Genomic DNA, 230,686 nt, shown 5'->3' on the forward strand with positions numbered 1-230,686 from the left:
ATGCAAAACCAACATATGAAAGAGAAAAGAAACCGAAGCGTCGTAAAATGATTTTTAGTATATTTGGACTATAATATTTTAGACCCTTATTCTGAGAATAAGGGTCTACTTTTTGTATGAAAACAGATGCCCGTAATATGTAACTCTTCTTCATACTATACATATTCATATATTCTCATTTTGTTAACATAATATTTTTACTGTATTCTGCAATAAGTGCCTGAGCATGAGCATTCCCTTGAATAATATCACGGAATTCTTTCAAAGAATACAGATGTGTAGCCCCTTTTCGAGCATGAATTCGCACTGGTACACCTTGTAAAGTATCATGAAACTGGAATGGACTATCTATCGGTTCGATTGGAAAACCGAGTGTAAGTAAATACATATACATTCTTTTTGTAACTGCTGCAATATACCATTCCGCTTTCGTCTCTAACGCATGCATAAATAAAATAGCTGCTAGCCTTTTGAAATGTCCTCTCCCCCGAGACGTTTTCGCAATACTTAACTTTCCTATTTCATACACATTTTTCAAATCTTTCACTAAATCATTTTTAGAAAACGGATAGAAAAACTCAGAATTTGATTGTTCAGGTACTGTAAACTTAATACATTCTACTGTACCAATATGATGTTCATCTTCTATTAATAAAAATCGTGATGGATTTAAATTACGTTCTACAAACATTAAGTTTCTTTCTTCACAAAAATCTCCCCACAGTTGCTCGAACCAAAAATGCTCTTCCTTTGTTTGAACACGCTGGAACATATTTAACCGCCTTTCCCATCGCCGCTCTGTTTTTGATAACGCTTTCACTTACTATCATATAAGAACAAATCTTCGTATGCAACTAAAAATATTTATGTCTTATTATATTCTGCAAAATGAATTAAATTCCTATTTATTACTCATTCATACACATGTAAAAACTCTTAATTCCCCATACTGTTACAAACATAACAAGATTCAATTACTCTAATAAAAAAATGATAATCACTATCAAGTTCGAACCGTATAATGTGTCTTTCCGTACTGCATATAATTCTTCTTAACCTAAAGAAATCCTTCATTAAAAAGGATTTCTTTTACATTTTATTACTTTTTAACCATTTCTCAAAAATTTGAATCATCCCATGCTTCCCAGCCAACTTCTCTTCTCCTTGTTTCGTTTTATATGGATATAGTTGTAAAAACACTCCACATCCAGATTCAATTTTTTTACTATGCATATGGCTACCTGGATATACACAAATCACTTCATAAATCGCTCTTCGCTTAAAAATTCGTTTACCATTCTGTTCTTCTACATACTTAATAGACCAGTATTTATACATTTGCTCCGTTGCTTTCGTATTACCGACAGGCTGAAAAATATTGTACATAGGGCTGTATTTCACTTCGATAATAATAGAAGATTTATATACATACTTCTCTTCTTCCTTTACATAACAATCTAAACGAATATCCGGCTTCTTTGTGTCCTCTCCGTTATAAAAATTACTTCCTTTGCTTAGTGCAATAAGAGGGTGTGTTTCAATTAAATCATTAAACGCGACGTGCACTTTTATATCATCTCGATGTAAAATCACTGTCGTTCCATCTTGTAATCCGTCTAAATAAAAATGTTCTTGTATTTGTTCACGAATAGGATTCTTATCTTCAAATCCGATTTGTTCTAATATAGAAATAACGATAAAAAAAGCGTAATACTCATACACTAAAAACGTTGGTTTATATACGAATAATAAAGATGGGGGTTGCTCCGTATGTTGCGGTAACAATTCTAAATGGTGGATTAATTGTTGATGCGGTATAGATAAAGTGTTCGAATTAATGGTAGCTGTTTCAGAAACTTCCCTCCAAAATGGAGAATACAATAAATTTCGAAAGTATTGCACACTTTCATATACGATATGAGCTAATATTTTATATTCTTGTATTTTCACAGAACTTTTCCGTAAATCTGCTTCTTTCAGTAAATGTAGATTTCTATATTTTTGTTTTTCCCTATCCGTCACGGATCCATTTCGTTCAATCGTTTTCATAATTGTTTTAACAGCTTGAAATTCATCTGACTTTTTCTTCTTTTCTCCTTCTAGTATTTCAATAGTTTTACGTACAAAAATTTCTGCTTCAAGTAAATAATAATAGAATTGCATCGTTTTAAATTTAAGAAATGCATTTTCAATACTATTTTTTTGCTCCTTAAATTTACGGTTGTAATATTTCGCATAAAGCTTTCTTTCTGTCATAATGGCAGTTTTTCTCGTTGTCTTCCGCGCTTTCGTTTCCCATTCATATTCGTGTACAAATTCCGCATTCGATTCTACTTTTTTAAAAATTTGTTTTATTCTTTTCATTTTTTGTGGCAACTTTCTTAACAATACCAAATAAGAAGAATCTTCAATATCGCTAAGTGCTGAGAAAGTTTTCTTGTAATAACCTCTATCTAAAATTAACTCGTTTAAAATTGACTTCACATAATCTTGAATCATTTCAAATTGGTCATCAAAAAAGTTTTTAGGAACAACTTGAAACGCACCATAATAAGTTTTATCTTCTATACGCACTTCAAAATGGTATAAGCCACAGCGCCACGGATAAAAAAATTCAGTTTTTCCATGTTCATACACTAATACTCTTTGTTTTTTTCATTTAATTCATATTGTGACTCTTTTATATTCTTTTGTCCCTCATATACTTTATTCCATATGAATGTAATATCCATTGGATTTTGATAATGGAAATGTAATTTCAGTGGTTTTAATTCCTGTACTTTATAAATACATTGAACTAATGCTGTAGTAGACGTACAAAGCCGGTTTAAAAGGATAAAATCGCCTTTCCCCTCAGTACCAATAATTAGCTTCAATACAAACGGGAGCGTTTCTTTCGTATCGACGATTGCTGTTTCATAACGCTCCTCATTTTGCATAGCCATACAGCTCCAGTTCTCTACGCTTTTGTCTTATATAAGCTAAAGAATGTTCAAATGTAGATACACGATTTGCAAGCGGAGACTGTAAAAGTGGTATCAATGTCGCTCCCCTTTTTGCTTCTTCAGAAAGTAGAGGGCCCACTGTCATTTCTGTCCCCCTTAATTTCGTTAATACACGCTGCTTTATTTGCAAATCAAAACCTTCTTCCCTGCTAATCATATAAGACTGATTATTTTGGAACGGTATATTTTGCAAATACGTAGCGATTGCGCTTGCACATCGGAAAGAAATTCCTTTTGATATATCGTGTGATGATAATACATCATGTAACTTATCCAATAACTCTAATTCCTCTTCAGTATACACTTCGATCATCTCTTTATTCCTAAACCAATTGAGTCGAAATTCTCCCGTTGTTACTTTCAGCGGAGGTTGCTGAACAACTTTCTCATGTTCTATACTCATCTCGCAAAACGGAATTTTTTGTAATGTAATCAAATTTGTTCGATCTAATAATCGATCGGAAAGCTCTTTCGTCGTTTCATCAAAATTTACAGTGCCTACGAAAATAATATTCTCACCAATTTCCACTGAAGGTGGAATTTGATTTTCTATTTCTTGTACTTTCTCATACAAACTCAAAATACGATTTTTCTTTTCAAGTTGAAGAACGGATAGAAACGGAGTAAACCAATGCTCAATATGTGACATGTTCATTTCATCGAACACAATTATATACAATTGATTTGGATTTTCTTTAGCCTTTAACAATGTCCGAACTAACTTCGTTTCACTTTCAATAAAATTACCATTCGGATGAAGGTAACCGAGAATATCATGTGGTTCTTGATACGATGGTGAAATCGGAATCCAAATTAATTCTTCCCCATAACGTAAACCAAGTGATTCTGCATAAGCTTGCACAAAGCGTGATTTCCCAACACCTGGTATACCACCAACAATTGTTAACATATTGGTTTTAATACTAATGTGAAAATTATATATATCTGTATCATCCAAATATAACCCTTTATTACGAACCATACTTTGTACATACTGCAAAAAAGAGGATTCACGCTCATCCCATTCCCAGTCATCCTTTTGCATTTTAATATCTTCTACTTCAACTAACTTACCTTCTTCAGCAATTCGTTTATTTAGTTGGTCATACACATTTTCACTTACAAAATATAAATGATCATCTACTGCTATTTCTACATGTTTCATCCAATCGTTTATTTCAATATATTTGCATTCTTTTCTTTGCTCAAAATATGAAATTGAACTTATTGATGATTTTAACGATAAATTTCCATATAGCCTTCCTTCATGCCACAATAATTCTGGAGGCTCAAAGTCTTTTGGTAATTTAGGCATAAGAAATGATAAATAACCGTTGCTTAACTTCCGTTCCAAAGACGCTCTCTTTTTATAATTTGAGACCTTTGGTGAAGGAATCACTTTATATGAAGATGCTATTTCCCAAGGCTCTTCTGTGCATATTAATTCCAGAAATAAATTTCCACGATCATAATAAAGACGAAACATAACCAGTTGCTTTTCTAATTTATGCTTCTTTAAATCAGTAAAGATTTTTTCATTCTTTTTATTACTGCATAATCCTTCAAACAAATATTTTCCAGTCGGAAATAACTCTTGTAAAGTTAAAGGTATTGAAGAAAGACATTGTACAAAGAAATTTTCTCCATTCTTCTCTCCCTCAGCTTTTGCAAACTTCCCAATAAACCTCATATAATACATTCGCTTTATAAAACTTGGATGAAGAGCTTTATGTAATTTCAACGTAGTCACCTTCTTTTTTCATACTATCCTTATTGTATGAACTACAATCTAAAACTAGAAATAAAAAACCTGACGTCATCCGTCAGGTTCAAAATTAAAACGTATATTAATGAGAAGGAAATGCTTTTTTTCTTGCAAAATGGCATTATGAGCGATTTTCATTTTAGCAAGTACGTACCGTAATCGATCTTCGGCATTTTCATCTTTATTTTGCTGCAAACTCGCCAAATTCTCTACAGAACTCGCTAAATTTTCAATCACGCCTCGAAGTTCAGGATGATGATTAAAAAAAGATTCTTGTACTAATACTTTCCTTAAATCACTAGCTAAATCCATAATTCTAGACAACTGTTCTTTTTCTTCCATTTTCATCCCTCCTGAATATCTTATGTATTAAATATTCTCTAGACAAGGAAAAAAGCCCTTTAAATTAAAAGGACTTTTACATTTTTATAGTTCCTGTCAGTAACATATAAAGTGATGTAATAGCTGCAATAACAATTGCCCACATCACATATCGCTCTTTGCCTGCAAAACAACGATTCCCTTTTTCTTTTCTTGCAAACATATACACGAGAATCCCAATACCATATACGATTGAAACAAGCAATAAATTCTTTAAACCAGCTGCATAAATTAACCATACAGAGTATAGGGAAGCAATTAATGCTAACAATCCATTTTTTACTCTCGCAACTTTCAGCTCTTTCGTGATGACTAATTTCAATTGAAATAGCGCTGATAATAAGTACGGCAGTAATATAGATGTTGACGCAATAAAATACATAATTTGATATGTCGATTGTGAAAACAGAACGATTATAAATATAGTTTGGGCAACGATATTTGAAATCCACAATGCCATATGCGGCGTTTGTTTCTTATTTGTTTTCGTAAAGACTTTCGGAAACACGCCGTCTTTTCCTGCTACGTGAGAAATTTCAGAAACAAGTAAAAACCAGCCAATTAATGTACCTACAAGTGACGCAACTAATCCAATATTAATTGCCATTGCACCCCATGGCCCAACAACATGTTCTAATACATGTCCCATTGAAGGAGTCTCTAATACTGAAAGTTCTTTTCTTGTCATGGCTCCCATTGACAGAACAGAAATTAAAATATAAATAGACATTACTAAAATAAGTCCAAGTACTGTCGCTTTTCCAACGTCTCTACTATTTTTAGCTCTTCCTGATAATACAACTGCTCCTTCAACCCCAATGAACACCCAAAGGGTTACAAGCATTGTATTTTTCACTTGACCTAGTACAGAGGAAACTGAGATAGTTCCTTCGCCCCAAAAGTCATGTGTAAATGTATCCCAGCGAAACGCTGTTACCATCACGACAATAAATAATAAGATCGGAACTAATTTCCCAATCGTTGCGATAACATTCATAATGGAAGCTTCACGAATTCCAAATAAAATTAGAAAATGCAATGTCCATAATAAAAGTGATGCACCTACGATTGACGCAACATTATTTCCGCCTTTAAAAATTGGGAAGAAGTAACCTAATGTACTAAACAGTAACATAATTGTTGCAACATTTCCTAAAATCCCTGCTAGCCAGTATCCCCAAGCACTGTTAAAACCAATATATTCACCGAATCCAGCTCGTGCATAACTATAGATTCCACCCTCAAGCTCCGGTTTTTGTCTTGCTAACGTTTGATATACGAGCGCAAGTGGAATCATTCCCATTGCTGTAATACACCAACCAATTATCGTTGCACCACTATTTGCTCCTACTGCTAAATCATGCGGTAAACTAAAAACACCGCCACCAACCATCGTTCCAACTACTAATGCGATTAACGGAAAAAATCCTAACTTCTTTTCTATTTGTACCACCCCATCTGTCATTCTAGGTGTTATGTTTGTTCAACTATTAAAGTCACCTTTTTCTCTAATAGACGTTTCTCTTATATTTTTTCAGGAAAACATTACTTATTCTAAAAGAAAATGAAGAAAAATGGAATACTTTTTTGAAAAAATGTATAAGTATGCACAAAAAAACCGTTCATTTTGTAATGAACGGTCATTTCATACATATAAAATTGTATATTTATTGTAAAATTAACGAAGTAACTTCTCTTTTTGTAAAAATTGTTTTGCGACTTCTTCGCTACTTTTCCCATTCACATTTACTTCATAATTCATTTTTCTCATTTCTTCATCTGTAATCTTTCCAGATAATTTATTTAATACTTTTTCGAGTTCAGGATATTTCTGTAACGTCTCTTTTCTTAATAATGGTGCTCCTTGATAAGGCGGGAATAGTCCTTTATCATCTTTTAGCACTTTAAGCCCATATTGCTCCAATTCACTATCTGTTGAATATGCATCGATTACGTTAACATCTCCCGATTGTATTGCACTATAGCGCAGTTTCGGTTCCATCGTTTTAACATTTGAAAACTTATAGTTATATAATTTTTGCATTCCTTTATAACCATCTTCACGATCAGCAAATTCTAATGTAAATCCTACTTTAGCTTCCTGTGCAATTTTTCCTAAATCAGAAATTGTATTTATGTTATTTTGATTTGCTATTTTTTTCGGCATGGCTAGTGCGTATGTATTGTTATACTCCATTGGCTTTAACATAACCATATTATATTTCTTTTCCATTCCAATACGAGCTTGTTCATATACTTCATCACGATTTGTACTTTTCGGTTCTTCCTTCACGAAAGTAGATAAAGCTGTACCTGAAAATTCTGGGTATATATCTACTTCACCTGATTTTAACGCTTCGAATACAAATGCTGTTTTTCCAAGGCCTGGCTTTAATTCCACTTGTAAATCTGTATCCTGTTCAATAAGTTGCTTGTACATTTGAATTAATATTTCTGGTTCAGATCCAAGTTTACCAGCAATAACTATGTCTTTCTTTTCGGTATTCCAAAGAAATGGAGCAGCTATCATTACTACAACTATACATATCGTCAATATAACGCGCTTAGAAGAGCGTTTCGGGCTCTCAAGTATGCGAAGTACTATATCAAAGAATAAAGCGAGTAACGCAGCTGGTACGGCCCCTAAAATGATAAGCGCATGGTCATTTCGATCTATGCCTAATAATATGAGCTTACCGAGCCCACCAGCGCCTATTAAAGCAGCTAATGTAGCCGTTCCAACAATTAATACCATCGCTGTACGAATACCAGCCATAATAATTGGCAATGCGAGCGGAAGCTCTACCTTCCATAATCTTTTCCAGCTATTCATCCCCATAGCTCTCGCCGCTTCTATAAGTGATTCATCTAATTCCCGTATTCCTGTATATGTATTTCGTAAAATAGGTAATAGTGCATACACAACTAATGCGATTATAGCTGGCAGTTTTCCAATTCCTACTAACGGAATTAATAGTCCAAGTAAAGCAAGTGAGGGCACTGTCTGCATAACAGCAGAAGTCCCTATAATAAATTCAGCCATTCGTTCTTTTCTCGTTAATATAATGCCGAGCGGCACTGCAATAATTACTGCAAAAAATAGTGAAATAAGCGATATTTGTAAATGCTCACTTAATGCACTTAGCAATTCTACTTTTCGTTCTTGGAACGTTTGAATAAAATCAGTCACTGTTTAGCCTCTTTCCTTCATTTGTTCAACAATGTAATTGACAATATGACGACTTGTTAACGCTCCAACATATTGACCACGCTCTTCAACCGGCACTGACTCTTCAGTTTGTAAGCGGACTAGTGCTTCTTGTAATGACGAATGTAAAGATAAAGCATTCCCTTCAACTCGTATACCCTCGTCTAGCGGCAATACCTCTTCTATACTCTTCCCCTCATACCAAGGTCGTCCACGATTTCCAATGAACTCCTCTACAAACTCATTTTTCGGGTTATGTATAATTCCTTCTGGTGTATCTAATTGAACAACTTTTCCTTCTTTCATTACACAAATACGATCACCAAGTGATAAAGCCTCTTGCATATCGTGCGTTACGAACACGATTGTTTTTTGAATCTTTTTTTGCAATTGTACGATATCCTTCTGAAGCTGCTCCCTACTTAACGGATCTAACGCACTAAATGGCTCGTCCATAAGTACAATTTTCGGGTTTGCTGCTAATGCCCGTACGACACCAACACGTTGTTTCTGCCCTCCCGACAATTCATCTGGCATGCGATCACGATATACATCTGGATCGAGCCCAACCATCTGTAGCAAGTCATCGACACGTGCTTTTATTTCCTTTTTGGTCCATTTTCTCATTTCAGGGACAACTGCAATATTTTCAGCAATTGTCATATGTGGAAACAGCGCAATCTGCTGCAACACGTACCCTATATTCCAACGTAGTTCGTTTATGTTATATTGTTGAATATCTTTTCCATCGATTAAAATTGATCCTTCCGTCGTTTCAATTAAACGGTTAATCATCTTCATTGTCGTTGTTTTCCCGCAACCACTCGGACCAATGAGAACAAAAAATTCTCCTTTTTTAATTTCTAAATGCAATGAATCCACTGCTTTTGTGCCATCTTCATACGCTTTTGACACATGATTAAATTGAATCACAGACACAACTCCTTTCATGTTGTTTCCTTTATTTTGATGGAATATAGCATTCATTTCAAATGATACGCTTTATTATACAAAAAAAGAGCTCTCATTTGAGCTCTAACGGTCGAACAATATTGTTTTCATAATTGCAGCATATTCACGCACATACGCTTTTTTCTTAGAGCGTCTCGGTGTTTCAGCAGCCAAAGCTTCCATCTTTATCCCTAAACGCTTTGCAATTATTTTCGTTCGATATAAATGATACGTATTACTTACAACTACCGCATGCTTTACATCATATAAATCCATACTAAACTTTAAATTTTCATACGTATTTGTAGAGCAGTCTTCAATTAAAATACGATTCTCATCTATACCATGTACCATTAAATAGTTTCTCATACTGTGAGCTTCCGGTATATCTTCATCTTCCCCTTGACCACCTGAAACAATTACTTTCACCTCAGGGTGAGCATGTAAATATTCCAACGCTATATCCAAACGATTTTGAAGAGATAAAGACGGTCTATCTCCAAATAACTTTGCACCTAATATAAGAACGTATGGAGAGTGATTACTCAATGTTTCACGAGCAACTTTATTCATTCGAAACGTCATATAAATGATGTATAGCGGAGGTAGTAATAAGATTATAAGCAATATCCATTTGTTCATAAATAAGTTAACACTCCCTTTCTTTTTATTATATAGAAAAAGAAAAGGAGGCAGAAGTATTTTTTAAACAATTGATTTATTAGACACATTCGCTTCCGTTTTACGTTTTGAAATTACATAATAAAAAGCAATCCCTAATGATAGGATCAATATACAGCTCAGTACATAAAACGGGATCATTACCCCTGCTTTAGATACGCCTGCCGTAAACAACATTAATAATACAATTCGAATTCCTGTGCCAATTAATCGAAATAAGCTGTCCACACGTCCCATTACTTCGTTTGGGATTTCTTCCATCATCAATACATTTCTCGCCACTCGTGTTCCAGCATTTCCAATCGCATGGAAAATCGCTAGTCCATATAATAACATAATGGAAGGCTCAATAATCATTGCGGTAATTGAAATTACATAAATAACCATCGTCATAACGATTGAAATTTCTATTTTGACATATTTCATCATGATTGGAATACTTATTCCTGCAAGAACCGCTCCGACACCGTACATCATACCTTCAATTGCGTATACAGAGGCACTAGCTTTGAGTATATCTGAAATATATACTGGGATTAAATAATTTGCCATCATGACACCGATAAACGGCATATAAGTCGCTAGTAAAAACCAAAATAACTTAGGGCGCTTTTTCATAAAGTGAATTCCTTCGAACAATTGCTTCTTAAATGTTGCTTTCCGTTTTACTTCTTTTTTCTTTACATACGGTATACATAAGAAAAGAAAAAATGCTCCTGCAAAAGTTAACATATCCACTAACAAGATCCATTTCAAAGAAATAATCTCAATTAAAAAGCTAGCAGCTGCGCCTGAAATAACTTGCGTTAATTGTCCTTGTATTTCCATTGTGCCACTTAAACTTTTATAATGCTCTGATTGAAATATTTCTTGGTTAAATGCAAATATTGTGGGATAGAATAATAGATAATAGAAAGAACCTGCTATATAAATAATAATGTAATGAATAGAATTGTATGATTGCCCAGCAAATCCCCAAATGGCCATCATTCCTATAATGGCTATCCCGATACCTTCGTTACATAACAATAAAGATTTTCTTGAAAAACGATCTATGCTTTGCCCAATGAATGGTGTTAGTAAAAACATGATGAGAGTTGCAACGATAGAAACATAACCAAATGTTGTCTCTCCTCCACTTTCCTTAATTAACAACCACGGAATCGTTATCATAACAATCCCGGAACCAATAGCGGATAAACTATTGGCTCCTAGAATGTAATACAAGCGAGAATCATGATAAAGAGAGGACATATCACTCAACTCCTAATTGTTTTTTCACCTCTTTATATACGCTCATATATGCTTTTAATTCTTTAACTAAATCATGAATTAATGGTTTTGCATCTTCTCCAAGTTCACTATCTTGCACATGTAATCCATCAAGCACGACTTGTTTTGGAATTGCGTTTGCGTAAACGCCTCTAGCGACAGTGCGCATACTATTTAATGCGTTTATTCCCCCTTTACCTCCTCCAGCAACTGCTAGTAATGCGACAGGCTTATGGATGAATTCACTGCTACTTAAGTAATCTAACGAATTTTTCAGCGCTCCGCTCATCGCATTATGATATTCTGGTGTACATAGTACTACTCCATCCGCAGCTTTCACTAAAGCTTTTAATTTTTTTACTGCCTCTAATTCACGTTGTGATTCTTCTCCATTATATAAAGGCAATTCCGCTACTGCTAAATCGTATAACTCCCCTTCAAATTGCTCTGCAATATATTTTGCCACAACGCGAGTTCTTCCAAATTTTCTTGGTGTACCATTAATTACGACTAGTTTCATAACCATTTCTCCCCTTTGTTTTAAAATTCTACCTTTATATTATCAGAAATTTCTATACAAAATACAGTAAAAAGAGGTAAAAGCTTTCATAAAATAGTATGAGAAATAAAAAAAGAACTCATACTTTCGTATGAGTTTCACAAAACTAATTTTTCACAACCTCATGTCCACCGAATTGATTACGAAGAGCTGAGACAACTTTCCCATGGAATGTATCATCTTCTTGTGAACGGTAGCGCATAAATAATGACATAGCGATAACTGGTGCCGCTGCTTGTAATTCAAGCGCAGTTTCAACAGTCCATTTCCCTTCTCCTGAAGAGTTCATAACACCTTTAATGCCATCAAGTTTCGGATCTTCTGCAAATGCTTTTTCAGTTAAGTCCATTAACCAACCACGGATAACCGATCCGTTTGCCCATACTTTTGCAACATCTTCATAATTGAAATCAAAATCACTTTTATCTAGTACTTCAAATCCTTCAGCGATTGCTTGCATCATTCCGTATTCAATACCGTTGTGAACCATTTTTAAGAAATGCCCACTACCGACGCGGCCTGCATATGAATAACCATTTTCTACCGCTAAATCTTTAAATAAAGGTTCTAGTTGATCATAAATTTCTTTTTCTCCACCAACCATCAAGCAAGCACCGTATCTAGCTCCTTCCACACCACCTGATGTACCGATATCTACATAATATAAACCAAAGCTTTTCGCTTCTTCAGCACGGCGTAACGTATCTTTATAGAATGAATTTCCGCCTTCAATAACGATATCGCCTTCCTCTAATAATGGATATACATCTTTTAGTACTGACTCGACAACTTCTCCTGCAGGTACCATTACCCAAATTGTACGAGGTGCTTCTAGTTCAGCAATCATTTCTTTTAACGTATGACGAGCAGTAATCCCTAATTCCCCTGCCTTTTCAACAAGCTCATTATTTACATCGTATACAACTACTTCATGCTTGTCTTCATGTAAGTGTTCAGCTAATGGGAATCCCATTTTTCCTAATCCGATTAAACCTAGTTTCATATTAATCAATCTCCCATTCTATACAAATATATTTAATAACGAAATTAGCCCAAGTGCTACAACAGATAATATTGTCTCCATTGCAGTCCATGTTAATAATGTTTCTTTCACAGTCATTCCGAAATACTCTTTAATCATCCAAAATCCAGAATCATTTACATGCGATAAAATTAATGACCCTGCTCCTGTTGCAAGTGCCAGTAACTCTACGTTCACTCCTGGTGTACTTGCTGCAATCGGTGCCACTATTCCTGCTGCTGTCATCATGGAAACAGTAGCAGAGCCAGTCGCGATTCGAATAAGTGCAGCAATTCCCCAACCTAATAATATCGGTGAAATATGTGATTCTTTCGCCATCTCCGCAATTGTAGTTCCAATTCCAGAATCTAATAACACTTTATTAAAGGCACCACCTGCACCGATAACTAACAGTATGTTTGCAATTGGGCCTAAACAATCATTTGTAACTTGTAAGACTTTGTCTTTAGAAAACCCTTTTGCATAGCCAAGACTAAAGAAAGAATATATCGTTGCAATTAATAATGCGACTATTGGATCTCCAATAAAATGCAATACTTGTGCAAGTTGGCTTGTTTTATTTAATGCTACTTCTGCTATCGATGCACCTAGCATAAGAAATACTGGAAGTAAAATAGTAAACAATGTATTTCCGAAGCTAGGAAGTTCCTTCTTCTTATCTCTTTCAATAAATTGCTCCGCTATATCTAACGGTACTTCTTTATGTATACGAGCACCAATCCATTTCCCGTAAAGCGGACCTGCAATTATTGCAGTTGGAAGTCCGACAATTAATGCATACAAAATTGTCTTCCCTACATCTGCTTTAAATATACCTACCGCTGCCATAGCTGCTGGATGCGGTGGAACAAGTCCGTGTACAACCGAAAGACCTGCTACTAGCGGAATACCGATTGTAATAAGTGATACCCCTGTTTCTAACGCAATTGTAAATACTAACGGAATTAATAGTACAAATCCAACTTGGAAAAATACCGGAATCCCTACTATAAATGCAACGAACATCATTGCCCAGTGAACACGCTTTTTCCCAAAACGTCCAATTAATGTGTTAGCAATTCGTTCAGCACCGCCAGACTCAGCCATCATTTTTCCTAGCATTGTTCCTAAAGCTAAAACAATCGCTAAAAACCCTAACGTATTACCGAGACCTAATTTAATAGAATCGATAATCCCCGGATGTTGTGGTGAAGTTCCAATTAAGGGCATCCCCATTGCTAGCCCAACTCCGATTGCTGTTAAAATTAACGCGACAAATGGATGCCATTTTACTACCGTAATTAGTAAAAGTAATATGACAACAGCCGCTAGTACGATTCCAACTACCATTTCTCCCAATCCCCCTATTGTTTACGTTGGAAAGCAGCTATACAATCAAATTCTTCTTTCAAACGATTGTAAAGTCGTTCATACATATAAAACATCTCTAAATATAAAGCCGTATTTTCTTTATTCGGTACATGGTGATGGACAATATCAATCCAATCCTTCACCTCTTCAAGAGAATCAATTTTCCCAATTGCATACAAAGCAAGTGCTGCTGCCCCAAGCGCAGATGCTTCATGACTTTCTGGAACAAGCAATTCTTTCCCCATCATGTCAGATAACATTTGTCTCCAAAATGCAGATTTCGCAAAGCCTCCTGAAACACGTATTTCAGTAAGTGGCCCTGTACAATCTCGAATGGCAAGTGCTACTGAATACACACTCATACAAACACCTTCCATAACTGCTCGTATGAAATGTTCACGTTTATGCTGAAGGTTTATACCGAAGAATGTACCTCGAGCATTTGCATTCCAGTAGGGTGCACGTTCTCCAGATAGAAACGGTAAAAATAGTAATCCATCTGCTCCAGCTGGTACACTTTCTGCATACTTAATTAATAAATCATAAGGATCAATTCCAAGCTTTCTTGCTACCTCTTGCTCTGGGCTACCAAATTCATCACGTAACCATCTAAGTAATATTCCACCGTTATTCGTTGGTCCGCCGATCACCCAGTGCTCATCTGTTAATGCGTAACAAAAAGTTCTTCCTTTTTCATCTGTATTAACACTCGATGAAATTGTTCGAACCGCACCACTTGTCCCGATCGTAATTGCAGCTGAGCCAGGTGATATTGCACCGACACCTACATTTGCAAGAACACCATCACTTGCACCAATAACAACCGGAGTATCCTCACTAATACCCATCTTTTGTGCTAATTCCGGCTTCATTCCCGATAAAATATATGTAGTTGGTACAGGTGTTGATAATTGTTCTGGTGACATATTTAACATAGTTAAAACAGCTTCATCCCAGTTTAATGTTTTTAAATTAAATACCCCTGTAGCAGATGCGATAGAATAATCAACTACATAGCGTGAAAATAATTGATAAATGACATACTCTTTAATGGAAATAAATTTATGAGCAGTTCTGAATAAATCCGTTTCTTCTTCTTTCATCCACAGTAATTTAGAAAGTGGTGACATCGGATGAATTGGTGTACCAGTTCTTCTATAAATGTCATGACCATTCATTTGTTGTAATAGTTTTTCTGATTGCTTTGTGCTTCTATTATCTGCCCAAATAATAGAGCGCGTTAACGGCGCACCGTTTTCATCTACAGCAATTAAGGCATGCATCGCTGTACTAATCCCGATAGAAGAAATATCTTCCGGTGACACGTTACCCTTTCCAATGGCAACGCTTACAGTTTTATATACAGCAGCACATATTACATCAGGATCTTGCTCAGCCCATCCGACGTTCGGTTGAATAATTGGATAATCAATTGCATGTGAAGCAACGACTTTTCCTTTTTCAGTGAATACAACCGTTTTCGTACTTGTGGTACCGATGTCAACCCCGATTACTCTCCCCCTTGTTTCCATGCGAACCTTCCCTTCGTTTCTAGCAAAATACGATCTAGTAAACCGTTTACATGAATTAGTATATAAAATATTTTTTCATAAATCAAGTTATGAAAAGAAAATTTTTTTCAAACCAAAATGTACCTCTCATCTTCTAAATCATTCTCTTTATCTTTTTTAAATAACCTTTTTAATTTATCAAACATTCTTTCCCCTCCACCTAAAGATAATAATATATAAGTTCTCGTTTTCTTAGCTTGATGGACATAGGGCGTGGCTGCCTACTATCACTTTTTTACCTTGTAAATATATGTTCCATACTATAAAATCTAATAGTATTTATATTTTTCTGAAAAATCAAAACAAAATATGAACTTTATTGTATAATGTTGTAAAAAGATGTCGGAGGGATTTAATGTTATATAAAATATCTCAATTCACAATAAAACTTTCATCAATTCTTTTATCACTCTTACTATTACTAAATTTACCTTATTTATTTATCACTCAACAGGGATTCACTTTTCAACCAATTCATTTTTTTAATCAGATCGTTACTATGTTAAAACAGGTTTTCTCCCCTGAATCATTAGTAGTTATGGGATCAGACCCGAAATTTGGTCATTTCAAAAAGACACCATTATTTCCAACTGTTTTAGAACCTTACCTATATTCATTTACTGTATTATTTATAGCCTTTTTGCTTGCACTCTTTCTATCATCTAGTATGGCATTTTTTTATTTTTTAGCAAAAGATTATATAAAAAAATGGATAAACCGAATTGTGTTCATATTAGAAGCTGTCCCTGATATGATGATGATGATTTGTTTGCAAATATTTTTCATATGGGTACTTCAGAAATTCGGGGAATCTCCTGTCACCATTATTTCTTTTAATGAAAATCGAGCTTATTTACTCCCTATTTTATCTTTAGCAGTCTTACCTACATTACAAATGTTTCGGATGATGGTGTTATACATAAAAGAAGAACATGAAAAACATTACGTAGAGGTTGCATATGGAAAAGGACTTTCATCAAGTTATATACTATGCATTCATTTATTCAAAAATATATCTATCCACTTCTTTCATCATTTAAAAACGATTTTTGTTTTCTTACTTTCTAACTTATTCATTTTAGAATTTGTTTTTAATATGGAAGGCATTATTCAATTTTTATTTAAGAAGGCGTTTATTTCACCTCCAGCTGCATTTATCATACTTGTTATGATTATTTTACCGTTTTATGCCATTTTTCAAATAATCTCATTCATGATGAATAGATGGAAAAAGCAATTGAAAGGAGCAGCATTATGAAATCTATTTGGAAATCAAAACGATTTTTAATCGGCTTTACTTATCTATTCATACTTGTTTCAGCTAGTTTTATTTATAGTTGGTTCTTTAAAGATAACATCCCAAAACCTCCTCAGTTACTTTACAATGACAATAACGAATTACTTGGAAAGGCCCCCTTTTCGCCATTGTTAATGCCGCCTTTTGGATCTGATCGTTTTGGAGAGTCTGTTTTCTTACAAATTGTAGAAGGAGCAAAATTCACCATTTTATTAGCCGTGGCAATTAGCTTCTTTCGAATTTTATGCGGAACATGTATAGGAATCCTCTTGAGTTTATACGCTCCAAGATTCAAGAGATTTTTCCAGGCATGCTCAGAAGTTTTTTACTATATTCCTACTTTATTTATCGCATTTATACTCATCACGCCCGTTAATATTGTAATCATATCAAATGCTGATAGATTAGATCCAAATATTTCATTTGCGTTTTATCAAGTTCTCGTACTTATTTTCGTCGCTCTACCTACACTTTCTTTATATATCTCCTCAGAGGTTGATGAATTTATGAAACGAGATTACATTTTAAGTTCACAATTACTGGGTGCTAGCCGTTTTCATATTATCAAAAAACACTTACGAGTCTTATTACTTGATCGCTTATTTGTGTTATTTATGGAACATATCGTCCAAACACTCATACTCGTTATCCATTTAGCGTTGCTTGATATTGTAATTGGTGGGATACAAATGCGTGAACTCTATGACGGAGTACTCAAACCTGTTTCTCTATCGAATGATTGGGCAGGCCTTATTGGATTAAATCGTTATGAAATGAATATTTCATGGTGGATTATTTTGTATACTCTCGTTTCATTCTTTATTACGATTCTATTTATTAAGCTTATGACAATCGGGATTCAAGATGCACTGAAAGCAAGAGATTCGCAAGTTGTAGCAATTCAAACCGTTCCAGATCATAAAAAATTTGTTAAAAATAAAGATTCTTTTTCGTTTGCAAATAAAGTGAACCTTTAATCATGTCTCATCAATCAAGTATTAATTGGCATTGATATTAGTAGAATATAAAAAAGATGATCCCTATTGAATACGAGGGATCATCTTTTTTATGCCGTCTAACTTTTTTACATACCCTTTGCTAGACTCATGCTTTTTATATTTAAAATGAATTATTTACAATCACAATTATGCTGTTTAAAATCGATTACCATACGTCCTTGAATTCTACCTTGTTCCATTTCTTCGAATACATTTTGTACTTTATCTAGAGAACACGTTTGAACAACTGGCACTACTTTTCCTTCTGCGCCGAACATAAATGCCTCCTCTAGATCCTTACGAGTACCAACTAGAGAACCAACTACTTCAATCCCGTCTAATACAAGTCGTGGAATGTTTAAATCCATAGTTTCTACTGGTAAACCTACCGCAACTACTTTACCGCAAGCACGTACTGCATCAACTGCTGAGTTGAATGCTACTTTAGAAACTGCTGTTACTACAGCAGCATAAGCACCACCAAACTCCTCTTGAACAATTTTATCAGCAGGACCTTGAGAAATTGGATTGATAGTCATATCAGCACCAACTTCTTTTGCTAAGGCTAATTTGTCGTCATTGATATCTACTGCAATTACCTTTGCACCAAATACGTTTTTAGCATATTGGATAGCTAGGTTACCTAATCCACCACAACCATAGATTACGATAGGTTGACCAGGTTTAATGTCTGATACTTTTATAGCTTTATATGTAGTTACGCCCGCACATGTGATTGATGATGCTTGAGCAGGATCTAATCCTTCTGGTACCTTCACCGCATAATCAGCTGTAACAATACATTGTTCAGCCATACCACCATCTACTGAATAACCAGCATTTTTCACTTCACGGCAGAATGTTTCTCTCCCCGTTACGCAATATTCACAACGTCCACAAGATTGGAACATCCATGCAATACTTACACGGTCACCTATCTTTAGTGAAGTAACATCATCAGCAATTTTAGTAACAATACCTACACCCTCATGACCAAGGATGCGGCCATCGGTATTTCCAAAATCATGATTCGCAACGTGTAAATCAGTGTGGCAAACTCCACAATACTCTACATCTACTAGCGCTTCACCCGAGTGTAACGGACGTAATTCTTTTTCAATAACTTCAATATTTGCTTTGCTGTTTTTATTAACTACTACTGCTTTCATATGTGATCTCCCCTTTAGTGTTTTAGAGTTTTAATGAGTTTATCTCACAACTACTGTCCTCACTATTTTGGCTAATTATTGTACCAAATTTAAGTGTTCAATCATCATTACAGGTTCATCATAACATGGAATTTCATAAGCTTATTGTAAAATATTGAACAATATTTGAATTATTACCCAATACGTATTTTGATGTATCAAGCTACTTGTTAAATTTCATATGCAAAATATCGAGGTTTAAAAAATGAATGGTCTAAAAGATGAGAGATTATTATTATAGGTAATTGGCATATTTCTATAGACACTTAGAACAAGTAGATCTAGAGGGTATATCAACAGACTACTCGCCAATATAAAAAGCTCTTCATTTGAAGAGCTTTTTATATTCGCTTCATCGAAATAGTTTCACGTATACTTTGTAAATTTTGTAGTGTTTCCTCTTGTCGCTGCAATGACAATCCCACATACAAAGTATCTAATAAACTAAGCTGCGCTAATCGTGACGAACTTGCTTCTGTACGAAATTCCGTCTCACGCGTCGAAGTATATAATGTTATATGAGCAAGTTGGCTTAATGCCGATTTTTGATAGCTCGTAATCGCAATAATTTTGGCCCCTCTTGCTTTCGCTACTTCTAACGCTTCAAGTAAACCTTTATTACTGCCCGAATGAGAAATTGCAATGACCACTGCTTCTTTTGTCAGCAAGCCAGCTCCCATAATTTGAAAATGTGAATCCGTATGAGCAATACAAGAAATACCCGTTCTCATAAACTTATGATAAGCATCCATCGCAATAATACCTGAACCACCATTTCCATAAAACTCAATTCGTTTCGCTTCATTCAGCGCACTTACTGCCTGTTCCAACGCGTTATCGTTTAACAAATGTAATGTATCTTGCAGTCCTGTAATATGTGAATGAAAAACTTTTTTAGCAACAGTGACAATATTATCTTCTACCGATACTTCCTCATGAATATTTTGCATCGGGGTATGTACAATCTCACGAGCTAATGTAATTTTCAAGTCTTGGAACCCTTGAAAACCTAAGTGTTTGCATAAGCGGAATATCGTTGCTTCGGAACTATTCGTAACTTCCGCTAATTCCGTAATCGATTTATGTACAACATCTTGTGGATGTTTCAAAATATGTTCGGCAATACTTCGTAATTTCGGTGATAAACCATTTAACGAAGCCTGAATCTTTCCAATCCCACTTTTTGTACCAGGCATAGCGTATCTTCCCCTTCCATAGTAGCTTTATCCCGTATTAACGGGCAGTAAGACTCCCACCTCAAAATTCGATGAATGCAAGGGAGTTAGGTGGGAGATCAACTACCCGTAAAAACCCGATTGGTTCAACTAATAATCAGTGGGGATGGCCCCCCACTGATTAAAGTTTCACTTTATTGTACCTAATTATTGAAAGAAGAAAAACCTTTATTCGGCATCTCTATACATTTTAATTTCTCATATGTATTCTTCCATAGCATATGACACAATTATTCATACTTATTTCTAGTTTTCCCCATGCTTTACTGCGTATAAGGCAGCTTGTGTACGATCATCTACTTCCAATTTAGCCAATACGTTAGAAACGTGTGTTTTCACAGTTTGTTCTGTAATATGAAGTTCTGCTGCAATCTCCTTATTGCTTCTTCCTTTCGCAATTTCACGAAGTACTTCTTGCTCCCTTTTTGTTAACATAGAAAAAGGATTCTCTTTTTCTTTCTTGACTGCTGATCGTCCTAATAGTGCTGGTGTTACTTTCGGGTGAAAATTTGCGTTTCCTTGATATACCGCAACGATTGACGCAACGAGTTGATCTGGCTGCACTTCTTTTAATTGATAACCATCTGCCCCAGCTTCTAATGCTGGTAAAACGTAATCTTGTTCTGAAAAACTACTGAGCATAAGAATTTTTATTGTCTCATCGTATTGTTTTATAAGTTTTGTCGCTTCAATACCATCCATTTTCGGCATTGATAAATCCATTAATACTACATCTGGCCTTTCTGTTTGGACGAATGTTAATGCTTCTTCACCATTTGCTGCTTCCCCAATAATTTCAAATTCTTCTCTCGTCTTCAAAAAGAATACGAGTCCCCTTCGAACGATATGATGATCTTCTACAAGTAATAATTTAATTTTCACTGACGTTCTCCCTCTCAAACCGGTAATTGAATTTCTATCTTTGTCCCCTTTTCCGGTTCTGCTTTTATTCGAAAAATTCCCCTCATTAATTCAATTCGTTCTTTCATACTTTTCAAACCAAGTGCTGACTCTCTTACTTGATCCTGTATAAATCCTATTCCGTTATCTTCTATGTAAAAATGCAACTTATTATTTTCTATCCTTAAATGAACACATACTTTTTCACATGAGGCATGTTTTTTACAATTATGTAATGCCTCTTGGCTTATACGCCATAAAACTTCTTCTATTTCATCTTCAATTAAAACCATTCCATCAATTCGAACTTCCACTTGAATCCCTAACAGTTTTCCGTAATTTTGAATCGCTTCTGCTAAACCTTTCTCTAATCCTTCAGGCCTTAATTGCCAAATCAAAAGTGTCATCTCTTGTAATGCTTCCTGTGATAATTCTCCAATATAACTTAACATCTCTTGCAAGTCTCTATCCTTCGTCATATTTAGAGTCCCTTTCGCTGTTAGCATAATTGAAAATAACAATTGTTTAACGGAATCATGTAGGTCACGTGCAAGTCGATTTCTTTCAGCTACTACTACATATTTTCGTTCTTTCTCAACTAATTGAATACGTTGTATTGTCGTTCCAATTTGAAATGCAATCGCTTCTAATAACGCTAACTCTTCCTCAGAAAAATGTGTTTTATGGGGCGAGGCTACATTTAATAAACCGAATTTCTCTGATCCAGATCTTAGCGGGATTGTCGCATGATGTGTAACATCTTCGGTCTCTCCCCAATTACATTCAATCGCATCCTCTATTCGTTTACATTCAATAATATTTGTCGCTTTTTCCAATCTTCCATTCACAAAACGTTCTACACACCAACAATCTCCTTCACACATCGGCTTCTTTTCCTGCCACGTAAGAGCTGGGGGTAAGTTTTGGTCTACAAGCATACGATGCTTTCCACTTTCATCAATAAAGAATATCCACCCTGTTTGTAAATTCATAACTTGTAATAATGTATGTAACACTTTTCCTAACATTTCCTGTAAGTTTGTTGCTTCATTTAGTAACTCAGCAATTTCTTTTAATGCTTCTAAACGATGCATCTCTTTTTCATCTATGTTCATTCTCATCACCAACTACCATTATAACATTAAGAAATTTCTAAATACTACAAACAAAAAGAACTGAATTCCTTCAGCTCTTTTTTAGGAGATATCCCATACAGTTCATTCAAATCTGCTGATTTGCAAATCTAAATTCTAAACCAAAACAGAAATTAGCTAATTTTCATTAACTGTCTGATAAAGATTGTCCCACATGGATATTCTGTAAACTTTCAGTGTTAACGAACATATTCGCTGCTGGCATTTGCACTTGATTTTTATGGAACATAGACATTAATTCAAATCTTACTTGTCTAGAAGTTTCAAAATAATCTTCTGGCTTAATCAAACCTGTAATACAAAATTCATATCCAACATATTTAAGGTTAGGATTTAAGTCTGTAACTCCAACATATTTAAATGGTTCAACCGCTTCATCAGCTACTCTATAAAGACTTTGATCCAATTTTTCATTACAAATAACACATACTTCTTCTAACAATTCCTTAACTCTTGTAGGATCTTCCTGATAACTTACCGTGATGCGTTCAATAACTCGCATCCATCCTTTATTAAAATTTTGTATCGTTCTAATCTCTCCGTGTGGTATGGTAAGGAGTTTCCCTGACCATTCACGAATTTGCATAAAACGAATACTAATTTCCTCAATAGTTCCTGAATTTGTTCCGTTAAAAGTAACAAAATCGCCAACACGAAACTCTTTGTCCGCTAATCTTGCAAAACCTAATATGACATCTTTTAGCATCTGTTGTGCAGCAAAACCGATGACAACTCCCGCTATCCCTGCGCCTGCAATAATACTTTTTATATCTACAAATTGACTAATTAAATATATGATCAGACTGATGATAATGATATACCTAAAAATAGATCGAATTACACTTTGAATCGTCTGCTCTACCTCTTCATCAAAAAAGCTTGATTTTCTAAAAAACCAATCAATAATGCGGTTTATGACAAAAGAAATAATCATAAGAACTAAAGCAAATAGTAAAAACCTTAAAAGTAAAAACTCCCTTACATAATTAAAAAACTCTTCAGTATACGTTAATAAACTCATCCATCCACTTCCTTACTAATAAAAATTTCATACAAAGCTACTATATTTTAAATACGCATTTATCATCTCAACACTTGTTTTCGAAACATCTTTCATCCTGATCTTAAATCGTACTTTCTTAACTATGTATTTGTATTCATTGTTCATCTTCAACAATATAACCCTTTAATCAATCTTTCAACTTCAGATGTTCTTTTCTATTTACTATAACCGATACGATAAACTTAACTAAATCTATACAATTCAATCAAATTTACACAAGTTAGTGCTTCAAAGTGTTCTCGCAACCCCGAAGGGACGAGGGGTATAACACTCCACACGAGGCAGTATCGTTACCTCCTATTATCAAGCAATTATTTTACCCATCTTGATAAATTTATCGAAGCATTCAAATCTCTATCGTGATGGCTATTGCATTGAACACAGTTCCATTCACGAACCTTTAAACTCCACTGCCCTTCTGGTTGAACTGAATGTTCGTATTTAACTCCACAACTTGAGCAAATCTTGCTTGAAGCGAACCATTTATCAGCTTTTACATATGCAATGCCGTACTTCTCACACTTGTATGATAAACATTGAAAGAAGAAGTTTAATTTTTGAAATGAAAATGCTTTCGATAGTTTTTTGTTTTTTAACAGGTTTGAGATATTTAAGTCTTCCACAACAATCCTCATTGGTTTGGTTTTCACCAATTTAGCTGTTGCTTGATGGATATGGTTATTTCGGATATTCGTAATTTTCCTAGACAACCGAAGGTGTTCGATTTTTGCTTTTTCATATCCTGCGGATTGAATTTTTACACCTTTTGTAAATCTCCTAGACATATCTCTTTGCGCTGACTTTTTCCTTTTCAAAAGTTTTTTAACCTTGGCATCTTTGTTTATATTTCGTTCTTTCGTACCATTAGAAGCCACAAACAGCTCTTTTAAACCAACATCCACACCAATCGACTCATCGGTTAATTCTTGTGCTTCAAAGGATTCTTCGAACCCTACACTAATCCACCAGTGACGACCATCAAAGGTAACTCTTGGATTTGATGGTTTTTTGTTTCTTGGTAGTTGTTGGCTTGTTTTCACTTCTCCAATGGACTGAATATCAACTACTTTCTTTCCTATAATCAGTCTTTCATAATTGGCATAAAATCCTTGGATTAAATCTTTTTTGGATTTATAAGAAGTGTGATAACCATTTTTGTACTTTTCGAACGAATTTTTCCTCGCCTTGTCAAAATCTTTTGAAGCCTGTTTGGGAACTTGTGCATTGATGTCTTTTAACCACTTATATCTCTTTCGCTTCTTGATCTTTGTAAATCGTTTCTGTAAAACTAACTGTGAAACAGATTTTCCAAATAGCTTATAGTATCTATCACTCATTCTTTTACAATAGTTATAAGCGAATCTTGCAGCACCAGCATGGTTTCTAAGCACTTTTTCTTGTTCAGGCGTTGGAATCAGTCTGACTTTCTTCGCCAATATCATCAGAAGTCAACTCCTTGATTATCTGTTTGGTCTTTTTAGAGCGCTTGCCTTGAAGTTTACAACTAAATACTGTAATGATTTGAACAAGGTTCCTGTTCTTCTGTTTTAGCAGTATTGTCAATTATTTCAATCGCTGTTCCGTGTAGTTGACAGATCTTTTCAACCAACTCATAACCGAACCTCACAAGCCTATCTTTGTGCATGACAACAACTTTTTCAACCTCATTGTTCTCAATGCGTTCAATTAACTTGTTAAAGCCTTTTTTCTTATAATTGATCCCAGAGCCAATATCTTCGATAATTTCAAATTGATAACCTCGTACGATGAGATATTGCTTCATTCTATCGACTTGTCTTTCCAGGTCATTTTTTTGACTCGAAAAACTAACTCTACAATAGCCAATTATGATGCGGTTATTCGGTCGCTCACCTTTTAGATAATGAATGATTTGTTCTTCTGAATAATAGCGTGTTTTGCCACCAGTAATCTTTTCAGGCACTAATTCACCACTTTGGTGCATTCTCCTGAGTCTACTCGGATGCAAACCTGTTAATTCTGATACTTGACTAACTCGTAAAAATTTCATTATTATTCTCACCTCATTGAATCTACCATAATACATACGTTCGATAGATTCAATGAAGTTCGATAGATTTAATTAGATTTATCTTGTTCAACTAAGGGCGCAATTCCTTAGCCAGTTCTCTTATGAACTTCTCATGTTTTCACATGAGCGCAGACTATATGTTTATCTACTTAGAGATAGAGGATTTTTCCACCACCATAGGCTTGTGATGTACTCTCGTCAGTTATACGAGATAGTCGTTGAACGTTCATCTTATCAATTTTGACTTAGATGATTCGAGGCGGAAGACCCATTGTTCTAGTGTTTAGGATTTAACCTTGCACGATTTGATTGATTTTTTCTGCTTTCGCGACATTCACGCTCGCTATTTCTAGCCACGCTGTAGTTCAATCAGCTTTAGGGATTGCCCGCAGTTAACCCTCACTACTAGCCAATCACTTGACTAGCAGGGCTTACTGATTGATATATTTAATTAACTTTAGTTATAATTGGTTAAATAAATCGTAACAGTTAGTTACCCTTTTTAATCCCCTAAAGGGATATTACAATAGAATTTTTTATAAACGACTTTCTTTTAAGTCCGCAATACTCACCTCGTTAAAAGCAGACGAAGCTGAATCATTACATGTACAATTTTTTGATTTAAATGGGCTACCAGAAAAGATTAGCCCGTTCATTAAAAAGTTAATTCAACAGCAAGTCGTCTCTATTTAAATGTGAAAAAGAGACCTTTTTGAAGGTCTCTTTTTTTCACTTCACTTCTGCATTTAAACAAGATTTAAAATGTCCAAGTGCATATTCATGCCCTTGCGCATTAAAAGATGCTACTGCTTTTTCATAAACCACAATTTGAAACCCTTTGTTATAAGCATCTACTGCTGTATGAAGGACGCAAATATCTGTACATACACCTACAAGATGCACTTCCTCTATTCCTCTTTCTCTTAGCTTCATTTCTAGATCCGTTCCTGCAAAAGCACTGTAACGTGTTTTGTCCATATAGTATACATTCTCTGCATTTTTATATTTCTCGCATACATCTTGTAATTCACCAAATAAGTCTCTTCCATTTGTACCTGCTATATTATGAGGTGGAAACAATTTCGCTTCTGGATGATATACATCATTGTCTTCATGTTTATCGATCGCAAATACTACGTAATCACCTTTTTCAATAAATTGTTTCGTTACACTTACAAGTTCCTTCTCAATTTCTTGACCTGGTTTCCCACATGTTAAAGCACCTTTTTCAGCTACAAAATCATATGTATAATCAATATTTATAAGAGCTCTTTTCATAACTACAATCTCTCCTTCTTCTGTTTCACAGTAAACAATAGAAAATTTGTTATTACGACATCGTATGTACTATTCGACATTTCAAATGAAATCCCTACATTTCCAACTCAATACTTACCTTAATCCGAGTTTATCATAAAGCGAAACTTTAATCATAGGGGGGTATTATCCTTCACCAATCGGGCTTTTACGGGCAAGTTGATCTCCCACCTAACTTCCTCGCATGTGCCGAATTTTCAAGTGGGGTTCTTATTGTCCGTTAAGGCTTGATAAAACCGATACACAATGACAAAACATACAGCTCCAATTAACAAGTCATGAATGTGATAATTGAGCGTAACTTCAACCGCCTCTTGTAAAGTAAACCAAATGACCGAAAACATTATAATAAATAAGAAAATACGAATAACTCGTTTCAAACTTTCAATTCCTTCCTCTTACATGATAGTAAAGAATAAGTTCTTTCTATTCATTCGTACTAGAAAGTGAAACAAATTATTCTCAATGACATAATTCAATCCAAACTAAAAAGTACACTACTTTTGAGTAATGTACTTTTTTCCATATTAAGACGCAGGCTTCGTTTCAAACGTCGCTTGATTCAAGCTAATGACTTTTCCTTTTGGGTCATTGTTTTCAAACTGAGCTGCGGTAATCGTATGACTACCTGTCTCAAGCGTCTTTTCTTTTAATTGTACTGTTGTCTGTGTTGTACTAGTTACTTGATGTTTATCTGCAAATATTTGATCTACAAATACAAATGTTTCTTTATCGTTTTGAAAATTGGAAAGTTCTAATTCGACTTGCTGAATTAAAGTATCCTTTTTTATGAATACAGTTGGTATATTGCCATTTTCAGAAGTACCATCTGGAGTAGTTACTTTTACTTTCCCTTCTCCGATTGGCACTGCTCCTTCAGGAAATACGACCATATTCTCATCACTTGCATTTACAACTTGTTCTTCCTGGTTTGACTGTGCATCCTCTTTTTCCTTTGGAGTACCACAGCCTACTAATAACAATACAGACAATCCAGCGATTATGAATTTCTTCAAAATTCATTCCCCCTGTTATTTCATTATAATTTATTATACAAAAATAACTTCTTGATTTTAAAACTAGTTTTTAACACTTTCATGAACAAATATTAGCTTGCTCACGATTACTGTACCATACTTTCATTTTAAGAACATTAATTTTTTAAAAGAAATAAATAGTAATTCCACTCTATTCATCATTTTAGCCCAATTCACTAAAAAAATATCCATTCAAAATAAAAAGACATTGTCATTTCAATGTCTTTTCTACATAACATTTAGAAAATAAATGTTGTAATCTCATCAACTTCTTTTCGAGAAAGTTTCTTCGGCTTATCTTTCGGAAACCCGAGTGAAATTACCATATTAATTTGTTTTTGAGGCTCAATTTGTAAATATTGTCGCAGTTCATCTTGAGCTAATAATACAGGTCCTGTCATTGGACAAGTACCCAGTCCTCTCGCATGTGCAGCCAACATTAAGTTTTGTGCTGCTAAACAGCTACTCTTAATTCCTTCCTCTTCCCATACTGAATCCGGAACGAAGGCAATTGGATCAAATATCTTTTCACGAAACTTTGATTCATATGGTGTTGCCAAACATACGATTAATACTGGCGCCTCAGAGAAAGCTGTCGCATATGGACCGAAAGAACGTGTAAGTAATTTCCCTGCTTTCTCTTCTCCATTTTCTGCTGCTTTTGCTGCAAGTTTATGTAATGCATCCCATGTCATTTGTTCAATTTCTTTAATTTTCTCTCGGTTCATAATGACCAAGAACTCCCACGTTTGTGAGTTCGTATCACTCGGTGCATAACGAGCACAATCAATAATTTCTTTTATATCACTAGTGGATACTTCTTGTTCTGTAAACTTTCTAACACTTCGTCTACCGTGAATTACTTCTTTAAAATCTTCATAATTCATATATTAAATCCCCTTTTTACAGCGTTTTCAAAACTTGTCCTATGGTTGAATTATATCATGAAAAAAAGCTGGGGGAATACCAGCTTTTTCCCTCATTATTAATTTGTCACTTTAAACAAACTAATACTTTCTTCATATGCAGCTTGTAGTTTTTTCGTAATTGGTCCTCTTTCGCCGCTTCCAAACTTCTCATCACCAATTTGAACAACAGGGAATATTTCAAGTGGTGTCGCTGTAAAGAAACATTCGTCAGCCTCGTATACTTCTTGCAATGAGAATTCACGCTCTTCTACTTCAATATGTAAAGCTTTCGCTAATGTAATAACGTAGTGACGAGTAATGCCGTGTAGAATGAAATTATCGGCCGGATGTGTAATTAATTTATTATTTTTCACCATAAAGAAATTCGAATGACACCCTTCTGTTACAACTCCATCTCGTACTAATATCGCTTCTTGATACCCTTGCTCGTTTATTTTATTTTTAATCATGATATTAGGTAGAAGGTTTAAAGATTTTATATGACAGAACTTCCAGCGTATATCCTCTTCTACAGTAACCTTTATTCCTTGTTCCATAGTAGCGGTAGGTCTTGGAAACAAAACAATATTCGCAAAATATGTTGGCTGTAAATCTTTTTCATACACATGATTTCGAGCTTGAGCTCCACGTGATATTTGAAGATACACATTCCCATCCTCTTGAAATTGATTTCTTTCAATCATTTGATGAAGTTCTTCAACTAACTCTTCCTTTGTAAACGGCGGAACAATATTTATTTCCCTCATAGATTTAAAAAAGCGTTCCAAATGTAAGTCTAATAAATGAGGCTTCCCATCGTATAGCCTAAATACTTCATATATGCCATCACCAAATTGGAGTCCTCGCTCTTCCAACGCAACCATCGGCTGTTCTTCCTTCGTATTCACAATTCTTCCGTTAAACAAAATCCAATCTTTATGAGTAGCTTTCATTCCTTTCCACTCCTTTATTCCATGATTGGTTTTATTGTACAACTTATCCACACTTAAAAGAAGGAATTTTCTGTATTTAACTAAACAAAAAAAGTACATCACCTATTTAAAGTGATGCACTCAACCATTCATTTATTTCAAAAAATATTTTTCAATATCATCTAGCATTAAGTTTGCAGCTTTAATACCGCCTGCTGTATTCCAAATTACTTCATCCACTTGGAATACTTTATTGTCTTTAGAAGCCTGCAGCTGCTTAAAGAGTGGGTCTTCTGTCCATTCTTTTGCTAACGTGGTTCCTTCGTTATTCTTATCTGCATCTTTATCAGATGTGAAGTAGAATATGTAGTCCCCATCCATATTCGGAATTTGCTCTTTTGTAATTCCTTTTATCGCAAACTCATCTTTATCTTGTAGTGGTGGTCGCTTAAATCCAATATCATTTAAAACAGCACCTGAGAATGAGTTTTTCTGATAAATACGAACGTCACCTGGTACGAAGCGAATAATAGAAACTTTAGAATTCAATTTATCTCCTAACTTCTCTTTCATTCCTTCAATACGCTTTTTATAATCTTCAAGAGCCTTTTGCCCTTCTTTTTCTTTATTTACAGCTTTTGTATAGAGTGTAAAGTTTTCTTTCCAATCCCCGCGCAATGTTTCAGCGTACACAGTTGGCGCTATTTCGTTCAATTGCTCATATATTTTTTCATGACGCATTTTATTCCCGATAATTAAATCTGGCTTAAGCTTCATAACTGCCTCTAAATTAATATCACGCTCAGTACCTACAACTTTCGTATCTTTTAAATCTTTCGCTAAATGAGGATACCATTCATCACCAGCACGTGGTTTTGTAGTTCCAACTGGTGTTACTCCGACAGCTAAAAGCGCCTCCGCACCCTCATTTGTTAAAACAACTACTTTTTTAGGTGTACCATTTACTGTTGTTTCACCCATTGCATGCTTTACAGTATACGAATCTTTTGCTTTAGCCGATGTATCATTTTCTTTTTTCTCTTCTTTGCTACACCCTGCGATTATTACCATAAGTATCATAATGCAGAACATAAATATTTTTTTACTATGTACCATATGTCCTCCCTAGATGAAATCGATTATCATTAACAATTAAAGATTAATGTATATTACATACATTGTCAATGTATATCAGAAAACTTTTTCAATATATACATTTTAGATTCTATCCGCTATTCAAATGTTTATTTTTAAAATAAAGTGTATAAGTATGAAAATAATAAACGTTCTTAAAATGCGTATCTACGTTATACATAAATACGCATTCATATTACATTATAAACTCATTTCCTAATATTGATTATATTTAATATATGATGGATCATTATACACCCATTGATTTCCACCAAGGTTCAACCAACCGTTTTGATTAATATATACTAAATAAGATTCTGGATTATTTAATTTACGAATAACTGAAGAAGATGTTGATGGACCACTTCTTAAATTCACATTCGTTCCTTGTATATATGCGACACCAATTGCACTTCCATCGCTATTGCTCGCCTTTACAAAATTAATGTACGAAGGGTCATTATACACCCATTGTCCATTTCCTAAGTCTAACCATCCGTTACTTTCCTGATATACGACATACGATTCTGGGGAGTTTAGTTGACGAATAACCGAAGAAGACGTTGATGGACCACTTCTTAAATTCACATTTTTCCCAAGGATATAAGCAATCCCCTTCGTTTGTGGTGTTGGCTGAGGATTTGGAGGTTGTGGATTTGGAGGATTCGGATTTGGAGCTACTCCAAAAATAGCTGCTATTCCGTTTGCATATGCTTGACTTAGATCTTCGATAAATTGTGGATTTTTCAATAAATTAGCATCAAATGTTGTATCAATAAAAGCAGTCTCAGTTAAAATTGCATCCATTGCAGTCTCCCTTAGTACCGCATAATTTGCTTTTTTTGCCCCTCGATCACGAAGACCATATTTTGTTAATACAGGATTGACTGCTGCATGCATTTTTTGTTGCTTTTCATATGCGGAACTACTATTAGATAGCGCATTGTAAATATAACTTTCAAATCCAGTGCCACCGCCACTATTAATGTGAAATGAGATAAAATAATCTGCACCAAATGAATTAGCAATATTAGCACGTTCTGATAAAGAGATAAATACATCACTATCACGTGTCATTTTAATATTGATTGGGTAATTTGCAGATAAAATATCTCGCACACGTCTAGCAATTTGAAGTGTTAACTCTTTTTCCACTAACCCATTACCAACAGCACCAGAATCATATCCACCATGCCCTGCGTCTATAACAAGTTTCATATATCTTTTTCATTCCTTTCTTTATTGTAATAAGCTTTCATTTCTACTCGTCCTATTTTATGTTAATTGTACAAGTTCCGTTACAAGTACAAATAAAAAAACCCCCTTATGTAAGGCGGTTTCTATCGCTTTGCTTTAGCCAATTTAAAATGAATATATACGATTGATAATGGATGTAACGTATGCAAAATAAAAGAAATAAAAGAAATATCCCACCGCCGCTATATAGCAACCCAAACTTCAAAAAGATGTTCAAAAGAGGTGGGAAATACGTTATGTTTTGCAATACAAATAGCATACAAAACAAAATTACAAACACGGGTATATATTGTAATTCATATGGTCTTCTCTTCTTATACATTCTTTTCCGAATAAAAGTCTGGCATAGTTCTGCTACTATAAAACAACCTCCAACTAATACAAGACCAGAAGTTATCGTCATACGTCCACCTACCTTATATTCATATCAACACCTAATCAATATTCACTATATTTTCTTTACATATATTCCATTTTCCTCAATAAAACCAGATCCCTCTATGAAAGATTTAGCTTGTTCCGTAAACATCTCTTGCAATACTTTTATTTCTTTCACATTTCTCTGTTTCATCATTTCTTCAAATGTAAAATACGTATTTGTCCCGTATCCATAACCTTGATAATCAAAATGAATAATTAACTGTGACAAAATAGCACTCTCTTCTTGAACGCTATAATCTATTACACCAATATATGTATCATCAACCTTTACACAATACTGAACCTTTTTCTCATCTAAGCTGTGTGAGTGAAACATTTCTTTTACAGCGCTTTCATTTTCTGTATTTACTTTCTCAAACGTAATCATATGTTGTCCATCCTTTTACTATTATTGTATCAATAATAAATGCAATTTATGAAAAAAACCTTAAGATCGAATGCGACCTTAAGGTTCTTTATTAAACTAAGCTATACGCACGCTTTGTTTCTTCGTGGAACTTATTCGTATCGTATTTATGCTCAACATAAATTTGATGCCATACCATAAACGCAAGTACAGTCCAAATTTTACGGCTATAATCGCCTTTATCTGCACAATGTGCTTCCAGTAAGTTTAATACATACTGTTTTTCGATTAAATGCTCAGTTTTGCTTTCTTTAATAATATTTACAGCCCAATCGTGCATTTCATCTTTTAACCAATGACGAATTGGTACTGGGAATCCAAGCTTTTTACGATCTAACACGTGATCCGGAACAATTCCACGAGCAGCTTCACGTAATATAGCTTTCGTTGTGCCGTTTGCAATTTTAAATTCTGTCGGAATTTTAGATGCAACGTCAAATACTTCTTTATCTAAGAACGGTACACGAAGTTCTAATGAATTTGCCATCGTCATTTTATCAGCTTTTAATAAAATATCGCCGCGTAACCATGTGAACATATCAATGTACTGCATTTTACTTACATCATCATAATCTTTAATTTCGTTATACAATGGTTTCGTGATATCCATATAGTTAACACTTTCATCGTAATACTTCATTAATTCAGCTTTCTCTTCTTCACGGAAGATTTTCGCATTTCCATAGTAACGCTCTTCGATTGGCGTACATCCACGCTCTAAGAAGCTTTTTCCTTTAAACCCTTCTTTAAGAGCACCACTTAATGCCTTTAGAACACTCTTTCCTGGGCTAGGAATGTAAGAGAACATTTTTAACGAGTTTGGCTCACGATAAATGTTATATCCACCAAATAGCTCGTCTGCACCTTCACCAGAAAGAACAACCGTTACATGTTTACGCGCTTCTTTCGCAACGAAATACAATGGTACAGCTGCTGGATCCGCTAAAGGATCATCCATATGCCAAATGATTTTTGGGAACTCATCCATAAATTCTTGCGCTGTAATGAATACGTTATGGTTTTTAACTCCTAATTTCTCAGCAGTTTCTTTCGCAACATCAACTTCACTGAAACCACGTTGTTCGAAACCAATAGAGAATGTTAATAGATTTGGATTCATTTCTCTTGCGATAGAAGCAATAATAGATGAATCGATACCACCAGATAAGAAAGAACCTACTGGTACATCACTACGCATATGTACTTTTACAGAATCGTATAATACATCACGAATTGCTTGGATATGCTCCTCTTTCGTTGCACTTGAAGCGTTGAAATAAGGATTCCAGTAGCGATGGATTTCCATCTCTTTACCGATTTCTTTTACGAAGTAATGACCAGGCTCAATTTTGTTAACATCAATTGTTAATGTTTCTGGTTCTGGACCATATTGGTACGTAAAGTAGTGTTGTAGTGACTTTGGGTTTACCCCTTTGTCTTCCATTACATGCATAATACTTTTCTTCTCAGATGCGAAGAATGTAGTATCACCTTGTTGTGCGATGTATAAAGGCTTAATACCGAAGTGGTCACGTGCACCGAAAAGTGTCTTTTCTTCACGATCCCAAATCATAAATGCGAACATACCACGAAGGTAGTCTACACATTTTTCTTTCATATGTGCATACAATGCAATGATAACTTCTGTATCAGATTGTGTAGCAAAAGTTGCACCTTTTTCAAGTAACATTTCACGTAGTTCTACATAATTGTAAATTTCACCATTAAAAATAATTACATATCGATCATTTTCATAAGTTAGCGGCTGATGTCCTGCCTCTAAGTCAATGATACTTAAACGGCGGAAGCCAAATTGTACATGTTCATCACGAAAATATCCTTCGTCATCTGGACCGCGGTGGAAAATCATCGTGTTCATATTTTCAAATTGATGTTTTTCTGTTTCTGAAAACTCTCTAGGGTTTTCACATAAACATCCTACAAAACCACACATACTTCTTACCCTCTTTCAGTTTTCATTCTGTCTCAATACTACTATATCAACCCTATTTATACTAGCATAATCAACTGAATATGGCGACCAAAAACTATAAAAAACTCACTCCATTTCACATTTTTAACATTTTTTTATGAAAACATGAAAACTAGGCACTCACCTTTCTCCGCTTTTGTCATATGATATTGCAAATTGATTTCTAGGAGGTAATACCATGAGTGAAGAAAAAAAAGATTCTTCTCGCCCACCGGTTCGTAATTATTTAAAACAAATTGATGATTTTTTCGAACAAACACCTCTTCGTGGCGTAATTGCTGATTTAAATCATTTTTTCCAAAAAGGAAACCGTTTATTAACATTCCCAGTAGATTTATACGAAGTTGGTGACGAACTCGTCGTTACAGCCGAACTACCAGGTATACAAAAAGAACAAATTCAAATTGAAATACAAAGCGAATACTTAAAAGTCTCTGTAAAAGAAGATATACTTGAAGAGACGGAAGAAGAACAGACATCTCATAACTATTATCGCCGAGAACGTTCCATTTCAGAAGCGTCAAGAATTATTAAGTTACCATATTTAATTAATAAAAAAGCAACGAAAGCTTCTTATCAAAACGGTGTATTAGAAATTCGCGCACCGAAATTACCACAACAGCATGACATATTATCCATAGACTGAATACTAATAAAAGAAGGGTGCTTAGCACCCTTCTTTTTAATCAGCTAATCGCTTCATATCACGTATAATATCTTCGTATGGCGTATTGCTAATGCCGCTATATTTTTTCATTACTTTTCCATTTTGATCGACTAAGAAAAATGATGTACCGTGTATTACTTGCCCATTCTCTGGTTTATCTACAAGCGATTGGAAGTTATCTTTTGAAAACTTTGTAATATCCTCCAGTGAATAACCTGTTAACAAGTTCCAGTTACTTGTATCTTCTGTAAACTTTTGAATGAATGCTTTCAAATTTTCTGGTTTATCAAGTTCAGGGTCTACACTAAACGAAACAAACTGAACGTCTAATTTCTCTTCCTTAGCCATTTTCTGTAATTTCGCCATATTAGCAGTCATTGGCGGACAAACCGTTTGACAGCTTGTAAACATGAAATCAGCTACCCAAACTTTCCCTTTTAAATCTTTTGTACCAAACGGCTTTCCTTCTTGATTTGTAAATTGGAAAGTTTCTAAATCCCAGTTTAACGGTTTACGTAATTTTGACCCTGAACTGCTACAACCTGCAAGTACAAAGAGACAAAATACAACCATAAGACCAATTAACTTTTGATAACGCTTCATTATTAAACCTCTCTTCTCTATCCTTAATTTATGTAAGTTATGTATATCATAACAAAAGTAAACACTATGAGAAAATTGTTTACATCATTTGTTCACGAAATCGTACGAATTTACGTATGTTACTTCTTTATTTCAAGCGAATTACTAGACAAAATATATTTTACTACTATTATTTCTCTAACCATTATTTGCGAAACGAAGTTCATTGTTAAATTTGTAAATAAATCCCCTATTTTTTTACAATTGCTTAAACATTAATCCATGTTAAACACTGTATTCCTTAACAACATTTCGGTACAATACAACTACAACGATTTTAAATGAGGTGATGTTCATGGCAAAGCGCTATGAAAATATGGATAATGCAAGTACAAAAAAATCAATTCGCTCCTTCTTACGTTGGCGTAAAGAGAGAAAGCAAAACAAAAAAGACTTTTCTTTTCTAGTAGAACAATCACCTGTTAAACAAAGTAAATTTCTACTAAATAACTTTGAAAAAACGACTGTCACATGGATTGGTCATTCAACTTTTCTCATTCAAACGAACGGCTTAAATATTTTAACAGATCCAGTATGGGCAAATAAATTAAAGTTAGTTCCACGACTTACTGAGCCAGGGCTCACTATAAAAGAACTACCTAAAATCGATATCGTTCTTATTTCACACGGTCATTACGATCATTTAGACTTTTCATCTCTTCGTCAACTAAATGATGATGCCTTATACCTTGTTCCTATTGGGCTAAAAAAATTATTTACTCGTAAAAAATTCACCAATGTTGAAGAATACAACTGGTGGGAAAGTACAACAATTGATGAAGTCTCTTTTCACTTCGTACCTGCCCAGCACTGGACGAGAAGAACATTATTTGATATGAACACCTCTCACTGGGGAGGATGGATCATTGATAATATGACTTCTTCAGAAACCATTTATTTTTGTGGTGATAGTGGTTATTTCCAAGGATTTAAAGAGATCGGCAAACATTTTTCAATCGATATTGCACTTATGCCAATTGGTGCCTATGAACCAGAATGGTTTATGAAAGTGTCTCACGTTTCACCAGAAGAAGCTGTGCAAGCCTATCTAGATATAAAAGCTACACATTTCATTCCCATGCACTACGGTACTTTTGCTTTAGCAGATGAAACACCAAGGGAAGCAGTAACACGACTACGAAATAACTGGAATTTACGAATGCTACCGTGGGAACAGCTACATGTTCTCTTTTTAGGTCAAACTTTCACTTATAGCCCTATTGTCCCAGTTAAAGAACCAGTAAAAATCACAGAAACTTCTCATGTATAATAGTACTAATTTTTGCGAGTAATTTATCATATACTTTAAAAAATTGAAAAGGGTGTTTTCCATGAAAGATTATTTACAGACTCGCTATATAATTAGCGGTAGCGCCTGTATTGCCCTTCTCATTTCTTATTTTCTGTCCTGAAATAATAAAAAAGCTACTTGAAAATTCATTTCAAGTAGCTTTTTTATTACTCTGCTAAATACATAAAACCAATTGCTCCTGGTCCTGTATGAGTACTGATAACTGGTGTTGTATAGAAAATCTCTGATTGAGTGAATCCATTCACTTTTTCAACAGCAGCTTTTACACTTTCTGCTAAAGGAATTGCTTTAGCATGTGGAATCGCAACAGCTTTCACCACTTTTCCAGCAGTATCTTCCTCGAATAGTTTAGCCAACGTTTTTACAATCTGCCCTTGGCTACGTACTTTCGTTACCGGATTATATACGCCGCCTTCTAAACTTGCAATTGGTTTAATATTAAGTAAAGAACCAATAAGTGCCTTACCTTTACCGATGCGTCCACCTTTTACTAAGTTTTCTAATGTATCTACGACAACATATAAACGAGTATTCTTTCTTACTTCATCAATACGTTTTAAAATATCTTCTAGTGAGCATTCTTCTTTTGCCATTTTTGCCGCTTCAATTACTTGATATGCTAAAGCATGTGTAATAAATTGAGAATCAACAACTGTTACTTTTGTATCTGTCATTGATGCAGCGCTATTCGCTGTTGCGACAGTACCGCTCATTCCACCTGTCATATGAATGGAAAGTACTTCACTTCCATCTTCGCCTAGCTTGTCATACATTTCTACAAATGTACCCATAGCCGGTTGTGATGTTTTTGGTAATTCTTCTGATTTAATCATTTCTTCAATAAATTCATCCGGTTGCAAATCTACACGATCTAAGTATGTTTGTCCATTTACAGAAATAGATAATGGTAAAACATGAATATCATACTTCTCAATTATATCTTTTGATAAATCTGCCGTTGAATCTGTTACAATTTTAATTTTTTGCATATTATATTCTTCCCTTTCCAATACGCTCTCCCTGTTATTATACTAGCATTCCCGATGCTTTCAACAATTTCGAATGAATTTCACCAAATTAATTATATTTTTATACCTAAAATAAAAAAGACAGAGCCTATCTAACTCTGTCCCTGCTGTGTATTATGCATTCTTTTCAAGAGTATTTGTCTTATATACATTTGAATAATCATTCCACTTCAAACAACTTTGTAAATATTCACGGAAAGAGTACGAGAATCTTGGGTTTTTATGTTTTTGAATTTTTGCAATAAATAATTGAAGACGAGACTGAATTAGAAACGCTAATGGATGCTGTGTTTGTAGGACAGGGATTTCAAATATTTTAATACAATTCCCTGTTGCATGAGTGAAATAAAAACTTTTCGTAATCACAATATCAATCCTCTTTTTCGTTGGATTTTTGAACTTCCTCCACTTTATTCTTTAACACGTTTTTTAGTGTAGGTTTCCTATGAATACTAAAATATCCTTAAGCTGCCCCATTTAGAAGTTAATACTTCATTTATATCCACCTAATTCGAACCCTGTCCTATATATCCTTTGAGACGGGAGTCTTATTACCCATATATAGCTTGATAACTTCAGTATAAACTTATAAAAATGAAAAGTTTGTCTAAATTTTGGAGATTCTATAATTTTTTCCTTCTATATATTGTATACAATTATAGCTAGAGTATAACAAATAAATTAAAAAGTGCCTTTATAACGAGGCACTTTTCGACTGTATTTCTTCTTCTCTTTTCTGTTTTCGTTTACTAACTATCTTTGATAAAGCGATACTGATTTCATAAATACAAATAAGCGGTACCGCTACTAAACTATGTGATAAAAAATCTGGCGGTGATATACATGATGCAATTATAATCAACACGACATAAGCATATCTTCTTATTTTCTGAAGAAATTCTGCCGTTAGAAGACCTATACTCGTTAAAAACATAACAACTACAGGTAATTCAAATATAACAGCAAACGGAACTGTTAAATTTAATACAAAATGAAAATATTTTTCCGTTGTAAACATCGTATTAAACATCTCATTACCAATTGTAGTTAGGAAATGAAATAAAAATGGCATGACGATAAAATAACCGAAAGATAGGCCTGCTATAAATAATATAGACAATACCGGTATATACATTAATGTCATTTTTTGTTCATTGGGATGTAAACCTGGTTTTACAAATAACCAAATTTGTATCGCAGCAAAAGGAATTGTACAAACGATAGCAAATACTGTAGCAATCGAGAAAAAAATCCACAACACATCACTTGGACCGAGAACAGTTAATTTCATTGGTAAATCTTTTACAAGCCAAAAATAAATATCCTTCGTAAAAGTAAATCCAATAATTAAAAATAATACAAAGGATAATACTGTATATATTACTCGTTTGCGAAGCTCAACAATATGTTCTACTACGCTCATTTCCCGATCTTCCATCTCGTTCACCACACTTTATTTATCCATTCCGAGAAAAACTTCAGCATATTCTTTTATTTATTTATTTTTTTCTTTCTCTTGAAATGCCTCATCAGTCAATTCTTTTGTTGATTTTTTAAATTCTTTTAGCGTTTCCCCTAAAGCTTTCCCAATTTCCGGTAACTTTTTTGGGCCAAATAAAATTAACACTGCTACTAAAATTAAAATTAACCCTGGAAAGCCAATATTTGAAAACATTTCCCCATCCCCTTCATAAGTAGATTCCTTGTCCTACTATTCCATAAGTTCATTTTGTCAAAAAATTTCGTAAACGTCAATGTATCCGTTGTCTTTTGTCAAAAAAATTCGAAAATATAATCAATTGAATATCATTTTCTATTCCTTTTGTATATGATATGGTTAAGGAAAATATAACTTATCTCAATACAGTGAAAGGAATTAACATTATGACGCAAAAAATTAAAAGAATGACCCAATTTGTAAAAGAAGAAATTGCGAATGCAATTACCCATGGTATCGGTGCCATTTTAAGCATCCCTGCCTTAATCATATTAATTATTCATGCTTCCAAACATGGCACAGCATCTGCTGTTGTTGGTTTTACCGTTTATGGCGTAAGCATGTTCCTTCTATACTTATTTTCTACACTGCTACATAGTATCCATCATCCAAAAGTAGAAAAGTTATTTACCATTTTAGATCACTCCGCCATATATTTATTAATTGCCGGCACGTATACACCATTTCTACTCATTACACTGCGTGGCCCGCTCGGTTGGACTTTACTCGCAATTATTTGGACCCTTGCGATTGGTGGAATTATTTTCAAAATCTTCTTTGTTCGTCGCTTTATTAAAACATCAACATTATGTTATATCATTATGGGTTGGCTCATCATCGTTGCCATTAAACCCCTTTATGAAAATTTAACCGGTCACGGCTTCTCACTACTATTAATAGGCGGCATTTTGTATTCTGTCGGAGCTATATTCTTCCTTTGGGAAAAGCTTCCGTTCAATCATGCCATTTGGCATCTCTTCGTACTAGGCGGTAGTACAATGATGTTTTTCTGCGTACTGTTTTATGTCTTACCCGCAGCATAAAAAAAGTTTCAGCTTGTTTAAGCTGAAACTTTTTTATTACTTATGTAATTGAGATGCAATAATATCTTTTGTATGCTGGGTTAACTCTTTAGCATCCATACTTGCATATTCTTCAGGTGTAATTGGCTTAGAAATTATTAATGTTGCATGAGCTGGTTTCATACGATTTCCATTAGCCTCAAACATCTTATATGTACCATCTAAAGTTACTGGTAATATAGATACGCCAGATTTTACAGCAAGGTGAAAACTCCCTGCTTTAAACTCACCGATTTCGCCACCCTTACTTCTCGTTCCCTCTGGAAAAATCACGATAGAATGCCCGCTCTTTAACAGTTCAATTCCATCTTTAATTGCCTTAAGAGATTGACGGCGATCGCTGCGGTCCATGAACACACAATTCATTAGTTCCATCCATGTTGGTACAACCGGAAACTTTTTAATTTCCGCTTTTGAAACGAATCCAATTGGCTTATTTAAGTAACCTAGTAAAACAGGAATATCCATATTACTTTGATGATTACTTACAACTAGCACCGGCTTGTCTTTTGGAACATTTTCAAGTCCCTTTACTTCTACAGTCGATCCAGTTACACCCACCATTTTCTTACCAAACCAGTTTGTTGTTTTATACACAACACTATCTTTTTCTTGCGGTGACATCGCATTTGCTTTTCTTTTTATACGCCACAACCTTGGTGTAATCGCAATTACGATTAAAATTAAATAAAAGATTTTAAAAAACGTTTGAATCATACAGAACCCCCACCTATTATCATTCCGACCTTCATTATACTAGACAAACGAAGGAAAAAGAAGAAAAAATGTCCAAACAACAAGTGTTTGGACATTTTGAAGTTTTCTATATTAGAAACGTTTTGCTAATTCGCGTGCATTTACAATTGCTGCTTCTTTAATGTCTTGTGCTTTTTCAGGATTTGCATTCATTCCCTCGACTGCAATATATTCAGTGTCTGATACACCCATGAATCCTAATACCGCATTTAAGTGATTGCGACCGAAGTCCATAGATGCGTATGCTCCTTCAGAGTAAACGCCGCCTGTAGCTTGAATATGAAGTGCTTTTTTGCCTTCTAGTAAGCCAACTGGACCATTTTCAGTATATTTGAATGTTTTACCTGCGATTGATAAGTTATCTAAGTATGCTTTCACTACTGCTGGGTAGCTGAAGTTCCACATTGGAGTCACGAATACATAACGATCTGCATGCATAAATGTTTCTAAGTTATTGTTCATTGCTGCAACTTTTTGTTGCTGATTTTCACTTAAAGTTTCGAATCCTTCGCCTGCTGCAAATTTCCCCCAAGCAGCAAATACGTCTGCATCGATTGCTGGTACAGTTGTATTGAATAAATCAATTGTTACAACTTCGTCTTGTGGATGTTCGTTTTTATATGCTTCGATGAAAGCTTCTCCTACTGCCATACCGAAAGAACCTTCTGCTGAATTTGGATTTGCTGTAATAAATAGTACTTTTGTCATTGTATTAGCTCCCTTTTACACATTTTATCTTTAATTTGAGATTTATAATTTTAAAGTAAATAACTTACCTTATGTAAGTATAATACAAAAAGTTATGTTTGATGTCAATAAAAAATAGCTACTTTTTTTCGTAAGTTAATGATTTATTTTGTTCCTTTAAAATTTAGTATATAGATATTTAGAATTCCTCATGCAAAAAGGCTATCTCTATACACTATAGAGATAGCCTTTTATTACATATTATTTTTGAAAAACATGTTTCACTTTTTCAGCTGGAATGTTACTTCCGCCTCTACCTTTTACATCTTCAATCATCATTGTAATGACCATATCTGGTGAATTTAAATCAAATGCAGCGAACCAACCTAGTTCTTTTCCTTCGGCCTCTTTGGATACTTTTAATTCCGCTGTACCTGTTTTGCCAGCAAGGGTCATACCATCAATTTTCGCAATTTTCCCCGTACCATCTGGATCGTTAATTACTTTCGTTAAAGCCGTTTTCAATATATCTTGATTTTCTTTAGAAATCACGTTCTCTTTCCAAGCTTTTGGTTGTTTATCTGTTTTAATAAGATATGGCGATGGAATCGTTCCATCATTTACAATCGGTGCATACGTTAAAGCTAAATGAAGAGGAGTCATTAAGACTTGTCCTTGTCCATATCCTGTATCTGCCATTTGAATATCATTTTTTATGCCATCATTTGCGATTTTAGAAGCTGGGAATCCGTATTCAATTGGTAATTTCTCATCAAATCCGAATTTTTTCGCCTCAGCCATAAATTTATCTTTTCCAATTTTCAAAGCTTCTTGTGCGAAATAAATATTATCCGAGTATTTCATTGCCTTATCAAAACCAATCGGATTTGCATCTTTTACACGTGTTACGTAATAATTGCCCCAAGAAGAATCTTTCGTCCATTTCAGTCCTTCAATTTTCAATTCTTCTTTTGGATCGATTGTTTTTGTTTCAAGACCAATTGCACCTGTAATTGGCTTAAATACAGAACCTGGTACCGATAATTGTGTAAATCGATTCGTCATCGGTTTTTTCGGGTCATTATTCCAAGCCTCGCGTTGTGCTTTTGATGTTCCTCGTGCAATTAAATTAGGATTATAAGCTGGACTACTTACAAGAGCAATTGTTTCTCCACTTTTCGGATTAATTGCCGCACTTGAACCAGCTTCTCCCTTCATTTCATTATACGTTTTTTCTTGAACAACACTATCGATAGTTAAAGTTACATTTTCTCCATCAACAGCATCTGTTTTCGCTAAATTTTTAATTTCTTTTCCTTGTGCATCCTCCATGAAGACACGGCCACCTTTTTTTCCGCGTAGCTGTTCTTCCAATACTTGCTCTAATCCAGCTTTACCAACTGGATCATCGGCTTGATAGCCTTTCTTTTGAAGCGTTTTTAAATCTTCAGCATTTACCTTTCCGATATAACCAGTTAAATGAGCTGCCGCTTCCCCTAACGGATATGTACGAACATTTACTGGTTTTGTTGAAACACCTGGTAAATCGATGTACGTATTTTGCGTTGCCCCATCAGGTAAAATTCCAATTGGTACGAGATACCCTGGTTTTACCCATTTAGCAGCTAGTTTTTGATCAATTTCTTCTACAGACATATTTAACAACTTCGCTACTGTTTCTTTCGTTTGCGGAGCAGTAGCGTCTAATTTTTCTGGAACGATTCCGATCTCAGAAGCTTTCCCATTCGTCGCAAGACCTTTTCCATTACGATCGTAAACTTCACCACGTTTTGGTTGTGTTGCCTGCATACGCACTTTACTATCTTTTGTCATGCCAGGGAAAATGAAATCAGGAGTCCAATCTATTTTCCAAGATTCTTTATCTCCATCTTTTTCTTTCACCATTTTTGCTTCATGGCCAAAAGAGATATTACCACCAACTGTATCCATACTTACTTTAAAAGGAACAGGGCCGTTCTCTTTCTTATCCTCTTTTACTTCGCCAGTCTCTACTTTTAAGTTTTTCACTTCTATACCTGCATAAATTTTTTCATATTTCTCTGTGAAATCTTTTTTAGAGATATTCTTTTTTGCATTTTCTGATAATTGATCATACATATCAGCAAATTTTTTCTTATTCCATGCTTTTGCATATGTATCAAACGCTTCTTGTGGTTTTTCTTCTTTACCGCATCCGACTAGCATTAATGCAAAGCAAAGAAAAAGAATCCCCCATATTTTTCTCAACCGATTCTCCTCCTTTTATTACATAGCGTACTTCTAAAGATTTATAGCATTCTATACATGCTAACTCTCATTATAGCACTATCGAATCCCATCTATAAAGATACATCTGATAATATAAATAAAAAGATTGATGTGAATGCTCACATCAATCTTTTTTTATTGTTGCTTTTCATAAATATGATAATAGTACGTGTACGGATTTTTTTCATCCGTTAAGCCCTTCTCCACAAAAACTTCTTTCCAATCAGTCATATCCATTTCCGGGAAGAATGTATCTCCATCAAATGCATGATGAATCTTTGTTATATACAACTTCTCCACATACGGTAAGAATAAATCATAAATTTGCGCTCCTCCAAAAATAAAGATTTCTTCTTCATCTTTGCATAGCTCAAATACTTCTTCCACAGAATGAACAACTTCACAACCTTCAACATGATAATCACCGTTACGCGTTACAATAATATTACGTCTTCCAGGCAATGGTCTACCAATTGCTTCATAGTTCTTTCTTCCCATTATAAGTGGGTGACCCATCGTCGTTTTCTTCACGTACTGTAGTTCACTCGGTATATGCCAAGGTAATTTATTATCTTTACCAATTACTCTATTTTCGTCCATTGCGACCATAAATGAAACAATCATTTTGTCATCTCCTCTACAATTACACTGCAACCGGTGCTTTAATTGCTGGGTGCGGATCATATCCTTCAATAGTTAAATCTTCCATTTCAAAATCAAACACAGATTTTACATCTGGATTTAATGTAAGTTTCGGGAATGAACGTGGTTCACGTGCCAATTGCTTTTCTACTTGTTCAAAATGATTTGTATAAATGTGTGCATCTCCAATTGTATGAACAAATTCTCCTACTTCAAGACCACATTCATGTGCAATTAAATGTGTTAAAAGTGAATAGCTTGCAATGTTAAATGGAATGCCAAGGAATATGTCACCGCTTCTCTGATATAACTGACAAGAAAGCTTTCCATCTGCTACATAAAACTGGAATAGCGTATGACAAGGCGGTAAAGCCATACTTGGTACATCTTCAGGATTCCAAGCAGACACAATTAGACGGCGTGAATCTGGTGTTTTCTTAATCATTTCAATTACATCTTTTAATTGATCAAGTGTCTCACCAGCTGTCGTTTTCCAAGCACGCCACTGCTTTCCGTATACGTCTCCTAAATATCCAAATTTCGTTGAGAATTCATCGTCTTCTAAAACGTTCTTTTTAAACAATTCCATTTGCTCATCGTATTGCTTCTTAAATTCCTCATCTTGTTGTGAACGAAGACCGAAATCTGTCATATCAGGGCCAGTATACTCATCGCTTTCTACCCAGCTCTTAAACGCCCATTCATTCCAAATATTATTATTATGTTGCAATAAATAGCGAATGTTTGTATCACCTTTCATAAACCAAAGCAGCTCACTTGCTACTAGGCGAAATGGCACTCTCTTTGTCGTTAATAAAGGAAATCCTTTACTTAGATCGAAACGCATTTGGTATCCAAATACAGATACAGTACCTGTCCCTGTACGATCTTCTTTCTTCGTACCGTGCTCCATTACATGACGGCATAAATTTAAGTATTCATATTCAGCATGTTTCATATGTAAGAAAACCTTCTTTCAATCTTATATGAGATTTATCATAACATGAAAAACAGCGAATTTAATAATCCAAATTAATAAAAATTCTTTCAATATTTCTTACAAAATTATTAACTTTCAATATTAAAAAAGGTTTTCACTTTTCTATTACAGAAAGTATAGTGCGGAACATAAAAATTATATTTGGAGGTTGGAAGCATGTCTAAAATCAAAACTCCTGTTTTAAGTACGTTACAACATAATGTTGAGAAGATGATGAAGGATTTACACGTTCCTGGCGCTGCTGTAGCTGTTATAAAAGATGGTGAGGTCATTATTTCAGAAGGTTTCGGCTATCGTAACATAGAGAAAAAAGAGGCCGTTACCCCGCAGACACGATTCGCAATCGGTTCTGCGACGAAAGCATTCGGTACACTTTCATTAAGCTTATTAGCACAGCAAAAAAAGTTTAATTGGGATACTCCTGTCCAAACTTACGTACCTAACTTCTCTTTATCCGATATGCTCGCTAACTCGCAAGTTACAGGACGAGATTTAGCTTCTCATCGTACTGGGGTAAGTCGTCACGATGCTCTTTGGTACAGCTCTTCTTTAACTCGAAAAGATATAGTAGAAAAAATAAAACATTTATCACTTGATGCTCCGTTCCGCACAGCATTTCTTTATAACAACTTAATGTATGCGACAATTAGTTATATTGTGGAAAATATTACGAATCAAACGTGGGAGCAATACGTTGCAGAACATATTTTAGAACCTTTAAATATGGATCAAACAAACTTCTCTGTTACAGACTCACAAAATACAGATGATTATGCTTTACCTTATATTGAAAATGACGGTGAAATAAAAGAAATTCCATTCCGAAATATCGATACAGTTGGAGCGGCTGGATGTATTAATTCTACCATTGAAGATATGGCAAAATGGGTTTTGCTTCATTTAAACGAAGGAAAAACAGAAAATCATGATTTGATTTCTACTGAACTACTCCAAGAAATGTATACACCACACACTCCAATCCCGGATCAGCCAATGTTATCAACGAGTGAATCACCATTAAATAGCTATGGACTCGGTTGGTTTATTAGTGCTTACCGCGGTTATAAAATGATTCATCACGGCGGTAATATTGATGGATTTTCTGCACTTGCGTCATTTATGCCAAACGAAAATATCGGTATTATCGTACTAACAAATTCTGGACAAACTTTACTTCCTACTTATATTACAAAGCATATTTACGATGAACTTCTCGGACTAGAATATATCGACTGGCATGAACGTGCTGTAGAAGATAGTGAAAAAATGAAAGAAATGATGAAAGAGGCAACTACATCACTTCCCGAACCAATAAAAGGGACTACCTCTTCTCATGCATTAGATGACTACACTGGAACTTTTGAGCATCCCGCTTATGGAACACTGAAAGTATACAAACAAGATGATTTCCTACATGTACAATTTATGGATATGGAATTTCAGCTAAAACATCATCATTACGACATCTTCTCAGCATCAATTAGTTTGTTCCAAATGAAAATGGGGCTTTTATTCGCTTATGATATGAATGTAAATGGTGAATTCCCGGCTCTTCAATTACACGTACCTGCAACTTTAAGTACTCAGCCTCTTACATTTACGAAAATTAAATAACAAATTAAATAGAGGGAAGACTGTGCTTCCCTCTATTATTTTGGAACTAGAAACCCTTCCATAAACCGATAATTCTGTTATTTAATTGAACAAATAAATTAAGGGTAGCCCAAATACTAACTTATTAATCAAAAACAACTTAATGAACAAGCTATCTATTAATTGTTATATAATCTCAAAGAAATAACTTTTTTATTATCGATTTCCTGAATGCAGAAGAACATCATTATTATTGGCGCGTTTATTTTTCTTATCTCTCCATATAATTTTTTTCAAACACATAAAAACAGTAACTGAAATAGCGACTCCAACTGTAACATCTGAAGCAAAATGGGCTCCTACCACAATACGACTCATTGGTACTAGTATCTTATTAGTTGGTTCATATAGACTATTGGATATTTGTAAGTCTGTAAATGCAAAGATACATAGTAAAATAGCGAAGCTGGAAATTAATATCACTTTTCTATTTCTCCTACTTTCCACTATGTTTTAATATAAAATTCCCCATCTCAATTGCTAAATCTTCACTTTGAGGATAGACACCTACGTTATCTCCATAAGCGTGCCCCAACCCTCGATAAAGAACTGTCTCAGTATCAACTCCTTTTTTAGTTAATTTAGCTGCATACGCTAAACATTCAATCATTAAAAAATCATGCTCTCCTACCGTAATAAATGTACTTGGATAGTCTGGGGATACATCAACATATGGACTTAAATACTTAGAATGAATTTCTTTCGTACCAAGTACTTCTGACATACCTCCAACCATTGAATGCATTATATTAAGCATTTTTTCTAATCCTTTTTTATACTTAGGAGCAATTTCATATTTATCTATACTCCAAGAATAAAATTCATCTTCATAGTCACACATATTAAGTGTAGGATACAGAAGCAACTGTCCCTTCACGTACTTCCTACCATCTTCCATATCTTTAGTTGTACAATACTGTGTTAAGTTCCCTCCTGCACTATCACCTGCCACAAAGATATTATTCTTATCCCCGCCTAATGTATCAGCATTTTCATAAATCCACTTTAAAGTAGTGTAGCAATCTGTATGCCCAGTTGGAAAAGGATTTTCCGGAGCTAATCGATAATCCACAGAAACGGCTAGTATATCTGTTTTTTCTACTATCAATTTCACAAGTTCTTCTACTACATCTGGTGATCCTGCCATAAATCCACCACCGTGAATAAAGTATAAAACTGGCGCATTCTCTTGTTTAGAAACACTGTTATAAATTCTTATCGGAATAGCATATCCATCTTCCGCTTTCACTGTTTTATGCGTAATATTAACGTCTTTAGTGACAATTGGAACACTCTTAATTCCATTAAATTGTTTTCGCATATTCCTTACCGACTTTTCAGAAGCGTCCATTTTCATCATATTTTTAGGCATAAACCTCATTACATTCATTTGAACCTTCGTATCCTTATAAAGGCGTGGATCCATCGCTCCTTTTTCATCGCAATCTGGTATGTTTTTTACTAAAACTTTCGCCCCCTGTACATTAATGATTTCTTGTTTTTCTTGAATTTTTTCTAATAGGTTTAAGTCATATTTTCTAGTCATCTAGTATTCATCCTCCCTTGTTTTAAACGCTTTCATTTCTTCAGATTATATAAATCTCTATTGAATCTCACTTCATTTACTATTACTAAATAAAAAACGTTCCATGTACAAAATGTAACATGAAACGTTTTTTTATTGTTGTTCATATTTGATTCGATTATTGTCATTTTTTGATGTGATATTTTTCCTATACTGTAATGGTGTATATCCATATTTTTCTTTAAACTGTGAAATAAATGATTTTACATTTGGAAATCCGTGTTTTACTGCTATATCTTGTATAGAATTTGTACTATTAATAATATCTTCATACGCTTTATAGAGCCTGTATCTCGTTAAAAAAGTGGTGAAATTTGATCCGAACGATTTTTTGAACATACGGGAAAAATGTTCTTCACTTACAAAAAAATGTTTAGCTACATCTTTCAGTTTAAGTTCTTCATCATAATGTTTATAAATATACGTAATCATTTCTTTCTGTTTATTTCCAAGTTGATAATTATTGTCTATACTCTCTCCATCTTTGCAATATCGCAATAGAATATAAACAATTTCATAAATTAAACTATTAATTTTTATGTAACTTAAATCATCCGAATTTGTGACTAACTCCTTTAATTCATAAAATATTTGCTGGAGGTTAGTTTTCTGAATAACTGATTCTTTTATATTAAATCTATATTTATCAAAATCTCCATTTACCTCTTTAAGAAATTCATAAGAAATAATTAACATCATTACTGCACAACTTGTATTTTTAACTTTTTCGAATTCATGAACATCGCCACTATTCACAAAAATAAATTCGCCAGCGGATACTTTCTTTTTTTGCCCATTCACATACAAGAAAACCTCTCCATATACGACTAGGCTAATTTCAATACTTCTATGCCAGTGAGGAGGAATATAATAGTGAAAACCAGTAGGTAACATCGTATCCTCTATATATTCAACCATTCCTGGAATTCTATCGCGTACTTTTATTTCTTCATATTTACCTTGCCTGATTTTCAATAGTCCACCCCCTTTTTATATAAAGTGAAACTTTAATCAGTGGGGGTTTTGTTCATCCCCACTGATTATTAGCCTTCACCAATCGAGCGTTTACGGGCAGCCCGACTCCCACCTAACTTCTTTGCTCAAGCCGAATTTTGAGGTGGGAGTTTTACTGCCCGGCAAATAGCAGGATAAAGTAGACGTCAAGGTTTTCATTCCTTCATAAAAAAACTACATACATAGTATGTAAAGAGACCGTCTCATGAGTTATTTACAAATAGCAGGTGTGAGATTTCCCACCTGCTATCCTTATTTTTTATTCATCATTTCACTATCAAACCAGATTGGCTTTGATAATTCAAAATTTTTATGATCCTCTAAAACTATAGTAAGACGTTCTAACGTATCATCTAACATATGCGGTGCTGCTCGTAAACTCCAGACAACTGAAGAAAAAACCGTCATGCCAACGTAAACCGCATATAATTTCCAAAACTCCTCTGCTATTCTCCCATTAAAGTATCCTTCTATTTGTCCGATTGAATACGGGATACTAATGTCCCTTGCAAATAGTGCTATTTTTACGAAATCATGAAGTGGGTCGCCCCAGTCGTAGCCATTAAAATCAACAACACCTACATATTTCGCATCACGTACAATTATATTTTCTAAATGAAAATCATCGTGTTGAAATCGATTTGGGCGGTTCTTTAAATATTTTTCATTTTCATCTATAAACTTTATGATTTTATCATCATTTTTAATTTGTATTCCGCATGTTTTATATGCCTCTACATATTTTCGATGTTTTTTCATTGCTCTTTCATACCATGGGAGTATATCCTTAGGAGCTTCATGTGTATGCATTTTTGCTAAGTCTTTTCCTGCTGCTATACCAATATCATATTGTTCTCTTGGCGTATATGTAGGCAATAGCTTCTTAGCATCTTCTCCTTCTAAATATGAAAAAATACTATAACATAAATCTTCTTCCTCCAATATACCGAGTTCAATTGGTCTTTGAGCCTGCACGTTACGTTTTACCATTTCATTTAAAATTTTAAACTCTATTTTTTTCCTATCATACTCTTTTATATCACCTGTCCGTAATAAATATTTTTCATCATCAGTAGTCGTAATAATATATTTTTTATCAGGAGAGAAACCTTTAGAGATTTCTTCAATATTTGCAGCATCTTTTACTATTTGTATATTATTTTTCCACATTGTAATTATCTTCATGTCTATTCTCCTTACATTTCTGTATTCGCTGTATACGCAACCTCTACAATAAAGCCCTTCGGGTCATAAAAGTCTATTGTATAGTAACATCCGAATAATGATTCATTTCAATTGGACCACGTATAACCTTCACCTTATTGCCAGTAAGAAACTTTACTACCCAAAATTCAATATGATAAATAACTGCTCGAAGTTTATTTATATTAAGAATGTGCCGCCTGTACTACTTGCACAATTTCCCCTGGCGTATTAACCATATAATCTGGCGCGTCTCCTTTTACTGTCTCAATTACGTCATACCCCCAAGAAACCCAAATGACATTCACACCAGCTTTTTTACAAGCTGCAATATCACATTGTTCATCACCGACATACAACATATCTTGTTCTGTTAGCTTTTTCGACTTTAAAAATCTTTTAATCATTTTATCTTTACCGAATAAATTTTTAGAACAATACACTTCTTGAATATTTTCTATGCCATTACTATGTAAAAATGCCCTAATATGCTCTTCTGAGTTCGAAGATATAACCGCAATCCCGTAGCCTTTTTTATGTAATTCATCTAATACATCCTTCATCCCATGGAATAAAACGAGATCTTTTATGGCAGGTTGATATAATTTATAAAACTCTAACGCCAATATAGGAAGTTTATAAAGTGGTACATCGAGTTTTTTACATCTTTCAGAAATAGTCAATTTTCGTAAAGGCTCAATTTCTTCCTCACTAACTGTCTTATATCCATGCTTTTCAGCAAGTTGATTATAAATCGGTACAAATATATTTTGTGAATCTACTAATGTGCCATCAAAGTCAAAAACGATATATTTTTGCATCCCCATACTCCCTTTTTTCTTTTTTCCTAAACATATGTTATTCAACAACATAAATGTCGTATCCTTTCATAAAGAAAAAAAGAACAAGATTTTCTCTCGTTCTTTTTAAGACAACCATTTCGGCGGTACATTCGTATTCCAATAAATATTTCCTAACTCATGGTGTCCTGAATATCCATCATCAAAACGATGATAGTGGAAATTAAAATAATATCCATCTTGCGGTGGATGATCTCTCCTCACATGAAATCGCAGTAAGTCATTTCCTGATTTCGTGTCATAAACATGAAAAATCTTTTCATTATTTCCACCAGCTGGTTTTTGAGAAATCGCTAATGATTGTAACGATTCTTCTGGCACATCATTTGCAAGTTCCGCAATAGCCTCTTCAATTTTAGGTAATACAACATCTTTAAATTCATCTTCAATTACAGGCCCAATTTTAGAGCCGAATTTTTGCATAGATTGCTTCTCTGCTTCTTGCATCGCATAGTTAACAAAAGTATCGGTGGTTAACCTATCATTTGTTTCTTCATATGTATAGGACGTACTCTCCAAATTTTGTTGCCCAGCTGTGCTCGTAGGCTTGTCCGCAGCTTTGGCATTATCAAGTAATATGGAAGGAGGCGTCACTAAACCAAACGTAAATACGGTAATTAATGCGACTAAGGTTTTTCTAAACCAATTTGGCATTTATGTTCCCTCCCCTTTCACTCATTATATTTTATATAACGGTTGTTTCTTCTATTATACAAAATGATTGTAATTTTTGCACTTTACAATTTTGTTAACGTTCACATATTTTTCACTTGAATATGAAATTGTAAGATTTCATACACTATAAATACAACAACAATGAGGGGGACAATCAGATGACTTTAGATGTCGTGTACTCAGCCGCAAGCATACTCCTTTTAGTATATTTTATTTACCAGTGTGTTACAGACTAGAAAAAGAGCCGCTTCCGGCTCTTTTTCTATGGTAAAAATACAATCCAACCAATGAATACTATAAAAATAACTCCAATAATTACTGCTGGTAATAAATAAAACTGAGAAAGGATGACCGTCCCGTATATGAATACGACTGGAAGTAGCAAATAACGATCCGCCTTCCACCTTAATAATAGTAATTCTCCTTCATCACAATATAAATGTAGAAACATTTTCTTCGTAAATTCATTCCAATAATCACGCGCATAGCGAGAAATAGCAACTATAGCAAATACAAGAATAATAGCTGTTATCCACTGCGGAGTCACGATAATACTTACAGTACTTATACATACAATTTGAACATAAAACATTAAAGCACTACTTGTACGCAAAAATTCTTTTAAAAAAGCTTCTACAATACGCGAATCAGATTTTTTTCCTAATATCTTTTTAGAACGAGGGAACATCCACGGTTTTTTATTCGAACTACTTGGTTTAGCTGCATGACCACCAACTTGCATAATCCCTACAGTCCAGCGCATACTTTCTTCTTTTTCTTTCTCAACTTCTTTAAAAAAGAAATTTTTATAATTCATCTTTTCTTTTACTAAGACTACAGTAAGTACAGCTACTAGGCCGGTAAATAATATGAAATACAATGGATTTTTAAAAATGAAAAATACACTGATTCCAAAATAGACTAAACTTAAAGAAAATATAACATCTTTTATAATCAATAAAACCCATCGTTTCCCCACACGTACATTTATGAATCTCGTCAACAACGATAGCATAAATCGAAAAACAGTAAAGAACATCCAGAACAGTACGATTTGTATAATTGTCGCTCCCATACTTTTCATCAATATAGGCAGCATAATGAATACTACAATTGCGTTCGTTATTGCAATCCGAATTAACGTATATATCATGCCAAGCTTCATTAATTTTCGCATATGATTTGGGTACGAAATTAAAAATAAGCTATCTGCTTGTTCAAAAAATGAGCGAACTCCTCTTGAAAATGTAACAAAGTAAAATGCAAGTAAACCTAATCCAAAATAAACGATCTCTTCCATTGATAGTTCTTTTACCCATAATGAACGATAATACATTACAATAAATATAAGTGCGGGAATAACAATATATAATGCTACTGTCCAATCTGTTACAGAACGAATCGCTTTCCATTTTCTTTGCAATTCATGACGTAACCTTTGATTAAACTGTTGTTTAATCATTTTGTTCCCGCCTTACAATTGCATCGAAACAATCTAACAGTGTACTTCCTGGCATTTCTGCTAACGATTGGATCGCCTCTAAATGCCCATCTGCTACTAATGTACCTTGCGAAATGAGTAAAAACCTTTCACAAATTCTTTCAGCCGTATCCAGCACGTGCGTACAAAGTAATATACCTGCTCCTCGCTCTTTTTCTTTATATAAATAATTCAAAAAGTCTTTCGTGGCTACTGGATCTAAACCGATAAAAGGCTCATCAATAATATAAAAATCTGGCTCTGTTAAAAATGCTAATATTAACATCGATTTTTGTTTCATACCTTTTGAAAATTTTGATATGTATTCGTGTATATGTTTTTCCATTCGAAACGTATGTAATAATTCCCTTGCTTTGTCCTCCCAATTTCCCTCTTCATTTCCACGGGCAGCCATTAACAATTCAATATGCTCCCATAAAGTTAAATAATCATAATAAGTGGGATGCTCCGGTACATATGCATATGGATTTTTCTTTTCACCAAACGAGATTTCACCATCCATATTGACAAGCAAACCGAGTATCGATTTAATTGTCGTACTCTTTCCTGCGCCATTTGCACCAATAAGAGCCACTAACTCTCCTTTTTCAATTGCAAATGCAATATCATGAACTGTCTTTTCACCAATTTCATATCCGGCTGAGCGGATATTCACCTCTAACATAATACTTACCTTCTTTCCATTTACATTACAATCAAGGAAAATGATAACATATCCCTCTTAATATAGTATTATATCACTTCTGATATATTTATTTCTGTAGCAGGAAAAAGCATATTTCAAGAGAATACTTAATGTTTGTAGATTTTAATTTAAATTGAAAGGACTATAACTATGACAAACATTGAAGCAATATTCATTGATCGTGACGGAACAATTGGCGGTGATACTACAATACATTATCCAGGTTCTTTCACATTATTTCCTTTTACAAAGGAATCTTTACAAAAGTTAAAAGCTCAAAATATTAAACTATTCTCTTTTACGAATCAACCAGGTATCGCGGATGGAAAAGCAACTGCGAATGATTTTACGAGAGAATTAAAGGAGTTTGGTTTTGATGATATTTACCTTTGTCCTCATAGACATGGTGATGGATGTGAATGCCGCAAACCGAGCGCAGGTATGCTCCTGCAAGCAGCGGAAAAACATGGGCTTGATTTAACAAAATGCGCTGTAATCGGTGATCGCTGGACGGATATTGTTGCTGGGGCAAAAGTAAATGCAACGACTATATTAGTTCAAACTGGCGCTGGATATGATGCTTTACATACATTCCGAGATAAATGGGCACATATTGAACCAAATTACATCGCAGAAAACTTTGAAGACGCTACAAATTGGATTTTAAATCATCAATAAAAAAATTAAATGAGACGTCTTCACTTTGAAAACGTCTCATTTAACTATATATATTTCAAAAAGTTAATTCATAATGGAAATAACGATTATCTCTTAAATATCCATTTTCAGCATATAATCGCTGTGCTGATAAATTATCAATCTCTGTTTGTAATTTTACACCTTTTGCACCATTTTCTAATGCAAATTCTTTTGCGGCCTCTAACAATTTTTTACCTGTTCCGGCTCCGCGCTTCGCCTTTTGTACAAACAGATCATTTAAAATCCATAACTCTTTCATCGAAATAGAAGAAAATGATGGATATAGTTGCGTGAATCCGATATATTCTCCCTCTTCAACTGCCACGAAAATAATGGATTCTTTTCTCTCGATTCGATTTCGTAAAAATACTTTTGCTCCTTCAATATCGGAATCTTGTCGATAAAATACGCGATAGTTATTAAAAACAGATGCTAGTCCATCTAAATCTGCAATTGTTGCCTCATATATTCTCATTTTGTTTTATTCCCCTTCCAATATTGTTTCATAATATCCGTTACCCATTTAGGCTGTAGAATTTCTTCTTTCGGCATAAACTCTTTCATTATCGGCTTTATATCCAATATAGGGGTGCCATCAATAGCATCTAACCCCTCAACAATAATTGATTTACCTTCTCTTTTGACCACCTTTACAATTGTAGCTCCTATGCGATTCGGACGATTTTTCCCGCGCTGTGCAAAAATGCCTACTTTAGGATAATCATTATTATTTCTAGGATGTCTAGCAAAATATTGAATTTGTTCATCAGTTACTTTATGAAAATAAAAGACAACTTCAATATGAGAAAAATCTTCAATCCCTTGTATACTTTCCTCTGTATACATATCAGTTAAAGTAATATAAGATCTTACTTCTCCCCACTCATCATCTTTTATTTCCTTTCTTTCATTATGTACAAATGCGATTGGCTGAACTGAAAACATCCGCATTCCCCCTTAAATGTAACCACTTACATTATAAAATATTTTCTGAATGTTTTCCAGACAAATGAGTTAAGTTTACATAATATAATTACAATCTATTATCTAAAGCGAAATTGACTGCTTCAATCGCATGTATATGCGTTGTATCAAATATCGGAACTGATATGTCTTCCTGCTTTATTAATAACCCTATTTCTGTACACCCTAATATTATTCCTTGCGCCCCTTTTTGCACTAACTCTTCTATAACTCTTTTATAATACTCTCTAGATTGAGATGTTATCTTTCCTAAACATAATTCTTTGTATATTACTTCATTTATTTTTTCTCTATCTTTTCCTAATGGTACTATTACTTTTATATCATTCTCTTCTATACGTGATTTATAGAAATCTTGCTCCATCGTATATTTTGTTCCAAGCAGACCAACCGATTGAATACCTTTTCTATTTATTTCTTTTGCAGTTGCATCCGCAATATGTAATACTGGAATGTTAATATTCTCCTTTATTTTCTCAACTACTTTATGCATTGTATTTGTGCAAATGATTATAAAGTCTGCTCCTCCTTTCTGCAATGAATACGCCGTATTCCCTAATACTTCTCCTACTCCCTCCCAATCTCCGCTAGACTGGAATCGTTCAATCTCTTCAAAATTCACACTATTAATCAGACATTTTGCTGAATGTAATCCACCTAATCTACTTTTTATTTCTTCATTTAAAATTCGATAGTATTCAGAAGTTGATTCCCAACTCATACCACCTATAAGACCTATCGTTTTCATAGTAAAACACCTACCTAAACTATTTTTACAAAACCAATAACAATATTTTATTATGTATATTATACACAATAAAACAAGACTTTAAATTTATAAATATAAAGTCTTGTTTTAACTATTTCCAAGGAAATTTTATTATAATATTCTGAAATTAAAGTCCTGATGTTTTTATAGAATCTTCATATTGATAATTAAAACACTCTCGATACAACTGTTTGATTTCATCATAAGAAGGAACTCGTGGATTATTTCCTGGGCTACCACTTGCAATTGCATCTTTCGCCATTTTAGAAATAGCATTTTCAAATTCAACTTCGTCAATTCCGTATTCTCTTAAATTAGGAATACGAAGATCAAAACAAAGTTTCTTAATTTCTGCAATCGTGTAGTTCGCTACTTCTTCATCAGAATGAGAATACAAATCTTTGTTTAAGCTACGTCCTACTTCTGCTAACCTTTTTATTGCACTCATTTTTGTAAACTCTAAAACTGTAGGTAATAGTATTGCATTCGATATTCCATGTGGTACATGGAATAATGCTCCCACTGGACGGGACATACCATGCACTAATGTAACAGATGCATTTGAAAAAGCAATCCCAGCTTGTAATGAAGCAATCATCATTGCTTCCCTTGCTTCCATATTATCTCCATCTTCATATGCGATACGTAAATATTTCATAATGCTTTCAATAGCTGAAAGAGCAAGAACATCTGTAAGAGGTTGTGAAACTTTAGAAATATAAGCTTCAATTGCATGGCATAATGCATCTACTCCCGTTGCTGCAGTAATATGAGGTGGTACCGAACTTGTAAAAATCGGGTCTATTATAGCAATATGAGGGATAAAGCTTGGATGTTTTATCATCATTTTCACATCTGTTTTTTTATTTGTAATTACTGCTACACTTGTTACTTCCGATCCAGTACCAGAAGTCGTCGGGATTGCGATTAGCGGTAGTGGATTGTATTCTATTTCTATATCCTTTTGGACGTAATCTTCAATTTCTCCACCATTTGTATATAACACTGCTACTGCTTTCGCAGCATCAATACAGCTTCCTCCTCCAATACCTATGATAAAATCGCATTTTCCTTCTTTACAAATAGATAACGCTTCCAATACGTGTAAATTTGTAGGCTCAGTGTTTACTTCATTGTACGTAATAACAGTAATCCCTTTCGCATTTAAGTGATCCACACATCTTTCAACATAACCGAAACTCTCCATAATTGTATCACTGACAATAAAAGCCCTTTTCCCTAACTTTCTTGATTGATCCCCTAGTTTTTCAAACGAATTTCTTCCATATAATACAGACTTCGGCATACGAAACTCAGCAACTTCTTGCAAGTACTCCACCCCTTCTATCTATAATAAATATTTGCAACTACTCAGCCATGCATTTCATTCAGAAGTTTGATAAAGTCTATTATTCCAGTTAAAATAAGCCCCTTTATTAACTATAGAAAGTTGTTTTCATTTTTCAGTATATAGATTGTTGCCATGAAGATAAAAATGGACCTACACCTTACTACCTTTCTTTGTTTTAAAACTTTGCGCGTGGCAGGAAAGACCCTGACCGCTCCTATAAATAGCCAAGTCCTCTCTCGACCAACTTAAAAAACTTTTCTGCCGATTTTTCATAGAGTGACTGAGTAGTTACAATAAATATTTTATTATGTAAAATATCAATCTAATAAATATTTTCTTTTCGTATATTAACTAGTATTAATAGATCCCTGTTAAAGTATAGAATGCGATGACTGCAAATACAGCAATCGTTTTCAAAATTGTAATAGCGAATATATCTTTATACGACTGTTTATGTGTTAATCCTGTTACCGTTAGAATAGTAATAATTGCACCATTATGTGGTAATGTATCCATTCCGCCTGATGCCATTGATACAATGCGGTGCATAACTTCTAATGGAATATCATATTGATTGGCCGCTGCAATAAATTTATCCCCCATCGCACTTAACACAATTCCCATTCCGCCTGATGCTGAACCCGTAATTCCAGCTAAAATATTCGTCGTTACTGCCCCATTTACTAATGGATTCGTGAAAGTTGCAGAGATGCTATCTCTCATAATTGCAAAGCCTGGAAGTGCTGCAATAACACCACCAAATCCAAACTCCGCGCCTGTATTCATTGTTGCAAGTAGCGCTCCACCAATACTTGTATTCAATCCAGCTTGAAATCCAGTTACTACTCGTTTCCAATATAATAAAAGCGTTGATAAAATCCCTATAATAAGTGCCAATTCTACAGACCAAATCCCAACTACCGCACTTAATTCAACTTTTCCAAATGCTTTCATACCAATAGCTGAGAAATCAAAACCATCTGGATACCACTTTGGTATCATGATTGTGAAAACTTTATTCATTACACCTACTAAAATAAGTGGTACAAACGCAATTACTTGCTGTACTCTTGTAATTTCAATACTGCTTAATATCGGCATATCTTTTTGTTCTAATTGCAAAGATGCTGCCATTTCAGAATTCCCATCGTTAAAACCAAAATACCCTTCTCCTGCTGCTTTTGCCTTCTTACGCTTACTCTCTAAATAAAGTAAACCTAACGTTAAAACAAAAATTGCTCCTAAAATACCAAGTATCGGTGCTGCATAAATATCAGTTTTAAAAAAAGTTGTAGGTATTACATTTTGAATTTGTGGTGATCCAGGAAGCGCATCCATTGTAAATGTCGCTGCTCCAAGAACGATTGTGCCAGGGATTAAACGTTTTGGAATATCCGCTTGTCGAAACAACTTAGCCGCAAACGGAAATATAGCGAACACCACTACATACACACTAACACCGCTATACGTTAAAATAGCTCCCATTAAAACAATCGCTAAAATTGTACGTTTTTCTCCAACTAACTCTACAATCGTCTTTGCGATGGAATCAGCGATTCCTGACATTTCTACTACTTTCCCAAATATTGCTCCAAGTAAAAACACAGGGAAATATAATTTAATAAATCCTACCATTTTCTCCATAAAAATATTTGAAAAGAAAGGTAATACAAAACTAGGCTCTGTCAAAAATACCGCAAATAATGCAAAAATCGGTGCGAATAATATTACAGAAAATCCTTTATATGCCACAAACATGAGTAAACTAAGTGCTAATAAAATAATAACTAGCTCCAATTATAACCCTCCTTTTAAACTGAAAATTCAATCTTTTAACAACGAACTTTTACTCGTATTTCGAACCCTTTTATTTCATGACATTCCTCCTCTTTTTATCCCGCTATTTGCGGGCAGTAAGACTCCCACCTTAAAATTCAGCAAATGTGCAGAAGCTAGGCGGGATATCAACTGCTCGTAACAGCCCGATTGGTCAGGGCTGTTAATCAGTGCCGGATGGACAAAACTTCCACTAATTAAAGTTTTACTTTATTACAAATTTTTCATGCTAAAATTGTCTAATTATAGTATTCGATTACATATGTAAAATCCCTTTAAACAAAACGATTTCATCGTCATATGTTATAAAGGGATTTCTAGGTTCTATTTCTATAGTTTTATCGTACTATTCTCTATACAAAAGCTTTGTAACTCTTCGACATCTTTCACTATATGAATCGCCCCAGCATCACCCAATTCAATCTCATTACCATATCCATACAATACACCTATTGAAGCAATTCCGTTACTGTTCGCACCGATTACGTCATGCTCTCTATCACCAATCATCACCATTTCTTCTTTTTTGAGTTCTTCATTTTTTTGTAAAATATGAGCAATTATTTCTTCCTTTTTTATTCTTGTCCCATCTAAATTACTCCCAACAATCTCTTCAAAAAAGATGTTAACTGAAAGTGCTCTATTACTTGTTTCGCAAATACAGTAGGCTTTGAAGTTGCTACAAACAAACGATTGCCAGCATCCTTTAATTCTTGCAATAGGGCTGTAATTCCATCGTATACTTTATTCTCTAATAAACCACTTTGCTTTAAATATTCCCGAAAGTAAAACACCGCTCGTTCTACTTCTATTTCATTCATATTATATCTATCTGCAAAAGATTGTTGAATTGGTGGACCGATAAATGAATCTAACTCACTTATATTCACTTCTTCAATCCCCATTTTTTCTAACACGTATAGAACAGCATTGATTATCCCTTCTTTCGGATCAGTTAATGTTCCATCTAAATCAAATAGAAATGTTGTATACATATTTAATTCCCCCACTGATTTTATATGTACCCCATTAAGGCCATTCTCCTACTTATCCCTTTACTATACTATCACCATCTAACTTTTCAGAAAATTACTTTTTCTAACCCTTATACTTTCAGTTACAAAATCACAAAAGATATGATAAAGTAAAAAAGTTACAATTATTTTAATAGAAACTGGTGAAACAAATGTCAATTACATTAATTTTTATAATGGCTTTCACAATTGTTATCCATGCAGTCGAAACTAGTTCTTATAGTATTCGATTAGCTGGTGTTCGTTTAAAAAAGATTGTCGTTGCCTTATCTGTCGTAGGAATGGTATTACTTATTTCAAGAACGTCAAATTTACTACAAGCCTTTTTAATTGGCGGGATTGTCGATGACGCAAAACGAGATGCTTCTATTAATTTAGAGCATACTATACGACTTGTACTATTATCTGCTTCCATCGGTACATTACTTGCGATTATTCTTTATCCAACTTTGACAAAACTATTTGGATATGTCATTCAAAACTTTGAAACAGATGGTTCTTTCATTCGAATGATGAAAACAAATAACATTCAAAAATTAAAGTACACAAAAAAATATGTGCGCTTTCCAAGATTTGAAATGATTCATAGATTGCGTATCGGTGGTATCCCAAAGCGTATTATGCTTATTAACATGTTTGCTACTGCAATTTATACAGCAGGTGTTCTTTCTGCCCTTTATGCTTCTTTTCTAAATCCAGATTACGCAACAAATGCAAGTACAGCTTCTGGCCTTGTTAATGGTTTTGCTACAATTTTATTAACAGTGTTACTCGATCCACGTATAGCACTTTTGACAGAACGTGCTTTACAATCAGAAAATGGCGCTGAATCTATGAGTAAAATGTATGGTTGGCTAATGATTTCTAGACTTCTCGGCACCTTATTAGCACAACTTTTATTTGTACCAGGTGCTCACTGGATTTTATGGATTATTGAGCTGATGCATTAATCTACTAGGAAGGTGTATTTATCAATGAATATAAAAACAGAGCAAGATTTAATTCACTTAATAGAAAACGACGAATGGATGATGAATGTATTACAATTGGCAAAATCACTAGAGCTACCTGATTGGTGGATTTGCGCTGGGTTTGTCCGTTCTAAAATTTGGGATACTTTACATAACTACGAAGTAAGAACGGCTACGCCAGATGTCGATGTCATTTATTATGATCCATTACATAAAGATGAGGCGTACGAACAATCATTAAAACAGAAGCTGGCGAATATGGATGCCTCTATCCCTTGGTCAGTAAAAAATCAAACTCGCATGCATGTAGTGAATGGAATGCCACCATACTCTTCTTCTGTTGATGCTATTTCTAAATTTCCTGAAACAGCAACCGCTTTAGGAGTTACGCTTGACGAGCAAAACAATGTCATATTAACAGCTCCATGTGGAATAGAAGATGTACTTTCATTACAAGTGAAACCTACACCTCATTTTCTGGAAACGAAAGAACGAATACATATGTACAACAAAAGAGTTAATCAAAAGAAATGGCAAAGCAAATGGCCTAACATTACAATCACTTATCCCGAAATTTAAAAAGGGTGCTTCTCATTATTAGAAGCACCTTTCTTTTTTATTTCAAAAAATGAATGATTGTTTCTGCGAATCTCTCTGCTTCTTCATAATGCGGTGAATGACCACTTTCTCCGAATACAATATACTTCCCATTTGAAGCATCATTATTAAATATTTCAATTTGTTTTTCACACGTTACTACATCGTATTTTCCTACAATTAATAACATTGGATTTTGTATATCTTTTATTTTAGATAATAATGACGTATGACATGCTCCCTCTAATTTTAATCTATCAAAATGAATTTTGGAGCGATTTGAAAATACTTCCCACTCCTCATCACTATATAAACTATCGTCTGTCTCATCTTTTTTATAATTGTAAATCTCCATTCTTTTTTCTTCTAATTCAGCGCTTACTCTTATATAAGCTTCTAACAACTCTTCTGAACTAGCATTATTAGATGAATAAGCAAAGCAGTCTTCTGCTGCCGCTTCTTTTCCATACTTTTTTAATAACGTTCCTGTCCTTTGTAATAGAGCCCTACTTGTTAATGCAAAATCGAAAGTCGGACCTTCAAATATTATTTTCTCTATTGAATTTGGATACGCCCTTGCATATAACAATGCTACATATCCACCGAAAGAGTGCCCGATTACAGACCATTTCTCAATTTGTAGTAGTTTTCTTATTTCCTCACAGTCTTCAATTAAATCACATAGTCCAAAAGTTTCTTCTTCGGTAATTACTTCTGACCGACAAACCCCTCTTTGATCTATCATAATTACATATAAGGAATCTTTTAATCGTTCCGCTTGATGAAATGAAAAATCATAACAGCTTTCACCTGGACCACCGTGTAAAAATAATACTGGTTTATTTTTAGGACTTCCATGTGTTTCAACGTATAGCTTTTTCCCTCTAATGTTCATATATTTCCCAACTTCAATCAAATTCGTTTTTATGATCATCACCTTCTTTTTTACCGAATATTATAACATTTAATATTAAATAATCCCTATTACATTTAAAAAGACAATAATTATTGCAAGTGGTGCTACAAACCGAAGTAAAAATGCCCAGCAAGTAAATACTTTCTTTCCGTAATTTCCACCTACAAAAAATTCAGCTTCTAGCACTTTCTTTTCCATCTTGAATGATACGAAAATACTAATGAATAGCGCTCCAAGCGGCATTAATATATTACTAGATAAGAAGTCTACTGCATCAAAAATATTCTTCCCAAAAATCGTAATATCACTCCATACTCCAAATGATAAGGCCGATGGTATACCTACTAGGAAAATGCAGAAACCGATGATCCATGAAAGTTTAGCTCTTCTTTCTTGTTCACCATTTGCTAATGCTGAAACAACCGTCTCTAGTAGAGAAAATGCCGAGGTTAATGTGGCAAATGTAAATAGCGCAAGAAATACAGTTAAGAACAATCCTCCGAATGGAATTTGGCTAAATACAGATGGCAATACAATAAATAGTAAGCCCGGCCCCTCTGTCGGCTCCATTCCTAATGAAAATACTGCTGGAAATATAGCAAGACCTGCAAATAAAGAAACGAATAAATTCAATCCGACAATCGTAACTGCTGATTTTGGTAAACTTTCTTTTTTATTTAAATACGAGCTATACGTAACCATAATCGAAATCCCTATACTAATCGCAAAAAATGATTGGCCCATTGCGAATAAAATACTTTCTGAAGTAATCTTCGAGAAATCTGGTTGTAAGAAAAACTTCACGCCTTGCATCGCATTATCCAGTGTTAATGAACGAATAATAAGAGCGACAAATAAAACGAACAATGCTGGTAGCATATATTTACTTGCTTTTTCAATTCCATTTTGTACACCTTTTGATACAACCCATATCGTAATGAACATAAAAGCGAAATGTCCAGTAATAGCCCAAAGCGGATTTCCAATTGTTTCAGTAAATAACGAACCGTAATTTTGTCCCGGAGTAATAAGCTGTCCTGTTACTCCCCTGAAAAAATATATTAAAACCCATCCACCTACAACGCTATAAAATGAAAGTAATATAAAACAAGTTCCAACGCCAAGACGTCCAATCCAGTGCCATCCTGTATTTGGTGCGATACTTTTAAATGCTCCAACTGCTTGTTTCTGTGTACTGCGTCCAATCATAAATTCAGCTATAAGTAGCGGTAATCCAATTAATACAGTAAATAATATAAAAATTAAAAAGAATGCTCCTCCCCCGCTCTTCCCAGCGATATAAGGAAATTTCCATATTGCGCCAAGTCCAATTGCTGATCCTGCTGCTGCCATTATAAAACCTAATTTCGAAGTCCATTGCTCCGTCTGTTTCATCCTATTTTCCTCCTGTTAAAATCATTTTATATTAATAAATAAATATTATTGATCAATCTGAATAAAACCTCCATTTCTTTTTCTATAAAATAAAAAAATGGCCCAACGTCTCTATATAAAGAGACGCTAAGCCATTTACTTAACGCGGTACCACCCTTATTGATTCCATTATGAATCCACCTTAGTAGTAATCGTTTGATTACAAACCTAATATCGAAGGTTAACCGTTAAGATTTACTAAGAATGTGATTCCGTTCCACCTTACTGCTCCTAGGCGAGTTCAGGATGTCATTTGACTATGTCACACCAACCCATAGCTCTCTGCACAAATACATGACCTTACTACTCCTATTCAACACATTTTAATATTTAGAATATATTTTCTTTTGAAATTAATATGAAGTATATCGGTTATATTTATAACTGTCAAGGGATATATTATTTTTTTGTCGAAAAGGATTTTTATAAACTTTCAATGTAAAAATGAAAGAACAGTAAAAAAGCATCTTCGCGATAATCGCGAAGGTGTTTTTTTATGGTATAAGACGTGTACAATCTCTCGGAAAAGCACTCGCCTCTCGTACGTTTGTTAATTCTAAAAGTTTATATACAACTCTCTCTAATCCTATCCCAAAACCACCATGTGGTGGACAACCGTATCGGAATGTATTTAAATAAGATTGAAATTTCTCTGGATGTAATCCTTTTTCTTTAAAAGAAGCAAGTAACATGTCATAGTTATGAATTCGCTGTGCACCTGATGTAATTTCTAATCCTTTATATAATAAATCGAATGAATCAGTAATAGTTGGATTTTCTTTATTCGGTATCGTATACATCGGTCTCGCTTCTTTCGGATAATGTGTAATGAATACAAATTCACTATTATATGTTTCTTTCACATATTTCCCTAGTAACTTTTCACCTTCTGTATCTAAATCCCCTTCAGGAGATTCTTTCCGATACTTCATTTTCAAAATTTCTTGCGCTTCTGCCAATGTGATTTTAGGAATTTCTGTAATGACAGGTACTTCTATTTGTAGTAGTTGTAATTCTTTTTCACAGTTTTTTGCTACTTGTTGAAACATATATCGTAAAACATCCGTTTCTAATTGCATTACTTCATAAAAATCATGAATAAATCCAAGTTCTACATCTAACGATATATATTCATTTAAATGTCTTGAAGAGTTATGATGTTCAGCCCGGTACACAGGAGCAATTTCAAAAACACGTTCGAGTCCTCCGGCTACCATCATTTGTTTATAAAACTGTGGTGATTGAGCTAAATACGCTTCTTTTTGGAAATATGGAAGTTTAAAAACATTCGCGCCTCCTTCTGCCCCCTGCGAAACAATTTTCGGAGTAAATATACGTGTGAAATCGTTCTCTATCAGAAATTCACTAAAGCTCTGAACGAGTATAGATTTCACTTTAAATATCGCCGCGATTCGCTCATGCCTTAATGATAATACCCGCTCATTCAACAGTTGATCTAAGCCAACTTGTAGCTTCTTTTTATTTATTTCAAATGGAAGTGGTTCTGCACCATTTAATACTTTCACTTCATGTGCAAGTACTTCAACACCTAATTCTGTTTTCGGTGTCTCTACTATTTCTCCAATTATTTGGACGACACTTTCAACATCAACTCTATATCCGGCTAACTCGTTTTCTAATACACATTGAATAACTCCCGTTCGGTCCCTTAATAATAAAAAACTAACATTCCCTAGATGACGAATCTTTTTTACCCATCCTTGTAGTAATACAACCTTCCCGCCATGTTCCGTACATTCTCGTGTGAGTGAACGCTTCATTATTTGATCCATTACATTTCCCTCCAATAGTTTTATTTTTATTTACATTATTGTTGTCATCGTCATCATCCACGGTCACTCACCTCCTTTCAAAGAATACAAAAATCCGCCCCTATAAATAGGGACGGATTTTTCCGCGGTACCACCCAAATTGTCATAATGACCATCTTAGCCCTGATAACGGTAGGTACCGTTTGCTTTTACTAATTATCACGTTCAAAGCAACACTCACAGGTGTCTTTCCATCATGCGGTATCGCAATCTTCCCAGCAACCGATTGCTCTCTGTAGACCCTTGCATCATGTACTTTTCCTAATCATCACTTTTTATATTTACAGAGTATTCTATCTCTTTATTTTCTAAAACGCAAGCCCTTTTAGAAAAATATTGCGATTTCTCACTAAACAGACCCCTTCTAAAGGTATGTAATATGAACATTGAACTCTATACAATTATCATTTGACAGCTTAGAAATGTTTTATCCTTCTCAAATTCTTTCAATCGAACTTGTTTTTCCATTTTATTACATAAATTACACGTTTCCCACGCATATTATTATTACAGTTTTATCGGAGGTGTACATATGAAAAAAACAATTAGTTTCTTTCTCCTACTATTATGCTTAGTTGTAGTTAATGAAGCATATGCCTATTCACCAAAATCCTTACCAATATCTCAAAATTCTGATCAATGGCAAGTAAATATTGATGAAGTAAAAAGAACGAGTGAAAAATTGTTACAACCAAAAAAAGATGTATTTCAAACATATCATTTCTCTGTAAAAAATCTTGGGAAAAGTGAAGTGTATAATGTACAAGTTGAAGTTTTTCGGAATGAACCAAATACGAAAACAAAATATGAACTCTTTTCCCTAAAAGAAAGTCGTCTAGCAGGCGGAAAAACTGGATTTGAACACGCTAATTTTCCTGTTTCTACAAAAGCGGATAAGGTTGACGTGATCATTACGTGGCAAGAACATCCTTTCCGCTCCATGAGAAACGGTCAAAAAGTTGAATCTAGAAAATTTAAAGAGCATTTTGTTTTTAAAGAAGCAGTAAAGTGAACTTATCGGTATATGTACATTATTACCGCTACCAATAAATTTTCCAGTACCAGTTCTTAAGCAAATCAAAAAGTCGTGGCGTTTAAACGCCACGACTTTTTATATTAATTCGTACTAATCCCTCTCGCTGCCCAAATGCGATCAATTTCAGTCGCGTGTTGTCCGCCGTATAAAAGAGCATCCGCTTGCTTAATTGCTTTCGCTCCATCACGGAATTTCGCATTTGGCGTTAATGACCAATGTGATTGTAAAATAATTTTTGTTGCTACATCACGTCCAAAAGATTGCGCCATTTCGTATTGACCTTGAGCCCAAATTTCCCCATCATTATGCACTTCATTCGTTATATCTTTCGGGTATACTTTATTCGTATCTAATCGGCGTAAGCACGTCGGATCTGAACTAGAATAAGCAGTCGCATCCCATTCTCCAATACATGCTTTCCCGTATCCTGTTGTCGATACTGCATCTTCATAAGTAGCACCTAAGAAGTCTCCAAATCCTTCTCCCATCGCTCCACCTTCTGGTGAACTTCCGAAGCCTGGCACTTGATTATCTTGAATAGAATGACCATATTCATGCGCAATAATGCCAGCATCTTCTGCATCATCTACTCCGCCAGTACCGAAAGTTAAAGCTTTCGTTGATGGAGAATAGAATGAATTATCGTCAGTTGTACCATTTACATTCACTTTAATCGAACGTTTATTAATATTTTGAAAGCCTAATCCTTGAATGTAACGTTGTAATGTATCAATATGATAATATGACATAACATCTTCAAAACTATCATTTGCACGTGTATAGTTAAATTGTAAGTTTGTAGATTTCGTCTTCGCTTTTGAAGAAATCGTAACATACTCACCAATTAAAAATCCTGTACCATCTAAACCTTTTAACGTAACAGTTTTCAATTGATTCGTTAATGCTGTTGAATCTGCATCATTATTATCTTTTAACCCTGCTAAATTTCCACTAGATACGACAGGGTTAGGTAAAAATACTTTTCCTGTTCCTTCTGCTTTTCGGTTTATATCAACTTTTTTAATTAACTTTCCATTTTCCGCATCAATGAATGTTTCCCATGCACCGAATGGATTATTAGAATGGACTACCACTTTATATACAGGAATAGCGACTCCCTCTTCAACAATATATCCGAATTCTTTTTCTGTAGGAGCCCATAAGTTTTGCTCACTTTCTCCTCCAACATACGCCATCGATTTTTGTTCTGCATCTTTTTCACTAATTTTTTTCGTAACTTCCTTCACACCTGTAACAGGCTGATAATCAGAAACCGCAAGTAAGCCTTTTCCCTCTCCGTTAAGAGTAACTGTAATTTGTTTTGAAAATACAGGCGCACCATTGACCACTTGTTGGAACCTAACATATGAAGCTACTGATGTTTCTGTTGTAGAAATATATTGCAAGTCTGAAAGGTCTGCCTTCAATCCATATTCCGTAGCATGTCCTTTTAAATATTCAATTGCTTTTTTCTGTGGTGAATAAGCTTCTAGCTTTACTTGCTGTTGTTTTTCCAATGCCGAAACCGTAGAAATCGTCCCCATTACTAATGGCACAGTCATTGCCATTGCCACCATTTTTTTGTTTAACATAAAACCACTCCCCCTAATAAATTGAATCCTTTACCCCATTCCTATAAAGCTATTACTGTCCACAAGTAACGAGATAAATTGAATCTACGAGTAATTCTATACAAACAATTCTATTACCTTTACATTTTGGGTAAGTGAAATTTTCTCAATATTTATGTGTAAAACGAGAAAAATACTGTAGAAATATATTTCTTTTGTAAATTTCTTTACATTATGCTTTTTAAAGTAATGTGTAAAAAAATAAGTTATTTTTTACCTAACGATAGGTTGAAAATAATATTAATGAATGATACGATTTATGTAACTTTTTTATTAGGAGGACTTATCATGAGCAAAAGTGAAGAAACACTCTCTTCCATAGTCGAAGCAAGTTATCGACTATTTGCCGGACACGGCATTGCCAAAACGACCTATACAATGATTGCTGAAGAAGTTGGTATTGCCAAGCCATCTATTTATTATTACTTTAAATCTAAAGATGCATTAATTGAAAGTATTTTTAATGAATTATGTGCAGCGATGCAGTTCTCCTCATTCTTTCATACAGAAGAGTTTACGAAAGAGAATTTCATTGAGAAATGTGTTGAAATTGGCTTTAAAATGATAAACGAACAACAGAAAGATCCTTATTTTAATCGTGTATTACAAGAATATGTATTACTATCTTCAAGAAACGATATGTACAAAGATCGATTACTAACTGTACAAACAGAATATTTAAACGGATTTGAATCACTCCTAACAAAAGCAAATGAACTTCAACTCATTCAAAATAAAAATCTAGTTTCAAAAGCTCATATGTTGGCATTAGTACTTGATAATATCGGAAACTTCATGATGTTTGATGTAAATATGAATTATAAACAAATATGGATTGAAGCTGTCCACAGCATATTCGAAAGAAGTGATTCGTATGAAAACTAAAAAACGAATTTTCGGCTTAGATTTTGCTAGAGCGTGGGCAATGTTTGGAATGTTACTAGTTAATTTCATGGTGATAACAGGGGCGGAAGGAAATGGGCCTCCTCTGTTAAAAACCTTTATGACGCTTTTTGAAGGTAGAGCTTCTGCCTTGTTTGTTATACTTGCTGGGATTGGCATAACTTTAATGACTAAATCATCTGTTGCTAGCCAAGAGAAAATAAAAATCAATACCAGCCGAATATTGATTTGGAAACGATCACTATTCTTATTTATTTTAGGATTATTATTGTATGTAATGGAATGGACGGGTGATATTTTACACTACTACGGCGTTTACCTTTTCATCGCTGCATTACTAATTACTGTACGAAGAACTATACTAATATGGCTTTCTATCATTATTTTAATTGCTGCACAATATCTCCAACTTACTTTCAACGCCTTCGAAGGATGGGGAGGCACAATCCCATTTATAAACTATATAGACTTTTGGACCTTAACAGGTTTTCTTCGCAACTTATTTTTTAATGGCTATCACCCTATTTTCCCATGGTTTTCTTTCTTCTTAATCGGTATGATAATTGGCAGGTTAGATCTTCATAATAGGAAAATTAGACATTGGTTGTTCTTACTGGGTTTAACAGTAACCGTAATTATAGAGCTATTATCAAAAGGGTTAACACACCTTTTTATCCCATACATTGGTGAAGCAGCCTCTACATTTTTGTTTAACACAGGACCCATTTTACCCAATATATTATACGTCGCATCCGCTACAGGATCTGCTATTGCTATATTAATAATTTGCCTCTACATTGCTGAAAAATATGAAAATAATTGGTTTGTTACTTCCATTATACAAACAGGACAATTAACATTAACGCATTATGTAAGTCATGTATTTATCGGTATTGGCGCATTGATTGTATTAAATCGTATGGAACATCAAACACTACTTTTCGTTTTATTATTTGCTACTGCATTTTTCATTTTCAGTATTTTATTTAGCGTATTATGGCGAAGGAACTTTTCTAGAGGACCTATCGAATGGATTATGCGGAAAATAACTGATTAATTTATCTTCATACAAAAAAGGAAGTTGGAATGATTCCAACTTCCTTTTTTCTTTAATTAGCCGCGTTTAATTTAATTCGGATCTTTGTCTCACCTAAAGAAAGTTCATCGTCCTCATTCGTTAAGTGACCAAATGTAAATTGCTTGACGAGTAAGTTTTCTTCCAATAAATCTTTATGATTCGTTAACGTTTGCTGTAGTTCTTCTTCTGTATCAAGAATTACATCCACTCGTAAATTAACTGGTAAATTCAACTGCTTACGATATTCTTGAACTGCACGAATAAATTCACGTGCTACTCCTTCTTGTAACAATTCTTCCGTTACATTCGTATCTAACATTACCGTATATTGACCGTTAGTCGTATTTGAAAATCCTGATTTCGCAACTTTCTCTACTAATACATCTTCAGCTGTTACAACTACTTCTTCTCCTGGTGCTACTTCGTAAACTGCTCTTTCTGTAGATACAAAGTGTTGTACTTCTTCTTTTGATAATTGTTTTAGCCAGCCATTTACTGCATTCACACTTTTACCAAACTTCGGCCCAGCCGTTTTAAAATTCAGCTTTAATTGATAGGACGTGTATTTCGTTTCATCGAGTTCAACATGGAACGCTTTTACATTTAGCTCATCCATGATGATATCACGATAAGATTCCCAATCCATATCATTTTCATTATGCGCTAGTAATACAAGTTCTGCTAACGGCTGTTTTACTTTTAATGAATGTTGATTACGATTACTTCTTCCAAGTTCAACAACTTGTAAAACAGCATCCATTTCTGCTTCTAACTCAGGCTGGATAAGTGATTCGTTTACAACCGGATAATCTGCTAAATGAACGCTTCTTCCTTCTAAATTCAGATGAATATCCTCAGCGACAAACGGTGTAAATGGTGCGATTAATTTACTAATTGTTACAAGCACTTCATGAAGCGTTTCATACGCAGCTGCTTTTTCAGGATTCATACCAGATTCCCAGAAACGATTACGTGATCGTCTTACGTACCAGTTACTGACTTCATCTACAAGCGCCGCGATTTCACGAGCTGCATTCGTAAATTGATAATCATCAAGTGCTGTTCTCACTTTTTTCGTTGTGCTATGCAATCTTGATAATACCCATTCATCCAATTTCGTTCGCTTTACATCATAGGTTTCATTCGGATTATACTCATCTAAATTTGCATATAAAACGTAGAAGCTATATACATTGACTAACGTATCTACAAATTTAGATTTTGCTTCCAGTACTGTTCTTTCAGAAAAACGCTTCGCATTCCACGGAGCACTGTCAACAAGTAGAGCCCATCTTAAAGCATCTGCACCAAACTGATTTACTAAATCAACTGGATCTAGTGCATTTCCTTTACTTTTAGACATTTTCTGTCCTTCCTCGTCTAGAACATGCCCTAGTGATAACACCCGTTTATATGGTACTTTTCCTGTATATAGTGCGGATACTGCTAATAAACTATAAAACCAGCCGCGTGTTTGATCAATTCCCTCTGCAATTACATCTGCTGGAAACTGTTCTTCAAATAACTCTTTATTTTCAAATGGATAATGATATTGTGCAAACGGCATGGAACCACTATCAAACCAAACATCGATTACTTCTGGTGTACGATTCATTGTACTTCCGCATTTTTCGCAGCAAACTTGCACTTCATCTACATACGGCTTATGCAATTCTAAATCTTCAGGTGTTTCTTTCGTACTATGCTTTCTTAATTCGGCGATGCTTTTCGGTGAGAATTGATGATCGCAGCTTTCACATTCCCATACGTTTAACGGTGTTCCCCAATATCTATTCCGGCTAATATTCCAGTCCACCATGTTTTCTAAAAACTTACCAAACCGTCCATGCTTCATATGGTCTGGATACCACTTAACAGAATCATTATTTCGTAAAAATGTTTCTTTAATCTCAGTTGTTCGGATTAACCAGCTTTCTCCTGCATAATAAAGTAATGGTGAATCACAGCGCCAGCAATGCGGATAGCTATGTTCATATTTTTCTTTATGATATAGCAAACCTTCTTTAGCTAAATAACGAACGATATCAACGTCACATTCTTTTACAAACTTACCTTTAAGAAATGGTACTGCATCCGTATACTCACCTTTCTCATCTACAACATGTAAGAACGACAATCCTTCACTTTGAACGACTTTATAATCGTCCTCCCCATATGCTGGAGCGATATGAACGAGTCCTGTACCACTATCTACAGTTACAAAATCTGCTGCAATTACGTGGTACCCATTTGTAACTTCCTTCATCGGAAACGGTGCTGTATAAGATGTGTTTACTAATTCTTCGCCTTTATGAACGGATAATACTTCATAGTTTTCTTTTAGTACTTCTTGTACACGCTCTTTCGCAACAATGTATACATACCCTTCTTGTTTCGCTTTAACGTATTCCATATTTGGATGTACGGCAAGTGCAACATTCGCTGGAAGTGTCCACGGCGTTGTCGTCCATCCAAGGAAATATTCATTTTCACTATCTTTTACTTTAAACTTAACCGTTGCACTTAAATCTTTCACTGTTTTATATCCTTGTGCAACTTCATGTGAACTAAGCGATGTTTGACAGCTTGGACAGTACGGTGAAACTCTATGCCCTTTATATAACAAGCCTTTTTCATGAATCGTCCCTAAAATATTCCATACACTTTCGATATATGGATTCTCTAGAGTAACGTATGGATCATCCATATCTACCCAATATCCAATGCTCTCCGTAAATTCACGCCACTGCTTCTCATATGTGAATACACTCTCTTTACACTTTTGAATAAATGGCTCAATGCCGTACTCTTCAATCTCATGCTTACCTGAAATACCAAGTTGTTTTTCAACGCCTAATTCTACAGGTAATCCATGTGTATCCCAGCCAGCTTTTCTTAACACTTTATATCCAGCCATCGTTTTATATCTTGCTACTAAATCTTTAATTGCCCGACCAAGTGCATGGCCGACGTGTGGTAAACCGTTCGCCGTTGGTGGTCCTTCATAAAACACAAACGATTGTGCGCCTTCTCTATTCTGAATTGATTGTTCAAAAATGCCCTGTTCGTTCCACTGCTTACGAATACGTGTTTCTCTCCCTACAGCTGACTCTTTTACATCTACTTTCTTCATGTACAATCACTCCTTTGAATGTTTTAAAAGCACACAAAAAACCCGCCCCTATGAAGTAGGGACGGGTTTACCCGCGTTACCACCCTAATTCTATTAGCTTTTCACTAATAGCACTTAGCAACGTACTAATATACGCGTTCTTTGTAACGGTAGACATCCGTCCGAGCTTACTTTATTCAGCCACGGCTCCTCGGAGATGATTTTCAAATAACGTCTGCACACCGGCTTTCAGCAATACACCGGCTCTCTGGAGAACAGCTCACTATTTTACTCTTTCTCGTCTTCAGATTTGTATACTTTATTAAAAGTTATTTTATGCCATTAAACAATTAATTGTCAACTAATTCGAAATATATTTTTATTTATACCCTTTTTCTCTATTCTTATACAATCACTTTTCAAATTCTCGCAATCCTGCTAAATCTTCATCTTCCTCTGCAAGTTCAGCGAAAAATCCTGTTTCATCTTCACGAAGCACAATTTCAAGTTCATCTCTTGCCTCTTCATTTCTGTTTAATGATGTTAAATAACAAGCATGATCGTATCTTGCTAGCAAGTCAGTAGCATCAATTGCTAATATTTCACTTGTTATTTTTTCTGCCTTTGTCGTTTGCCCAGCTCTATGATACGAAGATGCTAAAGCAAGAAGAATTGCTGTTTCATTTGGATGATGTACAGAAGCGTCTTCTAATAACTGAATCGAGTCCTCAATTCTCTCTTGACTTTGATATATTTCTGCTAAAGCAAGGAATCCTCTACTTACAAATGGCGTTTTCTCAATTAATTGCAAGTGAATTTTTTCGGCTTTTCTTTCTTCGCCTAGCTTACATAATACATTCGCTTGTAGAAGAAGTGTATCATAATCATCCGGTAGCTCGCGAACCATTTGTTTCGTTAATTCAAAAGCATCTCGTAACATATCTTCTTCTTCACACTCAATGAAAAGATTTACAAGTTGCTTCGCTACATCATAATCCCACTTATTTTCTAACGATGTTTGTAAAACCTCTATAGCTTCTTTATTCATCGCCGCATTCTCATAAAATATTGCGAAACGCTGCGCTGCCATACTATTTTTCGGATTTAACTTTAAGGAGATTTCAAATAAATCGATAACAACTGTAATCATTGAAATTTCCTTCGCACGATTTTTCATGCGATAAAATGCTCTTGTAAATATAGATTTTTTCGGTTGCTCATTTTGCTGTCTTTCTACTAATCTTTCGGCAACCGCAGTAGCTGCATACATAAACGCTGTACTTCTTTCTGCTTTTTTCACCTTTAGCGTATGAAGTACGTCTCGTATCTGGGATAATTTTTTATGTTGTTCCATTGCTTTTACGTACACACCAAAAATACGTTCACTTTCCAAATCTTTATGCATTACTTTCAGCGCAACTTCGATTGCTTCTGCACTCTGCTTTTTAACTAGCAATTTCGCATAATGATATAGTACTTCCACATGCGCTTCATCTATTTTCATTGCGCATTCGATATATTCTTTTTCTTTATCTATGTCATTCATCGCGCCAAACACGTATGCAATCGCATCTAAACGCCATGTTTCAGGAACTTCTTCCTCCAATTTTTCTAGTTCAACTAGCAATTCTTCCTGAAGATTCATTTCTACTGAAAGCTGCGCTAAATATTCCATATTTATATGCATTGGTTCTTCTTTCATTGCCTGGACCATATGCTTTTGTTCTTTGGAACGATTCTCTTCTTTTTCGTATATTTCAGCAAGCTGCAAATGTACACCTAAGAAGTTCTTATCCATTTCTAAACATGTTTCATACGCATGCTTTGCTTCTTGAAATTGCCCTAACGCCATGAATGTTTCACCGATACGGAAATACGGCAATGAATCTTGTTTTTTCTTAAGTGCATCATTATACCGTTTTATCGCCTGATCATACTGTCCAATAGATTCATATAAAACACCTGCGTAACAACCGTATTCAATTACATCCTCTTTTTCTTTTTCTAACGTTCTTAAAAATGCTATGCCTCGTTGCACAAAAGCTGTGTCTTTTATTCGATTTACATACTCATCCAACACGCTCGCTATATTAGCGTATACGCTTCGTATACCGTTCTCTAATTTAGAAAGTGCAAGTTTTAACTCTTTTTCATCCTCACCTAATGCCATTTCAGCATCCCATAACACCATACCAGCATTCATAAGGAAATCTTGATTGTCTTCAAATTGCTTATTAATACTGACAATATAGTTTTTTGCATCCTTATATTGTTCCTTTGCCATATAAACTTGAATTAAACCGAAATGAGAATATACATCTTCATTATTTTCTTCTAAAGAACGCTTATATATAGTTTCCGCTTCTTCAAGTTCATCATTTTGAAAATGAAAATCTCCTAAACGAACATATAAAGACGCCTGATCTTCACAATTTTGAATTCCTTGTAATAAAATTCCCTTCGTATTTTTCTCATCATCCAAATCCGATTCATAGATTTCCGAAAGCTTCGTATATAAATAGGCTGCTGTTTTATCTAATTGAATCGCCACTTTAAGTCCTTTTACCGCCAAATACACTTTCCCTAAATACTGAGCACATCTTGCACGTTCATACCATATGTGCGCTTCATATTTATATTCTTTTAATAAATCATTAAAGAATCCATATGCTTCTTCATATCGTTCTAAATCTATTAAAATTAAACCGTGATTTACAAGTGTAAACCTTTCTGGACTACGTTCTATAGCTGTTAGAGAATACTCTAGCCCCTTTTCGGATTGATCCATATACATGTATGATAATGCTAAGAAACTCCACGCAACTGGTTGATCTGCATCCAATTGTAATGATGAACGAAAACTAGCAATCGATTCTGCATAATTATCTTGCTCAAAAGAATAACGTCCATTTATAAAATGATACAACGCTTGATTGCTTTTCTTCTCCACACTTTGAAGCATCTGTCCTGCTTTTTCCATATCCTGCAGACGAATAAAACACTGTGCACTATGCAATTTCACAAAGTCAGAGCTCGGAAACTTTTTCATTAATTTTTCTATACAAAACTGAATAAAATCTTTATCTACTTCAGCATCTAAATGTTTAATCGTATATAACCAAGTGTTTGGATTTTCACTTGTTTCTTTTAAAAATAGTACTAACTTTTCAATTCCCTCTTTATCTTGCTCACCTAAATGATCTGTAAGAGAAAAGATTGTTTTATAATAAGTGTGTTCTTCCTCATTTAAAAATGAAAGTTGTTCCATTCTATCTTTTGGTATAAACGTAATAGCTAAACAATCTGTATAACGATATTTTTCTTGCAACTTATCATATTCCACAAGAATCGGTTCCAAGAAATTCGGATCTTGAATATAAAAAGCTTGCAGTACATCGTCATAACCAGAAAGCACTTGTACATGGGAAGCGTGCTCAATATCTATACTTAATAAAACGGGAATACCTTGATTGAGTAATCTCTTATAATTTTCCTCATTCCCTTGAAAATAACGATATTCGTAACCTTGCTCTTCAATATATGTAACTGTATCTGAAAACTTAGAACCTGTTACATCAAAAATATGTTGTGCAATTTCATCTTGCGTACGTTTTTCTCCCCATACCCCTAACATCATTTCCAAACTTGTCGGAACGCAATAGTTATCCTTTTGTACAACCGGAACTATCGGTAAACGAACCTTTTTTCCATCAGGATTTTTTTCTATATGATGATATAGAGAATTTTTCAAACTCTTTTCACTTTTCAATAGTGCTTGCAAATCGTGAATATTATTCATTTTATAAAATGCTTCTGCACGTAAATGTATAAAATAAGTTGTATATGCATGATGCGGAAGCATATGATTAATTTTATCTATTACCGCTAACATTTCTTCATAGCGCTCTAAATCTAATAAATATTTTACTTTTTCAAAATAGAAATATGGTACTTGAGGAAACTTTGCAATCGCATCATTAATGAGTTGTAACGCTCGCTGCTGTTCACCTTTATATGCATATAATTGCGCCAATAAGTACGTAGCTAACTCTTCACAATCTTTATGCTGCTGACCGAATAAAAGTTGTTCCTCTGCCTTCTCCCACTCACCAGTCTGTATATATAAGTAACCCCATTTATCAAAAACTGCACGCGTACTATGCTTTTCCGCCTTTTGCATATAGGCATAGGCCTCTTCATTTCGCTTCATATCTAGCAAACATCTAACTAACGTAAAGTATGCTTTCGTTAAAACATCCGCATCAGTTTCCTCTTCATTTACCTTTTCCAAAGAATCTTTTAACAATTGTTCAGCATCAAGGATTTTACGCTCATCAATTAACTCATCACAATATAAAGAGAGCGTTCTCATATTTGGGAATTTTTTATAAGTATAACGAATTAAAAAGGAGCTATATTGATGCATCAAACCTTCATCAGCAAGACGAATTAATGTATCAAACTCCTTAGGTGACGAGACGTTAGAAAGCCAGTTCTTCACGTATGATAACTTATTCGTTTCTTTTATATGCGCAATTTCATTATTTATCTCATGTAATCCATCTAGGAATCTCTTTTCTTTCAAACAAATCTCTAATTGCTTAAAATCTAGCATGCATTCACCTCAAATTATTATTTATACTGCTATTTGCAAGCAGTATTCTAACCTACTTGCTTAGATTTTACACATCATATAGTATGCATTCAACTAAAACCTCATATAATGAACGATATTATTTAATATTATTCAAGTTTATAACTAAATATCTTAAAAACGATACTTTTTCTCGTTATTTTGTTTAATTTGATGAAATAACATATATTATTCGAAGATGGGTTTTATCTTCTTTTTTGAGGCTTCATTCAGTGGATGAAATTATATTAACGATTTCCTGAATATATCTATCGTAACTTACAATAAATTAACGATTTGATAAGATATATCGATTTACCGACAAGCCTTGATAATAATGGTAACCTATCCATATTAGAACTGTAGCAATTCTCCTTCTCCCTTACTGTTCTAATATGATATTTGCTTCTTTATTTCACCAAATGTAATTTTCATATTCGGAGCATATACTAAAGATGCATGTATATGAAACACTTCAAAAAATCGTAGTTCTGCTTCATATTGAGCGAGTGCTTCAGCAAATGTTAAGCCCCGACTCATTAAACGGTCTATAAATTGTTGTTTTTCACCTGGATTACTAGCAATCCCCTCTTCTTTTAGAGAATTATATAATCCTTGCTTATCATTTTGATTTAAATTAGGATCTAAAAAATTCACTTTATCACTTACTCTACATTCAATATTTTTAACACCTAATTCACTTAAATACATTGGTATTTTCATGCCAATATTGCCATCTTTACCACTTCTATGTGCATCTTCTTCAAATAACTTCTGCAAAACACCAAGCTGGATAATTTCCGATTGAATTAATCCGTCTAGCGTGTATGAGGACATATTAGAAATCCAATGTGGTTCAAAACAAATAACATGTCCGCCCTCCTTAATCGAATTTATCATTTTTTGCAACATTGCTTTGGGCGAATTCATATGTAATAAAAAAGCATGGCTGACAGCTATATCGTATTTATTTTTCAATTCAATTTCTGTCGCATCCCCCTCAATAAATTCTGTTTCATATGGGAGTGCACGAAACAACTCTCTCGCTTCAGCTATTAATGTTTCTCCCCTATCAATCCCTGTATACTTTGATCCGATTGGAAGTAAAGGCAACAAAATTAAACCTAAATAACCATATCCACAACCATAATCAACAATATGTATAGGATCAGTAATTTTCCAAACTGAATTGACTAAAAAACTTAAATAATCATCGTTATAATATAAATCTCTCGTATTTCTTAAATATGCTAGCTTACTATTCCAATCATACTCTTCCAGGTCCAACACCTCCTTTTATATACAAAACTAAAGTTCTCCATTTAATAGTCACATTCCTACACTTCTAATAAAAAAGCTAGTATACCTTAAACGATACACTAACTTTCTCACTCATATAATTTAACAATTACAATCAGTATAATCAGTACAAGCTAATGTACTGCAATCACAGTTTCTATGTTCGTCATTTCTTTTTAGGTGAAAATAGAGTAACACAATAAATATTGTACAAATAACAAAAGCAATTATTGCTTCTATATTTCTTTCATGAATGAGAAAACTAATCCCGCTTCCTCCTGAAATAAGAATTAGAACTGAGTAAATCCAAAACATGTAAAGTTCTCCTTCCGTTAATATATGCTTTTAGATGTTATCCATATAATGCTAGAGGCAATAAATAGCCCCATACCATTACCGCTTAATAAACCGGTCGTTACTCTTAGTAAATTTGTGCTGCTTCTCCATTTCCATTTTTGGGTGAATCCATCAATAAGTAACGGAATTTGAGCGGAAAATGATAGTATTATTGCAAGCAGAAACGAAGGTGTCATATAAAAATAAATTGGAAACATTAAAATACCGATAAGCATGCCTGTACAACGCGCACATAAAGGTATGTATTTTTGTAGTTTAAGGAAACTTCTTTCCGATCTTCTATGACAAGGAATTTGTAAAATAAAAGTTCGAATCAATATGAATCACCCTCTCTAAAAATATTTTAATTGATTTTGCAAAAAAATTATATATCCAATAAAAAAACAAACCAGGTTCATACTAGACCCGGTTTGTCAGTTTATTACTAAGTTCATAATAATTCTTTTCATATTTACATCTCCTCAGGTGCCTCCACCCCAAGTAAACGTAATCCCTCTTTTAATACAACCGTCACAGTGTAAGCTAATGCGAGTCTACTCTCTTTCTCTTCGTTCTCTTCTAATATACGAACATTTCCATAATATTTATTGAACGCTTGTGCTACATCTAATACGTATTTTGAAATAATAGATGGCTCATTTTTGTTGAAGGCTGCTTCAATTACTTGCGGGAATTTGTTGAGTAATTTTACTACACTCCAGCTGTAATCGTCTTTTAATGCAAACGTACAAGTTTCAAATTCCACACTTTCTTTTCTTAAAATTGAACAGGCACGCGCATGTGTGTACTGTACATACGGTCCTGTTTCTCCTTCAAATTTCAACATATTTTCTAATGAAAATTCGATATTATGCATACGCTCATTTTTTAAATCGTGGAAGATAACTGCTCCAACACCGACTTGTTTTGCCACTTCTTCTTTTTGTTTTAAATTCGGATTTTTCTCTTCAATATTTTGTTCCGCAAGCGCAACAGCTTCTTCTAACACTTCTTCCAATAAAATAATTCTGCCCTTACGTGTCGACATTTTCTTACCATCTTTTAATATGAACCCGAACGGTACATGTTCCATCCCGTCAACCCAGTTGTAGCCGAGCTTTTTTAATACAGTGAAAAATTGATTAAAATGTAAACTTTGTTCTGGGCCTACAACATATAACGCTTTATCAAATTCGTATGTGTTTTGACGATACAATGCCGCTGTTAAATCACGCGTTGCGTAAATAGTTGCACCATCTGATTTTCTAATTAAGCATGGCGGCATACCTTCTTTTTCTAAATTAACGACTAATGCGCCTTCTGATTCTTCCAGTAAATCGTGCTCTTCTAAAATCCCAATAAAGTCTTCCATTTTATCGTTATAGAAAGCTTCTCCTTGAAAGTTTGTAAATTCCACACCGAGAAGTTCATAAATACGAGAAAATTCTTTTAAAGACTCATGACGGAACCAATTCCAAAGTTCGACTGCTTCTTCATTTCCTTCTTCTAGTTTTTTAAACCATGATCGTCCTTCTTCTTCTAGTTCTTTGTTCTCTTTTGCTTCTTCATGAAACTGAACATATAACTTAAATAACTCACGAATTGGATCCTCTTTAACAAATTCTTCATTTCCCCATTTTTTATATGCGGTAATTAACTTTCCAAACTGCGTGCCCCAATCGCCAATATAATTGATTCCGACAACTTCATACCCACATTTTTCGGCGATATGTTTCAGCGAATTACCAATCATTGTAGAACGTAAATGCCCCATTGAAAAAGGTTTCGCGATATTAGGAGAGGAATAATCGATAACTACCGTTTTTTCACATCCAAAGTGATTTTGACCGTACTCTTCTTTCTCCGCTAAAATTATTTTTAATACTTCATCACTTACTGTTTCACGATTAAAAAATACATTTACATAAGGACCAACAGCCTCTACTTTCGTAAAGAACGGATCATTTAATTTCTCCGCCAATTCCTTCGCTATAATAGCTGGTGATTTTTTATATTGCTTCGCTAGTGAAAAGCATGGGAACGCTGCATCTCCGAATTCATCTTGTTTTGGTGTTTCGATTAAATCTAAAATTTGATTTTGTGTTAATTCATTCGTAAAAATATTCGATAAACTTTTCGCAAACTGCGTTTTATAATTCATACTATAACCTCCTTATTTTTTAAAACACAAAAAACTCCTCTCTAAAAAAGAGACGAGTTTTAACCCGTGGTACCACCCTTGTTGTTCATTTCGAACCACTTTCCCGTTTATAACGAGGACAGGGGGCCTCGGCTTACTCTACTATTCGTTCAAGAAGCGTCTCCGAAGTGCGCTTCATCTTTTTCTTCTGCACTAGGCTCACACCATCCCTAGCTCGCTTTCCTTCTGAAAAAGACTACTCTCTTCATCACAGACAGTACATTTAATTAATTATTGCTTATTATACATCTTTTCAAACAATTAGCAAGGGTCACTTACACCAAAGTGAAACTTAGCACTTTTTCTTTTGTATACGTGAAAATTATGTTTTTCAAATCTAGAACTACGGAAATGATCTTTCAGAACGACACGCTTTCTCGCCACACGCTTCGCTTCCGCAATTGTTTCGTCAGTAATATCATGATACAAAGCGAAGTGTTTTAATCCTTTAATTCCATCTGATTCTATGACAGTTTCTTCAAACATCGGATCAAGGTAAACGACATCATAACTATTATCTTCACATTGTGTTAAAAATGCGTAATGCTCCGTTTGCTTCACATCGATTTGTTGCATTGCTTCATCAATTTCAGAAACGAATGAAGACCATGTTTGCAAGCCTTTTTTCATGATATAAGCCATATATTCGTTTCCTTCAAGCCCTGTTACTTTTCCGTTCTCACCAACGATATAACTAGCTACAATACTATCTGATGCCATACCGAGCGTACAATCTAATACTGTCATTCCGCTCTCTAATTTAGCAGCTTGTACAAACGGATCGTGCTCTCCGCGCATTAGCCTTTTCACACGAAACATCGCTGAGTTTGGATGAAAGAAAAACGACTCTTCCGTACCTTTTGGATAAATGGCTAATCGATTTTTCCCTACGACAAGTACATCTTGTTCATACTGCTCATGCAGTTTATGTACTGGTATGTCATTACGTTTAATGAAAGAAAGATTTAATTCTGCTGCTACCTTGTTTGCATAATCTTTCATTTCTTTATTTGTTCTTCCTGCTGTTGTTACTATCATTTTTTCACCTCTATATAAAGAAAAGAGGGAGATTCACTCTCCCCCTACTTTAGCAATTCTTTTCGAAAGCTTGTTCTAAGTTTGTAATAATTTCGTCCATTGTTGCGCCTTCAATTTCATGACGGTGAATGAAATGAACAACTTCTTTTCCTTTTAGTAATGCCATAGATGGTGAAGATGGAGGAATTTCTCCGAAGTATTCACGCATTTTTACAGTAGCATCTTTATCTTGACCTGCAAATACAGTTACAAGATGATCAGGTTGTTTTTCAGCACGTACAACCGCTTGACCTGCTGATGGACGTGCTAAACCAGCTGCACAACCACAAACAGAGTTTACAACTACTAAAGTTGTACCTGATGCATTCTCCATAAATTCTGTTACAGCTTCTTCTGTAGTTAACTCTTCAAATCCAGAACGCACTAACTCTTGGCGCATTGGAATTACCATTTGACGCATGTATTCTTCATATGCATTTGACATCTTGTATCTCTCCTTCAACTTTCATTCCAAATTTATCATATCACGCTCTATTAATAGGTGCAAAAGAAAGATAACGATGATTTCATTTTTTTGTAGGGATTTCACAAACCCCTTCACGACAGTGTCCAACTGGGACAAGTTTTCTATTGTTGGCAATATAATCGTATACTTTACTTCCAAATCCAAGTACGATAGATAGTTTTATAAAAGGTACTGCAAACCAATAAGATGGAACGGCCTTTGCTAATACGTTAATGCTATGAATTCCGTCATACCACTTATTATTTTTTAAAATATACAATCTTTGTTCCATCTTACTTTGTAATTCTTGAGAAAGTTCATACTTCTCAACTACATCTTCATCTCGAAATGAAACAAATTTCATCTTACCCTTTTTATCTAATCTTTTCGTACGTTCTGCAACCGCCGTACACATCGGGCACCAACTATCATAGAAAACAATCATAAACTATTCCCCTTTACGAGACTCCGTCATTTGCTTCCATACTGATCCTTTTGCTTCTTCGCCGCCTTCAATACGTTCTAAAGCTAAACGTGCTTGCATCGCCACTTCAAACTCCGGATCATCTTCTGCTGCTTTTAGTGCCGGAATTGCACTTTCATCACCAAGTTCAAATAAGAACATTGCTGCACGCCAGCGTACTAATTTACTTGAATCTTTCAAAGATTTAATCATAACGAACATCGCTGCTGGATCACCTACGTCTGATAAGCAATCTCCTGCTGTACGACGAACGCTTACTGAACGATCTAATAACGCTTTATATAATAACGGCAATACTCCTTCACCTTTTACCATACCTAAATAAGCTGTTGCTAAACGGCGGATAGATACTTTCTCATCATCTAATGCCATTTTCAATACCATCATATCTTCTTCCGTTGGATCCATTTGTTCTAAAGCTGCAAAACGGTTTTTCCAGTCAGAATCTTTCATCATCTCTTCTGTTACTTTATATGGCTCACGCTTTTGAATCGTTACTTCAACAGCACCTGCTTGATCTAATAATTCTTTAACCGTTTCATTTACACGTTCTTCTGAATAAGCAGCAATAATTTCTTCTACTACTTCTTTCCCGATTTCTTCAAAATTACCGTAACGTGTACTTTGCTCTACCCACTTACGCTCTTTCACAACGTTAGGTGCAGACATTTGCACTTTCATAATTGATTCTTTAAAACGATCAGGTAAACCAACACGCTCTTCTGAGGTTCCATCTGTTAACTTCACTTGCATCGGAATTGTAAAGAACATTTGAACAAACACTTTCACTTCTCCAAAATGAGAAAGTTGTTGTTCTTCGCTTTCTTCCACTATTTCTTCACCGAAAACAGCACGAACTTGTTGTAATAAAACTTTCCAGTCATACTTCGCATTTCGCTCCACTGCTAAAAAGTCTGCAACATGATACACACCTTTAATGCCTTCAATCTTCAAAATTTCTTGCACTTGCACTGGTGCTTGTTCTTTATTTTCATTTGTATAATTATTACGCGCTCCTGATGGTAATACTTCATTCAAAATAACTTTCATTGTATTTGGACTTGGCGTCGGTTCAATTGCTTTAATCTTCACGTAAAAAACTCTCCTTTATTGCGTGTTCTTAGCTGTATTGTAACATGTTACCCCTTTATACTCCTACTCGGATGCTTAATTTTATTGATTTCTTCCCATCATCATACTTTCTCTTTCCACCTAATTAATCCGAAACTATCATTAAAATTCTAATATTATTGCGATGCACTCTCCCGCCTTCTCTCTAAAAATGTAATATTCTCAATCAGAACTTCAGTTCTATATACTCTCTTTCCTTGTTCATCATCGTAATTACTCGTATGAATACGTCCTGTAATCCCAACAAGTGAGCCTTTCGTACAATATTCTGTTACATTTTCAGCCGACCTTCTCCATACAACACAATTAATAAAATCTACTTGTTGCTCACCTAAACTATTTCGAAAACCTCTATTCACCGCAACACATATTCGTGCATAAGCGACACCTTGTTTTGTGTAGTATAATTCTGGCTCCTTTGTCAATCTACCGATTAATACAACTCGATTCATCATAAGTTATACCACCTCACATATTTTTCTTCATTGTAAAGAAAAATGTTGGAAGGGTAAAAAGTACAAAACGGCATGTTTGTAAATAAAAAGTATTACTTTATATCTTACAAATCAAAAAAGAAACCCTACATAGTATAAACATGTAAGGTTTCCAAAAATATTATACTTCACTGCAAGATATGTAATATCCTCCGCGGGCCATCTTTATTTCAGCGCGGTACATTACATTTTCTAAGTAGAAAGTAATCGGTTTAACTTTACTCTCAATTTTTAATTGTTCATTACATTTAGCCGCATAGCTTTCAATAGCTGAACGAATAACTTCTGCTGATGGATATGTTAAAGCGTCATCTAGTTCTATGAAAAAACTTTTAGAAAATAGTTTTTTCATAATCCCTTTTTTCTCTTTCATCATATTCCATCCCCCTTCAATTTAAGTCGCCAACATCCATATTTTCAATTTATCTTTAAAAATAAAAAAACCTGCACATTTCATGCAGGATTTTTTATTAGTCATTTTTCGTAAAGTAAGAAACGAAACGAAGAATTTCTAAGTATAACCATACTAGCGTCATCATTAGACCCATTGCACTGTACCACTCCATATATTTTGGAGCTTGGCTACGTGCACCATTTTCGATTAAATCGAAATCTAGTAATAAATTTAATGCAGCAACTACAATAATAACTGCACTAATGATCATACCAATTGTTCCACCTTGGTGAATATATGGAACAGAAACACCGAACATGTTTAATAAGAATACGATTAAATACATAACCATAATTCCCATTGTTGCTGCTATTACACCCGTACGGAATTTATCAGTTACTTTTACTACGCGCGTTGCATATAAAACTAACATCGCAAATAGAATTGAGATTGTTAGTAATACAGCGTTTAAAACAATAGTATCGCCAAATTTCATTGTATAAACCGCTGAAATACTTCCTAACACTACCCCTTCTACTGCCGCATAAATCGGTGCACCAATTGGTGATATGCGCGGGAAGAAGATAGATGCAAATGCAACGATTGCCGCAATAACTAAAGCACCAATTAATACTGGCATTTTCATCGTACCTTGCGTCATCTGTATGTATGAATAGACAGACGTTGCAAGCAGCAAGATAAGCATGATAAACGTTTTGCCTACTGTTCCGCCAATAGTCATCGCAGAAGTATTTGCTCCCTCTTTACGGAATGCCTCTTTTTTCAACATTGGATTAGATGTTCTCATTTTTTCCCTCCTAAAATAGGTTCTACCAATAGTGTAAAGTTTTTCTCTTTACTTTTCAATATATGCAGCTTGTTTTTATTTTAATCCTTCAACGATGTCGGATAGTTCACTCCATCGTTCCATCGTTTTTTCTAGCTCTTCTTCTATCTTCTGCCCTGCTTCAGATAATTCTTGGGCCTTTGTGAAGTCAGATCCAACATTCGTAAGTTCTTCTCCAATTGATTCAAGTTTCTCTTCTAGTTGTGCAATTGTATCTTCAATTGTTTCCCATTCACGCTGCTCATTGTAAGAAAGTTTACGTTTACGTTGTTGTTTCGGAGCCTCTTCTACTACTTTTTTCTCCTTTTGAACTTCTGCTTTCTCAATGAGTTCTCTCGTTTTTTCCATTTCTAAATACTCTGTATAACTACCTAGGAATTCACGCACTTCGCCTTCGCCAGTAAAGATGAACAATTCATCTACTACTTTATCTAAGAAGTAACGGTCATGCGATACAGTTAAAACGACACCTGGGAAATCTTCTAAATAATCTTCTAGCACTGTTAATGTTTGTGTGTCTAAATCATTCGTAGGCTCATCAAGTAATAGTACGTTTGGTTCTCCCATTAAAATACGCAATAAATATAACCGTCTTCTTTCGCCACCAGATAGTTTACCAAGCGTTGTTCCATGTGAATGCGGTAGGAATAAGAAACGTTCTAGCATTTGAGATGCGCCAATTACTTTTCCGTCTGTCGTATGAATAACTTCCGCAATTTCTTTAATGTATTCAATCATACGCTGGTTTAAATTCATCTCTTCATTTTCTTGCGTATAATAAGCAACTTTTACAGTTTGTCCTACTTCAATTTCACCACTATCAGGAGAGAATTTTCCTGCAAGCATATTTAATAGTGATGATTTTCCGCTTCCATTTGCTCCGATGATTCCGATACGATCACCAGGCTTCACAATATGATTAAAGTTATGTAATACTGTTTTATCACCAAATTTTTTCGTTACATCTTTTAATTCAAGTACTTTCTTTCCTAAACGACTTCCACTTAGTGCAATATCAACTGATTGCTTCGCTGCTGGTCCTTCTTGTCCCTTCAGCTCATCAAAACGCTGAATACGCGCCTTTTGTTTCGTAGAACGGGCTTTTGCACCACGGCGAATCCAAGCAAGTTCACGACGATATAAATTTTGGCGTTTTGATTCTTGTGCCGATTCTTGCTCTTCACGAAGTGCTTTCGCTTCTAAAAATGTACTGTAGTTTCCTTCGTAGCTATACAGTTTACCGTTATCTAATTCAAAAATACGGTTTGTCACACGATCTAAGAAATAACGATCATGGGTTACAAGTAATACCGCACCTGTATATCTTGCTAAATATTCTTCTAACCATTCAACTGTCTCATGGTCAAGGTGGTTCGTAGGCTCATCCAAAATTAATAAATCAGGTGTTTCAATAAAACATTGCGCCATTGCAATACGCTTTTTTTGTCCACCAGATAGGTTTCCAACAGTTGCTGTAAAATCAGTAATTCCTAATTTCGTTAATAACGATTTTGCATTCGCATTTGCTTCCCATGCACTCATCGCATCCATACGTTGCTGCACTGCAAATAATTGTTCCTGTACTTTTTCATTACTTGGATCTTTTTCGATATTTAATAACGATTGTTCATAATCACGCAGAAGACGAATTAAAGGTGTATCACCATGGAACACTTGCTCTAATACTGTTAGTTTTTCATCAAACTCTGGTTGCTGTGATAAATAACTAATTGTATATCCGCGTGAATGCGTCATATCACCTGTATCAGGAGTTTCTAATCCTGCAATAATTTTTAATAACGTTGATTTACCAGTACCGTTTACACCGATAATTCCGACACGTTGTCCTTCTGTAATACTACATGATAATCCATCAAATAACGGTTTTTCTCCGTATGATTTCGATAAGTTCTCCACAGTTAACATTTTCATATTTGTGCATTCCACTCTTTCATAAATTGTTCAATAAACTGTTCCATATAACGATGACGAACTTCAGCCTCTTGTTTTGCTGCGTTCGTGTTCATTAAATCTTTTAGTTTTAAAAGCTTTTCATAAAAATGATTTAAAGATGGATCATTATTTTTTCTATATTCATCTTTCGTCATCACTTCTCGAGGAGGGATAGTTGGATCATACATTAATCTCCCTTTCGCTCCTCCGTATGCAAACGTTCGAGCTATTCCAATTGCACCAAGAGCATCTAAACGATCCGCATCTTGAACAATTCTACCTTCAAGTGACTCAACTGTGCCACCATGACCGCCCTTATAAGACATATTGGCGATGATATGAAGAACATGCTTACTTTCATCTTCTTCAACACGTAACTCTTCTAACCAATCAGAAATTTTTTTCATTCCTGCTTCTTCACTCTCATTTAACTTCTCATCTGCTACATCGTGAAGTAATGCTGCCATTTCAATTATAAAACGATTTCCCCCTTCTTGCTCGGATAAAGAAATCGCCAATTTATGTACGCGTTCAATATGATACCAATCATGCCCACTCGCATCTTTTTCTAAAATATGCTTTACGAAAGTTATTGTTTTTTGTATTTTTTCTTGTTTTATCATTTTATCTTCACCCAGTTACTTATTGTAACACGCCCGCATTTTTTCATCACATATTTTCTTGTCCGCCCATACACTAGGTGGTAGGCATCATTATGAAGGAGGAATAAAAATGTTCTATAATAACCAACCACCTTACCCACAACAACCTCTTTATCCTCAACATCAGGAACAAAGATATGCTGAACAATATGAGGAGCAAGAGACACAACATCAAGAGCCACAATACGAACAAAATCCATACGCAACACCGCAAAATCAAGAAACTGAATATCCTCAAAACCCTTATGACACACGTCCAAATTATGAATATCCTCAAAATCCATACGTAGCACAACCTAGCCAAGAACCTCAATTTCAAGGTAATCCATACGAGACGCAACCACAATATCAACAAAATCCATACCAACAACAAATGTATCAACCAAACTATGACGCACGTGTCTCACCACCTAAACCACCAACAATTGATCCGACGCAACCACAAATTTTACCACCTGGGCCGATTTTAGATATTACACAACCACAAATTTTACCACCTGGACCTATTACAGAACCAACGCAACAACAAATCCAACAAGTTGTCGGTACACAGTTTTTACCTTTAAAGAAACCTGTACTTGATTTCGTAAAACCTTGGGTAGATTACGGCTTGAATGAAGCGAAACATACATCACACAAACATGCTTTAACAGAAGTTGCTGCGATTATGTTCTTAGTTGGTAAAGGATTCAACCCAACGATTGCTCATTATATTGTTGAATCTTGGGAGAAGAATGAGCAGTTTTAAGGTGGTTCATTTTATATTATATAAAACTAGAAAAGCGTCACAAATGCCTGTTATACAAGCATTTGTGACACTTTTTATTTGTTATATTATATTCTATTGCAAAAGGGGATTTCATATTTTTTCACGTGTTTTTATATTATTTGTGAGCAATGTTTTCCCCTACTACTCACAATACAACTATAACATGCTAATTCCAAAACAATCGGCACATATACTGCCAAAAAGCGGACACCAAACTACAGAGCAATATCACTAATACTCTTTATAGTTTGATGTCCGCTGGTTCTTCCAGTAGGACTAAATATTTAATTGGTATTATTATATCATTTTCTCATATTTTAGTAACTTTGTTATTAGAAAAGGATTATTTTATTAAGTCCTCTATGAAATACTTTCTTCTATCTCTTGGCTTTCTTCTCTTATTTGACCGATTAATGAAACTACTGAACCGACCGCTTGGACCCAACTCCCCGTAATCACTATAAGCTGCCCATCCTCCTCATCGTCTTCCGAAATTCCCTCCACTTTATCCCGACTAGCTTTCAATTCATCTATTCCACCTATTGCCTGTAATGAATTACCAGTCGCTTGTAACACATTCCCGATAATGATATACGATTCATCCATATTGGAACTATCCTCTATTTCCCCACCTATTGATGTAACACCACCTAATGCTTGTATCCAATTTCCTGCAATCACTAATTTTTTTTTTGTTTCATCTTCAAATTCTATAATGAGTCCTGTTAGAACCGTTACATTACCAATTGATTGGATTTCGTTCCCAATCAATTCAAGGGATATTTCTCCTTGTCCATCAGCTTCCAGACCATTCCCCGTTGCCTGTAATACATTCCCCCATACGCTCAAATCTTTTCTTAATTCACTGTTCAATCTTTTTAAAGGTGTACTCCCAATCGCAGCAATAATTGTCCCTAATGCAACAAACCATGCGCCAACTATCTCCTTAATCGGATCATCCATTCTCAATCTACCCCGTCATTAATTTACTACTTGCAAGATATGTATTGGAGCATCTTCATGTCAATGGCCTACTTCTCTCCCTCCTGAATAAAACTCAATATTTCGTCGGTACTATACATACATCTAGAGTTACATCCCTGTTTGGAGCAGTTAGTTTTTGCTAGCTGCTCTTTTATTTTGTTCTTATTTCTTGAAGAATTCTTTAACTGCGTTTCCCCAATAAGTACATATTCTTTATTTCTCCTCGAGTACAATAAATAACTCAGCATATAATATCTATACATCTAGATTATCACCTCTGTATCGAGCAGTTAGACTGAGCTAACTGCTCTGTTATTTGTGACAAAATGAAATTTTTATTTAGTTTTCTTTCATACATAATATTTTGATATTTGTTTATACTATAGTTGTAACTTTTTGTTACAACATATATCTGTATCCAGTGAAACTTCTAAAATTGTACAACAGACAGTTAGCTGATTGAGCTAGCTGCTTTGTTGTGCCAAATAATTTTTTATTTCTCAACAACCATTATTGGAATTAAAATCCTAATAATGGTAATATGAAAGTAACTTTCAGTCAAAATTATTAACATGTCAAGTGTTGTCCCCTTTTAAAAGGTCCTGTGTCAACCAGGGTCTTTTAAACTTGTTCCCTACTAAAATAGCTTTTTTGTTCAAATACTTCACGCCCATGAAAAAATTACATTTGGTATCACGTACTCTTTTACACTAAGAGCTTTGATCCGAAGAGCACTTATATATAGTGCTCTTTTTGGTATGGAATGTGAAATAAAGGCTTGCTCTTAAAACCTTTTATGTAATTATTGTAGGTTTTTTCCTTACACCCGTGTGTCTGTTTACTCATAAGTTGTTAAAGTATAAATATAAATTGTTAGTTAATTTATAAGGGGGTGTAAAAATGAGTAAATTTAAAAAGAATTGTCACATACCCTTTCCATGTTCCTTTCCTTTGCCTCAAATAGGGCCTACTGGGCCTACCGGCATAACCGGAGCAACTGGACCTTCTGGTGGACCTCCGGGGCCTACTGGACCTACCGGCATAACTGGAGTAACCGGACCTTCTGGTGGACCTCCGGGGCCTACTGGGCCTACCGGCATAACCGGAGCAACTGGACCTTCTGGTGGACCTCCGGGGCCTACTGGACCTACCGGCATAACTGGAGTAACCGGACCTTCTGGTGGACCTCCAGGGCCTACTGGACCTACCGGCATAACTGGAGTAACCGGACCTTCTGGTGGACCTCCGGGGCCTACTGGGCCTACCGGCATAACCGGAGCAACTGGACCTTCTGGTGGACCTCCGGGGCCTACTGGACCTCCAGGGCCTACTGGACCTACCGGATTGCCAGGAACTGGTGGACCTCCAGGGCCTACTGGACCTACCGGATTGCCAGGAACTGGTGGACCTCCGGGGCCTACTGGGCCTACCGGCATAACTGGAGTAACCGGACCTTCTAGTGGACCTCCAGGGCCTACTGGACCTACCGGATTGCCAGGAACTGGTGGACCTCCGGGGCCTACTGGGCCTACCGGCATAACCGGAGCAACCGGACCTTCTGGTGGACCTCCAGGACCTACTGGACCTACCGGCATAACTGGAGCAACTGGACCTTCTGGTGGACCTCCGGGGCCTACCGGACCTACCGGATTATCAGGAATTGTTGGAGCTACTGGGCCTACTGGACCTACCGGACTTACAGTATCTGGGTTATCTCATTATGCTTATGTTTTCAATACAGCAGCTCAAGTTGTTGCCTTAGAAGCACCTATTCTTTTTAATTCACATGGTAGAATGACATCTGGTTTTACTCATACGCTGGGAACTTCTCAATTAATGGTTCTTAATTCAGGAGATTATAAAATTTCTTTTTCTGTATCAGGAGTTGAGCCTAATCAATTCACACTTTTTTTAAATGGCGCTCCGGTTACCAGCGCAGTTTATGGATCAGGTGCAGGGACTCAACCAAACAACGGCCAAACAATTCTCGCTTTAGCTGCAGGTGATATTATTACCCTTAATAATCATACTTCCGCTGCTGCAGTTACTTTGCAGACTTTGGCAGGTGGAACACAAACGAATATAAATGCTTCGATTGTAATTGAAAAATTAAATTAATTTAATCATTTATTTCTTGAAACTCTAGCAGTTAATAACCTAGAGTGGATTTTTTTTTTAACAAGCAGTTAGCTTTTGCAGTGACCCCTGTCAAGTAGACAGTATTTAAAAAGCGCAACTAAGCAACCTGAGTTCTATATTTATATGGACTCAGGTTATTTAATTTCTTTTGAAATCTTTGATGATTATAAAAGTGCATATATTTACGCACGGCAAGTTTGACCTCATTCGCTTTACGGAAGGAGTATAAATGAAAACACTCTGCCTTAAAGTGACTGAAGAAGTTTTCCATACAAGCATTATCCCAACAGTTGCCTCTTCGAGACATACTTGCCTTCATCTGATATTTTTTAAGTAATTGATTATATTGACGAGATGTATACTGGGATCCTTGATCACTATGTAAGAGGATTCCCTTCACATTTCGTTTTTCCTTTGCCTTTTTAAGTGTATCTAACACAAGTTTTAAGTCGTTTCTACGACTGGTTTCATAGGCAACAATTTCATTATTGTATAAATCCTTAATAGCGGATAAGTACAAGCGCTGTCCATTGAAAATCAAATAGGTAATATCGGTTACCCATTTCTCATTCGGTTTTGAAGCTTGAAACTCCCTATTTAGATGGTTCTCTGAAATCACATAAGCTTCTCTTTTTCCGTAATAGGGTCGTTTTTTCCTAATCGCGGCTTTGATACCTAGTTCGCTCATCAATCTTTGGATGCGCCTATGATTCAAATGAAGGTTATATGTGGCTTTCAGCCACACTTGTATTCTTCTATATCCATAAATTCCTCTTAATTTTTTATGACACTCCAATATCTTTTTCTTAATTTCGATATCCTCTGATTGTTTTTTTGAAGGCGTCGTATGCCGTGTTATCCATTTGTAGTACCCACTTCTGGTTACACCAGCAATATCGCATAGAATGATCACTGTATAACCTCTTTTTGTCATTTCATGGATGACTTCGAATTTTTTCGTTTTGGATACGACTTTCATTCCTCCTTTTACATCCCTAAGAGCTTTTTTAACATTTTATTTTCCGCTTCTAATCGTCTGATCTTAGCTTCAGGATCTTCGGGTCTAACCCTTGGTCTACCTACCTAAGCCTGGTCCTTTCGCTTTACCGCGTTTTTCTTCTAGTCCTTTGATTCCTTCAGCTTCAAAGTGTTTCACCCAACGACTTACAACTGAGTGATGAATACCTAATTCTTTCGCAATGGTTTTATAGCTCATGCCTTCTTTTAAGTATAAATCTATAGCTTTTTTCTTAAATTCTACATCGTAAGTGACTCTAATTTTTCCCATAAAAAAATCCCCTCCATAGTAAACAGGTTAATGTGCTTTCTTTTTCCTGTCTACTATAAGGGGATCATATCACGTTGTTAGGCTCTATATCCTTCCCCCATTTAGTTATAAAAAGATTAAACGTATTAAACCCGTAATGATTCAAAGCTACTATGCTGAACTTAAGGAAAAAGGACTATCAAATGGTACAATCAGCAATATCCACCGCTGCCTAAGATGTATTTTCAAACACGCTGTAGAATGTGAAAGCATACATGATAATATAATGAATAAGGTTAAAAAACCACGTGAAGAGCAAGGCGAGATGAAAACATGGTCTAGTGAAGAATGTAATCGATTCCTCCAGTATCTAAAAGAAAAAAATATTAAGTACCATATGTTCTTCTTACTCGCAATCTATACAGGTATGAGACGTGGAGAATTACTTGCACTAACGTGGAAAGATATTGACTTTGATAATAAACGTATCCTGATTAATAAATCACTTGTAAAAACAGAAAAAGGACTATTTAAAACTGCTACAAAAACTAAGTCTTCAAATAGAAGCATTAGTATCTCTTCTTTTGTTATAGAGAAGTTACAATCCTACTACTCCTATAAAAAGAAAGAATTTTTCCGCTGGGGTATACACTTGAATGCAGAGGCATTTATTTTCACCGGCAATATGATACATTCGCCCTTACATATAGATGCTCCTCATTGCTTCTTAAATGATCACTATAAAAAAGCTGGTGTTCCTCGGATTTCGTATACACGACTTACGACATACTCATGCTTCAGGCTGGGGAACACCCTAAAATCGTACAAAATCGCTTAGGGCATTCATCTATTCAAATGACTTTAGACAAGTATAGTCACATCACACAGAATATGCAGCAACAAGCAGCAGAAAACTTCGAGAGCATAATAAAATCTAATGAAAACACCTGATAAAAAATGAACAGATTTAATGTGAGCAAAATGTAAGCATCGAGGTAAATCACAACTTACAAACCTTGATATAATAAGGTTTCTCATACTATATCGTTGAATCTTGGGAGAAGAATGAGCAGTTTTAGAATTGTTGATTTTAAAAAACATAAAAACCTCAAAAATGCCAAATCCCTTATGTCACAAAGGATTTGGCATTTTTAAGTTTCTAGAAAAACCCGCTAAATATAAAGAGGAATTAAAAGTCATAAATCCGGCACAATACTGTATCCACGCCCAAGGAACTGTCAAATGAAATAACGTGTCTAACTTTTTGGAGTCTATTGACCTTTTCAAATCCCCTTATATTAATGCTCGCTATTAAGATCTTCTCCTTCTAGGACCTACAATTAATTTGATTGCTGTTCTTTCTTGATTATCGATAGTAACCTCTTGAAACGCTGGAACAAGAACCAAGTCAATGCCACTTGGAGCTACAAAACCTCTTGCAATCGCAATTGCTTTAATCGCTTGATTTAAAGAACCAGCTCCAATCACTTGGATTTCTACTTTGCCACTTGCTCTTAGTACGCCCGCTATTGCACCTGCCACTGAATTCGGACTTGATTTTGAGGATACCTTTAATATATTTTCCATGTAAGTTGCTCCCTCTATTATTTAATCTCTCTTTTCTTACTGTTTGAAATATAACTAACGTATCTTTAACTACTATTCGAAATAAATACAAACAATTCTGTATAATTACATTCATTCGATATTTTTTGCCTTCTTCCTGCACAACTACATAAATAAAAAGCGACGACTAAGTTAAAAACTTAATCATCGCTTTATCCATTTCTCTGTTTCACTAAAATGCTGTCCTTTAAATACTTCTCTTCTTTACTTTGGCGATATACTATCTTAAAGTTTAAATACTTCAACATTTTAAAACCTTGGATAGAGTTATCTGCTAAATATTCATCCTTTTTCTTCTCCAAAATTCATTACATAGAATATTCTAACTCCATTTTTTTGAAAACTATATCTCCTCATTAGAGCACTTTATATTATGCTAGCTTTTTATCCCAAATCTATTACCTTATATATGGACAAGTATACACGCCAATTGCTTTTCGATTGCATAAACTACTATGTGTTATACATTTATTAATAATAGGAGGTAATATATTGGGTTCATACTATCATTCTTCAAGTTCATATAAAAGATCTTCATGCCACTCTTCTTCTAGTTCATATAAAAAATGTTCGTGCCATCAATCTTCCAGTTCGTATAAAAAATGTTCATGCGACCATTCACATAAATCATCTAAGCCTGCTTACGGCACTTTTTGGCAAACTGAGTTTATAACTGTTCCTTTTGGCGGTTCTTTTCCGTTTAATCACGTTGGCCCTTTCGCAGGAGGAGTTTCCTTATTAAATCCGACTACTATACAATTTAGTAAAGCTGGTGATTATAGAATTTCTTTCATTTCAAGTATTAACACTACGTTAAATCCTGTATTTCCCCATATTCCAGTCATAACTATATTTTTAAATAATAATCCACTTGCTAATAGTCAAGGTGATTTCGCTTTTCAAATGAATACTTCATCAAATAACGAATGCCTTCAACTAGTTGGCGAAACTATTGTTACGGTGCCTGCTAATTCAACTCTTCAACTTAGAAATAATAGTGGTTTCAATCATCAAAGTATTGTAACTTGTGATAATGGTATAAATTCAGTTGAATTAACAGTTACAAAACTAAGTTAATACTATTCCCTCACATTCAGATGCTAATTCAGCATCTTTTTTATTGCATAACGTTTTTTTGATTCCTATCGTCCTCTTATAGAACATAAACTCCTATTTCACTTTTCTATTCATCTAATAAACATGAAAAAGTGCCGAAATCCTTCTTCCACAAGAATTCGGCACTTTTTTTATTAAAACCGATTCATTCTTTCCTACTTCTCCACATAAACCGATTTAACTATCGTACGATTATAAGGTTGTCCTTCCTTATTCATTCCTTTCATATCAATTGTAACGTTATATACACCTGGCTGTTCTATATTTTTCAAAGCACCTGTAAATGTAGTTGTATTAATGTTTTTCGATTCATTTGATTCAGAAACTAATTTTCCATCTTTATTAATTACTCGTACTGTTACTGAAAGATCGCCTTTCATTTCTGGAGCTACAGGTGATTTTTTGAGTTTATACTCTGCTTTATTTACTTTAACCTTTGCCGGCATTTGAAGGACGAACGGAGCATCTTTTTTGTAATCGGTCACGATTAAATATGCATCTTTCGGCTGCTTCGCCATCATTTTAACTTGCCATTCTCCTGCTTCCATTTTATCAAATTTAAATGTTCTTATAGTGGCTCCTTTAAAGAGAGATTCACCTTCACCAGTAGATACAGCACTATCTTTATTTGTATAAACTTTTCCTTTTGGAGATATTAGTTGTATTTCTACATCTGAAGAAGCTGTTAAAATAGAAACTACCCCTTCTGCTTTTTTATCAACTGCGACAGTTTGTCCTACCCACTCATTTTGTGACAACTCTCCTCCTAAAATAGCTTGATTAGAAGTTGTGTTTAATTGTTCTACCTTATCCTCTGAACTATTGCTCTGGGCTAATAAAGCTGGTACTGGTACATTTACTGTCCGTAAATATGGTTCAATTCGTGCGAAAACGGCTGAACCTTTTCGTATATTATCATGATCAAATCGTGAATCTGTAAATAAATGTGTTCCATATGGTAACTTAGCACTCCATTCGTTCACCAATCCATCATTAGAACCGTATGATGACAAATACAACCCGCCCATAGATAGTGCTGAAAAAACAGGTCCCCAGCTTGTCCCAGTAGCCGTATAGTAACGGTTTAATTTAGCTGCAGGATTATTATCTATTGTAGAACGAAACTTTGCCATTTCACCTATTTGCAATGAATATGTCCCATCATCTTTTTGACCTAATATAGAGGCAAGCCATCCTGCCCACCAACTATATGATAAATCCGCTAAATTGGATCCGTAATGCGGAGTGGCAAGCGTAATAACATTTCCAACAAATCGATTCGCTCCATATCCAACTAACGCAGCTTGTGTATCAATACCACCTTTACTGTGAGCTACAATATTTACTTTTTTGCCAAAATGATTATAAATCTCTTCAAGCTTTTGTGCTAACAATTTTCCATTGTCCCATTGGCTAGCGGATCCTTTCCCCGCGGCATCATATAATTGAATAAATACAGTTTGATAGCCTGCTTTCAAAGCATAATCGTACATATCATTCATCTCATGATATACTGTCTTTCCATACCAACTATCCGCATTACCATTTCTTCCTTGTACAAAGAGAATTGGTGTTTTATTCTCATCATAATTAGCAGGTTTCTGACCTAAAAACCATTCTCCAGGAGTAAATACTTCTTGATTTGGAAAGCCAGTCTTAAGCTCTGTTACAACCTCCGCGTGTACATTTGCACTAAAAACCAGCGGACTCATAAAACAAAGTACAATAAATAATGCGATACTCCTTTTCATAATTCCCATTAACATCCCCCTTTTTCTCCTGAAAGAAAACGCTGCCATTCCGTTGAACACCAATTGTTTTAAATTCCATTTAATCAATTACTTTTACGTTACAATATAATAAGAAATTAATAGCCGCATTCCTTTCTTATCAAACGTTATTCTCTCAACATTTCTTCATTCCTTTTTACAATAAGCGTTTTGAATATTTCTCAATAAAGCTTTCTCTTTACAAAAAAAACTGCGTATAAAAGGTCTCTTTAATAACCTTTTATACGCAGCTTCTTTGTTTAAAACTCGATGATGTACTCATCATCATATTTATCGTATTGCAAACCCGCTCCTATTTTGAATTCTGTAACTTGATCTCTTAGAAATGGTGCATCTTCTATTTTACTAGTTGCTATTTCAATCCCATATTTTTTTGTTAAATGCGCTAATTCTATTAAAAACCATTCTCTTCGTAATACGACTGGAATATCATACGTTCGTCTTTTCATATATACTAGCACCTCTTCTATTTTCATTATTGAAAAGAATATCACTTCTACTTTCGATACACTTTTTAAAACTATCGTTCATCATCAAAGGCCAATGAAACATTATAGTATATGCATGTCCGTTTTAAACGTGCTATGGCAAAAATAATATTAAAAAACTTAAAAAGTCTTATTTAGTTTACATAAAAAAATTATGTAATAGTAAAAGGGGAAGGCTTGTCCCTCATCCTTTTACTATCAAAAGCTAAATTAAGAACATCTTGGTACACCTAAAGCTAAGAATAAACCTGCTACTCCTGCTGTAATTGGCACTTTCAACGTAATAACATCGTCTACTTTTGTTACTAAAAAGTAAGCACTCCCTTCTTGTAACACGCAATTCACTAATAATTGAAATTCCATTCAAATCTCCTCCTTTCAAATGAGATACTATAATCTATGAAAATCTTTTCAAAATGTAATAGGAATTAAATCTATTTTTCCTTATATATAAAATAAATGTTTGTTTATCTATTAAAAATAATATAAATCTTTTTATTTTATTAAAAACCCTGTAATTTCCAATGAATTCTTATATAATCAATAAAGAAAATCTTACAAATGGAGGTATGAAAATGGCTATTTTGAGTAATATTGGTGTAGCTTTATTTTTGATTGCTATCATTCTTTTAATCTTATGTATCATTTCATTCTTTAAGAAAAATGGAAAAGCAAAACAATATGGTCGTCCAACTGTTATTCTTTTTATGATTTCAATTATCTTAATGGTGACCGGCACAACAAAATCTGAACACCCAGTCGTCGAATTTTTTTCTACTTTAAGTTTCATTCTATTTATATTTTTCCTTGTTCTTGCAATATTATCTGTTATTAAGAAAACAGGTGTAGCAAAAAAACAATTTATAATTACAGCTGTTTTATTTGTCATTTTTGTTGCGCTATCAGGTATTTCAAGTCCTTCTTCTGAAAAAACGAAAGCAACTAATAAACAAGTCGCTTCTAATAGTGAAGAGAAAAAAGATGACGAAAAGAAAAAGGAATTAGAAAAGAAAGAAGCGGACGAAAAAACTCGTAAGCAAGAAGATGAGAAACGTCAAGCTGAGGAACTAGCTCGTAAGCAAGAGGATGAGAAACGTCAAGCTGAGGAACTAGCTCGTAAGCAAGAAGATGAGAAACGTCAAGCTGAAGAACTAGCTCGTAAACAACAAGAAGAGCAACAGCGTCAAGCTGAAGAACAGGCCCGTAAACAACAAGAAGAGCAACAGCCTCAAGCTGAAGAACAGGCCCGTAAACAACAAGAAGAGCAACAACGTCAAGCTGCTGAGCAAGCTCGCAAACAACAAGAAGAGCAACAACGTCAAGCTGCTGAACAAGCTCGCAAACAACAAGAAGAACAACAACGTCAAGCTGCCGAGCAAGCTCGCGTCCAACAGGAACAACAAAAAGCACAGCAAACTCAAACACAACCGGCTGCTGGAAACAATAGTAATACATATTTCAAAAATTGTACTGAAGTTAAAAATGCTGGGAAAGCCCCATTATATAGAGACCAACCAGGATATAGCTCTAAACTTGATCGTGATGGCGATGGAGTTGCGTGTGAAAGATAGTAATAAAAAAGAAGCTTCTACTAAGCTTCTTTTTTATTATCGTAAAGTATTGCGACGAATTACGCTTCCTCTTACTTAAATAAAACTCCTTTTATTATTCTCAAAAATGACACATAATAAGTGATTTAAATCACCACATTGATTTTAATTTATCGCTATTCTTGATTTAGATATTACATTTAAACTTTATGGAGGTCTTCATATGGAACATACATTTACTGAAACTTCAATTATCGGTGAGATTGTAACACAATTTCCGAAAGCTAGTGATCTTTTTAAATCATATAGAATAGATTTTTGTTGTGGTGGAAATAGACCACTTATTGATGCAATTAATGAAAGAAATTTATCAGCATCAGAGGTAATCACAGAGTTAAATACGCTTTATCATAAAACGAAACTATTAAACGAATCTGAAATTGATTGGAAAAATGCTTCTTATCAAGAATTGATTGATTATGTTATAAATAAGCATCATCGCTATTTAAATGAAGCATTGCCACAGTTAAGCCCATATGTGACGAAAGTATTACGCGTTCATGGGGCTAGTCAGCCTCATTTAGCTCAAATTCATAAGCTATTTCATGAACTTAAAATTGAATTAGAACAGCATTTAATTAAAGAAGAAACCGAAGATTTCCCATTAATTTTAGCATTTGAACAAAATCCGACTGATGAAAATTTTGCAAAATTACGTATAGTAGTAGGCGAATTAGAAAGTGAGCATGACCACGCTGGCAATATTATTAAAGAACTTCGTAAGGTGACAAATGACTTTACTCCGCCAGAAGGAGCTTGCGGCACTTATCGCCTTGTTTACCAGCGCCTTGAAGCTCTTGAATCTGACTTGTTTGAACATATTCATTTAGAAAATAACATTTTATTTCCACGTGCAATTACGAAAGCATAAAGTGAAACTATAATTAGCCCGCACCAATCGGGCGTTTACGGGCAGCAGGGCTTCCACCTAACTTCTTTGCTCCAGCCGAATTTTAAGGCGGGAGTTTTACGATCTGGAAAATAGTGGGATAAATAAATCGCAGGACATAAGTATGCATGCTTATATCCTGCGTTCTATTTGTGTGAAAAATATTTACACTTCTCCTCCCTCTCTACCCATATAACCAAATTTCCCATTCGCTTCTCTTTTCACATAAAACTAGAAATCATTATTTACTGTATTGCCCTTGGTTACGGAAACAATTATACTAGATGTAATCGAAATAAATAATCTGAATATTCTTAGAATTCAAGATAAGAGTTTTACTACTCGCAAATAGAGGGATAAATTCTATTTTTCACTAAATGAATTAGAAACGATAATAAAATTAGGAGGATTACGATGCCCCAGCTTGATTCATTACATCCCATAGTAGAAAAAATAATCACCAATATTGAAAAATTAATGGTCGGAAAACGAAAAGAAACGATCTTAGCTTTGACAGCTCTCTTAGCTGAAGGTCATGTACTATTAGAAGATGTTCCCGGTGTCGGGAAAACAATGCTAGTACGTGCTCTTTCTAAATCCATTGATGCCGATTACAAGCGTATTCAATTCACACCTGATTTACTGCCGTCAGATGTAACAGGTGTTTCTATTTATAATCCAAAAGAACTCCAATTTGAGTTCAAGCCTGGACCGATTATGGGGAATTTTGTACTTGCTGATGAAATTAATCGTACATCTCCAAAGACACAATCTGCCTTACTTGAAAGTATGGAAGAAGGCACTATCACAATAGATGGCATTACAAGATCGTTACCAAAACCTTTCTTTGTAATGGCTACACAAAATCCGGTCGAATATGAGGGAACATATCCTTTACCAGAAGCTCAGCTTGATCGTTTCTTGTTGAAGCTAAGAATGGGATATCCTACACCAGAAGAAGAATTTGAAATTTTAAACCGGATGGAAAAAACAAATCCACTCTCTCATTTACAAGCTATTACTACAATAAAAGAATTACTTTATTTACAACAAAGCGTACGGGAAGTAAGCATGGACAAAGCAATCAAGCATTACATTGTAAGGCTTGTTACTCAGACTCGTTCTTATAGTTCTATACAGCTAGGTGCAAGTCCACGCGGCTCAATCGCTTTAATGAAAGCTTCACAAGCTTATGCATTCATCCATGGCAGAAATTATGTTATTCCAGACGATGTTAAATTTTTAGCTCCTTACGTTTTAGCTCACAGACTCATTCTAAAAATGGAAGCAAGATTTGAAGGAATAACAGGAGAACAAGTTATCGCCAAAATCGTTGCACGAACTACCGTGCCGACTCAAAGGACGAAAAACCTTTGATGAAACGACTACTACGAGCACTATATCACGTTACGAAGTTATTGCTAATACCTCTATGCCTAGTCTTAACATTTGTATACGCTATGCTTCAAGGAGGATTTGTAAGTTGGTTTTTGTTTTACAGTACGATTCCTATTGGCCTTTATTCACTACTACTTCCCTTCTACGCTTTACGAGACGCTGAAGTAAAACGAATAACAAACCAAAATGAATATGCAGCAGGAGAACAATTTTTAAGCACCATTACAATAAAAAGAAGATTTCCTTTTCCCTTACTTTATTTAATTATAGAAGATGAACTGCCATCACAATTTACAAATTGTAGACAAACGAAGGTGAATAAGGTAATACTCTTTCCAGGATTCAAACGGAATATTTCGTTTCAATATGTTATTGACACAATCCCTAGAGGAGAGCACACTTTTTCAAGTGTACGTGTCAAAACTGGTGATCTATTCGGTATGATGGAGAAAGAAGTAACTTTTTCAGTTCCAGATACATTTTTAATCTATCCCCAGTACGTAGATATAACATATCGACAATTGGAAAATCATTTCGAACAAGGAGCGCTTTCAGCAAATATAAATTTAGCAAAAGACTCTACAATCTCTGTCGGTGTCAGAGACTATAAACCTGGTGACCGCTTTTCATGGATTGACTGGAAAGCAACTGCCCGAACAAACAATATTATGACGAAAGAGTTTGAACAACAGCGCAGCCATAATATCATGATATTCATGGACAGAACTGAGTCCCCTCTATTCGAATCAGTCGTAACGTTTACTGCCTCTATTGTGAGGGCTGTCTTGAAGCAAAATTCACCAGCGTCATTCGTGTCTGTCGGAAAAGAACAAACTATTTTCCCTTTAAACAATGGAGATACTCAGTTGCAACAAATCTTTTGTCATTTAGCGAAAGTGCAAGCAGACAGTATATTCCCGCTCTCCCGGAGTGTAGAAATGGAATTAAGAAAAATTTATGAGCCCGTAACAATTATACTCGTGACAAGCGATCTTTCTCCCGATATTCAAAAGGCGGCTAATTTTGCTGCTATAAAAAACAGAAAATTAATGGTGTTTGTCGTGAAAGAAAAAGCAAATCAACTCTCCCATCGAGAACTAAGTATTCTAGAAACTCTACAAAAACGAAAAATATTTGTAAATGTGGTTTATGGGAACCGGTATACAAACGCTTTTTTTGAGGTGAGCAAATGATAACATTACAAACAAAATACAAATGGGATATGAGCAGATTCTTCATGCATGCATGCGCATTTTTACTTTTACTAGAATGGCTAAGACCCCTTATAGGTATTACAAACGTAGGTAGATTAGATATTTTTGTAATATTTATAGGAATTTGCTTCACTCTCTCTTTTTTCAAACAAGGTGGCAGATTCCAATAAAGATCGTCACGATCTTATTCATCATTCATTTCCTGTATTATAAAAATGCTTTTATAAATCCATCTTGGCTAACAAAATTTTTTGCTGATATTTCTCGAAATTCCTCTCTGTTTTTCCAGGGGGATTTGCTAGATATTTCTCCAGTTTTTCCAACATTATTATTTTTTCTATCATTTTGGTTTTTGAGTTCTTTCAGCTCTTTTTGGGTTATTCATAAAAAACGTGGGTTGTTATTTCTTGCATTGACTATTATTTATATCACAACTTTTCATAACTTACATTTATACAATGCAAACTACGCTATTATTCGTACTGTTGTCATCGGCTTTTTTATGCTTAGTCTTCTTCAAATAGAACGAATAAAAGAGATTGAACACTTACAAAATTATGCTAGAGTAATCTCAAAATTACTTAGACCTCTTACAATATTTATTGTATTGTCAGCAACCATCGCATACTTCGCTCCAAAATTTGGCCCTCAATGGCCAAACCCAATGAATTTTTTAAAATTCAACACATCTGAAGCAAGTAAAGAACAAGAAGTTTCTAAAATTGGGTATGGTTTATATGACTCGCAATTAGGTGGCCCTTTTAAGGCCGATAATACAATTGTTTTTACAGCACAAACGCAAAACAAACAATATTGGAGAGTAGAAACAAAAGATTTTTATACAGGAAAAGGCTGGGAGGTTTCTGAAAATTCGAAAAAGGTTTCTTTTAAAAATAAAAACGACGTCGTGAGTTGGTACGAACAAAATACAAAAACGGCTACAACCGAAGCAACAATCACCATGCAAAAAAGTTATCCTCACCTTACCTATCCAGCAGGATTAGTATCTGTTGATGCTTCTTCTGATGTATCATACAGCGTTGACCCATTTTCAGAAAAAATCTATACGATGCACGGAGACTCTTCTACTACTTTAAATTCGTATAAAGTAACATATGAGATTCCGGAGTTTTCCATAGAAAATTTGAAATCTGTAAAAACGAATGAAGGTCATGAAACAAGTCCTTATTTCATGACAAAGTACACACAACTTCCCGAATCATTACCGCAGCGAGTAAGAGACTTAGCTGTTAATCTTACAAATGATAAAGGCAACCGATATGACAAAGTATTAGCTATTGAAAATTACTTCACAGACAATTCTTTTGTATACGAAACAATGAATGTCTTATACCCTGCCAAAAACCAAGACTATGTAGATCAATTCCTTTTCGATACAAAAAGCGGCTACTGTAATAATTTTTCGACGTCTATGATCGTGTTACTTCGTTCTGCTGGGATTCCCGCTCGCTGGGTAAAAGGCTATACAGAAGGAACTCTTGAGAATACACTTGCTAGTACAGAAGGTGAGAATGTTTATAAAATCGCGAACAATAACGCACACTCTTGGGTCGAAGTATATTTCCCAGGATACGGATGGATTCCATTCGAACCAACAAAAGGATTTACCAATCCCTATAATTTTACAAATAATACTCCTGCTTCTACTTCACAAAATAACGAAATAAATAATTCTAATAACGAGCCAATACACCAACGGAACAATGAAGCAAAGCTCAAAAGTTTAATAGAAAATACAGAAGAAGCCTCTACTAAAAAGATCACAAATTCCAAAAATGATTTTTCTTGGTGGTACGTATTCCTCTCTACGATACCGATTAGTATCATCGGATACATTCTCTTCACCACTAGAATGAAATGGATTACATTTTTTATTATTCTTTTCTATAAATACCGAAAAGATGATGCTGTTTATCAAAAAGCTTACGGTGCACTTTTAAAACAATTTGCGAGAATCGGCATACCACGGGGTGAAAGTCAAACATTCCGAGAATACGCTCTCCACATCGATACACTTTACAATTCGGCCGATATGCAACAACTTACTTTCAGTTATGAGAACGCTATGTATCAAAAGGAACAGGCCGCAGCCGAATGGAAGACATCCGTACACTTATGGGAAGTGCTTATGAAAAAAGCAGCTTCTCTGCCTAAATCAAACGACTACGATAGAGTGATTTAATCTTGATAATGTGAGTTTAAAGAAAACACCTCAAAGAGCTACTTTGTTCTTTGAGGTGTTTTTTAGCAAAGTGAAAATCCTAATTATTCCCAAGTGCCTTCTCAATCCCAACCTCTAAATCCACCGGCTTCGTCTGCGGCGCAAAACGTCCTACTACTTTCCCGTCTTTTCCGATTAGAAACTTAGTAAAGTTCCATTTCACTGCTTTCATACCGAGTAAACCTGGTGCTTGTTCTGTCATATATGTATACAGAGGATGAGCTTTATCACCTTTCACATCAATCTTTGCAAACATCGGGAAGTTCACACCGTAGTTCAATTCACAAAAACTAGTAATATCCGTTTCTGTACCAGGTTCTTGTCCTCCGAATTGGTTACAAGGGAAACCGAGTATTTCTAGTCCTTGGTCTTTATATTTATCATATACTTCCTGTAACCCTTTATATTGTGGTGTAAATCCACATTTACTAGCTACATTTACAATAAGAAGTGCTTTTCCTTCGTAATCTTTTAACGATTTTTCTTCTCCTGTTATTGTTTTAGCTGAAAAATCATAAACTGTCATTGTTCATACCCCTCTCTTCACTATCATTCTATGTTTATACTATACTACATTCGTGAATATACAGCTCTTATTACGTACTCACATACCGGAATGATAGCGCTTTATTTTCGTTCGAAAATTCGACACAATATACTAGACTTTTACGATGGAAAGTTTTACAATTAATTTGTGAACAAAATGTGACAGTTTATATTTCCATTATAATAGAAAAGGATGGTGTTCATTATGAAAACTGCACAACATGAAACGATTTCAAATCGCGAGTTTTATTTCGTACTATATATGATGTTATTGTATGTGATTGGCTGGGTAATCGATGTAAATGGTTTATTTTTAAGCTCCTACTTTAATTTAGCAGGAGAAATTATGCTTCCGATCGTTGGCGGCATTGTTGGACTGTTCGTTATGTCTATCAATAAAGAACAAACGAAATAACTACATTACAAAATGGCAGAAGACGAGCTTTCGTTTTCTGTCTTTTTCTATTTTTAGCGTATAATAGATACATACCGTATATAAGGAGTGGTAAGTATGAAAAAAGTAGAACAACTATCTTCTCATCTATATCTTATTGATGATTATGACTTACAACATGATGAACGCACAGGTACATACGTTTTATTAGGTGACGATATTACTTTAATTGAAACTTGTGCGGCCCCTTCTCTTCCCTATATTTTAGACGGCTTACAGCAATTACATATTAATTTAAATGATGTAAAAAACATTATCGTTACACATGTTCATTTAGATCACGCAGGCGCAGCAGGGTTAATGATGGAAAAGTGCCCAAATGCTACTCTATTTGTGCATCCGCGCGGGGCTCGTCATATGATTGATCCAACAAAACTAATTCTTGGCGCAAAAGCTGTGTACAAAGAAGATTTTGATAAACTTTTTGATCCAATTCTTCCAATTGAAGAAGAACGTGTTCATATTGTACAAAATGGTGATACATTAAAAATTGAAGAAGACCGTACACTCACATTTTATGATACACCGGGACATGCGAAGCACCATATTAGCATTCACGATTCATTAACAAACGGCATTTTTACTGGCGATACAATAGGAATTTATTATAGAGAACTCGCAGACCTTGATGTAGAACTATATCTACCATCAACGTCTCCTTCACAATTCCAGCCAGATGCGATGATTGCTTCTAAAAATCATATTCAAAGTATGAATGTAGATACTATTTATTTCGGTCATTACGGCGCATCATCCAATGTTACAGAAGTATATAACCAACTTGAACATTGGTTACCTGTTTTCGTTCATACTGGTAAAGAGGTCTTTGAAAAGTATAATGATTTCGATGAGGCTACTAAAGCATTACAAACTTTATTAATGGATAAAATCTCTTCTCATCTTACAAAGTTAAATGTTCCATCCAATCATTCTGTTTATAACATTTTACATCTTGATTTAGAAATTAGCGCGATGGGAATTATTGATTATTTCACGAATCAAGAGAAATCCAAATCCACTATCAACTAACAGTAAAAGAAGAGATATATAACAGTAGTTATTGTATATCTCTTCTTTTTTTGAATATATTTTTTAATAAAGGATGGTGGAATGGAATGCAAAAATTGATACTTTACCTCTGCTTTACATTATTTATCATCTTATTATTATTTGTAGGAGTAAAAATTCAATTTTATTTAGAAACAGACGCGCAAGTGAACTTTAACTTTTATCCAAGGTTATTCTACTTTACACTCTTCCCTCTTTTGTTCGGCATTTTATTACGATTCCTACAATCCATTAATCGCGAAACGAGCAAACAAAACTGGAGCTTTCAGCCGGATAAATTTATCGCTATTACGTTGCCAACACTATTCATTTCCTTTTCTCCAGCCCTACTCTTTTCACCAGTTGGCAAATACCTACCTTATTTAACTAATATTATTCTTGTGAATACAACTTTCGTTACCATTATTAGTTTAATAGCTGGTTACTCACTTTTAGATTGTTTGATACAAAAAGACAAGGAGAATAGTAAGGAATATAACTAAGTGATTTCTCATTTTCACTTTATTAAGCAAGTCAAGGGAATTCTGCCCCTGACTTGTATGCAAAAGAACCTAATGTTCAATTTTTAAGTGCCGTTGGTTATGGTGGGTTATTTATAAGTGCAATACTCCTTATAAGAGTTGCTATACATGCGGTAAGGAAATTTAAGTAATAACAAAACGAGTATGAAATCGCATAGATTTTATACTCGTTTTTTATTGTTCATATATTTAATTGATAATAGGGAATTTATGTTAAACTAAAGTAAGTCGTGCACTAAATCAAAATACATTTCAAACAAGGGAGACTTATTATGAAATTAGGGACTTTCTCGTTTCTAACGTTTATCACAAGTATATGTTCTTTCTTTGTTTTAAGAGGGCCTAATGCAAATTTAACATTAATTATTGTGCTTCTAAGTATTCTTTCATTACTCGGTATTATTTTTGCGATCGCATCAAAGAATTGGCTATTTAAAATAATTGGTACGACATTAAATGGAGTCATACTAATATTTGTATATTTCTTATTGCTAGCAAAAGGAATAGGTGGCTAATATATTTACGTTTCAATAAGAAAAGCTCACAGCTTAAGCTATGAGCCTTTTTACTTATCTCACCTTTTCATCTACATACTCCATAAACTGTTCTGCTTTAATAAATCTTTCTTTATACGCTTCAGGTACTCCTTCTACTGTTATCCCACCACTCGATTTCGCTTTTACTAATACAGTTTGATATGACATTAACGCTTCCATATATTGTTCATACTCTTCTGAAGTTAATACTTCTTTACTAGATTTATGGCCATTTAATTTATCAAAATACGGCTGAAGTTCCATTTCTACCTTTTTCATTTCCTCTTTTTTAGCTGGTGATAATTGATCATAATCAATATTACCGTTCGAATCCCCGTACTCAAGCTTTGCATTTGTTAATTTCTTTAGTTCTTTTGTAAACTCTTCATATTCCTTCGCACCCATTTCGTCTTTCGCTTGTGATAACTTTGCATTAAAACGCATGTATCCTTCTAATGTTATAGCTCCGGCATGTTTTTTTAAGTTCTCAAAAGATCCGTATATACCATCCGCCATAATAGATTGGTAAGCAAAACCAGTCGTTGGGATTAAAAATGCGGCTGCAAGCACTCCTGCGATAAGGCGCTTCTTCCTTTTACTTCCCCCGCTCTTCATTTTTATTTGAACAATTACTTTTTCTTTTAACTCCGGCGGGGCAATAATCCCCTTCGCTTCTTCTTGTATAGATTCTCTAACTCTATAATCTAAGCTCATTTCACATTCCCTACCTCTCCTAAAAAGATTTCTTCTACTTGCTCTTTTTGACGTAGTTTCTTTAATGCCGCATGAATTCTAGACTTCACTGTACCGATTGGAATATGTAATATTTGTGCTACTTCTTCTTGAGAGTAATCGTGTAAGTATCTTAAGATAATAACTTGTTTCAATTTATACGGTAACTTATGAATGAGTTCGATTAATTTTTGATTTGATATTTTACTTACAACATCGCTAGAAAAATCAATTTGTACTGGTTTTCTTTGCTCTTCTGCTTTTTTTACAATTCGTAGTCGCATCCACCTCTTTCTTCTATAAGAATGAATTTGTTTAATCGCAAGTCCAATTAGCCAAGGTCTAAATGGCTTCTCGCTATCATATTTACGAAGCGATTCATATAGCTGTATGTATATTTCTTGAACGACATCATCTACATCTGCTTTGTCTTCTATTAAAAAATGTGCTGTCTTATATATTTCTTGAATCGTTTTATCATACAATTCGCTATATGCTTCTTTATTGCCTGATAAAGTTAATTGGATTAAATCTGAATACACTGTTTCCCCCTTCATGTACCATCCCTCCTTTGTCCTACACTATATATTGGCAAGAAAACGATATTTCGTTCGATTTCTTTCAAAGTTTTTTCAAATAAATTAATATAATGATGCAATGACTTCATAAGCTTCACTTATAACCCTGCATAACAATTATATAATTTTCCAATTTCTAATAAAGATTTAAAATAATATATATATTCAAATTTAGGAGGATGTATATGAAAGCTATCGTTGTAACTTCGTTCGGTGGTCCTGAAGTGATGAAATATACAGATGTGGAGATGCCGGCTATTTCAGACAATCAAGTTTTAATTCGTGTTGTTGCTACTAGTGTAAATTTCGCCGATATTAAATCTCGATATGGTAAAAAAGGAAATAAAGCATTTCCCTTTATTCCAGGGATAGATGTAGCTGGTGTTGTAGAACGAGTTGGTTCTCATGTAAAAAATATTCATCCTGGACAGCGTGTTATTGCTTTTCCTCTAAATGGATCTTACGCAGAACACGTTGTCGCAAACGAAAATCTTACTTTCGTATTACCTGATGAAGTTGATTTCAAAACTGCAGCCGCTTGCCCTATCGTATCTTTTACAAGCTATAATTTACTTGCAAATGTTGCAAGGCTTCAACAAGGTGAATCTGTTCTAATTCATGCCGCTGCTGGAGGAATTGGTACTACCGCGATTCAACTCGCAAAATTATTAGGGGCTAAAAAAGTAATCGGTATTGTCGGAAATGAAGCGAAAAGTAAAATCGCTTTAGACGCTGGAGCTGATTATGTTATATGTCATCAAGATGAAGATTTTGTAGAGAGGATAAATCAACTTACAAACGGAGAAGGCGTTAATATTATTTTAGATTCTATTTCTGGTACTGTGTCCGAAAGAAGTTTAGAATGCCTTGCTTATTACGGTCGTCTCGTCCATTTCGGCAATGCTAGCGGAGAAGTTGGTAGTTTTCAAACGAAAGATTTACACGCAAGTTGCCGTTCTATACTCGGTTTCAGCTTTGGCACTACACGGAAAAAACGTCCTGAATTGCTTCAAGAAACTGCGAATCAAGTTTTCCGTTATTTACGCGATGGAAGTTTACAAATTAAAGCTACGAAATCTTTTCCTCTTCAAGATGCAGGGAAAGCACATGAATGGGTCGAAAGTAGACAAAGTACAGGGAAAGTAATACTACACGTTCAGACAGCTCCCTAAAATGAATACATGAAATAGAGGTGTTATTCATGGGATCACGAATTATGCATATCATTATCGCGAGCGGTATTGCAGAGAAACTATCTATTCAAGATAAAACTTCTTTCTTACTTGGTGGTGTAGCTCCTGATGCTGTTCATTCAAAAAAAGAAAAAGGAACTTCACATTTTTACGCTGGTACAACGAAGAACTATACGAGAAGAATAGATTATGATTCATTTATTCATAAATACGAAGATCATCTGGATTCCCCTTATATTTTAGGTTATTATACCCACCTCATTGCCGATGATAATTGGCTAAGCGGCTTTTTTCTACCTTGGCTTAAAAACAGAATAGAAAACGACGAAACTATCGCACCTATGTACTATAACGATTTTAAATTATTGAACGCACAATTGTTGCATCATTACGATAAAGAACAGCAGCTCTTCGCCCTACTTAATCAAGAGGCTAACATTGTGAATATAGAGGAGATTTCTAGAAAGAATGTTTTAGCTTTTCGGCAATATATTTTTGAAGATATGCTATATCCTGAGCAACACTTGCACGAAAACTTACAAGTGTTTTCATTTGATCAAATCGTTGGTTATATTGAGACTGCAATTGAAAAAGGAACATTTTTTATAGAACAACTCGTTAATAAAAAATTGACTTCAAATATTTAATCCCCCTCATTATTTACGAGGGGGATTTTCACATAACTATATAATTATTTATTTTTTCCCATTACTGCAAAGTAATTCCCTTCACTATCAGCAAAGTTAAACAATTTACCAGTAGGCATAGTTACGTCTTTCCATTCATTTATCTAGGTTTTTTCTTACCAGTAAAAGCTGGTTTCTTTTTCTTTGGTGCTGGTGGTTTCGATTCTACAAATGTTCCTTTGAACATTTCTTGTTTCGTAAACACGATACCTAATTTTTTCGCAAATTGAAGTAATTTACGCTCTTCTTGTTCTGTTACAAGAGAAACAACTGTTCCTTCTTTACCCATACGTCCAGTACGTCCTGAGCGGTGAATATATTGGTCTACTGTGTCTGGTAACTCTAAGTGGATTACGTGTGTTAAATCATCGATATCTAATCCACGTGCTGCAATATCAGTAGCAAGTAATATTTCTAATTTCCCGCTACGGAACGCGCGCATCGTTACTTCACGCTCTTGTTTGCTTGCCTCTGCATGAAGTGCTGCTGCTTTCATTTTACGGAACTTCAGTTTTTGAGTAATTTCATCTAAACGGAATGGATCATTTAAGAAGGCAACTGCTTTTACATTTCCCATATGCATAACTCTTCTAATATAATCATTTTTTTCACGACGCTCACAAACGATATACGTATGTTCAACTAGGCTCTGTGCCTCTGAACGTGTTACACGTACTAATTGTGGTTCAACTGTCAAATCACGTGCCGCATCTTCTGCAGCTTTTGTTATTGTCGCCGAGCAGAATACTAATTGACGATCGCGCATCGTTGATTTAATTACATCAAGTACAGCACCCATCATCTTTTGTTTTACAATTTGATCAAACTCATCAAATACAATCGTTTTCACTTCATGCATCTTTAATTTTTTCATGCGAATCAACTCTAAAATACGTCCTGGTGAACCGACAATAACTCTCGGATGTTTCTTTAATTTTTCAACTTGGCGCTTAATATCCGCACCACCAATTAAAGACGCACCTGAAATATCCGTTCCTGCTGTAAACTTTTGAACCTCTTCATGAATTTGCATAACAAGTTCACGAGTTGGCGCTAAAATTACAACTTGAGGTTGTTTAACTTCAGGATTAATTTTATGTAAAAGTGGTAATAAGTACGCTAATGTTTTTCCTGTTCCAGTTGGAGATTCAGCAATAACGTCTTGTCCTTCTAAAATAGTTGGAATCGCTTGTTTTTGAATTTCAGTAAATTCTTTAAAACCAGCCTTTTCCCAAGCTTGTTGTAAAAATGGTTGCATATCTTTTATCATTTGTTTTTCTCCTTTATCTCTATTTTTGAAGAAAATGTTGTATTGTTCGCACCGTTTCTATCATGTGTGAAATAACAGCTATTAAATCATCAACATGGTCTTCTGTAATCGATTTTTGAAATAGAACCTCTACCTTATTATGATATGAAATCGCTTGCTTATTATATTCGTATGAAATTTTTTGCGTAATCATTCGCTCTTTTCCCCATATAGAATGCAATAAAGTTTCAATTTCTTCGCATCCTATCTCTGGTTGCTCCATTTCGAACGAGAATTCCAGCTTCATTTCACAACCTGGTATAAACTGAGGTACTTCTAATATTTCACCTGATAAATTCTTTGCATCAACAGATAGTGAAAATATCGCCTCAACCATCGTTTTAAATGTTTCTGTTAGTTGAAATGAAATACTATACATACGACTTAATGAAGCAAGGTCCATCACATCTTTTCGATCCGTTACGAGAATATCACCGTGTAAATCGAAATCATAGACAGCTCCTTCCACAATTACCTTTAAATTTTCAAAAGCAGTTGGATCAAACATAATTTCCTCCAAAAAACAGGCGCCTTTCGATGGAAAGGCGCCACTTGATGTATATATAGTTTACAGATAAACGAGATGAATTACAACCTTTTAGAATAAACCTACTGCTTTTCCATCTTCATTTACATCCATTTGTAGTGCTGCTGGTTGTTTAGGAAGGCCTGGCATTGTTAACATTGTTCCTGTTAACGCAACGATAAACCCTGCACCGATAGATGGTTTTAATTCACGAATTGTAACGATAAAGTCAGATGGGCGACCTAATTTTGTTGCATCATCTGAAAGAGAGTATTGTGTTTTCGCCATACAAATCGGTAGGTTACTCCAACCTTCTCCCTCATATTGAGCTAATTGCTTACGTGCTTTCGGAGCAAATTCAATATCTTTTGCGCCGTACACTTTTTGAGCAATTGTACGAATTTTTTCTTCTAATGGTAATTCTAATTCATAAAGTGGTGCGTAGTTGTTTTCACCTTTTTCAATTTCTTTTAACACTTTCTCAGCAAGGTCAACTCCGCCTTGGCCACCTTTCTCCCAAACTTCTGTTAAGGATACTGCATAGCCACGCTCATTGCACCATTCTTGTAAGTATGCAACTTCTGCATCTGTATCAGTAATGAATTTGTTAATGGCAATTACGAAAGGAACACCGAAGCTTTGAATTGTTTCAACATGCTTCTGTAAGTTCTCCATACCTTTTGCTAACGCATCTACATTTTCTTCTTTTAATTGATCTCTCGCCACACCACCGTGCATTTTAAGCGCACGAATAGTCGCAACAATAACTACCGCTTCTGGTTTAATACCAGCTGCACGTGCTTTAATATCTAAAAACTTCTCGGCACCTAAATCTGCACCGAATCCAGCTTCTGTAATAACATAATCACCTAATTTTGCTGCCATTGTCGTAGCGATAACACTGTTACAACCGTGAGCGATATTCGCAAATGGTCCGCCATGAATGATAGCTGGTGTATTTTCTAATGTTTGTACTAAGTTCGGTTTTAATGCATCTTTTAATAGAAGTGTTAACGCTCCTTCTACTCCTAAATCTTTAACTGTTACAGGTTGATTTGAAAAATTATAAGCGACAACAATGCGAGATAGACGTGATTTTAAATCTTGAATATCTGTTGCAAGGCAGAATACGGCCATAATTTCAGATGCTACTGTAATATCAAAACCATCTTCACGTGGTACACCTTGAACCGGTCCACCAAGGCCAATTACTACATTACGAAGGGCACGATCATTTAAGTCAACACAGCGTTTCCAAACGATTTTACGCGTATCAATTCCAAGTGTGTTTCCTTGTTGGATATGATTATCAATAAACGCCGCTAATGCGTTATTGGCAGTTGTAATCGCATGAATATCTCCAGTAAAGTGAAGGTTAATGTCTTCCATTGGTACTACTTGAGAATAACCGCCACCTGCTGCTCCGCCTTTTAATCCCATTGTTGGTCCAAGAGATGGTTCGCGAAGTGCAATTACTGTTTTCTTACCAATTTTATTAAAAGCTTGGCCTAAACCAACTGTTACTGTTGATTTACCTTCTCCTGCTGGAGTTGGGTTAATCGCTGTTACTAAAACAACTTTACCGTCTTTCTCATCTTGTAAACGCTTAAAAATATCAAGAGATAACTTGCCTTTATAATGTCCGTATGGCTCTAGTTCTTCTTCTAAAATATTTAAATTAGCTGCAATTTCTTGAATCTTCTTCATACTTGCTTCTTGTGCGATTTCAATATCAGATTTAACTGTTGTAGTAGTTGTCATATACCCTAGTCCCCCTTTAATTGATTCTGATGATATTGTATCAGTTTTTTGTATTTTCTGCACTTATTTACCTCCTAAAACCCTTCAATTTTGTTATACGTTTTTTAACATAAATACCCATAAAAATGTTAACGCTTGTTGTAACTCTGTAGGTAGCTGACCTAACATCTTCTCATTTACTCCACGCTTATATACGCCGGTACCATCTACAACTTCAAATCCTTGTTCTTTTGCTAACTGTTCAAATTCCCAAGGCATCATCGTATTGCAAACAACGTCTTTGCCATATAGGCGCGGATAACTGTTCTCTCTCGGTTTTGCTGTCGGTCCTAAAATTGCAATACATGCGTATCCATCTTTCTTTAAAACACGCTTTATTTCATTTAATGCTCGCAACGGCTCCTCGGTCCATTCTAAAGAATTAATTGCCATAATTGCTTCAAATTTCTCATTTTCAAATGGTAATGAAGAAAGATCACCTTTTATAAAAGATAAGTTTGGGTCTTCTCCGCGCTCCTTACCCTTTTGAATCATAACTTCCGATAAGTCCACCCCAACCGCTTTGTAGCCAGTAAGACTTAATTTATATGTACCATACCCATCACCACAGCCAACATCTAACACTTGTACTTCCTTTTCTACGTACTGCTCAAAAAATGGAATGATTGTACTCCTGCTCCCGCTATCCCACATTTCTTGACTATTTTGATTCCAAAACTCTGCATTGTTATCCCATTTTTTCTCTGCCGATTCATGCCAATTAAACTTCGCCATACATTCCCCTACCTTCACGTATTATCATTCATTTCATTCTACATCATGTTCCAAAATCCCTGTTTATCTTCATAAGGAGATAAAGTGAAACTTTAATCAGTGGGGGTGTTTGTTCGTCCGCCACTGATTATTATTTGAACCAATCGGGCTTTTACTGGCAGCCCGACTCCCATCTAACTTCTTTGCTCTAGCCGAATTTTGAGGTGGGGGTCTTACTGCACGGCAAATAGCGGGATAAACAGGATAACAACGAAATCTATTTTCTCCAATTTTTGCTTTACTTGGGTTTAACTCATACTCATGTTCTGCTCCTTATGAAAGATACTATAGATACACCCAATTGAAAGAGAGGGATGTACATGCGAAGAAAGAGAAATCATCATTTTAAAAGTGGTGAAAAAAACGAAGAGTATGCAGCTGAAATATCTCCGGCTGGTATTCCGATTAGACATGAGCGCAAAGAAATTGCAAATGAAATAGAAGGTACAAATACCGGTGCAATGATCGGCTATGTCGCATTATTTCTTTCGTTATTCTCCATTGCTTTTTATCCTGTTACACTCGGCTCCCTTGCTATTTTAGTTGGCTTATTAGCTGTCAATTTTGGAGCGAGAACACTTGGATATACCGCAATTGGTTTTGGTAGTTTTTCTGTTTTATTTACTTTACTCTATCCGCTTGCTTTGTCAGCGTTTTAAAAAAACACACCAAGTTATACTTGGTGTGTTCATTCGTGATACAACATAATATGACCGCATCCACAACAATGCTTCGCTGTAATTTCTTGAAAAACTGGATAATTTTCTTCATCTCTATGCTCAATAAACACCTTTTCAAATCGGTACATATTTGGCGCATATGCCCAATCTTGTTTCGTACGTGCATATAATGTTGAAGAAAAAAACTCCTCACCACCACAAACGATACATCCCTTCTTCATCAATACCCCTCCTATGCTTGTCTTACTTCATCTATATGAACATAAACATAAAAAAAAGACCTTCTATTACTAGAAAGTCTTCTCTGAAACAAAAAGAAATGTACCGAATATACCTACTCCGCTATATTCTTTCATAACACCAGCTTCTGTTTTATACGTTTGCTTTACAGTCATAAAGAAAACACCATTTCGTGCATCAATACTTTCAAACTGTAATTTCTCTTTTTTTTCATCTACATTTTGCGTGCATTCAAAGCTACTCTCGTCACATTTCAATGCATACTTATCCTCTAAATACAATTTAAAATCTGATTCTTTCGGACAAGTTATAAGTAATATTGCCACGAGAATAATACTTACAATACCCACAATTGTATAATATTTCTTCATTTGTTCTCCTTTCAAAAGACAAGAAAACTTGACTTCATGCGCCAAGTTTTCTTAGTCTACAACCCATTGCCACTCTTGTTCTTTCTTATCAAAAATGAGCCAACCCGTTTCTGTTGCTTCCGCTTTCAATTCATCGATATTATCTAGTACCTCATCCGTACTTTCGAATGATCCTACTACATATACCGGAATTTCAAGACCTCTTCTCGACTCAATTTTCCCCGCTAAATCAATGTATAACCCATCTTCCATTAACGGCATAAGCCCAAGGATAACTTCCTTTGAAATTGCTGGGAAAATTTTTGATTTTTGGAAGAAAGTAAAACGTTTCTTTCCAAACGAACCGAGTTTATATGGAATCACTTTACTTAGCATTCCTACAAAATCACCGATTCTACGGTAATACACTTTGTTGTACCAACCGTCATCATGTGAAAAATAAACGAATCTATTCTTCAACAATGGGAAGAACGTTCTTCCAAGTGGTTCTTTTTTGTGAGCCAAATATAATAATTCTGCAATTTCTTTTGGCTCTAACTCATCTAAATCGCTTGCATCATCGAAATCTACCCAACAAAATTCATCAAATTCATCAATCTCTGCTTGAATGAGTTTATGTATGTTTTCTTCCTCAACATATTCAAATAAAGTATGATAATGAAAATCTGTCCACTCAAAATTATGCTTTAAAAGCAATACTTGATGAAGCGGTGAAGGGATGTTACTTGCAAACTCTTTAAACGTAATTCCAGATGTAATAAAACAATGACCCCGACGATTACCATTAATATATATCATATTGTTTACTTGGTCAGATCCTCCAGACAAAGCACCTAGCCACCTTCGTTTTATATGTTTCAATTCTATAGCATATTTTAACATGAAAAATTTTAGAAACATAGAAAAAACTTCAAAAACTATTTACAATTTCATGTGTTTTATTACATACTGATTACAAGAAAAAACGCCTGCTTATGAGCAGGCGTTTTTAAAGGATTTCATCTGGGTTTTGAGGGTGATGATTTCCCTCTTTCTTTTCATCTGTTTGGAACATCGATTGAATTTTATCAATTGTTTGTGGAGCTAATTCAATTATTTTTTCTGCTAAATGTGTCGCATTTTGTAGATGCAGAATATTTACTCCATCTTTATTCACTACAAGAAATGCTACTGGTGTAATAGAAACACCACCCGCGCTACCGCCACCAAATGCAGGGGTACCGTTCGCTCTTTGTCCATCATTCGTTTGGAAATCAGAACCTCCTGCTCCAAAACCGAACGCTACTTTAGAAACCGTTAACACTACACCACCGTCAGCCGTTTGAACAGGCTCTCCCACAATCGTATTTACATCGACCATTTCTTTTAAATTTTCCATTGCCGCTTTCATTAACCCTTGAATTGGATGATCCACCGTTCATAACCTCCTTTGTCATATCTTTCCTAGTTTTTCCGAAAGTTGGTGAACTAAACATAAAATTTTATATTGATTTCAAAAAACTTAAGTTGTAATATTTAGAAAAATAAAAAAGAGGTCGATTTTTTATGATGAGAAAATTAACAAAGAAAGATCATGAACAAGTATTCGCTTACCTAAAAGAAGAAGCAGCCCTTAACTTGTTTATTATTGGGGATTTAGAAGCTTTCGGTTATGAAACAGACTTTCAAGAATTATGGGGCGTATATAAAGAGAATGGAACATTAAAATCCATTTTACTTCGCTTTCACGATACATTTATACCGTATAGTAAAGAAGAGTTTATGGTTACTGACTATGAGGCACTTCTTTCCGCATATAAGCCGCTTAAACTCTCTGGCAAGTCAACTATTGTAGAAAGATTTGAAACTGCTCCAAGTGTACAACTAGGCGCCAAAAATGAAATGTATTTTTGCGAATGTCTAAATGACAGCAACTTACCTAGCACACCAATTCATGAAACAATTAAACTTGCCTCACTCGATGATATAGAACGAATTATGAAATTACGAAGTGACATCGCTGAATTCCCGACTGCTAATGAATCAGAAAAAATGTTAAGGCAAGCTATCGAAACAAATACAGGACGTACATATTATATTGAAAAAGACGGCACAATCATCGCATCCTCCTCAACTTCCGCTGAAAATTCATTATCTGCTATGGTTGTTGGCGTATGTACGCATCCGAACTACCGCGGAAATGGATATGCTTCACTCATATTGCAAAAAATGATTCAGGACTTTACGAAAGAAGGCCGAACACTTTGTTTGTTTTATAACAATCCAGCAGCTGGACTTATTTATAAACGACTAGGGTTTAAAGATATTGGGATGTGGACGATGTATCGATAATAAGAGGTACTCTATAAGCGGAAATAGTTGTAACCTAGCAATAAAAGCAGATTATACAAAAACTCCACACCGTTATTATGAAGATAAAGAAACTACTTGCGGAGCCATGGCTCTAACTAAAAAATGTTATGTATTCAAACTAAATTTTGACAGATAAACTGCCCCAATTGTTACACATAGTCTAGCAATTGGGGCTGCATTTTTATGCTCTAATTCTCTCCAATACAACTAGAAATAATTATTAAACATTCACCACACTAATCTCTCTAAATATTCCATCATGATACAATTAGAAGTAATTGTATCACCTAAAACCTCCTCAACTTTCGGTCTTTCATTCACTTACTTAATCATTTATTATTTTCATATTTCTTTTTATAATTCACATAATCTTGCTTAGCTTCCTGATCATTATCCTTTTTACTACTAAAATTCACAGATATTTGCTGAGTATGTGTTAATAATTTTCCCTCACTATTTTTCTTTTCATATACAATTGAAATAATTAATTGTATTATTTGCATTGGATGCTGTTTCGTATCTTTAGAATCGTTAAAATTAAATACAATTGATGCTGTTTCAAAACTATCATATTGCAAATTCAATTTATCATTAATTATTTCTTGAAATTGTGATTCCGTTAACGTAAAACCAAGTGTATTTGGTTCATTAAATTTCTTTTTATCTCCATCTACTTTCAGTTGTAAACTCCCAACACCTTGCAATCTATTAAAAATTAGTTTTACATGTGAAACATCCAAGCTCGAATCAGAACTGTAACCCTTTCTATCTTTATACATGAACCTAGTGCTATATTTTTCTTCTTCTTTATATTTATTATCCTTATGTCTATCTTTTATGTTCTTAATATCACTTGTTATTTTTTGACTGGTTTCTCCATACAATAAATTTTCTTTCAAATTATATATACTTTCAGTAGTTTGATATAGTGTATTATGAATTCTGTCATCACCATTTTTTTCTGTCGTAAAATCAATAACCCGTTCCTTCACATACGCATACCCATCATCACTCGCAGACATAACCTTCCCCATATCCCCTTCATCCAAAGCTTTGACAAACGGCTCATAATCTATCTTTTTTTCACCAAAACTACACGCACCTAATAGAATCATTACTACCATCATAATAATTATTTTATTAATTAATCTTTTGGTCACATTAATCACCTACATAATTAAAATGTCTTTGATAGTTCAAATAGTCTTCTTTTATTTTATTATTACTTTTTTATCATTAAAGCTTACAAATATTTGCTGTTGTTTTAAAACATTTTCTTTCTTTACACTTACAGCTATTCTTATTTCTAATAGTCCCATAGATCCTTTCTTTGAATCTTTTATAGCATTAAAGTGCAATCCAATTGAGCTACCAATAAATTCATCATATTCTAACTTTAATTTATCGTTTAGTACTTGTTGAAACTGAGATTCTGTTAGACTATAACTAACAATATTCGGTTCATCGAATCCTTTTGTATCTTCTGACGGTTTTAAATCTTTTATTCCCTGTAAGCGATCCATAATTAATTTAACAGCGGACACATCAAATGCTGTTTTTACCGTCTTCACTTCCCCACCTTCATACATAATATTAGTATGATAAATTTCTTCTTCTTTGTAATTACTAATATCCGCCTTTTCTTTTTCATTTTTAATATTTGTAGCTATTTCCTCCTTTGTTTCTCCAAATAATTTTTTCTCAATCGTATTATAAATCCCCTCTGTTGTTTGATAGATTGTTTTACTATGAGTACCGTCTTCTTTTTCCTCAAAAATCCCATATATGCTTCTCTCTTTCACATACGCATACCCATCATCACTCGCAGACATAACTGTCTTCATATCACCTTCATCCAACGCCTTTACTAATCTCTCATACTCTATCTTCGTCTCCCCAAAACCACATCCACTTAATAAACTTGATACTATTGACAGAACTATCATCATCTTAGCTTTCTTCTTTAACTTCATACTGGCACCCCGTTGATTTCTCTAGGCATTTTTAAATTCATTATGTTCCTTTTTGGAAAGTAATACATTTCACCTTTACTTACTGGTATTTATTTACTCATACAGATTATATTGAAGATGCTTTAATTTTTAATAGCATCGATTTATATACAATCCTTAATTGCTTATATATTCTATTCGAATTTTCAGAAACTAAAACTTATTTTATTTCTTTCGCTTTCTTTTCCTCTCTCTCTTTATAACGCTTTAAGAATTCCTGACGTTCCCTTTCATGTTCCTCCCACGAAATATAAAATGATGGAAATTCAAATCTGCAATAGGCTAATAATTGGAACTCTGCTGCGCCTATGGCTATCGCGTACATGATTAGAGTTCCTCCCGCATACAATCCTAAAATATTTAGTGTATAATCATTATGCACATAAATTAAAATGAGGAGAGTTAACACATAAATTACAGCACAATTTATTGCATTCCTCTTTGTTTTACTAAAAAATGAAGAGGATTCTTCTCCCGTATTAGATGCCCCTTTACTTGCCTGTCTAAAAGTATCAATAGTCGCTAAAATATGTAAAATGATTGCACCTAAAAATAATAACCCAACATACATTAATGTAATTTGATCAATTGAATAATTTGACATTCCTGGGATTATCAACATTGTAAATGTTATAGTACCTAGCTGAAACGCATATAACAGTACCACAAGTGTTTGTAGTTTCTGAAATTTAAATGGCATCTTAGGAAACAGATAAATAATCAAAAAAATTATTTGAAGACTATAAAGTACTAACTCAAGGCTAACAATTATTTTATCAAAGAGAGTCGGGTAATAACTCCAACCAAACCTTATTAACCCTCCAATAAGAAAAAACATTATTAATGAAATAAAAAACATCGTTCCAAACATAAAACCTGTAGCCCAATCGGGACTTAAGCGATTCTTGCAAGTACTTTTAAATTCATCTAAATCTTTTTCTTTTATATTCCACATATAATTACACCATCTTTTCTAAAATCATGTAATAACCCTATATTTGTAAACAAACTAGGAATAAATAAATGTTTTGGTATTTCATATTAAACTAGCCTTTTTTACTTTTTCTAATAAACATAAAATATAACAATAACATCGATATTAACCCTATCTCACCGCCCAACACCCCTCCATATTCTTCTAGATATATGCAAAGAAATATACTACCAATAAAAAATATTATTCCAAGGATAACAATCCATTTCCCCAGAAACTATGCTATTTTATATAGGATTAAAAAGATAAACATAATCCCAACAATAATAGGTGCTATTACATCTTCAAAAAACCTTTTTCTTTTTTTACAGCTTTAGAATCTTTATTCAAGATATTACATTCTTCTCTTTACTAGGTAATTTATGAATAATGTATTCATTCTATCTTCAATATAAGTTTACGAGTATCATTTACAACTTTCATTTCAGTTTTTGTTTCGCTTTTGTTCTTTCTCTCTTATTCTTTTCCTATTTGCTATAAATTCTTGACGTTCCTTTTCTTGTTGTTCCCACTTAATATTAGATATTTAGATTCTTATTCAATCAAAAATAGACTTTCCTCTTTCCATATTGGAAGAGGAAAGTCTATTTATTTCTAAATATATTATAGCTCTTGTTTTATTAATAATTGTTACTTATTATTTTCAGCCTTGTTCTTTATCGTTTTTACAAATTCATTTCGCCATATTTTAAAATTATGAGCAAATTTTCCTTCAATAGAATTTTTATACCCTTCAAATTTCACTTCTAAAATATCAAAGTCATTGAATAATTTATATGTCTCTGCCGTCAAACCTACTGGGTGTAATACCCCACCATAATCATAGAAAGTGTCTTCATCGAGAAGTATTCCTCTTGTAGTAATTACATACTCTACATCTTTATCTTCCTCAGTACTCAACCTTACTACACTTCCTAAAGGCAAAACTTTCTCCATATAATCTTTCATATTAATTCACCGACCCTTTTAATACGATAATTTTCTCTTCTATTTTTTGTCGCCTTTTTTCTAATTGGCGGATACGATCAATAAAAGCATCACGTGTTTTACCTTGCAAACTACTATCAATACTACTTTCTAATCTTCTAATATCTCCTGTCAAAGATACAGCTGCTTTTTCAAGTTGCATAACAACGTTAATAATTTGATCTCGCCCACCACTGTCCGGAAATGTACTATGAACCCTCGACATTATCATATGTAGATCCATCCTCATAACCCCTCCCTTAGCATTTGTCAATAATAGGAAACTGAAGCTAACTCTTCATCTTTTGCCATCATAGAAATTACTGCATCTGTTACATCTTGACTTAACTCTTTTAAATCATTTGAAAGGCCATTCACATCTCTGGAAATCTCCACCAATAATGAACGATTTATCCCTCTATTACCATCATTCATAAAATAGTTTAATAATGATTGGCGATGGCTTCTTACATAATCTCCAGCAATTGAAGCAATATTCGTATCAATTTCAAAGTCACCTTTAAATACATCTAAAATATCTTGTACAAGAGAAGATGCTACTTCTTTTGCAATTGCTATAATTTCATCACGGGATAAATAAAGAATGATGCATCCTACTAAAAAATCTACAGCTGCGTTAAATACTGATTCTAACACTTCAAGTACCTTTTCCTTACATTTTGCTAATTTATTCTCTATCCAATCCACAGCCGTATTCACCTGATTTCTAACTTCTTGTATAACTTCCTTACTAAATTTCAAAGCTTTTTTTCCTGTTTCTACACCTATACTTGCTATTTTTGTTGCTAGAGCACTAGTATCTCCCACTACTGTTATTGCTACTAGAATTGCACTGACTGGGGTTCCATTTACCACTAAATCCACTACAACTTCTTCTGTTGTACTTAATGATTTTTTCCCAGTGATTCCTTTATATAGGTCCCCAGCAGACTCTGATATTTCTAAAAAACCAAATTTCCAATCAAATCCTGTTTCGCTAACCTTTTTCAATTTATCTATTGCTACATTCCCATTCCCAGAATAAAATTTTGGATCATATAAAAAAGAATGCCCTTCCCCATTTTCCATTTTATAAACCTGTCCAGGTATTACAAAATCTGCGGCTTTAACGGCGCCATACAAAGGATCATATTCATTTATAAGACTGCGGCAATTTTTCATATTGGTCCCGTATCCGTACTTAACCACATCCTTATTTAAAACAGGCGCAGGATTTAAAGCTAATACGTTTATATTATCTTCTTGATGTCTTAATGCAACTGTATTCGCTGCTCCGCCACCTAAAGAGTGCCCTAGTAAAGTTATCTTCTTTCCTTTATTACCCGCCTTGACTTTTTCATAAAAATTTTCTGCTTGACTATACTGAAATTCCGCTAACGACCCAAATATAGGCGAATTAGTTAAATTATGCAGTCCAATTGCTCCATCGGTTGCTAAATCGCCTATTTGACTCGGTTGCGTTCCAACGTAAACTATAAAAATTTCACCTGTATGGTTGTCTTTTAGAGCGTATGCTCCAAAACCAGTCTGAGGATGTTGATCATCCTCTGCTATTAGTTCGGCATCAAAGTTATCTTCTAGTCTTTTCTTATTTTTTCCTGGGTCTGGATTACTATAATCATCTTCTTTTTCATTAAAAGCATAAATATCAGTTGCTGCTAATCTTAATTTTCCTACATCACTGTTTATTTTAAATCTTTGGAGATCATTTGTACTATTCCCCACACTTATTCCCTCCTATTTTATGCATTACTTGTTATTCGTATATAGTCTTTCATACTCCTCATATTTGTTTTTAGAATTTTTATTATTATCTTCTTTAGTATTTAAATAGATTGCTATTTTTTGATCATGTCTTATTAATTGACCTTCTTTATTCTTTTTTTCATACCCCATCGTTATGCTTATCGTAGTGAATTCCATAGGATTTTCTTTTGTATCTTTCGCCGAATTAAATTCCATTAATAATATTGCTTCATCAAATTTATCGTAGTCCACCTTTAACTTATCATTAATTATTTCTTGAAATTCCGATTCAGTTAAGTAATATGTTACCTTGGATGGTTCACTAAATCTTTTTTTATCTTTTTTGGGTTTTAAACTATCTATTCCCTTCAATCTATCAAATATGAAATGAACATTCGAAACATCCAAACTTTGATCTGGACTTTTCAATTGATTATCTTCATATTTAATACTAGTTCTATATATAGTTTCTTCTTTTTTTTGCTCATTATTTAATGAACTAGCAATTTCTTGTAAAGTTGTCCCATAGAACCTTTTTTCTTTGATATTGTATACCGCTCCTGTTGTTTGATATACGACGTTAATGCGTTTATCATTTTTCGCCCAAAACGTACTATCCCTAACCTCTTCTTTCACATACGCATACCCATCATCACTAGCAGACATAACAGTCTTCATGTCCCCTTCATCCAACGCCTTTACTAATCTCTCATACTCTATCTTCGTCTCTCCAAAACCACATCCACTTAATAAACTTGCCACTATTGACACGACTATCATCACCTTAGCTTTCTTCTTTAATTTCATACTGTCACCTCATTAGTTACTCTAGGCATTTTTAGTTTCATTATGTTCCCTTTTTGATAGTAATACACTTCATCTTTACCTAATGGTGCTTCGTTGCTTATATATTTTATGTTGAAGATACTTTGATCATTTAATGGCATTGCGATAACTGCTGCTGTTAGTTTACTTCTCATTTTCATAGGTAGAGCTTCACGATTTCGGTCCATGTAGTCGTGGTGACCTGCTAATACAAAGTAAATACCTACTGTACGAGATAGATCAATTAAAGTTGCTGCATCCTCCATTTCTAAATAAACAAATTTGCTAAACTCTTCAACATTTGTCATGATAATGAGTTGTTTTGTGAATGCAGGAATTTCTCGACCTTCTTGTCTTGCTTGTGCTAATTCAAGAGCTCGTTCGCGAATTACTTCCATCCAATACTTCGCATGCATATTGATTTCATTTTCGTCTACAATGTAGTGCGTCACATTGTCTTTATATTGAACGAAACTATACTCTGCTGTATCCACTAATGTCACACTTTCAAAATAATCTTTATTCAATTGAGATAGGATACTAGATACAATTTGTTTTCCCATACTATCATCTACACTATAAATCATTAAATGATCATTCACCGCAATATCATGAGCTACAACTTCTACATTTGCAAAATCAAGCCCCATTGGAATTCTTCCTGCTTGTAGAGCTTTTGTAACGTCTTTATTTTTACGATAAGTAGCAATATCAATAATTTCTGGCATCATTGGAATTGCCTTCGGACGTTCTCCATCCCATTCTCGGTCCATATCATTTGCTTCTTGTTGTAATAATTGAATTTGTTGTAATTCATCTTCTGCTTTCGTAGGTAATGCAGCCTGGAATAATGTAGGAGATTCTAATTTTATTAACGCTCTTCCTGCTGTTTCTTCCACTTTTATATCAGATCTCCCCACAATACTAGCTACTTCACTCTGATCAATCATATATAGACAAGTTTGGATTTTAATATTATTGTACAATTGAATTCTAAGTGCGTTTTGTCGTCCTGCACTTATTAAAGTATGAATTCCTAAACTAGCACCATCTCGGACAATTTGCATAATTAGCATTTCAAAGCCCTCATAGAATTTTGCTTCTTTTACTGCATCATAATTATCGGTTGCAATAATAATATGTGGTATTTCTTTCCCACTTGCCTTTTCATACATTTCAATACTCGCAACGTCATATTCACTTAATAATCGTTTACGATTTTTCATTTCTTGAGTTAATCTTTCAACAAACTTTAAACATTTTTCTGATTCGTCAATTGTAATCGTATCCGCTACATGAGGTAACCCTTTTAATGGTAGAAGACCATTTGTTCCAAGGTCCACTAAATACACATGCAAATGCTCCGGACTATGCTGACGAGCTACATCCATAATGACTGATTGTAAGAATGTTGATTTTCCGTAACCTGGACTTGAGAAGACTGCTACGTGTCCGTCTTTACTAATATCTAGTGTTAATGGTGTTTGTGATTGTAATTCAGGCTGATCTAGTAGACCAACTGTTGCTTTTAATGGTTTCTTTTCTTTCGTCCATGCTTCTTTGAACTGAATAGCGTGTAAGTCTTGTAAATATACGCTTTCTGGAAGTGGTGGTAACCACGGTCTAGCTAACGCTTCAATTTCATTTATTTCTGCGTAATCGTGAATATAGTCAATAACAGCATCCAGTTCAGATGGTACGCTTATTACTTCTTTACTGCTACCAAGTCCACTTAAGTCTTCACTTAATATTTCATATTGTCCTAGATCATTTATTGCATAGATTGTTGCGTCTAAATGTTCTTTATCCTCTTTGTTTTCTACATAGTCTGCTCCGCTCCAAGCTGATTGGAATAGTTCATAAATTTCATTATTCCCAACTTGTAAGTACGCACGTCCTGGTAATGTAATTTCAGCAGCATCTGGTGTTTTTAAAATTTCATTACTATCTGACGTATTTTGAACTTTTAATGCTAGTTTGAATTTCGAGTTACTCCAAATTTGATCATCTACAACACCACTCGGTTTTTGCGTAGCTAATATTAAATGGATTCCGAGTGAACGACCGATACGCGCTGTTGAAACTAACTCTTTCATAAATTCTGGTTGTTCTGACTTCAGTTCCGCGAATTCATCACTAATTAAAAATAGATGTGGCATCGGTTCACTTACTAAGCCTTCTTTATACAATTTTTGATACTGATTAATATGGTTTACATCATTTTCCCCAAATAATCGTTGTCTTTTTTGTAATTCAGCTTTAATTGATGCGAGCGCTCTCATACTTTGTGCTCCATCTAAGTTCGTAATTGTTCCTAATAAATGCGGTAAGTTTTTGAATAAATTCGCCATACCGCCGCCTTTATAGTCAATTAGTAGAAAGGCTACTTCGTAAGGATGGAAATTGACTGCTAGAGATAAAATATACGATTGTATAATTTCCGACTTACCTGAACCTGTTGTACCTGCTATTAACCCGTGTGGTCCGTGTGCTTTTTCGTGTAAGTTTAAGTTTACGATATCTTCTTTACCACGTAATCCAAGTGGTACAGCTAAAGATTTATGCGCTGCATTTTTCTCCCAGCGACTTGTGATATTCAGTTCTTTTACTTTCTCAACACCGTACATTTCTAAAAATGTTACACTTTCTGGGATACTATTTTTTAAGTTTTGCAAATGATTTAACGGTGCTAATGCTCGTGAAACATCTTCTAAATTGAACCCTTTCGGTACGTGATTTAGTTTAAATTGACGGTTAACAAGCTCTCCTTGCTCTAAGATGATGTTCCCTTGTTTTGCATCTCTTATATCAATTACCGTTTTCACGTGCTCCGGTAAACTTTGCATAACATCTTGTACAAATACAAGTGATACACCTAATTGACTCGGATCATCATTAAAGAATTCCATAACAACATGGTCTAGTATTAGTTTTTCATCTGTAATGAGAACGACATAGTGCGGTGCAAAGTACATTTTTTCATTAGTTGAACTTTTTTCATCTAGTTTTAATTTTCGTTCTTTCAATATTTGATACAAACTATTTAACACTTGATCACGACTACGATCATGGTATACAAATCCACGTACATTTATATCTCGAACACTTCCATGAGGTAGCCAGCGCATCCAATCCCATTTTTCTTTTTCTTCTTCAGGAAAAATAGTAATAAACTGCAAGTCATAATAACTATGGAATAACGCGGTTTGCACAACTAATAATTGTAATTGTTCTAACACTAAAGAGCGTTGTCCAATATAGCCAACCGGTCCATTTATCAAGTCTGTTACAACAGGTACATCTTCCAAAGAAAGATAACGCTGTCTTAGTTCACGTGCTATATCAATTAATTCATCTTTCGTTTGACTAAATTCTTCTTCATTAAATTGGATTTCAAAACTCGTATTAGCTTGTCCTGTCCCAACGCTAAATGTTAAGAAATCATGATGTAGCATTGTTTTTTCATATATACGTGGATTTACTTGCACAGCCATATTACGTATTACTTCAACATTTGGATTATGAAATTGTAATGCATGACGCTGCTTTTCACTTTCTGCATGTAAATCTTTCGTTTTTTGTTTTATATACTCTCTATAACTTTTATCACGTTCAACAATGTCAATTTTATATTGCTTTAAATTTTTTATATAAGATGTGACAGAAACAATAATTGTTACTAATGTCATCGCAATCGATGCGATAATAAACATTCCATATTTCATAAAGATAGCAAGTAATACTGTTACGACAATCATGACAAGAGATGGTGCAATGATTCTCGCCAAATGCTCAGTCGGTTTTGACGGCATACTTGAAGGTTTCGCAACTGTCATTTTCTCTTCTGGTTCACGATAAATAATACGTGGTGAACGATGATAGTCTGGATAACCACTTTGATAATTCGTTTCTGATTCTACTAAAATAGGTAATGTAGATTTCACGTTGTCTTCTGAGGACAATACTTGAATATCTTCACTGCCAATCTCCATCAAAACACCATCAAAATATAATTGGTCTCCTGCTTCTAACATAACGCTATCATTTAGCTTCGTATAATTATGAAATACAGCCCCGTCATATACGTTCACTTTAAAAGAATCATACAACGTTTCACGAGACAGTATTAAATCTACGCTACTCCCTGTAATAGCGATATCATCATAACTATTTTGACTGATTGTAAGAGAATGTTTCGTTCCTATATCAAACACTTTAGTTGTGCCAATAATAGATATAAAGACTTTTAAGCTCACGCCTTGATTTTTTCCAATTTCAAATTCTTTGTTGAATTCTATTAATTGACTTTCTACCATCCAAGCGTTTACTTCATTATTCCAGTTTAACTCTATTTCTTTCTCTAAACTTGGATTCGTAATATCATTTGTCCACTCTTTTCCAATCGACACTATTGATTGCTCTTTTGGATGTAATGTGCTCTTATATATTCTGTCTCCATAAGTCAATACTAATAGTTGCTCCATGCGCGTTCACTGCTCCTTTTCAACTGTCTCATCAAGTGCTTTCTTATTCTTTTTTCTCTGTGTTCGACAAATCTTTATCGCTTGATGACTTACCATATTTCTTTTTATATTCATCTAATTGTTGCTCATATGTTTTTAACTTTTGATCACGCTCTTCTCCTGACAAATCTGGATTATTTTTCAGCGATTCAATTTGTTTAACAAGGCCGTATATAATAAGCTCCGGATCATCAAGAGTCTTAGCTAAATCCAATGATTTATCAAAATTACCATTTCCGTTATACATCCAATACAGCAAATACTTTTCATCACTTTTCAAACTAATATTTTTCATAATTGATTTCTTTTGATCTTCACCTAGTTTTTCAGCTGTAATGTATGCAAATGCTAACTCATATTTAGATGCAATCGGTAATGATTCAAATTCCTCTTCATTTAATTGCGCAATTACTTTGTCATAATCAGTTGCTATGAAACTCGCATTTGCTTCTAATAATTTATTTTGATAAGGAAATTTTATAAAAGTGAAATATATTAAAGGAGCAGCTAAAATCACAGTCGCCGCTATGAAGGAAAAAGCTAAGTATTTAAACGATTTATAGCTTTTTTTAGGTACTAACTGCATATTTTTTTCTGTTTTTGTTTGTTCCTTCTCAAAGCTGTCATCAAGAAATTGCAGTAATGCATCTAAGCTTTCCATTTGAGCAACCGTCTGTTCAAATGTTGTTTCTTTTGCATCTTTTAGTAACCCAGCATACAAATCATCAAAATTGTGCTTTTGGGAGAATAAAGCGATAATTAGACACTTATATTGTGTTAAAAATTGCTCTTCTAACAACGGGGTTGGTGGAACAATATCTCGAATTCCTCTATGTATAATACTTGGCATTAAATTAGCATTAAAAACTATATTGTCCGGATGTAAAAAGAACGTGATTCGTTTATTTAAATATTTACGAAACTGCGCAACATTTCGAAGCAGTCTTAATTTCTCATTTCTTCCAAAACGGCTAAGATCATCCCACTTATATAATTTTTTATCCACTTGAAATATAAAGGTAAACATATCATCCGTTTCCTCTATCGTTAATGGTACAAATTCAGATGATGCGCCCGTAATTACATCAAATTGACGGAAGTCTTTTATACGTGTTTGAGATTTTGTCATCTCCAATTTCCAATTTTCCTTTTCTATTTGAAATTGATAGTTCATTGCATCAATTTGAATTGTTTTTTCCGTCATTTTTATCCTCTTCTCCTTTTCTTTATAACCCGTAATAACTTATTTTCAAATAACTAAAAGTAAAAATATTCTTTATAAAACTTGTAAAATATCTCCATCTGTTATTTGGTGATCGATTAAACGATCATTATCTGTTAAAACAATTGACTTATTCTTTACTTTAATTACAAAATGTGAACCTTCATGATTATCAATCTTTAGCGTATCTAATAAATTTTTCAACAAATATTTAATAGATTGATGATTCGGAATACGTAAATCGTATGTATTTCCATTCCATTTACTAAAATCTACCGTTACATTAATATGTGTTTGTATTGCCATTACTTTACCTCCAACTTTTGCGAAGAACTGTATAAATACCGATGCAAATAAGTACAATGCCACCACCAAATAATATTATTATTGTTGTACTAATTGGCTTTTCATTCATTGTTTCATTACTCGCTACTTCATTTGCACTTTTTCTGACAACGTATTCACTACTAAACAAACTATTTTTCGTATCTTTAACACTATTTATTTCTTTTTGTTTTATAAAAAGAGAATCTCGTAAAGCTTCCATATCTTTTTGTTCTTTCTTTTTCTTTTTCTGAATTTCTTCTTCTATTTCTTTATTAAATAACTCAATCGATGCTTTATCTAATTCCGTTTCCTTATGCTCCTTTTTATTTTTTTCTTGGTCGCTTTCTTCAAGTCGATCCACTTTAAACTTAATCTTCCCATCATCACCAAGATAACTGTCAGCCGCGCTCCTTATCGGTAGCGCGACAAACAGTAAAAGGATAGAGAGAAATGATAACTTAGCCACTATGCTCCATTGTTTGATCATTTACTTCTTTTTCCTCCCATTTCTTATGCCATACAAATAGATTACTAACTAATCCGATAATGGCAATTACAAACAACACGATGAAAATAACTTTTCCAGTATCTTTACCGCTAATAAAATCATTTAGAAAACTTTCTATATACTGAAGTGGTGAGAACTGACGTACCTTTCCAACAGACGACATTTGATCTACTTTACTTCCAACTGCTTCAGTTAAAAATAGGTACATACTTAAAAATACTAATAGAATAAACATCCCTACCATTTTTATTTGTCGTAATAAGTATGTTGAGACCAATACAAACGCCATCATAATGATTGTGATAAAAGCAATCCATAATAAACTTTGATCTTGACCGAACTGTAAAAGACGTCCAGAAATGATACCTATACTAATTCCTTCCACAATTGATATACCGAATGCCACTACTGTAGTTGGTACATTCATATCAATTAATGAGAATTTCTCTTCAAAATGATCTGATTGCGTTCGTTTCTTTTCTTGATTCGCAATTGCGTATGCTGTAAATAACGCAACAATAAAACAAGTTAACACGATTAAATATGGTGTAAAAGCATTACCAGCTACAATGACTCCATCATTTTGTTTCTGTACTGGGCTAGATAAAAATTGATATAACATTTCATTTTGGCGATCACCAATTCGGCTATTAGCCAAAATTTTAGTAAAGTTTTTGGAGAATGATTTATCATCGTCCATTTTCTTTGTAAAGTCATTTAATAATGAATCAGCTTTTGAAACAATTGTCGTTCCGCTTTCTTGAATTTCTTTTGCTTGTCCATTAATTTGATCAAATGTTTTATATACATCGTCTGATGTTGTTAAACTATGCTTCGAACTCTCGACCAATGACTGACTTTGCATCATTAATGATTTAATACCAGAATCTAACGATAAAACAGCTGTTTGCTCACCAGTATTATTTGTTGTTAGCACTTGCTGTTCTTCAACTAGCTTTAAGCTACTCTCACGCCATTTCGCTAAACCTTTTAAATACTCTCCTAAATTTTCATTCATACTAGTTGCTTGCTGCGTCGTTACATTTAATTTCTCCGCTAGTAGCATTGAATTTTGATCCGCACTAGTAATGAATTGTTGATAAGAGTCTATTTTTTGTTTTAAACCTGTCATATCTTGCTTTACTTCTGTCGTAATACTTGATGAAACAAGATTTGAAATTAAATCAATTAAGCTTTGTTTATTTAATACGTAGTACAAAGATTGTTCAGTTGCAATTGCATCTAAACTTCCCTCTTCTAGCTTAGGACCTACATCTTTCGTTCTTAAATCAATCCCATAATACATTTCGTACAGACTAATTAAACCTTGATAACTTTCAACTGTATCTACTGCTTCTTTTATTAATACACTAGATATATTTTTTGTTAATTCTTCTGATTTTTGATGTACAACTTGATTCGTCGTACTTTCAATAGTCGTTGAGTTACCACCTTGATTTTGGTTTCCTCCGTTACCTGTTCCAGGGTCTGGGTTTCCTCCATTACCTGTTCCAGGATCTGGATTTCCTCCATTACCTGTTCCAGGATCTGGATTTCCTCCATTACCTGTTCCAGGATCTGGATTTCCTTCATTACCTGTTCCGGGGTTTGGGTTTCCTCCATTACCTGTTCCAGGGTCTGGGTTTCCTCCATTACCTGTTCCAGGGTCTGGGTTTCCTCCATTACCTGTTCCAGGGTTTGGGTTTCCTCCATTACCTGTTCCAGGGTTTGGGTTTCCTCCATTACCTGTTCCAGGGTTTGGGTTTCCTCCATTACCTGTTCCAGGGTTTGGGTTTCCTCCATTACCTGTTCCAGGGTTTGGGTTTCCTCCATTACCTGTTCCAGGGTTTGGGTTTCCTCCATTACCTGTTCCAGGGTTTGGGTTTCCTCCGTTACCTGTCCCAGTTCCACCTTCTTGGTTTCCTCCGTTACCTATTCCAGATCCACCTTCTTGGCTTCCTCCGTTATTCCCTGTTGTATTTTCCATTTTTTTGATAATAGGTTTTTTAGCATTGTGTACTAACGGCATTATGCCATACTGTGATTTATGAACCACATTTTCCACCTTGCTGTTTTCAGTTTGTGTTCCTTTATCTTCTTTATTAGGTTCTTCTTTTTCAGAACTAGTTTCTTTTTTATGATTCCCACTCAATTTCCAGTCCCACATTACAGGAGAGAAAACATCTATATTGATGTTTGTATTTTTTAACTTCACATGCAGATTAATCTTTATATCCCCTTCATTACGAGGAGGTATTGTAATTTCTCCTGCTTCGCTTTGAAGAAAGTCACTTGTACGATCCACATCATCAATATGTAAAGCCCCTGTATTTCCATATAGTTCAAATTCTTCTGGAATATTTATCTTCAAGGTTTGTGAAGATTCCATTTTAATTACGTTCGCCGTATCACTAAATGTAATTCCCTCTTTATAAAGTCTATCCTTTACTTCTTTAATGGCATTTCCTAAAGATATTTTATTTACAGGGTCATAATAAAAATTATTTTCTTTATTATATTTATTTGTAAATTGGATTACATTTTGCAGTTGTAATTTCGTTGCATCTGGCAATTCACTTTGAACGATTTCTTCCATGTTTAAACTAGGTAATTTTGCAATTAAACTTTCGATTTGTTTCTTTATTCGAACATCTGGTTGTTTCATTAATGTATTTATAAAGATCTCTTGCTTTCCATCGTTCGACATAGATTGCTTTAACTTTTTAATTATCGTCCCTTGAATATCACTTTCTAACTTTCCTGCAAGTTCTGTATCATATTCTGACACTTGTTTTTTTACATCTGTTAAATATTTTTGAATTGCTGAAGCATCAGCTAAAATATTTGGTTCTTTCTCTGAAAGCGTAAATTGATTTGTAATAACTTTATTAGCAGATTCTAATGCGCTTAACTGCTTTAAAACATCGCCTGTATTCATATCACTCATGTATTGATTAAATTGATTCGTGAAATTATTCGCTAACAGATTATTATCAGTTTGCATTTTTTGAAAGTTATTAAAACCATCTAAATACGTATTGTTAGATTTATTCCCTTCATCTAACGCTAAACCGAAACCTTTTAAAACATCCTGAAATCCTTTGAAACTAGTAACAGAAACCCCAGTATAATCTTGCACTGTTTTAAATTGATTTGTATAATTTGCCAAAGGACTATGTACATCTTTTTTGTACATAGTTGTTTGAACGTTTCCTTTTTCAATTATTTTGCCTATATTATCTTGTGCACCTTGCAACTTACCGATAATACTTGCAAAATAAACATCAATTATTTGTTTATTAAAGTCCTCCAAAATCATAGAAGCTGTATTTTCAGCTTCAGCTTTCAAATCTTTATTCCCAGTCGCGTTTACTTTGTAGTTTAACGATAATTTCTCCGGCAGTTCTGAATCAATCGCAACGGCCTTCCTAGAAAAATCATTAGGTATTACAATCATCATATTGTAATTATTATTTTTCAAACCATTTTCTGCTACTCCGCGACTAACTACGTACCATTCTTGTTTCGTATTTTTATTTACATTTTTAACAAATTGATCTCCAAACGCTATTTTATTCCCTTCAAATACAGTTCCTTGATCTTCATTTACTAATGCAACTGTCATTTTTGGCGTGCTATTCTCATTAGCTTTCTTAACATTTTGATTTAATGCTAAATAGGAGACTCCTGTTGATAGCACAAGAGCTAAAATAATAAACAACAAGATGCTCCACTTAAACTTTTTCACTACTTATCACTCCTGCGGCTGCGAGTCTATTAAGTTAAGGACTCCTTATCTTACTCTAGTTTTAAAGCAATTTAGCCATACAACAAAAGTTGCATGGCTAAATTATATATTTCTTTTGCCCGTTTTTATTGTAGACCGAAATTACGAGAAAGATCTTCGTCGTGTCTAGCAACAGCCTCTGCAGTTTTATTAAGCTGCATATTAATTTCTTGTAATAGCTCTGCGAAGTTTTGTACTTTTGGTTTTAATTGATTGAACTGTTGATCAAAACCTTCGAAAGCACGACCTTCCCATTCTCCTCTTAATTCATTTTGTAAGTTTTGTAACTGACGTAAAATGTCCTCAATTTGATTTGCACCTTGTCCATATCGAGTCGCTTTTGATTTAAGCTCCTCTGGTGACATACGAATTTGTCCTGCCATTATTAAATCCCCCTTAAAATTTTAAAATAGTAAAATTAACCCAAAATCAATTCTACAAATTGATTATATCAATAATTTAAAAATTTCTAAACAAAAAAATGATATTTTTCCAAAATTTCTCTTTTAACATAATAACATTATATTATATAATATAAATTTATTGTTTTTTTAAAAGGACTGCTAAGCGTTTCTACCTCTATTTAATAATAAAAAGAAAACTTTTTTTACCCAAAATTCAGAATATAAACTTTACAAATTACATACTCATTTTCTTTTTCTTGTTTCTTCGCCCACTTAAAATCGTTTTCTCACTTCAACGTCATGATTACTTGTCTTTCAACGAAGCCAAAATCTTCGTACATTTCTTTTGCAAAGTTCCCTGTAAATACATTCAAGCGAATTTCTGAATACTTTTCTTGTAGTTCCTTGATCCCAGCTTTCATTAGTTTTCGTGATAATCCTCTCCCGCGATACTCTGAAAAAACATACAATTCATAAATAAAACCGAGTTTTTCACGAGAGAAATAGTCCACATTTTCTCCTATTAGTATCCATCCCACTACTTTATTTTCTTCCTTTGTAACTATATAATATGCCCCTTTTTCTACTAAAGGTTTTGTAATTTCAATCGCTTTTTCCGTACTTAGTTGACAATTCCCTCTCGTTCCTTCGAAAAGTGATTGAGCTGCATAATGTAATATTTGTTTCGTTTCTTCCTCATCTGCTTTTGTAATCATTCCTTTCTCCCTCCTGCCCTCTAATCATCATTGAAATACCATTTTCAAGACCGTCTGACTCAATTACAATTGCCATCAATCCTTTTTCCGTACTCGTTTCATGTAACTCTCCCTTCGCCCAAAACGCAGCTTGTCCAGCTCCTATCTTCACTTTTTCTTTATCTGATCCGCAAACAAATCCTTCTCCTTGTACAACTAGAAGCAGTTGAGATACAACTGCTTCATGATATCCAATAACTCCATTCGGTTGTAGATGCATAGAACCGATATGTATATTCCCTTGATGTTTTAATATTTTTGACATTATAAAGTTAGATTGAAATGCTGATATATGCTCTCCCACTTTTTCACTGAAATCAAAAATTTTCATTTCTGATCCTCCTTATATGTATAAAACCATTCTCACTGTTTGCAGCATATGCCCTTCGAAATCTTCTTCAAATTGCTCTAAAGCCGCAAAACCTTTTGCTTCATAAAATCGTTTTCCTTTTTCATTTTCCGCTTCTACATGAATGTACATTTTTCGAATCCCTTTTAACGTCGTGATCCCTTTTTGTAACAAAGCTGTCCCTATCCCTTTCCCTTGCTGATCTGGCAACAAATAAATCGCACCTAATTCTGCTTCGTTTTGCAGTCTAATTGGTGAAAAATTTGCAAAGCCAATTACTTCTCCCTCTTCTTCCGCAACGAATAAATGTGTATTTTCAAGGCGATATTTCATTTTTTCATCGGAATACGCTTCATTTAAAAAGTTGTCTTGAATCTCTCCCGGAATAATTCCTTCGTAAGTATCATGCCAAGCTATTTTCGCTACGTTTTGTACAGCATGAATATCTTCTTGCTTCATTTCTCTAATTACATATGTCATCTCGATGTCTCCATTCTCTTTAAATTACACTCTGCTAAAATACTAGAAGAAATGGCAGAACCATCTTCATAATTTACCTTAATTAATTTTAACTTCTCAATCGAAGCTAGTGTAACATCAAACTTTTCATATATACATTCCATTACACTTAAAAATTGATTTAAATTTAACCCATTTGCAATCGTGCAATGCGGCACCCATTTTCCTGGTACGTAATATGACTGTAGATTATCATGAAAAACTTTGAAATAATCATGATAAGAATGATGAAGTCTTAATAACTCATCAGTAATGGTTGGTGCTAGAAAGATCGTTCCGTTAGTAGGAAAAGTTCCAACAGAAGGAAAAGTTACAGTGGAGATGTTCTCTTGAAAAGCTACAAACTCCTCTAATCTCTTCGTATATAAATTAATATCTAACTCCTTATAATCAGCCAATGTTATATGTGGTTCTACTCCGGCTAGTTCATTTGTTTCAATTATATTCGTTAATTCATTTTGCAATTCTCTAACTTTATTAGTAGACACACAATCAAATGTAGCAATGATAGCGTACATGCTTCCTCACCCCTTCGTTACACATAGCACTTCCCATTCTTCACGAATCATTCCCATTCGAATAGAATCATAGTATGTCCCGTTATAATATCGGCATTTTCGCATTCTTCCTTCTAAGCTCATTCCTATTTTCTCTGCTACTTTCATCATTCTTTCATTGCCAGACCAAGTTGTAAGCCCTACTCTACCAATCTCCATATTTTCAAATAATAAGTCCCTATATAATGTTAATGCTTCTGTACCATATCCACCATTCCAGTATGCTGGGTCATAAATTACGATTCCCATTTCTAACCAACGCGTCGGTTTATGCTCCCAATAAAATCCGACTGTCCCTATAATTTGACCGTCATTTTCGACAATTAAATTCGATAGCGGCTCTTCTATTAAACGTTTTTGTGAGTTTTCTTTATATCGCGTGTATTCTTGCATTGTTATTGGAAAGTATGGTGCATCCCATTTTTTCCACTCTGGATTTTCTTCTTTATATATGAAGCTCCATAATGTTTTGATATCTGATTCTTCTATTGTACGAATTGTAACTTTGTTCCCCTTTAATATAACGTTTTGCATAATTTCCTCCTACATTCCTCTTTATTTCATATACAATTATAATGTTTTTTCAGAAAAATCAAAACAAAACTCTACTCTATATTGTATAATTTTGTTATAAGATACGAATTATTTATGTAAATTAACCAATTTTTTCGAGTTTAATCTAGAAACGGAATTTCGGAAAAAATTAGATGAAGTACGAACTCGTAGCATAGTTAATAAAAAACAGGAGGTTATATCCCTCCCATTTTAGCTAAATATTGTATTTCCCTTCTTTTCTACCTCAAGTAGAATCCCTTTCTCTATCCAGCCCTCTACACCATCTTTTTTAATTAAATCATATCCCATGCAGCTACCATCAATTAAAGAAACTGTATCCCCTTTTCTAATACTGATTTGCGCACAAGAAATATCCGTTTTCACTGTATACTCACCTGATTCAAGTTGCTTTATATACTCGTTTTTCACATGAAGTAATTCATTTGTTCCTAGTTGTTTACATACGGTAAAACCTTTCATTCTCTCCACAGGTTCTATGTAATAATGTGGATATGTAACCCCGCCCTGCATTACTGAATTCGCATTAAAATCAGCCAATACTTCATACTGTGGAAAATGATCTACATATGTATAAGAAAACGTATCAGCTGAAGTTGTCCTCTGAATAATAAATGCATTTAATTGCCCTGCTTCTTTAATCGCATTACCACCATCAATCGCAATAATTTTTTTCTCCTTATCAATAACTGGATTGTTAGACGGCGCCTCCTCGGAATAGTTCACAACAGGCCAATGCCCAACAATTACGTACTTATCCGCACTATGTGACTTATTAAAAAACTCTGGTATTGCAATTGCATTTTTCCTGTCTGTTTGTCTCCAATTCTCTCTATCTTCAAGGCCAGCATGTACAAAGATATAATCATCAGTTTCAATAGCAGTTGGCAATTCTGTTAGCCACTTTATTTCTTTTGAAAAACGGCCCATCAATATGTTTTTCACTTCACAAATATCACTTTCTTCATTAACGGTAACGTTCAATTTCGCTAGCCATTCATTAAAAATTGTATTCTTTCTCGTACATAAATAATTTATTAGCGCAGGATTTTCATTTACAAGCGCTTCAACTACAACTTCACAATTCCCTTCAATTACATAAACATTTGGCTTGCTAACTACTAAATCCATGACATAGTTTACGACGCCAATGCTATCGTTCCCCTTCTCACAAAGGTCGCCATTTATAATTAAATAATCATCATCTTTAAAATTAACTTTATGTAGTAGTTCCTTAAAAAGATCTAATTCTCCATGAATATCAGAAATAATGATGACTCTTACATCATTTGTTATAGATAATTTCTTTATTTTTTCCAAGTATAAACGCTCCTAACATTCTCTAAATACAATATTCCCTTGTTAATTTCTAATATTCGACAAATTATATTACTAGACCTGTTCCTAGCTCAAATCTGTAAAAGAAAATAGGTTCCATATATTTTTACACACGGAACCTACTTAATATTATAACTCTTTATAAAAAGAATAACTTACCTTATCATAGCCTTCTCTTTCATAAAAACGATGGGCATCAACTCTTGGAAACGCTGATGTAAGAACGATAGAATTGCACCCTTTTTCTCTCCCCCATTTTTCTACATATGACAGAAGAACTTTACCATATCCTTTCGATCTGTGAGCTTCCGCAGTTACAAGGTCATATACGAAAACATGTTTCTCATTATAAAAGTTCGTACAAATTGCTACACCAGCAAGACAAACAACTTCATCATCTTCATTCTGTAACGAAAGTAGTTTATAATTTTCTTTTTTCATTTTTTGAAATAAAGAACTTGCTTCTTCTCTTGAAAGTTTCGTTCGTAATTGCTGTAATACGGGGAATACATCATGTAAATCAGCTTCTGTTACTACTTCTCTAATATTCATTATCATTCTCTCCTTACTATTTATAAAATTTTCTAAATGTTATATCATTATTATAAAAAGTAACTGCCCCTAACTTAAGTGACAGTTCGATTATTTTTTATATGGCCAGTTTTTAAAGGAGAATTCATAAAATGGATCTTACTATCCCATTGCAATTAGAAAGTAAAACACCAATTTATTTACAAATTTACGAATATATGAAACGAGAAATCTCTCAGGGATCACTGCCTGCCGGTACACGCCTTCCTTCTCACAGAAATTTAGCGGTACAACTTAATGTTAGCCGTATTACTGTTGAATCTGCTTATCAACAATTACTAGCTGAAGGTTATGTAGAAAGTAAACCGAAACGTGGGATCTTTGTTGCAGAAGTTGATATTGATGGCATTCAAAATAAACAACAAGTTGTGTCAAACAGCGCTAACAATATAAAAAAAGAACAATATGAATATGATTGTAGCCAAGGGCTGATTGATCAAAAAGCTTTTCCAATTACAAACTGGAAAAGAGCATTACAAGAAACTTTATTCCAGTATGAAAATGAATTATTTGCTAGAGAAGATCCTCAAGGTGAGTTCGTTCTACGAGAGCATATTTCAAAATATTTATACCATGCCCGCGGGGTACATTCTTCACCTGATCAAATTATTATCGGAGCCGGTACGCAGCCTCTTCTTTGGCTACTACTTCAACTGCTTGGTTCAAAAAAAGAATACGGAATCGAAAACCCTGGATTTCACCGTATAACTGCCATGATTCAAAGTTCTGGTCTTCCTGTTCACCCTATTTCATTAGACGATAAAGGGATTCGTATTTCCGCTTTACGTGAATCACGTTCCAATGTAGCATACGTCACTCCATCACACCAATTTCCTCTTGGAATGATTATGCCATTATCTAGAAGGCTCGAATTATTAAGATGGGCCAATGATTGCGGAGGATATATTATTGAAGATGATTATGACGGAGAATTTCGTTATGTAGGAAAACCTATTCCCTCTTTACAAGGACTAGATTCAAATGAACGCGTTATTTATATGGGAACTTTCTCGAAATCCTTCTTACCTTCTTTGCGAATGGGGTATATCGTTTTACCAACTCATCTATTAAAAATCTATACAGAGCTTGAAGGTAAGTTTAAACAAACTGTTTCCACAATACAGCAACTCGCTTTTGCAACCTTTATTCACAATGGTGATTGGGAGCGCCATTTGAACCGTAGTCATACGCTATATAAAAGAAAGCACACATTACTAGTTAAATCTATCAAAAATGAAATGGGATCTCGTGTTCAAATACTTGGCGAACAGTCTGGACTGCATATCGTACTTCATGTTCATAATGGTATGAACGAACAAGAACTTATTCATACTGCTGCAAAACAACAAATCAAATTATACCCACTCTCTACATATGATTCTGTACATAATTTAAGCGAGGCGTCATATGTACTACTCGGTTTCGGCAGCATTCCCGAAGATAGTATCGAAATTGTAGTCAAATTACTAAAGGAAGCCTGGTTCCCTAAGTAAAATAACTCCACATAAGTTATACTTATGTGGAGTTATTTTACACACTATTTTTCTGATACGTCTCCTGATCGAGCAGTCCTTCCTGGACGCTTAACACCAGTTGTTTCTGTTGAATAGGAAGCTTCAATTATAGCGGTTGGATCTACAGAGAGAACGAGATCTTTCATTTTTGGATAAATGAAACGGTTTGTAATACAATAAATGATTTTCTTGTGCTCTCCTAAAAAACCACCTTCTCCATGTAGATACGTAACGGATAATTGCAATTCTTTCATAAGCAAATCGCCTATTTCTTTATTTTTCCCAGAAATAATCATAACGCTCTTTCCTTGATTAATACCATCTAATATGAAATCAATCATTTTCGTAACAATATAGAAAATAGCTAATGAGAACATCGCTTGTTCGATTGAAAATAAAATGGCAACAAAAATGAAAATAACTGCATTAACAGCAAGTAAAAATGTGCTAATTGGTACTTTAAAGTGTTTGTTCATCCAAACAGCTAACATTTCTGATCCATCAATTGCCCCGCCCATTTTTACAACGATCCCAACACCAACTCCAAATAGAACTCCTCCGTAAAGTACAATTAATAATTCCGAAGTTGTAATTGCTGGAAATGGCTTTAAATAAATCAATCCAAGTGTTGTAACAACATTTGCATAAGACGTACGGATAAAGAACTTCTTACCCATTACTTTTGCAGTAAATAATAAAATAGGAATATTAAGTCCTAAAAACACTCCGTAAAGCGGTAATCCTGCAACTTTATTTGCCATAATAGCAATGGCCGTTACCCCACCGTCTACTAGGCCATTAGGCGCTAAAATAAGCTCTAATGAACCCGCTACAATAATCGATCCAATTGTTAATAATACGTATTCAAATACTCTTTTCATTCATTACCCCCAAAACATATATATTTTCTTAGTATTATTTTAACGTAATTTTACTACTAATTCAAAGATATCAGTTTATATACACAAAAGTTTCACCTTTATAGTGATTTTTTATGTAATTTATTTATAAAAACACACTTACGTATTTCAGTAAGTGTGCTCCAAACATTTATTTAAGTTTTAAGTATGAATTCACTTTCATTTTAAATATTTCATCAACTGCTCTATTATACCCACCAGCATTTCGAAGTGACTCTCCAACTTTACGACTATTTTCCTTAAACGTTACATCATACATTACTTTCTTTACAGTCTCACGTAACAATTCAGAAGTTAATTCTTTACGATTAAGCCTTATTCCAGCTCCTACTTCACTCACTCGTTTCGCAACTAAAGGCTGATCTCCTGTTACCGGAATTACAACTAACGGGACACCGTAATATAGTGCTTCACTCGAACTATTCATACCACCGTGTGTCACGAATACATCAGCGTACTGTAATACTTCTAATTGCGGCACATAATTATACAACTTAAAGTTATTCGGAATGTTTTCAAATTGACTTATATTTATCTTCTTACCAACAACTAATACGACTGTCGCTTCTACATCTGTAAACGCTTCAAAACATTTTTCATATAACTCAGGTTGTTCATTAAAAACTGTTCCCATAGAAATGAAAATCAATTGTTTATCTTTTAAATCTTCCATAGGAAAGCTATCTACTTCTTTTCGAGTAGCAATTGATGGACCGACAAACTTATACGATTCATCGAATACATCTGAACGCGGCTGATATTCCTTTGAAGTATATACAATAGTAATATCACCAGGATGATTCATAATATCATACATATTAATACATTTCATTCCATACTGCCTATTCCATTTTTCCATTCCCGCTAAACAAGATTGATATAATGGACTAGTTTCATCTACTTGTCTCGATTCTTGTTCATCATTAAAAGTAATGTACTGATTAAAAGCAAACGTTGTACAAGAAGAAACGCTAGGTAATTTTAAAACATTCGCTATAATACGTCCTACTGGAAAATGATTATCGTATATCAAGTAATCGTACTTTTCCCCTTTTGTTTCTTCTACAATTTGAGTAACAATACGCTCTGATGCTTCAATCATATGAGATAGCATCGTCAAAGGACTCCCACCTTCATTTACTCGTTCCATAATATTAATTTGAGAGAGGAAATTCTCAAACACTCGGAATTCTGCACCTGTTGCTTCAATCTTCTTTCTATAATCTTCAATACAATACGAAACAACTGTTTCCCCTCTCCGAATTAACTCACTTACAATAGCTAAAGTCGGATTTATATGACCTTCTCCAGGGAAATTTATTACGAGTACGTTCGCCATAACATTCTCTCCTTTCCATCTAACAAAACTTAATAATTAATCAAGTTAATTAATTTAAATCTATTATAAAGGAATCTATTCTACTTCTTCATATGTTTCTCTTCATTTTATTATTGAGAAATATTTTCTATATCCCGCACTATTACGATTACAAAAGCTTATAACTGAATACTTATTTCCCCTTTTGCTCTCCATATCCTATTAAATACGTACTTTACATTCAAGCATTTCTACACGTTAATCACCCGAAGGATTTTTTTGATAATTCATACAAAACCAGAAAAATATAATTTCCATTCTAATTTCTCACTATAAATTTATTTATGTTCTGTATTATCCCCTATCATTATCCACGTAGTACATAATCTGTTATATAATCAATTTATAGAATTCACAGAAAAAGGAGGGGTTTTATGCTACAACAACTCTTCACTTCACCTATCCTATCCGCCCAAGCACTACATCCAGGCTATGAAGACCATGCAAGCGACGTGTTTCTCGTAAAAACAGCGGCTGAAGAAGTTATCGTTCGCTCTTCAAAAATGACTGAAGAGCCAAACAATGATTTTTGGTTGGGATGCCAAAACCTATTTGGAATTGATCCAAGAAATGTACATCATTTAGAAACGGTTCACACATTATTGAAAAAGCATACTAACTTACCCATCCCGACTATTTTGCAAAAACATGTTTTAAATGGACGAGAGTATGTTATCGTCGAAAAACTAACCGGAAGTACACTGCAATCATTTATCGGTCAACCTGATTCTATTTTATTCAGCCTTGGAAAAGGACTAGCAGAGATTCATTCATTTAAAGCTAATTTCACAGGAAACCCTTCTGGTATTTTCCAAGTTCCACTTAAAGAATTTAAATCTCATATTTTAAAAGTAAGCAAGAACCTTGTGAATATATTTTATTCCGATAATATGAGTATACATAACGCATTTCATACGTTAGAATCACAGCTCTCTTCCTTGCCGTCACCTAAGGAATCTACACTCGTTTTAATCGATATGGATCCTACTCAATTTTTATCAGATGGTCAATCTATTACTGGCTTAGTAGATACAGAAGCTTATGCAATTGCTCCACGAGAGTTTGATTTTATTGGATTAGAATATGTATTTACAGAAAAAGAGGCTCATGCTTTTAAACAAGGTTACGAAACCATTATGCCCATTCCTCGTCTTGAAGAATGTAGACATCCCTATCGATATTTGTACCGGTTATTATCTGTTCAGGGCAGTGTGAAGTTAGACAAGTGGTTGCGTCATCCATCCTATTTTTAAATACGAATGAGAGGGATTATGAAATGAATATTGAACAAAAAAAATCTTTAACAGCAAACGAAATTCAGCAAATGAAAGATTTAGCACATATTTGCGGGCAACACGATCAAATTGATTACTCGTCAGAGTTACATGTCAACTTTTTAACTGCTCGTAATAAAGATGTGATAAATGATTTTCTATTTTATGATGATACGCAATTAATCGGTGCATTAAGTATGTATGACTTTGAAAGACCGACAAAACTGGAGTTAATAGGGTTTGTTCATCCGAACTATAGGAAACAACATATAGGCACTACTCTTTTACAAACCGCAATGAAAGAAATACAAAAAAGAGAGGCAGATGAAGCCCTTCTTATAATTAATGGTGACTCTATTTCAGGGAAATCATTTGCAAAGCAAATGAACCTTCCTTATTTATACAGTGAATACGGTATGGCGTTCAAAACAAACGAAGCACAAAAAACAATGAAAAATAATATTAATCTTACCGTTGCATCTTCTGAATTACTTCCTGATCTTATAGAAATCGCTAGTGAAGCTTTTGGAGATTCGGCAGCAAATACATCCACATGGTTACAAAAGATGATGAATTCACCTTCCCATCAAGTTTACAGTGCTCTTATCGATGAAAAAGTGATAGGAACGATTACAGTTTCTCAGCAAGAACAATCTACTACACTATCAGGATTCGCCGTTCATCCTTCTTATCAAGGTAAAGGATATGGTAAAGATATTCTTAGTTATATGGTACATACACTTATTACAGAAGGAGTTTCAACAATTGAACTAGACGTCGAAACGAAAAATAACAATGCTTTAAAACTATATACACAATGTGGTTTTGAAATTATGACAAAGTATGATTATTATAGATTGTTGGAATAGGAGTGACTTTTCTATCGAGGAAGCATGTTATTTTAGAGACGAAATTATTACCTCTTTAAAATCTGTAGGATGTAACAATATACAACTACACGGTATAAATAGAACATTTTTCATTTGTCAAAAATAAAAAAACTGAATCATATCGATTCAGTTTTTTCTTATTTTTTCTTAATATATTTACAACCGCAGTCGTTTCATCATTTTTTTTATAAACACGTGGAATTCTTCTATCCAACATGCATGTAACTTCATAATTAATTGTACCTAACATATCTGCTATTTCTTCCACCGCAATCTCTTCTTCACCTTGTTTACCGTAGAATACAACTTCGTCTCCTACTTGTACTGGCATTGCATTTGTAACATCTAGCATAAGCTGATCCATACAAACACGGCCAATTACAGGTACTCGTACTCCGTTTATTAGTGCATGCCCTTTATTAGATAGCTGACGATTATAACCATCAGCATAACCAATCGGTACAGTTGCAATCCATTCTTCGCCCGTTGTTACATAAGTATTCCCATAGCTAACACCACGATTTTTCTTCGCATGTTTAACATGAGCTACTTTTGATTTTAAAGACAACGCTGGCTGTAAGGAAGCAACTGTATGATCCACTTCTCTTGAAGGATACATACCGTAAATTCCAATACCGACACGAACCATATTTTGAAATGTGTTACTAAGTTCCATTGATCCTGCACTGTTTGAACTATGAATATATGGAAAATGAATTCCTAATTCTTCCGCTGTATTTACAGCTTTCTCAAACAAACTTGTTTGCATATTTGTATAAGTTTTATCTATTTCATCAGCGGTAGAGTAATGTGTAAACATCCCTACTACTTCTACATATCGCATACGTTTTAACTCTTCAAAAAACGGTTTAACTTCTTCTTCCTGTAAACCAATACGGCTCATTCCTGTATCAATTTTCACATGAATTCGCACTTTCTTTTGAAGATGGTTTGCAACTTCATCTATACCTTGTAAATCTTCTACTCTATAAACAGTCATCATAACGTCATATTGAATTACATCTTCTACAGCTGCTACTGGTGTATATCCTAAAATTAAAATAGGTACAGTGATTCCAGCTTCTCTTAATTCAATTGCTTCATCTACAAATGCAACTGCAAGTTGGTTTATTCCTGCTTCAATAGCCGATTTCGCAACTTCAACTGCCCCATGACCATACCCATTCGCTTTTACAGCAGCCATCATTGCAATATTTTCATCATTCACACGTTTTTTAAATTCTTTTACATTATGTTTTACCGCATTTAAGTCAACTTCAACAATTGTATCTCTTCCATATTTCAAGCTCATTGGTCTAACTCCTAACTCAATAATTACATTCCATTCTATTTCACGTTTCATATGACCTTTTACAATATAATACTTTTCACTATGCTAGTCAAACTACTAGAATTTTCGGAATTTTGAGTATGATATAATACCCTTAAGAAACTATTATATACGGAGGTGAGAATAATTACAATGTTTGTTCCATCTGCATTGAATCAAGTTAAAATTGCTATCGATACTTCGATTCAAATACTGAACCAATATACTGAAAGTGATTTGAAAATAAAGCCGATTGAATCAAAGCGGTCATTATTTGAAATGTGCACACATCTTTCCCTTATTTTCCATGCTGATTTACTCATATTAAATGGTATTACGGAAAAAGACTTACATACCTTTTATATAGAACAAACACCAGAAACAATTACTCAAATACAGCAAACGATGATACAAGGGTACGATTTACTTTCTAAAACTTTTTTATCCTATTCCAATGAAGAATTAGCGGAAATTATGACTGCTTATTGGGGTATTTCTTACTCTCGATTCGAATGGTTGCTTGAAATCGTTGCACATTTTTATCATCATCGCGGGCAAATTCATATTTTATTATGTGAGCATATTAAAGATCCTCGCATTCCTTTATTCGAATAAAAAGAGTGAAAACAAAACCAATAAAGAGTATCAATCCTAATAAAACAAACGTCTGAGCATAGTCTCCTATTTTCATAAGATAAATAGAAATAATAGGTCCTATACTAGTTCCTAAAAATAAAATAAATGTATAAATAGAAACTGCTATTCCCCTTGCTTCCCCTCCTAATTGGCCAACAAGAGAAACTAACGATGGAACGGATATAGCAATACCTATTACAAAACAGATGCTCATCATTACAAGTAGCGGCAGGTTCGAAATAAAGCCCATTGAACTTAAACTAAAAATAGCGACCAACAATCCGCCCTGCAGAACTTGCCTTACTCCGAACCTCTTTGTTAAACGACCCGCAAGTGGTGACAGCAACATACCAAATAGCCCCGCTAAGCGAAAATAAAGAATTTGTTCTGGAGTTAAATTGTAAGTAGGACTGCTCAAATAATTCCCTAAAACAGTATACATGTTAACAAAAGCCATTAATAAAACAAATGCAATCATATAGCTCAATACTAAGCTTTTATGTGTAAAAACTTTACCCATCTGTTTAATTGGTACCAAAATATCAGTATTGGATTGAGACGTTTCCCCTTTCGGAAGAGAATAATGAACCAATACAGCAGTAATGATATAGACAATACTAAGAAGAAAGAACACCATATGCCATCCAAAATACTGACTAACAGCTGTACTTATTACTTGCCCTGCAATTCCAGCTACTAAAAAACCGGTACTAACAAACCCTATTGTTGTAACCTTTTTTTCTAATGGAAACATTTCTACAACGTAAGCTAACGCTACTGGAGAAAATGTAGCTGCTGCTATCCCCTGTAACCCTCGAAGAATAACAAGCCAAAATAAACTATCCACAATCCCTAAGAAAAAAGAAACAATCGACAGTGCAAGCAGTCCAATAAAGATCACTTTTTTTCTCCCATATTTATCAGAGATTGCCCCAAATAACAAACAACCTATAGCAAAGCCAACAGAAAATATACTGCCTGTAGCCGCAGATTGTGCTAATGAAACCTTAAAAAGATCTGAAAATAGAGCGGTTAAAGGAATCGTCACATATAGGCTGGACATAACTACCATGCCTGCCCAACATAACACCGCTGTCATTATTGTGTAATTCCTTTCACTATTTACTTCTTTTGATATTTCCATCATAAAATCTCCCCCTTACAATGATTTTCCCCATCGGTTTAAAACATCTAAAGTAAACTACTCAAAACGACATTCCTTTAACACTTACTTAATTTGTTTACGTTAAAAGACATATCACCACCCCTCATCAAATTAGCTAAACATATAATAAGGTAACCTAATTATATATCTAAATAAAAAAGTTGACTCACACAATCAACTTCTTTATCTGCCTTCTCCTAATTTCTTCTGCATAGTTACTTGCATTTTATTTAATAGCTTCTCTAAAGTTTGACGCTCTTCTTGACTAAAGTCATCAACTAACGACTCGCAAGATGACCAAAAAGTCGGTAAAGAATGCGCAACTAGTTCTTTTCCTTTCGGAGTAATTTTCACCTTTAATCTTCTTCGATCTTCAGAATGATTGAATCTTACGATTAACTCTCGTTTCTCCATCCAATCTAATAAGCCAGTGACAGAAGCACGTGTAATCCCTAATCGGCTCGCAATATCCGAAGGACTCATGTTCACTTCTCCCCCATTCGATTCCATTTCACGCAAAATAAACAACAGTAAAAAATCTAATTTACTTTCTGAAATACCAAGCGGAGCTAAATCTACGTCAACTGCATCTAGAACATTATCAGACGTCCATAACATTAACAAACCAAGTTTTGCTGCGATTGGATCCGTATCCGCTGATACTGTCTTTTTTATTAACTCTGCATAAGGCTCAATCCCTAAAGGAAGAGCATCTTTTTTTGAATCCATTCATTTTCACTCTCCTTCCTTTCATTTAATTAGCTTACCTAATTACTTTTTATTATACTCATTTTCTTCCTTCTATTGCAAGAATATTGTTAGACAAAAAAATCCTGTTTTTAAAACAGGATTTTTCACACTGACTAACTAATATTTCTAAATAATCCCAAACTCTTTTAAAGCAAAAGAAATGCCACCTTCACTTGATTTCTTTGTAACGAAATCTGCTCTTGTTTTTAACTCTTCTCCGCCATTCCCCATCGCAATTCCTAGTCCTACATACTGTAACATCTCAACATCATTTCCACCGTCACCAAAAGCAATTGCTTCTGATTTACAAATTTTCAGATGTTCCAATACCTTTTGAATTGCAGTTAGCTTCGATACTTTACTATCTTCCAACACATTCATAACGTAACCATGAAAACGTTCAAACGTAAGTGCTGGATATCTTTCAAAGAATTTTTGAGCTTCTGTTTCATCAGCATACAGACATACACAATAAATCTCTTCTGAGAAGTTTCTAACTTTGTCAGGATACCGCTCTAAATTTAACGTTTCATTTAATGCTCGTATTACACGTTCGTCTTTTGAGGCAATACCATTCATTACAAATTCCTCTGTAAAATAAGAAACACTGTGACCATGTAATTCAGCGAAATTTGAAATATCATGAACAATTCCACTTGAAAGTACCGATTTATATATAACTTCATCAGCACATTTTATATGTGCACCATTTGCAGAAATAAACGTATTTATGCCCAGCTCTTTAAATTGTGAGCATAAACTATATGGTCTCCCTGTTGTAACAACTACGTGAATTTCTTTATCTATTAACCTTTGTATCGCTTCTTTTGTGCTTTCATGCATACTTCTATCAATCTCACTTAAAAGAGTACCATCCACATCGAAAAATACAACTTTGTACATATCCTCTTACATTCCCTCTAAATGATTTGTATCATTTATAAAATGAATAGTTTTCTGTTTATCCGTAAGTTCAATCAAACTAATTCCCGTATCTCCCATTTTAAAATAATAGTCCATGCTAATTGGCATTTGGAAAAACGCTCGTAAAATACTATTTATTACACCACCGTGTGCAACAATTGCAATTCGGTCATATGTATTCTCTGTCACGATTTTAGAAAAAATCCCTTCTATTCTCATTCTAAATTCAATAAATGATTCCCCGTTTTCAAACCGGTCATGAAGAAACTTTGGCTCTGGATATTTTTTCGCTTCTTCAAATGATAAACCTGCTTGCACTCCATTATTAAACTCCATTAATTCTTCTTCTAGTTGAATTGGGCACCCAATTCCTTCTGCTAATGTTTCACCAGTTTCGCGAGCACGTTTTAATGTGCTTGCCCAAATGAAATCTGGCGGGAAATCTGCTTTCACTTTCTGTACAAGTCTTTGTACTTGCTGTCTTCCCTTTTCTGTTAATTCAAAGTCAGCTCGACCTTCATGTACATTTAAAATATCAGCTTCTGATTCACCGTGGCGTATTAATATTATTTGCATATTTCCCCTACTTCCTCATTTAATATTCACAAGATTCCATTATATCACATTCTTACCTTTCCATAACAAAAAGGAACGGTTTTCCGTTCCTCACCCATTCACTTTCTCCGCATTGTTCCAATAATATTTACTAAACGCTTCCGTCAACACATCAATTGTGTTATATAATTCATCTAATGTATTATCAACACCACCAACTTCAATTAACATCGCATTTTTAGATAAATCTTGATTATAAACGCCATTTCCATCTTTTTTATACTTTGGAAAGATTCCTCTGCTTAATCCGTAATAGTTTTCATCTAAATAACTATTGATTGCTCTTGCAATTTTTTCATTTTCAGCACGCCCTTCATTTTCCATCCCAATTATAAAATATAATCTTGCATACGATTTCCCGTTAATTACTTTTGTTGTTACCTTCTTCCGCTGATCATCACGGTGTATATCAATCGGAAACGCAATTTTATTATTTTGTGCTAATGTTTCTTTTACATATTCATGAGACGCTTTATATGATTGCGGCCATTTCCATTTTTTACTCGCTAATAAATCCCCCATATTCGTTTTATCATGAACTACCGGAATTCCTTGTCCTTCAAGTTGTTCTTTCATACGTTTCCCTAGTAAGGACACATTTACATCTGGACTTGATGGATCGGTAGCCCCTGGTAATAATGGAAAGAAAGATTCCCAGCTATGTGTATGATAAATATATACTGCACTTTCACCTTTTTTCGCTCCGTTCTTTTTCTGAACCGGATTATTCTTTTCAGCTTCTGTAACTTTATCTTTTGCTACTTCTCGCTCTTTCGTTACTTCTTCAATCGGTACACTAGATTCATTTGGGATATTCGTAAAGTTTGTCCCTTCCCCAGCTACGATAATGTTAGAGTAATACTTTGACATACCAGGCACTTCTTTACCGACAAACGTTCTTAAATCTTTAATTTTCAAATCCGTCGCAATCGAGAACATTAAATTTCCAAATGACTCCCTTTTATTCTGCTTAAAATAATCAAATCCGTAATAGCGATTCTCACTTTCTAGCATTTGAACAAAACCTTGCATCGATACTTTTCCAAACCATTGATTCGCGTAATTCGATTTCATTGTATGTAAAAGCGACGTCAAAATCGACGCAATAATAATTATGACTAGTGCATATAGAAAGAGTAACGAGATTAGTTTCTTCCCATGTATACGGGTTGCATACTTCTTCACTGTATCACCTTCTTTATACATGGATATGTACAAGCCTTTCGTAATATACGCAAAAAAAAAAGAGAAATGGCATCCCATTTCTCTTCCTCACTCTTATTGTTCTTTTTCTGTATCTGACGAAGGTAATTTCTTCGTTTGTTTCTCTTTAAAGATTTCCCCAATTGCCCCAAGAGTACCAAGTGTTTCAATTGCATTAGACGGAATAAAGACTTTATTCGCTGGTCCTTTTGCAACCTCAATCAATGATTCAAATGATTTATAAGCAAGTACGCGCTCATCTAAATCTGCTGCGCGAAGTAATTCAATTCGGTTTTGTTCTGCTTTTGCAATTTCCTCAATCGCTCTCGCTTCCCCTTGCGCTTCTAATTCTTTCGCTTCTCGTATACCTTCCGCTTCACGAATACGCGCTTCTTTATCCCCTTCAGCCATTAAAATTTTACTTTGTTTTTCCCCTTCAGCACGAAGGACTTTATCTTGTTTCGCTGCTTCAGCTTCTAAAATGATCGCACGTTTATTACGTTCTGCTTTCATTTGTTTTTCCATTGATACTTGCACATCTTTTGGTGGATTAATATCGACTATTTCGACACGCTCAATACGAACGCCCCATTTTTCTGTCGCTTCATCAAGTGCTAAACGAATTTCTGTTGAAATTTTTTCACGACCTGATAATGTTTCATCAAGCTCCATTTTACCAATAATTTGACGCATTGTTGCAGATGTAATATTACGAACACCATATTCATAGTTTGAAATACCATATGTCGCAAGCTCTGGTTCAACAATTTGATAGAAAATAATTGTATCAATTTCTACTTGTACATTATCTTTCGTTATTACCTTTTGTGGTGGTACATTCGTTTGTTGAATACGTAAATCGTGATATACACGAACGCGGTCTACAATTGGGATTAGAATATTTAATCCTGGGTGCATAATCCGTTGAAATTTACCAAACCTTTCAACGACCCCAACTTTTTGCTGAGAAATAATTTTAATTGTCAATGCAATAAATACAACGACAATCAATGCGAAAATAATCGTTAACGTTAATGCTACTGCCATATTTATTCACTCTCCTTTTTCACTTGTAAAATAGTACTATGCCTCTGTATAACAACGACTTTTTCTCCAGCATCAATAGGAGTATCCGAAATAGCTGTCCAAGTATCTCCATCCACTTTCACAATACCGTTCACTTCACTTGTAATCGTTTGCATAACAATTCCCTTTTTACCAACAAGTTTATCTACTGTATCAGTAAAACCTTTTGCTTCTCGAAAGTTTTTAGAAATTCTTTTCGTAAAGAAAGTCAATGTTAAACTTACAATCGCCCCAACAACAACTTGTAAAAATAGTGCATCAGGAGCAAACAAAGCAATAAGACCTCCGACAACAGCTCCAATTCCAAGCCAAAGCATGTAAAACGTAATCGACAACATTTCTGCAATAAATAAAATACCCGCTATTATAAACCAAATCACCCATCCAGCCATATGCAACCCTCACTTTCTTTCTCATTTTCTATATGTATATGAAGAAAAGAATGGTTTATCCGCCCTTTCTCATGGAGGGGGCGTTTGCTACAAGCTATTATATGTATTCGCTGTTACAACAAGCATTAATAAAATGCTATATTAATATATTCTTCATTATACACGAAAATCCCTTTCAAAAAATGACAAAAAATTTAATTCTTTCAAAAATATAACTTACAGATTATAATAATTAAAATTAAAAAGCAGTATTGATTTGAAAGGTGGTATTCTTATTGGCTAAACGTTCACTAACTTACTATTTGGGCTCCAAAATATGCATTACCCTCGCTGACATTGTATACATAATGATTATTACAACTCACATCTATATCACAACTAGATCAGCTACAATTACTGCTCTTTTTCCATTATTACAAGTTATCACAAATCTTATTGCGAACACCTCTGCACCACTTATAATGAATCGGTTTCCATCTTATTCATTGCTATATACTCTACAATGGATTAAAACAGCTCTTTTAATATTGTTAATGATATTATTTCCTATACTATCAACAAACATTTCTGCTCTTTTAACTTTTGTTATTTTCATTTCATTATGTAGTGGCTGGAGCGCTCCTCTACTATACGCCGTTATCCCGCGCTTAACACCACAAGAAAAATTAGTAAAAGTAAATAGTGTCTTTTCCTTTTCAACACAAATTATACAAGCCGCTGCATACTCATTTACAAGCATAATTGTTCTTCTCATTGGCGTTACTTCGACACTCATGATTAATAACATATTGATGATTTTCGGATGTATTACATTACACCTTTCATTACAATCTATACAAGCTGAACGAGTAGCAGAACCCACTTCTTCGAAAACTACTGCATTATTAGAAGGATGGAAACTGTTATTTCAACACCCGTCTCTGCGCATCGTTACAATTATGGACTTAATTGAAACTTTCGCAGGGACGATATGGATCGGTGCTATTACGATGGCATATGTAACGACTGTTCTTCATAAAGGCGAAGATTGGTGGGGATATATTAACACAAGTTATTACGTCGGCACATTAATTGGCGGGATATTAGCGTGGAAAATGAGTACATACATTCAAAACAATTTAATACGCTCCATGGCGATAGGCTCTCTTATGTTTAGTATTCTTACATTTTTATATGGTATAACAAGTAGCGGATTTATTGCGCTATTTCTTTGTGTTCTAATGGGACCATGTTATCAAATTAGAGATATTTCTCAAACGACGGTTTTACAATCAAGCGTCACTCCTTCTTTATTATCGAAGATGTATACAGCTCATGGCGCACTTCTCTCGACAGCTTCTGGTCTTTCTATGCTTAGCGTTGGAATTATTACTGATATGTTCGGCGTTCGTACTATTTATATTATCGCCGCTTTTCTTATTTTATGTTCTGCTTGTTTATCCTTTAACTTATTAAAATATCAGAAGACGGAGCAGAAAGATATTTCACTTTAATCAATAAAACAAAAAGGACAGGAATTCCTGTCCTTTTTGTTTATTCTATTCATGACAAGTTGGGAATCTTCCTATGTTTTGTCGCTTGTTCAAAAGCATATGCTAGTTTAATTAATGCCCCTTCACTAAAAGCAGCACTTGCAAGAGTAATTCCAAAAGGCCTCCCATTATCCATATATCCCGCAGGCATTGCTATAGACGGATAACCTGCTTTCGCACATATAGTAGATCCTATATAAGAAGGGAACAGTATCGCATCAAGATTATATTTTTCCAATGCAAAATCAATACCTTGTTCTTGCGAAAAGTATATATCTTCTAATCTTGCCTTTAAATATTCAGGATTTCTTAACGTATTAGGAAAATCTTTTTTTCTTTCTAACTTAGTTTGTCCATATTTCAAAGCTCTTTCTGCTATGTTTTTATTAAACTCCATTAACTCCGAAATAGAATGTACTGGAATAGTAGAAGGTAATTTAGAAAGATAGTTATCCAAGCTGTGCTTCAGCTCATAAAGTGGAACTCCCCAACTCCATTCCCTATGAAAAGATGGAATATCAATATCTTCTACTACTGTCGCTCCCTTACTACGTAAAACTTGAATCGTTTCCTTAAACAATTTTTCATCGTATTCTCCAGATTCATAATAATCTTTTGGCGCATTGCTAAATACACCAATCTTCGCCCCCTTTAAACCGTTAGCATCAAGATAAGATGTATAATCTTGATATGCCATGCCTTCACTTTTATGAGTGGCTACATCCTTCTCATCCACCCCAGTTAGACTCCCTAGTAAAATAGCAGCATCTGTTACTGTTCTAGCAAATGGCCCAGCTGTATCTTGTGAATAAGTGAAAGGAATAATTCCACTACGACTAATTAACCCAACAGTCGGCTTAATACCTACAACCGAGTTTTGAACAGCTGGGCTCAAAATAGAAGCATCTGTCTCTGTTCCAACGGATAATACAGTAAAGTTAGCGGCAACTGCTATAGCAGACCCTGTACTTGAGCCACCAACGAACATATCATCCTTTCCTGTACCGTAAGGATTAATTGTTTGACCACCTCTAGCGCTATATCCAGCCCACATTTCAAAAGACATTGCATTTGCTAGTTCTGTCATATTTGTTTTACCTATTATAATTGATCCTGCTTCTCGAAGTTTTGTAACGAGAAATGCATCTTCACTACTTATATTTTGTTCTAGGGCAATCGTACCAGCACTTGTATGCATCGAGTCATTCGTTTCAATATTATCCTTAAGTAAAACAGGTATACCATGTAATGGACCTCTTACACCTTTTGTCTTTCTTTCATAATCTAACGCTTCTGCAATAAAGATAGCATCTGGATTTATTTCTAAAATAGAATTGATTTTCGGTCCCTCTTGGTCATACTTTGCGATTCTATGAAGATAATACATGACTAGTTCTTTTGAAGTTAACTTCCCAGCTTCCATTTCCTTTTGAATATCATGAATTGTTAATTCTTTTTGCAGTAGGGTATTGAACTGAATTTCCATTTTCATTCTCCTTTTATAAGCCCTTTTATATATGACGTATGTCTATTACTTTTTCATTTTCTCCGCTCCTCGTATTAACAACTACTATCCCTATACAGGAATTCAACTCACCAGTTTAAAAACCTTTAATTTCCAGAGAAATACAAAGAGTCTGAAACGAATACAATATCGCCTCAGACCCTTTTTATTATTTTACATATACCTCTTCTAACAAATGTAAAAACTCGCCTTGTTTACCTGCTAATTCAGGGCATTTGTTAATATCAACCCACTCATAACAAAATACTAAACCTTTGTCTTCCTCACCAGCACTCACTATATGCTCCCACGTATCTTTCACATCTGTTAATAATGAAATGTGGAAAAAATGACGTTTTTGATATTCCTTTTTTTCTTTCACAAAAATAATGTAATCGGAAAGGAAGCGCTCGATACAAAAATGGCGTAGTCCTGACTCTTCTTGTACTTCACGTAAAATTGCTGCCTCTAACGTTTCGCCTTCATCTACTGTCCCGCCTGGCACTTGGATACCAGCCTCTCGTATATCGCGATGTTTAAAAACGAGTAGTTGCATAACCCCTTCTTTTTCTCTCGTAATATATGCATGTACCTTTTTCTTATATAACATCGTCATCTTAGCCCTCTCCCCTCAATTCATTACTGCGTTACTTCTTCAATCGTCAGTTGGTTTTCATATAAATATGTAGCTTGCGGATTCCCAACATACCGTACATGCCACGGTTCATAACGATAACCGGTAATCCCTTCTTTCTCTTTCGTATATCTAATAACAAAACCAAATTTATGGGCATTTTCAGAAAGCCACTTTCCTTCTTTCGTCTCCCCAAAAACAGTTTCTAGCTGAAATTTAGCAGATTGAGATGTAATATCCATAGCTAGTCCTGTTTGATGTTCACTCGTACCAGGGACTGCACTAGACATCGCTGTCTTTGCTTCTCCATCTTGTCTTTTATACATCGTATTTAATGCTTTTTGTCGATCAAAAGATCTAAATCCAGAGACTGCAAAAAGGAAAATCCGCTCCTTATTGGCTTGCTGAAACATTTCCTCAAGTGCCGCCGCTGCCTCTTTCCTCATCTTTTTCTTCTCTTGATCACCTTCACTAGAGTAACGTACTTTCGGAACAACTAAATCTGGCGGTCTATACCCATCTGGTAAACGCCTATTTTTATTCACAAGTACAAGCATCGAATTTGGATTACTAATGACTGCGATATCCCCATCCATATTAGCAATCGTTTCTTTAGCTTTCGGAAATATATTATTTACATTTACTTCCTTCGCCTCTTGATCCTTGTACATCTTATAATTTATTCTTGCTACTCCAATGATCAGTATCATCGCTACGATACCAAGTAGTGCCCATCTTTTTTTCATATAACGACCTCTTATTTTAATAATTTGGCCATTTCATACTCATCGACACCTTTTCCATCGATGATAAGAGCAGATTTTTTGACACCTTCTTGTTCAAATCCAATTTTGCTATATAGTGCCTGAGCTCTTGTATTGTGGGCCATTACCGTTAATTCTAAACGCCATACATCATGTAATCTTGCCCACTTCTCTACTTCTTTAAACAAACTCGTTCCAATACCTCGGCCACTATACTCTTGCAAAATACCAATTACAATGCCTGCCACATGTCTCTTTCTTTGAACATCATTACCATTGGCTAAAATAAATCCAACTACTCTATCATCTTTAACTGCTACAAATATTGTTGCATATTCATTTTCTATAAAACGGTGGACCATCTTTTCTTGTTGCTCTACTGTGGTTTTTCTTTCTCCTGGTTCGTATAACATAAATTTCGTTTCTTCGTCTAACTGCTTACTTAATTGTAAAAATGATGCTGCATCTTCTACTCTAATCTCTCGTATCACCTTGATCCCCTACCCATTCTGTTAGTTAAAAATTTTCCTTGTAAAAAGATTTTCTCCACTATTCCGAAAATTCCTTTTTAAATTTCTTACTATAAATAGACAAATTTCGATATCAATATAATAATAGGGAATTTTGTCTATAATGTGACATTTATTTCTACCTATAGATTATGAACAAACAAACAAACAAACAAATAAATAAATAAATAAATAAATAAATAAATAAATAAATAAATAAATAAATAAACGTAAGCTTCTTGCTTACGTTTATCCCGTATTAACGGGTAGCCTGATTCGTAAGGGATACTAATCAGTAGGATGAGCACTCACCGATCAAATTTTCGCTTTATCCATTCACTTTTTCAGCTTGCCAAAAATATTCTCCAAATGCTTTAGCAAGAACATCAATCGATCTATTTAATTCTTCCTCTGTATTATCTACACCACCAACTTCAATTAAAATCGCCTGTCCTGATAAGTCTTGATTATAGACTCCATTTCCTGTTTGGAACCCTTTTTGAATTACACCACGGCTCACTCCTGGATATTTCTTATTAATTTCCTCATGAAGAGCTGTTGCTAATTGTAAGTTCTTTTCATAATTTTTATTTCCTTTCCCAATTACAAAAGCAAGCTTTGCATATGATTTATCTCCAATTGTTTTTGTCGTGACATTTTTCCGTGCACTATCACGGTGCAAATCGAAAAAATATTGGAGTTCTTTATTACTAGCCATCGCTTCTTGTACAATTTCTCGTGACAGTTTATAAGAACTATTACTATTTAATCCTTTACTTATTAATTTTTGACCAACATCAGTTTTATCGTTAGCAGCACCGATCCCTTCACTTTCTAACTGTTCTCGCAATCGATCGCCAACTATTGAAATATTCGTTACAGAACTCGTTGCTTTATTCGGATTTGGATCATTCGTTAAGTTGAGTAACGGCAAATAAGATTCCCAGCTATGTGAATGATAAATCAATGCAACTTGTCTTTTTCCCGTCGTTTGAGATGGTTGTTTCTTCTCTTTATTCGGATCAGGCTTAGGAACTTGTCCAGCTTCTCCAGTCCGTTCCTTCACTACTTCTTCAAGAGGCACACTCGATTCTATCGGTAAGTTGGAATAGTTTGTTCCTTCACCTGCTATAACGATTTCTGTATCATATTTCCCAAATCCCGGAAGTTCTTTCCCGACAAAACTACGTACATCATCAAAACGAATATTCGTAGCCATCGAAAAGAGGAATGAAGAAATAGAAAAGTCTTGATTCAAATTCCGGTACTCCTGTGTAAAATAATGATTCTCCTTCCCAATAACGTACATGTAACCATTCATTGATAACTCATTTAACCAATTATATAAATACGTTGACTTTGTCTCTTTCATGGAAGTTACCATTACACTAATAAGAAAGAAAGTCGCTAATACCGTAGTAATAATAAATATAATTAACTTGCGTACATTTGTTAATTTCACGTAAAAAAAGCCTCGATTCATACTATCACCCTCTCTATTTCAAGTTATGTACAAGCTCTAGAGAATAGACCGCTTAAATTCCGGCTATATTGTTAATGAGGTGAAATGAATTGAAGCTACTAATAGGAACATTACCAATCGTCTTATCATTTATTTTTTATTTGTTTGCTTTACATCCTAAAATTCGTATTGTGCTACATATTTCCGCATACTTAGCACTGTATGTACTCGGGACAATTATTTCTATTAATATATATGATGTTTTAATACAAAATTTAGTTTTCATGACAAGCATTCATGGAATTTTACTGAATCCATTTTTCCTTATTGCAGGAGCGTATATAGGAACATACACTTTATACTTACTTTTGTCTTACATTATTACAAATATAAAAAATGGAGCGTAATGAAATGCAACCACCGTTCATCTGTCATAAATGTAAAAAAAGAATAACGAGAAGGAAAGATCTTATTACCTCTACATGGCATTTCCGCTTTTATTTGTTTCACAACACTTGTTTCAAAAATCAGCAATTATTTGTCTCACGTTTTATTCCTATAAATACACTCTTTGGTTTCTTTCTTATTATATATGGGCTTATTGCTGGCAGCATTCTAATGTTCACGGAGCCCTCTATCAATTGGCTTATTTTTTTGCTTCCTATTTTATATCGGTTTCTTTCCTATTATTACGTTGAACGTTTTTTCTGTAAATAACTAGTAGATTGACCTCTAGGAATGCTTAAACACTCCCATTCATTTTCTTTTAACATTTTACCAATGTAAATGATTTGTCCAATATGTAAAGCATAATGAGAAATTTGCCTTTCGATCGCTTGCATGACAGTGTGTTCTTCTCCGCGAATGTATACTTTCTGCAAAATCTGCTCTGCTGTTAAAGTATCCATCGTTTTAAAGACATACTCCCACCCTTCTTGCCACGCAGCAAGCGCTTCTTGTTTTGAATTGTACCCACCTTCAAATTCACCATCTCGGTTACGATCTATTTTTTCGCCATCAGACGTTAAAAATTCCGTCCATCTTGAACGCATATTACCATGTAAATGTTTAATAATAATCGCGATACTATTTGTCTCTTCATAAGCAGACCACATTATCTGTTCATAAGATAATTGAGAAAGTACACGTTCTCCTTGTTTTTGTGTTGCCTTGAAATTCGAAATGGCACATTGTAAATATTCTCGTCCGATATCCATGTTTACCCCTACCTTCACACTAACTAATTTTCGTTCCATTTGGCAATTCCATATTAGGCTGAAGCAACACAACATCACCAGCTTCAGGAACTCCACCTAATACAAGCACTTCCGATTTAAATCCAGCTACACGCTTTGGCGGAAAATTTACAACAGCAACAATTTGCTGACCGATTAAGTCTTCTGGATTATATCTCTTCGTAATTTGAGCACTTGACTGCTTGACCCCAAGCTCCCCAAAATCAATTTCTAGTTTAATCGCTGGCACTCTCGCTTCTTTAAATTCCTCTGCATGTGTTACAGTTCCAATTCTTACATCAAAAGTTAAAAAATCTTCAAAATTAGCCATTTTATCATTCCTCCCAATTATTACTTAGACAAAATACAAAAATCCCCTTTAAAAAAAGAAAGGCGCCTAAGCACCTTTCTTTTGTAATTCACTTAATTCATTTGATTTATAGAAGAAGAAACCGAGAATCCCGCCAATACATGATGGGATTAGCCATCCTATTCCTTCTTTATATAATGGTAACATTTGTAGCACATTAGAAATCGCATCAATTTTAATGTTCGCACTTTCTAAACCGTTAAAGAAACTAATTAACAACGCACCTAAAATAGCTCCAATATATATTGTATTACGCTTCCCTATCCATTTATGGAAATATGAAAGAACGATTAATACAATTGCAACTGGATAAATGATCATTAACACTGGTAATGTTACTGTGATTAATTGTGTTAACCCTAGGTTAGATACAATTAAACTAAATACACATACCATAGTTACAATCGTTTTATGCGAAAGTTTTGGGAATAAGTTTGTAAAGAAGCCAGCACACGCAGATGTTAATCCAACAGAAGTTGTTAAACAAGCGAGTATAATAACAAGTCCTAATAAAATTTTACCACTTGTTCCATATAACTCATTTACAACATTCGTTAAAATAAGTCCACCATTCTCTGAGATCCCAAGTGATGTACTTGTTGAACCAAGATAAGCAAGTGATAAATAGATTAACGTTAAACCAAGTACAGCAATAATACCTGATACAATTGTTATTTTTGCAACTTGACTACTCTCTTTTATCCCTTTAGAGCGGATAACTTGTACAACGACAATTCCAAATACGAGCGCGCTAATTGCATCCATCGTTAAATATCCTTGAATAAATCCACCAAAGAAAGCATTTTCTTTGTATGCCGCTAGCGGTGCAGCTGGTTCTCCAATTGGATCAATAATTGCTTTTCCGACAATAACAGCAACAATCAATACTAACAATGGTGTAAGAAATTTCCCGAACCAATCCACTAATTTAGATGGATTTAATGATAAATACCACGTTATTCCGAAGAAAATTATAGTGAAAAGAAATAGCATGTACCACTCAGAAACCAATGCCTCTGATAAAAATGGCTTCATACCCATTTCAAATGAAACGGCTCCAGTACGCGGAATTGCGAAAAATGGTCCAATCGCTAAATAACTAATCAATGGGAAAATAAACGCAAATATAGGGTGAACTCTAGAAGATAGCGCTTTCAAGTCCCCCTCTACAAACGCGACAGCTGTCACAGCTAATAGGGGTAATCCGACTCCCGTTACAAGGAACCCGATTGTAGCAACCCAAACATTCTCTCCAGCTTGTTGCCCTAAAACTGGTGGGAAAATTAAATTTCCTGCTCCTAAAAATAGTGCAAATAACATTAAACCAATTGCTACTGTATCACCTGGCCTTAAACGTCCCTTCATAATTTTCATTTGCATAGCACCTTTTCAGTGTTTATCTCTCTTTTCACAATATGCTATGCATCCTCCTCTCTGCTCAAGATGATAAAATATGCCCCTTACAAAGCAATGTCTTTCTCCATAATTTCTCCATTCCCCTTATTCTTACTCTAATTATTAATTTTTGATTTTTTTGAATATTCAAGTCATTAGAGTGTTATAACGTGGAGTTTAGTTGTCAGACCTCTTTGTTTTTATCACACATATAGTAACATATTTGGCTGAAAAATAAAAACATATTTTTAAATAGAATTTTTTGAAAATCAAAATTATCCACACATACCTCCTTTATTTATTTTATTACACAAATTTTTTTAGAAATTTACGATTTTTACATTTTATTATATTTGAATATTTTTATACAAAAGAAAGTAAAAGCCATCAAAAAATAAGATGGCTTTTACTTGTTAGTCTATCGTTTCAACTTCACGTGGATTATTCATCTCTTCAACATACACAACTCTAAATCCATGATCTTCTAAATCCTTTAGCAATGTTTCTAATTCACTATCTTCAAACTCTTCTCCCAATGTAAACATTATTCTACGTACTAATAAAGCATCATTATCAAAAGTCATTAAGCTTTGAATACCAGTGTATTTCTTTAGCACTGTCGATAATTTTTGAATGGCCCCATTATAATCTTGTGTTCCAATCATGACAGAATATTTACTAGAATGGACTCCCCATGCATCTTCTAATAACTCAAAAACTTTTTTATGCGTTAAAATCCCCAGGAAAACTCCTTTTTCATCAACTACTGATAAATAAGGTAATTTTTTTATTGTAAAAAATACTTTAAAGAACGAAGAATCTTCTCTCACATATCCTTCTTTATCATTTAATATTTGTACTACACTCTCTTCAAGTGAACCTTTATATTCTAAAATATCTACTTTATATATATTCCCTAAGTATTTCTCTTTTTTTCATCTAAAACTGGTACACAACGATACCCAGTTTTATTTAAATGCTCCAGTGCTTCCCCTATCGTAATTGAACTTGAGCAAAATAACACTTCCCTTTTCGGCACATAATTTCCTTTAATCCTCATAAACAGCCTCCTTATGTTAAAATACTTTCTGTGCCATAACTATATTATATTTTCAGAAAAAAATAAATATATTATTTTATTTTTCTGAAAATTATTCATTTTTCCGTCATAATTTATTCATGAATCATTCACTTGTACTCTCTTCAGCATCAAAAATCCCTTCTGAATTCTGGATCACTTTACTGCATCATTGTACGGACCTAATTGCTTTTTAGAAAAACAATGATTTGTCTCCTTACTTTTCATTAACATATTTCCTTTTATAATTAAAAAATAGGTTGCTACTAGAAAATAGATCAGCCCTAATATCCAATCCAAATTTGTAGCTAGATTGTGTAAAAGAACATATCTCATATATGCATAACCAATCGGAACATGTAGTAATACAACCGCACCTAATCCCGGATTGTATATTGTTTTAGCTTTTATATTTGCAAAAATACCATGCCATATGAATTGAAAAAACCCCATTAAAATAGGTGCCATCCCAAGCCATATTATATTTTGGAAGAAAACCGGAAGTAAATAAAAAACATACGCAATCAAAATATTTATTACCATAGCAGATTGCGTATTTAATGGATAGCGATCTGGTATATCACTTTTAAATATAACTACATTAAACAGACCAGCGAAATAACCTGGCCAACGATACTCTTCAAATTGATGCACTAAAATGGCTACAAAACTTAACGCTAACAGTACTTTTATTTCACTTATTTCTCCCAAATTCGCGACTAAACAAACAACGACAACAATAGCCACAACTAACCCTATATCATACCAATGCTTTCTAAAGAAACTAACCATCTCTATCACCCACTATCTCAATTTTTATAAAAATAGCGTTCAAATAGGAAATCAATCTGTTTTTCTATAGGCAGTACTCTTATATCTGCTCCTGATTCAAGAATTGGCATCATTAATGCTGGAAGAAAAATGGATCCAAATATTTGCACTGTCATCATCATTAAAATTTCCTGATCCGCTTCATTTGTTATTTCGCTCAAAATATTCTTCACTTTACTAAAACCTAGCCTCTTCAAAAAATCTCCATATTCGTATTGAGATGTAAATACCGTAGTTCCCATTGCAATAATCTTCCTGACTAACTCAGGATATTGCCGAATTACTAGTACATAATCAAATAAAAATATTTTTAATCTTTCTTTCGCTGGTACTGTAATATCATCTAAAATAGAAAAAGTGCCTTGGAAGCTAATTAACAAAACTTTAATCGCCTCACTAATCAACTTTTCTTTTGAACCAAAATGGTAATTTACAAGCGCAATATTTACATCTGACAATGATGCAATTTTCCTTATCGTTACCCTTTCAAAACCTTCGTTTTTAATTAACTCCAAGGTTGTATTTAAAATCTTTTCTTTCGTTGATATGTTTTCATTTCCCCCAACTTATCTCCCCCTCTAGAATTTATCGATTAAACAATGATTTAAACACTGTTTAACTTTATGGTATCACTTTCCAATTTGAAAAATCAATTTAATCCTTTCGACATTTACCTACATTTCTTTTCATTCATCCCATACAAAAAACGTGAAAATACTAAACTGTTCACGTTTTTTGTATGGATGCTGTTATATACCCTCTCCTGCTTTATATCCCACACATAAAATAAATTTCTAAAAATAATTTAAAACTATCCATATACCAATAGGTAAAGAAAAATATATTGTAACTTCCCCTGAAAAAAGCTAAAATAAGAATAAGAATTTTCTGAATATTCTAAGAGTAGGTGATTGTATGTCCTTATTGCGCTCACATATATGTAAATTTATAGCCGGTGTTTTGATTATTTTTGTCATAAGTCCCCTTCCAGCATTATTCATTACACATAATTACTCCTACTTAACTGGATTTGTAAGCATTTTTCATAATTTAGCACAGCCTTCTTCCATTTCAATTCCCACAATTGATTGGATGCATGAGCCTATCCTTTTCTCAGCAAATCAGCTTGTACATACACAAAATATACTACATACCTCTAACCATTCGTCACCACTGTTCCCCTACATATGGGAAATATATTTTTTATCAATCGTTCGTTTCACATTCACTCTTGTAATCGGTTTCTTTATAAGTCTAGGAATTGGCCATCTATTTTTAAAAGCACCAAACTCATTAAAAAAGTGTAGTTCTTTATTTCGCTGGATACCGTATTCTTTTGGCACTGTGATATTACAATGTTCAGTCCTATTATCACTTCTCTACATATCTAAATTCATAAAGTTTCCTTTCTTCTCTTCTTTTATCATCGTATGTAGCACTTCTATGATAATCGTTATGCAAGCAATTAAAAAATGGCTACCGTTCTTAAATACTACTAATGAATACGAAATAAAAAATTCATCTTTCCTTGTTGATACGTTATTTATTGCGCTTACTTCCAATCATAAATCTATTTTGAGTTCCATTATTCTTTCATTCGTTTTTATGGAATGTATTTTTCATACAAACGGACTATTACAATTTATCGTCCAATTTGGTAGAAATGCACCTATAGTTGTCACAATTGGTTTATTACTACTTTATATTCCATATAGCATCTTATCGTTTCTCCAAGCTTTATGGACAACAAACCACTCTAAACAAAACACGTATACTTTAACTAGAAGTATTTCGAAACCATAACATAGAATAACCGTCTACTTAAATTAAAAGTAGACGGTTATTCCTATTATATAGAGGACAAAATAACAGCAAATTAAAAAACTACTATAGAAACCTACCATTATTTACCCATTTCCTTTGACTAATCTTTTCATTTGGATTTATTATAAAAGTATAACATAATTACAGGAGGTGACATCTTTATTCCAAATTAGGAATAAAGAACACACTTGGACATATTAAATATTTTTCTCATCTTTATACTTATCCTTATTTCTGGTTTTTTTGTTGCTTCAGAATTCGCTGTCGTAAAAGTACGAAAAAGTCGAATTGACCAGCTTGCTAATGAAGGTAATAAACAAGCATTAGCTGCAAGAAGCGTTTTATCTAACTTAGACGTTTATTTATCCGCTTGTCAGCTTGGCATTACTATCACCTCTTTAGGACTTGGTTGGCTTGGTGAACCAACTGTGGAACATTTACTGCGACCACTATTTGAAAAAATCAATATTACTGGAACAATGGCTAACACGTTATCCTTTATTATTGCTTTTAGTGTGATTACTTTTTTCCATGTTGTATTAGGCGAGTTAGTTCCTAAGTCTTTCGCAATCCAAAAAGCTGAAGCAATCACATTAAAATTTGCAAAACCACTTATTTTATTTGATAAAATTATGTATCCGTTCATTTGGCTTCTCAATAGTGCAGCTATATTTTTCACAAAATCACTCGGTTTAGAGCCTGCGAAAGAAAATGAACTTGCCCATTCCGAAGAAGAACTACGACTCATTTTAGGTGAAAGCTATAAAAGCGGCGAAATTAATCAAACCGAATATAAATATGTAAATAATATTTTTGAATTTGATGATCGTGTTGCTAAAGAAATTATGGTACCTAGAACTGAAATGGTTTGTTTATCTACTGAAAATACGTTAGAAGAAAATATGAAAATCGTTGCAACTGAAAAGTATACACGTTATCCTATTATTGAAAAGGATAAAGATGATATTATCGGAATGATAAATACGAAAGAGATTTTTCATAATCAAACAAAAGGCATTTACAAACCACTTGATGCTTACATACATCCTGTTTTAACTGTATTTGAAACAGTTCCCATTCGTAAAACGTTAATACACCTCCAAAAGAACCGCGTACAGATGGCGATTGTTATGGATGAATACGGCGGAACTGCTGGCCTTTTAACGATGGAAGATATTCTTGAAGAAATTATCGGAGAAATTCAAGATGAATTTGACGCAGACGAATCACCAATGATTGAAAAGCGTACTCCTAGGCTTACTGTTTTAGATGGGAAAGTACTCATTTCTGAAGTAAATGATATGTTTGGCCTACATATCGATGAAAGTGATTTAGATACAATTGGTGGTTGGCTTCTCTCTCAATCAATTGATTTAAATATTGAGGCTGGCTATTCAGTTGAATATGATGGTTTTCAATTTAAAGCATTAGAACTTGATGGGCATCAAATTAAAAAGATTGCTGTACATAAATTAGATACTACAAAGGAGTTATAAAGTGACTGTTTTACTAACAATTTGTATCATTGCTTGTTTCATTGTTTCATTTCTTGCCTTTATATACCCCATTATCCCTGGCATCCTTGCCGTATGGGCTGGCTATTTCATTTATCATTTTGGAATAAACGGCGGAGAGTTAACGACAGCTTTTTGGATTATTCAAGTCATTTTTACACTCTTCATTTTCGTTGCTGACTTTATTGCAAATGGATACTTCCTAAAAAAATACGGAAGTACAAAATCGGGCGAACGTGTTGGTATGGTTTCTATCATTGTCGGATCGTTCTTCTTCCCACCATTCGGGCTTATTATCATACCGTTCTTATCTGTATTTATTACGGAACTAATGCATAAAAAGGCGCCAAAAGACGCCCTTTTAGTCGGAATTGCAACTGTTGTCGGTTTTTTAAGTAGTACAGTAGCGAAAGCAATTCTCCAAATCATTATGATTATCATCTTTGTATGCTATATCATTTTTTAGCCATCCCTATTTTGGGATGGTTTTTTAATATGAAATACCTACTCGGCTTTTCTCGTATAAGCTTTTATTACGTAAACTCCATGTAAACTGAGCTGTATCACCAACTGTGATTTTCGATCCATCTGTTGGCAACATATCTTGTTCAGTTCGATATACACCGGTTACATCACCATCTATTAAATGCGTCGGACAAACAACAGTCCAACATAGTTTACTATTATTCAGCGCTTCATAAGCAGCTAAATGATCTTCCGCAGCTGTTGTCATTTTTCTTTTCGATTCTTTTGATTGGAAACGATATATACTTGGGTGTGTTCGTGCTTGTAAAATACCAGCAGTTCCTATTGTAACAATTTTCTTTATGCCCTCTTCTTCCATTTGCTTTATAATAATCGGTAAACTCTTCTCTAACGTCCCATTCCGATCAGTTCCAAGAGCACTAATTACAATATCACATCCTTTAATCGCTTCCTTTATATCATTTCCGTTTAACACATTTCCCTCTATAATATGTAACCTTTCATGCTCTGTTTCCACTCTACTCAAATCACGAACTAATACCGTCACTTCATATGAATCATGTAATGCTAATTTCATAATGTGTGATCCTACTCTACCTGTCGCTCCTAATATACATACTTTCATATATTATCCCCTCTTCCATTCTTTCTCTCTATTTTTCCGCAAAACTTACAAATACGCAACAAAAAAGCTCCCTCATATATGTGAGGAAGCTCTATTATCCATTTATCCCGCATTAACGGGCAGTAAATTCGGCGAATGCGAGGAAATTAGGCGGGAGATAACTGCTCGTAAATGCCCGATTGGTGTGGGCTAATAATCAGTGGGGATGGACAAAATCCCCACTGATTAAAGTTTCACTTTATTTCTTTTCTTTCGAATCAGAAGATTTTTCTGTTCCACTTGTTTCTTTATCTTTCTTTTCATCTTGCTGCGAAGTTGTGTCATCCTCTTTCTTTTTATCCTCATCTTTACTACAACCTACCATTAATAAAGAACTTGCAAGTGCCATAGCAGCTAATGACTTAACCCATTTGTTCATTTGCGTTTCCTCCCTTTGATAGAATATGTACAACCCCATATTACTCTTTATTTTTAAAGGAAAGATTTAAAAACAGTAAAGATATTGTAAACTTTTGTAAATACTCTGATAACACAACTGGTTTGTCTCAATTCTTCTAATTGAGCCTTTCATTAGACATAAAAAAACTAAGACGCCTTTCATTCCGTCTTAGTTTTTCACGCAAACTTCTCACTTTCATTTTCATATAAATGTTTAATTTTATATTCCTTCTTCACAACATATTGCCAAACACTATAAGCATAACGATTCATTTTCACAAAACAAATTTCCAAGAAAGAACGAAACTCTGGGTTCGCAACTTCCACTGCAACTTGAGCAAACTTTAATGCTAATCGCTTCAAATGTGAAATATAACAAATAGCAATCCCAATATCCCCTGTATACTCATTATCTGTTTCCCTATCCATTTCAGTAAATTCCGGCCACATTTGTTTATAAGTTATATGTTGTATATTTTCTCCTTCTTGAAAATTCACTTGTTCATTATATGCTTGTAACATATACGGCAAATGATGCTGTAATATATCCTTTAATTCTTCATCTCGAACCTTGCTCGTGTATTCTCCAACTTTATATATAAGTGTGTAACTATATGTCATCAATTCTTTCATACAATCCATTAAAGCGCCTCCCTTCCTATTTCATCTCTATACTATAAATATGATGCGATAACATTTGATATTCTTGCTAGAAACCAATCCCATCTACTAATTTCCTCAAAATCTTCTTCAGAAAATCGTTTTGATTTATGAAAGTCTTCTTTTAATCGACTCCATACGTCAGCAACGACTGTCTTATCATATATGAAACAGTTAGATTCGTTATTTAAGTAAAAACTTCTATTATCAAAATTTGCTGTACCAATATCAACCATTTCCTCATCGATGATTGTTACCTTCCCATGAAAAAATCCATTTCGATATTGATAAATCTCCGCTCCAGCATCTAACATGTCTTTCAAATAAGGATAGGCAGCCTGTTTTAGCAATACTGCATCACTTTTAAATGGGACGAGGATTTTTACATGGACACCACGATTTAATGCATCTTTCAGCCCCTTCACCATTTCTTTACTCGGTACAAAATATGGTGTAGCGATAATTAAAGAATGTTTTGCCTTCTTTAAAAACGCTCCATACTCCTTCCATAAACCTTTTCCATTCGAAAATACGTATTGATATTTTACATTTCCTTGTACAGGTAACTCTTGGTGTATAGGAAACTTTTCTCCCGTATCTTCTTGCCAATCTTCCGCAAACTTCCGTTCCATATCAGTAGCTCCATTCCCTTCGATGCGTACATGATAATCACGCCACGGACCAAATTTAGGATCCTGTCCAAGATATTCCTTTCCAATATTGAAGCCACCAATGTACGAAACTTTCCCATCTATAGTAACAATGCGTCTATGATTACGTTGATGCAAAGAATAAAATAAGTTTTTTAATTTAGGTTTTTTACTAAATGTAAACTTCACGCCTTTTTCTTTTAATTGATTAATTATCTTTTTCTTAAGCTTATATCCGCCAATGCGGTCTACTGACAATTTCACATCTACTCCGCTAGATGCTTTTTTCTCTAATAACTGTAAGAACTTTTGGCTTACTTCATCTTTTCCTACAATATAAAAATGAATATACACATTCTTTTCTGCACGATTTATATCCTCAAATAAACTTTTATATAACTCATCACCGTTCGTATATACTTGAAAATCCCCTGATCGGATTTTTTCTAATTCATATCCACTAGCCATTTTCTTCCCCATTTCCACATCAACGTTCATCCATATGAATACACCTATAAAACAAATTATTACAATAAAAAAGCGCTTCATGGATACGTTCCTTTCTCTAACTACTGTTATTCCTATATCTTTCCTTTTTTAAAACATTATCATACAAAAAATATGTCATTGCATGATATACGTCCATATCAAACAGGAGCTCATCTGCATATTGTATGTTGTATCTTAAAATAAAAGGAGGAAATAACAATGGGCTTCGCACATGGTAATGGATTTGCGCTACTAGTCGTATTATTTATCCTCTTAATTATCGTCGGTGCTGCTTGCTTCTGCTAAGCAGTTATTGTAGTACGATATGAGGATGAAAAAACTATAAAAGCGGACACCTATTTTTAGGTGTCCGCTTTTCATTTCAAAAATCTCCTAACCTATTACAAAATAGTACCACTAGGAAAGTATTTTATATCAAAAAGTTAGCAGTGTAGCTACCTTCTTACTCTCTGCCTTACGAATATGGCGCTGTTCTGCACGTAACACAGCAATTCGATGCAATTCTTTCTCCTCTTCTGTCTCAGGGATAACACGCGGTACAGGAACTGGATTATTCTCCTTACTAAGCGCAACAAAAGTAACGAATGAAGTTGCTGCTACACGTTTTTTACCTGAAATTAAATCTTCTGCTACTACTTTCACAAATATCTCCATAGAAGTTCTTCCCGTCCAAATTACGAAAGATTCATAACTAACACAATCTGAAGAACGTACTGGATGTAAGAAATCTACCCAATCCATAGACGCTGTGACACATTCCATTCTCGAGTGTCTCGTTGCTGAAATTGAAGCAACCATATCCATCTCCGCCAATATCTTTCCACCAAATAGCGTGTTATGATCATTTAAATCCGTTGGAAATACTCGACTCGTTTTAAACACCCTTGATTCATTAGCTGTTTTACCCTTTACTTCAGTCATTGTTATCACCCCTTTAATTATTTATCCCTAATATCCCAATATACACTACATCTCATGAACTACACGTTTAATATTAACAATTTTTAGAACTTTTAGTCCACAAAAAAGAACCGATTTTATCAATCGGCTCCTCTAAACACATATTGTTCTTTCGGCTGTTCAACTTTATTCCATTTCGTTACCTCTAACACTGGAATATTCGCATGAAACGGCTGATAAAATTCAGTTGAAATTTCTCCCTCTATCTGAATCCAATCATCATTTTTCCACTCTACCCCTTCTGGTTTTTTAACTAACATACCATATACACCCGAATCCGCAACACAATGTATAATGCCGAAACGGAATAAGAAATATTGTTCCTTTTTAGAAGAATCATCTCGGAAAACAAATCCTTTATAAGACAGGGTTTTACCAGTAAATTCACCAGGATAATTATAAATTGTCTCCATACCCTTTAAGAAATCTTCATCTTTTAAAGTGATATTATCTTTCGTAACAAACTCTTTCTTCCCTTTTTCCATTACACCACGATATCCTTCTTTCCCGTAATAAATACTCGTGTCAGGTCTTAGAAATTGTCTTGTCATAAATGGATCTTTACTTTCTGCTTGCGCTACTGGAAAATGGAATCCCTTCGCCTTAACAATATCGGAATCTAATGTTGCAATTGGGAAAAACAATCCTGTAATGATTGGAAAACAGAATAACGTATAAGAAAACACTTTTTTCCACCATGTATTCTCATCTTTCGAATGATCATGCCCACAATGACTATGATCACAACTACAATCATGTTTCTCTTTTTCCTTTTGGTGCTCTTTTTGGAAAACGATAATAATTTGTACAATCGTTAAGAAACCTAAAATAATAGCAGCAGTTTTTGATAAATAGGCGTACTTCATATTTATATACTTCGTAATGTTACCGGAAATATGAAGCTGTCCAATTAAAATTGTAAAGCCTAATAATATATATGCTCGAAACATAACCTACCACCCCATCGCATAAATGAGTAGTGAGCTTGCATAAACAACAAGGGTAACTGTAACCGTCACAACAATTACAAATTTTGTTTTAAATGTCGCAAGCATCATAAACATATTTTTAATATCCACCATCGGTCCATATACGAGAAACGCGACAAGTGACGCTGTTGAAAATGTACTTTGGAACGAAGAAGCAATAAATGCATCCGCCTCTGAACAAAGTGATAAAATGAAAGCAAGTCCCATCATTACAGCTGATGAAGAAAACGGACCTTGTCCTATAGCAAGCAATGTTGAAGTTTGTACAAACGTTTGAACTGCAGCAGCAATTAACGCACCTAATACTAAATATTTTCCCATCGAGAAAAATTCCTCAACAGCATGCGTACATACATCCCACATTTTTTTACGTAATGGACGCTTATGATTCACTTCTGGGAAGTGATCATCTCGTAATTGATGTTCTTTAAACATAAATGATAATATAATTCCAACGATAATTGCTACGATAATCGCTACAATAGAACGATACCATACCATGTGCATACTACTTCCAAAGGCAACGTATGTTGCAAATAATACGACTGGATTAATGATTGGTCCAGTTAACATAAATGCAATCCCGGCATAGGGCGGAACCCCTTTTCCGATTAATCGCCTTACAATCGGAACGATTCCACATTCACAGCCCGGAAACATCATCCCTAAAAAAGTAGCCATTAAAACAGACAGAAATCGATTTTTCGGCATCCATTTTGCTACCATATCTTCTGTTACAAACATTTGAATGAATCCTGAAATAAATACACCAATGAGCACAAAAGGAAGTGCTTCGATCAATATGGAGATAAAAATTGTATTCATTTGCAGGAATGCTTTCGGTAATTGAAACAATTCCATGATGTATTTCCTCCAACTTTTCATTAACAATATGTAATTTTAACCTCATTTTATGAATTGGACAAGACTTATACGGAATTCACCCCTTTCATATACATTACATTTTATAAGTTATATTCTATTCAAAATTTAGGATTTCATAGCAAAAAAGCTGCTCTAGCGCAGTTACACAACTATGCTAGAGCAGCTTTCTTCTCGTTAAAAGTAACGTTTCTTCCAAAAAACAAACGCTAATGTGAAAGATAGTGTTACACATATTATGAGTACAATTACAAAACCATGTGCTTCCCCTTCAAATGGAACCTTTACGTTCATTCCAAAGAAACTAGAAACCATCGTTGGTAACGATAAAATGATTGTAATAGACGTTAACAGTTTCATAACACTATTTAAATTATTTGATATAACGGAGCTAAAAGTATTCATCATTCCACTTAAAATGTGACTATATATTTCCGCCATTTCAATAGCCTGCTTATTTTCAATTAATACATCTTCTAGTAAATCTTGATCGTCTTCATACATTTTTAAAAATGTACTGTTACGCATTAATTTTTGAATTACAATTTTATTCGCCTTTAATGATGTTGTAAAGTAAACTAAACTTTTTTCAAGGCCTAGCAATGTAAAAATTTCTTTATTTTTCATCGACTTATTTAATTGGTGCTCTAAATCGATTGTTTTTCTGTTAATTTGCTTTAAGTATCTTAAATAATAAGTAGAAATCGTATATAAGAGCTGAAGTGCAAAGCGTGTCTTTTTAAACGTATAAAATTCTTTAATACGTTGATTAATAAAACGTTCAAAAATTGGGTTTTCTTCTAAACAAATTGTCACAAAGCAATCTGGCATTACAATCATACCTATTGGAATCGTGTCATAAATCGAATTTCCTTCTTCATCATGTCTAACTGTTGGAATATCCACGATTATTAAAGTATTATTGTCTTCCTTTTCAATACGAGAGCGTTCTTCATCATCTAAAGGGTCTTTAATGAAATCTAAGTCTACATTTAAAGTTTGTACTAGATATTGAATTTCTTCTTCCGTTGGATGAAGTACATTAATCCAGCAACCCTTTTGCATTTCCTCAACCTCTTGTAGTTTTCCGTTTCGGTCTGTTAAATAAATATTTAACATACTATCACCCCGATTCTTTTTACATGTAGGAATCTACCTCTCTTACATAACAGTTTTTGAACCGCCATTCTCAGCATATGAAACATACGTTTAAATTTCAATAGAAAAATTATTTTGAAAACGTTTTTATAAGAAAAATATTCTAAACAAAGAAAAAGACAGAGTGCTCTCTGCCTTAAAAAGCTTATGTTGCCTTTATAACATATTTAGAAAGCATCCACAAGTTAAAGCCAACTGAAATCGTATAGCCAGCGTATGTTGAAATGATAAAACTTACATAATCAAAATACGGTAGCAATACAATATTTAAAACTATCTTCACAGTTATTCCGATTACTAATCCTAGCACTGTTTTCTGTTGTTGATTAATTCCTTGTAACATGGCAGCGGTTACTGTAAATAGTGAGAATAGTATACAAGCAGGAGCATAGTACTGCAAAATAATACTGCCCATCTCCGGATCATTTCCAGCACCAAATAAAAGAGTATACACTGGTTTTGCTAAAATCATCATTCCAATCGCCGCCGGTACGGTAATTCCTACCACTAATAAATTTGTCCTTGTAAAGTGTTTATACAGTAGCTTCTCATTTCCCGCTGTATAAGCTTTCGTCATCTCAGGTACAAGGGACATACTAAAAGCTGTTGCAACAGAAACCGGGATAAGTACAACCATCTGAACAAGGCCAATAATCGCATTAACCTTTTCTGCTTCTCCTTGCATATATCCTACTTGTATAAGTAGCTTATTAATTGTAAATGTATCAATCGTCTGATATAACGGAATCGCTAATCCAACTACAACGAAAGGAATAGAATATGTAAACAGTTCTCTATACAACGAAAAAAAAGTTTTCGTCGTTTGTGGTATACTGGCAATCTCTTTTTTCTTTAAATGTTTTCTCCTTCTTATATAATACGCACTTAAAACACTTAATCCACCTAGTGCTCCCATAAATGCTCCAAACGTTGAAATACCAACTGCCAACGAAACAGAAGCTTTTATAACATATAAAACGACAAAGCTTCCTATCAAAATAGTTAAGACCCGAAAAAATTGCTCTACAACTACACTGAGCGCAGAAGGTCCCATAGATTGAAAACCTTGAAAGAAACCACGTAACAAGCTCATTACAGGAACGAGTATTAACGCAAAACTTACAATTTGAATATTGTGCGTGACAGCTACCACACTATTCCCCGACTGATCATTTCCATCAATCACAAGTTTAGCTAAATGTGGTGCTAACATATATAATGCTAAACAAGAAATAACGCCCATAATGACCATAAAAACGATACCACTCTTTAGCACTCTCTTAACAGTGTGATAATCATTGAGTTGATCATATTTTGAAACCATTTTTGAAACGGCAAGTGGCAATCCCATCGTTGCAATACTAAGCATAATTGTATAAGGACGGTATGCATACGTATATAATACGTACCCACTCGTACCCACCATTGCTGTAAATGGTATAACATATATAAACCCTAACATTTTAGATATCATCGTTGCCATCGTTAAAAATATCGTTCCACGTATAAACGGTGACCCTTTCATCACATTCCTCCGCTACGCTTTATTATTACACATTATGGACAACTCCTTTTTTTTAGAACCGAAACAAATAAAAAAAGCCAATGAAAAATCATTGACTTTAACGCGCTGCTTTTTTCTTTTTTAAATACTTTAAACCGAAGTATAGAGCAACAAAGAGAACAGCTCCTATAATTATGTAATGTGTGTAATCAGATGCATACTCTTTAATGTGTCGCCAATTTCCACCAAGCTTTTCACCTAAGTATATAAATAGTATTGACCATGGAATAATCGCAACTACTGTATATAGTGTAAATAGTTTTAACGGCATTTTAGCTAACCCTGCTGGAATAGAGATTGCATGACGTACTACTGGGATAAAGCGTGCAGAAAAGATTACTCCTGCTCCGTAACGCTTAAACCAACCTTCCGCTATGTCTAAATGGTGTTTATTAATAAGTAGATATTTCCCATATTTCTCTACAACCGGACGCCCTCCGTAATATCCAAGCCAGTATAAAAAGATTTGGGCTAAAGTACCACCAATAGTTCCGGCGATAACTGCACCGACAAAACTAATTTTACCATCCGCTACTAAAAATCCAGCATACGAAAGTACAATTTCACTCGGGATAATTTCAATCATTAAAGCTAGTGCTACTCCAAAGTAACCTAAGCTTGCAAAAAATTGCAATAACTGATCTATTATGCTTGCTAACATTTTATTTTCTATCTCCTTTTTTCTTCACATACCATCCCATTATTACATAAAGGTTGCATTCTGCCAATATCTTCATTTCAACAATATCATCGGCATAAGCATTATTAATCTATTAATGTTTCTTTTTGAGGTTCTTTCATGTAGGCAAACATTTCTTTAATTTGCTCTTCTGTATTTCTAGCAATCGATAAATTAGGCAATTCATTCTCACAAAAAAACTCCACATCTTCTGTTTCAATACTAGTTTTCTTTTCGCCACCAATAATCTTACAGCCAATAAAAATTTTATATACATGTGTTGCTGAAGGCGATGGTTGATGTTTTTCTTTATCAAATATAGCGAGTAGCTTAAAATCATCTACTTCATAGCCCGTCTCCTCTAAAACTTCTTTTGCCGCTACTTCTGTCGGCGTATAACCAATATCAGCCCATCCACCTGGCAATGCCCATTTCCCATCACTTTTTTCTTTCACAAATAATAACTTTTCATTTTGAAAAACGACTGCTCTTATATCAACTTTAGGTGTTTGATAGCCTGTCCCACTTGCAAATAACTTCTCTACAACTTCCCAATCTGTCTTTGTGTAATGTGACATCATCGAGATGGAAATATCCCGTAATTGTTGGAAACGCTCTATATCATACACATCCTTAGAATACGTTAAACCCGCTTGAGCTATAGATTGTATTTGTTTTACCCAATCAATCCACTTGACCGTCATGTTTCCACATCTCCATTCTTTATTAAGTAAATATTACGTCAATTCAATCGATACATCTTTATTATACAAAAAAAGAGATTGATAATGTTCCAATCTCTTTCAAAATTAATCCAATTCATGTAAGTGGTCTTGTATATACTTCCTTCTTTTATTTATATATTCATCAATCATATCAGCTTCTTGATCAAATGTTTCTAATTTTCCTTTCATATATGGATCTTGTAGTAAATATGGACGAATCGATTCACACAAACCTTCTACTTTCGGCATCATAAACGAAACGGTAAATTGTTCTTCTAATATTTCTTCTAAAATACTTCGGTATTGTTTTCTAAATACAGGTATATCTAACAATCTTGCACTTAACGTATTATAACCTTGAATACGAATATATTCATGATTAAGTGGTCTCCCTTGTACATCTCGCCCCCAAGTCGCATCATAATCCCACGGTATCACTTCAAATAAATTTGTCTCATCGTTATGATATAGTGCATAGTTATGAACGAAGCCATCAAAGTTTTGCGTAAAAATAACTCCAGCTAACCATCGTAAATATTTATCTACATGTAGAAACTTCCCGATTTCTTTTTCATAATCTTCCCTCGACAAAGTATTCGCTTGAAATACAAATTCACTCAGTTGTTCTTCACTATTTTTATTCGAATATTTAAATTCATAACCCACAAAGAGCTCTGTCTTAACATCTTTATCTCGCTCACTCATTAACGAAAAATTCGCATCATCATCTATCGCATAATAAATAGAACCACTCGGTAGCCCTCTATTTTTCAAAAAGTTTTCATCAACTGATTCTAACTGTAAATACACACCTTGAATTTGACCATTAATTTTTATAAATACATGTTGTGATTTTGGCGAAAGTACACCAATATCATGAAAAAAATCTAAAGATAATTTATTTCGTATGAGAGACGGATCCATAAACTCAGAATTCAAATGAAACTCTTTCGCGCCTTGAAATTTTTTCGGTTTATAAAACATAACATGATAAGATTTTTTCTCAAATTCGCGAATATGAGCCCCTCGGTATACGATATCAATGTCATACTTCTTTTTTCCATAAGTTAATTTTGCTGGCACTGGACTATCTGACCAAATGTCCTTTTTCAATTCCACTAAGTACATTGGATGAACAAAAAAATCATATGAAGGCAGCATGTTTTCTCATCCCTTCTCAGTTCTCTTCATTCAATGTATGCGCCTTGTCTTGTCCATACATCCGCTATCATCTATTTATATAAAATTACACTCTTGTCCTGTTCAGAAAGAAGTCGAATCTCATATCATGTTAAGGAAAAAGAATACCTTTTCAATTTAACACTCGATAAGGAGGATTTCTATGAAACGTGATATTAGAAAAGCTGTTGAAGAAATCAAAAGTGCTGGTATGGAGGATTTCTTACACCAAGATCCAAGTACTTTTGAGTGCGATGATGATAAATTCTCTCATCATAAATGTACAACAGGGCGTAAATGTACAACAGGGCGTAAATGTACAACAGGGCGTAAATGTCCAAGAACAAGATGTACTCGCGTAAAACATTGTACTTTCGTTACAAAATGTACTCATGTTAAAAAATGGACGTTTGTTACGAAATGCACTCGTGTGCGCGTTCAAAAATGGACGTTCGTTACAAAAGTGACGCGTAGAAAAGAATGCGTTTTAGTTACAAAACGTACTCGCAGAAAGCATTGTACGTTCGTTACAAAATGCATACGCTTTGAAAAGAAATTTTTCTGGACAAAACGAAGTTTCTGTAAAAAATGTGAATTCTTCCCTCACGGACACGGTAGCTCTTGCGATGATGATTGTGATCATGGTAAAGACTGTCACGATGACGGGCACAAATGGAATGATTGCAGAGACGGACATAAGTTCCCATCTTGCAAAAACAAGAAATTCGATCACTTCTGGTATAAAAAACGTAATTGCTAGTTTTTTATGTCCACCAAAAAAGGTCGCTTTGCGACCTTTTTTACGTTTACTGAAAATGACTTATATCTGCAAATTGTTTTACTTTACCACGGTTTTCATCAAATTCAATCACACTAAGGCTCGCGCTATGCATAAATGGCTCTTCCCATACATGTTCAATTTCAAAACCTGCAAAATGCCCTACGAGTAATTTCGCTGCTGCAGCATGAGTAACTATTAAAATATTTTCTCCTTTATGCTTTTCTAAAAGAAAGTGTATCCCTTCAATTACTCTTTTATGAACGGCCGCAAAGTTTTCCCCTGATGTTGACTGAAAAAGATGTGGTTCATTCCAAAATAAATGTACTTCTTCTGGATATTGCATTTCCAAGTCAGCAATTGTTTGCCCTTCCCATATCCCCATGTTTATTTCATAGAAACGTTCATCTTCTATAATTGGCAGATCGCGTTCCCCTTTAATCAATTCAGCAGTATGAAGCGTTCTTTCGCTTGGACTACTATATATGGCATGGAGTGGTAAATCCTTCATACGCTCCCCTAATTGTTTCGCTTGTATCATACCATTCTCTGTTAATGCTGAATTTTTCCGTCCTTGCATCCGCCCTGCTACATTCCATTCTGTCTCACCGTGCCTTGTTACATATACCGTTGTCTTCATTTCAGCCCCCTTACCATTTTGGCCGCGATTCCCACGGCTCTACTCTCCCTACAATCCATTCTGTGCATTTACTTTCAATTCCTTTTATAACTCCGTCAGCAATCTCTTCATGAGTAAGCCATCTTGCATATGTATCTTCTAAAATAAACCCTAATATAATTCTATAATAACTACATAATGTCCCACCTATTTTTTGTGACTTCGTACGCGATGCACTACTACCTAATATATGAAATAAACTATACTTTTCCGATGACAATTCAACTTCATTACAAATGAGTCGTAATGCATGCTTTGCACTAGAGTGTATCCAGGCAACAACTAATGTTATTGGACCATTTTGTTCAATTGTATTTGTAATAGATTGCTTTACATCATCGTCATTTTGATAATCTAAAGGAAGGCACGTAATATTTCCCGGTACAGAACTCACTTGCTTAACATTTTCCAATTTCGTACTATCTCGTCCAATAATAGAAACATGAAACCCTTGATCACAAAGCCACATAGAAACTTTCTTTAGCATTCCTGTTCCACCAATTACAAGCGCATGCAACTTCTTCCCCCCTTAGTAAAATGTCATATGAGGTTTCTCATCTCTATAATAATTTAGACGGTCTTGTAACGTCCCTGAATGAAACTCAAATTTATGACCATCAGGATCAACAAAATATATAGACTCACAATCTCTCACATCACGCTCTCTTCCTTGTAAAATATGAACATTATTTTCTTCTAACCGATGTAACAGGCGTTCAAAATCTTTTTGTTCAACAGAAAATGCGAGGTGCGTATAAGATTGATGAATCTCCTTTCTCGGAATATGTGTTTCTTCATTAAGCGCTATCCATACTCCACATATATTAAAATATGCAAGTTTTCTCCCCTTGACTAATAATTCTCCTTCCAATACTTTCTCGTAAAATGTAATAGAGTTTTCTAAATTGGACACTGAAAAACAAAGATGATTGATTCCCTTTAACAACTCTAATTCCTCCTATACAAATAAAAGATGAGCGAAAATTCACTCATCTTTTATTATACTATTTCTTTGTAATATATGCCCATTTATAACTGAAGTCTCCACCAAACGTATGGTTAGCGATACCTTTTACATATGTCTTCTCTAAATAAGCCGTACTTTGCTGATACGTAGGAGAGATTGCAGCATCTTGACCAATTAAGATTTTTTCAGCTTCTGCAAGTGCTTTCCAGCGTGCTGCGTCATCTTTTAGTAGTTCTCCTTTTGATTTTGCTACTAAATCATCGTACTTCGGATTTGAATAATCCATTTCATTAAATGAGCTTCCAGTAACGAACATATCAATATATGTCATTGGGTCTGGATAATCTGGACTCCATGCAGATAATGAGAATTCATATTCAAATTTCTTTTCTAAATCTAACTTCTGCTTATATGGTTGTTGCTTCAGATTCACTTTAATACCAGGTAAGTTTTTCTCTAATTCTTCTTTAATAAAGTCGCCCACTTTTTTACGACTACCGTTATCATCATTTAGTAATTCTACTGTAATTGTATCTTGACCAAGTTCTTTCTTCGCTTCTTCCCACAGTTTTTTTGCTTTCGCAGCATTATCTTTACTGTCACGGAAATTTTTATTTACAGTACGGAAGTCTTTTCCATCTGGTCCTGTCGTAAACTTTTCAGGTACTAAGAAATACGCCGGCAATGATCCATCATTCAAAATTACATCCGCAATTCCTTTTTTATCGTACGCTAAATCAATCGCCTCACGAACCTTTTGATTTTTAAACGTTGCATTTTTTTGATTAAAACGTAGGAAATACATACGTGGGTCTAGCTTCGTTTTAAATTCATCTGGTTTATTCTTTTTATATTTGTCTACAAACTCAGAACTTAAAATGACACGATCTGCTTGATCACTATCATATAAATTTACCCCAGTACTTGTCTCTTTTACTATACCCACATTAATTTCTTGTAATTTTACAGCATCTTTATCCCAATAATTTGGGTTTTTCTTTAACTGGTAACTTTGTTCATGTTTCCATTCACTCATTGTAAATGGTCCATTGTACAATAATTTATCTGCTTCTAATCCGTATTTATCCCCTTGTCCTTTTACATACTTTTCATTTAATGGGAAGAATGTAGGGAACGAAGTAAGCTCAAGGAAATAAGGTGCTGGTTGCTCTAATTCTACTACCAACGTTTTATCATCCTTCGCTTTAACACCTAATTGATCCGACGGTACTTCTCCTTTATTTACTTTCTGTGCATTTTTCACATCAAATAAAATAAATGCATATTCTGCTGCTATTGCTTTATCTAATGTACGTTGCCATGCATATACAAAATCTTGTGCTCGAACTGGATCACCATTTGACCATTTTGCATCACGTAATTCAAATGTATATGTCTTTTTATCTTCACTAATCTTCACGTCTTTGGCCATACCTGGAGTTGGTTTATTATCTTTATCTAGACGATATAATCCTTCCATTGCATTTACAAATACACGGAAAGATACAGAATCTGTTGATTTAGATGTATCCATTGAAGGAATTTCAGCTGTTTCTAGCAAATTTAAAACTTGTTTATCTGCCATTCCCTTACTTGATTCTTTCTTCGTTGTCGAAGCCTTCTCCCCATTCCCACATCCCGCAACCAGTACACTAGCCGATAATGCAACTGCAGCAATCGTTGTTACCTTTCTCTTCATTCTTCCTTCCCCCAATCTATATGTATAAGTTAAAACTTGTATAATATATTTTATTATACAAAAAATTCTGATTATTTTAAATATTTATTTTCATAAAAAGAAAAAAAGCGGTCAGAAATTGCTTTCCCTCCGCTTTGTTGAATAGCATTTACTTGTAAGCCATCCTCTATATCAAATGGATTTTGAACTTTAAATATTTCCTCCATTATCTTCAAAAACTCTTCTTCATTTTTAGATTCACCGTTAATCGTAAGTGAATATGGTTCCACTTCTCCCAATTTATAATCAACAATAAATTGAATTGTCACCTTTTTCCTTGGCATCTCAGGACTCTCCCCCTGAAATTCTACTAATTCTAATCCTTCCGTTCCCCGATAGTATATCCATCCTGAATTTTGAAAATAATTTTCGAACGATTCACCAATTGAAAAGACTGGATATTCATAAAGCGAGCTTGTACGAACTTTTTGTATAATATCTCGATCAGTCGGAAAAAAGAAATGACTGAAAAAAATACTAGCAACTGCTAAAATAGTAACGATTGTTGCTCCCATTTTACTCGTTCCACCACTATCACGGATGAGATAATTTTCAACCGATTCATCTTTAATTCCCCGTGCTTTTATTCGATATATACGCCTTTCTGCAAATTGATAATATAATCCATTTGCAAAAATCCCCATCCCAAATAGAATGAAAATGAGTAATAAAAACGTAAGAGGCACCATATTAATGATTGGCAATGCTACGTTGAACCCCATATAATAAGAAAATGCATCACATGCTACTAATAACAGTATAAATAAAGCAGCAGGTACGTAATACTTACGATATCCAAGCCAACCTACATTAAAAATAGCAGCCAGACCATTCCAGCTCCACCTAGCAATTCGCTTATTCTCAAGCTCCCATTTTCTTTTGTAATATGGATATTGTCTCCCTACATATACTTCTAATTCTTTGTCTATTAGCGAGCTTTCTTCACCTTGTTCATTATGCAAGTTTCGTTGACAATTTGCACAATTCAGCTGATCATCAATACAAGGTCGCCCACAATTTATACATTTCAAAACAATCCCTCTTTCCATCCATACTTCATTTTAATATGCCTTCATGCTTCAATAACCACTCTTTCCTCCATAAACCACCCGCATACCCAACAAGTTTTCCACTCTTTCCTATTACACGATGGCATGGAACGATAATTGAAATTGGATTCCGGCTATTTGCCCCTCCTATCGCTCGTACAGCTTTCGTATTCCCAACCTTCTCCGCAATATCTAAATATGAAGCACTTACGCCATACGGAACAGTGTAAAGTGCATCCCATACATTCTTTTGGAATGGTGTTCCTTCAGCAGACAATGGAACTGTAAACTCTTTTCTTTTTCCTTCAAAGTATTCATCTAATTCATTTATACATTGTTCAACAAGTTCATTTTTATGTTCTTCTTTTCTATCTTCAACAAATATAACAGACGTAATTCCTTCTTCGTTCGCTGTAATTTCTAACAAACCTAATTCACTATCATAATAAGCCTGGTACATATGTCATCCTCCAATTCATTACATATTATTTATTGTAACACGAATAGACGAAATTTTTCGTATAAGCGTTTTATTAGGGAAACAAAAAAGAGGATGATACAATGTAAGAAAATTCAATCAAGGGGGATATTTGATGGAGTTTCAACTCTTTTCACCTTATACAATTAAGGACGTTACTTTAAAAAACCGTATCATTATGTCACCTATGTGCATGTATTCATCAGAAAATGAGGATGGCCAAGTAACTAATTTTCATCTCGTCCATTATGGAACCAGGGCTGCTGGCCAAGTAGGTTTAGTTATGATTGAAGCAACAGCTGTGTTACCTGAAGGACGAATTTCTAACAAAGACTTAGGCATTTGGGATGATAATCTAATTGAAGGCTTACATAAAACGACAACATTTATACATAATAACGGTGCAAAAGCAGCCATTCAACTCGCTCACGCCGGAAGAAAGGCTGAATTAGAAACAGATGCTTTCGCTCCCTCAGCAATTCCGTTTAACGATAGAATGAAAATACCAGTAGAAATGAATAAACAGCAAATTAAAGAAACTGTTTCTGCTTTTCAAAAAGCAGCTTTACGCTCTAAACGAGCGGGGGTTGACGTTATTGAATTACATGGTGCTCACGGTTATCTTATTAATGAATTTCTTTCTCCGCTTTCCAATAAGCGGATTGATGAATACGGGGGCTCACCTGAAAATCGCTATCGTTTCTTACGCGAAATCATCGATGCTGTAAATGAAGTTTGGAACGGACCGTTATTTGTTCGTATTTCAGCAAATGATTATCATCCTGACGGGTTAACGGTTCAAGATTATGTGCAGTATACAGGATGGATGAAAGAACAAGGGGTAGATTTAATCGATTGTAGTTCTGGTGCTGTTGTACCCGCACATATTGATGTGTATCCTGGTTACCAAGTACAATATGCTAAACATATTAAGGAGCATGTTGACATCGCGACTGGTGCGGTAGGATTAATTACAACCGGATCACAAGCAGAGCAAATTTTAAATAATAACGAAGCAGATTTAATTTTTATCGGACGCGAGTTACTTCGTAATCCATACTTCCCAAGAATAGCTGCCAATGAACTTGGCTTTGAATTAAAAGAACCATATCAGTACCGACGAGCACCCGGGAAAATTAAAACTAATAAATAAAACCGAGAAATTATTCTTCTCGGTTTTACTTATTTTATTTCTATAATATCGTTTGAACTATAAATATGAATACCAGATTCTTCACGTAGCGCTGTTATATACATTCCTTTCGCCACATCTTTAGCTGAAATTGGTTTATACTTTTTAAAAGCCCCTTTAAATATAAACGGAAGAATACGAGATAATTTCTCAGCCATTCTTTCCCCAAAACGATATTCTTGTCGATTTCCAACTAATAATGACGGCCTGAAAATATGTATGCCACCAATAACTAGCTTTTTCAGCTCCTCTTCCATTTTCCCCTTCACTTGCGAGTAAAAGAAAAATGATTTAGGTTTTGCTCCCATTGATGAAATAACAAGAAAATTTTGCACGCCTTGTTTTTCAGCTAAGCAGGCAGCTCGTAATGTATATTCATAATCTACTTTTTTAAAATTCGACTTCGACTTCGCTTTTTTTATCGTTGTTCCTAAGCAACTAAAAACATCATCTACTGCAAAAAATTCTTTGTATTCCTCTAATACTGAAAAATCCACCTGTTTCTGTTGCAATTTCTCATGCTGTAATTGTAATGGTTCCCTTACAAAAATAGTAACCGAATCGTAGTAATCTGAGTCAAGTAATAGTCGCGTTATTTCTTGTCCAACTAACCCACTTGCGCCAAGTACTAACGCTGTTCGCTTATTCATATATGTGTATACCTCTTTATTTACTATTCTCTCCTATAGCTAATCGTCGCTAACAGGAGTTTCCGTTCTCCCATTTTACCATAAGTAAAGCACTATGCGTATGCATAGTGCTTTACTTACTCTTTTTTCTCTTCTTTTTCTTCCGCTGGCAATTTTGTAATTGTTGTAGCATCCCCTAAATTACTTATTAGTCTTCTTAAAAAAATTAAAACAAAAGATAATGGCAAAACAACCGCAAGTATTAATAAGATAGCTTCCATGAAGTAACCCAAGCGCTCATCCCCTTTTTTCTGCTCCCTCCCAATATATGAAAGTAACATTGTCACATATGCACCAATCATAAAAATTAATACCTTTCTTTTTGACAGATTTATTACAAAATCAAATCGTAATGATTATTATTTATTGCAACTTTCATAAAGATGTATTATACTAGGTTCGCAAACTAAAACGTAATTATTCCGTTTTGTATTAAAACGATATTTTCTTCTTATATTTGGAGAAAATATAATTGTAAAAAAGAAAAGAGGAGAATTATATGCCTAAAAAATTAGCTCTATTTTCATTTATACTTATTTTCACACTCATCTTTGCTGGATGTTCTAACAACAAAGATAGTGCAGCGAAAAAAGATGGGAAACTTTCTGTTTATACAACCATTTTCCCACTCGCTGACTTTGCAAAAAAAATCGGTGGTGATTATGTAAATGTAGAAACAATTTACCCACCTGGTGCGGATTCTCATACATTTGAACCAAGTCAAAAGCAGACTGTACAAGTGGCAAAAGCCGATTTATTTGTTTATAACGGCGCAGAATTAGAACCATTTGCCGAAAAAATGGAAAAATCATTAAAAAAAGAAAACGTAAAAATTGTAAATGCATCTAAAGATATCGAACTTCGTGCTTCATCTGAAGAAGAGCAGCACGATCATGGAGACGCTCATAAAGAAGATGAACATCATCACGATAAAGACCCACACGTTTGGATAGATCCTACTCTTGCGATGAAACAAGCAGAAAAAATTAAAAATGCACTTGTAGAATTACAGCCTGAACATAAAAAAGAGTTCGAAAAAAACTTTGCAGCACTACAAACAAAATTCACTGATTTAGATGATCAATTTAAAGCAGTTGTTGCAAATGCAAAAACGAAAGAAATATTAGTTTCACACGCAGCTTACGGCTACTGGGAACAACGATACGGTTTGAAACAAATTCCAATCGCTGGAATTTCAGCATCTGATGAACCATCTCAAAAACAGCTTGCTGACATTACAAAAACAGTAAAAGAGCACGGTCTACAATATATTTTATTTGAAACATTCTCTACTCCAAAAGTAGCATCAGTTATTCAAAAAGAAACAGGTACAAAAATTTTACGCTTAAATCACCTTGCTACTATTTCTGAGGATGATGCAAAGAACAATAAAGATTACTTCACATTAATGGAAGAAAACGTAAATACTTTAAAAGAAGCAACAAACTAATCAACTATATTTTCTAGGCAGCTGAATATGTCATTCAGCTGCCTTTTTATGTATTTATCCTTGACTTGATCGAAATAACAAGTAGAATTATCCATATTAGCTTGTAAGCTATACTAATTTAGAAGGTGAGTTGGAACTATGAATCTTCACATTTGTGAAGTAACAGCAAATAATTGGCGTTCAGTTGCTGCTTTAGACGTAGCAAAAGACCAGCAGCAGTTTATTGAAAGCAATGCGTTTTCTTTAGCGGAATCATTATATGAAGAAAACGGAACGTCAGTAGGCTTATATGACAAAGAAACACTCGTTGGATACGCAATGTACGGTTGGTATTCCCAAAAACATGAAAGCGTATGGTTAGATCGTTTTATGATTGACCAACAATTTCAAGGAAAAGGATACGCAAAACGTTTCCTTCGCTTACTAATTCAATTCTTGCAACAAAAATTCGAATGTAAAATAATTTATTTAAGTTTACATCCTGACAACAAACACGCAATGGGACTATATGAGTCATTTGGCTTCCGTTTAAATGGGGATATTGATGACGAAGGTCCAGTTGTAGGCGTTGTAATGGAATTACTTATAGATGAAAATACAAGCCTGTGAAAACAGGCTTTTTATTATGCATTTATCAATGTTATGTTTTCTATTTTTAGTTTCTTTCCCTTATTACTTCATTTTTGTAATCTAGTATTATCTCATTAAAATGCTCATAAAAAATAAGCCTGCGATTTACGCAGACTTATTTCACACATTCTTCAAAATGTTCTCGGAACCATTCTTTATTAATATCTCTTCCGATGAAAACTACTTCGCTTACTCGCTCTTCGCCCTCTTGCCACTCTCTATCGTACGAAGCAGCAAATAACGTATGCACACCTTGGAAAACAATACGTTTATCTACTCCATCAATAGATAAAATTCCTTTGTAGCGATATAAATGCTCCCCTAGTTCTTGAACGACAGCTGACATCCACTCATTCAATTTTTGTAAATCTAACGGACGTTCTTCACGTAGTACAAACGATTTTACACCTTCTAGATGTTTATGTTCTGTATGAGGGTAAATTTGCAGCGTATCTTTCGTTTTAAACGTTTGAATTTGTAATAACGATGGAATATCTACCTCACAGTTAGTCGCCTCGATTAACTTTGCAGTCGGGTTAATTCCTTGAAGTTCATGCAAGAGATTTTCTTTCTCATTTTCTTCAATTAAATCTAATTTATTAACTAACACAACATCAGCAAAGGCAATTTGTTCTTTTGCTTCTAGTCCCTTTTCAAAATGTTTATGTATATGATAGCTATCTACAACTGTTACAACACCGTTAATTTGGTATGCAGATTGAATAACTGGATCTAAAAAGAAAGTTTGAATAATCGGACCTGGATTTGCAAGACCTGTTGTTTCAATTACTAATCCATCAAAGTCCATTTTCCCTTCTGCTTTCACATCCAGTAATTGTTTTAAAGCAACAAGTAAATCTTCACGCACAGTACAGCATAAACAACCGTTTGTCATTTCCATAATTTCTTCTTCAACGTTCATAATTAATTGATTATCGATACCAATTTGTCCTATTTCATTTACAATCACTGCTAATTTCTTGCCGTGATCCTCTGATAAAATTCGATTTAATAATGTCGTTTTCCCTGATCCAAGAAAACCAGTTAGTATTGTTACTGGAATCATTCCTTACATCTCCTTATAGCTATATGTTTCTACATTATAGCATATAGAGAAAAACGTTTTTGTAGCAAAACATATTTATTGTATGTACGACCCTGTAACTATATAATAATACGTAGTAAGAAAGCCTTTTCAAAAATATTATTCATTCATATAGGGGGTACTTATAGTGGAACGAGTTCAAATGGCCGAAACGCTAGAATTTTCTCGTATTATTCAAGGTTTTTGGCGTTTAGCAGAATGGAATATGCCAAAGCAAGAGTTACTTTCTTTTATTGAAGACTGTATGGATTTGGGGATTACTACTTTCGATCACGCTGATATTTATGGTGGGTATACGTGTGAAGGATTGTTTGGAGAAGCGTTACAATTAAAGCCTTCCTTACGCGAAAATATGCAAATCATCACTAAATGTGGAATCGCTCCCCCATCACCGAAATTTCCAGAACGATATGTTGCTCACTACAATACGAGTGCTGAACATATCATAAAGAGCGCGGAGGATTCATTACAAAACTTACATACAGATTATATTGATGTATTGCTCATTCATCGTCCTGATCCATTCACGGACCCAAACGAAGTGGCAGAAGCGTTCTCACGCTTAAAGCAAGAAGGAAAAGTTCGTCACTTCGGTGTTTCTAACTTTTTACCTTCTCAATTTAATATGTTAAGTTCATATTTAGATTTCCCGCTCATTACAAATCAAATTGAAGTATCTGCGATGCAAATGGAGCATTTTGAAAAAGGTACGATTGATTTATGCCAAGAAAAACGAATCAATCCAATGATTTGGTCACCTCTTGCTGGTGGAGAAATCTTTACTGGCCAATCAGAACGCGCCGTACGTGTACGTGAAACTTTACAAAAAATTGCTACTGAGCTAGGCGTTGATAGCATCGATACTGTTATGTATGCATGGTTACTTGCTCATCCAGCTAAAATGATGCCAATCGTTGGCTCTGGTAAATTAGATCGAGTAAAAACGGCTGCAATGGCAACAAAAGTTAATTTAGACCGCCAACAATGGTTTACAATTTTCGAAAGCTCTAACGGTCATCCTGTACCATAATATAAAAAAGAAGAGCTATTTTCTTACAGCTCTTCTTTTTCATATGTATTTCTCGTCATTGCAAATACACACATATCTCTTAATCCATTTTCATCTACCGCAACACTCGCACTTTCTAAAATCCCCTCTAATTTAAAACCTAATTTCTCAGGTATCGCTCTACTCTTCTTATTTAGAGAATCACAACGAATTTCTACCCGGTTTGCTTTCAGTTCAGTGAAAGCATAATCCGTTATTCCTTTTGCAGCCTCTACCATATAGCCCTTTCCACTAAACCTTGAATCAATCCAATACCCGATTTCAAATTGAGGTATATCCCAATTAATACGATGTAATCCGGCAGATGCAATAAATTCACCTGTTTCGTTCGAAAAAACTAGTAATCTCAAATCCTCACGCTGCAAAAATTGAATATGCGATTTTCTAATACTCTCTTCTATTTCTTCCTCTGTTTGCTCTTTTTGTGCAAAGACCATCCAAGGTTTTAATTCTTGTATTGAAGCTTGAATTGCGTCATATACAACTTTACCATCACCTGGTTTTGGCATTCGAATAAAAAGCCTGTCAGTATAAAATTCAGAAGGAAAATCGAATAATAACGGATTCACTGTAAACACTCCCTATAATTCTTTTATATATAATAATATCCATCTCAAGTTATATAGTAAAGAAATTTCTGAATTTTAAACTTTTTGATCATTCACTTCCATCGCTACACGAACTCCAGATTCAATCGCACCTTGAATCCATCCGTGATACAGCGTTGTATGATCACCAGCAAAATATATTCTCCCCTCAGGTTTTACAATGACTGGCTGTAATTCTGATTCTTGGCCAGCTTGAAATAGTGCAAACCCTCCAAGCGCATATGGATCTAATGTCCAACTCTTTGATATTCCAGACATGAACTCATCATATACTTGACCGCCTAATATTGTTGCTAAATTTTGTAGTGTGTAATAGATACGATCCCCCTTTGATAACCCATCCCATAACAACGCATCATAAGACCATGTATAGCTTCCTAACATCATAGCAGGCCCTTTCTCTCCGATTCCATGGCTTGGATAATACGCATAACGTATAGGAAGATCTGTTATAATTCTCCCACCTAATTGCCCTTGTTCCTCCCAAAAACGACTTTTAAATTGAATTCCTATTTTTGTAGCTGGCATATAATGCAATTCGCGAATTGTTTTCCACTTCGCATGAGATATCGAATCAAATGGATCTACTTCTACAAATCGCATTGTTGAAAAAGGAATTGTAACAATAACTAAATCCCCTGTAATACTACTATATTCAAAAGTTTCCTCGTTCCGGTAATAGGCTGTTACACTATTGGCTTGTTGATGAAGCTTCATTAATTTTTGATTATATATAATATTTTCTTCTAATTGTGGTAAAAAAGACTTTGGTAATCTATCATTCCCACCTATTATTTCGCAAAATCCGCTCTCCTCTTGCATAATATATAAAAAACGTAACGTCTCAACGAATGACCTTTCTAAAAAACCTTCTAAATCTAATAGAACACCTATCATCTCAATCGTTACTGGCGAAAAATACGTATTATATTGATAAGGATGATATTTTAAAAATTGACCTGTAGAATATTTCCCAAAATCCTTTACTACAATATCCCAATTTTTCTCTGGGTTCTTTTTTATAAAATTTATAATGGGCTGTACCGCTAACATTAATAGTTCCTCAGACGTTTTCCCAACTTCATTCATTTCCACTGGATATCTTAAAATACTTGGATCTTTTTCGTATTGTTTTAATGTCGTTTTCCGACCATTTACGTAGATAATATCTGTCTCATTCCTATTAATAAAAGGGCTCACCTGTAGCCCAAACTTTCTTATATATGCCATCGTTAATGTATGCGAATACGGAATTCTCATCGCTCCAACATCTAAATATAATCCGGTATCTTCCATCCTAACTGTCTCTATGCGGCCACCTACACGGTTGTTCGCTTCAAAAACCTTCACTTCATGCCCTGCTGCTTTTAATAAAGATGCCGAAACTAATCCAGCCATACCAGCCCCTACTACAATGATTTGTTTCGGACGTGTCGTCTTCTTCAATCCCTTATTTATAACTTTTAACGTTTCATCCATCTCATTGTTAAACATTATATCTTTCTGCACAATCCCACCCCTTACTTCATGAAATACAAATTAGTGGTTTAGTGCATTTTATTCATAAATTCACTTAAACATAACACCACCACAATTTGAAAATTCACTAACAATACATAAGGTGCAGCTCTCCCCCTTCCACATGCTTCATATGATAAACATACAGATAGTAACTGTATGGAAAGGGTGGATACACATGAAACGTACTTACGATTATCAGGCTACAAAAAAACATTTAGAATTAAAGAAACAGCAGTTATGTAAAAAACTCACTAGCGTTAAACTAACTGAAGAAGAACGCAAGCAAATACATTTAGAAATTGATAACTACGAATATATATTAAACTTAGTCGAAATGAATCATTATGAACGAGGGTTTTCTCATTAAAAGCGGATAAAAAATTATTCACTTTTCCTTTTGAGCATTTCATTACGCATTTTTCGTAAGTAAATATATAATAGGATGTACATTAAGATTGAGAGGTATATTCTATGATTAAATTAAGTGTATTAGACCAATCACCTATTTCAGATGGTAGCACAGCAGCCCAAGCTATTTCACATACAGTTACGCTTGCACAAGAAGTTGAGAAACTCGGATTCACACGTTTTTGGGTATCCGAGCACCATAATTCAGTTAGCTTAGCTGGTTCAAGTCCAGAAATACTCATTTCACATATTGCCGCGAAAACTGACCGTATTAGAGTTGGTTCTGGTGGTGTTATGCTGCCACATTATAGTCCATATAAAGTTGCCGAGAATTTCCGCGTTTTAGAAGCACTTTATAAGGGCCGCATCGACCTTGGTGTCGGGAGAGCGCCTGGTGGTATGCCGATAGCAACTCGCGCACTTCAAGAAGGTAAAATGGTCTCACTTGATCAATATCCAGAACAAATTGCAGATGTTGCTATGTACTTACATGATCAAGTACCAGAAAACCATCATTATGCAAACTTAAAGGCTACTCCAATTATCCCAACATCTCCTGAAATGTGGATGCTCGGTTCTAGCGGAGAAAGTGCAATGATTGCCGCAAAGCAAGGCGCTTCTTTTGCATTTGCACAGTTCATTAACGGATACGGTGGCCCTGAAGTAATGAAGGCCTACCAAGAACAATTCCAACCTTCCTATTTAGGTGATAAACCAAAATCAATCGTATCTATTTTTGTTATTTGCGGAGAAACAAATGAAGAAGCGGAGAAGATTGCATCAAGCCTTGATTTATCGATTTTACTATTAGAACAAGGAAAACGGACTACTGGTACTCCTTCTATTGAAACTGCTCAAAATTATTCGTATAGTGCTTATGATCTATTCCGCATAAAAGAAAATCGTCAACGTATGATTGTCGGTGATCCGTCTTCTGTGAAAGAAAAAATATTAAACTTAAGCAAAGCGTATAATACTGACGAATTTATGATTGTCACGATTACTCATCAATTTGAACATAAATTAAACTCTTATCGCCTATTGGCAGATGCTTTTAATTTATAATAACGAAAAGGAGATGCATCACATATGATGCATCTCCTTTTCTTACTACCAATCAATTGTTTTTGCTTCCTATATATTCAATAGCTTCTTTTAATAACTCATCAAAATTATGAGGATAATCATGATTTAAGTTAGGCACAACTTTATACTTATGTTCTATATTTTTATCCTTTAATAACGTTACAAATTGCTGTGTACCTTCAAAACAATCTTCATCTTGATCCCCACATATTATATATCCTTTTATGCTTTTATCATGCAATATTCCAATCATCTCTTCCCATTCTTCCATTTCCGGAAGCCACGGTGCCACAAAAATAAAACCGTTCACTTCTATTTCACCTTGTAACATGGAATGTAACGCTACTCTTGCCCCAGCAGAAAAGCCACCAATAATAATATTCTCAAATGGTTTATTCACTTTAATCTTATTGTAATGTCCTTTTAACTCTTCTCTTCCTCTTTCGATATTATCCCAAACATATCCATCTGAAAATTGAATTTGGGAAGATTGAGGCAATGCTAGCATAAAACCTTGTTCCATTACAGAGTTCCAATATGGTTCTATTATTTGTATATTTTCTTGATCCCCATGCAGTGTTATTAGTAGATTTTCAGTTTGTTTGCTGTATTTATATTTCACGTCTGCTTGTTCCGATTTCTTTGCTAATTCTTCTCTTTCTTTACATAATTGAACCATTCTATGAAACTCTTCAAATTTATGTAGTGGTTTTAAATCATCATCGGAAATTAAATACTCACTTCCGTACCAAAATCCATTTTCTATAATTGCTTTCTTCATTAAATGCAACGCTTCTTCTTCAAGTCCTGCTGCACTTGCTAATGCATATTTAAAATTATATATTTGTGCTTCATTACCTATTACATCTTTAGCATTATTCATTATATAAGAATACGCTTCAAAACTTCCTTTATTTGCATAACAATGTAACGTTTCATTTAATAACTTAATATAAGTCATATTATTTTCCATATAGGAATTCCCCCGTAACCTTTTATAATAATTGCTTCTCCAATCTTCCTATCATTCTAGGGTCACGGTATAAATGGTTAAATTCTACAATTCAACTTAACAATACCTGATTCTCAGAATGATATTTAATAGTTAATGTATGTATACGCATAATACACCACTCCTTCCTATCCACTAGTTGTAGTATAAAGTTAAATAAACTGAAAAATCAATATTTTATTAAAAAAAGACAACAATAATATTATTGTTGTTCTCATAACGTCTGCCCACTATTCTTTTTTTCTTATCTGGTTTACTTGAAACTAAATAATGCTTTTCTGAAATATATAAGTTTCTTTTTAATATACGATTTAAATATGGTCCTAGCTTCACTCCGCATATGAGGCGATCTTCGCTATCTTCAACAATTGGGAACATTTCTTTTTCTGTTACATATTGATCTACGGCCTTTTGTACGATATCAATTTCTTTAACTAGGTTTAAATTTTCTTCTGTATGTTCAAATACTTCAAGCGTTTCCTTCGTTATCAGAAAAAAATTTGTTGGAAATGCAGGTAAATATGGCTTTAACAAATCATAATTTACTGTGTAATCATCATTTACTAAAACTGTATAAACGATATTAGCATTCGTTTCTAGAAACTTCGCCATCGCTTGTTCTAATTCATCTTTCGTAATTTCCCTATCTTCTTTTCCAGTTCTGAAAAAGCGAAACATTGTATCGCCTCCTTTTTACTATATTATAGCATAAAAGAAAACTGAAAAATTATAAAAAACTCTATTGAAAGAATTTTTCAATAGAGTTTTTCTTTAATCCATTTATGTTTATTTTAAGAATGCACTTAACATCCATACATGTTGTTCTAATGTCGTATGAATTGCTAATAGCATATCAGCCGATGTTTCATCATCAGCTTCATCAGCTACTTCCATACCTTCTTTTAATTCTTGAATAAGTGCAGAAAAATCGTTTACTAAAATTTGCACCATTTCTTCTGCAGACTCTTTGCTTGTCCCTTCGATTACAGTTGAAGTTGCTAAATACTCTTTCATTGTCGCTAACGGTTTTCCTTCTAACGCTAAAATACGCTCTGCTAACTCATCAATGTATGTTCCTGCTTCATTATAAAACTCTTCAAATTTCTCATGTAATGTAAAGAAGTGCGGTCCTGTCACATACCAATGATAATTATGCAGTTTGACATATAATACATTCCAGTTTGCTACCTGCTTGTTTAATACTTCAACAACATTCGTTTTCGTACTCATACAATCCACTCCTCTTATCATGTTACTATCTTTTAATGACCTAACTTCATTTTACCATACATTCCCTATTCTTTTGAATGAACAGCTTATATGTAACAAAGTTTTAACAACCTTAATATTTCCCTAATATCATATAATTCATGTATCCTTTCAACTACTTCATATGTCTAATTGTCCAAGCTCACACATATGCATAATAGTAAGTCAAGCTCATCATAGAAGAAAGAGGGATAACATGGACAATCAACAATGGCAAGTAGCAAAGAAAGTCGCTGCTACTTATATCGGAACGGTCGTTGGAGCTGGATTTGCTACTGGGCGAGAAATTGTCGAATTTTTTACAGTTAACGGATTGTACGGAACCATTGGCATATGTATAAGTGGATTTTTTTTTATTTGGCTCGGTACAAAAATGATGTTACTTTCATCACAAATCGGGGCATTTTCAGCGCAAGAATTTAATAAATATTTATTTGGGGATGTATTTGGAAATGTCGTAAATACTTTATTATTACTCGTATTATTTGGCGTAACTAGCGTTATGTTATCAGGAGCCGGGGCAGTATTTGAAGAACAACTTCGTCTCCCGAGACAACTTGGCATTTTCATCACAGTCATCGCCTGCCTCATTATTGGGAGCCGGGGATTACAAGGTGTTTTTGAAGTGAATACACTTGTCGTACCTATTATGATGATTTTCATTATCGGACTTGCTATTACAACCTTTATTCATGGTACAACTCCTATTATTGACACCGTTCCTACAGAAAGTTGGAATATGAAATGGATTACTAGCCCTATTACATATGTTGCATTAAATCTGTCTCTCGCCCAAAGTGTTCTCGTCCCATTGGCCAGTGAAGTAAAAGATCGAAAAGCTATTTTATGGGGTGGTATTTTAGGCGGCGCGGGGCTTTGCTTTATTTTATTATGTAGCCATCTAGCAATATTATCCGTTGAACAATTTTATCAATATAACATCCCAATGGCTGAAGTTGTAAGAAGGTTTAATGCAACTTTCCATTTTTTCTTTGTTCTTATCATTTTTGGTGAAGTATTCACCACATTAGTTGGGAATATATTCGGAATGACAAAACAAATGCAATCCATTACCGGATGGAAAAGTAATAACATTATTTACTTCATATTACTAATTAGTTATTGCTTTAGTTTCATCGGATATAGTGAATTACTTCATATTCTATACCCTATTATCGGTTGGGTGAGCATCATTTTACTACCGATTATTGCCTTTAAACAACTTCAAAAAACATGAAAAAACATCCGTGTATACGGATGTTTTTTCATGTTCATTCACAGTCTTCACATACTTCCCAGTACGGCCCCATTTCTACTGCAAGGTATGGCTTTAATTGCAAACGAATCATTCGACTTGGCATGCGTTCTAATACGAATTGAATGCCTTCTTCCTCTTCATCTAACTCAACTTTTGAAATAGCAATTCTTTGCATAGTAGTAATGGGGCTTCCATCTTTATATAAAGTGATTTTCACCTCATCATACTCATTAAAATACAATTCAACATTCATTTGCTTTTTTAACATTTCATCAACAATTTCATATTTATCATTTTGTTCCTGGATTATATATTTCCAGCCGCCTCTATCCAATTCTATCGGAGCAGCTTGGAATAATGTCATCAAATCCTCGTATAGCATAAGATAACCCCTCTCTTACTAAAAAACGATGAGTATTTTATATACCCTTTATCTCTATCACTATCCATGTTTATTGTACCATATATCACAAATCTTACCGCATTCATTTGCTTTATAAACACATACAAAACATATAGTATTTTCAGTTCACTCTCTATTCACTAGTATGTTCCCTTACTGATAACTTATCACTTTTCTTATTTCCTACACACTACTTATAACTCTTAAAAAACCACAAAAAAGAAGAGTAATTTATATCACTCTCCTCATAAGATTTTCCCTGTAGCTGCTAATGCTAACACTATAATTAAACTTGCAAATAATAGTGATACAATTAAACTAAAAATCGGTAATATTTTCTTTTCATTCTTCTTAAATAATAACCTTAAACTAAGAATGATATTTAATGGAACAAATATAAAATAAAAGTATTTAACGATTTGTAATGAGCTATTTGAAAGTGTTTTAAATACAAACACTTCAATTAAAAAAGCAACAAAGAATAAAATGCTTAACCAAAACGAGACATAGCTAAGCCAAGAATGTCTTTTCGTTCCCCAATACACTCCCATACTGATCTCCTTTAAACGTAGTCTATATTATATTAATTATACACCCGCTTAACAAATTCCTCTATTTTTCGACAAACATTAAATACATTGAACCTCTAATCCGTTTATCAGCTAAAAGACTGTCTCTAATAGCACTAATGCTATTTTGAGACAGCCTCCCCTTTTATACTTTAAATCTTTCAATTAATACTTGTAACTCTTCAGCCATTTGAGATAGTGTACCAGCTGCAGAACCAATTTCCTCCATGGAAGCTAGCTGCTCCTCAGCTGACGCTGCAACACTTTGTGTACTCGTCGCATTATTTTGTGCCGTCATAGCAATTTGACCAACCGAAATAGATACTTCATTTGCACCTTTTGACATCCCATTAGCTGTTTCAACCATCGTTTTAATTTGGTCAGCAATTTCATTTGTAGATTGTAAAATTTCAGTGAAATTTTGTTTTGTTTCATTTGCAATAACAAGTCCAGATTGCACTTCTTCATTTACATTATTCATAGATTTTACTGTCTTACTCATATCATCTTGTATTTCACAAATTAATTTACTAATTTCACTTGATGATACACTAGATTGTTCTGCTAATTTTCGTACTTCATCAGCAACAATTGCAAAGCCTCTTCCATGCTCACCAGCTCTTGCAGCCTCAATTGCTGCATTTAAAGCTAGAAGATTTGTCTGATCTGCAATATTTTGAATAACTTCTAAAATATCACCAATTTGCTTTGATTTGTTATTCAACAACTGAATAACAGCATCTGACTGTGAAACAGATTCCGCAATAGATTGCATTTGATTTACTGTTTTTCCAACTAGCTTTCCACCATCTTCTGCTTTTTCGCGAGTGTGAGCAGAAGCAGTATTAATAGATGATGAGCTATTTGCTACATGCTGAATCCCTTCTGTTACATCAAACAGTAACATAGCACCATTTTCTACGCTTGCTGTTTGCGTCGTTGCACCACTTGATATTTCATCCATTGCTGATGTAATTTGTTCAGTCGCTTCACTCGCTTGTCTCACACTTGCTGTTAACTCTTCAGATGCAGCTGCAACATGCCCTGCTGAAGTATTAATTCTTCCAATTAACGTTCTTAGTGAATCTGTCATTTCATTAAAACCTTTTGCAAGTTGACCGATTTCATCGTTTGAATTAATTTCAATTGTTTGCGTTAAATCTCCTTCACTTATTTCTTTAGAAGTGGCAACTAATCTCTTTAAAGGTTTTGTAATAGAAAGAGTTACGAAATAAATAAGTGCCCCTCCTACAACTAATGAAATAAGCATAACAATTAACATATTATAAAATACAGGCTGAGCAGCTTCAATTACTTCATTTGAGTACATCGTTCCACCGATTTTCCAACCTGTTTTTAAGTTTGTAGCAAATACCATTTTCTTTTCACTACCATCATACGTGTATGAAAAAGTGCCTTGATTATCTTCGTAAATTCTCTTTGCCCAAGAATCAGCTGCTTTATCTCCTGGTTTTTCTTGAGGATGCGCAATTATTTTTTGTTTTCCATCTAAAATGAAAGTATATCCTTCTTTACCAATATTGATTAACTTTGTTGTTTTCAATAAATTCTCTAAACTTAAATCTACCGCAACAACACCATTTTTATCTTCTGTTTGTTTCGCAATCGTTACGACAATATGTCCATTTCCTTTCGCCTTATACGGTTCAGTGACCACGATTCCACCTTGTTTACTCACTGCATCTTTATACCAAGAACGAGTTGTTGGATCGTAATCTGCTGCCATTTGTATATTTGGTTCTTGCACAAACTTCTTATCATTGCCGGCAACATATACTTGTTCAATATCTTTATTTAAATTAATATATTGAGATAATACCTTTCTTAATTCATCTTGATTATCTCCTTGATACATATCACTATGAATCACTCGTGCAAAGTTATTTACTTCGTTAAATTTCGCCTCAATCATTTGATTGATTAAATTATCTAATATTTTTATATTATCGTGAGCACTACTCGTAATTTGTGATTCAAAATTCTTTTTAGCCGTTTGATAAGACATTCCTCCAATAATAGAGACAGCCGCAATTAAAATTATCAAAAATGAAATTAATAGCTTTTTTGCTACTTTTATATCTCGAAACCACCTTAACAGTTTACTCATTATAAACCTCCTACATTTAAATATTAAGTTTTAAAGATAAATAACCAATTATGAATATATCCCATTCCCTATCCTCTATTTTTACAATTCGTTTTTGATAAACACCTTGTAAAGTTTAAACAAATATTCCCCCTTTGTCTATATATATGAATAATATTATTATAAAATTTACAAATACAAAAAACCAAAGGAATAGTCCTTTGGTTTTTTACATTTTTTTATGTTGTTTAGAAATCTTCTTCCACTTATCACGCTCAGCTCTTGCGAGAATAGCATCTTGTTTTCTCATAAAATACGCCAATTCTCTTTGCAACTTTTTATAGCTTTGCAAACGATTTATCGTCATTAGCCCGTTATCAATTGCTTTATGCACTGCGCATCCTGGTTCATTCTCATGTTTACAATCTCGAAAGCGGCATGTTTTTGCAAATTCTTCAATATCGGAAAATGTAGTTTGAATTGCCGTGCTTCCTTCCCAAAGCTGAAGTTCCCTCATACCAGGCGTATCAATTACTAAACCGCCACTCGGTAATTGGAACAATTCACGGTGAGTTGTCGTATGCCTTCCTTTACTATCTTCTTCACGTATATCTCCGGTTTTTGCTACAGCTGTTCCTATTAATGCATTTAATAAAGTAGATTTCCCTGCACCTGAAGATCCAACTAAAGCAATTGTTTTTCCTGGTGAAACAAATTGTTGCAATAATTCTATTCCGACGTACACTAAGCTATCAACAACAAATATAGGAACACCGATTGCTACCGCTTCAGTTTCTGCAATTTTCTGTTCCACATCTTCACATAAATTACTCTTCGTTAAAACAATAACAGGCATTGCACCACTCTCATAAGCCACCAGCAAATAACGTTCCATCCTTCTTACGTTGAAATCATGGTTAAGTGCATTCACTAAAAATAGATAATCTACATTTGTTGCGATAATTTGTTCTTCAGTTCTGTTACCAGCTTCTTGTCTTGAAAAAGAACTTCTTCTCGGAAAAATACGGTGAATAATTGCCTTTTTCTCATTTTCTATTTTCTTTATATATACCCAATCCCCAACTGCCGGATAATCTCCCTTCGTTAACGCTTCATGACGAAACTTCCCAGACAGTTCCGCTACATATTCACCATCATTACAAATAATCCGATATATATGCTTATGCTCAAGTAAAATACGCCCTACTTCATAGTTCTCTACAGCTTGTTCTTCAAAAAAAGAATCCCATCCGAAAGATTCTAAAATATTTTGATCCAAATTGATATCCTCCCTAGTTTGAACTTAGTGGAAGGATCGTGCGCTCACTTATAGAGTATCGCCCTTTCCGTCCACCTTTGTATTTGGTTTATTATTCATATAAGTTAATTTCGCCATAATACATCACCCCGTTCTTATTTTAATTACTCTCATTATATGGAATATTGATTTAAAAAGCTACCTCATTTAACGTAATTTTCAAATAACTTATTTTTTAGCATTTTAATTTGTCCGCGATGACTAATTTCATCTTCTAGCACATGAAACCAAAGGTAGTGCTGATTATACGCTACACCGTTAGGCTACTTTCTTTCTGACATTAGCCATGTATCATCTACTTCACTCAAATACTTTAGCGACTCTTCTCGAACACTTTTCAAAAGTTGTACATAATACGGTATGTCATAGCCACGAATAGATTTCCCTGCTTCCCCTAAATACAGTGCATCTTCCCATATTTCTAATTCTTCTTTTGTAAAGTCACGCTTTTGAAATGAAATAAGCTGATGTGCTTTTTCAATAGCTGCTATATGCTTTAGTAACGCTCCGATGGAATTCCCTCCACTCGGCATAATTAAATCTAATTGCTCAACTGATAGCTCGTTTATTTCCTGTAATGTTACAGCCCTCGTATGTTCCAGCATGCTTACTAATTCCCCTATATTTTTTGTATAACCATCTACACTTCTTATTCGATAATCTATATTCATATCACGCACCCCTTTCTACATTCATATTAAGGAATAACCGCTTCATACAATAGACTGAAATATATCAGATTTTTCTGTTATAATTAAATTGAATACGGAATAAACCTAAACAAACTTTCTCAATATGCTTATATGAAATATTAAAAGGAATCAATATCAAATTATCGAATCTTATTCACTAAAAGGAGTGGATTCGATGGAAATGTATCAATGGCTAACCGCTGTTCTCGTTGGTGGCATTACTGGCTTCGTTTCCCATCTGATCAATAACCAAGGCAAGTTATTGCTTCCACGCCGTTTAAAAACTTTTTTTCATTTTGGATTTTTAACTGATATTTTTACAGGTAGCCTCGCCGCACTTCTTGGACTCGTTTTATTCGATGTCACCTTAATAAAAGAAATTATAAAAGTCTCCATTGTGACCGCTATTTCCGGTCAAACGTTTTTACTTCACCAAGCTCTTGGTGGTGAACAGGCTAAAAATACGCAAATTGGGAAAGCTGATGAGAAAATCCAAGAAATTGACAAACTATTACGACGTTAGTCTATACTTTCTCTAAAAATTATTGTTATAATAAAAAATAAATATTTTCTATTGCGTCGTTTGTCAGAAGAAAGGGTGTTTCGTATGACAAAAAAGAAAATAGAAGATTTCTTAACAAACACCGAAAAAGAGGAACTGCTAGAAAACTATAAATGTTTACGAGAAGCCCGCACAAAAAGCGAAGCTAACTATTTTGGTGAGGCAGTAGACCATCTATTAAATAAAGTAAAAAAACGAATTATTAAAGAAGCAGGAATACATGATGAAAATGCGGCAACAGTTCAATCTAAACGAAAAGCACTGTTTTAGCTAAAACAGTGCTTTTTATTACGGCATTTTTCACATTACTTTCACATCTATTTCACAAATATAAGTATTCCTATATGTTAAACTAAGTATATCCTTTTCCAAGGAACTATATGCCGATATATAAATCCCTATCTCTTTAGGGATTTTTTATTTTTGGATTCCCCATAATTTTATTACAATACATTTCTATTATTTGTCTACTTTTTTTACCCCCTGTACTCAAAAGCTCCTTCATGTATTTCTTCTCTTTTTAACTAATCTTCTAAAATAGATTCAATCTCTTTCATAACTTTTTCATTCAATGAAACATCCACTGCTCTTACACTTTCTCTTATTTGCTCCGCTCGTTTCCCACCAGGAATAACAGTATCAATTCCTTTTTTATTTAATAGCCATGCTAAAGCTAAATGTGATACTTCAAGATTCATTTCTTTAGCTAAATCTTTTAACATCTCAACTTTTTTAAAGTTATTTTTATATGTATTTTCTTCAAATAGATTTACACTTTGACGCCAATCGCCTTCGTTTAATTTAAAATTTTCTGTATATTTCCCGCCTAGTATCCCAAAAGCAAGAGGCCCGTACGGTATAAATGAAATACCTGATTCTATACAATATGGCAAAAGTTCTTCCCCAGCAGCACGATCCAACATATTATACGGTGATTGTACAACATCTATATGTCCGTGCTGATTCGCTTCTTTTAGTTGCTCTACATTTACGTTAGATATTCCAATTGAACGAATTTTTCCTTCTTCTTTTAGGCGAGTAAGCTCTCCAATTGAATCTATGTAACTTGTTTCAGGATTTGTAAAATGTAAATAATATAATCAGTTTGTAATCTTCTTAAGCTATTTTCCACAGCATTTCTTAAATAGCTTCGTTCATTATTAATATGAACCTCTCCATGTGTTACGTGAATCTGGTGTTATGTATACACGCCTTGAAGGCACACAACGTTTCATTTCAATTCGTGAAGATGACTTAAATGCTAGATTCCCCGGTTTATTAGACGTCGTAATACATGCAACAGAACCGTACTAAAAAACATCTCATATGAATATGAGATGTTTTTTATTTTTTGCTATTCTTTTAATAAAATGCAACTCTAATCAGTCGGGAATTTGTTCATCACATACTAGGAATATATGCGTTTCATTCTTTTTACTTTATTTTTGTACTGGATCCTTTGGACACTTTAATTATTTGATTACATTTTATACACATCATTAATATAGGACCACCTATCTGTTTCAATTCCTGTAGTTGCTTATGCTCACACTCCTCCATATTATTACCTCCCTTATCATATAATTTGGTCATTTGTAATCACCATAACTACCAGATCCATTCCTAATTTAAGGTCTGAATAAAACGTTTAAAAGCCGATATCCCTTCGTCATCTCGTTTAAAAACACCAGCATCTTCAAGCGCCTGTATAAATTTCCGTCCCACTTCTTCTTTTATAATTTCCTGTACATTTTGTTCATTTATCCGATTGTCATATTTGTTTTTTAGTTGTTCTGCCCATCGTATATGAGGCGATGGAATATCACTTGGAATGTTAAGTAAGAATTTTTCCACTTCCTGAAGTTCTGTTTTTAAACGAGCAGGAAGTACAGCTAACCCCATTACTTCAATCAGACCGATATTTTCCTTTTTAATATGTTGTATTTCCGCATGAGGGTGGAAAATACCCAGCGGATGTTCTTCACTGGTACAATTGTTTCGCAAAACTAAATCCAATTCGTACATACCATTCCGGTAGCGGGCAATCGGCGTAATCGTATTATGTGGAACATCATTCGTAAATGCAAATGTATTAACAGAAGGGTCACTATATCCCTTCCACCTCTCTAATATGTACTCCCCTGCATTTACTACTTGTTCTATATCGTTACTTCTTAAACGAATAACTGACATGGGCCATTTAACAATAGAACATTGGATTGCTGGAAAGTTGGTTAGTTCAAAGACCAGGTCGTTCGATGCATTTGCCATAGCAAATTCATAGTTTCCGCCTTGATAGTGGTCATGTGTTAGAATAGATCCTCCTACAATTGGCAAATCTGCATTAGAACCAAGGAAATAATGCGGGAATTCTTCTACAAATTTTAACAAGCGTAAAAATGTTTGACGGTCAATTTTCATATCGCGGTGTTCTGAGGACAATACAATACAGTGTTCATTGAAGTATATATACGGAGAATACTGCAGAAACCAGCTTTCATCTGTAAGATTCATACGAATCATACGATGATTCGAGCGTGCAGGATGTCCAATCCTGCCCATATATCCTTCATTCTCAATACAGAGTAAACATTTTGGATAACCCGTACTTTCCAATACTTTTTCTCTTGCAATTTGTTTTGGGTCTTTTTCCGGCTTTGATAAGTTAATCGTTATATCAATGGTACCGTATTCCGTATTTACTTTATAATTTATATTTTTGGCAATTTGCTTCATTTGGATATAGTTGCTGTTTTTACTTAATTCATAGAAGTAATCTGTCGCAGCCTTCGGATTTTGTTCGTATTTTTCATAAAATAGAGCATTGATAACGGACGGTTTGGACATAAAAACATCCATAATTGCACTTGCTAAAATCTCCTTCTCATCCAGTACTTCCTCAATGACTTTATGCATACAAGCATATTCAATTAACTCTTCCAATAACTCCGAAATTGCTTTCTTTGCGGGCGCTGACGCTTCCACTACAAAGCCATCTAAACGAAGTAAGGAAAGGATTTTATTCCTTGTATATATTGCATCTTCTTGTTCAATCAATTGAATTTCAATAGCACGATCAATTAACTGCTGGATAACTTGATATATCATCAGTATTTACCTCCTCTAGCCTTATATCGGTTTATGTTGTTGCGATACGAGTTCCATGTACCTTTTATAATTTTATGAACAAACGTACGGGATAACCACCAGCCTAATATACATTTCGCTTTCTCCGAAGAAGCTATTAGCATACTTGAATCGCCCGTTTAGCAAGCTATTTTGTTACATTATACGTACGTAAAAACACTTCTACAATCAACATCTTGTCGTATTTTTTAGACATCTTGCTTTTCATTTTTAACATCTCACTAAAAACATAAAAAGTAACATTTCTGGTAGAACTATTTCCGACGATTCAATGAACACAATGTGATCTATCTCCACCGAGATAGACCTTTTAATCACAATATTACACTAGCTATAAAACTACCTTTATACCTCTGTGCCTCTCCCCCTAAAGCCAACCCTTTAATAATAAACGTATCTGCTCCGGTATCGCCTCCGTTTAATTTTTAATGAGCTTCTCAAATAAAATAAGACGGATTTCCTAGCTTTATACGCCAGGATTATTTTTTATTTATCTTATTTTCAACATTACAAAAAACAATATTTCTAAAAAACAGAGCAATATCTCTCTTGTGTAAGCGTTTCAGAAAAAGTAATCTAGTCGTACAGATAGATACTGGAAACTACTTCTGGTTTTAATAGATTCTCGACTACTATACAGGCTTCACATTCTATCAAAATATTAAGTTTAATAGGCCATAAAGTGATCTATACCTGTGAAGAACCATCAATATCAAAAGTGCCAAAATGGAAACGAGGGGGTACATATGAAAAAATCAAAAAAGAAGTTCAGGAGGACAATTGCTACACTTGTAACGGGTTGTGTCGTAGGTTCTACTTGTTTTACAAATGGTTCCCTAATCCACGCTGAGGGAACCACGGATACTAAACAAGCTGAAAGTCAAATCATTCCACAAAGTCCACATACGGTTATTTCATCTAATCAAATGAACGTTCTTGTTGATGTGAATTTTCCAAGAGTCATTCAATACGATTTAAAATCTGGAAATGGAGCAGGAAAGACTTTTTACGGACAGACTGAAGCATTAGATACAATCCTTATTAATGACGTAGCAGTAAAACCAAAAGTAAAAGCAAAAGTTTTATCAGATAAAGTTGTATATGAGATGACGTTAATAGACACTCATAACAATATCTCTGCGGTTATTACTGCTGAGTTGGTTGTTAAAGAGAATATATTAGAATTTAATATTACAAAGATCGTCGACAACAAAATCGTAAAAACTATTGAAATTCCAAATCAAAATTTAATTTCTGTAAATAACAGTCAAAAAGATGCAGTACTAGATGGCGTACAGATGTCAACAAATACACGTATTAATGGTGACCGTCAGGTAAAGGTTGATGAAAATTTAATTACGAAAGATGAAGAGCAAAAAGGATATATGTATGCTTTTCTTTCTACTGATGAATTAAGTGCAAGTATATGGTCTAATACGGAGAATAGTTTAGTAAAAAAATTGGCTTCAGATTCTTATGCTGCAAAGACTGATGCTCAAAGAATTACGGCAAATGCTACGACTAATAGTGCAGGAAAAAAAACAATTGGTCTAAGTAGTACATTCTGGACGTATCAAAAGTCAGAAGAACATCGTAAAGAAGATGGCACTCTAGAGCTAAAGGATGGGACAGTTAATAAGGTAGATGAAATGCCGTCTGTGAAGGTTATCATTACTGCTGACGCTAATGATGATAAAAAGATAAACTGGCAAGACGGAGCAATTGCTTATAGGAAAATTATGAACGAACCTCTAGGGGCAGAAAAAGTTCCAGACTTAGTTGGTTACCGTGTTAACATGAACTTTGGCAGTCAAGCCCAAAATCCTTTCTTAATGGCTTTAGACGGAGTGAAAAAGTTTCATTTAAATACTGATGGACTAGGACAATCTATTCTACTGAAAGGTTATGGTAGTGAAGGGCATGATTCTGGTCATTTAAATTATGCTGACATTGGAACCCGAATTGGCGGTGCAAAGGACATGAAAACATTGCTAACAAAGGGTAAAGAATATGGGGCAACTTTTGGTGTTCATGTGAATGCAAGTGAAACATATCCAGAGTCAAAATATTTCCAAGAAGATCGTTTATTAAAAAATCCAGATGGAACTTATAAGTATGGTTGGAACTGGATTGATCAAGGAATAAACATTAATGCTGATTATGATTTAAGAAATGGCAGAGCACAACGATTCAAAGATTTATATGATGCTCTTGGTGGCAAGAAGAATGATTTAGATTTTATTTATGTAGACGTTTGGGGTAATGGACAGTCAGGTGATAATAGTACATGGCCGAGTCGTCAATTAAGTAAAGAAATAAACAGTTTAGGTTGGCGCTTAGGCAGTGAGTGGGGATATGCGAACGAGTATGATTCCACATTCCAACACTGGGCAGCCGATTTAACTTATGGTGGGTATACCCTAAAAGGTATTAATAGTACCATCACTCGTTTCATTAAAAACCATCAAAAAGATGCATGGATTGGTAACTATCCTAATAATGGAGGCGACGCGGATGCTCCATTATTAGGCGGCTACAGTATGAAAGACTTTGAAGGATGGCAAGGTAGAAGTGACTACAAAGCGTATATTGATAACTTATTTGCGGTGAATATTCCAACCAAATTCATTCAACATTATAAAGTAACACAGTGGGAAGATGGAAAAGCAGTTGAAATGATAGATGATAAACAACAAACTTACAACTGGGTACCAGGTATGAAGACGATATTAAAGGACGAATCTAGTGAAAATACACTTACAATTGAAAGAAAATCGAATGATTTTACAAATGATAAAGATGGCTATCGAACAAGAACTATGACATTAAATGGTAAGCAAATATTTGAAGGTAGACCTGGTGACGAAAAGTATTTATTTCCATGGTCTTGGGATCAAAATGGAAAAAAATTATCAGCAGAGAATGAAAAATTATATCACTGGAACACAAACGGTGGAAAAACAACATGGACTGTTCCAACTGGTTGGCAAGGTTCAGTTAAAGTGTATGAGTTAACAGAATTAGGTAAAGAGAATATGAAAAATGTTAAAATTGAAAATGGAAAAATCACATTAGATGCAAAAAAATCTACTGCATATGTAATTTATAAAGGGCCAAAATCCAACAAAGATGTTAAATGGAGTGAAGGAATGCATCTTATAGATACTGGATTTAACAGCAATTCCCTAAAAGATTGGAAAATCAAAGGAGACTCAAAAGCAGTTAAGATTACGAAGAGTGAAGGTAATAATAATATGCTAACAATCTCCAATAATAAAAAGAAAGTAAATGTTACACAAAAATTAACAGACCTAAAACCTAATACAAAGTATGCTGCATATGTTGGTATAGACAACCGAAGCGAAGCACAAGCAAGCATAACGATTACTTCTAACGACAAAGAGTATACAAATAGTACTGGTAAATCTATCGCTAAAAACTATGTAAGAGCATACGCACATAATACACTAGGCTCTGAGCAAGCAAAAGCTGATGGTCAAATGACTTCAACTGTGGATGGCACAAGTTACTTTCAAAATATGTATGTATTTTTTGAAACAGGTAAAAAAACATCAGATGTAACCATTGATTTATCTAGAGAGGGTGGAAATGGTGCAAGTTACTTTGATGATATTCGCATCGTGGAAAGTAATGCCGAAAACCAAGTAAGCAATAATAAATTTGTACAAGACTTTGAAAATGTTGTACAAGGTATCTATCCGTTTGTAATTGGTAATATTGAAGGCGTAGAAGATAATAGAACACACCTGTCTGAATTACATGCACCATATACACAAAGAGGTTGGAACCAAAAAATAGTAAATGATGTTATCGCAGGCAAATGGTCACTTAAAACGAATGGATTAACGGAAGGTGATGCTCTTGTATACCAAACTATCCCTCAAAACTTCACATTTAAACCAGGGGTAACGTATAAAATTACTTTTGATTATGAAGCAGGTAGTGATGGAACGTATGCAGTAGTGTCAGGTAATGCTCCATTTGAAGAAAAAGGAGTATTAACTAAGGAGGAATTAAAATCAACCGCAAGCAGTGATAAGAATGCAAAAGCTGGCACATATTCCTTTACTTTAACAGGAGATAAATCGGGACAAAGCTGGTTTGGCATTTATTCCACTAATAAAGCAGCTACTACTAACGGTGTGAAAGGCTCGCAAGCTAACTTTAATGGTTACAAAGATATTATGCTTGATAATCTAGTTATTGAAGTAGTGTCAAATAAATAGAATCAGTTGTTATAAATTGAAAGAGGTTGTCTCAAAAGGTCATTAAAAATGATCTTTTGGAGACACCTTATTTTTTTATACTCTATAAACATAAGAGAATCGTTCCTTTCTTTCCGTAATTTGTTTGTGGTGACATACTTATATCAAAAAGAGGTTAACCCATATAGCTACTCAGCTATTTTTGGGTCAACCTCCTTTCATTCACGATATTACACTAACTATAAAACTACCTGCATCTTAAATCAAGATCTTTACCTCTGCGTCTCTCCCCCTGAAGCCACCCTTTCAATACGTAAATTATCTAAAATAAACGTACCTGCTCCGGTATCACCGTTTAAATTCGTTCCATCACTGAAAATTCCGACATAAGTTTGACCGTTCTCAGAACCTGTCACAGTAAACTCTGCTGTTTTTGTATCAGTAGATGCAGTAAGAGTGTTATTCACACTCAATCCCTTTGCACTCGCAATGTCTCGAACATCAATTTCTTGATCCCCTGAAATAACGCGGAATGCATTTGCTGTTGTTTGATAGTCAAATGATACTTTATAAGTTACGCCAGGTTCGAAACGATAATTTTGAGGAATAGTACGGTACAGCAAACCTTTATTTCCAGTGTTTACTTTAACGGACCAATTCCCACCTAATACATCATCGACTAATTTTTTACCTGCCCAGCCTTTTTGCGTATATGGAGCATGCAGTTCAGACAGATGAATTCTGTTGTCTTCTACACCTTCTGTGTTACCAATAACGAATGGGTAAATACCTTGTACCACCGTTTCAAAATCTTGTTTAAATTCCGTTGATGAGACATGATTTTTTAAGGACTTTTGAACGATCCGAATATCATCAAATTTTGTGTTTCCTTTTCCGGAATCACGGCTGAGAGTTAATGTAGCTTTATTAGATAAAGCTGTAAAGCTCACTTGCATGATTTGCATTTTGCTATTGTATCCATCATTTGAAGCATGTGAATCTGCCTTAACATAGTTCTTTTGCAGGCTGCGAAGTGTGTAATTGCTAACGTCTTCTTTCCCACCTGTTACCATAATTCCAGCCTTTACATCACTATTGTTTTCAACATATACCTCTGCTACATAATCTTTACCTGGTTCCAAACCAGTAAGAACACGGGAAACAGTTGTATCTTTTGACGGACTATCAATATTCAAGTAGTAATCTCCACTACTTAAATTACGGTTGCTTCCAGTTTGATTCGTTCTAACGACGCTTACAGCTTTGTTATCACCTTGAATAGTTGTATATGCACTTACTTTTCCTGTATTGAATCCCGCGTCATATATATGAGCACCCTTGCTCCAATCATAGTCAAGGATTTCCAAACCTTTATCTCTTTTTGGTACAACAACATAAGGAGTTGCCGCACTAGCTGTCAAAGTTACCTTATTATTTACTACCTTGACTTCCTTCATATCTGCTCTACCGCGATCTGTCAGTTTGTATACATAAACACTAGATACACCCTTATATTCATCTGGAAGTGTCCAAGTAGTTGTACCACCTTCCAAATTCCAGTGATACAGTTTTTCAGAATTAGAAGTTGGATTTTTAAAGTCTTGTTTCACCCAAGGAATTAAATAAGCTTGACCATCAAGTATAACATTTCCATTCAGTTTAATAACACGTTCCCTAGAATTGTCTTTTCTAGTTACATCGACAACATCCCCATTACTTGGGTCTTTCAATTTTATTTCCTTTTCTAAGTTTGTCTTGCTTTTATCACCTTCTACATCTGTCCAATTCGTTACATAATATTTTTGTAAGAATTTAGTAGGTAGATTAGTATCAAATGTCATGCGAATAAAACTTTCAAAATTCTTATCAGATTGCCACCCTTCGAAGCCAGCTAATTCAAATCCACCAAGCAATGGATGGTCAGCAGTTCCTCCTACTTCAGGCCAATTTAACACCCAAGAATCTCTTTGGTGATTGCTAATAAAGCGCAGTACTTCTGAGTTGATACCTTTGCTTTCCGGTCCACCGTAGTTTTTATCGGTAGCCCAGTGTTGCCACGTTGAATAATTGGCCATAGAACCACCAAATTCCGTTGTTAGTCTCCAGCCCCTATCTTTAAATTGATCTGCTATTCTATTTGATTCCCATTGATTTTGATACCATACATCCAAATAAATAAAGTCAAGATCTGAAACAGCAGCTTTCAATTCATCTAGTCTTTTCGCACGTGCTCCAGAATACAAATCTTTTAATTTATTAATTGTATAAGATTGATCTAACCATCCCCACCCTAAAGAATTTGGACGATCAATAAAATCATTGTTGAAAGCTTTCGCTTCAGGATAAACTTCTTGCGCATTTATATGGACACCAAATTGGGTATTATACTTACGCCCCTCTTTAATAAGCGTATCCAAATCTTTAACACCGCCCATACGCTCACCCACATTGCCATAATCCGGATGACCACTATCATGTCCTTCGTTTGCATATCCTTTTAATAAAACAGCTTGCCCCAATTCATCTGTAGCAAGAGCAACCTTTTTAACATTATCTGCTGTTTTTAAGAATGGTTGTTGTACTTGTGATCCGAAATTCATGGCAATACGCATTCCAACATTATTGTTTACATCTTGATATCCTTTAATGTCTTGCATAATATCACGGTATGCAATCGCCGCATCCTGCCAATCTGTCTTATTATCAGTATTCAAATCTTTAGCGATAGCTATTTTAATAGTTGGCTTATTTTTTTGTGGTTCTGGCATAAAATCTCTTTGGTAATAGAGTGCACTAGAACCTATCCCCATTGCTTTCGCACCATTTTTATTTACATATCGATTTGCAACTAAGTTTTTATAGCCATCCACTTCTGAACTAGACCATACACCTGCACTCAATTCGTCAGTTGACAAAAATGCAGTATAATTTTTAGTAGATGTACCTATTTCCTCCATAGAAGAATCTACGCTTACATCCACATCACCTGATTTCCTAACATCAGTACTAATATTCGTTAATTTAGCCTTTGCACCTTTTTGCTCCGAATTTACTGAGATAACGTTCATATCAGCAAACTCAACTGTTTCAATTTTTGCACTACCATTATTTTTAATTTCATCGAAACTATAAATAACTTTATTATCATTTACTTTCAAAGATACTTTAAATACAGCATCAAGATTTTTAATTTCATCTACAACTTTTAATGTATATAGCACTTCACTATCGCTTAACTTTTCAAAGCTTACTTTAGGATAGTATAGTGCACCATTTACTTTCAATCCGTAAACAGGTGATTCTTGCCCATTCATTACTTTATCGCCAACTTTGTATTTCACAACTCGCGGGAATACTTGGTCAATAGTGACATCCATATACTTTGACTTTAATGTATCTTCTACTGGTGGAGTATCTGGAGGTTTTGGCGCACTATATTCCTTGATTTTGATATTAGAAATCGTAATATCGGCAGCTCCTCGGCTTTTTTCAAACCCAAGTCCCCCCGCTTGATCTACACCACCTGTTAAAGTCCAAGAATCTACCTTTTTACCATCAATGTATAACGTTGCAACATCGTCCATGAATACTAAACGTAAATGGTATGTTTGTTTTGCTTTTAAGGGCACGTTTGAAGTCATCGACGTCCAATTGTTTATAGGTCCAAATGTTTCACCAAAATACTGATCGTTCGTATCCCCTGTTCCTACATATGTGTATGAAGATGCATTTTGAACACGATAGATTAATCCAAAGCGATTCATCTTATCAGTATTAGTAGTAACATCCGCTTCAAAAACACCATTTTTAATCGCTTTCATTTGGTTGTATACAATTCGATTCTTTTGGGTAGATGTAACACCGAAAGTTGCTGAACCATCTTCATTATAAGTAACTTTTCCGTCTCCTGAGATAATTTTAAAGTCGCCTTCTTCTAATTTATTATCCGTAATGTCGACAAGTTTTTCATCTCCTGGATCCGTGCCTCCATCCCCAGGTGCATTTCCTAATTCAATGAGTACTTGACTTTTTTTATTTCCAAAAGCACCGAGTTTAACCGCTTCCTTACCTGTAAGGAGGTTATTTACATCATTAGGTAACGTAACTGATCCAAATAAATCTTTTCCATCTAATGTAATATTCATAGTGGTTCCGTTATAATCAATTTTTATGGAATGTGAGGTCCCAGCCTCTGGAAGTGGAACATTCGGTCTCGTTTTTAACCAATCACCTTTTCCTTGATATTTGTATTCATAGAACCATCCAACTGAGTCGTAGCCTACAAAAACGAAGTTATTATTGTCAATATAATGAGGATAGAAACCAAATCTAGTATCTTCTCCCTTGGTTTCTGGAGTAAAGGTATACGCCATCGTTCCCGATTCTTTAGCGACTTTATTTTGTTCTTGAAAAATTGCAGCTTTAGCCCCATTATCATTTCCGGCACCTGCTCCAAGCCTTGCATAGGACTTCCCATTCTGTTCTATTAATGTATTAATTTCGTTTCCTCCAGATGAAATTGTGACCCATGGATTAGACACATTTGCTCCTACATGTAATGGCACAATCATGCTCACTAAAAATGTTGGCACAATTAGCACAAGTGCAAGAAGGGTATTAAAAGCTCTCTTGAAATGCTTATTCTCCAATTCCTCTCCTCCTTTGAATTTTTAATTTTAGTTAAAGGCAATACCTGCACATTAATTTTTAAAATATACCAAAACCTAAAAGGTACCGCTTTCACTTATGTTTAGAATAGTTTTTTTCAAGCGCCTACACAATAAAGATATTGTTTCTTTTTTTAGGTATATTGTCTTTCAGTAAAGCGCTTACACATTCTGGGTATTATCACCTTTTTTCAGCTATAGTTACTACTACTTTTACTGTTCTGGACTTCCCCCCTAGGGTTTTCACACATTCTGGCCTTACTAAAAAATGAGCAGATAAATGTCTGCTCATTTTTCTTCATTCCGTTTAAAAATTGATTCTGATGCAAATATTTCTTAAAAATAAATGAATTGAAGGATATATGGAAGAAAAGATATTGTACTAACTTTGAAGCTCAGCTGTTACTTTCACTTTAGCAAACCATGAGTTAGCTGTCTCTTTCAACACGAAATTCAGTTCTTCAGTATTCCTTTTACCAATATCTTTTAACCAATCACGACCTGCTTGTTCACCGCCTAAAGCAAACGGTATCACACCGTCTCTCCAAGTTGCCCGACCACATAACACTCCGTTAAAGGTAGAACCAGCGTCTTTAGCAAATTTTAATGTTTCTTGAAATAATTTTGCGCTTACTCCTGCACTCAGGAAAATAAACGGCAGCTCGGTTACTTCACTTTGTTCTTTGAAATAAGAAGCTGCTTTTTCTTTACTGTAAACAAATTCACCTGCTGTATATCCTTCCACAAAGTTCATATCTACTGGAACTTCTACTTTTAATACATCTACTTTGTATTGTGGTTTCGAGAACTCCCTCATAGCCTCAATCACTTTATACGGTTTTATTTTTGCGTATGCTTTACTTTTCACATCATCACTTTCAGCATCATAAGTAACAATCTCCAAGAAAAATGGTATATCTTCAGCTACACACTCAGATCCGATACGTTCCATATAGACATGTTTATAGTTATTAATTTTTTCATCTTCATTGACATCATAGTAGAGTAAGAATTTAATAGCATCGGCACCAGCTTCCTTTAATCGTTTCACTGACCATTCTGGTAATAAATCCGGCAACCGGCCTACTTCTGACGCATCGTATCCAGTTTTTTCATACGCTACGATTAAGCCCGATTCTTTATCGCGGACCTTAGCCGCTGGCAGACCATATTCCGGGTCCAAAAGAATCGCTGTTGCAAATGGTGTTAATTCCTCAGAAACTAACTCTTTGAAACGGATAATGCCCTCATCTCCAACATGACTTGCACCACCAGACGCAATCATTTTTTTCAATGAACCGCGTTGATCAATAGCCAATGCCCCAATTATGCCATTTTCAGCAGATAGCCGTTTTAGAGCTTCCAATTTATTTTTGGTTAGTTCTAACATCAACATTCTCCTCTATCAATCTATTTTTACAACTTTAACGAGATCAAAGTATTGTTTAAACTTATTCACATTAATATAACCAGTTCCAGCTTCCATCGTATTTAACATTCCTGTAGTCATCGCCGTTTTAACAACAGTCTCGACGGTTTGATTTTGATGTAGTGCCACAGCTAACCCTGCAACTGTTGCATCACCTGATCCTACAGGATTGACAACTTCTACTTTCGGAATCGTAACTCTGTAATAGTCCTCGCCGTGCCTAACAAATGCACCTTCACTACCCATTGACACGATAATCCACTCAATCCCAGTAAATAGTTCATGGTTTAATACTTGCTTTAGACCTATGATTCCCGCTTCCATGTTAATGCCCAACAGCTGAGATAATTCCGCTGTATTTGGTTTAATGGCAAATGGTTTTTCTTTATGCACCATCGCTTGTTTTAAAGATTCCCCTGACGAATCCATAATCACTGGAATTCTATTTTTATGACAGATTTCTAGCATTTGATAATAAAATTTAGTCGGTAACCCTTTCGGCAAACTGCCCGAAATTGTCACAAGTGAAGCTGTTGCAAGTAGATATTCGAATTTTTCTAAAAAATCAGTTCCCTCTTCTTTAGATAATGTCGGCCCAGATTCTAAAATCTCTGTTTGCATCCCTTCATGAAGAATGGCAATACAGTTTCTTGATTCTTTTTTGATTTTCAAAAAATCATTTGGAATATTGACTTTATTTAATTCTTGAATAATGTATTCACCAATCGTACCACCAAGCACACCTGTCGCTAGGACAACTTCATCCATTTGAGCAATTACTCGTGCAACATTCAAACCTTTTCCACCAGCAGTTTTATGAACCGTTTCCACACGGTTAACTACATCTAACTTTAATTCATGAATCGGATAGGAAATATCGACCGATGGATTCATGGTGACAGATAAAATCATTGGTACTCCCTCTTTCAGAAAATTGTTTAAGCTTGAAAACGGCATACACCATCAAGATAGGTAGCAGTTACATCCATCGCTGGCGTCATCACAATAAAGTCAGCAGCATATCCCTCGGCAATCTTCCCGCATTCGCCATCGAGCTGAATACTTTTAGCTGGTGCTGTACTCGCCATGTAAATTGCTTCCTCAGGTGTAGCAATTCCCCACTCAACGACATTTTTGACAGCATCTTTTAATTGCAAAATGCTTCCTGCTAAACTTCCGCTTTCCAAACGAGCTATCCCATCTTTTACTTTCACCGGAAATTCTCCTAGTTGATAAGTTCCTTCAGGCATACCTCCAGCCATCATACAATCGGACACCATTACAACCTTTTCTCTGCCGCGGACATTCATTAAAATATTTGAGGCAACAGGATGAACATGATGTCCATCACATATGATTTCGGCATAAACATCTTTTAGATTCATGGCCGCACCGACCATCCCCGGTTCACGATGGTGTAGTGAACTCATTCCATTGAAAGTATGAATAAAAATGGAAGCTCCTTTTTCAACCGCTTGCTTTGCTTCTTCATAAGTTGCGTCACTGTGAGCCAACGCCACTGCAATCCCTTCTCCTACAGCGTACTCAATAAATTCCGCTGCCCCTTTCCTTTCAGGTGCAATCGCAATTTTTTTAATAGAATCATTTGATAATTTCTGCCAAGCTTTCAACATATCAACCGATGGGTCACAAAAATATTTCGTATTTTGTGCCCCTTTATGTTTTTCAGTAAAAAACGGCCCTTCTAAAAAGATCCCTTTAATTTTTGAGCCTTGCACTTTCATGTAATTGGCACCAATCATTTCAACGACGTTATTCAACAATTCTGTTGAGGAAGTTAAGGTCGTCGGTAAAAAGGATGTAACTCCGCAAGAAAGGAGTCCTACCGAAATTTGATTCAGTCCTTCAAAATCATTGTCCATAATGTCGTGATTTCTAAATCCATGAATATGTGTGTCTACTAGACCAGGAGCAATCCAATGCCCTGCATACTCAATGACTTCTGCCGCTTCCTCTGGCCTGTCTTCTGTGAACTTGCAGAATTTCCCATCTTTTATCCCCAAAAAGCCAGGCCCTGCAACCTTCCCCTCAAGAAAGAATTTATCTGCAAAGATAAAAATAGACATGCATTTTTCCCCTACCCTAGTTATTAATATTCGTAGATGGTAACACCTTTGACGACACGGTTCACCGTTCCTGTCGGTGAAGGTGTATCAGGTGTATTACCTACTTTCACGGAAGCTAACAGTGAGACTATTTGCCCAATCATGACAAAAGGTAACGCTAAGTAAGCATCTGGTACAGATTGAGCCTCGCTGCCGAATACAAATCTGTTCCCAGTATAATTAGTTTCTCCATCAACCTCGATGGCACAAATATAACTGGCAATGTCGTCCTGCTGCATTTCTTTTAACATATCTAAATCATATTGACGTGTATAAGGATGGTTAGAAACAAACACGAAAACTAATGATTTTTCGTTTACAAATGATTTTGGACCGTGTCGAAATCCGAGTGGTGAATCAAATGCAGTAACAATTTTTCCAGCTGTCAGTTCTAATATTTTTAATTGTGATTCTTTCGCTAAGCCTTCTAAACTACCAGAACCTAAGTAAATAATTCGGTCAAAATCAAAATCTACTATCTCTTTGATGACGTCTTCTCTTTGAATGATACTTTCACCCATTTGATGAATTTTTTTCACTATCTTTGATTTTTCTTCAGTCGATATAGAATCAAAAACGAGTAAGGCCGTTAACGCCATGCAAGTATAACTTCCTGTCATAGCAAATCCTTGGTCATTTGATTTTTCAGGCATCAATAGCAATAAATTTTTTTCATTCCCTACTGCCCGTTTGGCTAATTTACCGTCTTTCGCACAAGTAATCGTTATCTGATACAAATCCGTTACTATTTGCTCAGCTAATTGTACGGCAGCAACACTTTCCGGGCTATTCCCGCTTCTAGCAAATGAAACGAGTAAGGTTGGAAAATCCTTTTTAAAAAATTGGTAAGGATTTGAAACCAACGTAGTTGTCGGAATGCTTAGCATTTCCCATTGTTGTTCATCCACCTTTTCTTTTAGATAAGGGGTAACTGTATCCCCGACATAGGCAGACGTTCCAGCGCCTGTAAAAATAACTCGAACCCGGCTGTGTTTCGTTAATATTTTTTGTAAAAACTCTTCAATCCCTCTGATTTTCTCCGCATATAAAACAAAGGTTTCAGCCCATAAATCAGGCTGCTGTTTTACTTCCGCCGTTGTTATTGATGCACCTAACGAAACTAAGTTTTCTTGACTTAATGTAAACATATTCGTCCACTCCTCTACCTATTTGCCATCATTCTCTTCATAAAAGAAGATCGGCGCCGCCTCATTACATACCTTCAAACACTCGTAATCCTGCACCAGTAACTCCATTATTTTGTGCCAATGTACTAATACTCATGTGTTCCAAAAGATGTTGTTGTTCAGGAAGCTGATAAATTTTCAGTTTCGCTTTAATTAACTCTAGTAGAAAAGGATTTTTCACAATGACACTGCCACCAAAAACCATTTTGTGTGGATCCAATAAGCAGGAAATCGTATAAAGTCCTTGAGTTAAGTAGTCGGTTACTTCGTTGATGATGAACTGATATTCCGGTACCTCGTTTATATAGCCAGCAAAAACATCCTTTGTTGAAATAGTATCTACCTGTAAGTCCCTTTCGGCTATTCTTTGGATCCCTGGCCCAGCAGCGATTTTTTCTAATCGTTCATTGATCCCCTTCGAGAGGGCAGGAATCAGACCCAGTTCTCCAGCAAATCCTGCTCCCCTAAAAAATGAGCCGTTATGAATGATAGAACAAGATATTCCCGTACTTATAGTCACGTAGACAAAGGTTTCATTCCTTTTTACATGCGCTGCTTTCCATTCGGCATAAGCCGCCATATAGACATCATTGTCAATCGTGATTCGCTGGATACCAAATTGTTCCTGCAAACGGACTGAAATAGGAAACTGTCTCCAAGGTAAATTATTTTGAAAAACGGCAATTCCCTTCTCGTAATCCACTTTTCCCGGTACCCCAACGCCAATACCCTCGATATCAACGATGGAAATCGATGATTTTCTGAGAACTTGTTCCACAGCTTCTACAACTCTACCAAACATTTTTTCCCGGTCTGAAGGATCACTTTTTATTTCCGAACGTTCAAGCAGTTCGCCTGTATCCGAAATGACTCCCGCTGCAATCTTCGTTCCCCCAATATCAATGCCGACTGCCTTTTTCATTTGTCCGCACCCCTAGGTTTGTATTTGAAGTATTGAGTAATGTTTTATAATTGTTATCGTTAAACATATATATGCGATTCCTTGATCAATCCACTTGCCCTGGTTGATTTATACGTATTTCCGATTGTAGTCATAAAGTAGCCCTAAGAGACCAGCTAATCCAATCAACATCATACCTAGTTCGAATTTACCAGCTGTCTTTTGGTAGATGATAATCAAAGACAGACATACGATAAACACAACAATTTTAATAATGAATAAAGCGCTAGCCTTCATTTGAAACATCCTCCCACCTGATTTCACTAGGTGCCAACGTCACTTCTTTTCTATTTCCTTGTCCGTCATATACAACTGTCTTTTGTTCGACCATCGAGTTGTTAACAATTGCCATTTTTTGAATAGATGGATATGCATGAACTTCACAATAAATGTTGCTCGCATGATACTTGTGAAATTCTGCTTCTTTATGGGCAGCATAGTATAACGCACGCATCAGCAGACGTGTATTTTCTTCGCTGTATGGCAGCCCTGCTATATAGACGGATCTCCCTTCTCCAAACTGATGACTAGAAAGATGAACTTCTCCATTTGAATATTCGATTATTTTGGTTTCCTCTGATAACGCATAAATGTTTTTCATTCCTTCACCAAAATCAAATTGGGTGCTGTCAGCAGAAATAAAATGATTTTCAACAGGATTAATAAAATATTTATCTGTTGATAAGCTGAATCCTAGTTCTTTGTCAACACCTAAGACGTTTGCCAATTGAAAATAATGTCCTTCATGCTGATAAGCTGTAGGTTCGCCAATGCCTATGAAACCTCCGCCATTATACATCCAGGCCCTAATTGTTGTGACTAACTTTTCATTAATCCAATTAGCCCCGCCTGAAAAAGCTGTGCCCACATCGCCGGCATTAATAATGACGTCAATATCCTCAGGTATCCCATCGTTAATAACATCATCAAAACTAATGAACGAAACTTCCACGGCAGCCCCGCTCAAGGATTCCAAAACACCTAAATAAGAATAAATTTGTTTATACCATAGAGCATGAGCAACCATATGTGTTTGCCAAGTTCTCAACTTGCCCCAAGAGTTCAAAATTGCAACTTTAAGACCGCTATATGGTTGAACGCCTTTGATCGTGTCATGAATTTCACGAAATTCCTCAGTAACTTTTTCAATATAGGAGATAAATTCTGGGAATTGATAAGCCAGACTTAAATAACCGCCATAACCGATACGATCAACAGGGTTCCGCAGTAAAGCTCTTCGCGCCGTTAACCAGTTTTCATTCGCTTCAATCGTTGGGTTGTTACCTTCGTAAAAAGTATCTGGGAAGAAATAAGGTAGGAACCGCCCTTCTGTGTAACGAACATGTGGTATATCTGCAATCATACGTAGTGTGGCTCCACCGCCCACACTGCCTACAACTGCGTCCAATCCGATATTTTCAAAGTATTTCCCATATGGTTCTGTACCGATCCAGTTATCACCAAGGAACATCATTGCTTCTTTTCCACTTTCATGGACAATATCCACAAGTTTCTTTGCTTCTTCAGCAACGAACTTATGAACAAAATCTATATAATCTAAAAAAGCAGGAGTTGGAATTCGAAATGCAGTATTATAATAGCCTTGATCAACGATGTCCTCTGGCCTTAAGCGATAGCCCTTTTCTTTTTGAAAAGCATCCAAAGCAGCAACTGAAACACTTGCACCATATCCGAACCAATCGACAAATTTCTCTTTGCCAAGATTATTGAACACAAGGGTAAAATGATAGAAAAACGTTGTAAACCTAACCACATCTGTATCTGGATTTTCTGTCAGCCATTGTTTTAAATAGGTTTTCATAAATTCATTGGAATGTGGTTGCCTCACATCAAAAGGAATATCATGCGGCTTATCTCCCCAATTATTAGTAATATGATTGTACATTTGGGTTGGATCCCAAATCGCATAGACTAGGAATGAAACCGTATATTCATGCCAAGGAATCGCCTTCGTAATCAAAACACGATTTTGCTCTTCATTTACTTCCCAATCATTAACGTCAACAACTTCTCCGGTTGTCCGGTCAATAACCTCCCAGTATTTTTTAGGATTGTGAACGTAATCCGGCTTTAATTGTTCCTCAAAGTAGCCTTTCATAAAATC

The 230,686-nt window shown here is 34.6% G+C and carries 215 protein-coding genes, 18 pseudogenes and 4 other annotated features (2 of these 237 running past the window's edge); of the genes and pseudogenes, 55 read left to right on the forward strand and 178 right to left on the reverse strand.

Annotated elements, in window-relative coordinates:
* Window positions 1-74, forward strand: partial view of a chromosome-anchoring protein RacA gene (gene racA, locus JFU20_RS04030; RefSeq protein WP_002012665.1) — the end only. The gene continues 469 nt to the left of window position 1, outside the view; only the last 74 of its 543 coding nucleotides appear in the window; its start codon lies off the left edge, out of view; it ends in the stop codon at window positions 72-74.
* 101 nt (window positions 75-175) lie between these two features.
* On the opposite strand, the gene JFU20_RS04035 is transcribed toward racA, so the two are convergent.
* The 13 genes and pseudogenes from JFU20_RS04035 to gntK form a co-directional block, all read right to left on the reverse strand.
* Window positions 176-772 carry a hypothetical protein gene (locus JFU20_RS04035; RefSeq protein WP_002085820.1) on the reverse strand — a complete coding sequence of 199 codons (597 nt, stop codon included), beginning with the start codon at window positions 770-772 and terminating at the stop codon, window positions 176-178.
* Between the two features lie 317 nt (window positions 773-1,089).
* Window positions 1,090-2,939, reverse strand: a pseudogene (locus JFU20_RS04040) (hypothetical protein).
* A complete protein-coding gene (locus JFU20_RS04045) occupies window positions 2,929-4,746 on the reverse strand; it encodes an AAA family ATPase (RefSeq protein ID WP_201038359.1) in 1,818 nt (605 codons plus the stop codon). Before JFU20_RS04045 ends, JFU20_RS04040 begins: the two are co-directional and overlap by 11 nt.
* Before the next feature lie 106 nt (window positions 4,747-4,852).
* Window positions 4,853-5,112, reverse strand: a pseudogene (locus tag JFU20_RS04050) (LemA domain protein).
* 76 nt (window positions 5,113-5,188) lie between these two features.
* On the reverse strand, window positions 5,189-6,616 hold the full coding sequence (locus tag JFU20_RS04055) for a basic amino acid/polyamine antiporter (protein ID WP_002085826.1): 1,428 nt from the start codon (window positions 6,614-6,616) through the stop codon (window positions 5,189-5,191).
* A 213-nt stretch (window positions 6,617-6,829) separates the two neighbouring features.
* Window positions 6,830-8,341, reverse strand: coding sequence for an ABC transporter permease/substrate-binding protein (locus tag JFU20_RS04060; protein WP_201038361.1), 1,512 nt, complete (start codon window positions 8,339-8,341; stop codon window positions 6,830-6,832).
* Between the two features lie 3 nt (window positions 8,342-8,344).
* On the reverse strand, window positions 8,345-9,292 hold the full coding sequence (locus JFU20_RS04065; protein WP_033710101.1) for an ABC transporter ATP-binding protein: 948 nt from the start codon (window positions 9,290-9,292) through the stop codon (window positions 8,345-8,347).
* 102 nt (window positions 9,293-9,394) lie between these two features.
* Window positions 9,395-9,952 carry a YdcF family protein gene (locus JFU20_RS04070; RefSeq protein WP_002165881.1) on the reverse strand — a complete coding sequence of 186 codons (558 nt, stop codon included), beginning with the start codon at window positions 9,950-9,952 and terminating at the stop codon, window positions 9,395-9,397.
* 63 nt (window positions 9,953-10,015) lie between these two features.
* Window positions 10,016-11,245, reverse strand: a complete 1,230-nt coding sequence (locus tag JFU20_RS04075) for an MFS transporter (protein WP_016102081.1) — start codon at window positions 11,243-11,245, stop codon at window positions 10,016-10,018.
* A gap of 1 nt (window position 11,246) precedes the next feature.
* Window positions 11,247-11,783 carry an NADPH-dependent FMN reductase gene (locus JFU20_RS04080; protein WP_002031805.1) on the reverse strand — a complete coding sequence of 179 codons (537 nt, stop codon included), beginning with the start codon at window positions 11,781-11,783 and terminating at the stop codon, window positions 11,247-11,249.
* A gap of 145 nt (window positions 11,784-11,928) precedes the next feature.
* Window positions 11,929-12,825: a phosphogluconate dehydrogenase (NAD(+)-dependent, decarboxylating) gene (gene gnd / locus JFU20_RS04085; RefSeq protein WP_201038362.1), complete on the reverse strand. Its 897-nt coding sequence runs from the start codon at window positions 12,823-12,825 to the stop codon at window positions 11,929-11,931.
* An 18-nt stretch (window positions 12,826-12,843) separates the two neighbouring features.
* Complete coding sequence (locus JFU20_RS04090) at window positions 12,844-14,193, reverse strand: GntP family permease (protein WP_002165883.1); 1,350 nt, start codon at window positions 14,191-14,193, stop codon at window positions 12,844-12,846.
* 14 nt (window positions 14,194-14,207) lie between these two features.
* Window positions 14,208-15,746 (reverse strand): gluconokinase, encoded by a 1,539-nt coding sequence (gntK, locus tag JFU20_RS04095; protein WP_002012682.1) that lies wholly within the window; start codon window positions 15,744-15,746, stop codon window positions 14,208-14,210.
* Between the two features lie 394 nt (window positions 15,747-16,140).
* Here gntK and JFU20_RS04100 point away from each other — a divergent pair, with 394 nt between their 5' ends.
* Window positions 16,141-17,043 (forward strand): ABC transporter permease subunit, encoded by a 903-nt coding sequence (locus tag JFU20_RS04100; protein WP_002012684.1) that lies wholly within the window; start codon window positions 16,141-16,143, stop codon window positions 17,041-17,043.
* Between the two features lie 221 nt (window positions 17,044-17,264).
* On the forward strand, window positions 17,265-18,059 hold the full coding sequence (locus JFU20_RS04105; protein ID WP_374222324.1) for an ABC transporter permease subunit: 795 nt from the start codon (window positions 17,265-17,267) through the stop codon (window positions 18,057-18,059).
* 152 nt (window positions 18,060-18,211) lie between these two features.
* Here the strand turns inward: JFU20_RS04105 and adhP are convergent, their stop codons facing one another.
* From adhP to JFU20_RS04140, 7 genes and pseudogenes are all read right to left on the reverse strand, one after another.
* Window positions 18,212-19,249 (reverse strand): alcohol dehydrogenase AdhP, encoded by a 1,038-nt coding sequence (gene adhP, locus JFU20_RS04110; protein WP_002012687.1) that lies wholly within the window; start codon window positions 19,247-19,249, stop codon window positions 18,212-18,214.
* Between the two features lie 380 nt (window positions 19,250-19,629).
* On the reverse strand, window positions 19,630-20,484 hold the full coding sequence (locus JFU20_RS04115) for a MurR/RpiR family transcriptional regulator (protein ID WP_002012688.1): 855 nt from the start codon (window positions 20,482-20,484) through the stop codon (window positions 19,630-19,632).
* Window positions 20,485-20,769: 285 nt separating this feature from the next.
* The gene (locus tag JFU20_RS04120; protein WP_002012690.1) at window positions 20,770-21,405 is read right to left on the reverse strand and encodes a response regulator; all 636 of its coding nucleotides are present in this window, start codon (window positions 21,403-21,405) and stop codon (window positions 20,770-20,772) included.
* A 14-nt stretch (window positions 21,406-21,419) separates the two neighbouring features.
* Window positions 21,420-22,538 (reverse strand): GAF domain-containing sensor histidine kinase, encoded by a 1,119-nt coding sequence (locus JFU20_RS04125; protein ID WP_002031724.1) that lies wholly within the window; start codon window positions 22,536-22,538, stop codon window positions 21,420-21,422.
* Window positions 22,539-22,704: 166 nt separating this feature from the next.
* Window positions 22,705-23,598 carry a mechanosensitive ion channel family protein gene (locus JFU20_RS04130; RefSeq protein ID WP_002012693.1) on the reverse strand — a complete coding sequence of 298 codons (894 nt, stop codon included), beginning with the start codon at window positions 23,596-23,598 and terminating at the stop codon, window positions 22,705-22,707.
* Window positions 23,599-23,951: 353 nt separating this feature from the next.
* Window positions 23,952-25,082, reverse strand: coding sequence for an RNA-guided endonuclease InsQ/TnpB family protein (locus JFU20_RS04135; RefSeq protein WP_201038363.1), 1,131 nt, complete (start codon window positions 25,080-25,082; stop codon window positions 23,952-23,954).
* Window positions 25,042-25,669, reverse strand: a pseudogene (locus tag JFU20_RS04140) (IS607 family transposase). Before JFU20_RS04140 ends, JFU20_RS04135 begins: the two are co-directional and overlap by 41 nt.
* Before the next feature lie 594 nt (window positions 25,670-26,263).
* Here JFU20_RS04140 and JFU20_RS04145 point away from each other — a divergent pair.
* Window positions 26,264-26,383, forward strand: a pseudogene (locus tag JFU20_RS04145) (NUDIX hydrolase); the annotation flags it as partial.
* A 36-nt stretch (window positions 26,384-26,419) separates the two neighbouring features.
* Here JFU20_RS04145 and JFU20_RS04150 read toward each other — a convergent pair.
* The 10 genes from JFU20_RS04150 to asnB form a co-directional block, all read right to left on the reverse strand.
* A complete protein-coding gene (locus JFU20_RS04150; protein ID WP_002012695.1) occupies window positions 26,420-26,968 on the reverse strand; it encodes a cysteine hydrolase family protein in 549 nt (182 codons plus the stop codon).
* Window positions 26,969-27,204: 236 nt separating this feature from the next.
* Entirely contained in the window at window positions 27,205-27,351 is a 147-nt protein-coding gene (locus JFU20_RS04155; RefSeq protein WP_374222319.1) for a hypothetical protein, read from the reverse strand.
* A gap of 183 nt (window positions 27,352-27,534) precedes the next feature.
* Complete coding sequence (locus JFU20_RS04160; protein ID WP_002065200.1) at window positions 27,535-28,023, reverse strand: putative periplasmic lipoprotein; 489 nt, start codon at window positions 28,021-28,023, stop codon at window positions 27,535-27,537.
* Between the two features lie 260 nt (window positions 28,024-28,283).
* On the reverse strand, window positions 28,284-28,931 hold the full coding sequence (locus JFU20_RS04165; RefSeq protein WP_002012699.1) for a nitroreductase family protein: 648 nt from the start codon (window positions 28,929-28,931) through the stop codon (window positions 28,284-28,286).
* A gap of 98 nt (window positions 28,932-29,029) precedes the next feature.
* The gene (dat, locus tag JFU20_RS04170; protein ID WP_002165885.1) at window positions 29,030-29,905 is read right to left on the reverse strand and encodes a D-amino-acid transaminase; all 876 of its coding nucleotides are present in this window, start codon (window positions 29,903-29,905) and stop codon (window positions 29,030-29,032) included.
* Window positions 29,906-30,037: 132 nt separating this feature from the next.
* On the reverse strand, window positions 30,038-31,000 hold the full coding sequence (locus JFU20_RS04175) for an ABC transporter substrate-binding protein (RefSeq protein ID WP_002127211.1): 963 nt from the start codon (window positions 30,998-31,000) through the stop codon (window positions 30,038-30,040).
* 234 nt (window positions 31,001-31,234) lie between these two features.
* Window positions 31,235-32,236: an N-acetylmuramoyl-L-alanine amidase gene (locus JFU20_RS04180; protein WP_201038364.1), complete on the reverse strand. Its 1,002-nt coding sequence runs from the start codon at window positions 32,234-32,236 to the stop codon at window positions 31,235-31,237.
* 106 nt (window positions 32,237-32,342) lie between these two features.
* Window positions 32,343-32,678 (reverse strand): hypothetical protein, encoded by a 336-nt coding sequence (locus tag JFU20_RS04185; RefSeq protein WP_078176649.1) that lies wholly within the window; start codon window positions 32,676-32,678, stop codon window positions 32,343-32,345.
* 45 nt (window positions 32,679-32,723) lie between these two features.
* Window positions 32,724-33,083, reverse strand: a complete 360-nt coding sequence (locus tag JFU20_RS04190) for a GNAT family N-acetyltransferase (protein ID WP_002012705.1) — start codon at window positions 33,081-33,083, stop codon at window positions 32,724-32,726.
* 91 nt (window positions 33,084-33,174) lie between these two features.
* Window positions 33,175-35,076, reverse strand: a complete 1,902-nt coding sequence (gene asnB / locus JFU20_RS04195) for an asparagine synthase (glutamine-hydrolyzing) (protein WP_002012706.1) — start codon at window positions 35,074-35,076, stop codon at window positions 33,175-33,177.
* Window positions 35,077-35,293: 217 nt separating this feature from the next.
* Between asnB and JFU20_RS04200 the strand changes: the two genes are divergently transcribed.
* On the forward strand, window positions 35,294-35,761 hold the full coding sequence (locus tag JFU20_RS04200) for an Hsp20/alpha crystallin family protein (RefSeq protein ID WP_002012708.1): 468 nt from the start codon (window positions 35,294-35,296) through the stop codon (window positions 35,759-35,761).
* 36 nt (window positions 35,762-35,797) lie between these two features.
* Here the strand turns inward: JFU20_RS04200 and JFU20_RS04205 are convergent, their stop codons facing one another.
* Window positions 35,798-36,385 carry an SCO family protein gene (locus tag JFU20_RS04205; RefSeq protein ID WP_002012710.1) on the reverse strand — a complete coding sequence of 196 codons (588 nt, stop codon included), beginning with the start codon at window positions 36,383-36,385 and terminating at the stop codon, window positions 35,798-35,800.
* Between the two features lie 334 nt (window positions 36,386-36,719).
* Here JFU20_RS04205 and JFU20_RS04210 point away from each other — a divergent pair, with 334 nt between their 5' ends.
* Entirely contained in the window at window positions 36,720-37,694 is a 975-nt protein-coding gene (locus JFU20_RS04210) for an MBL fold metallo-hydrolase (RefSeq protein WP_002012711.1), read from the forward strand.
* A gap of 188 nt (window positions 37,695-37,882) precedes the next feature.
* On the opposite strand, the gene JFU20_RS04215 is transcribed toward JFU20_RS04210, so the two are convergent.
* The 4 genes from JFU20_RS04215 to JFU20_RS04230 form a co-directional block, all read right to left on the reverse strand.
* Window positions 37,883-38,725, reverse strand: a complete 843-nt coding sequence (locus JFU20_RS04215) for a DegV family protein (RefSeq protein ID WP_033707617.1) — start codon at window positions 38,723-38,725, stop codon at window positions 37,883-37,885.
* A 153-nt stretch (window positions 38,726-38,878) separates the two neighbouring features.
* Window positions 38,879-39,130 (reverse strand): DUF2535 family protein, encoded by a 252-nt coding sequence (locus tag JFU20_RS04220; RefSeq protein WP_002012715.1) that lies wholly within the window; start codon window positions 39,128-39,130, stop codon window positions 38,879-38,881.
* Between the two features lie 328 nt (window positions 39,131-39,458).
* Window positions 39,459-40,202, reverse strand: coding sequence for a twin-arginine translocase subunit TatC (tatC, locus tag JFU20_RS04225; protein ID WP_012260868.1), 744 nt, complete (start codon window positions 40,200-40,202; stop codon window positions 39,459-39,461).
* Between the two features lie 57 nt (window positions 40,203-40,259).
* On the reverse strand, window positions 40,260-40,439 hold the full coding sequence (locus tag JFU20_RS04230; RefSeq protein ID WP_002012719.1) for a twin-arginine translocase TatA/TatE family subunit: 180 nt from the start codon (window positions 40,437-40,439) through the stop codon (window positions 40,260-40,262).
* Between the two features lie 209 nt (window positions 40,440-40,648).
* Here JFU20_RS04230 and trhA point away from each other — a divergent pair, with 209 nt between their 5' ends.
* Complete coding sequence (gene trhA, locus JFU20_RS04235) at window positions 40,649-41,305, forward strand: PAQR family membrane homeostasis protein TrhA (protein WP_002085872.1); 657 nt, start codon at window positions 40,649-40,651, stop codon at window positions 41,303-41,305.
* A gap of 36 nt (window positions 41,306-41,341) precedes the next feature.
* Here trhA and JFU20_RS04240 read toward each other — a convergent pair whose 3' ends face one another.
* The 5 genes from JFU20_RS04240 to JFU20_RS04260 form a co-directional block, all read right to left on the reverse strand.
* A complete protein-coding gene (locus JFU20_RS04240; RefSeq protein WP_002165888.1) occupies window positions 41,342-42,061 on the reverse strand; it encodes a lysophospholipid acyltransferase family protein in 720 nt (239 codons plus the stop codon).
* Between the two features lie 111 nt (window positions 42,062-42,172).
* Window positions 42,173-42,808 carry an FMN-dependent NADH-azoreductase gene (locus JFU20_RS04245; RefSeq protein ID WP_002012622.1) on the reverse strand — a complete coding sequence of 212 codons (636 nt, stop codon included), beginning with the start codon at window positions 42,806-42,808 and terminating at the stop codon, window positions 42,173-42,175.
* Window positions 42,809-43,048: 240 nt separating this feature from the next.
* Window positions 43,049-45,034 carry a penicillin-binding protein 3 gene (gene pbpC / locus JFU20_RS04250; protein ID WP_201038365.1) on the reverse strand — a complete coding sequence of 662 codons (1,986 nt, stop codon included), beginning with the start codon at window positions 45,032-45,034 and terminating at the stop codon, window positions 43,049-43,051.
* 156 nt (window positions 45,035-45,190) lie between these two features.
* Entirely contained in the window at window positions 45,191-45,679 is a 489-nt protein-coding gene (locus JFU20_RS04255) for a dihydrofolate reductase (protein ID WP_002012617.1), read from the reverse strand.
* Between the two features lie 19 nt (window positions 45,680-45,698).
* Window positions 45,699-46,655: a thymidylate synthase gene (locus JFU20_RS04260; protein WP_002012616.1), complete on the reverse strand. Its 957-nt coding sequence runs from the start codon at window positions 46,653-46,655 to the stop codon at window positions 45,699-45,701.
* Window positions 46,656-46,853: 198 nt separating this feature from the next.
* Between JFU20_RS04260 and JFU20_RS04265 the strand changes: the two genes are divergently transcribed.
* Entirely contained in the window at window positions 46,854-48,311 is a 1,458-nt protein-coding gene (locus JFU20_RS04265) for a serine hydrolase (RefSeq protein WP_002012615.1), read from the forward strand.
* 195 nt (window positions 48,312-48,506) lie between these two features.
* Here JFU20_RS04265 and JFU20_RS04270 read toward each other — a convergent pair whose 3' ends face one another.
* The 9 genes and pseudogenes from JFU20_RS04270 to JFU20_RS04305 all read right to left on the reverse strand — a co-directional run bounded on the left by JFU20_RS04270 (window position 48,507) and on the right by JFU20_RS04305 (window position 55,852).
* Window positions 48,507-48,773 (reverse strand): phosphatase PAP2 family protein, encoded by a 267-nt coding sequence (locus tag JFU20_RS04270; RefSeq protein WP_002165891.1) that lies wholly within the window; start codon window positions 48,771-48,773, stop codon window positions 48,507-48,509.
* Window positions 48,774-48,786: 13 nt separating this feature from the next.
* A complete protein-coding gene (locus JFU20_RS04275; protein WP_002012613.1) occupies window positions 48,787-49,896 on the reverse strand; it encodes an alpha/beta hydrolase in 1,110 nt (369 codons plus the stop codon).
* Between the two features lie 132 nt (window positions 49,897-50,028).
* A complete protein-coding gene (locus JFU20_RS04280; RefSeq protein ID WP_201038366.1) occupies window positions 50,029-50,910 on the reverse strand; it encodes an AraC family transcriptional regulator in 882 nt (293 codons plus the stop codon).
* A gap of 291 nt (window positions 50,911-51,201) precedes the next feature.
* Window positions 51,202-52,134, reverse strand: coding sequence for an aminoglycoside phosphotransferase family protein (locus tag JFU20_RS04285; RefSeq protein WP_002165892.1), 933 nt, complete (start codon window positions 52,132-52,134; stop codon window positions 51,202-51,204).
* Window positions 52,135-52,145: 11 nt separating this feature from the next.
* Window positions 52,146-52,285 (reverse strand): annotated as a pseudogene (locus JFU20_RS30845) (VOC family protein); the annotation flags it as partial.
* A gap of 52 nt (window positions 52,286-52,337) precedes the next feature.
* Window positions 52,338-52,973, reverse strand: coding sequence for an HAD family hydrolase (locus JFU20_RS04290; protein ID WP_185949918.1), 636 nt, complete (start codon window positions 52,971-52,973; stop codon window positions 52,338-52,340).
* A 105-nt stretch (window positions 52,974-53,078) separates the two neighbouring features.
* Window positions 53,079-53,666 (reverse strand): YpjP family protein, encoded by a 588-nt coding sequence (locus tag JFU20_RS04295; protein ID WP_002012605.1) that lies wholly within the window; start codon window positions 53,664-53,666, stop codon window positions 53,079-53,081.
* A 283-nt stretch (window positions 53,667-53,949) separates the two neighbouring features.
* A complete protein-coding gene (locus JFU20_RS04300; protein ID WP_002165893.1) occupies window positions 53,950-55,149 on the reverse strand; it encodes an ABC transporter permease in 1,200 nt (399 codons plus the stop codon).
* A complete protein-coding gene (locus JFU20_RS04305) occupies window positions 55,142-55,852 on the reverse strand; it encodes an ABC transporter ATP-binding protein (RefSeq protein WP_002012603.1) in 711 nt (236 codons plus the stop codon). The genes JFU20_RS04300 and JFU20_RS04305 overlap by 8 nt, the downstream gene beginning before the upstream one ends.
* Window positions 55,853-56,023: 171 nt before the next feature.
* Between JFU20_RS04305 and JFU20_RS04310 the strand changes: the two genes are divergently transcribed.
* Window positions 56,024-56,551: an HAD-IIIA family hydrolase gene (locus JFU20_RS04310; protein WP_002012601.1), complete on the forward strand. Its 528-nt coding sequence runs from the start codon at window positions 56,024-56,026 to the stop codon at window positions 56,549-56,551.
* A gap of 55 nt (window positions 56,552-56,606) precedes the next feature.
* Here the strand turns inward: JFU20_RS04310 and JFU20_RS04315 are convergent, their stop codons facing one another.
* The 7 genes and pseudogenes from JFU20_RS04315 to JFU20_RS04340 all read right to left on the reverse strand — a co-directional run.
* A complete protein-coding gene (locus tag JFU20_RS04315) occupies window positions 56,607-57,047 on the reverse strand; it encodes a GNAT family N-acetyltransferase (protein ID WP_016094139.1) in 441 nt (146 codons plus the stop codon).
* Complete coding sequence (locus JFU20_RS04320) at window positions 57,044-57,517, reverse strand: SAM-dependent methyltransferase (protein ID WP_085310860.1); 474 nt, start codon at window positions 57,515-57,517, stop codon at window positions 57,044-57,046. Before JFU20_RS04320 ends, JFU20_RS04315 begins: the two co-directional genes overlap by 4 nt.
* 88 nt (window positions 57,518-57,605) lie before the next feature.
* The gene (locus JFU20_RS04325) at window positions 57,606-58,304 is read right to left on the reverse strand and encodes an aspartate/glutamate racemase family protein (protein ID WP_201038367.1); all 699 of its coding nucleotides are present in this window, start codon (window positions 58,302-58,304) and stop codon (window positions 57,606-57,608) included.
* 148 nt (window positions 58,305-58,452) lie between these two features.
* Window positions 58,453-59,655, reverse strand: coding sequence for an iron-containing alcohol dehydrogenase (locus JFU20_RS04330; protein WP_201038368.1), 1,203 nt, complete (start codon window positions 59,653-59,655; stop codon window positions 58,453-58,455).
* 378 nt (window positions 59,656-60,033) lie between these two features.
* Window positions 60,034-61,473, reverse strand: coding sequence for a GntP family permease (locus JFU20_RS04335; protein WP_002085897.1), 1,440 nt, complete (start codon window positions 61,471-61,473; stop codon window positions 60,034-60,036).
* Window positions 61,474-61,842: 369 nt separating this feature from the next.
* Window positions 61,843-62,028, reverse strand: coding sequence for an HAD hydrolase-like protein (locus tag JFU20_RS30850; RefSeq protein ID WP_483862166.1), 186 nt, complete (start codon window positions 62,026-62,028; stop codon window positions 61,843-61,845).
* Window positions 62,017-62,507, reverse strand: a pseudogene (locus tag JFU20_RS04340) (HAD hydrolase-like protein); the annotation flags it as partial. The gene JFU20_RS30850 and the pseudogene JFU20_RS04340, both read right to left, overlap by 12 nt.
* 191 nt (window positions 62,508-62,698) lie before the next feature.
* Between JFU20_RS04340 and JFU20_RS04345 the strand changes: the two are divergent.
* Both JFU20_RS04345 and JFU20_RS04350 read left to right on the forward strand, forming a co-directional pair.
* Window positions 62,699-63,496 (forward strand): lipid II flippase family protein, encoded by a 798-nt coding sequence (locus tag JFU20_RS04345; protein ID WP_002141610.1) that lies wholly within the window; start codon window positions 62,699-62,701, stop codon window positions 63,494-63,496.
* A gap of 24 nt (window positions 63,497-63,520) precedes the next feature.
* Window positions 63,521-64,096 (forward strand): nucleotidyltransferase family protein, encoded by a 576-nt coding sequence (locus tag JFU20_RS04350; RefSeq protein ID WP_002012589.1) that lies wholly within the window; start codon window positions 63,521-63,523, stop codon window positions 64,094-64,096.
* Between the two features lie 37 nt (window positions 64,097-64,133).
* On the opposite strand, the gene JFU20_RS04355 is transcribed toward JFU20_RS04350, so the two are convergent.
* The 3 genes from JFU20_RS04355 to aspS all read right to left on the reverse strand — a co-directional run bounded on the left by JFU20_RS04355 (window position 64,134) and on the right by aspS (window position 68,257).
* Window positions 64,134-65,048, reverse strand: a complete 915-nt coding sequence (locus tag JFU20_RS04355) for an alpha/beta fold hydrolase (protein ID WP_201038369.1) — start codon at window positions 65,046-65,048, stop codon at window positions 64,134-64,136.
* Between the two features lie 36 nt (window positions 65,049-65,084).
* Complete coding sequence (locus JFU20_RS04360) at window positions 65,085-66,425, reverse strand: sodium-dependent transporter (protein ID WP_002165897.1); 1,341 nt, start codon at window positions 66,423-66,425, stop codon at window positions 65,085-65,087.
* A 116-nt stretch (window positions 66,426-66,541) separates the two neighbouring features.
* Window positions 66,542-66,790, reverse strand: a binding site (T-box leader).
* A 168-nt stretch (window positions 66,791-66,958) separates the two neighbouring features.
* Window positions 66,959-68,257, reverse strand: coding sequence for an aspartate--tRNA(Asn) ligase (gene aspS / locus JFU20_RS04365; RefSeq protein WP_201038370.1), 1,299 nt, complete (start codon window positions 68,255-68,257; stop codon window positions 66,959-66,961).
* 105 nt (window positions 68,258-68,362) lie between these two features.
* Window positions 68,363-68,574, reverse strand: a binding site (T-box leader).
* A gap of 254 nt (window positions 68,575-68,828) precedes the next feature.
* Between aspS and JFU20_RS04370 the strand changes: the two genes are divergently transcribed.
* Window positions 68,829-69,308 (forward strand): hypothetical protein, encoded by a 480-nt coding sequence (locus JFU20_RS04370; RefSeq protein ID WP_002012583.1) that lies wholly within the window; start codon window positions 68,829-68,831, stop codon window positions 69,306-69,308.
* Between the two features lie 104 nt (window positions 69,309-69,412).
* Here the strand turns inward: JFU20_RS04370 and JFU20_RS04375 are convergent, their stop codons facing one another.
* The gene (locus JFU20_RS04375; RefSeq protein WP_002012582.1) at window positions 69,413-70,924 is read right to left on the reverse strand and encodes a M36 family metallopeptidase; all 1,512 of its coding nucleotides are present in this window, start codon (window positions 70,922-70,924) and stop codon (window positions 69,413-69,415) included.
* Between the two features lie 327 nt (window positions 70,925-71,251).
* On the opposite strand from JFU20_RS04375, the gene JFU20_RS04380 reads away from it, so the two are divergent.
* Together JFU20_RS04380 and JFU20_RS04385 are read left to right on the forward strand one after the other, a co-directional pair.
* Complete coding sequence (locus JFU20_RS04380; RefSeq protein ID WP_002127173.1) at window positions 71,252-71,848, forward strand: TetR/AcrR family transcriptional regulator; 597 nt, start codon at window positions 71,252-71,254, stop codon at window positions 71,846-71,848.
* Complete coding sequence (locus JFU20_RS04385) at window positions 71,838-72,923, forward strand: DUF418 domain-containing protein (protein ID WP_002165899.1); 1,086 nt, start codon at window positions 71,838-71,840, stop codon at window positions 72,921-72,923. Before JFU20_RS04380 ends, JFU20_RS04385 begins: the two co-directional genes overlap by 11 nt.
* A 52-nt stretch (window positions 72,924-72,975) precedes the next feature.
* Here JFU20_RS04385 and ileS read toward each other — a convergent pair whose 3' ends face one another.
* The 14 genes from ileS to JFU20_RS04455 form a co-directional block, all read right to left on the reverse strand.
* Entirely contained in the window at window positions 72,976-76,077 is a 3,102-nt protein-coding gene (gene ileS, locus JFU20_RS04390) for an isoleucine--tRNA ligase (RefSeq protein WP_002012579.1), read from the reverse strand.
* 54 nt (window positions 76,078-76,131) lie between these two features.
* Window positions 76,132-76,370: a binding site (T-box leader), on the reverse strand.
* 98 nt (window positions 76,371-76,468) lie between these two features.
* Complete coding sequence (locus tag JFU20_RS04395) at window positions 76,469-80,671, reverse strand: bacteriocin-processing peptidase family protein (RefSeq protein ID WP_002012578.1); 4,203 nt, start codon at window positions 80,669-80,671, stop codon at window positions 76,469-76,471.
* Window positions 80,672-81,079: 408 nt separating this feature from the next.
* Window positions 81,080-81,970, reverse strand: coding sequence for a class I SAM-dependent methyltransferase (locus JFU20_RS04400; protein WP_033710177.1), 891 nt, complete (start codon window positions 81,968-81,970; stop codon window positions 81,080-81,082).
* Between the two features lie 350 nt (window positions 81,971-82,320).
* A complete protein-coding gene (locus JFU20_RS04405) occupies window positions 82,321-82,662 on the reverse strand; it encodes a DUF2085 domain-containing protein (protein ID WP_002127167.1) in 342 nt (113 codons plus the stop codon).
* Between the two features lie 134 nt (window positions 82,663-82,796).
* The gene (argS, locus tag JFU20_RS04410; RefSeq protein ID WP_002012573.1) at window positions 82,797-84,485 is read right to left on the reverse strand and encodes an arginine--tRNA ligase; all 1,689 of its coding nucleotides are present in this window, start codon (window positions 84,483-84,485) and stop codon (window positions 82,797-82,799) included.
* Window positions 84,486-84,530: 45 nt separating this feature from the next.
* Window positions 84,531-84,745, reverse strand: a binding site (T-box leader).
* A gap of 40 nt (window positions 84,746-84,785) precedes the next feature.
* Window positions 84,786-85,562 carry a class I SAM-dependent methyltransferase gene (locus JFU20_RS04415; RefSeq protein WP_002012570.1) on the reverse strand — a complete coding sequence of 259 codons (777 nt, stop codon included), beginning with the start codon at window positions 85,560-85,562 and terminating at the stop codon, window positions 84,786-84,788.
* A gap of 49 nt (window positions 85,563-85,611) precedes the next feature.
* On the reverse strand, window positions 85,612-86,046 hold the full coding sequence (locus JFU20_RS04420; RefSeq protein WP_002012568.1) for a BrxA/BrxB family bacilliredoxin: 435 nt from the start codon (window positions 86,044-86,046) through the stop codon (window positions 85,612-85,614).
* 82 nt (window positions 86,047-86,128) lie between these two features.
* On the reverse strand, window positions 86,129-86,512 hold the full coding sequence (locus JFU20_RS04425) for a thiol-disulfide oxidoreductase DCC family protein (protein WP_002085930.1): 384 nt from the start codon (window positions 86,510-86,512) through the stop codon (window positions 86,129-86,131).
* Window positions 86,513-86,515: 3 nt separating this feature from the next.
* Entirely contained in the window at window positions 86,516-87,643 is a 1,128-nt protein-coding gene (locus JFU20_RS04430; protein WP_002012566.1) for a conserved virulence factor C family protein, read from the reverse strand.
* 155 nt (window positions 87,644-87,798) lie between these two features.
* A complete protein-coding gene (locus JFU20_RS04435; RefSeq protein WP_002012564.1) occupies window positions 87,799-88,137 on the reverse strand; it encodes a single-stranded DNA-binding protein in 339 nt (112 codons plus the stop codon).
* Window positions 88,138-88,297: 160 nt separating this feature from the next.
* Window positions 88,298-88,552 (reverse strand): DUF4318 domain-containing protein, encoded by a 255-nt coding sequence (locus tag JFU20_RS04440; RefSeq protein ID WP_002012563.1) that lies wholly within the window; start codon window positions 88,550-88,552, stop codon window positions 88,298-88,300.
* 94 nt (window positions 88,553-88,646) lie between these two features.
* Window positions 88,647-89,378: a Bax inhibitor-1/YccA family protein gene (locus JFU20_RS04445; RefSeq protein WP_002165902.1), complete on the reverse strand. Its 732-nt coding sequence runs from the start codon at window positions 89,376-89,378 to the stop codon at window positions 88,647-88,649.
* Window positions 89,379-89,453: 75 nt separating this feature from the next.
* Window positions 89,454-91,349: an ABC-F family ATP-binding cassette domain-containing protein gene (locus JFU20_RS04450; RefSeq protein WP_002127139.1), complete on the reverse strand. Its 1,896-nt coding sequence runs from the start codon at window positions 91,347-91,349 to the stop codon at window positions 89,454-89,456.
* Window positions 91,346-91,993 (reverse strand): HD domain-containing protein, encoded by a 648-nt coding sequence (locus JFU20_RS04455; protein ID WP_201038371.1) that lies wholly within the window; start codon window positions 91,991-91,993, stop codon window positions 91,346-91,348. Before JFU20_RS04455 ends, JFU20_RS04450 begins: the two co-directional genes overlap by 4 nt.
* A 109-nt stretch (window positions 91,994-92,102) precedes the next feature.
* Here JFU20_RS04455 and JFU20_RS04460 point away from each other — a divergent pair, with 109 nt between their 5' ends.
* Window positions 92,103-92,780 (forward strand): hypothetical protein, encoded by a 678-nt coding sequence (locus JFU20_RS04460; RefSeq protein WP_002012555.1) that lies wholly within the window; start codon window positions 92,103-92,105, stop codon window positions 92,778-92,780.
* A gap of 381 nt (window positions 92,781-93,161) precedes the next feature.
* On the opposite strand, the gene JFU20_RS04465 is transcribed toward JFU20_RS04460, so the two are convergent.
* Complete coding sequence (locus tag JFU20_RS04465; RefSeq protein WP_002012554.1) at window positions 93,162-93,764, reverse strand: DUF6944 family repetitive protein; 603 nt, start codon at window positions 93,762-93,764, stop codon at window positions 93,162-93,164.
* A 921-nt stretch (window positions 93,765-94,685) separates the two neighbouring features.
* Between JFU20_RS04465 and JFU20_RS04470 the strand changes: the two genes are divergently transcribed.
* Window positions 94,686-95,903 (forward strand): BclA C-terminal domain-containing protein, encoded by a 1,218-nt coding sequence (locus JFU20_RS04470; protein WP_201038372.1) that lies wholly within the window; start codon window positions 94,686-94,688, stop codon window positions 95,901-95,903.
* 118 nt (window positions 95,904-96,021) lie between these two features.
* On the opposite strand, the gene JFU20_RS04475 is transcribed toward JFU20_RS04470, so the two are convergent.
* Window positions 96,022-96,903 (reverse strand): IS3 family transposase, encoded by an 882-nt coding sequence (locus JFU20_RS04475; protein WP_002012550.1) that lies wholly within the window; start codon window positions 96,901-96,903, stop codon window positions 96,022-96,024.
* Between the two features lie 8 nt (window positions 96,904-96,911).
* Window positions 96,912-97,212, reverse strand: a pseudogene (locus JFU20_RS04480) (transposase).
* Window positions 97,213-97,285: 73 nt separating this feature from the next.
* Here JFU20_RS04480 and JFU20_RS04490 point away from each other — a divergent pair.
* Window positions 97,286-98,142 (forward strand): annotated as a pseudogene (locus tag JFU20_RS04490) (tyrosine-type recombinase/integrase); the annotation flags it as partial.
* Window positions 98,143-98,502: 360 nt separating this feature from the next.
* On the opposite strand, the gene JFU20_RS04495 reads toward JFU20_RS04490, so the two are convergent.
* Both JFU20_RS04495 and JFU20_RS04500 read right to left on the reverse strand, forming a co-directional pair.
* The gene (locus JFU20_RS04495; protein ID WP_002035358.1) at window positions 98,503-98,778 is read right to left on the reverse strand and encodes a stage V sporulation protein S; all 276 of its coding nucleotides are present in this window, start codon (window positions 98,776-98,778) and stop codon (window positions 98,503-98,505) included.
* Between the two features lie 191 nt (window positions 98,779-98,969).
* Window positions 98,970-99,119, reverse strand: coding sequence for a hypothetical protein (locus JFU20_RS04500; RefSeq protein ID WP_002012544.1), 150 nt, complete (start codon window positions 99,117-99,119; stop codon window positions 98,970-98,972).
* A 190-nt stretch (window positions 99,120-99,309) separates the two neighbouring features.
* Here JFU20_RS04500 and JFU20_RS04505 point away from each other — a divergent pair, with 190 nt between their 5' ends.
* Window positions 99,310-99,894: a hypothetical protein gene (locus tag JFU20_RS04505; RefSeq protein WP_002165905.1), complete on the forward strand. Its 585-nt coding sequence runs from the start codon at window positions 99,310-99,312 to the stop codon at window positions 99,892-99,894.
* A 194-nt stretch (window positions 99,895-100,088) separates the two neighbouring features.
* Here JFU20_RS04505 and JFU20_RS04510 read toward each other — a convergent pair whose 3' ends face one another.
* From JFU20_RS04510 to exsG, 3 genes are all read right to left on the reverse strand, one after another.
* A complete protein-coding gene (locus tag JFU20_RS04510) occupies window positions 100,089-101,699 on the reverse strand; it encodes a lipase family alpha/beta hydrolase (protein ID WP_002165906.1) in 1,611 nt (536 codons plus the stop codon).
* 263 nt (window positions 101,700-101,962) lie between these two features.
* Entirely contained in the window at window positions 101,963-102,172 is a 210-nt protein-coding gene (locus tag JFU20_RS04515; protein WP_002085943.1) for a hypothetical protein, read from the reverse strand.
* A gap of 249 nt (window positions 102,173-102,421) precedes the next feature.
* A complete protein-coding gene (gene exsG, locus JFU20_RS04520) occupies window positions 102,422-102,574 on the reverse strand; it encodes an exosporium protein ExsG (protein ID WP_002165907.1) in 153 nt (50 codons plus the stop codon).
* Between the two features lie 212 nt (window positions 102,575-102,786).
* Between exsG and JFU20_RS04525 the strand changes: the two genes are divergently transcribed.
* From JFU20_RS04525 to JFU20_RS04545, 5 genes and pseudogenes are all read left to right on the forward strand, one after another.
* On the forward strand, window positions 102,787-103,782 hold the full coding sequence (locus tag JFU20_RS04525; RefSeq protein ID WP_033715747.1) for an excalibur calcium-binding domain-containing protein: 996 nt from the start codon (window positions 102,787-102,789) through the stop codon (window positions 103,780-103,782).
* 202 nt (window positions 103,783-103,984) lie between these two features.
* On the forward strand, window positions 103,985-104,692 hold the full coding sequence (gene ric, locus JFU20_RS04530) for an iron-sulfur cluster repair di-iron protein (protein ID WP_002012495.1): 708 nt from the start codon (window positions 103,985-103,987) through the stop codon (window positions 104,690-104,692).
* A gap of 432 nt (window positions 104,693-105,124) precedes the next feature.
* Complete coding sequence (locus JFU20_RS04535) at window positions 105,125-106,087, forward strand: AAA family ATPase (protein ID WP_002165909.1); 963 nt, start codon at window positions 105,125-105,127, stop codon at window positions 106,085-106,087.
* Complete coding sequence (locus tag JFU20_RS04540) at window positions 106,087-107,301, forward strand: DUF58 domain-containing protein (RefSeq protein ID WP_002012497.1); 1,215 nt, start codon at window positions 106,087-106,089, stop codon at window positions 107,299-107,301. The genes JFU20_RS04535 and JFU20_RS04540 overlap by 1 nt, the downstream gene beginning before the upstream one ends.
* Window positions 107,298-109,525, forward strand: a pseudogene (locus tag JFU20_RS04545) (transglutaminase TgpA family protein). Before JFU20_RS04540 ends, JFU20_RS04545 begins: the two are co-directional and overlap by 4 nt.
* A gap of 79 nt (window positions 109,526-109,604) precedes the next feature.
* Here JFU20_RS04545 and bsaA read toward each other — a convergent pair.
* Window positions 109,605-110,090, reverse strand: a complete 486-nt coding sequence (bsaA, locus tag JFU20_RS04550) for a glutathione peroxidase (protein ID WP_201038373.1) — start codon at window positions 110,088-110,090, stop codon at window positions 109,605-109,607.
* Window positions 110,091-110,315: 225 nt separating this feature from the next.
* Here bsaA and JFU20_RS04555 point away from each other — a divergent pair, with 225 nt between their 5' ends.
* The 4 genes from JFU20_RS04555 to JFU20_RS04575 all read left to right on the forward strand — a co-directional run bounded on the left by JFU20_RS04555 (window position 110,316) and on the right by JFU20_RS04575 (window position 112,668).
* Window positions 110,316-110,525 (forward strand): DUF3925 family protein, encoded by a 210-nt coding sequence (locus JFU20_RS04555; RefSeq protein WP_002127081.1) that lies wholly within the window; start codon window positions 110,316-110,318, stop codon window positions 110,523-110,525.
* Between the two features lie 96 nt (window positions 110,526-110,621).
* Entirely contained in the window at window positions 110,622-111,593 is a 972-nt protein-coding gene (locus tag JFU20_RS04560; protein ID WP_201038374.1) for an MBL fold metallo-hydrolase, read from the forward strand.
* A gap of 86 nt (window positions 111,594-111,679) precedes the next feature.
* On the forward strand, window positions 111,680-112,114 hold the full coding sequence (locus tag JFU20_RS04565) for a hypothetical protein (protein WP_002012503.1): 435 nt from the start codon (window positions 111,680-111,682) through the stop codon (window positions 112,112-112,114).
* Between the two features lie 311 nt (window positions 112,115-112,425).
* Entirely contained in the window at window positions 112,426-112,668 is a 243-nt protein-coding gene (locus tag JFU20_RS04575; protein WP_002165912.1) for a hypothetical protein, read from the forward strand.
* A gap of 54 nt (window positions 112,669-112,722) precedes the next feature.
* Here the strand turns inward: JFU20_RS04575 and JFU20_RS04580 are convergent, their stop codons facing one another.
* Window positions 112,723-113,403 (reverse strand): DUF3600 domain-containing protein, encoded by a 681-nt coding sequence (locus JFU20_RS04580; protein ID WP_002165913.1) that lies wholly within the window; start codon window positions 113,401-113,403, stop codon window positions 112,723-112,725.
* Complete coding sequence (locus JFU20_RS04585) at window positions 113,400-113,978, reverse strand: sigma-70 family RNA polymerase sigma factor (protein ID WP_002165914.1); 579 nt, start codon at window positions 113,976-113,978, stop codon at window positions 113,400-113,402. Before JFU20_RS04585 ends, JFU20_RS04580 begins: the two co-directional genes overlap by 4 nt.
* 206 nt (window positions 113,979-114,184) lie before the next feature.
* On the opposite strand from JFU20_RS04585, the gene JFU20_RS04590 reads away from it, so the two are divergent.
* Both JFU20_RS04590 and JFU20_RS04595 read left to right on the forward strand, forming a co-directional pair.
* Window positions 114,185-115,171, forward strand: a complete 987-nt coding sequence (locus JFU20_RS04590; RefSeq protein ID WP_002165915.1) for a quinone oxidoreductase family protein — start codon at window positions 114,185-114,187, stop codon at window positions 115,169-115,171.
* 29 nt (window positions 115,172-115,200) lie between these two features.
* On the forward strand, window positions 115,201-115,839 hold the full coding sequence (locus JFU20_RS04595; protein ID WP_002135913.1) for a zinc dependent phospholipase C family protein: 639 nt from the start codon (window positions 115,201-115,203) through the stop codon (window positions 115,837-115,839).
* A 44-nt stretch (window positions 115,840-115,883) separates the two neighbouring features.
* Here JFU20_RS04595 and JFU20_RS04600 read toward each other — a convergent pair.
* The 5 genes and pseudogenes from JFU20_RS04600 to JFU20_RS04620 all read right to left on the reverse strand — a co-directional run.
* A pseudogene (locus JFU20_RS04600) lies at window positions 115,884-115,964 on the reverse strand (VOC family protein); the annotation flags it as partial.
* Window positions 115,965-115,978: 14 nt separating this feature from the next.
* Window positions 115,979-117,148, reverse strand: a complete 1,170-nt coding sequence (locus tag JFU20_RS04605; RefSeq protein ID WP_002012513.1) for a DEAD/DEAH box helicase — start codon at window positions 117,146-117,148, stop codon at window positions 115,979-115,981.
* A 19-nt stretch (window positions 117,149-117,167) separates the two neighbouring features.
* On the reverse strand, window positions 117,168-117,695 hold the full coding sequence (locus tag JFU20_RS04610; RefSeq protein ID WP_002012514.1) for a hypothetical protein: 528 nt from the start codon (window positions 117,693-117,695) through the stop codon (window positions 117,168-117,170).
* Window positions 117,696-117,785: 90 nt separating this feature from the next.
* On the reverse strand, window positions 117,786-119,474 hold the full coding sequence (locus JFU20_RS04615; RefSeq protein WP_002031556.1) for a formate--tetrahydrofolate ligase: 1,689 nt from the start codon (window positions 119,472-119,474) through the stop codon (window positions 117,786-117,788).
* A gap of 93 nt (window positions 119,475-119,567) precedes the next feature.
* Entirely contained in the window at window positions 119,568-120,248 is a 681-nt protein-coding gene (locus tag JFU20_RS04620; protein WP_002085991.1) for a class I SAM-dependent methyltransferase, read from the reverse strand.
* Window positions 120,249-120,607: 359 nt separating this feature from the next.
* Here JFU20_RS04620 and JFU20_RS04625 point away from each other — a divergent pair, with 359 nt between their 5' ends.
* Window positions 120,608-120,946, forward strand: coding sequence for a hypothetical protein (locus JFU20_RS04625; protein WP_001253195.1), 339 nt, complete (start codon window positions 120,608-120,610; stop codon window positions 120,944-120,946).
* A gap of 29 nt (window positions 120,947-120,975) precedes the next feature.
* Here JFU20_RS04625 and JFU20_RS04630 read toward each other — a convergent pair whose 3' ends face one another.
* The 4 genes from JFU20_RS04630 to ytfJ all read right to left on the reverse strand — a co-directional run bounded on the left by JFU20_RS04630 (window position 120,976) and on the right by ytfJ (window position 122,992).
* On the reverse strand, window positions 120,976-121,188 hold the full coding sequence (locus tag JFU20_RS04630) for a hypothetical protein (protein ID WP_002012518.1): 213 nt from the start codon (window positions 121,186-121,188) through the stop codon (window positions 120,976-120,978).
* A 69-nt stretch (window positions 121,189-121,257) separates the two neighbouring features.
* Window positions 121,258-121,578 (reverse strand): hypothetical protein, encoded by a 321-nt coding sequence (locus tag JFU20_RS04635; protein ID WP_002165916.1) that lies wholly within the window; start codon window positions 121,576-121,578, stop codon window positions 121,258-121,260.
* 51 nt (window positions 121,579-121,629) lie between these two features.
* Window positions 121,630-122,406, reverse strand: a complete 777-nt coding sequence (locus JFU20_RS04640) for a hypothetical protein (protein ID WP_002085994.1) — start codon at window positions 122,404-122,406, stop codon at window positions 121,630-121,632.
* Window positions 122,407-122,566: 160 nt separating this feature from the next.
* The gene (gene ytfJ / locus JFU20_RS04645) at window positions 122,567-122,992 is read right to left on the reverse strand and encodes a GerW family sporulation protein (RefSeq protein WP_002012522.1); all 426 of its coding nucleotides are present in this window, start codon (window positions 122,990-122,992) and stop codon (window positions 122,567-122,569) included.
* A gap of 131 nt (window positions 122,993-123,123) precedes the next feature.
* Between ytfJ and JFU20_RS04650 the strand changes: the two genes are divergently transcribed.
* Entirely contained in the window at window positions 123,124-123,909 is a 786-nt protein-coding gene (locus JFU20_RS04650) for a GNAT family N-acetyltransferase (protein ID WP_002012524.1), read from the forward strand.
* Between the two features lie 350 nt (window positions 123,910-124,259).
* Here the strand turns inward: JFU20_RS04650 and JFU20_RS04655 are convergent, their stop codons facing one another.
* From JFU20_RS04655 to JFU20_RS04750, 21 genes and pseudogenes are all read right to left on the reverse strand, one after another.
* Window positions 124,260-125,057 (reverse strand): DUF3952 domain-containing protein, encoded by a 798-nt coding sequence (locus JFU20_RS04655; protein WP_002012525.1) that lies wholly within the window; start codon window positions 125,055-125,057, stop codon window positions 124,260-124,262.
* A gap of 34 nt (window positions 125,058-125,091) precedes the next feature.
* Window positions 125,092-125,903 (reverse strand): annotated as a pseudogene (locus tag JFU20_RS04660) (DUF3952 domain-containing protein).
* A 199-nt stretch (window positions 125,904-126,102) separates the two neighbouring features.
* A complete protein-coding gene (locus JFU20_RS04665) occupies window positions 126,103-126,897 on the reverse strand; it encodes a hypothetical protein (RefSeq protein ID WP_201038375.1) in 795 nt (264 codons plus the stop codon).
* Window positions 126,898-126,988: 91 nt separating this feature from the next.
* Window positions 126,989-127,266 (reverse strand): annotated as a pseudogene (locus JFU20_RS30540) (hypothetical protein).
* A 300-nt stretch (window positions 127,267-127,566) separates the two neighbouring features.
* Entirely contained in the window at window positions 127,567-127,884 is a 318-nt protein-coding gene (locus JFU20_RS04670) for a DUF4176 domain-containing protein (RefSeq protein WP_016094187.1), read from the reverse strand.
* Between the two features lies 1 nt (window position 127,885).
* Window positions 127,886-128,146, reverse strand: coding sequence for a hypothetical protein (locus JFU20_RS04675; protein WP_002165918.1), 261 nt, complete (start codon window positions 128,144-128,146; stop codon window positions 127,886-127,888).
* A gap of 26 nt (window positions 128,147-128,172) precedes the next feature.
* Complete coding sequence (locus JFU20_RS04680; protein ID WP_201038376.1) at window positions 128,173-129,648, reverse strand: alpha/beta hydrolase family protein; 1,476 nt, start codon at window positions 129,646-129,648, stop codon at window positions 128,173-128,175.
* A gap of 24 nt (window positions 129,649-129,672) precedes the next feature.
* A complete protein-coding gene (locus JFU20_RS04685; protein WP_002165920.1) occupies window positions 129,673-130,476 on the reverse strand; it encodes a DUF3952 domain-containing protein in 804 nt (267 codons plus the stop codon).
* Window positions 130,473-134,978 (reverse strand): type VII secretion protein EssC, encoded by a 4,506-nt coding sequence (gene essC, locus JFU20_RS04690; protein ID WP_002012533.1) that lies wholly within the window; start codon window positions 134,976-134,978, stop codon window positions 130,473-130,475. The genes JFU20_RS04685 and essC overlap by 4 nt, the downstream gene beginning before the upstream one ends.
* Window positions 134,979-135,021: 43 nt before the next feature.
* The gene (gene essB / locus JFU20_RS04695) at window positions 135,022-136,221 is read right to left on the reverse strand and encodes a type VII secretion protein EssB (protein WP_002012535.1); all 1,200 of its coding nucleotides are present in this window, start codon (window positions 136,219-136,221) and stop codon (window positions 135,022-135,024) included.
* Window positions 136,222-136,293: 72 nt separating this feature from the next.
* Window positions 136,294-136,545: an EsaB/YukD family protein gene (locus JFU20_RS04700; protein WP_001007571.1), complete on the reverse strand. Its 252-nt coding sequence runs from the start codon at window positions 136,543-136,545 to the stop codon at window positions 136,294-136,296.
* A gap of 4 nt (window positions 136,546-136,549) precedes the next feature.
* The gene (essA, locus tag JFU20_RS04705) at window positions 136,550-137,053 is read right to left on the reverse strand and encodes a type VII secretion protein EssA (protein ID WP_002165921.1); all 504 of its coding nucleotides are present in this window, start codon (window positions 137,051-137,053) and stop codon (window positions 136,550-136,552) included.
* Window positions 137,025-140,822 (reverse strand): type VII secretion protein EsaA, encoded by a 3,798-nt coding sequence (gene esaA, locus JFU20_RS04710; RefSeq protein WP_307838385.1) that lies wholly within the window; start codon window positions 140,820-140,822, stop codon window positions 137,025-137,027. The genes essA and esaA overlap by 29 nt, the downstream gene beginning before the upstream one ends.
* A gap of 125 nt (window positions 140,823-140,947) precedes the next feature.
* Window positions 140,948-141,244, reverse strand: coding sequence for a WXG100 family type VII secretion target (locus JFU20_RS04715; RefSeq protein ID WP_000918598.1), 297 nt, complete (start codon window positions 141,242-141,244; stop codon window positions 140,948-140,950).
* 308 nt (window positions 141,245-141,552) lie between these two features.
* Window positions 141,553-141,981 (reverse strand): GNAT family N-acetyltransferase, encoded by a 429-nt coding sequence (locus JFU20_RS04720; protein ID WP_002127034.1) that lies wholly within the window; start codon window positions 141,979-141,981, stop codon window positions 141,553-141,555.
* Window positions 141,962-142,351, reverse strand: coding sequence for a cupin domain-containing protein (locus JFU20_RS04725; protein WP_002012492.1), 390 nt, complete (start codon window positions 142,349-142,351; stop codon window positions 141,962-141,964). The genes JFU20_RS04720 and JFU20_RS04725 overlap by 20 nt, the downstream gene beginning before the upstream one ends.
* A gap of 12 nt (window positions 142,352-142,363) precedes the next feature.
* Window positions 142,364-142,849 carry a GNAT family N-acetyltransferase gene (locus tag JFU20_RS04730; protein WP_002127033.1) on the reverse strand — a complete coding sequence of 162 codons (486 nt, stop codon included), beginning with the start codon at window positions 142,847-142,849 and terminating at the stop codon, window positions 142,364-142,366.
* Window positions 142,846-143,406 carry a 2'-5' RNA ligase family protein gene (locus JFU20_RS04735; RefSeq protein ID WP_002012490.1) on the reverse strand — a complete coding sequence of 187 codons (561 nt, stop codon included), beginning with the start codon at window positions 143,404-143,406 and terminating at the stop codon, window positions 142,846-142,848. The genes JFU20_RS04730 and JFU20_RS04735 overlap by 4 nt, the downstream gene beginning before the upstream one ends.
* A gap of 6 nt (window positions 143,407-143,412) precedes the next feature.
* Window positions 143,413-143,979: a GNAT family N-acetyltransferase gene (locus JFU20_RS04740; protein ID WP_002012489.1), complete on the reverse strand. Its 567-nt coding sequence runs from the start codon at window positions 143,977-143,979 to the stop codon at window positions 143,413-143,415.
* Between the two features lie 231 nt (window positions 143,980-144,210).
* Window positions 144,211-145,338 carry a metallophosphoesterase gene (locus JFU20_RS04745; protein ID WP_002012487.1) on the reverse strand — a complete coding sequence of 376 codons (1,128 nt, stop codon included), beginning with the start codon at window positions 145,336-145,338 and terminating at the stop codon, window positions 144,211-144,213.
* Between the two features lie 147 nt (window positions 145,339-145,485).
* The gene (locus JFU20_RS04750; protein WP_002012485.1) at window positions 145,486-145,908 is read right to left on the reverse strand and encodes a GNAT family N-acetyltransferase; all 423 of its coding nucleotides are present in this window, start codon (window positions 145,906-145,908) and stop codon (window positions 145,486-145,488) included.
* A gap of 131 nt (window positions 145,909-146,039) precedes the next feature.
* On the opposite strand from JFU20_RS04750, the gene pdxR reads away from it, so the two are divergent.
* Complete coding sequence (gene pdxR, locus JFU20_RS04755) at window positions 146,040-147,440, forward strand: MocR-like pyridoxine biosynthesis transcription factor PdxR (RefSeq protein WP_201038377.1); 1,401 nt, start codon at window positions 146,040-146,042, stop codon at window positions 147,438-147,440.
* A gap of 44 nt (window positions 147,441-147,484) precedes the next feature.
* Here pdxR and JFU20_RS04760 read toward each other — a convergent pair whose 3' ends face one another.
* Together JFU20_RS04760 and JFU20_RS04765 are read right to left on the reverse strand one after the other, a co-directional pair.
* A complete protein-coding gene (locus JFU20_RS04760) occupies window positions 147,485-148,342 on the reverse strand; it encodes a YitT family protein (RefSeq protein WP_002012482.1) in 858 nt (285 codons plus the stop codon).
* A gap of 169 nt (window positions 148,343-148,511) precedes the next feature.
* Window positions 148,512-149,720, reverse strand: coding sequence for a macrolide family glycosyltransferase (locus JFU20_RS04765; protein ID WP_201038378.1), 1,209 nt, complete (start codon window positions 149,718-149,720; stop codon window positions 148,512-148,514).
* Window positions 149,721-150,133: 413 nt separating this feature from the next.
* Here JFU20_RS04765 and JFU20_RS04770 point away from each other — a divergent pair, with 413 nt between their 5' ends.
* From JFU20_RS04770 to JFU20_RS30685, 3 genes and pseudogenes are all read left to right on the forward strand, one after another.
* Window positions 150,134-151,012 (forward strand): protein kinase family protein, encoded by an 879-nt coding sequence (locus tag JFU20_RS04770; protein ID WP_201038379.1) that lies wholly within the window; start codon window positions 150,134-150,136, stop codon window positions 151,010-151,012.
* A 23-nt stretch (window positions 151,013-151,035) separates the two neighbouring features.
* Window positions 151,036-151,902, forward strand: coding sequence for a GNAT family N-acetyltransferase (locus JFU20_RS04775; RefSeq protein WP_002012478.1), 867 nt, complete (start codon window positions 151,036-151,038; stop codon window positions 151,900-151,902).
* Window positions 151,895-152,029 (forward strand): annotated as a pseudogene (locus tag JFU20_RS30685) (class I SAM-dependent methyltransferase); the annotation flags it as partial. The gene JFU20_RS04775 and the pseudogene JFU20_RS30685, both read left to right, overlap by 8 nt.
* Here the strand turns inward: JFU20_RS30685 and alr are convergent.
* Window positions 151,988-153,235, reverse strand: a complete 1,248-nt coding sequence (gene alr, locus JFU20_RS04780) for an alanine racemase (RefSeq protein WP_242488161.1) — start codon at window positions 153,233-153,235, stop codon at window positions 151,988-151,990. The pseudogene JFU20_RS30685 and the gene alr sit on opposite strands and share 42 nt — an antisense overlap.
* A gap of 171 nt (window positions 153,236-153,406) precedes the next feature.
* Here alr and JFU20_RS04785 point away from each other — a divergent pair, with 171 nt between their 5' ends.
* On the forward strand, window positions 153,407-153,868 hold the full coding sequence (locus JFU20_RS04785; RefSeq protein ID WP_002165924.1) for a DinB family protein: 462 nt from the start codon (window positions 153,407-153,409) through the stop codon (window positions 153,866-153,868).
* Here the strand turns inward: JFU20_RS04785 and JFU20_RS04790 are convergent.
* The 7 genes from JFU20_RS04790 to JFU20_RS04820 form a co-directional block, all read right to left on the reverse strand.
* Window positions 153,837-155,033 carry an MFS transporter gene (locus JFU20_RS04790; protein ID WP_201039213.1) on the reverse strand — a complete coding sequence of 399 codons (1,197 nt, stop codon included), beginning with the start codon at window positions 155,031-155,033 and terminating at the stop codon, window positions 153,837-153,839. The genes JFU20_RS04785 and JFU20_RS04790 overlap by 32 nt on opposite strands.
* 204 nt (window positions 155,034-155,237) lie before the next feature.
* The gene (locus JFU20_RS04795; RefSeq protein WP_002012475.1) at window positions 155,238-155,783 is read right to left on the reverse strand and encodes a MarR family winged helix-turn-helix transcriptional regulator; all 546 of its coding nucleotides are present in this window, start codon (window positions 155,781-155,783) and stop codon (window positions 155,238-155,240) included.
* A gap of 147 nt (window positions 155,784-155,930) precedes the next feature.
* The gene (locus JFU20_RS04800) at window positions 155,931-156,707 is read right to left on the reverse strand and encodes a Cof-type HAD-IIB family hydrolase (RefSeq protein ID WP_002012474.1); all 777 of its coding nucleotides are present in this window, start codon (window positions 156,705-156,707) and stop codon (window positions 155,931-155,933) included.
* 6 nt (window positions 156,708-156,713) lie between these two features.
* Complete coding sequence (locus JFU20_RS04805) at window positions 156,714-157,304, reverse strand: histidine phosphatase family protein (RefSeq protein WP_002012473.1); 591 nt, start codon at window positions 157,302-157,304, stop codon at window positions 156,714-156,716.
* Between the two features lie 90 nt (window positions 157,305-157,394).
* Window positions 157,395-158,606: a stage II sporulation protein P gene (gene spoIIP, locus JFU20_RS04810; RefSeq protein ID WP_002165925.1), complete on the reverse strand. Its 1,212-nt coding sequence runs from the start codon at window positions 158,604-158,606 to the stop codon at window positions 157,395-157,397.
* 15 nt (window positions 158,607-158,621) lie between these two features.
* Entirely contained in the window at window positions 158,622-159,593 is a 972-nt protein-coding gene (locus JFU20_RS04815) for an SPFH domain-containing protein (protein ID WP_002012471.1), read from the reverse strand.
* A 2-nt stretch (window positions 159,594-159,595) separates the two neighbouring features.
* Entirely contained in the window at window positions 159,596-160,024 is a 429-nt protein-coding gene (locus JFU20_RS04820) for an NfeD family protein (protein WP_002012470.1), read from the reverse strand.
* Window positions 160,025-160,299: 275 nt separating this feature from the next.
* Between JFU20_RS04820 and JFU20_RS04825 the strand changes: the two genes are divergently transcribed.
* Window positions 160,300-161,517, forward strand: a complete 1,218-nt coding sequence (locus JFU20_RS04825; protein ID WP_201038380.1) for an MFS transporter — start codon at window positions 160,300-160,302, stop codon at window positions 161,515-161,517.
* Window positions 161,518-161,566: 49 nt separating this feature from the next.
* Here JFU20_RS04825 and JFU20_RS04830 read toward each other — a convergent pair whose 3' ends face one another.
* The 5 genes from JFU20_RS04830 to spoIIP (JFU20_RS04850) all read right to left on the reverse strand — a co-directional run bounded on the left by JFU20_RS04830 (window position 161,567) and on the right by spoIIP (JFU20_RS04850) (window position 166,450).
* Window positions 161,567-163,042: an amidase family protein gene (locus JFU20_RS04830; protein WP_002165927.1), complete on the reverse strand. Its 1,476-nt coding sequence runs from the start codon at window positions 163,040-163,042 to the stop codon at window positions 161,567-161,569.
* A gap of 187 nt (window positions 163,043-163,229) precedes the next feature.
* Entirely contained in the window at window positions 163,230-163,676 is a 447-nt protein-coding gene (locus JFU20_RS04835; RefSeq protein WP_000178291.1) for an NUDIX hydrolase, read from the reverse strand.
* Window positions 163,677-163,699: 23 nt separating this feature from the next.
* Window positions 163,700-164,440, reverse strand: a complete 741-nt coding sequence (locus JFU20_RS04840; protein WP_002012467.1) for a M15 family metallopeptidase — start codon at window positions 164,438-164,440, stop codon at window positions 163,700-163,702.
* A gap of 11 nt (window positions 164,441-164,451) precedes the next feature.
* Entirely contained in the window at window positions 164,452-164,949 is a 498-nt protein-coding gene (locus JFU20_RS04845; RefSeq protein WP_002012466.1) for a GNAT family N-acetyltransferase, read from the reverse strand.
* Between the two features lie 346 nt (window positions 164,950-165,295).
* Window positions 165,296-166,450 carry a stage II sporulation protein SpoIIP gene (gene spoIIP / locus JFU20_RS04850; RefSeq protein WP_002165928.1) on the reverse strand — a complete coding sequence of 385 codons (1,155 nt, stop codon included), beginning with the start codon at window positions 166,448-166,450 and terminating at the stop codon, window positions 165,296-165,298.
* A gap of 89 nt (window positions 166,451-166,539) precedes the next feature.
* Here spoIIP (JFU20_RS04850) and JFU20_RS04855 point away from each other — a divergent pair, with 89 nt between their 5' ends.
* Complete coding sequence (locus JFU20_RS04855) at window positions 166,540-166,836, forward strand: hypothetical protein (protein WP_002012463.1); 297 nt, start codon at window positions 166,540-166,542, stop codon at window positions 166,834-166,836.
* Window positions 166,837-166,840: 4 nt separating this feature from the next.
* Complete coding sequence (locus JFU20_RS30120) at window positions 166,841-167,146, forward strand: permease (protein WP_079998953.1); 306 nt, start codon at window positions 166,841-166,843, stop codon at window positions 167,144-167,146.
* On the opposite strand, the gene JFU20_RS04860 is transcribed toward JFU20_RS30120, so the two are convergent.
* From JFU20_RS04860 to JFU20_RS04885, 6 genes and pseudogenes are all read right to left on the reverse strand, one after another.
* Window positions 167,119-167,685 (reverse strand): DUF1572 domain-containing protein, encoded by a 567-nt coding sequence (locus JFU20_RS04860; protein WP_002165929.1) that lies wholly within the window; start codon window positions 167,683-167,685, stop codon window positions 167,119-167,121. The genes JFU20_RS30120 and JFU20_RS04860 overlap by 28 nt on opposite strands.
* Window positions 167,666-167,995 (reverse strand): chaperone CsaA, encoded by a 330-nt coding sequence (csaA, locus tag JFU20_RS04865; protein ID WP_002012460.1) that lies wholly within the window; start codon window positions 167,993-167,995, stop codon window positions 167,666-167,668. The genes JFU20_RS04860 and csaA overlap by 20 nt, the downstream gene beginning before the upstream one ends.
* Window positions 167,996-168,061: 66 nt before the next feature.
* Window positions 168,062-169,399 carry a branched-chain amino acid transport system II carrier protein BrnQ4 gene (gene brnQ4 / locus JFU20_RS04870; protein WP_394805361.1) on the reverse strand — a complete coding sequence of 446 codons (1,338 nt, stop codon included), beginning with the start codon at window positions 169,397-169,399 and terminating at the stop codon, window positions 168,062-168,064.
* Window positions 169,400-169,842: 443 nt separating this feature from the next.
* A pseudogene (cbpA, locus tag JFU20_RS04875) lies at window positions 169,843-170,489 on the reverse strand (cyclic di-AMP binding protein CbpA).
* Window positions 170,490-170,663: 174 nt separating this feature from the next.
* Entirely contained in the window at window positions 170,664-171,308 is a 645-nt protein-coding gene (locus JFU20_RS04880) for an HXXEE domain-containing protein (RefSeq protein WP_002086041.1), read from the reverse strand.
* Window positions 171,309-171,316: 8 nt separating this feature from the next.
* On the reverse strand, window positions 171,317-171,853 hold the full coding sequence (locus JFU20_RS04885; protein ID WP_201038381.1) for a TetR/AcrR family transcriptional regulator: 537 nt from the start codon (window positions 171,851-171,853) through the stop codon (window positions 171,317-171,319).
* 400 nt (window positions 171,854-172,253) lie between these two features.
* Here JFU20_RS04885 and JFU20_RS04890 point away from each other — a divergent pair, with 400 nt between their 5' ends.
* From JFU20_RS04890 to JFU20_RS04900, 3 genes are all read left to right on the forward strand, one after another.
* A complete protein-coding gene (locus JFU20_RS04890) occupies window positions 172,254-173,141 on the forward strand; it encodes a hypothetical protein (protein ID WP_002012455.1) in 888 nt (295 codons plus the stop codon).
* A gap of 209 nt (window positions 173,142-173,350) precedes the next feature.
* Window positions 173,351-174,658: a hemolysin family protein gene (locus JFU20_RS04895; RefSeq protein WP_002012454.1), complete on the forward strand. Its 1,308-nt coding sequence runs from the start codon at window positions 173,351-173,353 to the stop codon at window positions 174,656-174,658.
* 1 nt (window position 174,659) lies between these two features.
* Window positions 174,660-175,142 (forward strand): DUF456 domain-containing protein, encoded by a 483-nt coding sequence (locus JFU20_RS04900; RefSeq protein WP_201038382.1) that lies wholly within the window; start codon window positions 174,660-174,662, stop codon window positions 175,140-175,142.
* A 24-nt stretch (window positions 175,143-175,166) separates the two neighbouring features.
* On the opposite strand, the gene JFU20_RS04905 is transcribed toward JFU20_RS04900, so the two are convergent.
* From JFU20_RS04905 to cls, 4 genes are all read right to left on the reverse strand, one after another.
* Window positions 175,167-175,787 carry an NAD(P)-dependent oxidoreductase gene (locus JFU20_RS04905; RefSeq protein ID WP_002165931.1) on the reverse strand — a complete coding sequence of 207 codons (621 nt, stop codon included), beginning with the start codon at window positions 175,785-175,787 and terminating at the stop codon, window positions 175,167-175,169.
* 238 nt (window positions 175,788-176,025) lie between these two features.
* Window positions 176,026-176,205 carry a hypothetical protein gene (locus JFU20_RS04910; protein WP_002012451.1) on the reverse strand — a complete coding sequence of 60 codons (180 nt, stop codon included), beginning with the start codon at window positions 176,203-176,205 and terminating at the stop codon, window positions 176,026-176,028.
* 197 nt (window positions 176,206-176,402) lie between these two features.
* Window positions 176,403-176,867 carry a spore coat protein gene (locus JFU20_RS04915; RefSeq protein ID WP_201038383.1) on the reverse strand — a complete coding sequence of 155 codons (465 nt, stop codon included), beginning with the start codon at window positions 176,865-176,867 and terminating at the stop codon, window positions 176,403-176,405.
* A gap of 32 nt (window positions 176,868-176,899) precedes the next feature.
* Entirely contained in the window at window positions 176,900-178,084 is a 1,185-nt protein-coding gene (cls, locus tag JFU20_RS04920) for a cardiolipin synthase (protein ID WP_002012449.1), read from the reverse strand.
* Between the two features lie 159 nt (window positions 178,085-178,243).
* Between cls and JFU20_RS04925 the strand changes: the two genes are divergently transcribed.
* Window positions 178,244-178,330 carry a YjcZ family sporulation protein gene (locus JFU20_RS04925; protein WP_000505094.1) on the forward strand — a complete coding sequence of 29 codons (87 nt, stop codon included), beginning with the start codon at window positions 178,244-178,246 and terminating at the stop codon, window positions 178,328-178,330.
* A 129-nt stretch (window positions 178,331-178,459) separates the two neighbouring features.
* Here the strand turns inward: JFU20_RS04925 and JFU20_RS04930 are convergent, their stop codons facing one another.
* The 8 genes from JFU20_RS04930 to cotH form a co-directional block, all read right to left on the reverse strand.
* The gene (locus JFU20_RS04930; RefSeq protein ID WP_002012448.1) at window positions 178,460-178,966 is read right to left on the reverse strand and encodes an acyl-CoA thioesterase; all 507 of its coding nucleotides are present in this window, start codon (window positions 178,964-178,966) and stop codon (window positions 178,460-178,462) included.
* A 119-nt stretch (window positions 178,967-179,085) separates the two neighbouring features.
* The gene (locus JFU20_RS04935; RefSeq protein ID WP_002012447.1) at window positions 179,086-179,955 is read right to left on the reverse strand and encodes a TIGR03943 family putative permease subunit; all 870 of its coding nucleotides are present in this window, start codon (window positions 179,953-179,955) and stop codon (window positions 179,086-179,088) included.
* 3 nt (window positions 179,956-179,958) lie between these two features.
* Window positions 179,959-180,855, reverse strand: coding sequence for a permease (locus JFU20_RS04940; RefSeq protein WP_002012446.1), 897 nt, complete (start codon window positions 180,853-180,855; stop codon window positions 179,959-179,961).
* Between the two features lie 198 nt (window positions 180,856-181,053).
* Window positions 181,054-181,995 (reverse strand): magnesium transporter CorA family protein, encoded by a 942-nt coding sequence (locus tag JFU20_RS04945; RefSeq protein WP_000932392.1) that lies wholly within the window; start codon window positions 181,993-181,995, stop codon window positions 181,054-181,056.
* Window positions 181,996-182,179: 184 nt separating this feature from the next.
* Window positions 182,180-183,559 carry a putative polysaccharide biosynthesis protein gene (locus tag JFU20_RS04950; protein ID WP_002012445.1) on the reverse strand — a complete coding sequence of 460 codons (1,380 nt, stop codon included), beginning with the start codon at window positions 183,557-183,559 and terminating at the stop codon, window positions 182,180-182,182.
* Between the two features lie 97 nt (window positions 183,560-183,656).
* Complete coding sequence (uptA, locus tag JFU20_RS04955) at window positions 183,657-184,259, reverse strand: undecaprenyl phosphate transporter UptA (RefSeq protein WP_000881203.1); 603 nt, start codon at window positions 184,257-184,259, stop codon at window positions 183,657-183,659.
* 104 nt (window positions 184,260-184,363) lie between these two features.
* Complete coding sequence (locus JFU20_RS04960) at window positions 184,364-184,981, reverse strand: NUDIX hydrolase N-terminal domain-containing protein (RefSeq protein WP_002012444.1); 618 nt, start codon at window positions 184,979-184,981, stop codon at window positions 184,364-184,366.
* Between the two features lie 105 nt (window positions 184,982-185,086).
* Window positions 185,087-186,163 carry a spore coat protein CotH gene (gene cotH, locus JFU20_RS04965; protein WP_002165932.1) on the reverse strand — a complete coding sequence of 359 codons (1,077 nt, stop codon included), beginning with the start codon at window positions 186,161-186,163 and terminating at the stop codon, window positions 185,087-185,089.
* A 181-nt stretch (window positions 186,164-186,344) separates the two neighbouring features.
* On the opposite strand from cotH, the gene exsB reads away from it, so the two are divergent.
* Window positions 186,345-186,941: an exosporium protein ExsB gene (gene exsB, locus JFU20_RS04970; protein ID WP_201038384.1), complete on the forward strand. Its 597-nt coding sequence runs from the start codon at window positions 186,345-186,347 to the stop codon at window positions 186,939-186,941.
* A 46-nt stretch (window positions 186,942-186,987) separates the two neighbouring features.
* On the opposite strand, the gene JFU20_RS04975 is transcribed toward exsB, so the two are convergent.
* The 6 genes from JFU20_RS04975 to JFU20_RS05000 all read right to left on the reverse strand — a co-directional run bounded on the left by JFU20_RS04975 (window position 186,988) and on the right by JFU20_RS05000 (window position 191,852).
* Window positions 186,988-187,599, reverse strand: coding sequence for a phosphoserine phosphatase 1 (locus tag JFU20_RS04975; protein WP_002012438.1), 612 nt, complete (start codon window positions 187,597-187,599; stop codon window positions 186,988-186,990).
* A 10-nt stretch (window positions 187,600-187,609) separates the two neighbouring features.
* Entirely contained in the window at window positions 187,610-188,155 is a 546-nt protein-coding gene (locus tag JFU20_RS04980) for a short-chain dehydrogenase (RefSeq protein WP_002012437.1), read from the reverse strand.
* A 12-nt stretch (window positions 188,156-188,167) separates the two neighbouring features.
* On the reverse strand, window positions 188,168-188,584 hold the full coding sequence (gene fosB / locus JFU20_RS04985; protein ID WP_002165933.1) for a FosBx1 family fosfomycin resistance bacillithiol transferase: 417 nt from the start codon (window positions 188,582-188,584) through the stop codon (window positions 188,168-188,170).
* Between the two features lie 58 nt (window positions 188,585-188,642).
* A complete protein-coding gene (locus tag JFU20_RS04990; RefSeq protein WP_002165934.1) occupies window positions 188,643-190,304 on the reverse strand; it encodes a peptide ABC transporter substrate-binding protein in 1,662 nt (553 codons plus the stop codon).
* Between the two features lie 71 nt (window positions 190,305-190,375).
* Window positions 190,376-191,374, reverse strand: a complete 999-nt coding sequence (locus JFU20_RS04995) for a DUF2628 domain-containing protein (protein WP_002165935.1) — start codon at window positions 191,372-191,374, stop codon at window positions 190,376-190,378.
* Between the two features lie 25 nt (window positions 191,375-191,399).
* On the reverse strand, window positions 191,400-191,852 hold the full coding sequence (locus tag JFU20_RS05000; RefSeq protein ID WP_002012431.1) for a methylated-DNA--[protein]-cysteine S-methyltransferase: 453 nt from the start codon (window positions 191,850-191,852) through the stop codon (window positions 191,400-191,402).
* Between the two features lie 133 nt (window positions 191,853-191,985).
* On the opposite strand from JFU20_RS05000, the gene namA reads away from it, so the two are divergent.
* Window positions 191,986-193,023 carry an NADPH dehydrogenase NamA gene (gene namA, locus JFU20_RS05005; protein WP_002012430.1) on the forward strand — a complete coding sequence of 346 codons (1,038 nt, stop codon included), beginning with the start codon at window positions 191,986-191,988 and terminating at the stop codon, window positions 193,021-193,023.
* Window positions 193,024-193,052: 29 nt separating this feature from the next.
* Here the strand turns inward: namA and JFU20_RS05010 are convergent, their stop codons facing one another.
* Together JFU20_RS05010 and JFU20_RS05015 are read right to left on the reverse strand one after the other, a co-directional pair.
* The gene (locus JFU20_RS05010; RefSeq protein ID WP_002031464.1) at window positions 193,053-193,712 is read right to left on the reverse strand and encodes an oxidoreductase; all 660 of its coding nucleotides are present in this window, start codon (window positions 193,710-193,712) and stop codon (window positions 193,053-193,055) included.
* A gap of 116 nt (window positions 193,713-193,828) precedes the next feature.
* Window positions 193,829-194,053, reverse strand: a complete 225-nt coding sequence (locus tag JFU20_RS05015; protein WP_002012427.1) for a hypothetical protein — start codon at window positions 194,051-194,053, stop codon at window positions 193,829-193,831.
* A 197-nt stretch (window positions 194,054-194,250) separates the two neighbouring features.
* Here JFU20_RS05015 and JFU20_RS05020 point away from each other — a divergent pair, with 197 nt between their 5' ends.
* Together JFU20_RS05020 and JFU20_RS05025 are read left to right on the forward strand one after the other, a co-directional pair.
* The gene (locus tag JFU20_RS05020) at window positions 194,251-195,201 is read left to right on the forward strand and encodes a metal ABC transporter substrate-binding protein (protein WP_002012426.1); all 951 of its coding nucleotides are present in this window, start codon (window positions 194,251-194,253) and stop codon (window positions 195,199-195,201) included.
* A gap of 138 nt (window positions 195,202-195,339) precedes the next feature.
* Complete coding sequence (locus tag JFU20_RS05025) at window positions 195,340-195,810, forward strand: GNAT family N-acetyltransferase (RefSeq protein WP_002012425.1); 471 nt, start codon at window positions 195,340-195,342, stop codon at window positions 195,808-195,810.
* 136 nt (window positions 195,811-195,946) lie between these two features.
* On the opposite strand, the gene JFU20_RS05030 is transcribed toward JFU20_RS05025, so the two are convergent.
* A complete protein-coding gene (locus tag JFU20_RS05030) occupies window positions 195,947-196,897 on the reverse strand; it encodes a CobW family GTP-binding protein (RefSeq protein WP_201038385.1) in 951 nt (316 codons plus the stop codon).
* Between the two features lie 166 nt (window positions 196,898-197,063).
* Here JFU20_RS05030 and JFU20_RS05035 point away from each other — a divergent pair, with 166 nt between their 5' ends.
* Window positions 197,064-197,966 carry an aldo/keto reductase gene (locus JFU20_RS05035; protein ID WP_002141394.1) on the forward strand — a complete coding sequence of 301 codons (903 nt, stop codon included), beginning with the start codon at window positions 197,064-197,066 and terminating at the stop codon, window positions 197,964-197,966.
* Between the two features lie 23 nt (window positions 197,967-197,989).
* Here JFU20_RS05035 and JFU20_RS05040 read toward each other — a convergent pair whose 3' ends face one another.
* Window positions 197,990-198,574 (reverse strand): GNAT family N-acetyltransferase, encoded by a 585-nt coding sequence (locus JFU20_RS05040; protein WP_016102172.1) that lies wholly within the window; start codon window positions 198,572-198,574, stop codon window positions 197,990-197,992.
* Between the two features lie 75 nt (window positions 198,575-198,649).
* Complete coding sequence (locus JFU20_RS05045; RefSeq protein WP_201038386.1) at window positions 198,650-200,122, reverse strand: flavin monoamine oxidase family protein; 1,473 nt, start codon at window positions 200,120-200,122, stop codon at window positions 198,650-198,652.
* Between the two features lie 187 nt (window positions 200,123-200,309).
* Here JFU20_RS05045 and JFU20_RS05050 point away from each other — a divergent pair, with 187 nt between their 5' ends.
* Window positions 200,310-200,501 carry a DUF3896 family protein gene (locus JFU20_RS05050; protein WP_002012420.1) on the forward strand — a complete coding sequence of 64 codons (192 nt, stop codon included), beginning with the start codon at window positions 200,310-200,312 and terminating at the stop codon, window positions 200,499-200,501.
* A 104-nt stretch (window positions 200,502-200,605) separates the two neighbouring features.
* Window positions 200,606-201,607 carry an LLM class flavin-dependent oxidoreductase gene (locus JFU20_RS05055; RefSeq protein WP_201038387.1) on the forward strand — a complete coding sequence of 334 codons (1,002 nt, stop codon included), beginning with the start codon at window positions 200,606-200,608 and terminating at the stop codon, window positions 201,605-201,607.
* 52 nt (window positions 201,608-201,659) lie between these two features.
* Here JFU20_RS05055 and JFU20_RS05060 read toward each other — a convergent pair whose 3' ends face one another.
* The 3 genes from JFU20_RS05060 to JFU20_RS05070 all read right to left on the reverse strand — a co-directional run bounded on the left by JFU20_RS05060 (window position 201,660) and on the right by JFU20_RS05070 (window position 203,870).
* The gene (locus tag JFU20_RS05060; RefSeq protein ID WP_201038388.1) at window positions 201,660-202,601 is read right to left on the reverse strand and encodes an alpha/beta hydrolase; all 942 of its coding nucleotides are present in this window, start codon (window positions 202,599-202,601) and stop codon (window positions 201,660-201,662) included.
* A gap of 219 nt (window positions 202,602-202,820) precedes the next feature.
* Window positions 202,821-203,318, reverse strand: a complete 498-nt coding sequence (locus JFU20_RS05065; protein ID WP_201038389.1) for a DUF3939 domain-containing protein — start codon at window positions 203,316-203,318, stop codon at window positions 202,821-202,823.
* A gap of 108 nt (window positions 203,319-203,426) precedes the next feature.
* Window positions 203,427-203,870, reverse strand: coding sequence for a Dps family protein (locus JFU20_RS05070; RefSeq protein WP_002012416.1), 444 nt, complete (start codon window positions 203,868-203,870; stop codon window positions 203,427-203,429).
* 235 nt (window positions 203,871-204,105) lie between these two features.
* Here JFU20_RS05070 and JFU20_RS05075 point away from each other — a divergent pair, with 235 nt between their 5' ends.
* Window positions 204,106-205,146, forward strand: a complete 1,041-nt coding sequence (locus JFU20_RS05075; RefSeq protein ID WP_002031445.1) for a YkvI family membrane protein — start codon at window positions 204,106-204,108, stop codon at window positions 205,144-205,146.
* Window positions 205,147-205,180: 34 nt separating this feature from the next.
* On the opposite strand, the gene JFU20_RS05080 is transcribed toward JFU20_RS05075, so the two are convergent.
* The 5 genes and pseudogenes from JFU20_RS05080 to JFU20_RS05100 all read right to left on the reverse strand — a co-directional run bounded on the left by JFU20_RS05080 (window position 205,181) and on the right by JFU20_RS05100 (window position 210,235).
* Window positions 205,181-205,549: a DUF3979 family protein gene (locus tag JFU20_RS05080; RefSeq protein WP_016094221.1), complete on the reverse strand. Its 369-nt coding sequence runs from the start codon at window positions 205,547-205,549 to the stop codon at window positions 205,181-205,183.
* Window positions 205,550-205,815: 266 nt separating this feature from the next.
* Window positions 205,816-206,121, reverse strand: coding sequence for a hypothetical protein (locus tag JFU20_RS05085; RefSeq protein WP_002064965.1), 306 nt, complete (start codon window positions 206,119-206,121; stop codon window positions 205,816-205,818).
* Window positions 206,122-206,284: 163 nt separating this feature from the next.
* Window positions 206,285-208,267 (reverse strand): methyl-accepting chemotaxis protein, encoded by a 1,983-nt coding sequence (locus tag JFU20_RS05090; protein WP_002064964.1) that lies wholly within the window; start codon window positions 208,265-208,267, stop codon window positions 206,285-206,287.
* Between the two features lie 208 nt (window positions 208,268-208,475).
* Window positions 208,476-209,525, reverse strand: a complete 1,050-nt coding sequence (rsgA, locus tag JFU20_RS05095) for a ribosome small subunit-dependent GTPase A (RefSeq protein WP_201038390.1) — start codon at window positions 209,523-209,525, stop codon at window positions 208,476-208,478.
* A gap of 182 nt (window positions 209,526-209,707) precedes the next feature.
* Window positions 209,708-210,235, reverse strand: a pseudogene (locus JFU20_RS05100) (DinB family protein).
* 196 nt (window positions 210,236-210,431) lie between these two features.
* Here JFU20_RS05100 and JFU20_RS05105 point away from each other — a divergent pair.
* Together JFU20_RS05105 and JFU20_RS05110 are read left to right on the forward strand one after the other, a co-directional pair.
* Window positions 210,432-210,779 carry a DUF4257 domain-containing protein gene (locus JFU20_RS05105; RefSeq protein WP_000426320.1) on the forward strand — a complete coding sequence of 116 codons (348 nt, stop codon included), beginning with the start codon at window positions 210,432-210,434 and terminating at the stop codon, window positions 210,777-210,779.
* An 84-nt stretch (window positions 210,780-210,863) separates the two neighbouring features.
* Window positions 210,864-211,088 (forward strand): hypothetical protein, encoded by a 225-nt coding sequence (locus JFU20_RS05110; RefSeq protein WP_002141385.1) that lies wholly within the window; start codon window positions 210,864-210,866, stop codon window positions 211,086-211,088.
* A 30-nt stretch (window positions 211,089-211,118) separates the two neighbouring features.
* Here JFU20_RS05110 and JFU20_RS30545 read toward each other — a convergent pair.
* Window positions 211,119-211,323 (reverse strand): annotated as a pseudogene (locus JFU20_RS30545) (hypothetical protein).
* 19 nt (window positions 211,324-211,342) lie between these two features.
* A pseudogene (locus tag JFU20_RS05115) lies at window positions 211,343-211,998 on the reverse strand (aldo/keto reductase); the annotation flags it as partial.
* On the opposite strand from JFU20_RS05115, the pseudogene JFU20_RS05120 reads away from it, so the two are divergent.
* A pseudogene (locus tag JFU20_RS05120) lies at window positions 211,998-212,132 on the forward strand (transcriptional regulator); the annotation flags it as partial. The pseudogenes JFU20_RS05115 and JFU20_RS05120 sit on opposite strands and share 1 nt — an antisense overlap.
* Window positions 212,133-212,441: 309 nt before the next feature.
* Here JFU20_RS05120 and galT read toward each other — a convergent pair.
* Window positions 212,442-213,926 (reverse strand): UDP-glucose--hexose-1-phosphate uridylyltransferase, encoded by a 1,485-nt coding sequence (gene galT / locus JFU20_RS05125; protein WP_201038391.1) that lies wholly within the window; start codon window positions 213,924-213,926, stop codon window positions 212,442-212,444.
* Window positions 213,927-214,711: 785 nt separating this feature from the next.
* On the opposite strand from galT, the gene JFU20_RS05130 reads away from it, so the two are divergent.
* Complete coding sequence (locus tag JFU20_RS05130; protein WP_201038392.1) at window positions 214,712-218,212, forward strand: endo-alpha-N-acetylgalactosaminidase family protein; 3,501 nt, start codon at window positions 214,712-214,714, stop codon at window positions 218,210-218,212.
* A 251-nt stretch (window positions 218,213-218,463) separates the two neighbouring features.
* Here JFU20_RS05130 and JFU20_RS05135 read toward each other — a convergent pair whose 3' ends face one another.
* The 8 genes from JFU20_RS05135 to gnpA all read right to left on the reverse strand — a co-directional run.
* The gene (locus JFU20_RS05135) at window positions 218,464-222,840 is read right to left on the reverse strand and encodes an endo-alpha-N-acetylgalactosaminidase family protein (RefSeq protein WP_201038393.1); all 4,377 of its coding nucleotides are present in this window, start codon (window positions 222,838-222,840) and stop codon (window positions 218,464-218,466) included.
* 400 nt (window positions 222,841-223,240) lie between these two features.
* Window positions 223,241-224,248 carry a tagatose-bisphosphate aldolase gene (lacD, locus tag JFU20_RS05140; protein WP_201038394.1) on the reverse strand — a complete coding sequence of 336 codons (1,008 nt, stop codon included), beginning with the start codon at window positions 224,246-224,248 and terminating at the stop codon, window positions 223,241-223,243.
* 15 nt (window positions 224,249-224,263) lie between these two features.
* The gene (lacC, locus tag JFU20_RS05145) at window positions 224,264-225,199 is read right to left on the reverse strand and encodes a tagatose-6-phosphate kinase (RefSeq protein ID WP_201038395.1); all 936 of its coding nucleotides are present in this window, start codon (window positions 225,197-225,199) and stop codon (window positions 224,264-224,266) included.
* 26 nt (window positions 225,200-225,225) lie between these two features.
* Window positions 225,226-226,374 carry an N-acetylglucosamine-6-phosphate deacetylase gene (gene nagA / locus JFU20_RS05150; protein ID WP_201038396.1) on the reverse strand — a complete coding sequence of 383 codons (1,149 nt, stop codon included), beginning with the start codon at window positions 226,372-226,374 and terminating at the stop codon, window positions 225,226-225,228.
* A gap of 23 nt (window positions 226,375-226,397) precedes the next feature.
* Window positions 226,398-227,561: an SIS domain-containing protein gene (locus JFU20_RS05155; protein WP_201038397.1), complete on the reverse strand. Its 1,164-nt coding sequence runs from the start codon at window positions 227,559-227,561 to the stop codon at window positions 226,398-226,400.
* Window positions 227,562-227,625: 64 nt separating this feature from the next.
* Window positions 227,626-228,522, reverse strand: coding sequence for an ROK family protein (locus JFU20_RS05160; protein ID WP_201038398.1), 897 nt, complete (start codon window positions 228,520-228,522; stop codon window positions 227,626-227,628).
* A 108-nt stretch (window positions 228,523-228,630) separates the two neighbouring features.
* Complete coding sequence (locus tag JFU20_RS05165) at window positions 228,631-228,798, reverse strand: DUF6903 family protein (RefSeq protein WP_016129204.1); 168 nt, start codon at window positions 228,796-228,798, stop codon at window positions 228,631-228,633.
* Window positions 228,788-230,686: the 3' portion of a 1,3-beta-galactosyl-N-acetylhexosamine phosphorylase gene (gnpA, locus tag JFU20_RS05170; RefSeq protein WP_201038399.1), read on the reverse strand. The gene runs 273 nt beyond the window's last position; the window shows 1,899 of its 2,172 coding nt (coding positions 274-2,172); its start codon lies off the right edge, out of view — the gene reads right to left on this strand; the stop codon is at window positions 228,788-228,790. Before gnpA ends, JFU20_RS05165 begins: the two co-directional genes overlap by 11 nt.

This window comes from Bacillus sp. TH30, from assembly GCF_016650875.1.
Lineage (GTDB): Bacteria > Bacillota > Bacilli > Bacillales > Bacillaceae_G > Bacillus_A > Bacillus_A mycoides.

What these genes read in the sequence shown, in the direction of transcription:
- JFU20_RS04465 (WP_002012554.1), bottom strand. Translation starts at nt 93,764, where the DNA reads ATGGATGATCCGATTAAGGAGATAGTTGGCGCATGGTTTGTTGCATTA.
- JFU20_RS04655 (WP_002012525.1), bottom strand. Translation starts at nt 125,057, where the DNA reads ATGATGGTAGTAATGATTCTATTAGGTGCGTGTAGTTTTGGTGAAAAA.
- tatC (WP_012260868.1), bottom strand. Translation starts at nt 40,202, where the DNA reads ATGGAAGATCGGGAAATGAGCGTAGTAGAACATATTGTTGAGCTTCGC.
- aspS (WP_201038370.1), bottom strand. Translation starts at nt 68,257, where the DNA reads ATGGATCAAATAATGAAGCGTTCACTCACACGAGAATGTACGGAACAT.
- JFU20_RS04135 (WP_201038363.1), bottom strand. Translation starts at nt 25,082, where the DNA reads ATGATATTGGCGAAGAAAGTCAGACTGATTCCAACGCCTGAACAAGAA.
- JFU20_RS04510 (WP_002165906.1), bottom strand. Translation starts at nt 101,699, where the DNA reads ATGTTAATGGGAATTATGAAAAGGAGTATCGCATTATTTATTGTACTT.
- nagA (WP_201038396.1), bottom strand. Translation starts at nt 226,374, where the DNA reads ATGTCTATTTTTATCTTTGCAGATAAATTCTTTCTTGAGGGGAAGGTT.
- JFU20_RS04730 (WP_002127033.1), bottom strand. Translation starts at nt 142,849, where the DNA reads ATGACATATGTAATTAGAGAAATGAAGCAAGAAGATATTCATGCTGTA.
- JFU20_RS04665 (WP_201038375.1), bottom strand. Translation starts at nt 126,897, where the DNA reads ATGTGGAATATAAAAGAAAAAGATTTAGATGAATTTAAAAGTACTTGC.
- JFU20_RS05030 (WP_201038385.1), bottom strand. Translation starts at nt 196,897, where the DNA reads ATGATTCCAGTAACAATACTAACTGGTTTTCTTGGATCAGGGAAAACG.
- exsG (WP_002165907.1), bottom strand. Translation starts at nt 102,574, where the DNA reads ATGGAATTTCAATTATTAGTGAATTGCGTGTTACAAGAAGGGAGTGCT.
- cls (WP_002012449.1), bottom strand. Translation starts at nt 178,084, where the DNA reads ATGAAGCGCTTTTTTATTGTAATAATTTGTTTTATAGGTGTATTCATA.
- JFU20_RS04930 (WP_002012448.1), bottom strand. Translation starts at nt 178,966, where the DNA reads ATGACTGAAGTAAAGGGTAAAACAGCTAATGAATCAAGGGTGTTTAAA.
- JFU20_RS04125 (WP_002031724.1), bottom strand. Translation starts at nt 22,538, where the DNA reads ATGAACATAGATGAAAAAGAGATGCATCGTTTAGAAGCATTAAAAGAA.
- alr (WP_242488161.1), bottom strand. Translation starts at nt 153,235, where the DNA reads ATGAGCTTGAAATATGGAAGAGATACAATTGTTGAAGTTGACTTAAAT.
- JFU20_RS04725 (WP_002012492.1), bottom strand. Translation starts at nt 142,351, where the DNA reads ATGAAAATTTTTGATTTCAGTGAAAAAGTGGGAGAGCATATATCAGCA.
- JFU20_RS05080 (WP_016094221.1), bottom strand. Translation starts at nt 205,549, where the DNA reads ATGCTATACGAGGATTTGATGACATTATTCCAAGCTGCTCCGATAGAA.
- JFU20_RS30120 (WP_079998953.1), top strand. Translation starts at nt 166,841, where the DNA reads ATGCAACCACCGTTCATCTGTCATAAATGTAAAAAAAGAATAACGAGA.
- JFU20_RS04460 (WP_002012555.1), top strand. Translation starts at nt 92,103, where the DNA reads ATGTTCTATAATAACCAACCACCTTACCCACAACAACCTCTTTATCCT.
- ileS (WP_002012579.1), bottom strand. Translation starts at nt 76,077, where the DNA reads ATGAAGAAAGTAGATGTAAAAGAGTCAGCTGTAGGGAGAGAAACACGT.
- JFU20_RS04375 (WP_002012582.1), bottom strand. Translation starts at nt 70,924, where the DNA reads ATGTTAAACAAAAAAATGGTGGCAATGGCAATGACTGTGCCATTAGTA.
- dat (WP_002165885.1), bottom strand. Translation starts at nt 29,905, where the DNA reads ATGAAAGCTACTCATAAAGATTGGATTTTGTTTAACGGAAGAATTGTG.
- JFU20_RS04425 (WP_002085930.1), bottom strand. Translation starts at nt 86,512, where the DNA reads ATGATTGTTTTCTATGATAGTTGGTGCCCGATGTGTACGGCGGTTGCA.
- JFU20_RS04835 (WP_000178291.1), bottom strand. Translation starts at nt 163,676, where the DNA reads ATGACGATGTTATATAAGAAAAAGGTACATGCATATATTACGAGAGAA.
- JFU20_RS04350 (WP_002012589.1), top strand. Translation starts at nt 63,521, where the DNA reads ATGAATATAAAAACAGAGCAAGATTTAATTCACTTAATAGAAAACGAC.
- JFU20_RS04990 (WP_002165934.1), bottom strand. Translation starts at nt 190,304, where the DNA reads ATGAAGAGAAAGGTAACAACGATTGCTGCAGTTGCATTATCGGCTAGT.
- JFU20_RS04635 (WP_002165916.1), bottom strand. Translation starts at nt 121,578, where the DNA reads ATGAAGAAATATTATACAATTGTGGGTATTGTAAGTATTATTCTCGTG.
- JFU20_RS05075 (WP_002031445.1), top strand. Translation starts at nt 204,106, where the DNA reads ATGGACAATCAACAATGGCAAGTAGCAAAGAAAGTCGCTGCTACTTAT.
- JFU20_RS04150 (WP_002012695.1), bottom strand. Translation starts at nt 26,968, where the DNA reads ATGAAAAGAGCTCTTATAAATATTGATTATACATATGATTTTGTAGCT.
- JFU20_RS04420 (WP_002012568.1), bottom strand. Translation starts at nt 86,046, where the DNA reads ATGTCAAATGCATATGAAGAATACATGCGTCAAATGGTAATTCCAATG.
- JFU20_RS04185 (WP_078176649.1), bottom strand. Translation starts at nt 32,678, where the DNA reads ATGACGATAACTTCTGGTCTTGTATTAGTTGGAGGTTGTTTTATAGTA.
- JFU20_RS04935 (WP_002012447.1), bottom strand. Translation starts at nt 179,955, where the DNA reads ATGTTTCGAGCATATATATTATTAGGCTTTACAATTTTAATTGGACAG.
- JFU20_RS04215 (WP_033707617.1), bottom strand. Translation starts at nt 38,725, where the DNA reads ATGCAAAAAATTAAAATTGTAACAGATTCAACGGCAGATTTATCAAAA.
- JFU20_RS05085 (WP_002064965.1), bottom strand. Translation starts at nt 206,121, where the DNA reads ATGGGAGTGTATTGGGGAACGAAAAGACATTCTTGGCTTAGCTATGTC.
- JFU20_RS04435 (WP_002012564.1), bottom strand. Translation starts at nt 88,137, where the DNA reads ATGATGAATCGAGTTGTATTAATCGGTAGATTGACAAAGGAGCCAGAA.
- JFU20_RS04975 (WP_002012438.1), bottom strand. Translation starts at nt 187,599, where the DNA reads ATGAAGACAACGGTATATGTAACAAGGCACGGTGAGACAGAATGGAAT.
- JFU20_RS04805 (WP_002012473.1), bottom strand. Translation starts at nt 157,304, where the DNA reads ATGCAAATAATATTAATACGCCACGGTGAATCAGAAGCTGATATTTTA.
- JFU20_RS04080 (WP_002031805.1), bottom strand. Translation starts at nt 11,783, where the DNA reads ATGAAACTAGTCGTAATTAATGGTACACCAAGAAAATTTGGAAGAACT.
- JFU20_RS04525 (WP_033715747.1), top strand. Translation starts at nt 102,787, where the DNA reads ATGGCTATTTTGAGTAATATTGGTGTAGCTTTATTTTTGATTGCTATC.
- spoIIP (WP_002165928.1), bottom strand. Translation starts at nt 166,450, where the DNA reads ATGAATCGAGGCTTTTTTTACGTGAAATTAACAAATGTACGCAAGTTA.
- uptA (WP_000881203.1), bottom strand. Translation starts at nt 184,259, where the DNA reads ATGTTAGCAAGCATAATAGATCAGTTATTGCAATTTTTTGCAAGCTTA.
- JFU20_RS04840 (WP_002012467.1), bottom strand. Translation starts at nt 164,440, where the DNA reads ATGAAAAAAAGATGGGCACTACTTGGTATCGTAGCGATGATACTGATC.
- JFU20_RS04035 (WP_002085820.1), bottom strand. Translation starts at nt 772, where the DNA reads ATGTTCCAGCGTGTTCAAACAAAGGAAGAGCATTTTTGGTTCGAGCAA.
- JFU20_RS04415 (WP_002012570.1), bottom strand. Translation starts at nt 85,562, where the DNA reads ATGATAGTAACAACAGCAGGAAGAACAAATAAAGAAATGAAAGATTAT.
- JFU20_RS04230 (WP_002012719.1), bottom strand. Translation starts at nt 40,439, where the DNA reads ATGTTTTCAAATATTGGCTTTCCAGGGTTAATTTTAATTTTAGTAGCA.
- exsB (WP_201038384.1), top strand. Translation starts at nt 186,345, where the DNA reads ATGAAACGTGATATTAGAAAAGCTGTTGAAGAAATCAAAAGTGCTGGT.
- JFU20_RS05165 (WP_016129204.1), bottom strand. Translation starts at nt 228,798, where the DNA reads ATGAAGGCTAGCGCTTTATTCATTATTAAAATTGTTGTGTTTATCGTA.
- JFU20_RS05160 (WP_201038398.1), bottom strand. Translation starts at nt 228,522, where the DNA reads ATGAAAAAGGCAGTCGGCATTGATATTGGGGGAACGAAGATTGCAGCG.
- JFU20_RS04165 (WP_002012699.1), bottom strand. Translation starts at nt 28,931, where the DNA reads ATGAATTATGAAGATTTTAAAGAAGTAATTCACGGTAGACGAAGTGTT.
- JFU20_RS05110 (WP_002141385.1), top strand. Translation starts at nt 210,864, where the DNA reads ATGACAAAAAAGAAAATAGAAGATTTCTTAACAAACACCGAAAAAGAG.
- JFU20_RS04580 (WP_002165913.1), bottom strand. Translation starts at nt 113,403, where the DNA reads ATGAGCTTAGATTATAGAGTTAGAGAATCTATACAAGAAGAAGCGAAG.
- JFU20_RS04155 (WP_374222319.1), bottom strand. Translation starts at nt 27,351, where the DNA reads ATGTTTTCGGTCATTTGGTTTACTTTACAAGAGGCGGTTGAAGTTACG.
- JFU20_RS04440 (WP_002012563.1), bottom strand. Translation starts at nt 88,552, where the DNA reads ATGATGAAAGAGAAAAAAGGGATTATGAAAAAACTATTTTCTAAAAGT.
- JFU20_RS04750 (WP_002012485.1), bottom strand. Translation starts at nt 145,908, where the DNA reads ATGAATATTAGAGAAGTAGTAACAGAAGCTGATTTACATGATGTATTC.
- JFU20_RS04175 (WP_002127211.1), bottom strand. Translation starts at nt 31,000, where the DNA reads ATGGTACATAGTAAAAAAATATTTATGTTCTGCATTATGATACTTATG.
- JFU20_RS05025 (WP_002012425.1), top strand. Translation starts at nt 195,340, where the DNA reads ATGAATCTTCACATTTGTGAAGTAACAGCAAATAATTGGCGTTCAGTT.
- ric (WP_002012495.1), top strand. Translation starts at nt 103,985, where the DNA reads ATGGAACATACATTTACTGAAACTTCAATTATCGGTGAGATTGTAACA.
- JFU20_RS04820 (WP_002012470.1), bottom strand. Translation starts at nt 160,024, where the DNA reads ATGGCTGGATGGGTGATTTGGTTTATAATAGCGGGTATTTTATTTATT.
- JFU20_RS04345 (WP_002141610.1), top strand. Translation starts at nt 62,699, where the DNA reads ATGTCAATTACATTAATTTTTATAATGGCTTTCACAATTGTTATCCAT.
- JFU20_RS05070 (WP_002012416.1), bottom strand. Translation starts at nt 203,870, where the DNA reads ATGAGTACGAAAACGAATGTTGTTGAAGTATTAAACAAGCAGGTAGCA.
- JFU20_RS04320 (WP_085310860.1), bottom strand. Translation starts at nt 57,517, where the DNA reads ATGTTTTCAGTTCAGCCAATCGCATTTGTACATAATGAAAGAAAGGAA.
- JFU20_RS04445 (WP_002165902.1), bottom strand. Translation starts at nt 89,378, where the DNA reads ATGAGAACATCTAATCCAATGTTGAAAAAAGAGGCATTCCGTAAAGAG.
- adhP (WP_002012687.1), bottom strand. Translation starts at nt 19,249, where the DNA reads ATGAAAGCAGTAGTAGTTAATAAAAACAGCAAAGCAAATATTGAAGTT.
- JFU20_RS04740 (WP_002012489.1), bottom strand. Translation starts at nt 143,979, where the DNA reads ATGCAAAACGTTATATTAAAGGGGAACAAAGTTACAATTCGTACAATA.
- JFU20_RS04395 (WP_002012578.1), bottom strand. Translation starts at nt 80,671, where the DNA reads ATGCTAGATTTTAAGCAATTAGAGATTTGTTTGAAAGAAAAGAGATTC.
- lacC (WP_201038395.1), bottom strand. Translation starts at nt 225,199, where the DNA reads ATGATTTTATCTGTCACCATGAATCCATCGGTCGATATTTCCTATCCG.
- JFU20_RS04910 (WP_002012451.1), bottom strand. Translation starts at nt 176,205, where the DNA reads ATGAACAAATGGGTTAAGTCATTAGCTGCTATGGCACTTGCAAGTTCT.
- JFU20_RS04070 (WP_002165881.1), bottom strand. Translation starts at nt 9,952, where the DNA reads ATGAACAAATGGATATTGCTTATAATCTTATTACTACCTCCGCTATAC.
- JFU20_RS04575 (WP_002165912.1), top strand. Translation starts at nt 112,426, where the DNA reads ATGAAATTAGGGACTTTCTCGTTTCTAACGTTTATCACAAGTATATGT.
- JFU20_RS05000 (WP_002012431.1), bottom strand. Translation starts at nt 191,852, where the DNA reads ATGTACCAGGCTTATTATGATAGTGAATTAGGTTTGTTAGAAATTACA.
- JFU20_RS05155 (WP_201038397.1), bottom strand. Translation starts at nt 227,561, where the DNA reads ATGTTTACATTAAGTCAAGAAAACTTAGTTTCGTTAGGTGCATCAATA.
- JFU20_RS04715 (WP_000918598.1), bottom strand. Translation starts at nt 141,244, where the DNA reads ATGGCAGGACAAATTCGTATGTCACCAGAGGAGCTTAAATCAAAAGCG.
- JFU20_RS04300 (WP_002165893.1), bottom strand. Translation starts at nt 55,149, where the DNA reads ATGATTAAACAACAGTTTAATCAAAGGTTACGTCATGAATTGCAAAGA.
- lacD (WP_201038394.1), bottom strand. Translation starts at nt 224,248, where the DNA reads ATGTTAGAACTAACCAAAAATAAATTGGAAGCTCTAAAACGGCTATCT.
- JFU20_RS04685 (WP_002165920.1), bottom strand. Translation starts at nt 130,476, where the DNA reads ATGAAATTAAAGAAGAAAGCTAAGGTGATGATAGTCGTGTCAATAGTG.
- JFU20_RS04765 (WP_201038378.1), bottom strand. Translation starts at nt 149,720, where the DNA reads ATGGCGAACGTACTCGTAATAAATTTCCCTGGAGAAGGTCATATAAAT.
- JFU20_RS04670 (WP_016094187.1), bottom strand. Translation starts at nt 127,884, where the DNA reads ATGAAAGATTATATGGAGAAAGTTTTGCCTTTAGGAAGTGTAGTAAGG.
- JFU20_RS04265 (WP_002012615.1), top strand. Translation starts at nt 46,854, where the DNA reads ATGTCTAAAATCAAAACTCCTGTTTTAAGTACGTTACAACATAATGTT.
- JFU20_RS04455 (WP_201038371.1), bottom strand. Translation starts at nt 91,993, where the DNA reads ATGATAAAACAAGAAAAAATACAAAAAACAATAACTTTCGTAAAGCAT.
- JFU20_RS04260 (WP_002012616.1), bottom strand. Translation starts at nt 46,655, where the DNA reads ATGAAACATGCTGAATATGAATACTTAAATTTATGCCGTCATGTAATG.
- JFU20_RS05020 (WP_002012426.1), top strand. Translation starts at nt 194,251, where the DNA reads ATGCCTAAAAAATTAGCTCTATTTTCATTTATACTTATTTTCACACTC.
- JFU20_RS04275 (WP_002012613.1), bottom strand. Translation starts at nt 49,896, where the DNA reads ATGACTAGAAAATATGACTTAAACCTATTAGAAAAAATTCAAGAAAAA.
- JFU20_RS04075 (WP_016102081.1), bottom strand. Translation starts at nt 11,245, where the DNA reads ATGTCCTCTCTTTATCATGATTCTCGCTTGTATTACATTCTAGGAGCC.
- JFU20_RS04760 (WP_002012482.1), bottom strand. Translation starts at nt 148,342, where the DNA reads ATGAAAAGAGTATTTGAATACGTATTATTAACAATTGGATCGATTATT.
- JFU20_RS04890 (WP_002012455.1), top strand. Translation starts at nt 172,254, where the DNA reads ATGTCCTTATTGCGCTCACATATATGTAAATTTATAGCCGGTGTTTTG.
- JFU20_RS04940 (WP_002012446.1), bottom strand. Translation starts at nt 180,855, where the DNA reads ATGGAATTGTTTCAATTACCGAAAGCATTCCTGCAAATGAATACAATT.
- JFU20_RS05010 (WP_002031464.1), bottom strand. Translation starts at nt 193,712, where the DNA reads ATGAATAAGCGAACAGCGTTAGTACTTGGCGCAAGTGGGTTAGTTGGA.
- argS (WP_002012573.1), bottom strand. Translation starts at nt 84,485, where the DNA reads ATGAATTATAAAACGCAGTTTGCGAAAAGTTTATCGAATATTTTTACG.
- JFU20_RS04255 (WP_002012617.1), bottom strand. Translation starts at nt 45,679, where the DNA reads ATGATTGTTTCATTTATGGTCGCAATGGACGAAAATAGAGTAATTGGT.
- gntK (WP_002012682.1), bottom strand. Translation starts at nt 15,746, where the DNA reads ATGGAAACAAGGGGGAGAGTAATCGGGGTTGACATCGGTACCACAAGT.
- JFU20_RS04625 (WP_001253195.1), top strand. Translation starts at nt 120,608, where the DNA reads ATGCGAAGAAAGAGAAATCATCATTTTAAAAGTGGTGAAAAAAACGAA.
- JFU20_RS04535 (WP_002165909.1), top strand. Translation starts at nt 105,125, where the DNA reads ATGCCCCAGCTTGATTCATTACATCCCATAGTAGAAAAAATAATCACC.
- JFU20_RS04605 (WP_002012513.1), bottom strand. Translation starts at nt 117,148, where the DNA reads ATGATAAAAGATATGCAACCATTTTTACAACAAGCTTGGGAAAAGGCT.
- asnB (WP_002012706.1), bottom strand. Translation starts at nt 35,076, where the DNA reads ATGTGTGGTTTTGTAGGATGTTTATGTGAAAACCCTAGAGAGTTTTCA.
- pdxR (WP_201038377.1), top strand. Translation starts at nt 146,040, where the DNA reads ATGGATCTTACTATCCCATTGCAATTAGAAAGTAAAACACCAATTTAT.
- JFU20_RS04775 (WP_002012478.1), top strand. Translation starts at nt 151,036, where the DNA reads ATGAATATTGAACAAAAAAAATCTTTAACAGCAAACGAAATTCAGCAA.
- JFU20_RS04515 (WP_002085943.1), bottom strand. Translation starts at nt 102,172, where the DNA reads ATGAAAAGACGAACGTATGATATTCCAGTCGTATTACGAAGAGAATGG.
- JFU20_RS04310 (WP_002012601.1), top strand. Translation starts at nt 56,024, where the DNA reads ATGACAAACATTGAAGCAATATTCATTGATCGTGACGGAACAATTGGC.
- namA (WP_002012430.1), top strand. Translation starts at nt 191,986, where the DNA reads ATGGAGTTTCAACTCTTTTCACCTTATACAATTAAGGACGTTACTTTA.
- JFU20_RS04325 (WP_201038367.1), bottom strand. Translation starts at nt 58,304, where the DNA reads ATGAAAACGATAGGTCTTATAGGTGGTATGAGTTGGGAATCAACTTCT.
- JFU20_RS04905 (WP_002165931.1), bottom strand. Translation starts at nt 175,787, where the DNA reads ATGAAAGTATGTATATTAGGAGCGACAGGTAGAGTAGGATCACACATT.
- JFU20_RS04360 (WP_002165897.1), bottom strand. Translation starts at nt 66,425, where the DNA reads ATGAAACAGACGGAGCAATGGACTTCGAAATTAGGTTTTATAATGGCA.
- essC (WP_002012533.1), bottom strand. Translation starts at nt 134,978, where the DNA reads ATGGAGCAACTATTAGTATTGACTTATGGAGACAGAATATATAAGAGC.
- JFU20_RS04475 (WP_002012550.1), bottom strand. Translation starts at nt 96,903, where the DNA reads ATGAAAGTCGTATCCAAAACGAAAAAATTCGAAGTCATCCATGAAATG.
- JFU20_RS04590 (WP_002165915.1), top strand. Translation starts at nt 114,185, where the DNA reads ATGAAAGCTATCGTTGTAACTTCGTTCGGTGGTCCTGAAGTGATGAAA.
- JFU20_RS04210 (WP_002012711.1), top strand. Translation starts at nt 36,720, where the DNA reads ATGGCAAAGCGCTATGAAAATATGGATAATGCAAGTACAAAAAAATCA.
- csaA (WP_002012460.1), bottom strand. Translation starts at nt 167,995, where the DNA reads ATGGCTAATTTTGAAGATTTTTTAACTTTTGATGTAAGAATTGGAACT.
- JFU20_RS04950 (WP_002012445.1), bottom strand. Translation starts at nt 183,559, where the DNA reads ATGAAAGGGTCACCGTTTATACGTGGAACGATATTTTTAACGATGGCA.
- JFU20_RS04200 (WP_002012708.1), top strand. Translation starts at nt 35,294, where the DNA reads ATGAGTGAAGAAAAAAAAGATTCTTCTCGCCCACCGGTTCGTAATTAT.
- JFU20_RS04620 (WP_002085991.1), bottom strand. Translation starts at nt 120,248, where the DNA reads ATGGCGAAGTTTAATTGGCATGAATCGGCAGAGAAAAAATGGGATAAC.
- essB (WP_002012535.1), bottom strand. Translation starts at nt 136,221, where the DNA reads ATGACGGAAAAAACAATTCAAATTGATGCAATGAACTATCAATTTCAA.
- JFU20_RS04610 (WP_002012514.1), bottom strand. Translation starts at nt 117,695, where the DNA reads ATGTTTGATCCAACTGCTTTTGAAAATTTAAAGGTAATTGTGGAAGGA.
- JFU20_RS04385 (WP_002165899.1), top strand. Translation starts at nt 71,838, where the DNA reads ATGAAAACTAAAAAACGAATTTTCGGCTTAGATTTTGCTAGAGCGTGG.
- JFU20_RS04830 (WP_002165927.1), bottom strand. Translation starts at nt 163,042, where the DNA reads ATGGAAATTCAGTTCAATACCCTACTGCAAAAAGAATTAACAATTCAT.
- JFU20_RS04800 (WP_002012474.1), bottom strand. Translation starts at nt 156,707, where the DNA reads ATGTACAAAGTTGTATTTTTCGATGTGGATGGTACTCTTTTAAGTGAG.
- JFU20_RS04285 (WP_002165892.1), bottom strand. Translation starts at nt 52,134, where the DNA reads ATGAAGATAATTACAATGTGGAAAAATAATATACAAATAGTAAAAGAT.
- JFU20_RS04090 (WP_002165883.1), bottom strand. Translation starts at nt 14,193, where the DNA reads ATGGTAGTTGGAATCGTACTAGCGGCTGTTGTCATATTACTTTTACTA.
- JFU20_RS04700 (WP_001007571.1), bottom strand. Translation starts at nt 136,545, where the DNA reads ATGGCAATACAAACACATATTAATGTAACGGTAGATTTTAGTAAATGG.
- spoIIP (WP_002165925.1), bottom strand. Translation starts at nt 158,606, where the DNA reads ATGGGATGCCATTTCTCTTTTTTTTTTGCGTATATTACGAAAGGCTTG.
- trhA (WP_002085872.1), top strand. Translation starts at nt 40,649, where the DNA reads ATGACGCAAAAAATTAAAAGAATGACCCAATTTGTAAAAGAAGAAATT.
- JFU20_RS04630 (WP_002012518.1), bottom strand. Translation starts at nt 121,188, where the DNA reads ATGAAGAAGGGATGTATCGTTTGTGGTGGTGAGGAGTTTTTTTCTTCA.
- JFU20_RS04615 (WP_002031556.1), bottom strand. Translation starts at nt 119,474, where the DNA reads ATGACAACTACTACAACAGTTAAATCTGATATTGAAATCGCACAAGAA.
- JFU20_RS04100 (WP_002012684.1), top strand. Translation starts at nt 16,141, where the DNA reads ATGTTATATAAAATATCTCAATTCACAATAAAACTTTCATCAATTCTT.
- JFU20_RS04450 (WP_002127139.1), bottom strand. Translation starts at nt 91,349, where the DNA reads ATGAAAATGTTAACTGTGGAGAACTTATCGAAATCATACGGAGAAAAA.
- JFU20_RS04585 (WP_002165914.1), bottom strand. Translation starts at nt 113,978, where the DNA reads ATGAAGGGGGAAACAGTGTATTCAGATTTAATCCAATTAACTTTATCA.
- galT (WP_201038391.1), bottom strand. Translation starts at nt 213,926, where the DNA reads ATGATATATCAAGTTATCCAGCAGTTAATTGATCGTGCTATTGAAATT.
- JFU20_RS04735 (WP_002012490.1), bottom strand. Translation starts at nt 143,406, where the DNA reads ATGTACGCTATCATTGCTACATTTGATTGTGTGTCTACTAATAAAGTT.
- JFU20_RS30850 (WP_483862166.1), bottom strand. Translation starts at nt 62,028, where the DNA reads ATGGTGATGATTGGTGATAGAGAGCATGACGTAATCGGTGCGAACAGT.
- JFU20_RS04785 (WP_002165924.1), top strand. Translation starts at nt 153,407, where the DNA reads ATGTTTGTTCCATCTGCATTGAATCAAGTTAAAATTGCTATCGATACT.
- JFU20_RS04560 (WP_201038374.1), top strand. Translation starts at nt 110,622, where the DNA reads ATGAAAAAAGTAGAACAACTATCTTCTCATCTATATCTTATTGATGAT.
- cotH (WP_002165932.1), bottom strand. Translation starts at nt 186,163, where the DNA reads ATGCTGCCTTCATATGATTTTTTTGTTCATCCAATGTACTTAGTGGAA.
- JFU20_RS05060 (WP_201038388.1), bottom strand. Translation starts at nt 202,601, where the DNA reads ATGGAAAATAATATGACTTATATTAAGTTATTAAATGAAACGTTACAT.
- JFU20_RS04205 (WP_002012710.1), bottom strand. Translation starts at nt 36,385, where the DNA reads ATGAAGCGTTATCAAAAGTTAATTGGTCTTATGGTTGTATTTTGTCTC.
- JFU20_RS04130 (WP_002012693.1), bottom strand. Translation starts at nt 23,598, where the DNA reads ATGAGTTTATTAACGTATACTGAAGAGTTTTTTAATTATGTAAGGGAG.
- JFU20_RS04290 (WP_185949918.1), bottom strand. Translation starts at nt 52,973, where the DNA reads ATGCAAAAATATATCGTTTTTGACTTTGATGGCACATTAGTAGATTCA.
- JFU20_RS04295 (WP_002012605.1), bottom strand. Translation starts at nt 53,666, where the DNA reads ATGCCAAATTGGTTTAGAAAAACCTTAGTCGCATTAATTACCGTATTT.
- JFU20_RS05055 (WP_201038387.1), top strand. Translation starts at nt 200,606, where the DNA reads ATGATTAAATTAAGTGTATTAGACCAATCACCTATTTCAGATGGTAGC.
- JFU20_RS04860 (WP_002165929.1), bottom strand. Translation starts at nt 167,685, where the DNA reads ATGGAACGAAAATTAGTTAGTGTGAAGGTAGGGGTAAACATGGATATC.
- JFU20_RS04355 (WP_201038369.1), bottom strand. Translation starts at nt 65,048, where the DNA reads ATGATCATAAAAACGAATTTGATTGAAGTTGGGAAATATATGAACATT.
- JFU20_RS04115 (WP_002012688.1), bottom strand. Translation starts at nt 20,484, where the DNA reads ATGCCTGGTACAAAAAGTGGGATTGGAAAGATTCAGGCTTCGTTAAAT.
- gnd (WP_201038362.1), bottom strand. Translation starts at nt 12,825, where the DNA reads ATGAAACTAGGTTTAATCGGATTAGGAAAAATGGGATTCCCATTAGCT.
- JFU20_RS04595 (WP_002135913.1), top strand. Translation starts at nt 115,201, where the DNA reads ATGGGATCACGAATTATGCATATCATTATCGCGAGCGGTATTGCAGAG.
- JFU20_RS04565 (WP_002012503.1), top strand. Translation starts at nt 111,680, where the DNA reads ATGCAAAAATTGATACTTTACCTCTGCTTTACATTATTTATCATCTTA.
- JFU20_RS04720 (WP_002127034.1), bottom strand. Translation starts at nt 141,981, where the DNA reads ATGATTACAAAAGCAGATGAGGAAGAAACGAAACAAATATTACATTAT.
- bsaA (WP_201038373.1), bottom strand. Translation starts at nt 110,090, where the DNA reads ATGACAGTTTATGATTTTTCAGCTAAAACAATAACAGGAGAAGAAAAA.
- JFU20_RS05130 (WP_201038392.1), top strand. Translation starts at nt 214,712, where the DNA reads ATGAAAAAATCAAAAAAGAAGTTCAGGAGGACAATTGCTACACTTGTA.
- JFU20_RS04960 (WP_002012444.1), bottom strand. Translation starts at nt 184,981, where the DNA reads ATGACGGTCAAGTGGATTGATTGGGTAAAACAAATACAATCTATAGCT.
- JFU20_RS04815 (WP_002012471.1), bottom strand. Translation starts at nt 159,593, where the DNA reads ATGGCAGTAGCATTAACGTTAACGATTATTTTCGCATTGATTGTCGTT.
- JFU20_RS04180 (WP_201038364.1), bottom strand. Translation starts at nt 32,236, where the DNA reads ATGAAACTTGTTATAGACGCAGGGCATGGTGGATATGATTCTGGTGCT.
- JFU20_RS04245 (WP_002012622.1), bottom strand. Translation starts at nt 42,808, where the DNA reads ATGACAAAAGTACTATTTATTACAGCAAATCCAAATTCAGCAGAAGGT.
- JFU20_RS04470 (WP_201038372.1), top strand. Translation starts at nt 94,686, where the DNA reads ATGAGTAAATTTAAAAAGAATTGTCACATACCCTTTCCATGTTCCTTT.
- JFU20_RS04925 (WP_000505094.1), top strand. Translation starts at nt 178,244, where the DNA reads ATGGGCTTCGCACATGGTAATGGATTTGCGCTACTAGTCGTATTATTT.
- JFU20_RS05065 (WP_201038389.1), bottom strand. Translation starts at nt 203,318, where the DNA reads ATGTTTCGCTTTTTCAGAACTGGAAAAGAAGATAGGGAAATTACGAAA.
- JFU20_RS04795 (WP_002012475.1), bottom strand. Translation starts at nt 155,783, where the DNA reads ATGGATTCAAAAAAAGATGCTCTTCCTTTAGGGATTGAGCCTTATGCA.
- JFU20_RS04315 (WP_016094139.1), bottom strand. Translation starts at nt 57,047, where the DNA reads ATGAGAATATATGAGGCAACAATTGCAGATTTAGATGGACTAGCATCT.
- JFU20_RS04650 (WP_002012524.1), top strand. Translation starts at nt 123,124, where the DNA reads ATGATGAGAAAATTAACAAAGAAAGATCATGAACAAGTATTCGCTTAC.
- brnQ4 (WP_394805361.1), bottom strand. Translation starts at nt 169,399, where the DNA reads ATGAAGGGACGTTTAAGGCCAGGTGATACAGTAGCAATTGGTTTAATG.
- JFU20_RS04190 (WP_002012705.1), bottom strand. Translation starts at nt 33,083, where the DNA reads ATGATTACGTTTGAGAAAGTAAATACAGAAAATGAAAGCGCTGTAAAA.
- JFU20_RS05050 (WP_002012420.1), top strand. Translation starts at nt 200,310, where the DNA reads ATGAAACGTACTTACGATTATCAGGCTACAAAAAAACATTTAGAATTA.
- JFU20_RS04055 (WP_002085826.1), bottom strand. Translation starts at nt 6,616, where the DNA reads ATGACAGATGGGGTGGTACAAATAGAAAAGAAGTTAGGATTTTTTCCG.
- JFU20_RS04555 (WP_002127081.1), top strand. Translation starts at nt 110,316, where the DNA reads ATGAAAACTGCACAACATGAAACGATTTCAAATCGCGAGTTTTATTTC.
- JFU20_RS04240 (WP_002165888.1), bottom strand. Translation starts at nt 42,061, where the DNA reads ATGATTCAAACGTTTTTTAAAATCTTTTATTTAATTTTAATCGTAATT.
- JFU20_RS05015 (WP_002012427.1), bottom strand. Translation starts at nt 194,053, where the DNA reads ATGATTGGTGCATATGTGACAATGTTACTTTCATATATTGGGAGGGAG.
- JFU20_RS04790 (WP_201039213.1), bottom strand. Translation starts at nt 155,033, where the DNA reads ATGGAAATATCAAAAGAAGTAAATAGTGAAAGGAATTACACAATAATG.
- JFU20_RS04495 (WP_002035358.1), bottom strand. Translation starts at nt 98,778, where the DNA reads ATGGAAAATATATTAAAGGTATCCTCAAAATCAAGTCCGAATTCAGTG.
- JFU20_RS04675 (WP_002165918.1), bottom strand. Translation starts at nt 128,146, where the DNA reads ATGGATCTACATATGATAATGTCGAGGGTTCATAGTACATTTCCGGAC.
- JFU20_RS04915 (WP_201038383.1), bottom strand. Translation starts at nt 176,867, where the DNA reads ATGGATTGTATGAAAGAATTGATGACATATAGTTACACACTTATATAT.
- JFU20_RS04370 (WP_002012583.1), top strand. Translation starts at nt 68,829, where the DNA reads ATGAAAAAAACAATTAGTTTCTTTCTCCTACTATTATGCTTAGTTGTA.
- JFU20_RS04305 (WP_002012603.1), bottom strand. Translation starts at nt 55,852, where the DNA reads ATGTTAGAGGTGAATATCCGCTCAGCCGGATATGAAATTGGTGAAAAG.
- JFU20_RS05105 (WP_000426320.1), top strand. Translation starts at nt 210,432, where the DNA reads ATGGAAATGTATCAATGGCTAACCGCTGTTCTCGTTGGTGGCATTACT.
- JFU20_RS04945 (WP_000932392.1), bottom strand. Translation starts at nt 181,995, where the DNA reads ATGTTAAATATTTATTTAACAGACCGAAACGGAAAACTACAAGAGGTT.
- JFU20_RS04380 (WP_002127173.1), top strand. Translation starts at nt 71,252, where the DNA reads ATGAGCAAAAGTGAAGAAACACTCTCTTCCATAGTCGAAGCAAGTTAT.
- JFU20_RS04770 (WP_201038379.1), top strand. Translation starts at nt 150,134, where the DNA reads ATGCTACAACAACTCTTCACTTCACCTATCCTATCCGCCCAAGCACTA.
- JFU20_RS04540 (WP_002012497.1), top strand. Translation starts at nt 106,087, where the DNA reads ATGAAACGACTACTACGAGCACTATATCACGTTACGAAGTTATTGCTA.
- essA (WP_002165921.1), bottom strand. Translation starts at nt 137,053, where the DNA reads ATGATCAAACAATGGAGCATAGTGGCTAAGTTATCATTTCTCTCTATC.
- JFU20_RS05090 (WP_002064964.1), bottom strand. Translation starts at nt 208,267, where the DNA reads ATGAGTAAACTGTTAAGGTGGTTTCGAGATATAAAAGTAGCAAAAAAG.